Source organism: Mesorhizobium sp. BR1-1-6, from assembly GCF_020165355.1.
GTDB lineage: Bacteria > Pseudomonadota > Alphaproteobacteria > Rhizobiales > Rhizobiaceae > Mesorhizobium.
On the sequence record NZ_JAIUHZ010000001.1, the window covers coordinates 55,744 to 279,588 of the forward strand.

Genomic DNA, 223,845 nt, shown 5'->3' on the forward strand with positions numbered 1-223,845 from the left:
CACGTTCGCGCGCGCACATCGCTCGGGTTTTTCGGCGGCCGAGGCATCGGAAAGCTGCGCCCAGAAAAAGACTCTCTTCACCAACAATAAATTGGAGCAGCAAAGGTCGTTTTTTCATGCTAAGTGACGGCTGGAGCTTATTAAAGTGAGGACACGAAGTGAGGAGTGACCCTATGCGGAAAATTCTTATTGCCATGGCTGCCGTGGTCGCCGTCAGCGGCTGTACCTCGACCGAGCAGGATGTCGTCGGCGGCGGCTTGATCGGCGCCGGCGTGGGCGGCTTGGTCGGCGGCGGCAAGGGCGCGCTGATCGGCGCGGCCGTCGGTGCCGGCTCCGGCCTGCTGGTCCGCAACCTGCGCAATGGATACTGCCAGTATCGCGATCATCGGGGTCGCATCTACACGGCTCGCTGCAACTAAGGCAATTCGGGCGGGAAAAGCGCGGAGCGGTTTTCCCGCCGGAATTGCGAGCAAGGAGCGGATCGGCGATCTATCAGACGCTGAACCGCTCCGAGCAACTTGAATCGCGCGCTGTCGGGCTCATTCGCGAACCCGGCAGCGGTGCGGCAATTTATTGGCCGCCGCGTGAAGCCTGGAGCGATTCCGCCAAGGCCCGATGGCATTCACGCCGGCAGCGGAATCCTGATTTCCACATTCAATCCGTCATCGCGATAATCGCGGTGGATCGTGCCACGCAGCTCACGCGTGACATTGAGGTCGATCAATTTGGTGCCGAAGCCGGTCGTGGCCGGCGCGTCGACCTTCTTCTGCCCGGTTTCCTGCCAGCTCAGAGCCAAGACCCGGTCACGCCCGCGCCCTTCGACCGACCATTCGATCCTGAGGGCGCCGACCGTATTGCCGGCCTCGCCATATTTCAGCGCATTCGTTGCCAGTTCGTGGAAGGTGAGGCCCAGTGCCTGCGTCGTGGTTTCGTCAAGCAGCACCTCCGGCCCGGACAAAAGCTCTTCCGGCAGCTCCTTTCCGAACACTTGGCCAAGCTCGATGCGCAGGAGATCGCCGAGATCCGCCTTCTGCCAGCGCGAGCGCGTCAGCATGTCCTGGGACGCGGCCATTGCCTGTAGCCGGGCCGAGAAAGATGCCGAGAACTCATTGACGTCGCTGGCACGTGACGCGGTCTGGCGCGCGATCGCCAGCACTCGCGTGATCGAATTCTTGATGCGATGCTTCATCTCCTGCAGCATCAAATCCTTTTCGAGCAGGCTCTTTTCCGTCGTCTCATGCAGCAGCGATGCTGCCTCGTAGGCTCGCTCCTGATAGCGCGCGACGAGCGCGATGGCGCCGGCCAGCAGCAGCCCGAACAGGCCGAGCATGACCGGGATGGCCCGTGACGATGGCTGCGAGAAGGCGCTTGTCGGCCTGAACTGCACGGTCCACGGCCGGCCCGCCACGCTGATCTTGCGGGTGACCAGCAGCCTGTCGCCAAAGCCCGAGACGGGCGGTGTCTCCGACCGGAACAGCAGATGATCCGGATCGACGCCGCCATCGTAGATTTCGGTGTTGACGGGCAGCAGCGGCGCACGGCTGAGCGCGATCTGGAACAGCTCCCTGGCCCGGAAGGCCGCGTAGAGAAAGCCTACCGTCGAGGACCGCGATGCGTTTATGGCATCAGGTGCGGTCTCGACGTTGAGCCGCACGAAGACGAGAAAGCCGGTGAAGGTCTGCGCCGCGCCCGTGCCCTGGCCGAGTTGCACCAGCCCGCTCGCGTGCTGCTGGTCATCTGCCATTGCCTTCTCGATTGCCGCGCGCCGCACGGGCTCGGTGAACATGTCATAGCCGATGCTGGCCTTATTGGACGGGTCGAGCGGCTCGAACAGCACAACGGGCGTCCGCCATGGCTGGGTGGTGTCCGGATAGATCGCACGCCTGGTGCCCTGGTCATGCAGCATGTCGCGCTCGACCGTCGCCTCGTCGCCTGCTTTCACCAGCCGGAGAAAGCCGATGCCGCGCAGGCCGGCGAAATTGGTATCGACATTGAGGGCATTGAAGAACGCTTTGAACTCGCTCTGCGAGATGTCGCCATTGCGGGCGTCGAACAAGGCTTGCGACGAGCGCAGCAGCGACAGCTGCAGGTCGATCCGGCTCTCGATACGGTTGAGCGCATCGTCCGCGGTCGCGTCGAACTTGATGCGAGCCGCCTCTTGCGTCGCGAAATAGGCGAACCCCGCCATTGTCATGCTGATCAGCGCAACGGCAACGAAAGCGACGATTGGAAAAAGCTTCTTCAACGGATAATGCGGCCTATCAGCATGTGAGCCCTTTATGGGCAAGTCGCCCGGTCAACACAATGGCAAGGCCAAGCCATCCCGCCGGCTGGCATATCACCTGATCGGCAGATCGGTAACGGGCTCAGGCCAGCAGGCTTCAGGCAGCGATCTTCAACGCGCCTGGTCCGGGAATGGCGCCAGGCGGACATTTGCCCAGGATGATCATGCCCAGCACCTCGTCCTGGGTCACATCGGTGGTGCGGGCAGTGCCGACGACCTGGCCGTTTTTCATGACGCACACCCGGTCGGCCAGTTCGAATACGTCGTGAATGTCATGGCTGATCAGGAAGATGCCGATGCCGTCGGACTTGAGCTGCCTGACCAGTTCCCCGACCTGGGCCGTTTCCTGCGGTCCAAGTGCTGCCGTCGGCTCGTCCATGATCAGGATGCGGGCGTTGAACAGGATCGCGCGTGCGATCGCCACCGACTGCCGCTGTCCGCCCGACAGCTTGATCACCGGCTCCTTGAAGCGCTGGAAGCGGGGATTGAGCCTGCCCATCACCTTGCGCGCCTCGGCCTCCATGGCGACATCATCGAGCGTGCCCCAGGCGGTCCTCAGCTCGCGGCCGAGGAACAGGTTGGCGGCGGCGTCGACATTGTCGGCGAGCGCCAGGGTCTGGTAGATCGTCTCGATGCCGTATTTCTTGGCATCGCGCGGGTTGGAGATCGAAGCCTCTTCGCCGTTGACGAAGATTTGGCCCGCGTCACGCTTGTAGGCGCCCGACAGGATCTTGATCAGTGTCGACTTGCCGGCGCCGTTATGGCCGAGCAGGGCCACGACCTCGCCGGGGAAAAGATCGATCGAGGCATCGTCGACGGCGCGAATGCCGCCGAACGCGATTGAGATGTTGCGCATGTCGACCAGCGGGTTGCCGGCGGGAGCGATCCTCTCAGCCATGATTGTCCTCCTCCCTCAAACGCGTTTGCGATAGACGGTGTCGAGCCACACCGCGATGACCAGCACGGCGCCGACGACGATGCTCTGCAGCGGCGAGTCGACGCCAAGCAGCACCATGCCGGATTGCAGCGACTGCATCAAAAGCGCGCCCAGCATGGCGCCGATGATTGTTCCCGAACCGCCGGCGAGCGATGTGCCGCCGATGACGGCCGCCGCGATCACCAGCAATTCATCGAGCGTTCCGAGCACGTTGGTGGCCGAGTTCTGCCGGGCTGACGAGATCGCGGCGGCGATCGTGGCCAGCACGCCCATGATCATGAACACTTTCATCGTGATCCAGCGTGTATTGATGCCGGCGAGGTTGGCTGCTTCCGGATTGCCGCCAATGGCAAAGACATAGCGACCAAAACGGGTGCGTTTGGTGATGAAGGTCATGACCAGCCCGACGGCGATGGCCATCAGCACCGGTATGGCGATGCCGTGGGCGATGAACAGGCCGCCCTCGGGCACGGTTATGTTGTTGGCGGCTGCATATCTGTTCACGATGCCGACTGGCCACGGATAGGAATTGGCCAGCCAAACCGCGCCCATGATGACGGCGCAGGTCAGCACGCCGATCAGCGTCTCGGCCCAGATCGGACGCAGCGGGAAACGGAAGCGCTTGCGCTGTACCCGCCCGTTGAACAGCGCAAGCACCACCGCAAGGCAGGCGGCGATACCGACCACCCAGCTCCAGGTCGCGCCGATCGATCCGGCCGGGCCGCCGCCCATCAGCTGGAACGTCGCGTTGAGCGGCGCCACCGTCTGGCCGCTGGTAACCCACCATGCCGCACCGCGCCAGACCAGAAGCCCGCCCAGCGTCACGATAAAGGCCGGCACTTCGAGATAGGCGATGACAAAGCCCTGGAAGGCGCCGATCAACAGACCGAGCACCAGGCCGATGACCAGCGCCAGCACCCAGATCCATGGGTTGCCAAGCTCAAGCCCGACGAAGCGCACTAGGAAATGCACCTGGGCGAAGCCCATGACCATGCCGATCAACCCTTCGGCGGAACCGACGGACAGATCGATATTGCGCATGACGATGACCAGCACCATGCCGCAGGCCATGATGGCGACGGCCGAGGTCTGCACCGACAGGTTCCACAGATTGCGCGGCGTGAGAAAGGTACGGCTGTCGAAATCGAGCGGATTGACGCCGAGACGCAGGCTGGACAAGACATGCAACCCGATCCAGATCAGCAGCAGCGCGCCGATCATGCCGAGCATGCGCGTGTCGATCTCGGTCGCCTTAAGGAACCGGGCGACGGCGCCGAGTTCCGACGCACGCGCGGTGTCGGCCTGCGGGTTGGACGTCGTATCGGTCATGATTTTCTCCCACCGGCCTGCCCGTCCGATGCGGGATGACGGAAGCCAGCCTAGAAGTTACCCGCCCGGGGCGGAAAAACAAATTTTCTTGAAAAAACGCCGCGGCTTGGCAGCCGCGGCGTTCATCGCATGAAATGGAGGATCAGTTGCAGGCCGCTACGCTGCCCGCCGCGACGCCGGCACAGACCTCGTCTTTCTTGATCCAGCCGGCGTCGATGACGACGTTGAGATTGTCCTTGGTGATCGCAACCGGGGTCAGGAACAGCGATTTGACGGTGTTCCCACCGGGCGTTGTGAAGTCCTTGACGCCGGCGATATCGGTCATCTTCTTGCCGTCGGCCAGCTGCGAGGCGATCTCGGCGGCATTCTTGCCGAGTTCACGCGCGTCCTTCCACACCGACACGGTCTGCGTGCCGAGCGCGATGCGGTTCAGCGCCGCGTGGTCGCCGTCCTGGCCCGAGACCGGAACGGTACCGGCCAGGCCTTGAGCCGTCAGCGCCGCGACGACGCCGCCGGCAGTGCCGTCATTGGCCGCGACCACCGCGTCGACCTTGTTGTCGTTGGCGGTCAGGAACTGCTCCATGTTCTTCTGCGCGTTGGCCGGCAGCCAGCCATCCGTATAGGCTTCGCCGACATTCTTGATCTTGCCGCTGTCGATGGCGTCCTTGAGCACTTCCATGGAGCCCGAGAACAGGAAATCGGCATTCGGATCGGCACCCGAGCCCTTGATGAAGACGTAGTTGCCTTCCGGCTTCACCTTGAACACTTCGCGGGCCTGCATGCGGCCGACTTCCTTGTTGTCGAAGGTGAGATAGAAGACGTCCTTGTTCTCGATCAGGCGGTCATAGCCGACGACCGGAATGCCTTCGTCGAGCGCCTTCTGCACCGCCGGGCCGATGGCGGAGGCGTCCTGCGCCAGGATGATCAGCGAATTGGCGCCCTGGGAGATCAGGCTCTCGACGTCGGTGAGCTGCTTGCCGGGATTGGACTGGGCGTCGGCGGAAATATACTTGTCGCCGGCGGCTTCGATCGCCTTCTTCATGGCGGCCTCGTCGGTCTTCCAGCGCTCTTCCTGGAAGTTCGACCAGGAAACGCCGATGACCTTGTCCTTCGCCTGCGCGACCGACGCGAGCGTCAGCGACATGGCGACACCCGCCAGGATGGCGGCTGTGAATCTCTTCATCTTAATCCTCCCTGCGCCGCGTATGGCGCGACCAAACAGGCCCGTAGGCCGGCACAAAGGCTCTATTTTTTCGAGCCTCGAAAAAACACTGGTCCATCGTCGGAACACTGTCAACGTCGATTCTGATGTATTTTGATGTCCTCGTGAATTTTTTTCGAGCTCCGGAATAAATAATGACAGCCAAGGCCGGTTCTGCCAGTATTTGACGGTCGTCGGGATCCTGGGGAGAGAACGCGGCGACGGGGAGGATGCGAGAAACATGTCGGTCGGAATCCGCCACGATGATTTGCGCCGACGCAACCGGGCGATGGTGATCGCGGCCGTGCGCCGTGCCGGGCAGCCCTCGCGCACCGAGATTGCCGCGACCACCGGGCTCAGCCATTCCACCATATCGGCGATCTCCTCCGACCTGATTGGCGAAGGCATCCTGGCGCAGAGCAAGCCGAGCGAGGCCGGTGCGCTGAAACGCGGCCGGCCGCAGGTCGGCCTCAGCCTCAACCCTGAAGCCGCGGCGGTGATGACCGTTGTGCTGTCGCTGAATTTCCTCTCCGTCGCAGTCATCGACTATGCCGGCCAGGTGATATCTGAGGAGCAGCGCCGGCTGGACACGCTGACCCTGTCGCGCGAGGCGCTGATCGGCGAATGCGTGGCCATCGTCAGGCGGCGGTTCGAGGATCCCGACCTCGACGTCGGCAGCATCGCCCGTATCGCGCTGGCGATCCAGGGCATCACCGACACGGATGCGCGCGCCATGCTGTGGTCGCCGATCACGCCGCAGACCGACATCGCCTTCGCCGACATACTGGAGGCCGAGTTCGGCATTCCCGCCACCATGGAGAACGATTGCAACATGATGGCGGTGGCGCTGCGCTGGCGCGATCCCCAGCGCTACCGCGACGACTTCATCGCCATACTTTTGTCGCACGGCATCGGCATGGGCTTGGTGCTGAAGGGTGAACTGTTCACCGGCACCCATTCATCCGGAGGCGAGTTCGGCCACATGATCCATCGCCCCGGCGGGGCGCTCTGCCGCTGCGGGCGGCGCGGCTGCGTCGAGGCCTATGCCGGCAACTATGCCATTTGGCGCAACGCGAGGCAGCTTGGCGAGGACACCCAGCCCGTCGACGTCAGCGACGCCGACATGCGCACCCTGGCGGCCTCGGCGCGCGAAAAGGACGGGCCGGAGCGCGAAGCCTACCGCAAGGCCGGCGAGGCGCTGGGTTACGGCCTTGGCAGCCTGTTCGCCCTGATCGATCCGGCGCCGGTCGCCATGGTCGGCGTCAGCGCCGCCGCCTTCGACCTGATCGAGCCGGCTCTGCGCGAGGCCATTGCCCAGACCGCCGGCGGCCAGCACTCGAAATCGATTTCCTTCGACACCGAGCCGAACGAACTGCCGCTGATCCGCGAGGGCTGCGCCATGCGCGCGCTAACCTTCGTCGACCAGGAAATTTTCGCGCCGGGGGCACAGGCGAAATCAGGCATAGGCGAGAACGTTGCGTGACATATCCCTAGTCTTCGCGGATCGCGTACCCCGCGCCCCGAATGGTGCGGATCACGTCAGGCATGCGGCCGTTGTTGACCGCCTTGCGCAGCCGGCCGACATGCACGTCCACGGTGCGCTCGTCGATATAGATCGTTTCGCCCCAGACATTGTCGAGCAGTTGGCTGCGCGAGAACACGCGGCCGGGATGTCGCATCATGAATTCGAGCAGGCGGAACTCGGTCGGCCCGAGCCGGATCTCGCTTTTCTTGCGGTAGACCCGGTGCGATTCACGGTCGAGCACGATGTCGCCGACCTTGAGCACGCTGGACAGAACTTCGGGCTTGGCGCGGCGCAGCAGCGCCTTGACGCGTGCCATGAATTCCGGCGTTGAGAACGGCTTGACCAGATAGTCGTCGGCGCCGGTGGAGAGACCGCGCACCCGGTCGCTTTCCTCGCCGCGCGCCGTCAGCATGATGATCGGCAGCCGCTCAGTCTCGGGCCGCATGCGGAGACGGCGGCAGAGCTCGATGCCGGACACCGCCGGCACCATCCAGTCGAGCACAAGAAGGTCAGGGACATTCTCCTGCAAGCGGATCTCGGCTTCGTCGCCGCGCGTCACCACCTCTACCTGATAACCCTCCGATTCCAGATTGTAACGGAGCAGCACACCCAGCGGCTCCTCGTCCTCCACCACCATGATGCGTGGCGCGATCATCGACTGGTCACCCCTGCCGTCAAGCCGCTGGCGCCGACATCGCCGTCTCGTCCTGCTTCGGGCGATTGGCGGGCAATTGCGTGCCGGTCAGCACATAATAGGCATTTTCGGCAATGTTGGTCACGTGATCGCCGATGCGCTCGAGATTCTTGGCGCAGAACAAAAGATGCGTGCAGGCGGTGATGTTGCGCGGATCCTCCATCATGTAGGTCAGCAGCTCGCGGAAGACCGACGTGTATTTGACGTCGATGCGTTCATCGTCGGCGCGCAGCTTCGCAAGTGCCGCGGCATCGCGCGCCGCATACTCCTCGATCACGCCTTGCACCTGGATCAGCACAAGCTGCGCCATGGCGTCGATGGAGTGCGACAGGTCGCGCGGCGTGGCGGCAAGGCCGACGGTGCCGACGCGCTTGGCGATGTTCTTGGCGAGATCGCCGATGCGTTCGAGATCGCCCGCCATGCGGATCGAGCCGACGACATGGCGCAGATCGTCCGCCATGGGCTGCCGCTTGGCGATCAGGGTGATGGCGCGGTCGTCGAGTTCGCGCTGGCGCGCGTCCATGATGGCGTCGTCGGAGACGACGCGCTGGGCGAGCGCGTTGTCGGAATTCAGGAGCGCCTTGGTGGCGCCGCCGACCATCGATGAGGCGAGATCGCCCATGTCGCGGATCAGCCTGCTGATCTGTCCGAGATCTTCGTCAAAGGCTGCGACTGTGTGTTCGGCCATGATCTTGGTCCTCGTATGCCTGGGATCAGCCGAAGCGGCCGGTGATATAGTCCTGCGTGCGCTTCTCGCGGGGCGATGTGAAGATCTTCTCGGTGCGGTCGAACTCGACCAACTCGCCCAGATACATGAACGCGGTCTGCTTCGACACGCGCGCCGCCTGCTGCATGTTGTGGGTGACGATGACGATCGTATAGTCGGCCTGCAGCTCATCGATCAGCTCCTCGATCTTGGCGGTCGACAGCGGATCGAGCGCCGAGGCAGGCTCGTCGAGCAGGATGACCTCCGGCTTCACCGCCACCGTGCGGGCGATGCAGAGGCGCTGCTGCTGGCCGCCCGAAAGGCTGAGGCCGCTGGCGTTGAGCTTGTCCTTGACCTCGCTCCACAGTGCCGCGCGCTTCAGCGCCTGCTCGACACGGCCGTCCATCTCCGCCTTGCTGAGCTTCTCATAGAGCCTGACGCCGAAGGCGATGTTCTCGTAGATCGACATCGGGAACGGCGTCGGCTTCTGGAACACCATGCCGATCTTGGTCCTGAGCAGGTTGAGGTCCTGCGAGCGGTCGAGGATATTCTGGCCGTCGAGCAGCACCTGGCCCTCGGCGCTCTGCCTCGGGTAGAGCTCGTAGATGCGGTTGAAGACGCGCAGCAGCGTCGACTTCCCGCAGCCCGAAGGCCCGATGAAGGCGGTGACGCTGCGCTCGGGCAGCGACAGGCTGATATCCTTCAGCGCCTTCGACTGGCCATAGTAGAAATTGAGATTCTTGACCTCGATCTTGGCTTTCTCGACCGCGACTTCGGGCGTGTTCAATTCGGTGGACAACATCGGTTTCATCTGTCCTCTCTGCGTCCGGTAAGGCTGCGGGCGAAGATGCTCAGCCCGAGAACCGTAAGGGTGATTATGAGTGCGCCGGTCCACGCCAGCTGCTGCCATTCCTCGTAGGGGCTGAGAGCGAACTGGAAGATGGTGACGGGCAGGCTGGCCATCGGCGCATTGAGATTACTCGACCAGAACTGGTTGTTGAGTGCCGTGAAGAGCAGCGGCGCCGTCTCGCCGGAAATGCGGGCGATGGCCAGCAATATGCCGGTGACGATGCCCGACAGCGCCGCACGGTAGGCGACCGAGCGGATGACCACCCAGCGCGGCGCGCCGATCGCGGCGCCGGCCTCGCGCAGGGCGTTCGGCACCAGGTTGAGCATGTCCTCCGTGGTGCGAACGACGACCGGGATGACCAGGATGGCCAGTGCGACGGCACCGGCAATCGCCGAGAAATGTCCCATCGGCCGCACCAGCAGCTCGTAGACGAACAGGCCGACGATGATCGAGGGTGCCGACAGCAGGATGTCGTTGATGAAGCGCACGACGGTGGTGAGGCGCGAGAAGCGGCCATATTCGGCCATGTAGGTCCCAGCGAGGACACCGATCGGCGTGCCGACGATGACGGCGATGACTGTCATCATGATACTGCCGTAGATGGCATTGAGCAGGCCGCCGGCATCGCCGGGCGGCGGTGTCATTTCGGTGAACACAGAGAGCGAAACACCCGACAGGCCCTTATAGAGCAGTGCGCCGAGGATCAGCGCCAGCCAGGCCAGGCCGATGCCCGCCGCCGCGACGCATAGCGTCATCATCACGGCATTCCTGCGCTTGCGTCGATTGTGAAGCGATGTGGCCGTCGACATCGGTCAGGCTCCCGTGCGGCTGTCCATGCGCAGCAGCATGTAGCGCGCAAGGGCAAGGATCAGGAAAGTGATGACGAACAGGATCAGGCCGAGCGCCACCAGCGAAGACGTATAGAGATCGCCGTCGGCTTCGGTGAACTCGTTGGCGATGGTCGCCGAGATCGTCGTGCCGGGCGCGAACAGCGAGGCGCTGATGCGGTGGGCGTTGCCGATGACGAAGGTTACCGCCATGGTTTCGCCGAGCGCGCGGCCGAGGCCGAGCATGACGCCGCCCATGATGCCGACGCGGGTATAGGGGATGACGACGCGGCGCGTGACCTCCCAGGTCGTGCAGCCGATGCCGTAGGCCGATTCCTTCAGCACCGCCGGCACCGTGTCGAAGACATCCTTGGTGATCGAGGTGATGAAGGGCAGGACCATGATGGCAAGGATCAGCGCCGAGGTCAGAAGGCCGATGCCGTAGGGCGGGCCGGCAAACAGGCTGGAGAGTCCCGGCACGTCGTGGAAAAGCTTGATGATGAAGGGCTGCACCGTCGTCTGCAGGAACGGCGCGAACACGAACAGGCCCCAGATGCCGTAGATGATGGAGGGTATGCCGGCAAGCAGCTCGACGGCGATGCCGATGGGGCGCCGGAGTGGCCGCGGGCAGAGTTCGGTAAGGAAGATGGCGATGCCGATGCCGATGGGAACGGCGATCAGGATGGCGATGGCGGCGGTGACGATGGTTCCGTAGATCGGGGCCAGCGCTCCGAAATTCTCGGTGACCGGGTTCCACGATTCGGTCGTCAGGAAGGAGAACCCGAATTTCGACAGCGCTTCCCACGAGCCGGCAAACAGCGAAATCGCCACGCCGCCGAGGATGAGCAGGACGAGGATGGCGGAAAAGCGTGTCGCCGTCCGGAAAATCGTATCGGTGAGCGCGAAGCGTCGGACCGTCGCTTCCCTGGCCCGCATGGCGGCCGACGATGGCATGGCTTCGGAGACGGCGGTCATCTGGCCCTCGCGTTTCAAGGAAGACAGGGAGGGCGCCGTGAAGCGCCCTCCTCGTTCAGCAGGGATTACATGGCGGAATAGAGCGGCTTGCCGTCTTCGCCGACGATGTCCTTGGCCCACATGTCCTCGACGCTCTTGACGACCGCGTCGGGGATCGGAACGTAGTCCAGCGCCCCGGCCATGTCGTCGCCCTTGGCGTAGGACCAGGCGAAGAACTTGAGCGCTTCACCGGTCGCCGCCACGTCGCCGGGCTTCTTGTAGACCAGGATCCAGGTCGCCGACGTCATCGGCCAGGATTCGGCGCCCGGCTGGTTGGCCAGGATGACGCCGTAACCAGGCTGCGAGCTCCAGTCGGCATTGGCCGCCGCCGCCGAGAACGCCGCCGCCGTCGGCTCGACCTTCTTGCCGTCCTTGTTGATCATGTCGGCATAGGTCAACTTGTTCTGCTTGGCGTAGGCGTATTCGACATAGCCGATCGAGCCACCGGTCTGCGAGACGTTGTTGGCGACGCCTTCATTGCCCTTGGCGCCGATGCCAACCGGCCATTCGAGCGCGGTGTTGACGCCGACCTTCGACTTCCAGTCGGCGCTGACGTCGGCCAGGTAGTAGCTGAAGTTGAACGTGGTGCCCGAACCGTCGGAGCGATGCACGACGGCGATCGCCTGGTCGGGAAGCTTGACGTCGGGATTGAGCTTGGCGATCGCCGCGTCATTCCAGTTGGTGATCTTGCCGACGAAGATATCGGCCAGCGTCGGGCCGTCGAGCACCAGTTCGCCCGGCTTGATGCCTTCGAGATTGACGACCGGAACGATGCCGCCCATCACCATCGGGAACTGTGCAAGTCCGGTGGATTCGAGATCCTCGCCCTTCAGCGGCGCATCGGAAGCGCCGAAGGTGACGGTCTTGGCTTTGATCTGCTTGATGCCGCCGCCCGAGCCGATCGACTGGTAGTTGAGACCGATGCCGGTCTCCTTCTTGTAGGCATCGGCCCACTTCGCATAGATCGGGTAAGGGAAGGTGGCGCCGGCACCGGAGATGTCAGCTGCCATTGCCGCGGAAAGGGTGAGGGTGGACGCCGCAGCCATTGCGATCGCAACGGCCGCCGAGCGGATGAAATGTCTCATATGGCCTGCTCCTGTTCGGAAGATGGTCTCTCGGCGCCATTCCTTGCCAGCGCCCGCTGAGGCCAATAGCGTTCGATTATAACAGTCGCATGACAGTTTCGTGTCAGCCCGGTAACGCGTCGCCGGCGCTTGGAAAGGCGATGGCGATTAGCGGCTGCGGCATGGCGCCGGTTTGCCTTCGGGAATCAGGGACTTGCGCGATCCGGCCACCCAAACAGCCATCGGATTCGGCATGGATCGCTGATCGAAGAAAAGCCGGACGGGAGCGCGTTGCTCGAGGCCAGAGGATGTCTTGGCCGGGCCATCGCCAAAAACAGGTCCGTTGGGGTAGATTGACGCTGCTTCATACTGGCGGTCGCTGCTCCCGCCCGTAACTAGAAGAGAGCGGAAATTCGATGCCGTCATTGTCCCGGCTGGACGCAGGCTTTGATATGGTGCGATCGCACCATAGTCTTGCTCGAAGGGCTGCAGCCGGCCCCGGGTGATTCTCGCCGCAATCCGGCCGAAGGCGCAAAGTCTATCCCGCGTTGCGCCGGGCCTGGCGACCGGCGCCGACCCAGCGCTCGACCTTTTCGAGCAGGGCCCTGGGGCTGATCGGCTTGGGCAGATAGTCATCCATGCCGGCGTCCAGGCAGCGTTCGCGATCGCCCTTGAGCGCATGCGCGGTGACCCCGACGATCGGCACATGCGTGCCGGTTTCCTCTTCCAGCCGGCGGATGGCGGCGGTTGCCTCGAGCCCGTTCATCTCCGGCATCGAGACGTCCATCAGGATCATGCACGGATTGAGCCTGCCGAAAGCGTCCAGCGCCTTGCGGCCATTGCCGACGATCTCGAAACCGTAGCCGGTCTCGCCGAGGATCTGGGTGAAGACCATCTGGTTGACCTCATTGTCCTCGGCCACGAGGATGTCCAGCCGCTGCTCGCCGCCAGTCGCGGCAAGCCGAGGCCTGACCGGCGGCGGCTGCAGCAACGCGCGTTGCCCTGCCGCCGGTGGCGGTGACTGCGGATTGTTCCCGCCGCCTCCCTCGACAGCAAGCGGCCGGGCGACATCCGTGGCGTGGCGATGCCGCTGGATGGTGGCGACCAGCGTTTCCAGAAGCACCGAGGAGCGTGCGGGCTTGATGAGTTGGGCATCAATGCCGAGATCGCGGTAACTGGTGTTGGCCAGCGACTGGTCGACGGAGGTCAGCATGATGATCGGCGTGTCGGCAAGCCCGGCGGTGTTGCGCACGACACCTGCCATCTCGGCGCCGCTCATCTCGGGCATCTGATAATCGAGCACGACGCAATCGACCGGCACGCCGTAGGCGGCGGCCGCGATCAGCACTTTCAGTCCCTCGGCGCCGCTCTCGGCCGCGCAGGAATCGAAGGTCCATGACGTCATCTGCTCGGTCAGGATGGCGCGGTTGACGGCATTGTCGTCGACGATCAGCACCCGCGCGCCGGTCACGTCCACCGGCATGATGCGCTGCGCGTTCTGTTGTCCGGCCCTGGGCAGCGTGACCGTGAACCAGAAGGTCGACCCCTTGCCTTCGGCGCTTTCCACGCCGATGTCGCCGCCCATCAATTCGACCAACCGCGAGGTGATCGCGAGCCCGAGCCCAGTGCCCTCATGCCGCCTCGTCGAGGAGGTGTCGACCTGGCTGAATTTCTCGAACACCTGTTTCAGCTTTTCCTCAGGGATGCCGATCCCGGTGTCGGTGACCGAGATCGTCAGCCTGGTTCCGTCCGGCACACTTTCGCCGGTGACGTCGACGAGCACATGGCCTTCTTCGGTGAACTTCACCGCATTGCCGAGCAGGTTGGTGACGATCTGCCGGATGCGGCCGACATCGCCGATGAACAGGCTTTCGAGCCCAGGCTCGATGCGCACGATGAGCTCGAGGTCCTTTTCCTTGGCCCGCGTCGACACCAGCGTCGCCACGTCCTCGATCGCCTCGGCGAGATTGAAGGGGGCGGGATCGAGCACCAACTGGCCGGCATCGATCTTGGAGAAATCCAGGATATCGTTGATGATGGTGAGCAGCGCGTTGCCCGATTTGACGATGATGTCGGTGAAGGTCTTCTGCTTCGGATCGAGATCGGATTTGGCCAGGAGTTCGGCCATGCCCAGCACGCCGTTCATCGGAGTGCGGATCTCATGGCTCATATTGGCGAGGAATTCCGACTTGGCGCGATCGGCAAGTATGGCGCGTTGGCGCGCCTCGCGCAGTTCCGCCTCGCGCAGCTTCAATTCGGTGATGTCGGTGGTCGACCCGATCAGGTAGAGCGACCCGTCGGACGCGATCATCGCGCCCTTGCGGGCGAACTGGTAGCGCACGCTGCCGTCCGGGAGCATCACCGTCTCCTCGACCTCCTGGGTTTCGCCGCTGCGCAGCACCGCGAGGTCGCCATTGACGAAGGCTTCGCCGTCCGGCCCGAAAATTTCGATGTCGGTCTTGCCGATCGCGTCCTGCTTGCTGAAGCCGGTGAGATCGCACCAGCCCTTGTTGACGTAGAATTGCCTGAGATCGGAGCGCTTGGCGTAGATCGACACCGGCACGTTGTCGATCAGGCTGCGGAACACCTCGTTCTCGCGCATGCTTTCTTCCAGCGCCCGCTCGCGCGCCTTGACCTCGGTGATGTCGGTGCTGGAGCCGACCAGATGCACCGATCCGTCCAGCGCCACCAGCCGGCTCTTGCGCGTCATCAACTGCCGCACCGTGCCGTCGCGATGGGTGACGGGCTCCTCGACCTCCCTGACGCTGCCCGTGAGGGCAACCTCGGTATCGTCCAGGCTGTAGCTTTCTCCATCCCCGTCGCCGAACAGCTGCCGATCGGTGCGGCCGATAACGTCTTCCTTGGCGAGCCCGGTGATCGCGCACCAGGCCTTGTTGACGAACTCGATGCTGAGGTCCTGCGCCTTGATGAAGGCGGCCACGGGCAGTTCGTCCAGCACGTGCCGGAACAGGTCGATCTGCCGCATCGAATCGTGCAGCGCCTTTTCGCGGCTCTTGATCTCGGAGATGTCGACGCGCACGCCGATGAACGTGCCGTCATCGGTGCGCATGTCATAAACCTGATACCAGCGGCCGTCGGGATTGAGACGTTCGAAGGATGAGTATGGCAGGTGGTAACGGGCGAGGATGCTGTCCAGCCAGGGATCGAGATCGCCATCATAGAGCGCATCGACCCGCGGATCGCCGCTCGAGCGGAAATAGCCAGCCGAATGACCGAGTGCCAGCGCGTCGCGGAAGGTGCGGCCGGGCTGCCACGCCGGCTTCAACGCCGGCAGCGTGTCCTGCATCTTGCGGTTGGCGAAAACGAAATTGTCCTCGCGGTCGTAGATGATCACGGCGGCCGGCAGCGATTCCAGCACGCTGGCCAGGTGTTTGCGGGCGTCCTGCGCCTCGGTCTCACGGCCCTTCATGTCCGAGACGTCGAAGAGGAAGCCGGCCACGTAGTTGCGGCCGCTTACCATTCTAACGCGGTTCTTCCTGACGACGCGCGAGCGGTTGACGCCGTCGACCTCGAAGCTTTCCTCCACCTCGTAAGGCCGCCCGGTCGCCAGCACCTCGCGCTCGCTTTTCTCGAACAGCGCAACCTCGGCCGGCGCGAGAAAATTGCCGCCGGGCTTGCCAAGCATGGTTTGCGGCGTCTGGCCGAACAGGCCCGCAAACGCCTCGTTGACGAAGACGAAGCGCAGATCGTCATCCTTGACGAAGATCGGATCCTTGACGCCGTTGATCACCGCTTCCGCCAGTCGCGCCTTTTCCAGCGCGTCGGCCAGCTCGGCCTCGCGATCCTTCATGTCGGTGACATCGACATAGGAGATGAGCCGCTTGCCGCCGGCCAGCGGGGCCAGCGACGCAACCAGGGTACGCCCGTCATTGCGCGGCAATTGTCTCGAGCCGGCGACGCCGGCCCTGATCTCGGACTCGCGCTCGGCGGTATGGCGCCGCCAGGCAACATCGTCTGCGCCGTAGGAATCGACGGCGCGGCTGGCCTCCATCAACTCGCGGAAGCCCGAGCCGATCCCGGCGCGCTGGGGATCGATTTTCCACAAATTGTAGAAGGCCTGGTTGATCACTTCGGCGCGCAGGTCGGCGTCGAGGACCATGATCCCGATCGGCATCGAATCGACCATCGTGCGAAGGTCGGGAAGGCCTCCCGAAGACGCCTCTCCTTGCTGCTTCTGCTCCAGTTCTTCGAAGGCGACGGCCAATCCCGTGACATTGCGTCCAATGCCACGATAGCCGGCGAATTTCCCCTCGTCATCGAAGCGTGGAAAGCCTGAGGTCAGCACCCAGCGGCAATCGGCGCGACCTCCCTTCAGTTCGTAGACAAAGTCACGGAACGGCCGATGTGCCTGCAGATCCTCCAGATGCATTGCCGCGCTGCGGTTGCCGTTCAGGACCTGCTTCAGGAAATCGAACCGGAAGCGGCCAAGCACAGCGGCCGGGTCGATGCCCGTGACCGCCTGATAGTTGTGCGAAAGCCAGGAAAAGCGCAGCTCGGCGTCGGTCTCCCAGATCCAGTCCGAGCCCGTTTCGACCAGCTGGCGTAGCATGGCCAAATCCATGCCTGCGGTGAACGAAGCCGCGTCGTTCACCGCCATTTCGCCCGACCCGCGCTCGCCGCGCACGCCGGCTGTCTCGTTCGCTTCAGCCATGCCGTCCCCACCCCGAATCCAAGGCCGAACCCTCCCTCCGCGGTTCGTCGGCGGAATGTGCCCGAGAAGCATTAACGATCCGCTAACCTTAACAAGCCGTTGCGCACCGGACGGGCCCTGGCCTGCGCCATTGCGCCCGGTTGTCGGCCGGATCGAAGCCGCGCTATAAGCCAATATTGGGGTGTTGCTGATGTTTGGACGGATTGTGCCTTGCTTGCTGAGCGCGGCGCTGCTTTTCGGCAGCGGCTGTTCGCGCAGCTATGACGGCACCGTCGTCATTCCGCGCCCGCTCGATGCCCGGCGTTTCTGGGACCGGCCGCCGCCCAATGTGGAATACGGGCCGTCCGGAATGGAAAACGGCGCTTTTCCGGCGCCGCCACAACCGCCAACCCGGTTTTCCGAGCGCAGGCCCGCGCCGCGCGCCGCACCGAGACGTCATCTTTCAAGAGTTTCGAGGCCACCTCCGCCGTCCTCCGATGAGGAAAAGCCCCTGGCATGCAGGAATGTCAGCGAACCCGGAAAGAGGGTTCGCATGGTCTGCGACTGATGGGTGCCACCCAAAACTGACCTTGGCTGAGAAACCGGCGCCTACAACCGGGGGCGGATGATCATTCGGCTGGGAAGAAGGCCGGGCCGACTATTCTCACCGGCCGCTTGCCGGCCTCTATCGACTGATGCTGGGCCGCCCCGGAGGCTTCGGCGTCCGCCGCGGGAATTGCCGCGACGCTGCCGAGGTCCGGCTTGGCCGACGGCAAGGGGATGATGGCATTGGTCATGTTTGTGGGCGTTACCGTTCGGGCCCTCAATTCGGCGACCCTGCTGTAGTAGCGTTTTAGGTCACATGCCTTGAAATTGACGTCGTCGCGGTAGCGGAATGCGGTCGGCAGATCGGTGTAGGGCTTGCGCGTGTCGAGAGAGACCATCTTTTCGGTTTCGAGGCTGACGTCGCTGAGCGTATAGAGGTCGACGCCCGGCTCGTCGCAGATGTAGCGGCATTGATCGGCCATATCCTTCACATCGTCGCTGCCGGCGAACTGCGACTTGGGTGCTGGGAAGAAATATCCATCCGAAAGGCGCACGCAGAACAGCATCGCGTTGCCGGCGCCCGTTGCCCTCGCCCCTGGCGCCGCCGCAGACACCGATTGGGTCTTCGCCGCCGCGCGCTTTGCCGCTGGCGCGCAGCCAAGCGCGACAAAACGTGCCCGCAGCCCCGACATGTCCCGGCCTGAATTGGAGGCCGCAGCGATCTGGCGCTGCACCTCGCTCCTGTTCCTGGCAAGATCGGCGCATGCGTTGAAGAAACCACCGAGGGAATTTTTCGCCGTACACTTGCGCTGCCTCTCGATGCCTTGGATCGCGGCAAGCTGGCGGTGCAACTGGGCAAGCTCGGGGCTCGTGCCGCCGCCACGGCCGGCCGAAGACAACTGATTTCTTATTGCACTGCAACTGTCGGCATAAGAACTGGACATGCCGAGCGCGAGCACGGTCAGGGTGACGAGCGCGATCATCATGGGGGACCAGAAACGGATCATCGGAAGGACGCGGCCCTTGTTGCTGAGAACCTGGAATGACAACTCTTTCGACTTCGGTAAGCTTTCACTAAATGAGTTTTATCTAAACTTTCTAGTCTCCATGCATTGAGAGACTCGTCTCTAGTTTAATAGAAGAACCCCTGTGAATTCAACATTGCATTTTTATTTCGAGATTGAGACGAACTGCAAAACAATGCAGCTGGACCGACGGCTGGCAGGCCTGCCGGATCACTCCGGCGTTATCGGCATCCGGTCCTGAAACCTTTGTCCGACCTTTCGCGTTGAAGCGCGAAGGAGAACGCAGATGTCGATCCAGGTCACGGTATCGGAACTGACAAGAAATCTTTTTCATTCCCTGGGACTTGACCCGAGGCCCCTGAGCGCCGAGCAAAACCTGCTGCTGGAATGCTATCTGGCCGGGCAAATCCCGGAATCGGCCTGGAACGACTACGTCTTCGAGACACCCGACCTGGCGCGGCACGCCGAGGCGCGGCGTACCAGCCACTGACCGATGAGGGCGGTGCTGGGCGAGATGGTTTGGTAGTAGCTACCTGAGCGGCTCGCTGACCCTGGCAGATGTTTTCCGGCAGGAATTGCGTAAAAAATGGAAGCGGGATCGGCGATCCGCCGAACGCCGAACGGCGCTAGCACATTAAGCCGCGGCGCGCCCTGCACGGCGGAAACAGCTATTGGCCGATCTTGGGAGAGACGAATTGCAAGGTGAACACGTTGCCGGCAATCCCTTGCGCCAGTTGCGGCGAAAGGCTGAGCGGCGTGCAATCCTTCACCGCGGTCATTGCGGCGTCGATGAACGACTTTCGCGCCTTGTCGTCGCCGGCCACCTTGGCGGCGGTCGGCCGTGGCGGACCAAGCAGCGTGCCGTCGCGCTTGAAGCTGAAGCTCAGCGTGACGATGGAATTTCCGGCATCCACCGGCGGCGTCCAGCATGCCTGGATCGCCGTGCCAACTTCCTCCATCGTGTTGAGCTGGGCGGCAGCCGATGGGCAGGTGGCGCCAATCGCCAATGCGCCGCTAATCAGGAGCATTCCAGCGGTTCTTTTCATTGCAATTCCTCCACCGTCGACCCTTCCGGCCGCCCGCGTGCGATCGTCAGAATTGATGGTAGGGCTGGAGATGGCAAGGGCAATATGCTTTGGCGAAAGCTCTTGCCGAAAGCATTGGAGGCAGCCCCGCCCGCAGCGGCCGGCCAAAAAACAAAAGGCCGGCAGTGGGCCGACCTTTGTTTTCACCGCAGCGCCAGTACATCCGTGGTCGCGGGTGAATTGTCTCCAATAGACAGATTATAGGTAAACGAAACGTTAATCGAAGCCGCCATGCCATAGCTCCGAGCCCGGCTTTTGCCAGCGCTCCATGCGGTCATATGCGCGCATATGACGAAGCTTCCGCGGAGGCCTTGAACATTGTTTGATGCTGGAGGGATCATCAACGGCTGAGCCGTCGCCTTCTTGGTACGCCCAAGGGGAATCGAACCCCTGTTCCCGCCGTGAGAGGGCGGTGTCCTGACCGCTAGACGATGGGCGCGTTCAAGAACCGGCGATATAGGCTGGCGGCGGAGAAAAAGCAACTGGGGTCCGCCGGCTTTCCCGGGATCAAGAAAAAGCTGGCTGCTGCTAGCGTTTTGGCTCGATCAGGTCCCATAGATTGCCGTGGAGATCGGCGAAAACCGCCACCGTGCCGTAGGGCTCCAAGCGCGGTGGCTCGCGAAATTCGACGCCCTTCGCCACCATCGCCGCATGATCGCGGGCAAAGTTGTCGGTTTCCAGGAAGAGAAAAACCCGCCCGCCGGTCTGGTTGCCGATGCTCTTCCTTTGTGCCTCGTCGGAGGCCTCGGCCAGAAGCAGCCGCGCGCCGCGCCCGCTGGCCGGCGCGACCGTCACCCAGCGCTTGCCGCCGCCAAGGTCCACATTCTCCAGGAGCACAAAGCCCATTCGCTCGACATACCAGTCGATTGCTTCGTCATAGCTGTCGACGACCAGCGCAACGGTGGCGATATGACGGTTTTCGGCAAAGCCGGTCATTGCGCGCCGGGCTTCATTTGTTGCGGATTGCGAAGCGGCCGATTATGCGCCGCTCGCCCATATCGTAGACGAAGATCGTGCGGCTGCCATCGACAAGTTCGGCCTCGATCGAGACGCGATTGCCGGATAGCGACTGGCTGACCACCCTGGCGCCGACCGGCAGCACGATGTCTCCGCTGAGCGGTTCGCCGGCGGGCACCTGGATGTCGCCGGCCAGCGGCGGGCTCACCGGCGCTGCCTTGCGTGATTTGTAGACAATCGCCGCGATCACCACCATAAGGGCCAGCAAGAGCAGGCCGAGATTGATGGCCATGAAGCGGATGAGCCTGCCGCGCACCTTTTCGATCTCGGGGTTGAGCGGCTTTTCCCCGCCTTCAACAACGGCGTCTTCGTCGGCGGCGGGGCGGGCCATGGCAAACATTCCGGAACGATTCTCGATGAGCGCTCATAACGAAGAGGCCCCCGGATTGATAGAGGACCAATTCATGCAGGCAGAACCGATCGTGCTCGTGGCCGGCGCCGACGATGCCGGCCAGCGCATCGATCAGTGGCTGGCAGGCAGGCTCGGCCCGGAAATGTCGCGCAGCCGCGTGCAGATGCTGATCAGGCAGGGCGCGGTCTTGGTCGACGGCAAGGCCGTTGTCGAGACCAAGTGCAAGATGTCGCCGGGCGAAACTGTCTCGGTCGCCATGCCGGAGCCGGAACCGGCGGAGCCACAGGGGGAAAACATCGCCCTCGATATCCTCTATGAAGATGACGAACTGATCGTCATCAACAAACCCGCCGGGCTTGTCGTCCATCCCGGCGCCGGCAATTGGACCGGCACGCTGGTCAATGCGCTGATCCATCATTGCGGCGACAGCCTGTCCGGCATCGGCGGCGTGCGCCGGCCGGGCATCGTTCATCGCCTCGACAAGCAAACCAGCGGCGTCATGGTCGTGGCCAAGACCGACCGCGCCCACAAGGCGCTTTCGGAGGCCTTTGCCGATCACGGCCTGACAGGCGATCTCGAGCGCGCCTACCTGGCGCTGGTCTGGGGCATACCGCAGCGGCCGGCCGGAACGGTGGATGCCCCACTCGGCCGCGCCGCCGACCGTGTACGTCGCGCCGTAGTACCCGAAGGACGCGACGATGCCCGCCACGCCGTCACCCATTTTGCGGTGCAGGAGCGCTTCGGCGAAAACCAAAAGGAATTCGCAACCGCAAGTCTGGTTGAATGCCGGCTGGAGACCGGCCGCACCCATCAGATCCGCGTCCACATGGCCCATATCGGTCATCCGGTGCTCGGTGATCCCGATTACGGCCAAGCCTTTCGCACCAAGGCCAACCGGTTGCCCGAACCGCTGAGAAGCCAGGTCAAGGCCTTCTCCCGGCAAGCTTTGCACGCCTGGCTCCTTGAATTTCGCCATCCGACTACCCATCTATCGATGAGGTTCGAGGCACCGATACCGAGGGACATGGAGGAACTCGTCGGCGGCTTTCGCAGTCTCTGAATCCGCCGCCGGCAAGCTTCAAATCAACCACCAAAAACCTGACTGGCGTTGTTCACTTCAGCGTGACACACTGTTTTGTGTTGAACAAATGCCTGTCTTTTCTGGTTTTGTTCCTGTATATATCTGATGTCGCGAGCGAGCCTTTGGTGCTCGCGTCACATGCCCGCCGCGTTTCGGGGGCATCACTCCAATAGAGAGGGGCGCTATCATGGCCCAGTCACTACCCAGTATCGTTTCCGGCGAAGGCGGCCTCAGCCGCTACCTGGAAGAGATCCGCCGCTTTCCGATGCTTCAGCCGCAGGAAGAGTACATGCTCGCCAAGCGTTATGCCGAGCATGAGGACACTTCCGCAGCGCACAAGCTCGTCACCAGCCATTTGCGGCTCGTCGCCAAGATCGCCATGGGCTATCGCGGCTACGGCCTGCCGATTGGCGAAGTGATCTCGGAAGGCAATGTCGGCCTGATGCAGGCCGTCAAGAAATTCGAGCCAGAGCGTGGCTTCCGCCTCGCGACCTACGCCATGTGGTGGATCAAGGCCTCGATCCAGGAATACATCCTGCGCTCGTGGAGCCTGGTCAAGATGGGCACGACCGCCAACCAGAAGCGTCTGTTCTTCAACCTGCGCAAGGTGAAGGGCAAGATCCAGGCGCTTGACGACGGCGACCTCAAGCCCGACCAGATCGCCGAAATCGCCACGAGGCTGAACGTCTCGGAAGCGGAAGTCGTGTCGATGAACCGCCGCCTGTCGGGCGACGCCTCACTCAACGCGCCGATCCGGGCGACGGAAGGCGAGTCCGGCGAATGGCAGGACTGGCTGGTCGACGACCACGAAAGCCAGGAAGAGATGCTGATCGAGCAGGACGAGCTGGAAAACCGGCGCGGCATGCTGTCGGGTGCTCTTGCGGTGCTCAACGAACGCGAACGGCGCATCTTCGAGGCGCGCCGCCTCGCCGATGAGCCGCTGACCCTGGAAGAACTGTCGGCTGAGTTCGACATCAGCCGCGAGCGCGTGCGCCAGATCGAAGTGCGCGCTTTCGAGAAGGTGCAGGATGCCGTCAAGGCCGCCGCCAAGCGCCAGACCCAGGCGCTGCGCACCATCGAGGCGCAGCCGGCGGCTTAAAGCCGGCATCGGCAACAAGATAAAAAGGCGGCGTCAGGAGACTGGCGCCGCCTTTTTGTATACCGCAGCGGGTGCTGTGATTGCTTCAAAGCCCATCCAGCGGAAATTTCAGATACCGTCGGCCATTGGCTTCCGGTTCCGGCAGGCGTCCGCCATTCATGTTGACCTGCAGCGCATGCAGGATCAGCCTCGGCATCGGCAATGTCCGGTCGCGCGCCTCGCGCAGGGCAACGAATTCGGCCTCGCCGCGCGCGGCGGCAAGATGTATGTTGTCGGCTTTCTGCGCGGCAACCGTGCTCTCCCATAACGCCTGGCGCCCGCCGGGCTGATAATCATGGCCGACAAAGACGCGCGTGTCCTCCGGCAGGGCCAGAATGCCCTGGATCGAGTGCCACAGGCGCGCGGCGCTGCCGCCGGGAAAATCCGTCCTTGCCGTGCCGCTGTCGGGCATGAACAGCGTGTCGTGAACAAAGGCTGCATCCCCGATCACATAGGTGATCGACGCCAGCGTGTGCCCGGGCGAGAAAAGCACCCTTGCTGGAAGCGTTCCCACCCGAAAAACCTCGCCGTCGCCGAACAGCCGGTCCCACTGCGAGCCGTCGGCGGGGAAATCCGGCCAGTTGTAGATCGCCTTCCACAATTTCTGGACCTCGACGATCCTCTCGCCGATCGCCGTCGGCGCCGCGGTCCTTTGCTTCAGGTACTGCGCGGCCGAGAAATGATCGGCATGCGGATGGGTGTCGAGAATCCATTCGACGCTCAGTCCCTCCGCCCTGACGAAATCCAGCAGCGCATCGGCATTGGCTGTCGAAACTGCGCCGGACTTCTCGTCGAAGTCGAGGACCGGATCGATTATGGCACACCGCTTCGTCACCCGGTCGGCGACGACATACTGGATGGCGCCGGTCGGGTTGTCGTGGAAACCGGTGACCTCAGGCTTTGCCGAACCTATGTCCAATCCGACGTCCCCTCCGTTAGCCAGACAGGAATGATTTTCTCTGCCAGAGCAACATAAGAGCATGCTTGTCTAGCGGGGCCCTGCCGTCAAGCACGCCTTGCCAGAAAAGCGACGGAAGTCGAAAAATGCCGGCCAGGCAACTGGAGCAACTCCAAGCGGTTTCCCGGGAAAGGCGCGTGGCGCTTTGCCCAGGGAATTGCGCAAAAACAAAGAGATGGTTCGCCGTTTCCGTGAACCGGAGAGCCGCTTTACGCGGAAGGCTGCTTGGTCTTCCTGAGATAGGGCAGGATGGTCTCGTAGGCGCCGAAGCGCTTGATGGCGTCCTCGTTGGAAACGGCCGCGGTGATGATGACGTCCTCGCCCTGTTTCCAGTTCGCCGGCGTCGCCACCTGGTGCTTGGCGGTCAACTGCATGGAATCGACCGCGCGCAGGATCTCGTCAAAGTTGCGGCCCGTGGTCATCGGATAGGTCAGCACCAGCTTGATCTTCTTGTCGGGCCCAATGACATAGACCGAACGCACGGTGGCATTGTCGGCGGGCGTGCGGCCTTCCGAGGTCTCGCCGGCACCAGCAGGCAGCATGTCGTAAAGCTTGGCGACCTTGAGATCCTTGTCGCCGATCAGCGGATAGTTCACCGAATGGCCGGTCGCCGTCTTGATATCGTCCTGCCATTTGCCGTGGCTTTCGACCGGATCGACCGAAATGCCGATGATCTTGACATTGCGCTTCTTGAACTCGCCCTCGAGTCCCGCCATCGTGCCCAACTCGGTCGTGCAGACGGGAGTGAAATTCTTCGGGTGGCTGAACAGCACCGCCCAGCCGTCACCGATCCACTGGTGAAAGCTGATCGGTCCTTGCGTGGTCTCGGCGGTGAAATCCGGGGCGATATCGTTGATGCGAAGGCTCATGTTGTTTCCCTACCCTTGAAATGTTGCCGGCAACGGCTGGCGAGCGCTCAAATCTTTTTAACACCTCGGCGGCAACCCACAAATGCCTAAAGCCACAGGCGCCCGTCGCGCCCGCGAAAAAATTTCTCTTCTTGCCGCCAAGTTCGGCAGGAATTTCCGAGGAGACCGCTTATGCCTTGTTGACGGCCAGCGTCGCCGCAAGATCTTCCATGCGCTGCGCCAGCGCGCCAAGCGCGTTGGTCAGCACGCTGTCGCTCTTGTCGGCCTTGGTCAGCGCCTCGTCGCGGGTCTTGCGCAAGGTCAGCACTTCGCTTTCCATGCCCTTGACGCGCTTCTGCAGCTCCGAGAGTTCATCCATGACCATGATGCCGGCCATGACCGTCAGCCGCTGGTCGCCGATCTCGCCGAATGAATCCTTCAGATGCGAGACGTAGCGGTCGAAACGCTCGGCGAGATCGATCAGATGCTCTTCCTGGCCTTCGTCGCAGGCCATCCGATACTGCTTGCCGTCGATGGAAACCGTGACCTGTGCCATCAGCCTACCTATCCAACACAGCGCGGATGGTTTCCATGGCGGTCACCAGTCGTCGCGACACTTCCTTGTTGGCATCCTCCAGCCGCTCGGCGCGCGCCTCGGAACTGTCGAGCTCCTGCGCCAGCCGCGAGCGGTCGGCATTCATCCGCTGCACCTCGGCCTCGGCTTCCGAATAATCGCGCTCATGCTCGAGCTTGGCCGCGACGGCGTTTTCCAGGCCTTCCATGGCCTTGCCCAGCCTTGCGATGACTTCCTTGAGTGTCGTTTCCCCGGTCATGGCCTCGTCCTGTGCCCTGCCCATCACCGAATCGCTCGCGTTCAGAACGCGTTATCTCTGAAACATTAGGCACCGGGTGAAGGCGACGTCAACAAAGCTCTCGCGACTGTCCCCTGCTAACGCTAATATAGGCCTGCCCGCGGCATCACAAGGCCGGCAAATGCGCACCGGTTTGTTGACTAAAAGTGCGCGCCTGCTATGTGTCGCGCACGCTTTTCAAGGGCTCTCCCAAGGCCCCAAACCCCACCCCGGAGGAACCATGACGTCGCGTGAACAACATGACCGGATGGCCAATGCGATCCGCTTTCTCTCCATGGACGCGGTCGAGAAGGCGAACTCCGGCCATCCCGGCCTGCCCATGGGCTGCGCCGACATTGCCACGGTGCTGTTCACCCGTTTCCTGAAATTCGACGCCAAGGCGCCGCATTGGGCCGACCGCGACCGCTTCATCCTGTCGGCCGGCCATGGCTCGATGCTGCTCTACTCGCTGCTCTACCTGACCGGCTACGAAGACATGACGATCGACCAGATCAAGCACTTCCGCCAGTTGGGCTCGAAAACCGCCGGCCATCCCGAATATGGCCACGCCGCCGGCATCGAAACGACCACCGGCCCGCTCGGCCAGGGCCTTGCCAATTCTGTCGGGTTCGCGCTCGGCGAGCGCATCATGAACGCCGCCTTCGGCAACGACCTCGTCAGCCACTACACCTATGTGCTGGCCGGCGACGGCTGCCTGATGGAAGGTGTCTCCCAGGAGGCGATCGCGCTTGCCGGGCACCTCAAGCTCAACAAGCTGATCGTGTTCTGGGACAACAACAACATCTCGATCGACGGCCCGGTGTCGCTGGCTGACAATACCGACCAGGTCGCGCGCTTCCAGGCTTCCGGTTGGAACGCCAGCCACATCGACGGCACGGATCCGGAAGCCATCGCCTATGCGATCGAAGCCGCCCGCCATTCCGACAAGCCGACGATGATCGCCTGCAAGACGACCATCGGCTTCGGCGCCCCGACCAAGGCCGGCACCAACAAGGCGCACGGCTCGCCCCTCGGCGCCGACGAGATCGCCGGCGCGCGCAAGTTCTTCAACTGGGAGTCACCCCCCTTCGAGGTTCCAGCCGACATCCTCGATGCCTGGCGCACGGCCGGCACGGCCGGCGCCGAGGCGCGCGCCGACTGGGAAGGTCGCCTCGCCAAGGCCGACGCCAAGCTCAGGGCAGAGTTCGAGCGCCGCGTTGCCGGCAAGCTGCCGTCCAACTTCGACGCCGTCATTGCCGACTACAAAAAGAAGCTCTCCGCCGACAAGCCGAAGGTCGCCACCCGCAAATCTTCCGAAATGGCGCTGGAAGTCATCAACGGCGCCGTGCCCGAAACCATCGGCGGCTCGGCCGATCTCACCGGCTCCAACAACACCAAGACCAGCCAGACCAAGAACATCACCCCGGACGACTACGGCCAGCGCTATGTCCACTACGGCATCCGCGAACACGGCATGGCTGCCGCCATCAACGGGCTGACGCTGCATGGCGGCCTGATCGCCTATGGCGGCACTTTCCTGTGCTTCTCCGACTACGCCCGCCCCTCGATGCGGCTGGCCTCGCTGATGGGCATCCGCTCGATCTTCGTCATGACCCATGATTCCATCGGTCTCGGCGAAGACGGCCCGACCCATCAGCCGGTCGAGCATGTGGCGGCACTGCGCGCCATCCCGAACCACAACGTGTTCCGTCCGGCGGACGCGGTCGAGACCGCCGAATGCTGGCAGTTGGCCCTTGAATCGGAAAAGACGCCGTCAACGCTGGCGCTGACCCGACAGAACCTGCCGACCGTGCGCACCGAATTCACAGAGAAGAACCTGAGCAGCCAGGGCGCCTATGAGCTCGCCGCCGCCAGCGGCGAAGCCGCGGTGACGATCTTCGCCACGGGTTCGGAAGTCGAGATCGCGCTCGGCGCCCGCGACCTCCTGGAGAAGCACGGCCATCCGACCCGCGTCGTCTCGGTTCCTTGCTTCGAACTGTTCGATAAGCAGAGCGAGGACTACCGCCGCAAGACGATCGGCAATGCGAAGGTGAAGATGGCGATCGAAGCCGGCATCCGCCAGGGCTGGGATCACCTCATCGGCTCCGATGGCATCTTCATCGGCATGACCGGCTTCGGCGCCTCGGGAACGATCGAGCAGCTCTATCCGCATTTCGGCATCACCGCCGAGGCGGCCGCCAAGGCGGCGGAAGCCCGCCTGCATGGCAAGTAAGGCCGTGCTTGTTGCCCAAAAGTGTATCTCGATTTTGGGACAGCGACATGTATGAAACAAGAACGCTCGGCGAAACCGCGTACAGCGGTTCCGCCGGACTGGCCTGACCTAATCGATTTAAATTCACGTCGCCGCGGCTGGATTCTTTCCGCTTCCGCCGCTATGAAGCTGCGGACCAATCGTCTGCCCTCCAGCTCCCAAGGAGAGAAAAATGACCGTCAGAGTTGCCATCAACGGATTCGGCCGCATCGGCCGCAACATCCTGCGCGCCATCCATGAATCCGGCCGCAAGGACATCGACGTCGTCGCCGTCAACGACCTCGGCCCGGTTGAAACCAACGCCCACCTCCTGCGCTACGACAGCGTACACGGCCGCTTCCCGCACGAAGTATCGGTTTCCGGCGACCAGATCACCGTCGGCAAGGAGACGTTCAAGGTCACCGCGATCAAGGATCCGACCCAGCTGCCGTGGAAGGAGCTCGGCGTCGACATCGCGCTCGAATGCACCGGCATCTTCACCGCCCGCGACAAGGCAGCCGCACACCTGACCGCCGGCGCCAAGCGCGTCCTCGTTTCGGCGCCCGGTGAAGGCGCCGACCTCACCGTCGTCTACGGCATCAATCACGACAAGCTGACCAAGGACCACATCGTCATCTCGAACGCGTCCTGCACCACCAATTGCCTGGCGCCGCTGGCCGCAGTCCTGCACGAGACGGTCGGCATCGAAAAGGGCATGATGACGACGATCCATTCCTACACCGGCGACCAGCCGACGCTGGACACCATGCACAAGGATCTCTACCGCGCCCGCGCCGCGGCACTCTCGCAGATCCCGACCTCGACCGGTGCCGCCAAGGCCATCGGCCTGGTGCTGCCCGAGCTCAAGGGCAAGCTCGACGGCATCTCGATCCGCGTGCCGACGCCGAACGTCTCGCTCGTCGACTTCAAGTTCATCGCCAAGCGCTCGACGTCGGCGCAGGAGATCAACGAGGCGGTGATCGCCGCCTCCAATGGCAAGCTCAAGGGCATCCTGTCGGTTACCCATCATCCGAACGTGTCGATCGACTTCAACCACGACCCGCACTCCTCGATCGTGGCGCTCGACCAGACCAAGGTGATGGACGGCAACTTCGTTTCGGTGCTGTCCTGGTACGACAATGAATGGGGCTTCTCCAATCGCATGGGCGATACCGCGGTCGCCTTCGGCAAGACCATCGCCTGATCGCGGGCCCATCTTCCAGAGACTTGAAACGCCCGGTTTCGTCCGGGCGTTTTCGTCGGAGTGCTCGGCAACGCGTCGCTTCGCTCCTGCTAAGCCCAAGGACGATGAAGTTGTGGGGCTTCGGCCCAAAAAACCGCTCTCCCGCCTTGCGCCGGCCATGCCTTCGCCCCACTCTTCCTTGAATCGAGAGAAGAGGCAGGGGACAAGTCACGGATGGAGCATGCGATCTATCTCGTCACGCTGGTGGGCACCGCGCTTGTCGTCGTCGCCGCGTTTTCGAGCCTGATCGCCTTCCGCTTCGGCGCACCGCTGCTGCTTCTGTTTCTCTGCATCGGGCTCGCCACCGGGACCGATGGCCTCGGCATCGAGTTCGACAATGCCCGCATCGCCTATTTTGCCGGCTCACTGGCGCTGGCGGTGATCCTGTTCGATTCCGGCTTCGGCACGCCTCTCAATGCCTTGCGGCAGGCAGCCGGGCCGGCGCTGTCTCTGGCCACATTCGGCGTGATCCTCACCACTGGCCTGTTCGGCGCCGCCGCCTACTATATGCTCGATCTCACCTGGCTGGAATCCTTCCTGCTCGGTGCCGCCGTCGCCTCCACCGACGCGGCCGCCGTGTTCTTCCTTTTGCGCGCCGGCGAGATCAATCTGCGCGAGCGCGTGCGCTCCACGCTGGAGGTGGAGTCCGGCACCAACGATCCGATCGCCATCTTCCTGACCATCACCCTGGTCGAGATCATAGCCGCCCATGCCGACCCCGAGGCCAATGTCCTGGTCACCAACCTCGTCCTCGGCTTCCTCATTAACATGGGCCTGGGCGCCATTGTCGGCGTGCTGGGGGGCCTCGCCATCGTGCGCCTCGTCGACCGGCTCAATCTCGACCATGGCCTGCTGCCGATCTTCGTGCTGACCCTATCGCTGATGGTCTTCGCCGCCGCCGGCGCCATCGGCGGCTCCGGTTTCCTGGCGGTCTATCTTGCCGGTCTCATCGCGGGTAATTCCGACATCCGCGCCGTCACCATCCTCAAGCGCTTCCAGGACGGCATGTCCTGGCTGGCGCAGATCATCATGTTCCTGATCCTCGGCCTGTTCGCGACGCCCTCGCAATTCCCGGCGATCATGGTGCCGGCGGTGCTGCTTGGCCTGTTCCTGATGTTCGTCGCCCGGCCGATCGCGGTCTGGCTTTGCCTGGTCCCGTTTCGTCTGCCGCGCCCCGAAGTCGCCTTCGTTTCCTGGGTCGGCCTGCGCGGCGCCGTCTCGATCCTGCTTGCCATCACTCCCTTGCTCGGCGGGCTGGAGAATGGCCGCACCATCTTCAACGCCGCCTTCATCATCGTCCTGGTGTCGCTCGTCATCCAGGGCTGGACCGTTGGTCCGCTGGCGCGCCGTCTCGGCCTGATCGTGCCGGCGCGGCTCGGACCTCTGGACAAGGTCGAGCTCGAACTGCCGGGCTCGGCCCATCACGAGCTCCTCGCCTACCGCGTCGCGCCGGGCAGCCCGGTGGCGCGCGGCGAGCGCATCCCTCGCTGGGCGCGGCCCTCGCTGGTGTTGCGCGACGGACGCTCGATGCGTTTCCAGGACATGGGCAGGCTTGCCGCCGGCGACCAGGTCTACATCTTCGTGCCGGACCGCTATCCACGCCTGCTCGACAAGCTGTTCGCCAGCCGCGCCGTCGTCGACCCCGAGGACGCCGATTTCTTCGGCGCCTTCGCCGTCGATCCGGCGCGTTCCGCTGCCGAACTGGAAGCCGCATACGCGCCGGGCCTGAGCGAGGCGGAACAGAAGCTCACCGTCGGCGCCCTGGTCACGGCGCGGCTCGGCGGCCATGCCGAATATGCTGACCGCGTGCTGATCGGCCCGATCGAGCTGATCGTGCGCGATGTCGATGACAAAGGCAGGATCACAGGCCTGGGCCTCTCCTTCGAACCGACCGCGCCCGTTGCGCGGGTACCGGTCTTCCTCAGCGCCGGCGAGATCGCCGACCGGATCAAGGCCTTCGTCCAGACCTGGCGCAAGCCGGTGGAACCACCGATCGCAGAGGCACACGCGGACGAGAAACCGGAGCCGGCGGCGGAAAAGGCGACGACCGAGAGCTGACAACGGCGACCCTTTGCGCCCCCCTCATCCGCCTGCCCTGACGCTTCGCGACGTCAACGCCCTCGCCTTCGCCTTCGCCTTGAAAATTTCGCGCCCTCCCCAGCCAAGTCTTGCATCGTCGTCGGTGCGGGGTATGGTCCCGGCGATTTCTCAGCGAAAGGAACCAGCATGGCCAGCTTCAAGACACTGGACGATATCGGCAACATCAATGGCAAGCGCGTGCTGGTGCGCGTCGACCTCAACGTTCCCGTCGCTGACGGCAAGGTCACCGACACGACCCGCATCGAACGCATCGCGCCGACCATCGCTGAATTGTCAGGCAAGGGCGCCAAGGTCATCCTGCTCGCCCATTTCGGCCGGCCCAAGGACGGTCCCTCGCCGGAATTCTCGCTGGAGCCGATCGCCAGGGCGACGGCCGAGGTGCTTGGCCGTCCCGTGGGCTTTGCCGGCGACTGCGTCGGCGACACGGCGGGAAGTGCGGTCGCCGCCATGAACAAGGGCGACGTGCTGCTGCTCGAGAACACCCGCTTCTACAAGGCCGAGGAGAAGAACGACCCGGCCTTCACCGAACGGCTCGCCGCCAATGGCGATATCTTCGTCAACGACGCCTTCTCCGCTGCCCACCGGGCGCATTCCTCGACCGAGGGACTGGCGCATCTGTTGCCAGCCTTTGCCGGCCGCACCATGCAAGCCGAACTGGAAGCGCTGGAGAAGGGCCTTGGAAATCCTGTTCGCCCGGTGGTCGCCATCGTCGGCGGCGCCAAGGTCTCGACCAAGATCGACCTGCTGATGAACCTGGTCAAGAAAGTCGACGCGCTGGTCATCGGCGGCGGCATGGCCAACACCTTTCTCGCCGCACGCGGCACCGATGTCGGCAAGTCGCTGTGCGAGCACGACCTCGCCGCTACCGCCAAGCAGATCATGATCGAGGCGGCCGAGGCCGGCTGCGCCATCATCCTGCCCGTCGACGGCGTCGTGGCGAAGGAATTCAAGGCGGGTGCGGCCAGCGAAACCGTGGCCATCGCCGACGTGCCTGCGGATGGCATGATCCTCGATGTCGGCGAAAAGACCGTGAGGGCCGTTGCCGACTGGATCGACCGCGCCGCGACCTTGGTCTGGAACGGGCCGCTCGGCGCGTTCGAGATCGAACCCTTCGATCGCGCGACGATGGCGGCAGCCAGGCATGCGGCGGCGCGCACCAAGACCGGCAAGCTGGTTTCGGTGGCCGGTGGCGGCGATACCGTGGCGGCGCTCAACCAGGCCGGGGTTGCCGACGATTTCACCTATGTCTCGACTGCCGGCGGCGCCTTCCTCGAATGGATGGAAGGCAAGCCGCTGCCGGGCGTCGACGTGCTCAAGCGTTGAGACGATCAACTCGAGGCGAGCGCGCGGCGTTGCCGGGAGTTTCGATCGATTGGAGCTTTCCGGCGTCATTCCTTTGGCGGTAGTGTTCTGTCAGGCGCAGAACAACACCGTCAAGGAGAAGCACGATGAGCGAACGTCTTGAAGACATTGCCGCCGCGATGGTGGCCAACGGCAAGGGCCTGCTGGCCGCCGACGAAAGCTCGGGCACGATCAAGAAGCGCTTCGACGTCATCGGCGTCGAATCGACCGCCGACAGCCGGCGCGACTACCGCGAGATGATGTTCCGCACTAGCGATGCCATGACCAGGTATATTTCCGGCGTCATCCTTTACGACGAGACCATTCGGCAGAAAGCGGCCGATGGCACGCCGCTGGTCGATATCATCAAGGCTTCAGGCGCCATCCCCGGAATCAAGGTCGATGCCGGCGCCAAGCCCCTGGCCGGCTTTCCCGGCGACACGGTCACCGAGGGCCTCGACGGCCTGCGCGAGCGGCTCGCCGACTATTACAAGCTCGGCGCCCGCTTCGCCAAATGGCGTGCCGTGATCGACATCGACAAGGCAAAGGGCGTGCCGTCGGTCACCTCGATCAGCGCGAACACCCATGCGCTCGCCCGCTATGCGGCCCTTTGCCAGGAAGCCGGCATCGTGCCGATCGTCGAGCCGGAAGTGCTGATGGACGGCGCCCACGACATCGATACGTGCTATGAAATCTCGAGGGCGACGCTGACGAAGCTCTACGACGAGCTCTACGCGGCCCGGGTGGTGCTCGAGGGCACGATCCTGAAGCCCAACATGGTGCTGGCGGGCAGGAAGTCGGGCGCGGTGAGCAGCCCTGAAGAGGTCGCGCAAAAGACCATAAAACTGTTCCGTGAGGCCGTGCCGGCGGCGGTGCCGGGCATCGCCTTCCTCTCCGGCGGCCAGGAGGACGAGGAAGCGACCGCCAACCTCAACGCCATCAACGCCATCGGCCTGCATCCGTGGAAGCTGACCTTCTCCTATGGCCGCGCCCTGCAGGCTGCCCCGCAGAAGGCCTGGAGCGGCAAGGCATCCAATGTTGCCGCGGGTCAGGCCGCCTTCACCCACCGTGCCCACATGAACCACCTGGCGGCGCTTGGACAATGGAAGCCGAGCCTGGAGCAGGCTGCCTGACCACGGTTTTCCGTCTCTATCGGACCCGGGCCATGCGCCCGGGTTTTGCTGCGCTCCGCCGGACTTGGGATGAAGCGCCTCCATCCCTATTTCTCTCCAGCGCAGCCGGCGCGATGTCGGCTCATGCCCGTCCCGAACGTCCTTGGGATGAAGCCAGGGAGAGGTTCATGCATCGCAACAAGGTCGTTTCACGCGAGGATTGGTTCCGGGCACACAAAGCGCATCTGGCGCGCGAGAAGGAATTGACGCGATTTCGCGAGCGCATCGCGGCGGAACGGCGCGAACTGCCCTGGCTGAAGGTGAGAAAGGACTACGTCTTCGAAACCGAGCAGGGTCCAAGATGCCTGGCCGAACTGTTCGCCGGCCGCAGCCAGCTGATCGTCTATCATTTCGTGTTCGGGCCCGGCTCGACCCATCATTGCGAAAGCTGTGCGTTCGTCGCCGACCACATGGACGGTGCCAATCAGCATCTGAGACACCATGACGTGTCGCTTGTCGCGGTGTCACGCGCGCCGCTCGCCGAGCTGCTGCCCTACCGAGAGCGCATGGGTTGGAAATTCGACTGGGTCTCATCCTATGCCTCGGACTTCAACTTCGACATGCAGGTGTCGTTCACCGACAAGCAGATCGCATCCGGTGAAGCGATCTACAACTTCGAGACGCCCGTTCTGAAATCGAAAGACCTGCCGGGCACCACCGTGTTCTACCGGGACGAGACCGGCGACATCTTCCTGACCTTCATGTCGCGCGCCCGCGGCAGCGAACAGCTGATCGGCGCCTATCAATATCTCGACCTTGCGCCGAAAGGCCGCGACGAGACCGGGCCTTATAGAACCTTGATGGACTGGGTGCGGCTGCATGACCAGTATGGAAACAGGTCGCAAGCGGACAGGGCTTAGGCATTCAGCGATCCCATCGAACATTGGACGCTTGAAGGCGTCCGCCACCGGTGCAAGGATCGTTCACCTCCGGCGCAACATGCGTTAATTGCTGCTCGATGCGACGCTTTCCGGCTCTCCTCACCTGGCTCGCCTTCCCTGTCTATGTCTGGCAGGGGCTTGGCGTACGCCGACGCACCTCGCGCATGCTGCCCGCGCAAGGCCCGGTCATGCATGAGATCGCCGGCGGCCAGCCGGCGGTCTGGCTGCTGGTGCTGGGCGATTCCTCCGCCGCCTCGGTCGGCATCGAAAAATCCGAGAATGGCCTGGCCGCGCAGCTGGCCGTCCTGATCTCGCAGCGAACCGGCCGCGCCGTGCGCTGGCGCGCCGCCGGGTTCAATTCGGCGACGTCGGGGCAGATCCGCGACCACGTCCTGCCCAATCTCTCGGCCGATCCGTGGACGCATATCGTGCTCGCCATTGGCACCAACGACACCAAGAATTTCCACTCCGTGCCCCGCTTCAAGAGGGCGTTCGGCGGTCTGCTCTACGCCCTGCGCGCCAAATGGCCTGAGGCCCGCGTGGTGTGGTCTCCTGTGCTGGAGTTCACGCAAGCGCCAGCCATGCCGCCGCTGCTCGGCAAGATCCTGGAAATTCGCGCCGGTGAGATGAACCGGATGGGCAAACGTCTTTGCCTCGAACGCGGTGCGGTGCCGGCGCCGCGCTTGCCGATCACCAATCCCGAAGCCGGCTTCGCCTCGGACGGATTTCATGCATCGGAAGCCGGTTACCGGGCCTGGGCCGAGCACCTCGTCGGCTGCGTGATCGAAGAGTGATTGCCGCCGGCTCGTGCCGGCCCGATATTCCATCCTGCGCATTCCAGGCTTCCTGGAACTGCGCTACGTCCAATGTCCAAGCACGGCCGTTATCGAAATGGCCGCCATGGCCAGGAGCGCCAGCTTCCAGAAGTCGCTGCGCCGTTTCAGCCCCGGCCAGCCGAGCGGCTTGATCAACTGGATGACCATGATGCCAAGGATGACGAGGGCGAGGAGTTTCGACATGCCGCCTTTGACCAGCATCGCGGTCGGCTGTCAAAGCGCGTCGTTCGTCGCTCGAATAAAATAGGCGCCGCGATCCGGACTGGAACGCGGCGCCAGCCTTTGATCGGGGAACGATCTACTTCAGCGGCTTGAGGCCGGCCTCGATCGAAGCGCGCTTCGATTCCAGGAATGGCGGCAGGGCCAACTTTTCGCCCAGCGTCTCCAGCGGTTCGTCGGCGGTGAACCCCGGCCCGTCAGTGGCGATCTCGAACAGGATGCCATTCGGCTCGCGGAAATAGAGCGAGCGGAAATAATAGCGCTCGACCTCGCCGCTCGACGGCAGACGGAATTCGGCCAGCCGCGCCGTCCATTGATGCAGCGTCTCCTGGTCCGGCGTCCTGAAGGCGACGTGATGAACCGCACCGGCACCTTGCCTTGCCGGCGCCAGTCCCGGCTGCACCAGGACGTGCAATTCCGCCGCCGGCCCACCCTCGCCCATTTCAAAGACCTGAACCTGGCCCTCCGGCGAGGCATAGTCTCGGACCTTGCGCATGTTCATCACTTGCGTCACCACTGCTTCGGTATTGGTGAGGTCGGGAACGCTGATGACGATCGGCCCGAGCCCGCAGATCTGGTGTTCGACCGGCACGCGGCTTTGCGCCCAGGGGCGGCTGTCGCCCTTGCCGTCATCGCTGACGAGGCGCAGACGCTGGCCCTCGGGGTCCTCGAAATCCAGGCTGGCGTAGCCACCGATGTCGGCAATCTCACTCGTGACGATATTTTCGTCAGTCAAGTGTTGCTTCCACCAGGCAAGGCTGTCCTGGCCACCAACCCTGAGGCTGGTCCGCACAATGCTGTGGGTGCCGCGTCGCTCGCGGCCGACCGGCCAGTCGAAGAAAGTAAGGTCGGTGCCCGGCGTCGCTTCGCCATCGGCATAGAAGAGGTGGTAGGCTGAGGTATCGTCCTGGTTCACCGTCTTCTTGACCAGCCGCAAGCCCAGCACCCTTGTATAGAAATGAAGATTTCCACGCGCATTGGCGGTGATGGCGGTCAGATGGTGAATTCCTGTCAGTTGAAGGCTCATGGTCGTCTCCCTGTTTTTGGGGAAGAATTTTCTCCTTCCATATCAGAACTTCGGATCCCTGGCTGGAGACCACGTATCCTGACAGTCCGTCGCCAAAGGCTGAACAATGGATCATGACCAGGCATGCATTAGTGAACGATCTCGGCCTTCTAAACCTGCTTCGGGCCGCGGTCTGATGCAGTGAAAACGATACCTTCACAGGGATAACGCACCGATCGCAACTATTATCCAGGCCCTGCCATCCTCCTGACAGACTGCTGTCAGGAGGGGTGTGCGATACTGTCTTCATTCACAGAGAGGAGACTAGCCATGACCGGTTCCACCATTCTGCGCGGCATGCAGCACTATGTCGGCAAGATTCGTACGATGCGCAACGAGATCCGCACCCAGCGGTTCATCAACTCGCTGCCGGCGGACATTCGCAAGGATATCGGCTGGCCGGACATGTATGCCGAACGTCGCCTTCGCGACAATTGAGACGAATTTTTCGGCAAAGCGGTTGGATGTAGGCGCCCCAACGCCCAGAGGATAAGTCCGGCACGCGAGGGACGGAGCGAGCGTATGCCCAAGCAGAAGACAATTGGCCTTCTTTTCATGGACGGCTTCGCCGACTGGGAATATGGCCTGCTGGCCGCCTCGGCGGTCGAATGGTTCGGCGCCCGCGCGGTTTCGCTGACACCCGATGGCAGGCCGGTGAGCGGGATCAGCGGTTTCCGGCTGACGCCCGACCGCTCGGCCGGCGCTGATGAAAATGCCGATCTCGATGCCATCGCCGTCATTGGCTCCGACCGATGGGCGGGCGAGGCGCCGCCCGAGGTGGCGGAATTGCTTAGGGACGTTGCGATGCGGGATGGTGTCGTCGGCGGTATCTGCGCCGGAACGCTGGCGCTGGCCCGGGCCGGCATGTTCGAGAAGGCGAGGCACACCAGCAATGGCCGTGACTGGATCAATCGCCACATTGCTGGCTATGCCGGCGATCACAATTATCAGGACGTGCCGCATGCCGTGTCCGACGGCAAGATCGTTTCCGCGCCAGGTTCGGCGCCCGGCACCTTCGCGCTGGCCTTCCTGAAGACGCTCTATCCTGAACGAAACGGCGAACTTGCCGAGATGCGGACGCTATTCGCCAGGGAGTATGCTGAACCCTCCTGACAGACTGGTGTCAGGAGCGCCATGCCATAGATGCGAGCGGTGAACAGGACGAGCGATGAAGAGCTGGACCGACAGATTGAACACGCCGGGGGTGAACGGCATCAAACCGGCCCCGCGCACGGTGGCAGATGGAGTCGAAGAGCAGACGATGCTGGTGCCGACGGCGCAACAGGTCGACGAATTCATCCGCTCGATTCCCGAAGGCGTCGAGATGGACGTTCGCGTGCTGCGCACGGCGCTTGCCTTTGACCGTGGCGCCGAAGTGACATGCCCGGTCGCGATCGGCTATCATCGGCGTGCCGTTGCCGAAGCAGCCATTGAGGATCTCGGGCGCGGCATGACGCTGAGCGATGTCGCGCCATTCTGGCGCGAGCTCGATGCCAATGACGCCGACAAGGAGGAAATTGTCCTTAGGCGCGGAATCTGTGGCCGCGCAGCGCGAGTGCGAAGGCCTGAAACCATGATGCATGCCGCCGAGTGTTCTGCGGTTTCGGAATAAAGGCATGCGCAAGAACACGATGCATGCAGCCCAACCGGTTTTGGGCGACATGCATAGGAACAACATCGAGGGACCATACGATGCGACGCGCCGACAGGCTCTTCCAGATCGTGCAGCATTTGCGCGGTGGCCGTCTGGTCACCGCGCAGAAGCTTGGCACATGGCTCGAGGTTTCCGAGCGAACCATCTATCGCGACATAGCCGACCTTCAGTCGACCGGAGTGCCGATCGATGGGGAAGCGGGCGTCGGCTACATGATGAGGGAGGGTTTCGACCTTCCACCGCTGATGTTCACGCGTGACGAGATCGTGGCGCTGGTCGCCGGCGCCCGCATGGTGCGTGCCTTTGGCGGTGCGGCCATGGCCCGGGCCGCTGATGAGGCTTTGGTCAAGATCGGCGCGGTGCTGCCCGATGCCGAAAAGGACCGTATCGCTCGCACCGAGATCCACACGCCGATGTGGGTGGTGAGCGATGCCGCGCGCGAGGCGATCGACCTGATCGAGCGCGCCATCGAGAAGCGCCAGGTGCTGACCATCGACTATTCGGACGAAGCCGGCCGCGGCACCGCCCGCGACATCAGGCCCTTGGGCCTTTGGTTCTGGGGCAAGGTGTGGACGCTGGTCGCCTGGTGCGAGATGCGCGACGATTTCCGCGCCTTCCGCATCGATCGCATCGCCTCGGTGGTCATCGCAGGCCGCGTCTTCAAGCCGGAGCGCGGCAAGCAGCTCGCCGATTTTTACCGGGCGGTGGAACGCAGCGAGGATTACGGCATGGCGCCGGACCGTGCGGCGCGAAGCTGAGGTCTCCCAACCCGTAAAAAAGCCCGCTCGAAGCGGGCTTTTCGGTCGAGTTCGCGAGAATTCTACTCCTCGTCGTTATCCCTGTCCTTCGACTTCAGAGCCGAGAGCTTGGCGAACACGGCGTTGGCGTCGAGTTCGGCATCCTCGTCCTTCGGCTTTTCGGGAGCCGGAACCAGGCGCTCGGTCAGCGCCGCCGGCAGCAATGTGTCGCCGACCGGCTGTGCCTGCTCGCGGCCGCGCGATGCGCGGTTGACTTCCATGTCAAGATCGATCTGCGAGGCGAGACCGAGCGTCACCGGGTCCATCGGCTGCAGGTTGGCAGAGTTCCAGTGCTTGCGCTCGCGGATCTGCTCGATCGTGGACTTGGTGGTGCCGACGAGGCGCGAGATCTGCGCGTCCTTCAATTCGGGATGGTTGCGCACTAACCAGAGAATGGCGTTCGGTCGGTCCTGACGCTTCGACAGCGGGGTGTAGCGCGGCCCCTTGCGCTTGGATTCCGGCACCCGCACCTTGGGGTCCGAAAGCTTCAACCGCTGGTTCGGATCCTTCTCGGCACGCGCGATCTCGTCGCGGGTCAACTGGCCGGTCATGATCGGATCCATGCCCTTGATGCCTTGCGCCGATTCGCCGTCGGCGATCGCCTTGACCTCGAGCGGATGCAGCCCGCAGAACTGTGCTATCTGCTCGAAGGAAAGCGCGGTGTTGTCGACCAGCCAGACAGCGGTCGCCTTTGGCATCAGCAGCGTATTGGCCATTTTAAAAATCCTTCTCGTTCGCCCGCGTTCCCGCGCGGGCGGTGGTTTAGAGCCACCAAAATGGGAAATTCGCAGGTTATATAACCGCTCTCCGGCGGTTCCGCAATGTTTTTGGGAAGGCGTTTTTGGGAACGCCCGTCGATCTGGCAACCACACCGGGGCAGATCAATCACGGGCGGCATGAAAATGGTGCCGCGAATATGTTTGGGGTCCAGAAAGACAAAACCCGCCGGACAGGTCCGGCGGGTTCGGAACCGGCGACGAGCAAGCGTCTGCGGCGGCTCTGCTTTGCGACCCCGCCTTGCGGCGGGGCGGTTCTTGAAGTCAGATCGCCTGGCGGGCGATCTTTTCGATGTCGGCGCGGTTGATGCCGAGATCGCTGAGCTGGCGCGCGTTGAGGCGGTTCAGTTCGCGCACGGTCTCGTTGTACATACGCCAGTTACGGAAAGCGCGGATCGGGTTCATGTCAGTCCTCCAAATGGGGTGTTCGTTTCGATGATGCTCAAATAGTCATCATCGAGCGGCACTTGAATGGCTGATTTTGCATAGCAATGATGCAAATGCTGCATTGCACCATTAAGCTTTTGTTCAGCTTGCAGGCAGGGGCCGGGTCGCGGGTATGAGCCCGCCTCGGCCAGCCGGGCATCGGCAATGTTGCCGTCAGCCGACGTCGAGCACGATCTTGCCGATATGATCGCCTTCCTCCATACGCTCATGCGCCCGCCAGGCATCGGCAAGCGGGAAGATCATGTCCATGACGGGCGCGATCCGGCGCGTGCCGAGCAACGGCCACACCTGCGCTTCGAGCGCGGCTGCCAGCGCCGCCTTGAACTCGACGGTGCGCGGCCTCAGTGTCGAACCAGTATGAACAAGCCGCTTGACCATGATTTTCGAGAAATCGGCGCTCGCCACCGCGCCGCCTTGCAGGGCGATCTGGACGATCCGGCCCTCGACCGCCGCGGCCTCGTAGTTGCGCGCCACATAGTCGCCGCCGACCATGTCGAGGATGACGTCGGCACCCTTGCCGCCCGTCGCTTCCTTGACCGCCGCGACGAAATCCTCCTCGCGGTAGCTGATCGCCCGGTCGGCTCCGAGCTTCAGGCAGGCATCGCATTTCTCCTTGTTGCCGGCCGTAGTGATGACATGGGCGCCGAAGGCCGATGCAAGCTGGATCGCCGTCGTGCCGATACCCGAAGAGCCGCCATGAACCAGCAGCGTTTCGCCTTTCTTCAAGCCGCCGCGCTCGAACACATTGTGCCAGACGGTGAAATAGTTTTCCGGCACGGCCGCCGCTTCCGTGTGGGTGAAACCGGCCGGCAGCGGCAGCACGCTGCCGGCATGAACCTTGACATATTCGGCATAGCCGCCGCCGGGGGTGAGCGCGCAGACGCGCTCGCCAAGGCGCCAGCGAGAGATTTCGTCGCCGAGCGCGGCCACTTCGCCCGACGCCTCCAGGCCCGGCAGGTCCGACGCACCGGGCGGCGGCGGATAGGCGCCCTTCCGCTGCTGCACGTCGGGCCTGTTGACGCCGGCGGCGCGCACCTTGATCAATATCTCGCCGGGACCGGGCACAGGCACATCGCGCGTCTCCGGTTTCAGCACCCTGGGCCCACCCGGCTCGGAGATCGCGATGGCCGTCATCCTTGCCGGAATTTTAGATCCGCTCGCCATGAAATCTCCCGTCTTTCCTCGCCGCATTCTTGCCGGCTGTTTGCATCGACGCCCCTGCCCTATGTATGCTCATTGGCAAATCAGGCAAATGGCCAATCGGTATGGCGGAGGAGGAGCACAAATGGCGATCTTCGACGACGAACCCAAGAAGAAGGCGCGTCCGCACGAGATCGGGCAGGACCTGTCGCTGCTCTCCGTCGGCGAGTTGTCGGAACGGATCGGCATCCTGCGTGACGAGATCGCCCGGTTGGAGGCTGAACTCAAGTCGAAGGACAGCACCAAATCCGCGGCCGAGGCGCTGTTCCGCCGCGAATAAGGCCGAAAAGACCCGCCTCCGAAAAGCCCGAATGCGACTGTCTTCAGACTCTGCGTCTCTCCTCGATTTCAGCCGGATCAAAAAATGCTCGCAGCCTACAGACCGATCCTTTCGCTGCTTCGGGGCACCGCCTTCCTTTTGGCAGCGTCGGGATTGCACGGCTTGCTGTTGCCGCTGCGCGGCCAGGTGGAAGGCTTCTCTACCGCATCGCTTGGCCTGATGGGCACAGCCTGGGCCGGCGGCTTCGTCACCGGCTGCTTCTTTGCACCACGTATCGTGCGCCGTGCCGGCCACGTGCGCGCCTTCGGCGCCTTCGCCGCGTCCGGCGCCATCGTTGCGCTGCTCACCGGACTGGTCATCGACGAATATGTCTGGATCCTGTTGCGCGCCTTCACCGGCTTCACCATGGCCGGCGCCTTCATGGTCATCGAAAGCTGGCTGAACGAAAAGGCCACCAACGAGAATCGCGGCACCGTCTTCGGCCTCTATATGATGGTTACCTATGCCTCGATCATGGGCGGGCAGATGATCGTCGCCGGCGGCGACGTGAAATCGGCCTCACTCTTCATGATCACCGGCATCCTGTTCTGCCTGTCACTCATCCCGACCGCGGTATCGACCGCCTCGCACCCCAAGCCGCTCCAGGACGTCAAGCTCGACGTCAAGGGGCTCTACGCCAACTCGCCGGTTTCGGCCATCGCTTGCGTCCTCATCGGCATCGCCAACGGCGCATGGGGCACGCTTGGCGCCGTCTATGGCGCCCGCATCGGCATCTCCACCGCCGAGATCGCCTTGATGATGAGCCTGGTGGTGGTGGCGGGTGCCGCCATGCAGCTTCCGGCCGGGCGTTTCTCCGACAAGACCGACCGGCGCTTCGTGCTGGCGGGTGCCGCTTTCGGCGCTGCGCTGTTCGCGCTCTTGATCTTCCTGTTCGAGCCGCGCTCCGGCGTCTTCGTCATCGTCTTCACCGCCGCCTACGGTGCTTTCGCCTATACGCTCTATTCGATCGCCGTGGCGCATGCCAACGACCACGCCAGTGCCGAGGACTTCGTCAAGGTTTCGGGCGGCCTGCTGCTGCTCTATGGCTTCGGCACCATGATCGGACCCTTGCTGGCGGCCGCCCTGATGGGCTGGATGCGTCCGGAGGGCCTGTTTCTGGCGACCGCCTTCGCGCATCTTTCCCTGGCAGGCTACACGCTGCTGCGCATCAGCCGCCGCGCGCCGGTGCCGATCGAGGACCGCGACGCCTTCAAGACGCAGCCCGCCGACCGTTCGGTGACGCCGGAAGCATTGCGGCTTGACCCAAGAAGAAAAGCAGAAGCAAACGGTTGAGATTCGAAGAACTTTGCCCCACAAATGAGGCATGATGCTTTCCGACGCCTTCATGGCGATCGCCGATCCCAACCGGCGCCATCTCCTGGAAGAACTTCGACGCGGTCCCAAAACCGTTAATCAACTGGCAGCCGGGCTGCCGGTCTCACGTCCGGCCGTATCGCAGCATCTGAAGGTGTTGCTCGATGCCGGCCTTGTCCACGCCAAGGCCGAAGGCACGCGGCGCGTCTATACGGTGAGCAATGCCGGCTTCCTGAAACTCAACATCTGGCTCGACCAATTTTGGGAGACTTGATCGTTCCTGTTCAAACGACCGGTCACGCACCACGATCAGCCATCATTATAGGGGAAGAGCTTGAAATAGGGCTGCGCCTCCTCAATCACCTGGGCGAAGGCCGGCCGCTGCAACAGCCGGTCATGGTAGCGACTCACGGCAGGATATCTGTCGCCGAATGGCTCGACCTTGTTGGCGTAGAACAGGGCCGGCGAGGCCGCGCAATCGGCCATGGTGAAGGCGTCGCCCACAGCCCAGTTCCTCGACGCCATCTCCTGCTCGATGATCGCGTAGGAATTGCGCAACTGGTCGCGCGCCTGTTCGACGCCGAACGGATCGGTCCTACGTTCCGGGCGCAGCCGGTCCCCGACGATCTTCTGCATCGGTTCCTGCACATAGAGATCGTAAAAGCGATCGGCCTGGCGAACCGCGATTGCGAGGTCGATATCGGCGGGGACGAGGTCGACCGGTCCGGGATAGTGCGCGGCCAGATACTCGATGACGAGGGTCGACTCCAGCACAGTGCGGTCGCGCGCATCGTCACGCAAAGCGGGCATCTTGCCCCAGGGCGCTATCTTCAGGAAGGCCGCTCGCGACTGCTCGTCGCCGAGATCGACTATGACGGACGCGAACGGCGTGCCGTTCTCGTAGAGCGCGATCAGCGGCTTCCAGCAAAACGAGGCCAGCGGATGATAGTGAAGCGTCAGGGACATTTTTGCTCACCTGTCTCGGGGTTCACGTCGTCTAGTACCGAAATGTTTACTTAACTATTGCCCAAACTTGTGGCGTCAGGACCGCGCTTTGAGTGCCAATCGGCCCGGATATGAGCAACGATGCCGGCGACGATCACATCCCAATCGTCCGGATGCAGTTCGTGGCCGCCGCCTTCAACCCGGAGGAGTTTCGCGCCGGCGACCGCCCCGGCCAGCGCTTCGCCATGCTCGACCGGAAAGATGGGATCGGCCGTACCATGGATGACCAGCAGCGGCGCGTTCATCTCGTGCAGTCGGCCCCTCCATCGGTCACTATCGCCCTTGAGCAGGAAATGATTGGTCGCGCTGAGCAGGCCGGCGGAGCGATCATAGTCCCGCTCGATGAAGGCTTTCATGCGGCCCTCGTCGAAGGGATGTGCTGTGCTGGCGATCGCCTTGGCATCTTTGATCATGAAGTCGATGACCTGGCGGCGATCCGACCAGTCAATGTGCGCGCCTTCAGCCGAATGTTTGATATAGGCATCGCTGGTCTGCGGCAGGTACGAGGTGTCCACCCCCATCGGCGAGCTGCTGATCACGGTCAGCGACGCGACACGGGACGGATGCTTGAGCGCCACGAGCTGCGCGATCATGCCGCCCATCGACATGCCGGCGATATGCGCCTTGTCGAGGCCGTGGCTGTCGAGAACGCCGATCGCATCGTCGGCCAGGTCGTCGAACGTGTAGGGCGGCTCTCCCGGCGGGTATTTGGTCGAGCGGCCGGTATCTCGATTATCATAGCGGATTACGAACAGTCCCGCGGCGGCGAGTTTCCGGCAAAACGCCTCCGGCCACCACAGCATTGAGGCCATCGCTCCCATGATCAGCAGCAGAGCGGGGTCGGCGGGGTCGCCAAAGGCTTCGGATATGATAGTGGGGCGTCCGGTCTTCGTCATCGCGTGGCCTCCTCATCTGCTTGCATTTTGCAATCGGTTGCACCATAATAAAACCGATACAATAATGCAACCGGTTTTGGAGAAATCGAATGAACATCGATCGCCGCTCGGGTTGCCCGATCAATCTTTCGCTGGAAGTGTTCGGCGACCGCTGGAGCCTGATCATCCTTCGCGATATGATTTTTGGCGGCAGGCGCCATTTTCGCGAGTTGCTCAACGGGTCGATGGAAGGCATTGCTTCCAACATACTGGCCGACCGGCTGAAGCGGCTGATGGATCTGGGCATGCTGACCAAGGCCGACGATCCTTCGCACAAGCAGAAGGCGATCTACAGCCTGACCGAAATGGCGATCACCCTGGTGCCGATCCTGGCCCATCTCGGCGCCTGGGGCCGCGTCTGGCTGCCGGTCAGCGAGGAATTGTCGATCCGGGCCGAGCTTCTGGAAAAGGGCGGGCCGCCGCTATGGGAGAAATTCATGGATGAGTTGCGCCACGAGCATCTCGGCACGCCCCTCGATGCAGCGTCCGGCCCCTCTGTACGCGCGACCCTGCAGGCCGCCTATGAGGCCGTGCTCGCCAGCAAGGCTCTCGGCGCCAATCCGGCCGCGTGACCAACTATTTTCCCCGTTGAATGGCCGGCTCTGCTACAAGAGGCCGAAAATCACGTCACGAGATTGGAACAGACTCTTGGTTGAGAACTCTAGGGATACTGCCCGCGCGCGCGCCGATCTGCGCTTCAAGAAGCAGGAGGAAGCGGCCACGGTCCGACAGAAGGCGATGGCCGAGTATGTCGCCGAGAGCGATGCCCGCAAGGTCAAGACCGACAAGCTGCGGGCGCTGCGGCTGGCCAAGGAAGCCGAAGACCTTGCCAACGCGCCGGCAGTGCCCGCCAAGAAGCCCGCCCGCGCCAAGAAGAAGTAGCACGCCGCTCCCGGTTGCTTCGTTGCCGGCCCTGAGCCGGTGGCCGTTGACCGCATTTGGTGGATCGCGGCATAGGCGCGATCCGGATCGGCGCGTTCACCCCGCTTTCCACGAAGCAATTTCAACCGGAACCTGGATTGCCTCGTCCGGCTGGCTGCCGATGATATCCGTTTCAAACAGGAGATCGCCATGACCGCACTGCCGCTCGACAAAGCCCTCGAGATCATCGACGCCGCCTTCGCCAAGGGCGCGGAGCTCAAGCTCAGGCCGCTCGGCGTCTCGGTGCTCGACGCCGGCGGCCATCTCGTCGCCTTCCAGCGCCAGGACGGCGCCTCGTTCCTGCGCCCGCAAATGTCCGCCGGCAAGGCCTATGGCGCGCTCGCCATCGGCATGGGCTCGCGCCGCGTCGAGGCCTTCGCCAAGGAGCGCCCGCATCTCATGACCGGCATCTCCGACGTCTCGGGCGGACGCGTGTTGCCGGTCGTGGGCGGCGTGCTGATCCGCGACAAGGCAGGCAGCATCATAGGCGCCGTCGGCATTTCCGGCGACAGCTCGGACAATGACGAAGCCGCCGCCATCGCCGGCATCGAGGCCGCCGGCTTCACCGCCGATCCGGGCTGAGGCTAATTCAGGTTGATATCCCTGCTCGCCGACCGCATCGACACCGAGAAGCCGGCGAGCACGTCGAACAGCGCGATGATCATCAGCGTGAAGAAGACCGAATGGGCGGCGCCCTTGACCAGCAGGAACTCGACCAGGAAGGCCACGAAGACCAGCGTCGACAACAGATGGTCCATGATCGAGGCGTTCGTAGTGCGCGCCGATTTCACGATCTCGACGAAGAGGAAGATGAGCCCGATCAGCACCATAAGGTCGCCGAGCGTCATCGAGAACACCCCGCCGGACATCATGCCGACGGAAAAGACCTCGCTTGCCCAGGGATCGTCACCGCTGCCGAATATTCCGAGCAGCCCGAGATTGTAGAGGACAAAGGGCACGATCAGCAGCGGGACGGCACCGAACATCTGGCGTCTCCATTTGGGGGCACCCCTTTGTAGAGTGCGCCACCGGCACGCCGTCAAGAATTTTCGCAGCACGCCCCAAACACGCTAGAAGACCGAATGCAACAACGATGTCAGCCGGTTGTCCGGCCGACATCTTTGAAATCGAGCCGCGGGATGCGTGAACGCGCACGCCGCTCGCGATCAGCGCTTGAAGTAGCCGGCGCGCACGGCCGCGCCGATGACGTTGAGGATGATATGGCCGGCCGTCATCGAGGTGATCTCGTTGACGTCGCGCGCCGGCGCGATCTCGACGATATCCATGCCGACCAGCCTTCCTTTGCCGACCAGCCCCTTGATGAGCTCAATCGTCTGCCGGTAGCTGACGCCGCCCGGCTGTGGCCCCTCGACCGCCGGCATCACCGCCGGATCGAGGCCGTCGGCATCGATGGTGAGATAGTAGCGACCGCCGTCGGGAATTCGCTTCAGGAGCGCGGCGGTGCCGATGTCCTGCCATTCATTGGTGGTAATGATGTTGGCGCCATAGGCGCGGGCGGCCTCGACCTCCTCGGTGCGCGCGCTGCCTTGGCCGCGAACGCCGACCTGAAAAATATCCTTGATATGCGCCATTTCCGAGGCCCGCCGGATGGTGCTGGAATAGCCCTCCTTGACCCCGTTGACGTTGTCACGCCAGTCGAGATGTGCGTCGAGCTGAACCAGCGTGATCGGACCCTCGCCATCGAGCGCCCGGAAGATCGGGATCGGAATGCCGTGGTCGCCGCCGATTGTGATCGGCAGTGCGCCCGCGGCGCGGATCTTGCGGATCGCCGCTTCGGCTCTGCCATAGTGCCCGACATGATCGGCCGCCGCGCCGGGAACGTCGCCGACGTCTACCACCTTGATGTCCTTGCCGTCGAAGACTGGCCCACCGATGTCGAAATCATAGCGGTCGAGCGCCTGGCTGATCCGCTGCGAGGCGCGCCGCACCGCGGTCGGCGCATTGGTCTGGTCGTTGATCAGCTCGTCGATCGTGTAGGGATCGCCATAGGGCATGCCGATGATGGCGACATCGGCCTTCAGTGTGTCGAGGTCATCGACCAGCGGAAAGTTCATGAATGTCTGGAAGACGTCGCGCGGCGCGGTGGTGAGTTTGGACATGGGGTCTCCTCTGCGTTGAAGCTTTTTTGGATCAGGCGCCACGGCGGGCTGCGAGATGGGGCTGCAGCCTATGCTCCAGGCTGCGCGAGATCGCTGCCACGAAGGCCGTCAGCCCCCAGTACAGCAATGCGATGGCGGTGAAGATCTCCACCGGCGAGAAGGTGCGGCCAATGATGTTCTGGGCCATGTAGGTGAGTTCCGGTACGGTGATCGCCGACAGGATCGCCGATTCCTTGATCAGCGTGATGGTGAGATTGGTGGCCGCGGGCAGGATGTAGCCGAGCACCTGCGGCACCAGGATCTTGCGGAAGATGGTCAGGTAGCGCAGTCCCAGCGCGTAGCCGGCCTCGACCTGGCCGTACGAAATCGACTGGATCGCGCCCCTGATGATCTCGGCCGAATAGGCGCTGGCGTAGGCCGACAGCGCGCCGATCGACACGACCACGGGCGAGAGCCTGACACCGAACATCGGCAAGGCGTAGAACAAAAGGAAGATCTGGATCAGGAACGGGATATTGCGGAATATTTCGACATAGGCCGAGACGATCGCCGTCGGCACCCGTCCGCCGCGCAGCCGGATCAGCGCCAGCACGGTACCGAGCGCGAAGCCGAACGGCAGTGCGACAGCGCACATCAGCGCCGTGTTGCCGAAGCCCTTGGCGAGGATCTGCCAGTTGTCCGCTATGACGGAAAAATCGAAGCTCATGCGCGTGCGCCTCGCGCCTTGAGTTCCAGATGCCTAGTCAGCAGGCTGCATGATAGCAGCACGACGAAATACAGCACCGCCGCGATGCAGAAGGCCTCGACCGGCCGGTAGGTGACGTTCATGATGTTCTGCGCGGTGCGGGTCAGTTCCACCACCGCGATCACCGACAGGATCGAGGATGCCTTCACCAGCATGGTGAACTCGTTGACCATCGGTGGGATAATGGCGCGGAAGAGCTGCGGCAGGATGACCTTGAACCAGGTCACGGCAGGCTTCAGCCCGAGCGCCTTGGCCGCCTCGTACTGGCCGGCGGGAATGCGCGTCAGCCCGGCGCGCAGGATTTCGGCGACGAAGGCCGCGCTGTTGAAGCTGAGCGCCAGCACGCCGGCCAGGAGCGGCGGCAGGTCGATACCGACGAGGCCCGGCAGCACGTAGTAGACCATGAAGATCTGCACGATCAGCGGCGTGCCTCGGATGAAGCTGGTGTAGACCGCGCCGATCCAGCGGATCACGCGCCAGCGCGACCTGCCACATGCGAGCAGGCCGAAGCCGATCAATGTGCCCACCAGAAACCCCAGCGCCGAGACGCTCAGCGTGATGCCGGCGCCGGCCAGGAATTCCGGCAGGAAGGTCAGCGTCTTTGAAAAATGGAACATTTTTCAGCTCGAATGATCCCTGGACGTCCGGGCCATCCGAGACCGGCGCGTCCAATGACTGGAACCACCGGTCCGGCAGCGCCGGGCGCCTGGTTGGGGGCTTAGAGCGCGCCAGGCGGCAGATAACCCTCGTCGGGCGTCTTCATCTCGAACCCGAACCATTTGAGCTGAAGCTCCTTCAGCTTGCCGCTGTCCTTCAAGTCGCCGATTTTGGCGTTGATGAAGGCGCGCAGATCCTTGTCCTCCGGCCGCACCACCCAGGAGAGATAGGAGAATTCGCCGATCGAGCCGACGACCTTGTAGGTATCGGGAACGTTCTTCATCAGAACGGCCGCCGAAGGCGAGGCGATGACGATGGCGTCGACCTGGCCGGAGGCCAGAGCGACATGGGTCTCGGGGAAGGAGGTGAACAGCTTCATCTCGCCGACACCCTTGCCGCCTTTATCCTTGAGCTCCTTGTCATAGGCCTCGATGATGGGCTGCACGGAGGAGGCGAGTTGCGTGGCCACCACCATGCCGTTGATGTCCTCCGGCTTCTTGATGCGCTCCTCGTCGACGCGCACGACGACGACGTTCTCGAACGAACCGGTCGGCCGCGTATAGGCGTATTTCGCCGCCCGCTCGGCGTTGATGCCGGTCGAGGTCGCCATCAGGTCGAACTTCTTGGCCAGCAGCCCTGGCAGCAAGCCTTGGAAAGGCAGGTTGAGCTGGTCGAGCTTCACGCCGAGCTGGCTGACCACATAGTCGAGAATGTCCTTGTTATAGCCGACGATCTGGCCGTCGCGGACGAATTCGAACGGCTCGAACGCGGCCTCGGTTCCGACGAGGATGGTGCCGCGCTGCTTGATTTGGTCGACCAGCCCATCGGCATGGGCGGTGGCAGCGAACGGCAGGAGGAGCGGCGCGGCGGCAAGAAGGGTCAGGACGCGGCGGCGCGAAGCGGAAAGAAACTCACCCATTGTTACCCTCTTTTTTCTTCGGTTTTGCTGTGCTGGTAAGCCCGGCCGCTATGCTTGAAGACGCGACCGATCATGTAGCTCTCGGAATCCTTGATCCCGGGAACGTTGGCCAGTTCACTGACGAGGAAATCGTGCAGGCTGGTCGTGGATGGCAAAGTGAGCTGGATGATGATGTCGAACGGCCCGGTCATGGCGTAGACGCTGTCGACGAACGAGTATTCCGACAGTTTTCGAGCAACGCTGATGATGTGCTCGCGGTCGACGTCGAGCCCGACAATGGCCGCAATGCCGACATCGCTGCGCAAAGGGCGCACGACCGCCTGGATGCAGATATCCGGGTCCTCGAGCACACGGGCCATTTTCCGCCGCACCGTCGCTTCGGTGACGCCGATGCGCTTGGCGATATCCACACTCGACATCCGCCCATCGACTTTGAGTTGGGAAAGGACGGCCTGCTCGGTATCGTCGAGATCACTTGTGCTGACGAAATCCCACATCGAATTCCCAATCTGTGTCGATTTCCGACTATAAATTCAAAAATCGCATAAGAAACCGTCTATGGCAATCCCACAGATTGCGAAAAACACCAGCGACGCTGCCTCCGGCGATTGCCGCGCATCGGGCTCACGGTTCGATCATTGGGAAAAGTCGTGTCGACCGAGTCGAAGGCGATGTGCGGTATGCAATCGGCCATGCCTCGAGGATGCGCGATGAGGCGGCGTCCGGGCCGATCGGAGATCAAGGCCTGGAGACGCAGCTACGCTGTCGGTCGTCGGTCCCGCCAGACGCAAAAAGACCGGCCAGCGGCCGGTCTTTTTAGCTCAAACATCAGGAAAGCTGGTCTCAGCTTTCCTTGGGCGTCAGCACCTGGCGGCCGCGATACATGCCGGTCTTCAGGTCGATATGGTGCGGGCGGCGCATTTCGCCGGAGTTCTTGTCCTCGACATAGGTCGGGGCCTTGAGGGCGTCTGCCGAGCGGCGCATGCCGCGCTTGGACGGAGAGGTTTTTCGTTTCGGAACGGCCATGGATATGCTCCACTACATGGTCAAAAGCCCCGCCCGCCCTCGTGAAAGGGCCGTGTCAGGGGCCGGAATCTGAGAAAGTCGGGTGCCTATACACGCCCGGTGCCGTTTTGGCCAGCGCTGCCCGCGAATTTTTTTATGTCGGCTACTGGAGGCAGCCGACATAAGCGCCGGATCGGCCGGCGCGCCGCTCGATCAGGTTGGCCAGCCTCCTCAGCCCCGGCCCGGGCTTGGCCGGGTTGCGGGCGATCGGATTTGGCAAGCTGACGGCAAGCAGCGCGGCCTGACGGCGCGACAGCTGTTTTGCCGAAATACCGAAATGGTGCCGCGCCGCCGCCTCGATGCCGTATATGCCCGGCCCCCACTCGGCGATGTTGAGGTAGATTTCCATGATGCGCCGCTTCGACATCACCGCGTCGAGATACACGGCCAGCGGCAACTCGACCACTTTACGAACCGTGCCCAGCGGACGAGACCACAAAAACAGGTTCTTCACCGTCTGCATGGTGATGGTCGAGGCGCCGCGCGTCCCCTCGCCGGCCAGCGCGTCGTCGACGACACCCCGCAATTCGCCGAGGTCGACGCCGCGATGGAAACAGAACTGTCCGTCCTCCGACATGATCACCGAATTGGCCAGCACCGGTGCCACGTCGTCGATCGACACCCAGCGGCGGTCATAGCCGGAGAAGGTGGCAAGATCCTTCAGCATCAGCGTCGACACCGGATGCACGAAAGACGGCAGATAGAGAAAGGTCAGCACCGTAGGGATAAGCGCCAGCACGGCAGCCACGACGATACCGCGCCGGACCCAGCGTTTGAGAGCACGACGGTTCACGCCACGGGATCTCGTCGCCATGTCCAGCTTTTCGGTTTCATGATCGACGATCGGTTCCGCCAAGTCGCCCAACCCGTGTCTCTCCCTCCCCCGGCATAATGGCGCTTGTCTTCTTGCGCAACGTCTGAGTGTCGGCTACCGGTCCGGGCCATGACGAATGACGATGAAATGGCGTTCGAAACGGCGCTCGTCGCACGGGCCGCCGCCGTCGAGACGTTGCTGCGGCGATTGCTCGACGACCGCGCGCTCACGGGCGAGATCGCGCGGCCCGAGCGCCTTATGGCGGCGATGCGGCACGGCGTGCTCAACGGCGGTAAGCGCCTGCGCCCCTTTCTGGTGATGGAAAGCGCGGCCCTGTTTTCCGCCGACGGCGAAGCGGCACTGCGCGTGGCGGCCGCACTGGAATGCGTGCACTGCTATTCGCTGATCCATGACGACCTGCCGGCGATGGACGACGACGATCTGCGCCGCGGCCAGCCTACCGTGCACAGGGCCTTCGACGAGGCGACCGCCATCCTGGCCGGCGACGCCCTGCTGACGCTTGCCTTCGACATCCTCGCCGACGAGACCACGGCGCTGCCGGCGGAGCGGCGGGCCGCCCTTGTGCTGGCGCTCGCCCGCGCCGCCGGGACCGGCGGCATGGTCGGCGGCCAGACGCTGGACCTCGAGGCCGAGCGCATCGCCCCGGACGAGGCCGGGATCATCCGGCTGCAGGCGATGAAGACCGGTGCGCTGATCCGCTTTGCCTGCGAGGCGGGCGCGGTCGTCGCCGGCGTGCCTGCCGGGGATCGCGAAAGACTGGCCGAGTTCGGCTCGGCGATCGGGCTTGCCTTCCAGCTTGCCGACGATCTTCTCGATTTGACCGCGGATGCCGCACAGATGGGCAAGGCGACGGGCAAGGACGCCGCCGCTGGCAAGGCAACGCTGGTGGCGCTGCACGGGGAGGCATGGGCACGCGCCCAGTTGCATGGCCTTGTCCATCAGGCGCATGCGCTGCTCGAACCCTATGGCGAGCAGGCCGGCCTGCTGAAGGCAGCCGCGACCTTCGTGGCGACGCGCAACAATTGAGATCGGGGCAGACCCCGAGGCTTGGCGTGAAGGTTTCTGTTTAACGGGCCAATCGGGAGGATCAGGTTCGATGTCGACCAAATTGTTCGATCTCAGCGGGCGCACCGCCCTCGTAACCGGCTCCTCGCAAGGCATAGGCTTCGCCTTGGCCAAGGGTTTGGCCGAAGCCGGCGCCAGGGTGATCCTCAACGGCCGTGACGAGGCAAGGCTCGCCACCGCGATCAGGCAGATTCCCGGAGCGGAAAAGCTGGCCTTCGATGCTACCGATCATGAAGCGGTTCGCTCGGCGGTCGACGGTTTCGAACTGGACGGCGGAGCGATCGACATTTTGGTGAACAATGCCGGCATGCAATTCCGCGCGCCGCTCGAGGAGTTTCCCGCCGATGCGTTCGAGCGCCTGCTGCAGACCAACGTCGCCAGCGTCTTCCATGTCGGCCAGGCCGTGGCGCGCCATATGATCAGGCGCGGCCGCGGCAAGATCATCAACATCGCCAGCGTGCAGACCGCGCTCGCCCGTCCGGGCATCGCGCCCTACACGGCGACGAAAGGCGCGGTCGGCAACCTGACCAAGGGCATGGCTACGGATTGGGCCAAACATGGCCTGCAATGCAATGCCGTTGCACCCGGCTATTTCGATACGCCGCTCAACGCTGCCCTTGTCGCCGACCCTGCGTTCAGCACCTGGCTGGAAAAGCGCACGCCAGCCGGCCGCTGGGGAAAGGTCGAGGAACTGGTCGGCGCCTGCGTCTTCCTGGCCAGCGAGGCCTCCTCTTTCGTAAACGGCCATATTCTCTATGTGGACGGCGGCATCACAGCGTCGATCTGATCCGCCGCGCCGAACAGGCAGGCGCGCCAAATGCTGCCCGATCGATAACCGGTTGACGCGGAGCTGACATCACTCGTGGCAGCATTCCGCTGTTCGAAGATACGCGGCTGCGGTGGTCTCACTCCCGGCCAGAGCGTTTGGGGACCTTGCGTTTCGGGAACAATTGCACCCGTCGCGACGTTCGGGACCAGAAGCAGGAGGCAACCCATGAACGACAACAAGCATCGCAAACAGCCGAGGCCAAGCGATCGCGACTTGCGCAACGATCCCGGCATCGGCGCATCCAAAGGCACCATCAAGGGTGGCGACATTCTTGACGACGACGAGGAACTCGATGGCGAAAATACTTTTCGGGGCGATGTCGAGAACGACACCACCCCGCAAGGCGGTGTGAACCCCGACCAGACCGGCCGGACGAACAAATAGAGGGAGATATCCCATGACCGGCAAGAAGACCCACGAACAGCAGGTGCAAATCATCGAGGAGCGGGTGAACACCAAGAATGCGAACAAGAATTTCAACGCCGAGGACGAACTGAAGCGGTCGAAGCAGGAAAGAACGGCTCGCCAGCAGGGCCAGTCGCTCAGGGGCGGCGACGTCGATCTGGTCGATGCCGATGACCGTGAAATGCTTCGCGGCTCGAACCAGGAATCCCGGCATCACAAACGGCCCGCGGATTGAAATAATATCCGAAGCTTGACCGTCCCTTGAAGTGGCGCGGCCCTTCATCTCGGCGCAGCCGGCAGGCTACATGGGAGGCTGCGGGAATCCGAAATTCTCGGTCGCCAGAACGAAATCTTAATGTAAATCAAGCGTAATCCCGACCGTTAAAATAATGCGTATGTGTTGGGGTTGCGCATGCCGGAATATTCTTCCTTCATACGGTCCATCCGGAGCCGTTATCTCTCAGGATTGCTGATCTTCGCGTTGGCTTCGCTGGCGATCATGCTCGCACTTGATCGCGTCAATTCCTTCCGCCACCAGATCGATGCCCTGAGCAGCAACCTTGTCATCTTTACCCGCGATCTGCGCAATGCGACCAGCTTCGCCGAGACGACGGGAACCGCCTGGCGAGCGGAGACGCGCGATGCGCTGACCGCGTCGGCGCGCGGCCATTCGGAACGCCTGACCAGCGAGATTGGGACGCTTGCGACCCAGATCGCCGCATTGCGTCCACGCCTGTCGACAAAGACGATCAACGAGCTCGAATCCGCTTCGGTCAATGGCGACCTTTTCTGGTCTCCGCGCGACATGATTCGAAACTTCAACCTGATGTCGGTGGCGCAGAAGGTCGATGAGTGGAGCTATCGCGAAATCCGCAACCAGAACGACCTGTTTGCCCAGCCGATGCTGGTCCGCGTCCGCACCGCCATGGACGACGAGCGCCATTTGGCCGATGCCTCCAGTGACCGGCTGCTGCTGTGGGCGAGCGGATTGCTGTTCGCGGTGCTCTCCATCGCCGCTTTCTGGATCTTCCGGCCGATGGAGCAAGCCATCCGCCGCGCCTTCGCCGAATCCGCCGAGTCGCTGTTCAAGGCCGAGGCGGCCGACCGCGCCAAATCGGAATTCCTCGCCAATATGAGCCACGAAATCCGCACGCCGATGAACGGCGTGCTCGGCATGGCCGAGCTGCTGGCCAAGACTGAGCTGACCGCGCGCCAGAAGACCTTCACCGACGTCATCGTCAAATCCGGCAATGCGCTGCTCACCATCATCAACGACATCCTCGATTTCTCCAAGATCAATGCCGGCCAGCTCACGCTCGACCCGGCGCCGTTCCGCCTTGCCGAGGCGGTCGAGGATGTGGCCACGCTCGTCTCCGCCCATGTCGCCGAAAAGAACCTCGAACTGATCGTGCGCGTCGACCCGCGCCTGCCGGCCTACGTCGTCGGCGACGCCGGGCGGTTCCGCCAGATTGTCACCAACCTGCTCGGCAACGCGGTGAAGTTCACCGAGAAGGGCCATGTGCTGATCGACGTCGGCGGCGAAACCGTCAATGACGTCGTCCAGCTCAAGTTGCGCGTCGAGGACACCGGCATCGGCATCCCGGCCGAAAAGTTGCAGAACGTGTTCGAAAAATTCGCCCAGGTCGACGGCTCCTCGACCCGCCGTCACGAGGGCACCGGCCTTGGTCTCGCCATCGCCGCCCGCCTCGTCGACCTGATGGCCGGCAAGATTGGCGTCGAGAGCGAGATCGGCCGCGGCTCCGTATTCTGGTTCGCGGTGCCCCTGCCCGTGCATCGTGCCGAGGCTCGCGACGAGATCGTGCCGGTCGACGTCACCGGCGCCCGCGTTCTGGTCATCGACGACAATCCGGTCAACCGCGAGATCCTGCTCGAACAGCTCAGGAGCTGGAGCTTCGACTGCGCCGCCGCCGAAAGCGGTGCGGTCGGCTTGGCTTTCCTCGACCGCGCCTGCCAGCTGGGGGCCGCCGTCGATTGCATCATCCTCGATTACCAGATGCCCGGTATGAACGGCGCCGATGTCGCGAAAGCCATCGCCGCCGACAGCCGGCTGTCGGCCATACCGGTCGTGCTCCTGACCTCGGTCGACCAGGTCGATTTCGGCAAGATGATCATTGATTTCGGCATTGCCGCGCACCTGACCAAGCCGGCGCGCTCCGCGGTCCTGCTCGGCACCGTCATCTCGGTCGTCCAGAAAGCCCGCTCGCAGGTCGGCAGGGCGCAGTTCGTTCGCGAACCTGTACCGGCGCTGCCGCAGGCGGCGCCGCCCGCCTTTACCGTCATCCGCGGCCCGGCAATGCCGGCCGTCCCCGTGCCGGAACCGACGGTCGCGCCGAACGGTCCGATCGACATCCTCATCGCCGAGGACAACGAGGTGAACCAGTTGGTGTTCGGCCAGATTCTCAACGGGTTGGGCTTGAGCTATCGCATAGCCGGCAACGGCCGCACGGCGGTCGAGATGTACCGCTCGTTGCGCCCGAGGCTGATCCTGATGGACGTCTCCATGCCGGAGATGAACGGTTACGAGGCGACCCGCGCCATCCGGGCGACGGAGGCCTCGGATGGCAGCCACATTCCGATCATCGGCGTCACCGCGCATGCGCTGAAGGGCGACCGCGACAAGTGCATCGAAGCCGGCATGGACGACTATCTGCCGAAGCCGGTTTCACCCGACCGCCTCGGCGCCAAGATAGGCATCTGGCTCAGCGAAACGGTGGTGGCGAAGACGGCATAGCTATACCGTCGACGCCTCGGACGCCGCATCCAGATGATAACGGCGCATCCAGTCGAGGCTTGTCTCGTCGGCAAGCCTTGCGACGCCGGGTCTTATATCCCCAGCATCCGGTGCCTGAACCCCCAAGGCGTCGCAAACGGACGCCAACGTTGCAACCGGATCGCTCGACAGGCGCTCATAGCCGATCCGCAGCGGGATTACCTCTTGCTCCGCGAACCACATGTTCCAGGCAGTGTCATAACCATCGAGCCCGGCAACCTCATCCTTGATCCGCCCGAAATCATATCGAGGTTCTCCGGGAGGTCCCACCCTTTCCAGTTCGGTGCCATCGGGAGCGACATGCCAAAGGCCGGTTTGCTGCGCCTTGACCAGCGATACGGCCTGCGCAAGCTTGTCCTCGCGTGACAGATGTATGTAGAGAACACGGCCAAAAGCCCTCTCGAAACGAGCTTTATCCGAGACAAGCCCCGGGAAAATCCGGTCGAGTATCGCTGAAAGCTCATCCAGATTCTCTCGCATCAGGCGCAGGCCGAAAATGCCGGTTCCACCCTTGCCGGCGGCGATGGCCGCATTGAGATAGGCGGCATTGAATTCGAGTTCGCCCATCGTGTCGCGGCCGGGCAGCCCCCACTCTTCGGCCCATTCGGGCACGTCCTGCCGCCGATAGAACGAATGAGGATCGCCCGCCGCCTTCGTGGAGGCCAGGAGCTTGCACAGCAAAGTGCTTCCGGTCCTGGGCGTGCCGCAGATAACATATGCGTCGACCATCCTGCGGCCCTCATTGCTCGTTGAAGGCAGGGCAATGCCGGCCAATCCAGGGTCGCCTATAGCCGCGGCCGTCATTTTTATCGCCCCTTCACCCGCAACGACACACCCGCTATCGGTTGCGCACCACCACGCATGCCCCGCCGACACTTTGCAGTTTCTGGCAGATAGCGCCGGCGGCGGCACGGTCGTCGACCCCGATCCTGACCGCGTAGATGCCGCGCCGGCCGATCGGCGTGCGCACCCGGCTGACCACCGGATCATGCCCGCCTAGCAGGGCCGGGAAGCGGCCTCTCACCCTGAGCCACTGGTTGATCGCGGCGCTGCGGCGGAAATTGCCGGCCACCTGGATTCCCCAGGGCTTTATGTTGATGGAAGCCATCGCCACCGTCCGCGACATGATCACCGGGAGCTTACGGCAGGCCGCGACGAAATCGGATTTCGCGTCGAGCGGTCGCACGCTTCCGGCATAGGCGCGGTCGGCGAACTTATCGACCGGCTCGCCCATAATGTCGAAGACATAGCTTTCGGTTTCCATCGGCAGGAAGCCGCCCGAGCCCAGCCAGCGCGAGACCCGGTTTTCGCCGGCATTGTAGGCGGCGGCCGCCAGGCCGAGATTGCCATAGCTGGTCTTCATCTCGGCGAGGTATTTCGCCGAGGCCGGGATCGCCTGGTTGATGTCGAAGGAATTGGCGAGCCCGCGCATCTTGGCGGTCCCCGGCATGAACTGGGCGATTCCTTCGGCGCCGACCGGACTGACGGCGTTGGGATCGAACCGACTTTCCTTCCAGATCAGCCGGGCGAAGAAATCCCTGGGCAGACCGTTCTGGTCGGCATGGGCCTGGATCAGGTTGCAGACCTTGTCGATCAGCCGCTGCTTGGCCGATTGCGGCGGATCGGCCTGGGCCAAGGTGGGCCACCCGCACAGCAGGATCAGCGCCACCGGGAGGAAGCGCAGCATTCGACCTACTCTGCCGCGGCCTTGCCGCGACCAAATCGTTGTTCGATATAGTCGGCGACCATCTTTTCGAAATCCTGCGCGATCGACGGTCCGCGCAGCGTCGCCGCCTTCTTGCCGTCGACGAAAACGGGCGCCGTCGGCGTCTCGCCGGTGCCTGGCAGCGAAATGCCGATATCGGCATGTTTGGACTCGCCCGGGCCGTTGACGATGCAGCCCATCACGGCGACCTTGAGGTTCTCGACCCCTGGGTATTTCTCACGCCACGCCGGCATGTTCTTCCTGAGATCGGCCTGGATGTTCTGGGCCAGTTCCTGGAACACGGTCGAGGTTGTGCGGCCGCAGCCGGGGCAAGCGGCGACGATCGGCACGAATTGCCTGAAGCCCATGGTCTGCAGCAATTCCTGCGACACCTGCACCTCGCGCGTGCGATCGCCGTTCGGCTCCGGCGTCAGCGATATGCGGATGGTGTCGCCGATGCCTTGCTGCAACAGGATGCCCATGGCGGCGGATGAGGCGACGATGCCTTTCGAGCCCATGCCGGCTTCGGTGAGGCCGAGATGCAGCGCATGGTCGGAACGGCTGGCGAGCTCGGTGTAAACGGCTATCAGGTCCTGCACGCCGCTGACCTTGGCCGAGAGGATGATCTTGTCGCGGCCAAGGCCGATCTCCTCGGCCATCTCGGCCGAGAGGATCGCCGACTGCACGATCGCCTCGCGCGTCACTTGCTGTGCGGTCAACGGAAAGCCGCGGGCCTGGTTGTCGTCCATCAGCCGGGTCAGGAGTTCCTGGTCGAGCGAGCCCCAGTTGACGCCGATGCGCACCGGCTTGTCATGTTTGATCGCCATCTCGACGATTGCCGCGAACTGCCGGTCCTTCTTGTCCTTGAAGCCGACATTGCCGGGATTGATGCGGTATTTGGCCAGCGCCTCGGCGCAGGCCGGATGATCGGCCAGGAGCTTGTGACCAATATAGTGGAAGTCGCCGACGATGGGCACGTTGATACCGAGCCGCGCCAACCGCTCCCGGATGCGCGGCACGGCGGCGGCGCTTTCATCGCGGTCTACGGTGATGCGCACGATCTCGGAGCCGGCGCGATGCAGCGCCGCGACCTGGGCGACCGTCTGGTCGACATCGGCGGTATCCGTATTGGTCATCGACTGCACGACGACGGGAGCACCCCCGCCAACCACCACGCCGCCCACATCGACGCCAACCGAGGTGCGGCGCGGGAAGGGAAAGGAATAATATCCGGTCATGCCGGCAGCCTTTAATCTCTGGAGCGCCGCGCGTCCACTTGGACGCACAAAAGCGCGCTCCGGGCCGATGCGCTGAAGTCCGGGCATGAGGTGGAGGAGCAAAGATGGCTTGTCAATGGCGACAGGTCGCCACTGGCCGCAATCGATGCCGCCGCCGGTTGCTCGGCGCCCGACTTTTATCGCTCGCTTGCGTCGGCCAATCGGCTACCTGGCGATTGGCAGGCCCCATCGCTTTGTCTTTCCCGGAACGAGTCCGTCATTTCGGGGAGGAGCAAGGAGAAGAGCGACGCAGCGCAGTCCCAGAATCCAAGCCCTGACCTCAGAGCGCCGCGGCAAGGCGGAATTCTGCTCCGCTGCACTCTTCGGTCAGTTATGGTAAAGGGGAGCCGCGACGAGCTTCGCCCCTACTCGTCCTGGGACTAGGAAGTCGGAGGGCCTCTGCCTGGTACGAATATCTGTGATGGTCGACCTGAAATCGAAGATCAAAACCACCAGTCCGGCGGCAATTGCCGCCGGCAGGAAAGACCCGAATGGTGAGCGGTTATGTCAGTGGGGCATCAATGCGTCGTGGGTTTGGCCCTCAGTTTTTCAATCTCGTCCTTGATTGCCAGCTTGCGTCGCTTGAGATTCACGATTTCCAGGTCGTCCACCGACGGGTGATTCATCGCGTCATCGAGCTCGCGTTCGATGTCGCCGTGTTTCCGCTGCAACTCATCAAGATGGGATGCAAGAGACATGATTGGTTCTCCCTTTCATGATTTCCTCGATTGCAGCCGCCAAAGGCGCGTCCACCGCAGGCTCGCTCTGTGACGGCACAATGACAGTGTGCCACCTTCGCGCAGCGATGTCGAATGATCCGTGGTAGCATTCCACGACAACGTGAAATGTGATATGGGCTGCGCGCCGGTGGCAGAGAGTGCCACCCCCCGCCCAATCAGGCCCAGCTTTGGGCGCCGCAGACGTGCAGACGGTAGAGAATGTCCGATCAGGAACAGGCCGATATTCGCCTCGAATTTTCCCGGCTGAAGCAGGAACACGCCGATTTCGACGCCGCGATCAATGCGATGATCGCCATGAACTGCGACCCGCTGCAGATCCAGCGCATGAAGAAGAAGAAGCTTGCGCTGAAGGATCGGCTGATGAAGCTGGAAGACAGGATCATCCCGGACATCATCGCCTGACTTCAGGTCCAGGCCGCGATCGAAAGCCGCGCCGCGCGTTCGCGCAACAGGGCCAGGAGTTCGCCTGTCTTCTCCTGCGACGTGTCGATGGGCACCACCAGGCACATCGTCGCCTCGACGGTGCCGGGTGCTGAAAACACCGGCGCGGCGAGGCATTTCGTATAGGCGTCGACGAGCCCCGAAGTGATGCAATAGCCGGTGGCTCGCGCCGTCGCTATGTCGGCGATGAAATCGTCCAGCCGCAATCTGCGGCCATCGGGCAGCATAAGGTCGTCTTCCGATATCATGGCTTCGATCCGGGCCTGTTCGAGGCCGGCGAGCAGCAGCCTGCCTGACGCGGTCCAGGGCAGCGGAATCTGCAATCCGGTGGCGGAGCTGATGCGGAACGGCCGGGTGCCCGGGCTCGAGTGGACGATCGTGTAGCGGCCGCTCTGCAGCATGCACAGTTCGGAGGTCTCACCGGTCTCGCGCGACAGGTTGTCGACCTCCTGGCGTCCTCGCCTCAAGAGGTCGTTGCCGCGCACATAATCCATTCCATAGAGATAGAGCTTCTTACCGAAATAGACGCGGTTGCCGTCGCCGGCCATCTCCAGGAGGCCCGCATCGACCAGCGATCGCACCAGTGTGTAGGTGGTCGAACGCGGCGCGTTGACCCCCTTGGCGAGGTCGCCGATACCGATGGCGCGCTGCGTCGAATGAAGGAACTCCAGAATCTGGAGCACCCGGTTGAGGCCCTTCTCCCGAGAGACCGAAATCTTTGCGTCCGCTGAGACCGCCAAGGCGCTGCCATCTTGCATTGTCGATTCCTGATGTTAGTATCTGTCTTGTACAGGATACACTCGTCCCTTGTAAGAGACAATTTCTGTAACGATCCGGGTGCGCGTATTGCCTGTGCGTAGGGGAACACAACACGAAAGGAGGTCGCTGTGGACGACACATCCAAAAGGCGTGATTTTCTGAAACTGGGCATGGCCGGACTGGCAACGGCCGGCGTCATGAGCGCGGCGGCAACGGTCGACGTCCAGAAGGCGGCGGCGCAGGCTGCGCCCGATAGCTTGCTACGCACCGTGCTGGAGCGCGGCAAATTGATTGTCGGCACCGGAAGCACCAATGCGCCATGGCATTTCGAGAACGATGCCGGCGAACTCGTCGGCATGGACATCACCATGGGGCGCATCCTGGCAAAGGGCTTGTTCGATGACCCGGCCAAGGTCGAGTTTGTCATGCAGGACCCGGCGCAGCGCATTCCGAACGTGACGACGAACAAGGTCGACATCACCATCCAGTTCATGACCATGACCGCGCAGCGCTCGCAGCTGATCAACTTCTCCAGGCCTTACTACGTCGAGGGCGTCGCCTTGCTGACTTTGCCCGGCGCCGAGAACAAGACCTTCGACAAGCTGCTTGCCGCAGGCTCCGCGACGCGCGTTTCCATCCTGCAGAATGTCGACGCCGAATCTTCGGTGCATTTTGCCTTGCCGGAGGCGCAGGTGATGCAGATCGATACACAGGCCAACGTGCTGCAGGCATTGGAATCCAAGCGTGCCGATGCCGCTGCCGTCGACCTCTCCACCGTGCGCTGGCTCGCCTCGCGCAATCCGGACAAATACTTCGATGCCGGCAAGAGCTGGTACTCGATGCTTTATGGCGCGGCGCTCCGGCAAGGCGATCTCGATTGGCTGACCTTCGTCAACCAGACCTTCACCATCGCCATGTTCGGCCATGAAACGGCGCTCTATGACGCCGCGTTCAAGGACTATTTCGGGCAGGAGCCGCCGGCGCGCCACCCCGGCTTCCCGGTTATCTGACGTCATCGGCGGAAGGGCGCCGACCCTTCCGCCTTTTTTCCTGGCGACGCGGCCAGCTTTGCGTCACATCGGGAGCACTGAGGCCGACGCATGGGTTATGCGCTCAATTTCAACCTGATCTGGCGGCATTTCGACAAGCTGTGGGGCGGTCTGCTGCTCAGCCTGGAGCTCGCCGTCATCTCGATCGCCATCGGCATCGTCATCGGTCTGGTCCTGGCGGTCTGGTACGTGTCGGCCGGACGCATGGTGCGCGGCATCATTGCCGCCTATGTCGAATTCATCCGAAACGTGCCGCTGATCCTGCTCGTCTATCTCGTCTTCTACGGTCTGCCGACCGTGGTCGACATCGCCTACAGCGCGCAAACCTCGTTCGTCGCCACGCTGGCGCTCTACAGCGGCGCCTATCTGGTCGAGGTGTTCCGCTCCGGTCTCGAAGCGGTGCCGCGCGGCCAGCTAGACGCCGGCAAGGCGATCGGCCTGACGCCCTGGCAAAGGCTGCTCCATGTGCGCCTGCCGACCATGCTGCGCATCACGCTGCCGGCGCTTTCCAACACTTTCATATCGCTGTTCAAGGACACCTCCGTCGCTTCGGTCATCTCGGTGCCCGAACTGACCTTCGGCGCGCAATGGATCAACTTCAACACCTTCCGCATCGTCGAGGTCTATCTCGTCGTGACGGCGATGTATCTGCTGACCGGCTACGCCCTGCTTTACGCGCTCCGGCTCGTCGAACGATGGTTCAAGGTGGTGCACTAGCATGCTTGGCCAGATCGCCTACGCCTTGCCTTTCCTGGCTCAGGGTTTTGCGCTGACGCTTTGGGTGTCGCTGCTGGTCGTGACGTTCTCGCTCGTCGCCGGTGTCGTCCTTGGCGTCGGCCTGGTCTATGGCCCGGCGCCGGCGCGCTGGGCGGTGCGCATCTTCAGCGACACTATTCGCGGCATACCGATCCTGGTGCTCATCTTCTTCGTCTACTACGGGATGCCGGCCGTCGGGCTTCACCTGCCGTCCTTCTGGGCTGCCGTGCTGGCGCTGACCTTGTTCAAGACAGCCCAGGTCGTCGAATATCTCCGGGGCGCCGTCGGCTCCATCCCGAAGGGACAATCGGAGGCGGCAATGGCGATCGGCCTGACCTTCCGCCAGCGGCTGGCCCATGTCATCTTTCCGCAAGCGTTCAGGCGTTTCCTGCCGCCCTGGATCAATGGCGTCACCGACGCGGTCAAGGGCAGCGCGCTGGTCTCGCTGCTCGGCATCACCGATCTCATGCAGGCCATCAACCAGGTCATCGGCCGCACCTATGAGGCCATGCCGCTCTACATCCTTGGCGCCCTCATCTACTTCGCCGTCAACTATGCGCTTTCGCTTGCCAGCAGGCGGCTGGAGCGGCGTTTCTCCTTCATCCGGGAATAGCAATGTCCACAAGCTCGAACGATGCCCCGGCCCTTCTCGACATCCGCGATGTGTCCAAATCCTTTGGCGCCGTCCAGGTCCTGCGCTCGGTCAGCCTGCGCGTGGCGCGCGGCGAGGTGGTGACGGTCATCGGGCCCTCGGGCAGCGGCAAGACCACGCTGCTGCGCTGCGTCAACTTCCTGGAGAGCTATGACAGCGGGTCCATCCGCATCGACGGCAAGGAGGTCGGCTTCCGAGAAACCGGAGCCCGCCAGCGCCGCAGCGAACGCGACCTTGCCGCGATGCGCGCCGAGACCGGCATGGTGTTCCAGAGCTTCAACCTGTTTCCGCATCTCACCGCCGCCGGCAACATCATGCTCGGCCTCACCAAGGTGCGCGGCAAAAGCACCGTGGAGGCGCGCACGATTGCCGAACACTGGCTCGGCCGCGTCGGTCTTGCCCATAAGGCCGACAGCCTGCCGGCGGAGCTCTCCGGCGGCCAGCAGCAGCGCGTCGGAATTGCGCGCGCCGTGGCCATGGGGCCGAAAATCCTGCTGCTCGACGAGATAACCTCCGCCCTCGATCCGGAACTCGTCGGCGAGGTGCTTGAAGTGGTGCGCAGCCTCGCCGAGGACGGCATGACGATGGTGATGGTCACGCATGAGATGGCCTTTGCCCGCGACGCCTCGAGCCGCATCGTCTTCATGGCCGATGGCGGCGTCGGCGCGGTCGGCCCGCCGAAGGAGATTCTCGCAGCAGACGCCGAGAATGAGCGTCTGCGCAATTTCCTGGCGCGCTTCCGCGCCTCGCATTTCTGACATTGGATGGTTGACACCATCCCAAGGAGCCTTCTTCCATGACGCCTTACACCAGGCTCACCGAACTCGGCCTCACATTGCCCGAGCCGCCGACGCCCATCGCCAACTTCGTTACCCATGCCGAGAGCGGCCGGCTGATCTTCCTGTCCGGCCAGGGACCGCTGCGGGCCGACGGCTCGCTCTGCACCGGGAAGGTGGGCGAGGATGTGACGGTGGAGGAGGCTTATCAGCATGCCCGCCTCACCGGCCTCAACCTGCTTGCCGTCATGCATGCTGCCGCCGGCGATCTCGGCCGCATCGTGCGCGTCGTCAAGCTGCTCGGCTTCGTCAACGCCACGCCGACCTTCAGCGACCACCCCAAAGTGGTGAATGGCTGCTCCGATCTTTTCGCCGACGTTTTCGCCACGATCGGCGGGCATGCCCGCTCGGCGATCGGCGTCGGCTCCTTGCCGGGAAACATCACCGTCGAAATCGAAGCGGTCGTCGAGATCGCTGCCTGATCTGTCATCCACGGGATTGCTCACATGAAAACATATTCAGACACCGGCTCCAACACCACGATCCGCGAACGGCTCGGCCTTCGCCCGATCATCAACGTCTCCGGCACGATGACGGCGCTCGGCGCGTCGATCATCGTGCCTGAAGCGATCAGCGCCATGTCTGAAATGGCATCGCAATGGGTGGAAATGGACGATCTGCAGCGCGCCGCAAGCGCCGTCGTCGCGCGCCTCACCGGTGGCGAGGCCGGCTTCATCACCGCCTGCTGTGCCAGCGGCATCACCATGGCGATCGCCGGCGCGATGACGGAAACCAACCTGCTCGCCATCGAACGCCTGCCGGACGACACCGGCGACCTCAAGTCGGAGGTGATCATCCAGCTTGGCCACATCGTCAACTACGGTGCCCCGATCGACCAGTCGGTCCGCGTTGCCGGCGCCAAGGTGGTGCCCGCCGGCACGGTCAGCGTCACGCAGGACTATCATGTGCGCGACGCGATCAACGACCGCACGGCGGCAGGGCTCTATGTCGTCGCGCATCACACCGTACAATACGGCATGCTGTCGCTGGAGGAGTTCTGTGAAATCTGCCACGCCAGGGGCGTGCCGGTGATCGTCGACGCGGCTTCCGAATATGACCTGCGCGGCTTCCTGGCGCGCGGTGCCGACATCGTCATCTACAGCGGCCACAAATTCCTGAGCGGCCCGACCAGCGGCATCGTCACCGGACGCAAGGATCTGGTGCGCGCCGCCTATCTGCAGAACCGCGGCGTCGCCCGCGCCATGAAGGTCGGGAAGGAAAGTATCGCCGGCACCATGGCAGCGCTCGAAGCCTGGGAGAAGCGCGACCACGCCGGCATCCGCCGGCGCGAAGAGGCCGCCCTCAACCTTTGGAAGGATGCTCTGCAGGGTATCCCGGGCATTGGCGCGGAGATCATTCCCGACCCGACCTCCAACCCGCTCGACCGCCTGCAGGTCTTCGTGCTGCCGGAAAGCCGCTTCACCGCTGCCGGCCTAGCCTCGGCGCTTGCCGGTGGATCGCCGCCCATCATCGTGCGCAATCACGAGGTCGAACGCGGCCATTTCTTCCTCGACCCCTGCAATCTTCATCCCGGAGAGGCGGAGAGCGTCGCCGAACGGCTGCGCGCCCTGTTAACCGCGAAGGACCGGCCCGCCGACGCCATGAAGATTGCTCGCAAGGACTCTTCCGGCGCCTTGCGCTGGCCGGATTGAGCGCCAAGCGGACCAACGAACCCAAAGCACCGGCTGATCACGTAACCGTGAACAGCCGGATGCGTACGCGGCGGGAATAAATCTCGGCCGCAACGGGTCTCCTCGACATAGGCCGCTACAGGCGTTGAGGAGATCCGCATGTCCGTCATCATGAACACGACAGCGAACATGGCCGCGGCGTCGGCGGCCGCCATGTGCTGGAGCGCATGACCTCAACCGGCCTCTCTCCCATGATGCACGGCTTTCCCATTGCGCTTGACACTGGTGACGCAGATGAATTCACTTTCGCCACGGCAGGCGGCTTTGCCTGTTGCCGAGGGTTTCGCCCGCACGGGCGGGGCGAGACCGCCGGTATTGCTTGAAAGCGCACGGCCTGTTCCTCGTGGAGTATCGGATGGTGCTGCTTTGAGCGAGAAGGCCGGAGCCGAGCGCTTCAGCGAGGTGGTGCTGCCTCATCTCGGTGACGCGCTGGCGCTTGCCCGCTGGTTGACCGGCAATGGCGCCGATGCCGAGGACGTCGTGCAGGACGCCTGCATAAAGGCGCATGCGGGCATATCAGGCTATGCCGGCGGCAATGCCCGCGCCTGGCTGCTGACCATCGTGCGCAACACCGCCTATACCTGGATGTCGCGCAACCGGCCGCGCGGCATGTTGGCCGTCGGTGATCTCGGCGATCTCGACGAGATGGCGGCGGCACACGGCATCAGCGTGCCGGACGAATATGGTCCGGAGGCAAGCCTGATCGCCAAGGCCGACACGGTGGCGCTTGAAACGGCGATAGCAGCCCTGCCGCAGCCGTTTCGCGAGACGCTTGTGCTGCGCGACATCAGCGGCCTCAGCTATCGCGAGATAGCGGCCATGCTCGGCGTGCCGATGGGCACGGTGATGTCCAGGCTGGCTCGCGCGCGGAGCCTGCTTATGTCTGACCTGGGGAGAGCGCCATGACCATGCATGACGATGGACTGCCCAATGATCCGGAAGGCATCAGGCTGATGATCCACGCCCTCGTCGATGGCGAACTTGATGCAGCGGCCGCGCTTGCGGTGGAGCGGCGCATTGCGGCCGATCCGCGGCTTGCCTCGGAGCATGCCCGCATCGTGGCCTTGCGGGGCGCGGTCAGCCGCCTGCCGCACCCAGATGTCGGCGACGCCTTTCGCGCGCGCATCGCGGCCATTGGCGCCGCGCCCACCGCACAGCCGGCAGGCGGAACGGCCAAGCCGCAGCAGGGCTCGCAGGTGCTCCCAGGGGTGCTTGCCCCGGGCGGGGGAGGCCAGAGGCGAAACGCCGATACGCGGCTGTCACCAAGTCGAGCGCGCCGCTTCGGCTCGTTCGACTGGCGCGCTCTTGCCGCCTCGATCATGATCAGCGCGGTGCTGGCCAGCGGGGCAACGCAATGGGTGATGGTCAACGGCGCGTCCGACAGCTTCGCCGCGGCGGTCGCCAGCGGCCATCGCCGCAGCCTGCTTGCCGCCAGCCCGATCGACATCGTCTCGTCGGATCGCCATACGGTAAAACCCTGGCTCGACGCCCGGATCGGCGTGTCGCCGCCGGCACCGGATCTTGCCAAGGACGGTTTTGCGCTGATCGGCGGCCGGGTCGAGGTGATTTCCGGCCGCCCGGTGCCGGCACTTGTCTACCGCCACCGCGAGCATCTGATCACGCTGGTCGCCGAACCTCAGCAGGGCGGCAAGGCCAGCGAGCCTGACGATCTTTCCTCGGGCGGCTTTTCGCTGGTGCAGTGGAGCGACGGCGCCTTCTCCTACTGGGCGATCTCCGACATGGAGCGGCCCGAACTCGACGATTTCGTTGCCCGCTTCCGCAAGGCTGCGGCATAGGCCGATTTCCCGGCCGGACCCCGGCAATGCCCCGCATCCTTGCCGCCGCCGCCGAATTCCGCTAAGGCGCGCCTTTGTCGCCGGGAGCAGAAGCTTGGACGGTCAACGCGTCGACGTCGCCATCATCATGGGCAGCCAGTCCGACTGGGCGACCATGCGCCATGCCGCCGAGACACTGGAGGCGCTTGGCATCCCGCACAAACGGCTGATCGTCTCGGCGCACCGCACCCCCGACCGGCTCTATGCCTTCGCCAAGGGCGCCAAGGCCGCCGGCTACAAGGTCATCATCGCCGGTGCGGGCGGTGCGGCGCACCTGCCCGGCATGACGGCGGCGATGACACCGCTGCCGGTGTTCGGCGTGCCGGTGGAATCCAAAGCCCTGTCGGGACAGGATTCGCTGCTGTCCATCGTCCAGATGCCGGCCGGCATTCCGGTGGGGACGCTGGCCATCGGCAAGGCCGGTGCTGCCAATGCAGCCCTATTGGCTGCCGCCGTTCTGGCGCTCAACGACGACAAGCTTGCCGGGCGGCTCGATGCCTGGCGCGCCTCGCAGACCGCCAAGGTCGCGGCCGAACCCACGGACACGCCGTGAGCCTGCCCGCCGGATCGACCATTGGCATCATCGGCGGCGGCCAGCTCGGCCGCATGCTGGCAATGGCGGCCGCTCGCCTCGGCTACCGCACCGTGGTGCTGGAGCCGCAGCCGGATTGCCCCGCGGCACAGGTCGCCAACCGTCAGGTCACGGCCGCCTACGATGATCCCGCCGCGCTTGCCGAATTGGCCGAGGCAAGTGCCGTCGTCACCTATGAATTCGAGAACGTTCCGGTTGCCGCCGCCGAGGCGCTCGCCGCAAAGGTGCCGGTCTATCCGCCTGCGCGCGCGCTTGATGTGGCGCAGGACCGGGTGACCGAAAAGACATTTCTCAACGGCATCGGCATTGCCACGGCGGATTTCCGCGCGGTCGACAATGACGGCGAGCTGACCGCAGCGCTGAAATCCTTTGGCGGCAGCGGCATATTGAAGACGCGGCGCATGGGCTATGACGGCAAGGGCCAGCGCGTCTTCCGTGACATGCAAGCCGGCGGCTTCGCCGGCACCTGCGAGGCCATGGGCAGCGTGCCGCTGGTCCTCGAGGCCTTCGTTTCCTTTGAGCGCGAAGTCTCCGTCATCGCCGCGCGCGGCATCGATGGCGTCGTCGCCGCCTACGATCCGGCCGAGAACGTCCACCGCAACGGCATTCTCCACACATCGACCGTGCCGGCCGCGATCGCGCCCCGGACAGCCGAGGCGGCCCGGACAGCGGCGGTGAAGATCCTGTCGGCGCTCGACTATGTCGGCGTCATCGGCGTCGAGTTCTTCGTGCTGGCCGATGGCTCGCTGCTGGCCAACGAGATCGCGCCGCGCGTCCACAATTCAGGCCACTGGACGGAAGCCGCCTGCACCGTTTCGCAGTTCGATCAGCATATCCGCGCCGTGGCCGGCCTGCCGCTCGGCGACCCGCGACACCATTCCGACTGCGTGATGGAGAACCTGATCGGCGACAATATCTCGCGCGTTCCGGAATTGCTGGCGGAGCCCGACCTGATGCTGCATCTCTACGGCAAGGCCGCAGCGCGGCCCGGCCGCAAGATGGGCCATTTCACCCGGATCAGCCGCCGCGCCTGACAGCAATCTCGACGCCGCGAGCTACCGGGCAGGAAAACTCGGCGCATGGCGTTCTCAAGTCACGTGGCGACCACCACATCATACCAGCCGGTGCCGAGCCATTGGCCGATTGCGGATATTTGACGACACCGGGCATTCATCTCCGCTACCGGGCATGCTTGCGGTTGACACGGACAAGGCTCCTCGTTTATGAGCCACCCACAGTTCAAAGGCGCGTCTTCTGGCGCGCCTTAAAATTTCGACCCGGACCGGGTCCACACCGACAGGCAAGACCATGAAGATCAAGAATTCGCTCAAGGCGCTGAAGGCGCGTCATCGCGACAACCGTCTGGTTCGCCGCAAGGGCCGCGTCTACATCATCAACAAGACCGCCCCCCGCTATAAGGCGCGCCAGGGCTGAGCTTCGTCGCGAGGCTTTTGCCTCCGCAGTTGGTGTTTATCGTCGGTCCGCCGGCCGTTCACGCTAAAATCAGTTTGACGTTCCGCCGCCCGGGACTAGATTCGGGCGATGCGGATTCTTTTTGCATTTTTGACGGTCCTTCTCTTTTGCAGCGCCATCTCGTTGCCGGCGCGGGCCGATGATCGGGCGGTGGTGCAAGCGGCCCCGGAGCCGGCGCCTCCGGATGCCCAGCCAGTGCCGCAAGCCGCGCCTCCCGCAATGAACAGGGAAGCCCGCCTCGACAAGCTGTTTGCCGATCTCAAGCGCGAGCGCAACGAAAAGGCGGCAGAGCGTATCGCCGGCATCATCTGGAGCGAATGGTCCCAGTCGGGCAGCGCCTCGATCGACCTGATGATGCAATGGTCGCAGAAGGCGCTCGAGAACCAGAAATTCGACGTAGCGCTCGATTTCCTCGACCAGGTGGTCACCTTGCAGCCGGCCTATGCCGAGGGCTGGAACCGGCGCGCCACGGTGCATTTCATGATGAAGAACTACGGCAAGTCGATGTCCGACATCGACCATACGTTGCAACTCGAACCACGCCATTTCGGCGCGCTGTCGGGCCTGGCACAGATCATGACCGTGACCGGACGCAAGCAATCGGCGCTCGAGGCTTGGCAGAAGGTCCTTGCCATCTATCCGATGCTGCGCAGCGCCCAGGATCAAGTCGGTACGCTTTCGGAAGAACTCGCCGGCGAAGGCATTTGATATTTAAGGCAGTAGGGGAATAAGGCAGTAAGGCAGTAGGAAAGAGATCGCCCGGAAATACTCCCCTATTCCCCTATTCCCCTATTCCCCTATTCCTTCTCGTATATCCCACATGAACCTGCTCTATGCCGTCTTCGCCTTCCTTCTGGCGCTCGTCTTTGGCCTTGTCGGCATCACCCGCGTCGGCTCCTGGCTGATCGAGCGCCGCAACCCGGCCGTCGGCGAATTCATCGACATCGATGGCGCGCGCATCCATTATGTCCACGTTCCTGGCCACGCCAAGGCCGACCTGCCGCCTGTTGTCTTCATCCACGGCGCCAGCGCCAATCTCAGGGATCAGATGCTGCCGCTCAGGCCGTTGCTCGAAGGGCGCGCCGAATTGCTGTTCTTCGACCGGCCGGGATTCGGTTGGTCGGGACGCGGGCCCGGCAACAACAAGGATCCGTGGTCGCAGGCCGACACCGTCGCCGCGCTGATGGACCATCTCGGCATGAAGCAGGCTATCATCGTCGGCCATTCCTTCGGTGGCGCGGTGACGACCGCCTTCGGCCGCGAGCATGCCGACAAGACGCTCGGACTGGTATTCCTGGCACCGGCAACCCATCCGTGGCCCGGCGGCGCAACCGCCTGGTACTACGACCTGACCACCATTCCGGTGATCGGCCGGCTGTTCTCCGAAACGCTGAGCTATCCGGCAGGAATGCTGCGGATCGCCGACGCTACGACCTGCGTCTTCTCGCCCAACAAAGTGCCGGACAATTATGTCGCCGAGGCCTCGATCCCGCTGGTGCTGAGACCGTCGGCCTTCCGCGCAAATGCCAGCGATGTCGCCGGCCTCTACCGCTATGCGCTTGGGGCCGCGCCGCGCTACGCCGAGATCAAGGCGCCGACCGTGGTCATCTCGGGCGATCGAGACAAGGTCGTCTACGCCCATATCCATTCGGTCGGCCTCGAGCGCAACATTGCCAGCGCCGAACTGGTCTGGGTGCGCAATCTCGGCCACAAGCCGGACTGGATCGCGTCTGATCTGGTCGTTGGCGCCATCGAGAAGGCCGCCGGCAGGAGTGTGGATCTGGAGGCGATGGCAAGGGCGGTGGAAGCGCGGATCGCCGGCGATGCCTATGGCGTCGGCAAATGCGCCGACCTCAAGGAACCCGAAGCGGAGTTGGCGCCGACCTGATGTGCGTCTTCCGAAAACGGTCGTCGAAAAAGGGTATCGGGGCCAGAGCGGCATGTACGTCCTGAAACACGGCATAAAGAAAATTCCGAAAAATTCTGGACGCTGCCGGACCGCATCTTCTTCGGTTACGGCGCCTGCCCCATCCTTGCGGGCGTCTTTCTCAGCTATCCTCCCCTGGACGGATTTTACGGCGAGCGGATCATTCCAAGCGGGAACGATTCCGGAAACCATATCTATGTGACCAACGGCGTGATCGCCTTCGACTACCATGGCTATTCCAGCCGCGAACGGCTTCTGGAACACCACAAACGAGGATGGGCTTCGCACAGCGCCGACTGGCACTGCACGCTGGAAAAGGTCGATTTCGATCTGCTCGACACTGCCGAACTTAATCGGCGAAAGATGCGGGGACCGGATCAATATCTGCAAGATCCCATACCCCGCGCGCGTCGCTTCCTTCAGCGCATTGACCACGCCGCAGCGGCAACAAGAGCTCTCAAGATCGCAACGCGGTGAAGCCCTGGGGCGGGCTTATCGGGTGCCCAAGTCCGAACCGACATAGGCGATGCGCAGCATATTGGTCGAACCGGGCGTCCTTAGCGGCACGCCGGCGGTGATGATGACGCGGTCGCCGGGCTTGCCGAATTCCTCTTCAAGCGCGATGCGGCAGGCGCGATCGACCATGTCGTCGAGATCGGTGGCATCGGGGGAGACGACGCAGTGCGTGCCCCACAGCAGCGACAGCCGCCGCGCCGTGTTGACGATCGGCGACAGGGCCACGATCGGCACCTGCGGGCGCTCGCGCGCGGCGCGCAGGCCCGTGGTGCCGGAAGCCGTGTAAGTGATGATCGCCGACAGTTTCAGCGTCTCGGCGATTTCGCGGGCCGCCAGCGAGATCGCATCGGCGCCGGTTGCTTCAGGCTCGGAACGCTGGGCGTTGATGATGCCTGCATAGGTCGGATCGGTTTCCACCTTGGTGGCGATGCGGTTCATCATCGCCACCGCTTCCACCGGATAGGCGCCCGCGGCCGATTCGGCCGAAAGCATGATGGCGTCGGCGCCTTCGAAGACGGCGATCGAAACGTCGGAGACTTCCGCGCGGGTCGGCACGGGCGCGGTGATCATCGATTCCAGCATCTGCGTGGCGACCACCACCGGCTTGCCGGCGCGGCGCGCTGCGCGCGTGATCTGCTTCTGGATCCCGGGCACGGCTTCCAGCGGCATCTCGACGCCGAGATCGCCGCGCGCGACCATCAGCGCGTCCGAGAGTTCAATGATTTCGGCCAGACGGGCAACCGCCTGCGGCTTCTCGATCTTGGCCATGATCAGCGCCCGGCCGCGTGCGATCTTGCGCGCTTCGGCCAGGTCCTCCGGCCGCTGCACGAAGGACAGCGCTATCCAGTCGACGCCGGTGGCGAGCACCGCGTCGAGATCCCTGCGGTCCTTCTCGGTCAGCGCGCCGACCGGCAGGTCGGTATCGGGCAGGCTGACGCCCTTTCTGTCGGAAATCGTCGTGCCGGCAACGACGGTGCAGACGATCGCCTTGCCATTGGCCTTCACCGCTTTCAGCTCCAGCTTTCCGTCGTCGATCAGCAGCCGGTGGCCGGCCTCGACCGAACTCAGGATTTCGGGATGCGGCAGATAGACCCTGGCCGCGGTGCCGGGCTCGGGATTGTCGTCGAGCGTGAAGGTCTGGCCGACGGTCAGCACCTCCTTGCCGTTGGCGAACTTGCCGACGCGCAGCTTGGGTCCTTGCAGGTCGGCAAGGATGCCGATCGGCCTTCCGACCGTCTCCTCGACGGCGCGGATGCGTCCGACGAGCGTGCGCATCAACTCGTGATCGGTATGGCTCATGTTGATGCGGAACACATCGGCGCCCGCTTCGAACAGCTTCTTCAGCATTTCCTCGGAAGAGGAGGCCGGACCGATGGTGGCTAGGATCTTGACCTTGCGGCTGCGTCTCATTGACTGTTTGTTCCCGGGGCGGCTGGCGCGCCTCCCGTTGCGGGGTCGTCGGTTAGCTGGACCATCCAGCTTGCCTGCTCGCCCGTGTCGTATTCCTGGAATCCGGCGCGCTGGAAGCCCCGGGCGACGCAATCGGTGACGCCGGCGATCTTGAACTCTTTTTCAGCCACGCACATGTTGATCGGGCCGTCCCAGCGTCCGCCGCGTTCGGCGTCTTCTGCATAAAGATAGTAAAACCTTGATGACAGCGGCCCTTCGATCAGCGTCTTGCAACTCGATCCTTCGATGTGCCACCAGCCCTCGGTGATCCAGCCGGCCTTGGCACGATAGCCGATGCCGACGCCGACCAGGTTTTGCGTCGCGTTGCAGACGCGGAAATCAGCGCGGGCGGGCGAGGCCGCAACCATCGCGGACAAACCCACGGCGAGCGTCAGGAGCGGCATGGCGAAGGCGAAGCGCACGCGCCGCCCGCCGGCGGAACTCATCCTGAAACCCCTCAAGAACCACATCAGCATCTCTCTGCGCCCCTTTTCGGAAAAGTCCGGGCGCATGTCAACGCGCCGTTTTGTCCAATTCCAATCGATTTAAGAAGGCTCCCGGCGCGCGATCCGTCGCCCCTTGCCAGATTTCAGCGGAAACCTTGGCCAAACAACGGCATTGCGCCCGCGTCGTCTTCGTGGAAAGACGATAGCATCCTCCCCGGAAGCCAGCGAACAGACCATTTCCCGCCAATGACCCGATCCACAGTTTTCGCGCCTTTCGATGTCGTCGAGGGCGACCGCAAGCGGGGCATGGTGCTGTTGGCCGACCATGCCCGCCGCGACCTGCCTGAAGACTATGGCAGCCTTGGCCTGCCGGCGGCGGCGTTCGACCGCCACATCGCCTATGACATCGGCGTCGAGGCGGTGACGCGCGAACTCGCTGCCTTGCTCGATGTGCCAGCGGTGCTCGCCAATTTTTCGCGGCTGCTGATTGATCCCAATCGCGGCGAGGATGATCCGACGCTGATCCGTCAGCTCTATGACGGCACGGTCGTGACGGGAAACTATCCCCTCGCCCCGGAGGAGCGCGAAAGGCGGCTTGACCGCTTCTACCGGCCCTATCACGACGCCGTCGGCGCCATGATCGCCTCGGTCGCGCAGGCTTCCGGCAAGGCACCCTTCATCTTCTCCGTGCATTCCTTCACGCCGGTCATGCAGGGCAGGCAGCGGCCGTGGCATGTCGGCGTGCTGTGGGACCGCGACGACCGCGTGGCGCGGCCGCTGATCGACATGTTGGCCGCTGACAAAAACCTCGTTGTCGGCGACAACGAGCCCTATGACGGCGCGCTGCGGGGCGACACCATGTTCAGGCACGCCATCGTCAACGGCTATGCCCACGCGCTGATCGAAATCCGCCAGGACCTGATCGCGACCGGCGGGGATGCGCTTTCGTGGGCTGAGCGTCTGGCGCCGATCGTTGACGCGATCGATCGCCGTCCCGATATACACCAAGTGAAGATGTTCGGCTCGCGCACCGGGCCGTTATGAGGAGGTTTCGATGACCGAACTCAGCGACGAACAGAAACGCGACTTCGAGGCCGCCGCCTTTCGCCGGCTGGTGGCGCATCTGCGTGAGCGTGGCGACGTGCAGAACATCGATTTGATGAACCTCGCCGGCTTCTGCCGCAACTGCCTGTCGAACTGGTATCGCGAGGCCGCGGAAGCCGAAGGCGTCGATCTCAGCAAGGACCAGTCGCGCGAGATCGTCTACGGCATGCCTTACGCGCAATGGCAGGCGCTGCACCAGACCGAAACCTCCGACGCCAAGAAAGCCGAATTCGAGGCCAGGCGACCCAGAGACCACTAGGTGGTCTCTCACGTCCTCGATTACCCTAGGCGTTCGTTTGGCCCAAATGCTTCCCGAGCGCAGCGCTTGACTGAAAATTGAATCGATCTAATTTGCCGCGCAAAGCCACTTTCTGACCGGATTCGCCTATGAACGCGTCGAATGCAATGCAGACCGCCATTCGCGGCCGCTGGGCCGTGGCGGCCATCTTCCTCGCCAACGGCTTCCTGACCGGCAGCTGGGCGCCGCAGATCCCGGTGTTCCTGACCCGCCTGGACATTTCCAAGTTCACTCTGGGGCTTTTGATCCTGCTGTTCGGCGCCGGCGCCGTCACCGCCATGACCTGGTGCGGTCACCTGATTTCGAAACACGGCTCGCGCACCGTGCTGCGCTGGTTTGGCCTCTGCGGCAGCCTCGGCCTGCTGGTCGTGGCGCTGGCGCCCAACGTGCCGCTGGCTGCCGTCGCCATGTTCATCTTTGGCGGCTCCATCGGCGGCATGGATGTCGCCATGAACGCCAATGCGGTGGTGGTCGAGCGGCGGCTGTCGCGCGCGATCATGTCCTCCTCGCATGGCTTCTGGAGCCTCGGCGGTTTCGCCGGCGGTGCCCTTGGCGGCTTTGCCATCCAGAACTACGGCCACCTCGCCCACGCCGCGGTCGTGACGGCGCTTGCCTTAGCGGCGATCGCGGCGGCGGTGCCCTATATCGTCGCCGAGGGCAGGCCGCAGGCTGCCGAGCATCATAAATTCAGCTTGCCGGGAAACCCGCTGGTCTACCTCGTGGGCCTGATGGCGCTGCTGACGATGGTCTCTGAAGGCGCCGTACTCGACTGGGCAGCGCTTTATCTCAGGCAGGAACTTGGCGCCGATCTCGCCATTGCCGGCCTCGCCTATGCCGCCTTTTCCGGCGTCATGGCGATCATGCGTTTCTTCGGCGATGGCGTGCGCAATCGTTTCGGGGCCGTGACGACGTTGCGCGGTTCGGCGATCATCGCTGCCGCCGGCATGCTGATCGCAGGCCTGTCGCCCTCACCGTGGCTTGCCATCTCCGCCTTCGCTCTGTGCGGCTTCGGCATCGCCAATATGGTGCCGATCATCTTTTCGGCCGGCGGCAACCAGGAAGGCATGTCGTCGGGCACCGGCATGAGCGTGGTCACCACTATGGGCTATTCCGGCATCCTCGTGGCGCCCTCCGCGATCGGCTTTGTCGCCGAGCATTCCAGCTTCGGCCCGATCTTCATCGCCATGTCGGGCCTGCTGATCGTCGTCCTGCTGATGGCCGGATTGGCTCACCGCGCCGAATTCGCTCCCGACGCGGCGCCGGCCGAATAGCGTTTCAGTTCCTCGTGGAGGAAATCCGCCACGCGTCGGATGCGCACGCTGGTGCGCACGTCGCGATGCATGGCCAGCCACACCGGCAAGCTGGGCAGCGGCAGGCCCGGCAGCACCTTCTCCACCAGGGGGTCCCGCTCGGCCAGCGGCTCCTGGCCGAGGCCGATGCCGTTTCCCGCCCGCACCGCCTCCCAAAGCACGATCTGGTTGTCGGCCCGGAAGCGAAAACTGTTCCGGGTGACCGGTATGCCGAAATGCGTAAAGCCTCGGATCATCTCGTCGCTCCGGTCGAAGCCGATCAGCGCGTGGTCGAGCAGGTCGGCCGGCTCGCGCGGGTGGCCGCACCGGTCGAGATAGGCTAGGGAAGCACAGGCGCAGAGCGCGATATCGCAGACCTTGCGCGCCACCAACTCGTTCTGTGTCGGCTTGACCATGCGGATGGCGATGTCGGCATCCCGGCGCAGCAGGTTCTCGACCTGGTTGGAAGCGACGATCTCGACCTCGATGCCGGGCTCCTCGATGCCGAGCCGCGCCATCATGTCGGGCAGCACATAGGCCGCCACCACCTCGCTGGCGGCGATGCGCACCGTCCCTTCGATCGCTTCGACCGAACCCAGCGCCAGCCGTGAAAAAGCGCTCGCCTGCTCGCTCACCGCCTTGCCGCGCTCGAAGAGAGTGGCCCCGGCCTCGGTCAGCGCGTAGCCGCTTCGCCCGCGCCGGAACAGGATGACGCCGAGCGCTTGTTCTAGTTCCGAGATGTGGCGGCCAAGCGTCGGCTGGCTTGCCGATAGCTTTCTCGCCGCGGCCGACAGGCTGCCGGTCTCAGCGACCGTGACGAAGCTCTTGATCAGGTTCCAGTCGATATCAGCCATTCACAACTGAATATCAGAACTGCACACATGGTCAATTTCAATTCATTGGTGAGGCAATCATATTCGGCCTGCAAACATCGATACGCCCTGCAACAAGCCAACCAGGAGTAACCCAAATGACCAAGATTGCACTCACCGCCGCTGCCCTCCTCATCGCCGCCAACGCCGCTTTCGCAAGCAGCGACAAGTTCGGCTCGAACAATGCCAGCCAGACGCCTGTCGCCAGCAAAGACAAGACGATCACCACATCGATCGAGAAGTCGAATGCAATCATCCGGAAGCCGGTCGTCCAGGGCAGCAACCGCGACCTCTTCGGCAACCGCTGAACAGACGCCGAGATATCCCCAAGGCGGTGGGCTTGTCCCGTCGCTTCACAGCAACAGGAGACGAAGAATGACCAAGATTGCAATCCTCGGCGCCAATGGCCGGCTCGGCCGCGTGGTCGCCAAGGCCTTCATCGATGCGGGCTATGATGTCCGCGCCATCACCCGCACCGGCAAGGTGCCGGCTGAGCTTGCAGGCGCGACGGCCGTCGCCGGCGATGCGCTGGACGGCGAGTCTCTGATCCGCGCCACGCAGGGCGTCGACATCATTTTCAACGGCCTGAACCCGATCTACACCGACTGGGGCAAGTGCCTGCCGATGGCCGAGAATGTCATGGCCGCCTGCCGCGCCAACGGCACGCTGCATCTCTTCCCCGGCACCATCTACAATTATGGCTCGCCGATGCCGGCGGTGATCACGGAAGACACGCCGTTCCACCCGACAACCGAGAAAGGGCGGATCCGCTGCGCCATGGAGGCGCTGTTCCGCCGTGAAGCTGAGGCGGGTCGGGTGCGCACGATCATTCTGCGCGCCGGCGATTTCTTCGGCGGCACCGGCAACGGCTCCTGGTTCGACCTCGTCGTGGCCGCCAAGATGAGCAAGGGCATCTACACTGCGCCCGGCCCGGCCGATCTGGTGCATGAATGGGCCTATCTGCCGGATTTCGCTGTCGGTTTCGTCGCGCTGACGCGCAACCTCGACAAGCTCGGCTCTTACGAGGCGCTGAATTTTCCGGGCCATGCCGTCACCGACATCGAGATCAAGACGGCCGCCGAAAAGGCGCTCGGACGCAAGCTGAAACTCAGCTTCATGCCCTGGTGGGTGCTGCGCGCCGGCAGCCCGTTCGTGGCGATGTGGCGCGAGATCGTCTCGATGTCCTATCTGCGCTTCGAAGCGCACCGGCTGGCCTCGGCGCGGCTGAACGAGATCATCGGTGAAATCCCGCACACCCCTCTGAACCAGGCGGTGCACGAAGCCTTGCAGGATATCGGCGTCGCCGTCGCGCCGGCCTGGCACCAAGCAGCGTGATTGCCGAGCGTGCCGAAAAGACGGGAACGGCGGGCTCGGCCGCAAATCGTTGCCAGTCAGATCCGGCCCATCAGAAGCAGGATAAGCACCACGACGAGGACGACGCCGACGATGCCCGACGGCCCGTAGCCCCAGGAGCGCGAATGCGGCCATGCCGGCACCGCGCCGATCAGGATCAGGATCAGGATGATGATGAGAATCGTGCTGATCGTCATTTTAGAGCCCTCGCCGTCTGGTTGAATCCGAGGGAACAATGCAAAAGGCCGCCCGGTAGTTCCCGGGCGGCCTTTTGACCTGCCTTGCGAAACCGCTCTATTCGGCGGCCTTCGGGAAGGCGACTGCCGGCTCGGCGTCGCCATCGGCCGCTGGCTCCTGCGGCGAGATCTCTCGCTTGCCGCGTCGCAACAGCCGGCTGAACCACCCTCGCCGCGCGCCGGGCTTGACCTTGGCGCGGGTGAACACCATCAGCATCGACGGCGTCACCACCAGCGTCAGCACGGTGGCGAAGGACAGGCCGAACACGATCGCCGACGACAGCGAAATCCACCACTGCGTCGAAGGCGCGTTGATCGTCGTCTCATGATGGAAGATCTCGAGACCGAGGCCGAAGGCGATCGGCAGCACGCCGAGGATAGCCGAAACCGCCGTCAGCACCACAGGGCGAGCACGCTCGCGGCAGGTCTGCAGCACAGCTTCCATCTTGTCCCAACCCTCCTCGCGCAGCCGGTCATAGGTGTCGATCAGCACGATGTTGTTGTTGACCACCACGCCGGCCAGCGCGATGACGCCGATGCCCGACATGACGATGCCGAACGCCTCGCCTGTCAGAAGCAGGCCCAGGAACACGCCGATCGTTGCCATGACCACGCAGGACAGCACCAGCCAGACGCTGGTGAACTTGTTGAACTGCGCCAGCAGCACCAGGAAGATCAGGAAGATCGCCGCGCCGAAGGCCTTGCTGAGGAAGGCGCTCGCTTCCGCGCTGTCCTCGTTGGAGCCGGCGAGCTTCCAGCGTATGCCGCTGCCGAGATCCATGTCCGAGACCGCCTTGGTCACCTGCTCCTGTACGGCGGCGACCTGCGCGCCGGCGGCGACATTGGCCTGCACCACCACGGTGCGCGCGCCGTCGATGCGGTTGAGGATGCCGACCGTCGGCTCGGGCTTGCGCACGACGAAATTCGAGATCGGCACCGATCCTTGCGACGTCTGCACCCTGAGTTCGTCGAGCGTCGACAGCGTGCGCCGGTCTTCCGGAAGGCGCAGGCGGATGTCGACGGCATCGTCGGCGCCCGCCGGCCGGTATTCCGACAGCTTCAAGCCGTTGGTCACCAGCTGCACCACGGTGCCGACCGAGGTCGGGCTGATGCCGTATTGGGCGGCCTTGGCGCGGTCGACCTCGAGCGCCCAGTCGACGCCGGGCGGCGGCAGGCCGTCCGAAATGTCGATGACGTTGGGCACCTTGGCGATCCGCGCCGCCACCGCGCGCGCCTTGTCGTCGAGCCCCTTGGGATCGGCGGCCGAAAGCCTGATCTGGATCGGCTTGCCGGTCGGCGGACCTGCCTCCGGCACGCGCACCTCGACATCGACGCCGGGAATGCCGGCCATGACGCCGCGCAGGTCGCTGAGGATCTGGTTGGCGGACTTGCGCTCGCGCCAGTCGACGAATTCGTACTGGATCACGCCGACGACGTCCTCGGGAATGTCCTGGCCGCCGCCCTGAGTCTTGCCGGCGCGTGTATAGACCGATTTCACGCCCGGCCAGCCGAGCAGCCTGTTCTCCGCCGTCCTGGTGGCGGCATCCATCTCGGCCAGCGAAAGATTTCCGCGCGCATGCACGTAGAGCAGGCCGTAGTCCGGCTCGACGCTGGGGAAGAACTCGACGCCGGCGCCGTATTTCGAATAGGCGTAGCCGACGCCGAACAGCAGCGCCACGGTGAGCACCAGGACGGTGATCGGGAAGCGCACCGCCTGCTTGACGATGGCCATGTACCAGCCGTCGCGGTTGTCGTCCTCGTGATGCTTCGGCGCCTTGGCGAAGATCGCGCCCAGCGTCGGCGCGAACACCAGCGCATAGAGCATCGAGGCCGACAGCGTGACGATCAGCGTGATCGGCATGTATTTCATGAAGTCGCCGATGATGCCGGGCCAGAACAGCAGCGGCGAGAACGCGGCGATGCGCGTCATCGTCGCCGCGATAACCGGGCCGGCCATGCGCTTGGCGGCGAGCGCGAAGGCATCCGCCTTCGGCATGCCTTCGCTCATGCGCCGCTCGGCGAACTCGGTGACGATGATGGCGTCGTCGACCAGCATGCCGACAGCCAGGATGAGGCTGAACAGCACGATCATGTTGATCGTGTAGCCCATCATGGCAAGCAGCAATATGCCGATCAGGAAGGACGATGGTATGGCCAGCCCGATGAGCAGCGAGGCGCGGCCCGACAGCGCGTAGAGAATGACGATGAACACCAGGATCACGGCGATCATGACGTGGTTCTGGAGGTCACCCAAGAGCTGGTTGACGAAGACCGACTTGTCCTGCGTGTAGGTGACATGCATGCCTTCGGGCATCGTCTTGATGAAGGTGTCGGACACCTCCCTGACATGGTTCAGCGTGTCGATCAGGTTGGCGCCGATGCGCTTCTTCACCTCGATGGCGATGGCCGGCTTGCCGTCGAGGCGAGTGACCGTCTCGGCGTCCTTGAAGGTCGAGCGTATGGTGGCGATGTCCTTGGCCTGCACCACGGCGTTGGGTGTGGCGACGACCGGCAGGTTGGCCACGTCCTCGGGCGTCTCGATCAGCGACGGCACCTTGACCGCGTATTTGCCTTCCGAGCCTTCGAGATTGCCGGCGGCGACCAGGCTGTTGGAGGCGCCGACGCCTTGCATCAGCTGGTCGAGCTGCAGCCCGTAGGAGGACAGCTTCACCGGATCGATGACCACTTCGACCAGATCGTCGCGCGCGCCCTGCAGCGAGCCTTCCAGCACGCCCGGTACCTCTTCGATACGGTCGCGCAGTTCGCGCGCAGCCGCCGTCAGCAAGCGCTCCGGCACGTCGCCCGACAGAGTGACGACGAGGACCGGAAACTCGGAAACGTTGACCTCGTTGACCGTCGGCTCCTCGGCCGCCTGCGGCAGGTCGGCCTTGGCGTCCTGCACCTTGCTGCGCGTGTCCTGGAGCGCCGTGGCCAGATTGGTTTGCGGCTGGAACTCGACAAGCACGTAGCCGCCGCCCTGGAAGGCGGCCGAGCGCATCTCCTTGAGGCCCTTCAGGCTCTTCAGCTTGCTTTCCATCGGCCGCAGGAGAAGGCGTTCCGAATCCTCCGGCGAAATGCCCTGGTAGATCAGGCTGATATACATCATCGGGATCGGAACGTCGGGTTCCGCTTCCTTGGGCGTCGACTGATAGGCGACCCAGCCCGCCGCCAGCAGGAACAGCAGGGCGGATATTGTGAGGCGGGCGTTGTGGATTGCGAGTCTGACGATATCCATGACTTGATGCCTGCTGTTTCTTCGGAAGCGGCGAACTGGCGGGAGGCGCCGGAGATCCCGACGCCGGGCTTTGCGCTACTGCGTACCGGCGGTGGCTTCGCCGATCAGCTTGTTGATGGTCGCCTGGTCGGCCTCGACGGGCTTGACGATATCGCCTTCCTTCACCAGTTCCTGGCCGGCGACAATGATGCGCGCATCTTTCGGAATTCCGCCGAGCACGAGACCGTTCGGCGAGTCGTCCACCAGGTCGATCGGGTAGAAGGCCACCTTGTCGTCGCTGCCGACGGCGCGGATGCCGAGATCACCCTTGTCACCCAGCGTCACCACCGAACGCGGCAGCAGAACCGCATCGGTCGGCTCGGCGCTGAGCGTGATCTCGGCCGTCATACCGGCGGGGATGCTGCCATCCGCATTGGGGATCGCCACTTCGACACGGAAGGTGCGGGTCTGGGAGGAGGCGTCGCGGCTGATATACCGCACGGTGCCGGTGACCTTCTGGTCGTTGACCAGGCGCACATTGGCCTCTTCGCCGATCTTGATGTAGCGCAGGTCGCGTTCGCTGATTTCGCCGCGGGCGATCACCGGATCGAGCTTGAGGATGGTCGCCACCTCGCCGCCTTGCATGACCGAGCTGCCGAGTTCCACCGGCACCCTGTCGATGACGCCGTCGAACGGCGCCTTGACCTCGTTGCGGTCGAGCTCGGCCTGCGCGGTCTCCAGCATTGATTGCGCCGAGGTCAAATTCGAGCGCGCCGTGTCGAGCTGCAGCTTCGGCAGATTGCCGGTCTTGGCCAGCCGTTCGGCGGCGTCGAGCTCGGCCCTGCGTTGCGCCAGCAACTGCTTGGCGTTGTCGACATTCGAGATTTTCTCTTCGGCCGCCAGCATCAGAACCAGATCGCCCGTCTTGACGTGCTGGCCTTGGCTGACCGGCAGTTTGTCGATGACACCGGCGACGCGCGTTGCCAGCACCGCGCGCTTGTCGGCCTCGGTCAGCCCCGAAATGCGGATAGCGCGCGCATAGGTCGTGCGCGGCGGCGTCACCACCGCGACGGTGCGCGGCGCGGCTTTCGGCTCGGCTTGCGCCGTGTTCGGCTTGCCGGCCTCCGGCGTCTTGGCCTTTTCGGCCTCTGCCGCCCTCTGGGCGTCGGCGGCGGCACTGCCAACGGATGAAAACTCGCCCGTCGCCATCCAGGCGGCGAAACCGATGAGCACAACAATGGCAGCAAGCTTGTGAAACCTGATTTTCGGCATCGTCGTTTTTTCCACTGCGGGGTTTGGCCGGGACTGCGTCCTCCTCGAGGAGCGCGTCGCCGATATGGGTGCGCGCCAGGCCGTGTTCAAATTGCCGTGATCGGCGAAGCGCGCTTCTACATCAAGTTTGCAACGCAATATAGTCGGAAAGTTGCAGCAGCATTGCGAAGCTGGACAGAGTATAGCCCTCGCGAAGCATTTTTTTGCCCAACTAGGGTGCGGCTTTAGCGGGGCTCGTTGGCGACCGATGATCGGCCGTTGAAGGCCCGGTGCCGCCGGGCCTGCGTCTGCTCTCGGAGGCACGACGCCGGCGCGAGGCGATTTTCAACCCCACGCGGGTTTCGAGCACGATGATAACCTCGGCCTGACGGACCATCCCGGCGTGCGACATTTCACGCAACACACTGGAATTGCTTGAAGAACGGACCGTTCAACTCTGATCCAGATCGTCGTTCCCTGGTCAAGCCGGATGCTCCAGGAGCGAGGACGGGTCGCCTCGATGCGTCTGCTCCATCGCGTTCCGCCGTCTAGGCTTGAGACATGATATAGCCTCGAACAAAACGCCTGCTGGTGCTGTTCGTGGCAGTATTCCTCGCCCGCCAGTCACCGTTCCGGATACGGTCGAGGGATGGCGCCCAACAGCGGCGCCCGCACGACACTGGCAGCAGGCGTCAGCATGATGATGCGCGCCTCACACGCGATGGTTGTTGCTGGCGCCGGAAGGAACTTGCTGGCACCGCGCGGCAGATCACGCCCGTGTGACGGATGCGGGTTCAGGCCCGGCGACGCTCCGCTTCGGGGTTCTTGCGCGCGGCCAGGAATTCCTTCACCCGTCGGCCAGGTGCCGGACCCCGCACCGGCTTGAAGCCGTCGTCGAGCTCGCCGGAGAGGTCGAGCGTCGGCCGCTTGCCGACGGCATCGTAGTTCTCCTCCAGCCAGTCGCTGGCGGCGGTGCGGCCAAGATCGCGCAGATAGGCCAGGAATGCCCATTCGGCATTGACCTTCGATGATGCCGACAGGTCCTTGAAGGCCTCATCGGCGTCGATGCGGTGCATGCGGATGTCCCGGTACTCGCCCCGCGGCAGGCGGCCGGCGGCGATCAGTTCCTTGACGAAGGCGATCGAACGGAATTCGCGCAGCAGCCCGGCGTTGAAGGTGATCTCGTCGATGCGGTTCTGGATCTCATTGGCGCTTTTGGGCGTTCCCTCGCGCACGACCGGATTGATCTGCACCAAAAGCACGTCCTCGGTGGCAGCCGTCTTGAAGAACGGATAGAGCGCCGGATTGCCGCCATAACCGCCATCCCAATAGGGCACGCCCTTGATCTCGACGGCGCGGAACAGTTGCGGCAGGCAGGCCGAGGCCATCACTGTGTCGAGGTCGATCTCGCCATCGGAAAACACCCGCAACTGCCCTGTCTCGACATTGGTGGCCGAGATGAACAGTTCCATCGACTTGCAGGCGCGTACATTGTCGAAATCGATCCCCTGCGCGACCACGTCGCGCAGCGGATTGAGGCCGAGCGGGTTGGCGACATAGGGCGAGAACACGCGCGACATGGTGTCGAAGAAGACATAACCCGGCGTGTTCTCGATCGACCAATTGCCCCAGGCGACGTCCCACGGCATGCGCTGCACCGGGCTGAACCGGCCCTTCGCCGCCACCGCATGCCAGAAGTCGTCGAGCTTCTTGCGCGCGCCTTCGACGCCGCCGCGAACGAAGCCGTCGGCCAGCGCCACCGCGTTCATCGCGCCCGCGCTTGTGCCGGACACCGCTGCGATCTCCAGCCGGCCATCCTCCAGAAGCCGGTCGAGCACGCCCCAGGAAAAAGCCCCGTGGGAACCGCCGCCCTGAAGCGCGATGTTGATCTTCTTTACTTCCTCCGCCTTGCCGTTCTTCGTCATGCGTTCCTGTCGATCCCGGTGCCTGGCTTATTGCGTGCCCGGGAATCGGGACGTCAGCGTCACGGCAGACCTATGTTGCAGTGCAGCATATAAGGACGCACCAAGGCAAGAACACGAGCACGGTCGCGTGATGGCATGAAATTTCGATCATGCGGAAACGCCCTCCGCCTTGTGGCGGAGGGCGCGGTGTATCTTCCAAACAGGTTTGATGCTCAGGCGACGAGGTCCGGCATCGGTCCGACATAGCGCGACAGCGGCCGGATCAGCCGTCCCGTCGTCTGCTGCTCGCGCGCATGCGCGACCCAACCGGCGACGCGCCCGGCCGCGAAGACATTGCTGAAGGCTTGGCTGGGAAAACCCGCCGCTTCCAGCACCAACGCGGTGTAGAACTCGACATTGGTCTGCAGCGAGCGCTGCGGCTTGGCAATCCGAAGCACATCGAGCGCAGCCTGTTCGACTGTCTCGGCGAAGGCCAGCCGGCGACCGGTCTCGCCCTCCCCGCCGAGTTGCCGCACCACCGCCTTCAGCACATCGGCGCGCGGATCGCGCACGCGGTAGATGCGGTGGCCGAAGCCCATGATGCGTTCACCACGCGCGATCTCGCCGCGCAGCCAGCCGGCGGTGTCGCCATGCGCCTGGATGGCGTCGAGCATCTCGATGACAGGGCCGGGCGCGCCGCCATGCAGTGGGCCCTTGAGCGCCCCGAGGCCAGCCAGCACCGACGATGTCAGCCCGGCCTGCGTCGAAGCGACGATGCGCGTGGCGAAGGTCGAGGCATTGAGGCCGTGGTCGCAGACGGTCACGAGGTAAGTGTCGAGTGCCTTTGCCAGAACCGGCGTCGGCACGGAACCGTCGAGCATCCTCAGCATATCGGCGGCATGATCGGCCTTCCCATCCGGCGCGACCGGCTGCTCGCCGTGCAGCAGGCGCAAGAGCGCCGGCGTCAGCACGGCGGGCGCCGCGATCAGCCCAAGCGCGTCCGTCAGCGTCTCGCCGTCCGGCAGCAGCGCCATGCCGGCGCGCATGGCGCTATAGACGTCGAGCGGCGCCAGCAGGGGCAGGCAAGGCAAGAGCCGGTCGAACACCTCGACGCGCGCCTGGCCCAGCCTCGCGGCCAGTTCCGCGTCTCCGGGAACGTCGTCGAAGAAGCCGTCGAGAAGCAGGCGAACGACCTGCGGATAGTTCCATCGCCCGGCCAGTTCCGGCAGGGAGTACCCCCGGATCGTCAAGCGGCCGCCCAGCCCATCCACGTCGGACAGCACCGTTTCCGCCGCCACCACATCATCGAGCCCGTTCGCCATGGCTTAGTCTCCTTGAGCTTTTTCGACATCAAGGATAAGGATGGGCAACACGCGCATCAATCTTGATCAATAGAATCAACATGGGACCGACATGTCCGAATGGCTGTCGCGGGACGAGGCACTGGAACGGCTCAAGGTGCGGCCGCAGACGCTCTACGCCTATGTCAGTCGCGGGCGCATCGGCATGCGCCCGGACAGTGCCGATCCACGCCGCAGCCAATATCGCGCCGACGATATCGCGGCCCTGATGATGCGAAGAGAGCGCGGACGCAGCCCATCGGCCATCGCCGAAAGCGCCATCGCCTGGGGCGAACCCTCGCTCGTCACCTCGATCTCGACCGTTTCGCACGGCCACCTTGTCTATCGGGGCCGCGACGCCGTTGCGCTGTCCGAACATGCCACGCTCGAAGAGACCGCCGCCGTGCTGTGGGCCCTGCCTGAGCCGGTGAGTTTCGAGGCTCCGGCCTCGGATCAATCCCAACAACTCGGCCGAGCCCCGGCCTTCATGCAACTTGCCATGCTCGCCGGCCAGGCGCGGCCTTCACTAGGGCGCGGCGCCGCCTCGCTGTGCGCCGACGCCGCGCGCGCGATCGGCGTGCTGGCCGGCGCTCTTGGCGCCTCGGCGGGATCAGATCCGGTGCACATGCGGTTGGCGCGAGGCTGGTCGGTGGATGAAGGCGGGGCGCAGGCTATCCGGCGCGCCCTTGTGCTGCTTGCCGATCACGAACTCAACGCATCGACCTTCGCGGCGCGCGTCGCGGCCTCGACCGGAGCCTCGCCCGCCGCCTGCCTGCTCGCCGGTCTGGCGACACTTTCCGGTCCGCGGCACGGTGGCGCCGGCGAGGCGGTGATGCAACTCGCGGACGATGCGGCGCGGCACGGCGCCGATGCGGCGATCCGGCGCTGGCTCGGCCATGACAGGCCTTTGCCAGCGTTCGGCCATCCGCTCTATCCCGAAGGCGATCCCCGCGCCACGGCGCTTTTGGCGGCCATCGACAACACCGACAGAACATTGCGATCGCTGGAAATCGCCGCCATTGCCGCGACCGGCGCCCGCCCGAACGTCGACTTTGCCCTGGCCGTTCTGACGCGCAGCCTCGACCTGCCGCGCGATGCGCCGTTCCAGCTGTTCGCGCTTGGACGCAGCGTTGGCTGGGCCGCCCACATGGTCGAACAGGCAATGAGCGGCGGCAGCATCAGGCCGCGCGGTCGCTACGAGGGATTATTGCCGTAGGATCGGAAGAAAAGCGCTGCGCGCTCACGACATGGTGTCGAGCTTGCGCTGCATGGCCGCGATCTGGTCCTTCAACTGCTGCAGATCGTCGGGTTTTTCCGGCGTTTCCTTCCTGGCCGGTTCGGCGGGGGCCGCCGCAGGTGCCGAGCCTGCCGGCGGGAAAGGCGTGAACAGCCGCATGGCATTCTGGAACATTTCCATGTTGCGGCGCGTCTGCTCCTCCAGCGCCTTGATCGGCGTGGCCATCTTCATCATGTCGAGTGGTGACTTGCCGATGGCGCCCTTCATCTGCTCGCGGAAGCGCTCCTGTTCCTTGGAGAAGGCGATCATCGACTGTTCGAGGAAGCTCGGCACGATCATCTGCATCTGGTCGCCGTAGAAGGCGATCAACTGGCGCAGGAACGGGATCGGCAGCATGTTCTGCCCGTCCTTGTTCTCCAATTCGAAGATGATCTGGGTCAGAACCGGATGCGTGATGTCGTCGCCGGTCTTGGCGTCCTGCACCGTGAACTCTTCGCCCTTCTTGACCATTTCGGCCAGGTCCTCGAGCGTCACATAGGTGCTGGTGCCGGTGTTGTAGAGCCGGCGATTGGCATATTTCTTGATGACGATCGGATCGTCTTTCGCAGCCATCTGCATCCTCCCCGGACACCGGCGCGCCTGAGTAAGCCGCCGGTAACGATTGCGCCCGTTCAAAGGATATGCGCAAAAGCGTCACAATTCCAAGCAGTTTGTGCAGTGCGGGATTAATTATCGCTGCATGGCCGGTGAAATATGCTGCGCAGCAGCGGACAGCTTGATGTCGCGGCCATGCGCAGCTTGCTTGCGACGCATGGGTGCCCTGCCGATTTCCGGTTTGACTCGGGGTTGGGAAAGGGCAAGAAAAGTCTTCAATGACAGAACATCAGCTTGAAGTTTGGAGAACAGAATGCCCGCTTCCAATGCCATCGTCGTCGCCAGCGCGGCGCGCACACCGGTCGGTTCCTTCAACGGCGCTTTCGCCGCCACCCCGGCTCACGAGCTTGGCGCCGTCGTCGTAAGGGAATTGTTGTCGCGCGCCGGCGTCGAGGCGGCCGAAGTCGACGAGGTCATTCTTGGCCAGGTGCTGACCGCGGCCCAAGGGCAGAACCCCGCCCGCCAGGCTTCGATCCTCGCCGGGCTGCCCAGGGAGACCACCGCCTGGGGCCTCAACCAGGTGTGCGGCTCGGGCCTGCGCGCCATCGCGCTCGGCATGCAGCAGATCGCCACCGGCGATGCCAAGGTGGTTGTCGCCGGCGGCCAGGAATCGATGTCGATGTCGCCGCACGCCCAGCATCTGCGCGCTGGCGTCAAGATGGGCGACTACAAGATGATCGACACCATGATCAAGGATGGACTGTGGGATGCCTTTAATGGCTATCACATGGGCAACACGGCCGAGAACGTCGCCCGCCAGTTCCAGATCACCCGCGAGGACCAGGACCAGTTCGCGCTGGCCTCGCAGAACAAGGCCGAGGCCGCGCAGAAGGCCGGCCGGTTCAAGGACGAGATCGTCGCCTTCACCATCAAGGGCAAGAAGGGCGATACAATTGTCGACCAGGACGAATACATCCGCCATGGCGCGACGCTGGATGCCATGACCAAACTGAAGCCGGCCTTCGACAAGGACGGCACTGTGACCGCCGCCAATGCCTCCGGCATCAACGACGGCGCCGCCGGCGCGCTTTTGATGAGCGAAGCGGAAGCTGCCAGGCGGGGCATCACCCCGCTGGCGCGCATCGTCTCCTGGGCGACCGCGGGCGTTGACCCGGCGATCATGGGCACCGGTCCGATTCCCGCCTCGCGAAAAGCGCTGGAAAAGGCCGGCTGGTCGGTCGGCGATCTCGACCTGATCGAGGCCAACGAGGCTTTCGCCGCGCAGGCCTGCGCGGTCAACAAGGACATGGGCTGGGATCCCTCGATCGTCAACGTCAATGGTGGCGCCATCGCCATCGGTCATCCGATCGGCGCCTCTGGCGCGCGCATTTTCAACACGCTGGTCCACGAGATGCGCCGAAGAGGTGCCAAGAAGGGTCTCTCCACCCTGTGCATCGGCGGCGGCATGGGCGTCGCCATGTGCGTCGAAGCGCTCTAAAAGAGAAGTGAATGGGGAGTAGCGAATAGGGAAGAACGGCGTCGGCGCAATGGGATATCTGATCCCTACTCGTCATTCGCTACTCCCTGTTCACTCTCCCAACCAAAGGGAGGGAGCGCATGACCAAGGTTGCAATCGTCACGGGCGGATCGCGCGGCATCGGCGCGGCAATATCGATGGCGCTGAAGGAAGCCGGCTATTCGGTTGCCGCCAACTACGCCGGCAATGATGAGGCGGCGAGCAAGTTCACGGCCACAACCGGCATCAAGACCTACAAATGGTCGGTCGCCGACTACGACGCCTGCGCCGCCGGCATCAAGCAGGTCGAGGCCGATCTGGGCCCGGTCGCGGTGCTGGTCAACAATGCCGGCATCACGCGCGACGCCATGTTCCACAAGCTGACGCGTGAGCAGTGGAAGGAGGTCATCGACACCAATCTCTCCGGCGTTTTCAACATGACGCATCCGCTGTGGAGCGGCATGCGCGACCGCAAGTTCGGCCGCGTCATCACCATCTCCTCCATCAATGGCCAGAAGGGCCAGGCCGGCCAGGTCAACTACTCCGCGGCCAAGGCCGGCGACATCGGTTTCTCGAAGGCTCTGGCCCAGGAAGGAGCCCGCGCGGGCATCACCGTCAACATCATCTGCCCAGGCTATATCGCCACCGAAATGGTCCGGGCGATCGATGAGAAGGTGCTCAACGAACGCATCATCCCGCTAATCCCGGTCGGGCGCCTCGGCGAGCCGGAGGAGATCGCGCGCTGCGTCGTCTTCCTCGCCTCCGAGGACGCCGGCTTCATCACGGGATCGACCATCACCGCCAATGGCGGCCAGTACTTCGCCTGAGGTCTCGCCGGGCTGCCGGCTTCCCGGTGCCGATTGAAGGAGGGCTCGTTCGCCATCCGCTTCGGATGTCCGTGACGCCGTCCGATGACGGCTGTCGGCCTACTGTTCCAATCCGGCACGCAAAGGTTAATCGCGGCAGCGGGTATTGTGCAAAACTGCCTGGATAAGCTGTGCATTGTCGGTGGAAAACCTATGCGTAACACTACATCTTGTCGTGAACAAACAGGGAAAATCCCGACATCGCCGATTCGTCGCCCTTTCGTTCCATGTTTGGCCGCAATGTTAACGAGAGCAGTTGCAATCGCCTGTCAAACTGTTAATTTCTATTAAGAAAGTTCAACAATTTCATAAGCTTGGATGAAGCAAGGCGGGCTGCCACACGGCTTTGCCAGCGAAAGTTAACGGCGGCTCTCGCCTAGCATGAAACGGGCCAATTCCGTGATTCAGCATGTGGTAAGGATCATCAGCCAAAACTCCACATCTAGCCGTGAACAAAACCTGAATCCGGGCGAGTCAGCGATTCGTCGCCGATTCGTTCCAGACTCGTTCCAACCCTTAATCAGCAGCCGAACCGAAGCTCGACGGAGGTGACTTCGAACCGCCAGCGGAACATTCCGCTTTCGCTTCGCGCCTGAAATCCCTATGTGTCGCCTGTCATACGCGCCACCCGAGGCGTGCTCCCGACAATGAGAGGCCAGAAAGCCTTATTTCCGAGCCGATGAACATCCATCCGAAACCCACCGAGCCGCTGATCCTATCGGGTCGCGACGTGACTGCCGTGCTTGGGCCGACCAACACAGGCAAGACCCATCTCGCCATCGAGCGCATGGTGGCGCATGAAAGCGGCATCATCGGCCTGCCGCTCAGGCTCTTGGCGCGAGAGGTCTACACCCGCGTCTGCGAAAAGGTCGGTGCCCACAAGGTGGCGCTCATCACCGGCGAGGAGAAGATCCAGCCGCCAGGCGCCAGATATTCGGTCTGTACCGTCGAAGCCATGCCGCGCGAGACCGATGCCGCCTTCGTCGCCATCGACGAGGTGCAGCTTGCGGGGGACCTCGAGCGCGGCCACATCTTCACCGACCGCATCCTGCATCTGCGCGGCCGCCAGGAGACGCTGCTGCTCGGCGCCGCCACCATGCACGGCATCTTGCAGCGCCTGTTGAAAGGCGTCTCGGTGGTGACACGACCGCGGCTGTCACATCTGGCCTATGCCGGTTCGAAGAAGCTGACCCGCTTGCCCCGGCGCACAGCGATCGTCGCCTTCTCCGCCGACGAGGTCTATGCCATCGCCGAACTGATCCGCCGCCAGCAGGGCGGTGCGGCCGTCGTGCTTGGCGCGCTCTCGCCCCGCACCCGCAACGCCCAGGTGGCGCTGTTTCAGTCGGGCGACGTCGACTATCTCGTCGCCACCGATGCCATCGGCATGGGCCTTAACCTCGATCTCGACCATGTCGCCTTCGCCCAGAACCGCAAGTTCGACGGCTATCAGTATCGCAACCTGACGGCGGCCGAACTTGGCCAGATCGCCGGGCGCGCCGGCCGGCACCTGCGCGACGGCACCTTTGGCGTCACCGGCCAGGTCGACCCGCTGGACGAGGAATTGGTCAAGAAGATCGAAAGCCACGACTTCGACCCCGTGAAGGTTCTGCAGTGGCGCACAGCGCGTTTCAATTTCGCCAGCCTCGACGCGCTGAAGCGCTCGATCGAGACCAATGCCCCGGTGGAAGGCCTGACCCGTGCGCTGCCGGCAGTCGATGCGCAGGCGCTTGAGCACCTGTCGCGTGACGAGGACATCAGGGCGCTCGCCACCGACGCAAGGCGCGTCGCGCTGCTGTGGGAGGCCTGCGCGCTCCCCGACTACCGCAAGATAGCGCCGGCCCAGCACGCCGACCTCATTGCGTCGATCTACATGGACCTCGCCAGGCATGGCCATGTCGACGAGAATTACATGGCCGAGCAGGTGCGCCGCGCCGACACCACCGAGGGCGACATCGATACGCTGTCGCATCGCATCGCCCAGATCCGCACCTGGACATTCGTGTCGAACCGGCCCGGCTGGCTGGCCGATCAGGCACACTGGCAGGAAAAGACGCGCGAAATCGAAGACAGATTGTCGGATGCGCTGCATGAGCGGTTGACGAAACGCTTCGTAGACCGCAGGACTTCCGTCCTCATGCGGCGCCTTAGAGAAAATACCATGCCTGAAGCCGAAATAAGCCCAACCGGAACCGTCCTCGTCGAAGGCCACCATGTCGGCGAGTTGCAGGGGTTCCGTTTCACCGCCGATCAGAGCGCTGGCGGCGAAGACGCCAAGGCCGTGCGCGCGGCCGCCCAGAAGGCGCTGGCGGCGGAGTTCGAGGCACGCGCCGAACGCTTCGGCGCATGCGCCAATGGCGACATCGCGCTCGGTTCCGACGGCACGCTGCGCTGGATCGGCGCGCCGATCGGCACTCTGGTTGCCGGTGAAGACGCGCTGAAGCCGCGCCTGGTGCTTTTGGCCGACGAACAGCTGACCGGCCCGGCGCGTGACAAGGTCGCCGCGCGCGCCGAGCGCTTCGTCAATTTCCAGATCGAATCCCTGCTGAAGCCGCTGGTCGATTTAAAGAATGCCGAGCAGATATCGGGTATCGGCCGCGGCATTGCCTTCCAGCTGGTCGAGAATTTCGGCCTTATCAATCGTCGCGACATCGCCGAGGAGATGAAGTCGCTCGACCAGGAAGGCCGCGCGGCATTGCGCCGGCTGGGCGTGCGCTTCGGCGCCTATCATGTCTTCGTGCCGGCGCTGATCAAGCCGGCGCCCGCGGGATTGGTGACGTTGCTGTGGGCGCTGAAAAACGATGGCAAGGACAAGCTCGGCTTCGGCGACGTCGTCCATGCGCTGGCATCGGGCCGCACCTCGGTGGTCATCGATCCGGCTTTCGACAAGGCCTTCTACAAGCTTGCGGGCTACCGAAATCTCGGCCGCCGCGCCGTGCGCATCGACATTCTGGAACGGCTGGCCGACCTGATCCGCCCGGCGACCAACTGGAAGCCCGGCCTCGGCCAGCGTCCGGATGGCGCCTATGATGGCCAGTCTTTCATGGTGACGCCGCCGATGATGTCGATTCTCGGCGCCACGGCCGACGACATGGAAGAAATCCTGAAAGGTCTTGGCTATCGTGCCGAGCCGAAGCCGGCGGCCGAAATCAAGGCACGGCTGGAAGCGCAGGACAATGCCGCCCGGGAAGCCGTGGCGGCCAAGCTGGCAGCGGAAGAGGCCGCGCGCACCGAGCAGGCCAAGGCGGCGGAGGCGGCTGCGACGGACACGCCTGAGGAGACATCAGCGGAAGATCCGGAAACTGCGACTGCCCAGACCGCCGTCGAAATTCCTGCTGAACCCATTGCGGAACCGGCCGAAACTGTTGCGGAAGAACAACCCGAAGCTCCAGCCGAAGCTACGGAAGAGGTTGCGTCTGTAGCAGAAGCCGTGCCTGAGACTCCTGCCGCCGAAAGCGCCGACGCTCTCACTTCCCCCTCGACGGGGGAGATCGCGGAGCGAGGCGAGGAGGGGGACAGCGCCGACGCTCCCCAACAGGGACCCGCTGCGGAAGCCGAAGAGCCTAAGCCGATCCTGTTGTGGCGGCAGGGCCGCTTCGACCAGCGGCCTCGTCACCGTCACCACGAGAACCGCGCCCGGCCGCGCAACGGCCAGGCGGCGCGCTCCGATGCCCCGGCGGATGCCGCTGTCGGCCAGCCCGGCACCCGGCCCGCCCATGAAGGGCGCCGCGATGGCGCCGGCAAGCCGCGTTTCGATCGCTCGAAGTTCAAGCCCAGGCCGCAAGGCGAAGGCGGGGAACGGCGGGAGGGAAAGCCGCAGGGCGAGCGTTCTGACCGCCGTGAGGGCCGGCCGGGCGGCAGTCCGGAAGGCAAGGGCGGCCCGCAAGGCGGCAAACCCTCGTTTCAGGCAAAACCGCGCGAGGAGCGCCCGGTGCGCTTCGATCCCGACTCTCCCTTCGCCAAGCTCGCCGCTTTGCGCGACCAGCTGAAGAAATAGCCGCACAGGATCCGATGGTCGCCCCGATGGCCACCGACCGCCAGCGTATCGACAAATGGCTGTTCTTCTCGCGCGCGGTGAAATCGCGCTCGCTGGCCGCCAAACTGGTCGTGGCCGGCCGGGTGCGCATCAATCGCGACAAAGCAGCGCAGGCCTCCGACCTGGTCAAGCCTGGCGACGTCCTGACCATCACGCTGGAGCGGCGCATCTTCATCTGGAAGGTGCTCGATGCGGGAAGCCGGCGCGGCCCCGCCGTGGAGGCACGCACGCTCTACGAAGACATGTCGCCGCCTGCCGCACCGACGGGCGAGGCGCCTCCCGACGCGATCCCAGGGCTGCGCGAGGCCGGAAGCGGCCGCCCCACGAAGAAGGAGCGCCGCGAGACCGACCGCTTGCTTGGCGACGACTGACCGCCGGTGCACGGAGGCATGTATGTTCTTCCACGCCGCCGACACAACGGTCCGAGCACATGACCGATGCCCGCCATTGCCGAGCCGTTGGAATTCCATTCCGGCAATGCCGGCATGGCCGGAATGGCCGCCCTTGCAAGCGGGCGCCAAAGGCGTTACCTCACGGAAAAAGCCAACAAAAACGGGACGTCCCGGAGCAGATCGATGACCTATGTCGTGACCGACAATTGCATCAAATGCAAATATATGGACTGCATCGAGGTCTGTCCGGTCGACTGTTTCTACGAGGGCGAGAACATGCTCGTCATCCATCCCGACGAGTGCATTGACTGCGGTGTCTGCGAACCGGAATGCCCCGCCGACGCGATCAAGCCCGATACTGAGTCGGGCCTCGACAAATGGCTGCAGATAAACACCGAATACGCTGAGAAATGGCCTAATATCACCGCCAAGAAGGAGCCGCCGGCCGACGCCAAGGCCTTCGATGGCGAGGCCGGCAAGTTCGAGAAATATTTCTCGGCTGAACCCGGAGAAGGCGACTGACAGCGCTGCCGTTTCAACCGGCATGACGCGGCGTAAGAGGTACGGCCTATTAACCGCCTTGACAGGCGGCGTGAACCTGTGGCCTTCGCTTATGCAGCAAAACCTTGATTCTTCCGACTTTTTGTGTTACATGAGCGAAACATGCCGGTGACACAACGTCGATTTATGGCGCTAACGCCCCAAATCACTGAAAGGTGAAAATCCCATATCGGACCAGAGCGATCTGGGCCAGGCGATCGCAATCGTGCGGTTTGCCGGTCCCGGCTTTTCCGGTGGGTTCATCTGTTGTGCGGCTAATGATCGGTAACCCGATCGCGCGAGTTCAGCCGGCACCGCCGCCGGCCCACAACAAGGAGTTCAGGGCGTAATGGCAACGATCACCCCGCAGAAGAAGTCCACCGCTGCACGTCACGGTTTCAAGACCGGCGAGTACATCGTCTATCCGGCGCATGGTGTCGGCCAGATCGTCTCGATCGACGAGCAGGAAGTGGCCGGGCACAAGCTGGAACTGTTCGTCATCGATTTCCAGAAGGACAAGATGCGCCTCAAGGTGCCGGTCGCCAAGGCAACCTCGATCGGCATGCGCAAGCTGTCGGAAGAGGATTATGTCGAACGCGCACTGAAGGTCGTGCAAGGCCGCGCCCGCGTCAAGCGCACCATGTGGTCGCGTCGCGCGCAGGAATATGATGCCAAGATCAATTCCGGCGACCTAATCTCGATCTCGGAAGTTGTTCGCGACCTCTACCGCGCCGACAACCAGCCGGAGCAGTCCTATTCCGAACGCCAGCTCTACGAAGCCGCGCTCGACCGCATGGCCCGCGAGATCGCCGCTGTCAACCGCATGTCGGAAACCGAAGCCGTGCGTTTGATCGAGGTCAATCTCAACAAGGGCCCTAAGCGCGGCGCCAAGGCCGACAATGAGGAAGCCGAGCAGGAAGAAGCTGCCTGAGGCCTTGCGCCTTTTGAGTTTTTGAAAAACCCGGTCTTGCGCCGGGTTTTTTGTTGCAGGCAATATTTGGAAAGTTGGTGCACGCCCTCGGCGTGCAATCGTCACAGGAACGTTACGCGGGTCGCTTCCTTCTTGCCTTGGGCGAAACCGGCACGGGCCGCGGGGATGCGGGTCGCCAGATCCATCTGGTTGGTGCCCATTGCGGCGCGGGAATCGACGTCAGGCGTGATCACCACCACCCGGCTGCCCTGCTGGCGCAGGGCTTCGACCTCGCTTGCAAGGTCCGCGCCCGGCGGTCTGCGCAGGCCCTCGAACTGGCCTTCCGGTAGCGGCCCGCTCCGTCCGCTGAACGGCGAGAGCACGATCACGTTCGCATAGCCCGAGGCAAGGTCGGCATTATCGGCGGAGCGCACGCCACCGGAGATGTAGCGGACGCCATTGATGCTGTGCGTGGGCCCCGCACCGGGCAGCGCGGTGCTCGCGGTGGCCGCGTCAACCAGATCGACGCCGGAATCGCGGTCGAACGCAGCCAGTTCACCGGTAAGCGCGTCGACGGCCACCAAGATCATCGGCCTTTCCGGCCATTCATGGCGAGGCAATCTGGCGGCGACCAGCGCGCGCCGCTGTTTGGCCACTTCCGGTCCGAATTTGACATCGCTCTCCAAACCGAATGCCCCCATCGCCCGTTGCAGATCGGCTGCCGAGATAGCGGCGGCGGAGATGGCACGCATCCGCTCGAACACACTATCCATCGAAGCGAACGGCGGTTGCTGGCGGCTCTGTCCGGCCGGTTGAACCGGCAGCGGGGACAGCACCGCGGCCAGCAGCTCGCCCGGCGGTATGCCGCTGCGCACCTGCACTGCCGCATTGGCGCCTGCCGAGGTTCCGATCACCAGATCGGCGGCCTCGGTCAGATCGACACCAGTGTCGGCGAGGCCCGCGATGATGCCGATCAGCCAGGCATTTCCGGCGGCCCCGCCACCACCGAGAACAAGAGCAACGTTGCGAACCATCGGCCCCACTATTGCAGCGCATGGACACGCCCGTCCATCGAAATAGAAACACCGTGCCTGACGGCGGCTCACGAGGATAAATGCCCGGCAGGGAGCAAGCGCAGCGCAGGCCTAGGACGAGAAATTGCCGCCTTCTCCCCCACCCTCCTTCTCCGCCATTTCCTGCTTTAGCGTCGCGATGAACCGTCTTGTCCGTTCGCGCTCCGGATTGCCGAACAGCACCGCCGCGGGGCCCTTTTCGACGACAATGCCGGCCTCGAGGAACACCACCTCGCGAGCGATCTTTGAAGCAAGCCGCAGATCGTGCGTGGCCATCACCATCGTCGTCCCCTCGCTGGCGAGCCGGCCGAGCACGTCGACGACTTCCTGCGCCAGTTCCGGGTCGAGCGCGGAGGTCGGCTCGTCGCACAAAAGCACCTTTGGCGACGGCGCCAGCGCCCGGGCGATCGCTACCCGCTGCTGCTGGCCGCCCGACAGCGTTGCCGGCCAGGCATCGACCTTGTGCGCCATGCCGACCTTTTCCAGCAGCGCGAGCGCCCGTTCGCGCGCCCGTGCCTGGGGCCACTTCAGCACCGTCACCAGCCCTTCCATGACGTTCTCGATCGCGGTGCGATGCGGGAACAGTTGGAAGTTCTGGAACACCATGCCGGTCTGCAGCCGCAGCCGCTGAATGTCCCGGGCCGCCACCTTCGCTCCCGGATGGAACTCCAGCGCCTGATCGCCGATACGCACTGTGCCCGAAGTTGGGATCTCAAGCAGGTTGATGCAGCGCAGCAGCGTACTTTTGCCACCACCCGAAGGACCGACCAGCGCGGTGACGCTGCCTTCGGCAATGGCAACCGTCACGCCCTTCAGCACGAGATTGTCGCCGAAGCGCTTTTCGATGTTGGCAAGGTCGATCACGAGCGCGCCTCCAGGAACCCGCCATAGCGATTGAGCCGCGCCTCCAGCCGCGTCTGCAAGGCCGACAGCACCGAACTCATCGCCAGATAGAGGATCGCCGCCTCGACATAGAGGATCAGCGGCTCATAGGTGGTGGCGACGATGCGCTGCGCGGCCTGGAACATTTCCGGCACGGTGATGGCGGCGGCCAGCGACGTGTCCTTGACCAGCGAGATGAAGGTGTTGGAGAGCGGCGGCACCGCCACGCGCCCAGCCTGCGGCAAGATGGTGCGGCGCATCGCCTGGCTCCAGGTCATGCCGATCGAATAGGCCGCCTCCCATTGCCCCTTTGGCACCGCGCCTATCGCCGCGCGAATGATTTCCGACGAATAGGCGCCGATATTGAGCGTGAAGCCGATCAACGCCGCGGGGAACGCGTCAAGCAGGATGCCGACCGAGGGCAGGCCGTAGAAGATCAGGAACAGCTGCACCAAGAGCGGCGTGCCGCGGAATATCCACACGTAGAAGCGCGCCACCGCGACCAGGGGCATTGGCCCGAAGAGCCGGATCAGCGCGGTTCCGAGACCGACGCTCAAGCCAAGCACAAAGGACAGGAGCGTCAGCGGTACGGTGAAGATCAACGCGGCCCATAGCAGCGAAGGCAGCGATTCCAGCATGAGTTGCAGCCAGTGCGGCACGAAAGGCTCCTTCTTGCGACTGCCGTATATCACGCGAAAGGCGGCGGGCCGTCAAAACGGTCCGCCGCCGGGCGATGTCGCGCGGGCCGCCAACGGCCCGGCCGTAAATTACTTCGAAACGTCCTGGCCGAAATACTTGTCTGCGATCTTCTGATAGGTGCCGTCTGCCTTGATGTCGGCCAGCGCCTTGTTGATCGCGGCAACCAGTTCCGGGTCGCCCTTGCGAACGATGACGCCGGAATAGTCGGCGTTCTCTTCCTGGGCCGCGATCTTCACATTGGCATCCGGCTTGTGCTTCTTGAAGTCGAGGAAGGACAGGCTGTCATTGATGGTTGCGTCGGCGCGGCCGGTCAGAAGCAGCTGGATCGACTGGTCGAACCCGTCGGTGCCGACCAGTTCGGCGCCGTTGGCCTCGGCCAGTTTGCCGAAATTCGAAGTCAGCGACTGCGCCGACTTCTTGCCCTTGAGATCGGCGAAACTCTTGATGTCGGTATTGTCGCCGCGCACGATCAGCACTGCCTTGGAGGCGATGTAGGGGTCGGAGAAATCGTATTTCGCCTTGCGGGCGTCGGTGATGCCGACTTCGTTGATGACCGCGTCATAGCGATTGGCATCGAGGCCCGCGATCAGCCCGTCCCATTTGCCCTCGAGGAACTCTACCTTCACGCCGAGCTTGTCGCCGATCGCCTTGGCGATTTCGACATCGAAGCCGACCAGCGCTCCGCCGGCATCATGATAGGTAAAGGGTGCGTAGGTGCCCTCCGTGCCGACCTTGATGACGCCGGCCTGCTTGATCTGGTCGAGATTGGCGCCGGCATAGCCTGCGGTAACAGCCAGAACCTGCAAAGTTCCGGCGACGATGAGCGACTTGAGCCATTTCATTTTTCTGTGATCCCGTCCTGGCCTGATATCCGGCATGGTGTGTGAGCGCTGGAAATTGACAGATGTGAGTTGAAAAAATAAGGAATGAGATTTCAAAAACATCCATTATTCGGAATCGGATTCTACCACTGACGTTTCTGGCGGTGCCTCGAACCCGCCCGGAGTTTTTTCGCGCAGCCTCCACGCCGCGCCGCCGGCGGCGGAACCTTTCCCGCGCATGGCACGTTTTGCGTTCGTTGTAGGGCAGGACGCCGTCATTTCAAGTCGAGCGGCTGCCGGGTTTCGAAATGACATCCGTATCGCCAGAGCCAGGGAGTGCCTCATGATGGAAGACACGGCAGGACGGATCATGGTCCGCGCGGCAATGAGGGCTCCCTATCTCGAACGCGACGAGGAGTTGCGGCTGGCGCTGCGCTGGAAAAAGGACAACGACCAGAACGCGCTGCACAGCATCACCGTGGCGCATATGCGCCTGGTCATTTCCATGGCCTCCAAATTCCGTCATTACGGCCTGCCGCTTGGCGATCTGGTCCAGGAGGGCCATGTCGGCCTGCTCGAGGCCGCGGCCCGTTTCGAGCCGGAGCGCGAAGTGCGGTTTTCGACCTATGCGACCTGGTGGATCCGGGCCTCGATGCAGGACTACATCCTGCGCAACTGGTCGATCGTGCGCGGCGGCACCAGCTTGGCGCAAAAGGCTCTGTTCTTCAACCTGCGGCGCCTGCGCGCCCGGCTGGCGAACGGCGCCGCGGAGCCGCTGTCGAACAGGACGTTGTACCGCGAGGTTTCAGCGGCCCTCGGCGTCTCCGAAGCCGATGTCGCGCTGATGGATTCGCGGCTCTCGGCGCCCGACTCCTCCCTCAATGTCCCGCTTGCCGACGATGGGGGCGCGACCGAGCGGATGGACTTCCTCGTGTCGGACGATCCCTTGCCCGACGAGGTCGTCAGCGACACCATCGATATCGAACGCCGCTCGATGTGGCTGAAGGCGGCGCTTGCCGCACTCAACGCGCGTGAGCTGCGCATCATCGAGGAGCGTCGGCTGAGCGACGAGGGCGCGACGCTCGAAGCGCTCGGCGAGACGCTTGGCATTTCCAAGGAACGCGTGCGCCAGATCGAGGCCCGCGCCATGGAAAAGCTGAAAGTGGCGCTGGTGAAGCAGAACCCGGAATTCCTCGCCACCGCCGCCTAAATCCATTCCAGGAAAACTACCTAGAAGTTTCTCGTCCCAAAAACGAGAGAGCGGGTCAGCGCCGACTATCGGCTATTTGTCGGTGACGATCTTGACCTTGTCGCCGGCCGAAACCGCAGCCCCCGGCGACAGCGCGTTGAGCACCCGGAACAGGTCGAGTTTGCGGTCGACGCCGACCATCTGCGCCGAAAGCGAACCCATCGTCTGCCCCGGCTGGACGGTGACCACGCGGATATGCAGCGGCTTCAGCGCCGCCTTTTCGGCGGCACTCAGAATGCGGAACGAGCCGCTGACGGAACGCGCCACGGTGTCGAGCGACGTGCTGGCGGATGGTGCCGCCGTCAGCAGCCGGTAGACCTGGCCGCCGGCGCGGATTACCGCGATATCGAACTGCCAGCCTTCGGCGCCTGCATGCGCCGTCGCCGCCTCGTTGCCGTTGATCGTTTCCTGCCTGACGCTCGCGTCGTCGAGACCGGCCACCCAGCCGCTCCTGATATAATCGGTCAGCGCACGGTTCTTGTCGATCGACACGCCGTCGAAGCGGATCGCAATGTCGCCCGGCCCGGTCGCCGTCACGGCGGCGGCCGAATTGTCGATGATGAAGCCCTCCGGCACCGAGAAGGACACGCCCAGGCCCGGATGCAGAAAGGTCTCGCCGCGCACATACCCTTCTTCCGGCGTGTCGCCGTAGAGCAGGCCGTCTATCCCGGCGAGGAAGGCGTCGCGATCGCGGGTGCCGACGCCCGGCGGGCCGAACTGGCGGGCATGGCGTTGCGCAAGGTCGATACGCTGCGGCGTATTGGGATGCGTTGCCAGGAAATCGAGGCTGGCGTCGGTGGCGCCGCTGATCGAGCGGAAATCGGTGTAGGCCGACATGGACTGCAAGAAGCGGCCGGCGGCGTAAGGATCGTAGCCGGCTTCGCCGATCGACTTGATGCCGATCGCGTCGGCCTCCAGTTCCTGGTTGCGCGAAAACTGCGCCAGTCTCAGCTTGCCGCGGATCAGCGCCGCCTTGGCGGTCGGGCTGTCGCCGAGCACGTCGGAAACAACCTTGGTGGCGAGCCCCTCCTCGGCCTCGAGCTGCTGGCGCTGCAGGCCGTGGTTAGCGGTGACGTGGCCCATCTCATGCGCGATGACGGCGGCGAGCTCGGCCGAATCATTGGCCAGCGCCAGCAGGCCGCGCGTGACGTAGAGGTAGCCGCCCGGCAGTGCGAAGGCATTGACGTTGGGCGAATTGAGGATGGTGATACGATAGGTCTGGGTCGGGTTGGCCGACACCACCGTCAGGCTGCCTACGACCTTGGCGACCATGCGCTCGAGCTTGGGATCGGAGTATTCGCCGCCATAGGTCGCCAGGATGCGTGGATGCTGCGCCTTGGCCAGTTCGGCCAATTTGTTATTGGCCGCGACATTGTCGACCGTGATCGGTTTGTCGGAAGGCTGGAAGCCGGATTCCTGGACTTCCGGAGGTGTGAACATCTGGCAGCTTGCCAGGGCCACAACAAAGCCGGCCAGCGCCAGAAAGCGCGCCAGCATTTTCCCTCTTGGTCTTTCCGTGCCGGTCGGCAGAACGGCTTCCTTTCGGGTCTGGCGCATGCCCGCGAAAATCGGGGCGATCCTCGCAAGGGCTCATGCGCAAATCAAAGCATTACAGCATCCACGCCATACCAACGCGCGGCGGATGCTGCAGGCAAATCACGGCCTGCACCGGACCGGTACAGGGCGGACCTAGCCACACTACCTCTGTCATGGCAAGCAATCGCCCCGTCGCCAGGAGCCGGTTTGAGCGTAAATTATGTCCGCTTCCGGGCAATATCTCGTGATCCAGCCTCCCAGGCGCTTGTGCCAACATAGCGCCGGAAAACTTCAGGACCAGCCCCGGCAAAGAAATCATCCGCCTTGCCCTTGGCGGCAACCATGCCGTTGTCGAGGAACACCACCTCCTCACAAATACGGCGTGCGTCCTGTGGCTGATGCGTGACGAACAGCAGCGTCATGCCCCGCTCGGCATGCACGTCGGCGACAAGATCGAGCATGTCGTCGCGCAAGGCCGGTCCGAGTGAAGCGAAAGGCTCGTCCAGAAGAAGCACCGGGCGGTTGCGAACCAGCACGCGCGCCAATGCGACACGCTGGCGTTCGCCTCCCGAAAGTTCGCGCGGCAGGCGTCTTTCCTTGCCCGCGAGGCCGGTGCGCGCGATCGCGTCCGCGATGTCAGCGCGGTCGGCCTCGGTCAGCCGCAGCGAGGGCGAGCGGCCGAGCCCGACATTCTCTTCGACCGAAAGATGGGCAAAAAGATTGTTTTCCTGGAACACCATCGACACGGGCCGCGCCGAAGGCGGCGCCGCGCCGACATCGGCGCCGCCGATCAGCACGCGGCCAGCTCGCGGCGTCTCGAAGCCCGCCACCAGATTGAGCAGCGTCGACTTGCCCGAGCCGCTCGGCCCCATGATGGCGGTAATTTTCGACGCGGCGAAATCGACATCGAAAACGAGCGGCGCGTCGCCGTAGCTGAACGAGACCGTGTCCAGCCGCACCTCGGCTCCCCTTGTCGCACCATTGGTGGCGCCCGCAGCCATCAGTCTCGTCCCCCCCTTCCCAGCCAGCTCGCCGCCACCACAAGCGCAAGGCAGACCAGACCGAGCAGCAGCGCCAGGCCGGCGGCGTCCTCGGTACGGTAGCTGCCCATGCGCGCCAGGAGAAGGTAGGGCAAAGTCTGCACGGAATCACTGCCGAACAGTGCGATGACACCGAGATCGCCAAGCGACAGCGCCATGGCAAACGCGAAGGCGGTGGCCAGCGGCCGTCGCAGCGACGGCCAGTCGACCAGCCGCAACCGGGCCCAGCCCGCTATTGCCAGAAGCGCGCAGAGCCGCTCATGGCGCTCGCTCGCCGCATCATAGGCGGGGCGGATGGCACGGATGGCGAAAGGCATCGCCATGACTGCATTGACGGTGACGACCATGACCGGGGCTATGGCAAAGACATCGCCGACATGGCGCAGCAGAAGGAACCAGCCGGCGCCGATGACGATGGGCGGCACGACCAGGACGAAGCCGGCGCCGGTGTCGGTGGCGTGTTCGAGCACGGTCCGCGGACCGGAGCGGCGCTTCAGGGCCAGCACGCGGCGCGCGATGGTGAGCGAAAGCGACAGCGCAACCGACAGCAGCGCCGACAGGAAGGCCAGCACGGCGCTGGTCAGCGTCGCCTGCCGCACCGCCGCCTCGCCGGCGAGACGGCCAAGGTCGGCGCCGAGGCCTGACATCAGCGTCGCCGTCATCGGCCCGCCGACAAACAAAAGGGCCAGCACGACGAGCGCGGCATTCAGCGCGGTCTCGGTCCTGCCGGCCGAGACGTAGCGGCGCGGCGCCACCGGCAGATTGGCGTCACCGGTGGTGTTGGCGCCGAGCCGCGTCAACGCCAGCACCACGACAAAGGTCAGCGCGATCTGCAGCAGCGTCAGCGCCACCGCCCGCGCGGGATCGAAATCGAAACGCAGCGCCTGGTAGATGCCGACCTCCAGCGTCGTCGCGCTGGGGCCGCCGCCCAGCGTCAACACGATCGTGAAGGATGTGATGCAGAGCATGAACACCAGGCCGGCGACGCCCGGCAGAGCGGCGCGCAGTGTCGGCCACTCGATCAGCCGGAAAGCCGGTGCGGCACCCATGCCGAGCTGGCTCGCCAGCCGCCATTGGTCGGCTTGGATGGTTTGCAGCACTTCGAGGAACAGCCGCGTGGCCAGCGGCAGGTTGAAGAAAACATGAGCAACGAGGATGCCGGAGAGGCCATAAATGCCCGGCCAATGGTAACCGCCGACGGCACCAAGAAAGCCGGCGAAATAGCCGGCGCGGCCGTAGAGCGCCAGGATGCCGAGCGCCGCCACAATCGCCGGCAGCGCCAACGGCAGGGCGAAGAGCTGGAGGATGAAGCCGCGGCCGGGAAAGTGCGGATGCCGCGACAGCGCGCGAGCCACGAACAGGGCCGGCGCCACCGACAGCAGCGTCGAAAGCGCCGCCTGCCAGAACGTAAAGCGCACGACGCGCAGGAGATAAGGATCGAAGGCTGCCCAGGCTCCGGAGAAATCGTTCGCGCCTTCGAAAAGAAGACCCGCAAACGCGCCGCCGATCAGCAGCGCGATCGCCGCAAGCGCGAGGATGCCGGCGGAGATGCGGGGGTCAGACGCGCGCTGCACGCTGGGCCGCCCAAAGGATCTTTAGCGAGCGTCGCGTTCCTTCGCGCCCCCCTCTGTCCTGCCGGACATCTCCCCCACTTGGGGGGAGATTGGCTGCTTCAGCGCTCCACCCTCTCCTGTGACGTCGCCAATTGGCGAAAGCCGTCGTGACGGCCAATCTCCCCCCTCGTGGGGGAGATGTCCGGCAGGACAGTGGGGGGCGCTGTAGAGCACTCATCATCCGATCATACGACCAAACTACTTGCTCATCACCGCCAGCCATTCATCCACCCATGCCTTGCGGTTGGCCGCGACCTCCTCGGGACTGAACAGCAAGGTTTTGGTCGGTTTGACCAGTCTGTCGAAGGCCGGATTGAGCGGCTTGTCGGTCTTGCCGGCCGGGAACATCCAGTTGGTCTCGGGGATGGCATCCTGGAATTTCGGCCCGGTCATGAAGGCGATGAACTTTTCCGCCAGCGGATTTTTGGCTCCCGTCGTGGTGATGCCGGCGACCTCGATCTGCAGATACTCGCCCTCCTCGAAGGAAGCGGCCTGGTAGCGCTCGGTGTTCTCGGCAACCATGTGGTAGGCGGGCGAGGTCGTGTAGGACAGCACCATCGGCGCCTCGCCCTTGGTGAACAGGCCGTAGGCCTCGCTCCAGCCCGGCGTCACGGTCAAGACCTTCGCCTTGAGCTTGGCCCAGGCCTCCGGCGCCTTGTCGCCATAGACCGACTTCACCCACAACAGCAGGCCGAGGCCCGGCGTCGAGGTGCGCGGATCCTGGATAACGATCTTGTCGTCGGCACTGCCCTCGACCAATTCCTTCAGGCTCTTGGGCGGCGTCTTCAGCTTCTGCGTGTCATAGACGACGGCGAAATAGCCATAGTCGTACGGGACAAAGATGTCGTCGTTCCAGCCGCCCGGCACATTGAGCCCGGTCACGGCGCCATGCGGCGCAAACAGGCCAGTGGCCTTGGCATCGGCGGTGAGATTGGTGTCGAGGCCAAGCACGATGTCGGCCTTGGTCGCGGCCCCTTCCAGCTTGACGCGGTTGAGCAGCGCGACGCCGTCGGCAACCGAGACGAAGTCGACATCGCAGCCGCATTCGGCCTCGAATTCCTTCTTCACCACCGGGCCGGGGCCCCAGTCGGCGGTAAAGCTCTCATAAGTGTAGACGGTGAGCTTGTCCTTGGCTAAGGCCGGCCCGGACAGAACCACGACCATTGCAGAGACAAGGGCGTATAAAAGCGTGCGCATCGGCGCCTCCTTCGTTCGGGTTAAAGGAATTGAGGCGTCGGACTGTCCGAAACGTCTAATCCCTCCGCCGGTACAAACCGGATCAGGTTCAGCGGGTTGGCGAGACTGCCTCTCAGCCGGTCCGCGAAATATCGCGTCCGGCACCCCGTTAGAGCGCCTCGACACATAGGCCCGGCCGGTGAACCGCGCAAGTGGCTGTTTGCCGGCCTTCCGTTTCCGCTGTCGGGCTGGTAAGGGCCACACGATATGAGCACATTCACCATCCTGCTTGGCGGCGATCTCGTCCGCACGCCACGGCTCGACCGTCAGGTCGAGGGAACCCGCGTCATCGCCGCCGATGCCGGCATCGGCCATGCGAGGACGCTCGGCCTTGTGCCGGAACTGTGGGTCGGCGATTTCGACTCCGTGCCCGCCGGCCTGCCGGATGAGTTGGCCGCCGTGCCGCGCCGGACCTTTCCGGCAGAGAAAGACGCCACCGATGGAGAACTCGCGATATCGGCCGCCCTGGAGCGCGGCGCTACCAGCCTCGTGCTCGCCGGCGCCTTCGGCGGCAAGCGCGCCGACCATGCCTTCCTGCACATGGCGCTCGCCCTGCGGCTGGCCGGGGCCGGGACAAAGGTGCTGTTGACCAGCGGCGCGCAGGAAGCCGTGCCCCTGGCGCACGGCACGGCCCGCTTCGACTATGCCGACGGCACCCTGTTCTCGATCCTGGGTTTTTCCGAGCTTGCAGGGCTGACCGTCGCCGGTGCGAAATGGCCGCTTGACCGCGTCAAGGTCGCGTTCGGCTCGTCGCTGACCATCTCCAACGAGGTCAAGGGCAGGCTCGAGATCGCGCTGGGAGCGGGCCGCGCGCTGCTGCTCGCCCATCCCTATCCCTTGCCAGAAAGCTGACATGGCGCCGCCTCTTCTCAATCTCGACGGAATAAAACTGACCTTCGGCGGCACGCCCCTGCTCGACGGCGCCGACTTGGCTGCGTCGGCCGGCGACAAGATCGCGCTGGTCGGCCGCAACGGGTCCGGCAAGTCGACGCTGCTCAAGATCGCCGCCGGCCTGATCGAGCCGCAGGACGGCGAGGTGTTCCGCCAGCCATCGGCGACCGTCCGCTATCTGCCGCAAATGCCCGACATGGACGGCTTCGCAACCGTGCGCGCCTATGTCGAGGCCGGCCTCGGTCCCGCCGACGATCCTTATCGCGCCAGCTACCTGATGGAGCACCTCGGCCTCTCGGGCGAGGAGCAGCCGGGCGACCTCTCCGGCGGCGAGGCCAGGCGCGCCGCCCTTGCCCGCGTCATGGCGCCCGAGCCTGATATCCTGCTGCTCGATGAGCCGACCAACCACCTCGATCTCTCGGTGATCGAATGGCTGGAAGAGGAACTCGTCCGCACCTCCTCGGCCCTCATCGTCATCTCGCACGACCGCCGTTTCCTTGAGCGCGTATCGCGCGCCACCGTGTGGCTCGACCGGGGCCAGACGCGCCGGCTGGATAAGGGCTTCGGCCATTTCGAGGAATGGCGCGACCAGGTGCTTGAGGAAGAAGAGCGCGAACAGCACAAGCTCGGCCGCCAGATCGTGCGCGAGGAACACTGGCTGCGCTATGGCGTGACGGCGCGGCGCAAGCGCAACATGCGCCGCCTGGGCGAATTGCAGACCATGCGCCAGCGTTTTCGCGGCCATCGCGGCGCCGAAGGCACCGCGACCATGGTGGCCAGCGACGCCGCCGAATCCGGCAAGCTGGTGATCGAGGCCAGGAACATCGAGAAGAGCTTTGGCGACCTCACCGTGGTCAAGGGGTTCTCGACCCGCATCCAGCGCGGCGACCGCATCGGCCTCGTCGGGCCGAACGGCGCCGGCAAGACGACGCTTCTGAAGATGCTGACCGGAGAATTGCAGCCGGATGCCGGTTCGGTGCGGCTCGGCACCAATCTGGAGATCGCCACGCTCGACCAGAAGCGCGAGGCGGTCGATCCGCAGGAAACGCTGGCGCAATATCTCACCGACGGGCGCGGCGAGAACCTTGTCATCAATGGCGAGCAGCGCCACGTCGTCTCCTACATGAAGGACTTCCTGTTCAAGCCGGAGCAGGCACGCACGCCGGTGCGCGAGCTGTCGGGCGGCGAGCGGGCACGGCTGATCCTTGCGCGCGTGCTGGCCCGGCCGGCGAACTTGCTGGTGCTCGATGAGCCGACCAACGATCTCGACATGGAAACGCTGGAGTTGCTGCAGGAACTGGTCGCCGGCTTTGCCGGTACGGTCATCCTGGTCAGCCACGACCGCGATTTCCTCGACCGCACCGTGACCAGCGTGATCGCGCCGGACGGCGGCGGTCGCTGGGTAGAATATGCCGGCGGCTATTCCGACATGCTGGCGCAGCGCGGCGGTACCAGGCTCGACGACCGCAAGGCGCGCGCGAAGGCGGATGCAAGCGACGTACCGACGGCGAAGGCGGACAGCCCCACCGCCAAAGCCCCGGCAAAAAAACTCTCGTTTAAGCAGAAATTCGCGCTGGAATCGCTGCCCAAGAAGATCGAGGCGGTGACAGCCTCGATCTCGCGGCTGGAGAACAACATCGCCGATCCGGCCTATTACGAGCGCGATCCGGCCTCGTTCCAGAAGACCATCGCCGCCCTCGACAAGGAGCGCGCGACACTGGCGGCACTGGAGGAAGAGTGGCTCGAACTGGAGATGTTGCGCGAGGAGATGGAGGGGTGAGGATGGTATACGCTACGTTATGCGCTTAAAAGAGGGCTGTCTCCGTGCTTCAATCGACGACAAAACCTCAGCGAAAGTCTGTCAATACATCCATTGACGCTCAGCTGATCAAAGACGCCAAAGCGTCGGGTATCAATCTCTCGCGCGCCGCCGAGGCAGGTATTGCGAAGGCCATCGCGGCGGAAAAACGCGTCGGTGGCAAGAGGAGAACTTTGAGGCGATTGTGAGCTCCAACGCCTATGTCGAGCGGAACGGGTTGCCATTGGCCACACGCCCGCTGTTTTGATGGCCCGTTACGATCTCTATCGGAATGCCGGAGGCAGTGGTTACCTTGTCGATGTTCAGTCCGACCTTCTTGAGAGGCTGAACACGAGAGTCGTCATTCCGTTGATGCCGCCCGACACAGCCCCCGTTCCTGGCCCCCGGCTCTGCCTTGATGGCCACTGAATCTCTCCAAGCACCACGACGACATCGTCGCCGCGCTCGACATGCTGTTCCAAGGCTTCTGACCGGAGCCGACCGTTGCCGTCGGCTCAGCCCGCCGTCTTCGCCTGCCAAGCCTTGATCGCCTCGTCGAACACCTTCTCGCCGGGAATGCCTTTTTCCATCGTCAGCAACGCTCGTCGTCCGGTCTTGTAGACGACCGGCACGTCGATCCAGTCCTGTCCCCGAAGCAAGGTCAGGTTGGCGTCCTCGTCGGCCTTGGTGTCGTTGAGCGCGACGAGGAAGAAGCCGTCGGCGATCTTGGCCGGAATGCCGATCAGCGGGCTGCCGGCATCCTGCTCGGAACTCTTCATGGCCACGCGCAGGATGTTGTCGACGCCGCCGCCTTCGAAACCGTCGGGCGTCAGGAAGATCATCTCGATGATGTGGCTGGCCGGCAGCGTCTGGTCAGTGTTGCGGCGGATGGTCATGCGCAACTGGATGTCCTTGCCGGGAATGGTCGCCTCGGCGCGGATCGCCGGCTCAGGCGGCAGGTCGCCGCCGGGCGATTCCTGCACCAGCGACCAGACGATGTTGCCCGGCTCGGCCGAACCCTGCGCGGTGCTGGTGCGCTCCTCATAGAAGATCGCCTTCTGGCCGACCGGCAGAGAAGTTTGCGTCGGCGCACCGGCAGGCGAGGGCGGCGTGGCGGCGTTGTCAGCCGGCGCCGCGGGTGCGGTCCCATTGGCGGGTGGCGCCGCCGGCGCAGCGCCCGGTGCAGGGGGCGTGGTCCCGGCGGGCGCGCCTGCGGCCGGCGTGCCTCCTGCCGGAGCCGACAAGGCCGGGGTGGTCGTGGCTGAAGGCGGCGTCGTCAGCGCCGCGACGGACTCGCCCTCGCCCACGCCGCTCTGTCCGCCGGCCGGGCCAGGATCGACCTCGCTTCCTTGCGGTGTCAGTCTTTGAGTGAACTTCGGTGTCCCTTCGGGCTCGGCACCGCTAGCCGCAGGTGCCGGGGGCGTTGCCGCCGCATCGCTCGCCGGCTTGGCGGGTGTCGATTTGACCGGCTCGGTCGTCGCGACCTTGCTGCCGCCGCCCAGACCCAGCATCTTGCCGAAGGCATCCTTGTTCAGCCAGATGCCATAGCCGCCGCCGGCAATGACCAGCAACGCAACGGCAGCGGCAATCAGCCCGCCATAGCTGCGCTTGCGTTCAGCCGGACGCAAGCGCTGGAAAGTGTCGGCGGCCGCAGCCTCTTCGTCGCTCGCAAAGACATCGGCATGCTCGTCGTCCTGACCCACATCCATGCCAGGCTGAGCCCTGTCGTCGAACTCCGTGGCCGGCTGCACCGGTACGGGCTTTTGCCAGTTCGGCTCGACCTCGGCGGCGGGCGATGCAGGCCTGGAGATGTCGGGCTCCGGAGCGGGGGGCGGCGGCTTGTAGGGTTCAGCCTTCGAGGCAGGCGCTGCCGGCCAGGCCGGCTCCGCCTTTACCGGCTGTTTGGTATGGTTCGACTGGTTCTTGTTGCGATCGATGGAGGAAAATATGTGCTCCAGTTCGGCAAGCGGATCGGTCTCCGGCACGCTTTTGGCATATTCGCGCTCGAGCCTCGATATGGCGTCTTCCAGGCCGCGCTTCTGCCTTTCGGCTTCCGACGGCGAAAGCGGCGGCTCGCGCTCGGCAATCTTCTTTGCAATCGTCGAGCGCGCTTTGTCGTAGACTTTGGCCCGCAGCTCCGGCGTAGGATCGCCAAAATTGTTTATCGTATCCCTCAGAGCAGAAACGAAATCTTTCGCCATGCGTCAGTCGACCTGTATTGTGCTCCGGGCCGGCCTCCGCAAATCAGCCGCAACGCCCGGAAAGGCTTGAGAAACTAGTCTTGAAACGGATCGGTCACAAGTATCGTGTCGTCCCGTTCCGGGCTGGTGGAGAGGAGCGCGACCGGCGCGCCGATCAACTCCTCGATATGGCGGACATATTTGACGGCCTGGGCCGGAAGGTCGTTCCAGCTGCGCGCGCCGGCGGTGGTGCCTTTCCACCCCTCCAGCGTCTCGTAGATTGGCTCGACGCGGGCCTGCGCGCCCTGGCTGGCGGGTAAATAGTCGATCGTCTCGCCGTCGAGGCGGTAGCCGGTACAGACCTTGATCTCGTCCAGCCCGTCAAGCACATCGAGCTTGGTCAGGGCGATGCCCTTGATGCCGTTGACGGCGACGGCCTGGCGCACCAGCACCGCGTCGAACCAGCCGCAGCGGCGCTTGCGGCCGGTGACGACGCCGAATTCATGGCCGCGCGTGCCGAGGAATTCACCGATCTCGTTCTGCTGCTCGGTCGGGAACGGACCTTCGCCTACGCGCGTCGTATAGGCCTTGGTGATGCCAAGCACATAGCCGATGGCGCCCGGGCCCACGCCGGCACCGGCTGCCGCCTGGCCGGCGACGGTGTTGGACGAGGTGACAAACGGATAGGTGCCATGATCGATGTCGAGCAGCGTGCCTTGCGCGCCCTCGAACAGGATGCGCTCGCCGGCCCGGCGCTTGTCGTCGAGCACCTTCCAGACCCGGTCCATGTAGGGCAGGATTTCGCCGGCGACCGAGGTCAGCTCTTGCATGACCGCGTCATGCGTGGCTTCGGCATGGCCAAGGCCGCGACGCAGTGCATTGTGATGCGTCAACAGCCTGTCGACCTTCAAGGGTAGTGTTTCCAAATCCGCCAGATCCATCACCCGCACCGCGCGCCGGCCCACCTTGTCCTCATAGGCGGGGCCGATACCGCGGCGGGTCGTGCCAATCTTGGTCCCGGAATTTGAGGCGGCGTCCTCGCGGAAGCCGTCCAGTTCCCGGTGCAGGGACAGGATAAGCGCTGTGTTTTCGGCTATTTTCAGGCGCTCCGGCGTTACCTCGACGCCTTGCCCCTTGAGCTTCGCCACTTCGGCAACGAATGCGTGCGGATCGAAGACGACGCCATTGCCAATGATGGACAGCTTGCCCTGCCGCACGACGCCCGACGGCAACAGCGACAGCTTGTAGACCTTGCCGTCGACGACCAGCGTGTGGCCGGCATTGTGGCCGCCCTGGAAACGCACCACGACATCGGCGCGCTCCGACAGCCAGTCGACGATCTTGCCCTTGCCTTCGTCACCCCATTGCGAGCCGACGACCACCACATTGGCCATGTTTCTTTTCCTTCGAGGCGCCGCCGCGCGGCTTGGATACGGTTCGAAACGACAGGCCTCTATAACGTCAAGAGCAGGCCGATGCGACCTTTCTTTGCCGCCGAAAATGGACTGAGGCACAACAATTTTCAGCTTTGACATCATTTACTTGTCCAGGCGCGGGCAATAGGCCGGCGGGCACGCCCCATTCACCTCTTCCCGCTGCGACCCGCCATGCACCGAAGCGCCTACATGTTCCTGCTGCTCACCACCTTGCTGTGGGGCGGCAACTCGGTGGCCGGCAAGCTGGCGGTCGATCACGTCTCACCGATGACGCTGGTCTTCCTGCGCTGGGTGTTGGCGGTGGCGATCCTGCTGCCGATCGGCTGGAATGCGCTGAAAAGAGATTGGCCCGTGGTGCGCAGGCACTGGTTCGTGCTCGCCGCGCTTGGCGCCAGCGGCTTCACCTTGTTCAACACGATCTTCTATACGGCGCTCAATTACACGACCGCGATCAACGTTTCGATCGAGCAGGCGGCGATGCCTATCCTGATCATCGTAGCCAATTTCATCTTCTTCCGCCTGCGCGTGAACTGGGCGCAGATCGGCGGCGTGGTACTGACGATCTTCGGCGTCATCCTGACCGCCTGCCACGGCGATCCGCGCCGGCTGTTGACATTGGAGCTCAATTTCGGCGACGGCATCATGCTGGTCGCGGTCATCCTCTACAGCGGCTATTCGGTCGGGTTGCGGCTCAAGCCTGCCATGCAATGGCAGAGCCTGATGCTGGCTATGTCGCTCGCCGCGCTCGTCACCTCGCTGCCGTTCTTCCTATGGGAAATCGCGGCCGGCAAGGTCATCGTTCCCGACGCGCGCGGCTGGGCGGTGATCGTCTATACCGCGATCGGCGCCTCGGTCGTCTCGCAGATATTCTACATCAGGGGCAATGAGCTGATCGGCGCCAACCGGGCCGGCCTGTTCATCAACCTGGTGCCGATCTTCGGCACCCTGCTTTCGGTGCTGATCGTCGGCGAGACATTCCAGCTCTACCAGGCGTTGGCGCTCGTCCTCGTGCTGGGCGGCATCGCGCTTGCCGAATATAGCGGCCGCAAGGCAGCCATGCCGAGGCGCCAGTAAACTCGCTTCGCGCCCCGATCGTCAGCCTTGAGGAGAGCGTCGGCTCGCCCGGCAATTCGCAGGACTACTGCAATTCCTTGCGCACCGCCGCCACGTCGTCGGACGAGACTGCCGGGGCGGCATTGCCCCAGCAGACAAGCCCTACACGCTGCCGACGTCGAACTGTAGCCGCTTGGCCGAATCGATCGATTTGTGCGCCCGCACCTGCTCCAGCACTTTTTCCGGGAACGGTGCGTCGAGATAGAGCAGCGCGATGGCATCGCCCCCTGGCCGGTTGCGGCCGAGCTGGAAGTTGGCGATGTTGACGCCGTTCTCGCCGCACACCGTGCCGAGCAGGCCGATAATGCCCGGCGCGTCGGCATTGGTCGTATAGAGCATGTGCTGGCCGACCTCGGCATCGAGATTGATGCCCTTGATCTGTATGAAGCGCGGCTTGCCGTCGGAAAAACAGGTGCCGGCGATCGAGCGCGTCATATGCTCGGTCTTGACCGTCAGCTTGATATAGCCGTCGAACACGCCCGATTTGTCGCGCTTGACCTCGGCGACGATGATGCCGCGCTCCTTCACCATGATTGGCGCCGACACCATGTTGACGTCGGCTACCTGCGGCCTGATCAGCCCGGCAAGGGCCGCGCTGATCAGCGCGCGCGTATTCATCGTCGCGGTCGAGCCGTCGAACAGGATTTCCACCTCCTTGATCGGGTCCTCTGTGACCTGGCCGACAAAGGCGCCAAGCACTTCGGCGAGCTTGACGAAGGGCTTGAGCCGCGGCGCTTCCTCCGCGGTGATCGACGGCATGTTGATGGCGTTGGAGACGGCGCCCTTGATCAGATAGTCGGCCATCTGTTCGGCGACCTGCAGCGCGACGTTCTCCTGTGCTTCCGCCGTCGAGGCACCGAGATGGGGGGTGGCCACCACATTCTCCATGCCGAACAATGCGTTCTGTTCGGCCGGCTCGGCCTCGAACACGTCGATGCCGGCGCCGGCCACCTTGCCGCTCTTCAGCGCCGCCACCAGGTCGGCTTCGACGACCAGCCCGCCACGGGCGCAGTTGATGATGCGCACGCCGTCCTTCATTTTGGCGATCGCGGCGGCATCGATGATGTTGCGCGTCTTGTCGGTCAACGGCGTGTGCAGCGTGATGAAGTCCGCGCGGGCGAAGAGCTCGTCCAGTTCAACCTTGTCGACGCCGAGTTCCTCGGCGCGTTTGTCCGACAGGAACGGATCGAAGGCGACGACATGCATCTTCAGGCCGACGCCGCGCGTGGCGACGATCGAGCCGATATTGCCGCAGCCGATGACGCCGAGCGTCTTGCCGGTGATCTCGACGCCCATGAAGCGGTTCTTTTCCCATTTGCCTGCATGCGTCGAGGCGTTGGCTTCCGGGATCTGGCGGGCGAGCGCGAAGATCATCGCTACCGCATGCTCGGCTGTCGTGATCGAATTGCCGAACGGCGTGTTCATCACGATAATGCCCTTGCGGCTGGCCGCCGGTATGTCGACATTGTCGACGCCGATACCGGCCCGGCCGACGACCTTGAGCCTGGTGGCGGCATTGATCAGCTTCTCGGTAACCTTGGTCGCCGAGCGGATGGCGAGGCCGTCATACTGGTCAATCACTTCAAGCAGCTTCTCCTTGTCCTTGCCGAGATCTGGAAGATAGTCGACCTCGACGCCGCGATCCCTAAAGATCTGAACAGCGGTGGTGGAAAGTTTATCCGAGACGAGAACGCGAGGCATGGGATTGGTCCTTGTTGCTACCCCACCCGCCTTCGCTTCGCTCAGGCACCTTCTCCACGGGGGAGAAGGTCGGGCGCCGATCTTTCTCCCCTTGTGGGAGAAGGTGGCCGCGAAGCGGCCGGATGAGGGCTGTTCCAGAAAATAACTGTTGAGTTTCAGGCCGCCGCTTTCAGCGACGCCTTCTGGCCGGCGAAGGCCCAGTCGAGCCAGGGCAGCAGAGCTTCGAGATCGGAGGTCTCGACCGTTGCGCCGCACCAGATGCGCAGGCCAGGCGGCGCGTCGCGATAGGAACCGATGTCATAGGCGACACCTTCCTTGTCGAGCGCTGAAACCAGACCCTTGGCGAAGGCCGCCTGTGCGTCGGCGTCGAGTGCAGCGACTTGTCCGTCGGTGAAGGACAGGCAGACGGACGTGTTCGACCGCGTCGCCGGCTCTACGGCGAGATGGCCAAGCCAGGAGGATTTCGCGACGAAACGGTCGAGCACGGCCGCGTTGGCGTCGGCCCTGGCGACCAGCGCATCGAGGCCGCCGATCGATTTCGCCCAGCTGAGCGCGTCGAGATAGTCCTCGACGCACAGCATCGACGGCGTGTTGATGGTTTCGCCCTTGAAGATGCCTTCGATCAATTTGCCGCCCGAGGTCAGGCGGAAGATCTTCGGCAGCGGCCATGCAGGCTTATAGCTCTCCAGCCGCTCGACGGCGCGGGGCGACAGGATCAGCATGCCATGCGCGCCTTCGCCGCCCAGCACCTTCTGCCAGGAGAAGGTCACGACATCGAGTTTCTCGAAGTCGAGCTTCTGCGCGAAGGCGGCCGATGTCGCGTCGCAGATGGTCAGACCCTTGCGATCGGCCGGGATGAAATCGCCGTTCGGCACGCGCACGCCCGAGGTCGTGCCGTTCCAGGTGAAGACCACGTCGCGGTCGAAATCGATCTTGCCGAGATCCGGCAGTTCGCCGTAACCGGCCTCGAGCTTGCGCACATCGGCAAGCTTCAACTGCTTGACCACGTCGGTGATCCAGCCGGAGCCGAAACTCTCCCAGGCGACCATGTCGACGCCGCGCTCGCCCAGCAGCGACCAAAGCGCCATCTCGACGGCGCCTGTGTCGGACGCCGGCACGATGCCGATGCGGTAGTCGGCAGGAACCTGGAGAATTTCGCGCGTCAGCGCGATCGCCTGTTCGAGCTTGGTCTTGCCGATCTTGGCGCGATGGGAACGGCCGAGCGCGGCAGCTTTCAGCGCCTCGACCGACCAGCCGGGACGTTTCGCGCAGGGACCTGAGGAAAAATTGGGGTTTGCCGGACGGAATCCGGGCTTCGTATGCGTCGTCATCGTGGTCTATCCTTCCAGATAGTGGCCCCTCGTTGGGGAGGGGTGGCCCACGGACGGCGATATGCGCTCGGGCTTCGGGCGTCAAGGGGAAAGTTTTTGTCGCGGGCAGGATACTGGCGACCCGCGATCAGGATCTCGTGAGCTTCAAACGCAAACGGCGGACCGAAGAGATCCGCCGCCAGGGTTCATGTATGCCAGCCTACTACCAGAGATCGTAGCGTAGCCCGAGCTTAACCTGATGATTGCTGATTCCCTTGTGGACCGGAAACGAGGTCAGGCTCTCGGCCGTCACATATTCGGCGTCGGGCGCCGAGAAATACTGATAGCCGAGATCGACGGAAACATTCTTCGACACCTGATAGGCAAGGCCGGCATTCAGCGTGTAAGCGAAGGAATACTTGGTCTTGTCGTCACTCAGTCCGAAGTCGTCGGTTGGATCGCCATTGTCGGTGAAATAGCTCGCCGAGAGCTTGTGCGTGCTCCTGACGATGCCGATGCCGGCGCCGAGATAGGGTGTTATGCCGACATAGGTTCCAAGGTCGACATAGCCGTTGAGCATGCCTGAAAAGGCATAGTTCTTCAGGGACGCCGACGCCAGGGTCGCCTCTGCCGCGGTCGCTGAATCGTCATAGCCAATGCCGATCTTGTTGCCGGGCAGGTAACCCAGATTGAGATCGGCACGCAGATAATCGTTGAAGTGGTAGCCGAAGCCGATGCTGGCGAAGACCGGGTCTTCCTCGTTGTCGAAGCTCGCCGGCGTGAAGGCGAAATCCTCATTCTTGAAGCTCTTCTCTACCAGGTAGGAGACATCGCCGCGCAGATACCAGCCCGAGCCGACCTCGACCGGCACGTAGTCGGGCGCCTGGTCGACATAGACCGGGGGATCATAGTCGGCGGCCAGCGCAGGCGTCAGCGGCATGATGGCGAATGTGGCAAGCACCGGCGCCATACGCGATGTGATTTTCATGATCCCCTGCTCCCGATTTCGGCACCACCAGACGGCAGCCATCGTTTCAGGAAGCATTGTTAACCATAGTGGTTAAGTCGGGGTTAAGGCTAACAGAGCGTTAGCGAATGATTTTCGGGCAGCCAGACAAGCGAAAACCGCCCGGCTGATGCCGGGCGGTTTCGGACCGTTGGATGGTCGGATGTTACTTGGTGTAGATCGGCTCGGGTTCGGGCTGATAGGCCACCGTCGGCGCGGCGCAACCGTTGTTGCCGCCGAACTGGTACCGCAGGCCGCCGCGCACCTCATGCGTGTCGATGCCGCGGTCGAAGCCCGGCCCGGCGCTGCTGATATCCCACTCGAACATGCGGCCGCCCTGGATGTGGCTGTAGCGATAGCCCGCGTCCAGGATCAGCTTGTCGGTCAGGCAGTAGGAAGCGCCGGCCATGAGCGCGTAGGCAAAGCGCCAGCTTTTCGCACCGGGGTTGAACTCGGTGGTGTTCGGGTCCCTGACATCGTCCCATCTGACATGCGCGCCGCCGATGCCGGCGCCGACATAGGGCGTGATGCCGTGATAGGTGCCGAGATCGACATAGGCGTTGGCCAGCAGCAGCAAGGCGCTCATTTTCGACACTTCGGTCGACGTCGAGAAAGCGTCCGAGGTTCCGCCGTCGAAGTTCGACTTGAACCAGTAATCGGCGGTCAAATCCGTACGAAAATGATCGTTGATCTTGTAGCCGACGCCGGCGCCGAGCGAGAAGCCGCCCTTGAGCTTGCCGAAATCGAAGCTCCTGTCGCCGGGAATGACGTTACAATTACAGGGATCGATGGTGTAGGTCGTGTAATCGATGCCGCGCACTTTCGACTTGTGGTAGTCGAGATCGCCGCGAATGTACCAGCCGCCGACATCGACTGGCTGCTCGTATACCGGCGGCGGCGCCTCTTCGACCACCGGCTCCGGAAGGTCGGCCGCGAACACCGGCCATGCCAGGCCCGCGAACAGCGCGGCGAACAGGGCCTTTCTTGCTGTATTGAACATGCTTGTCACCCCTAGAAACCCTCGGAACAGCGGTCGCGTCCGAATGAGATTGGCTTTCAGGCGTGGATAATGAATTGCAAAGGTTAAAAGGCATTTAACCCTGTCTATTAACCACGAATCTCGAGCATTTGAGGAATTCGGATGGTTCCACGTGTCTCGAGCCAGTTTCGCAGGCAAACAAAAGCCCGCCGGACGGGCGGGCTTCTAAGCAATCAGAGCGGCGTCGGCCCTCCGAATGCACCTGAGATCAGGCGGCGCTGCGTGTTTCCGAGATGACCTCGACGATGTCGTTGACGACGGCCTCGACCAGCTGCGGGTCGTCGCCCTCGGCCATGACACGGATCAGCGGCTCGGTGCCGGACGGCCGGATGACGAGCCGCCCCGCCTTGCCGAGGCGTTGACGGGCGTCCTCGATCGCAGCCTTGACCGGAGCTTCCTCGAGCGGCTTGCCGCCGGCGATGCGGACGTTCTTGAGGAGTTGCGGCACCGGCTCGAACTTCTTCGACAATTCGCTGACCGGCCGGCCCTGCCGCTTGATGCAGGCCAGCACCTGCAGCGCCGAAACCAGGCCGTCGCCCGTGGTCGAGAAGTCCGACAGCACGATGTGGCCCGACTGCTCGCCGCCGACATTGAGCCCGTGCGCGCGCATATGCTCGACGACATAGCGGTCGCCGACCTTGGTGCGGTGCAATTGCAGCTTCATGTCGCCGAGGAAGCGTTCGAGGCCGAGATTGGACATGACCGTCGAAACGACGCCACCGCCGGCAAGCCGCCCGCTCTGGTGCCAGGACTCGGCGATCATTGCCATGATCTGGTCGCCGTCGACGATCGCGCCGTTCTCGTCAACGATGACGACACGGTCGGCATCGCCGTCGAGCGCGATGCCGATGTCGGCGCGCACCTCGTGCACTTTCTTCTGCAGGCCTGCCGGATGGGTCGAGCCGCATTCCTTGTTGATGTTGAAGCCGTTGGGCTCGACATTGATGGCCACCACTTCGGCGCCCAGCTCCCAAAGCGCCTCGGGGGCAACCTTGTAGGCGGCGCCATTGGCGCAATCGACGACGATCCTCAAACCTGAAAGCGACATCGAACGCGGCAAGGTGCGCTTTGCAAACTCGATGTAGCGGTCATGCACGCCATCGACGCGCTTGGCGCGACCAAGTCCGTCGGAATCGGCGAGTGCCAGTTCGATATCCTTGTCCAGCATGCTCTCGATGCGCTCTTCGATCTCGTCGGAGAGCTTGTAGCCGTCGGGACCGAATAGCTTGATGCCATTGTCGTAATAAGGATTGTGCGAGGCCGAGATCATGACGCCGATATCGGCGCGCAGCGAACGCACCAACATGGCGACCGCCGGCGTCGGGATGGGGCCGAGCAGGAACACGTCCATGCCGGCGGCGCAGAGGCCCGCCACCATGGCGTTCTCGATCATGTAGCCGGAAAGTCTGGTGTCCTTGCCGAGCACCACACGGTGACGATGGCTGCCGCGCTGGAAGGACAGGCCGGCCGCCATGCCGACCCTCATCGCGATTTCCGCCGTCATTGGAAACTTGTTGGCGCGCCCGCGAATACCGTCCGTGCCGAAATAATTTCCTGCCATGCTAGTCAGTGTCCCCGGTGGTTCTTGCCCGGTACGTCATGCCATACTTGGCCGGCGCACTACGATCACATTTCGTGATTATCTGTTACCAATCCTTTAGAAAACCCTTGTTGTGCATTGCACACAGACTGGCGCAACCTAGCGTGATGGCGCTGCCTCGCCACAATATACCATGCCTGTGGACCATTCGACATGGATTTACCCACAAATTCTTGTCTTCCAGCCGGCAACAGGCAACGATTTCATCACCTTGCCGGCAGAAGCCGGGTTTCGGCGATGTATACGCCACTTAGCATCTGGCGCAACCGACCGTTGAGCGTTATTGATTTGCTGGGACGTATAATGGGCTGCTGCAACGGAGAAACGCTATGCTCATCCACCGACTTGCCACTTTGACCGGCCTTGCGGTCGCGACGTTATTCCTGGCCGCGCCAGCCAACGCGCTGACGATGGCCGAGTGCAGCACGAAGTATAACGCGGCCAAGGACGCGGGGACACTTGCCGGCCAGACCTGGAACCAGTTCCGCAAGGCGCAGTGCGGCACTGATGCCGCCGCGACAGCCAAGCCCGACGCCAAGGCAGCGGACACCAAGGCGGCCGATACGAAGCCGGCCAAGGCGACCAAGGCTGCGGCCGCCGCCGACGACGGAGCCAAAGGCCTGACCGCAAAGGAATGCAGCACCAAGTACCAGGCGGCCAAGGCCGCCGGCACGCTCAACGGCATGAAGTGGAACGACTTCCGCAAGAGCGAATGCGCCACCGGCGCGTCCGCTGCCGCCGGCGCATCCGCTGCCGCCGCCACCAAACCGGCGACCACCAAGGCGGCGACCACGGCTGCGGCGACCGACAGCTCGGGCAAGGGCCTGAGCATGGCCGACTGCAGCAGCAAGTACCAGGCTGCCAAGACCGCCAATACGCTCAACGGCATGAAGTGGAACGACTTCCGGAAGGCCGAATGCGGCGCCAGCGCCTCGGACGATGACACCGTCCCGGCTCCAACAGAGGCGACCTACACCAAGGAGCCGGCAAAGCCGACTGTCGCTGCGCCGAAGGGCGTGAGTTTCCCGACCGCAATCTCGCCGAAATTCGCCACCGAAACCCCGGCCAAGGCCCGCATGCATACCTGCCTCCAGCAGTACTATGCCAACAAGGACGCCAACACGCTTGGCGGCTTGAAGTGGATCCAGAAGGGCGGCGGCTTCTACAGCCTGTGCAATGCCAAGCTGAAGAGCTGAGCGACAGCACTATTTGAGGAAAGTAAGGCCCGCGAGCCGCAGGGTTCGCGGGCTTTTTTGCCCGCAGCTTCAGCAGGAATCCCCGCTGACGAGAAGCGCGTTGCCGGCGACGCTGCAAACTCCCCTCGTGGGGGAGATGGCCGGCAGGCCAGAAGGGGGGGCACGAAGGATCGTTGCCTGCTCCCGGCCAGGTTGCCTCGCATTCACGAAAAGCTGGGCGAGGGTGGCTCGAGGAATCGTCGAACGGCAAGAGAGATCCTTCCCCGCAGCCCGGAAGGCCTAACTCGATTTGTCGGCGGACGCTGCCCCCGCTGAGCTGCCCGGCATCTTCCACAAAGTGGGAAGATTGGCTGCTGCCACGCCGGCTTCCGCCAATCGCCTAACAAACCTTGCAGGCGCAGGCCACGGAGAAACTCAGCAGCCTGCCCCAAAACAAAAACGCCGCGGTCGAACCGCGGCGTTTCTCAATTTGTTCTTGGCCGAGTTCAGCTCGACGGCTGCGGTTCCATGCCGCCCTCGGGCTCGGGACCCTTTTTGCGGCGGCCCGACTTCGGCACGGCCGAACCACGGCTCGGCGGCGTGTCGTCGCCGAGATCGCGCGCGGGCTTCTCGCCGGCGATCAGCTGCTTGATCTCGTCGCCCGACAGCGTCTCGTATTCGAGCAGGCCCTGCGCCAGCGCGATCCATTCCTTCTTCTTCTTGGTCAGCACCGACCTCGCGGTCGAATAGGCCTCGTCGATCAGGCGGCGCACCTCGGCGTCGATGATCTGCGCGGTTTCTTCCGAGATGTTCTGCGTGCGCGCCACCGAATGGCCGAGGAACACTTCCTCCTGGTTGTCGCCATAAGCTACATGGCCGAGCTTGTCGGAAAAGCCCCAGCGCGTGACCATGGCGCGCGCCAGCTTGGTCGCCTGCTCGATATCGGAGGAAGCGCCCGACGTGATGTTCTCCTTGCCGAACTTGAACTCCTCGGCGACGCGGCCGCCCATCATGATGGCAAGCCGTGAGATCATGTACTTGTAGCTCATCGAATAGCGGTCGCCTTCCGGCAACTGCATGACCATGCCGAGCGCGCGGCCGCGCGGAATGATTGTCGCCTTGTGCAGCGGATCGGCCGACGGCACATTGAGCGCCAGTATGGCGTGACCGGCCTCGTGATAGGCGGTCAACTCCTTCTCGGCCTGGGTCATGGCCGAGGAGCGGCGCTCGGCGCCCATCATGATCTTGTCCTTGGCGTCCTCGAACTCGGCCATGGTCACGAGGCGCTTGTTACGCCGCGCCGCCATCAGGGCGGCCTCGTTGACGAGGTTCATCAGATCGGCGCCGGAGAAGCCCGGCGTGCCGCGGGAGACGACCTTGAGGTCGACATTGGGCGCCAGCGGCACGTTGCGCACATGCACTTTCAGGATCTTCTCGCGTCCGACGATGTCGGGGTTCGGCACCACCACCTGGCGGTCGAAACGGCCGGGCCTCAGCAGCGCCGGGTCGAGCACGTCGGGCCGGTTGGTGGCGGCGATCAGGATGATGCTTTCGTTGGACTCGAAGCCGTCCATCTCGACCAGCAGTTGATTCAGCGTCTGCTCGCGCTCATCATTACCGCCGCCGAGACCCGCGCCGCGGTGACGGCCGACCGCGTCGATTTCGTCGATGAAGATGATGCAGGGCGCGTTCTTCTTGGCCTGGTCGAACATGTCGCGCACGCGGCTGGCGCCGACGCCGACGAACATCTCGACGAAGTCCGAACCCGAAATGGTGAAGAACGGCACGTTTGCCTCGCCGGCGACCGAGCGGGCGAGCAGCGTCTTGCCGGTTCCCGGAGGGCCGACCAAGAGCACGCCGCGCGGGATCTTGCCGCCGAGCCGCTGGAATTTCTGCGGATCGCGCAGGAACTCGACGATCTCCTCCAGGTCTTCCTTGGCCTCGTCGACGCCGGCGACGTCCTGGAAGGTGACGCGGCCATGCGCCTCGGTCAGAAGCTTGGCCTTCGACTTGCCGAAGCCCATGGCACGACCGGAGCCGGACTGCATCTGGCGCATGAAGAATATCCATACGCCGAGGATCAGGATCATCGGCAGCCACGAGATCAGGTACCCGAACAGCGAGTTTGAACCGTCGGTCTCCGGCCGCGCATTGATGGTGACGTTCTTGTCCTGAAGCCGCGAGACCAGCGACGGATCGCCGGGCGAATAGGTCTGGAAGCCGCTCGAATTGTCGGTGTAGGTGCCGGAGATGCGGGCGCCGGCGATGGTCACCGTCTTGACCCGGCCCGCCGCGACATCCTGCAGGAACTGCGAATAAGGTACATCGCTCGAAGCCCCACGCGTCTGCGGCGTCTGGAACAGATTGAAGAGGGCGATGAGCAGGACCGCTATGATCGCCCAGAGCGCGAGGTTGCGATAGTTCGGATTCATCAATTGTCCCGTTGGTGTCCGCGGGCGGACACGCGTCGTGAGAGGAAACTTGAGCCTAACATAGGGAGAGCGCCCCCCCTTGCCAAGCAGAACAGCACGTGTGGGTTAAGCTTTCGCCCATGACCGACCGGCGCTATGGCCGCTTGAAAGGCAGGGCGGGAGGCAACGGTGCGCCGATCAATTCGGCGACGACCCGCGCCGGCGCCAGGTCGAAGGACGGCAGGAAACGGACAAAGGGGGCGACGACGGCCTGTGCCGTGAACCCCGGCGACGCCTGCCCACCCTGAGGCAGGCCAGGGTTTTCAACGGCTTGCCGCGATGCCGGCTCGCAGGCCAGCGCGGCGCGCACGAGGCTGCGCGGCGTCTCGCCTTCCGCGATTGCCAGACGCTTCGCCGCCGCTGCCCCGAACGGCGCGATCAACAATGCACTGCCGCCGTCGTCCAACGTGATGTTCCGGCGGCCGTCCCAGAGCAGCCCGCCGGTGGCCGCGACCACAGGCGGCAAGCCTCGCGTCTCGCGGCGCAGAAAGATGCCGGCGCGCCTGGAATCGACCACCGTCCGCGACAATGTGGCGCAAAGAAATCCAGCCTTCAGCCTACCGAACAGCGCCTCGCATCGCGCCTGGTCCGGCAGAAACGCAACGCCCCCGCTTGTGGCGAGGAGGATGCGCAGCGCATAGACGGCCGCCGGATCGTCGCCGGCCGAAAGCAGGGTCGGATCGAGGCGGACAAGACCCGGCGCCGGCTGGCTGGCGAAGCGCGCGATTAAATCCGCGGCGCGGATGCCAAGCCGGCTGCGCGCCTCGCTCTCGCGCGCCGCCAGCGTCAATGCGTCATCGATGCGCTGCGCACCGTCAGCGCCGGCCAGTGCCGCGCGCATGCGCGGTCGCTCGAAGGCCGCGTCGGCATTGGTCGGATCCTCGGCCCAGCCGACATGCTCGCGCCGCAGGAAGTTGCGCAAAGCCGCGCGCCGAATGCCAAGGAGCGGCCGCACGATCCATTCGTGCCAGTCGTGCAAGGTGACCGGCGCCATGCCGGCAAGGCCGCGCCCTTCCTCGCGGGCGCCCTTGCCTCGGACTAGCCGCATCAGCACCGTCTCGGCCTGGTCGTCCGCTGTATGACCGGTCACGATCAGGCCGAGGCCTTCCGCCCGCGCCGTCTCGGCCAGCAGCCGGTAACGCGCCTCCCGCGCGGCGGCCGGCAGCCCGGTCGATGGCTTGCGTCCGGACCAGGCGACGATGCGGTGCGCGATGGCGTGCGCGGCGCAAAGCCTGGCCACCGCTTCCGCTTCGGCCGCCGCGCCCTGCCGCAAACCGTGGTCGATCGTCACCGCCAGCAGCTTCGCGGACGGCGCGGTTCGGTCGAGATGTCGTTTGAGAAGGAGAAGTAGGGCGGTCGAGTCGCTGCCGCCGGATACGGCCGCAACGGCGCCGCTGGTAAAGTCGATGTGCGAAAAAAGGTCTTTCGAAAGATCAGGCTCGGTGTCGAGCATCAATGCATGTCGCCCGAACACGGCTCCGAGGGCAAGGCAACGGCAGGCAGGAGAAGGGCTAGCACGCCGCCAGGGCCTTTTCCTGCTTCACGCGCTCCTTGAGCGTGTTGGAAATGTCGGGGTAGCGCTTGCCGACCTCGCTGAAGGTGGCGCAGGCCACGTCGTGCTGCTTCAGGCCGACCAGCGACACGCCGAGCTTCAGCAGCATGTCGGGGGCCTTCTTGGCCTTGGGATAGTCCTTGCTGGCGGCGAGGAAGACCTCCGCGGCATCGCGGTATTTCTGCTGGCCAAGCAGCGATTCGCCCAGCCAATAGTGCGCATCCGCCGTTTTCGCGTCACGGGGAAAACGCGCGATGTGGTCACGAAAACCCTGTTCGGCGGTGCCGTAGTCGCCCGAAAGGATGAACTGGTAGGAGTTGCGGTAGAGCTCCTCGGGATCGTTCGTGGAAGGCAGCGCCGCAACCACCGTGCCGTCGGACTTGCCGCTCTTGGCCGGAGCGCCGGTGGCTGGAGCGACATCCTGCGCCGGTGCGGTCGCCTGCGTGCTGCCGCCGGCATCGACCACATTGCCGTTCTTGTCGACGGTGATGCTGCCGAAGGTCTTTTCGGGCGCTCCCCTTCCGGGGATCACCTTGCCCGGATCACCGTCAGAGGATTCGACGATGACGTCCTCGACGCTCTGGCCGCCGCCAGCCGACTGGCCGGCCGCTGCCCGATTGTCGGCCTCCGCGGGCGGTTGCGTGGCCGGCGCCTCGGCCACGCTGTCATCGCTGTCGGCGGGCGCGGCCTGTGACTTCTTCTGCCCGGCCGGCTGCTGCGCACCCTGCGTACCGCCTTCGAGCTGCTGGAAGCGGAACTCGTTGTCTTCCTGCTGTTTGCGGATCTGCTCCTGCATTTGCAGGATCTGGAAGTTCAGTTCCTCGATCTTGCCGTTCATCTGGCGCAGTTGGTCCTCGAGCCCGGTGGCGCCTGTGCCAGTCGACTGCTGCGCGAACTGAACCTGGTCCGACTTCTTCTTTTCGCCGAAAACGCCAGGCAACTCGATGCTGGGCAGATGGAACGAGAAGCCGCTGTCGGCTGGCTGTCCCGTGCCATCAGTCCCTAAGCCACCCGCCATCGCGGTGACGCCTGAAAGGAGCAGCAGCGCAAGCGTGCCGCTCAGAACTGATCTCAAATGCATATGCCTCTCGCCGTGTCGTTAGCTTGTTCGCGCCTTCCAATCGGTATGGGACCAGCCAAGCGCCCTCGGCTCATAGCAGGACGCGAGACTTCGGCCAAATTTTGTTTGAAGGGACCAAACATGAAAAAGGCGGCCTTTCAGCCGCCTTTCGCAAGCCTGTGTTGCATTTTTGCCGTCGTGTTTTTCGCGCGTCGCTCGACGCGCGAAAAATGTCAGGAGCCGGCGCCGCTGAGCGTGGTGACCGCGCGGCGGTTCTGCGACCAGCAGGAGATGTCGTCGCAAACCGCGACCGGCCGTTCCTTGCCGTAGGAAATGGTCTTCAGGCGGTTGGCGGAGACGCCCTTGGAGACCAGGAAGTCGCGCGTGGCGGCGGCGCGGCGGGCACCGAGCGCCAAATTGTATTCGCGCGTGCCGCGTTCGTCGGCATGGCCTTCAACGACAATCGCATACTGCTTGTACTGGTTCAGCCACTGCGCCTGGCGCGACAGGGTCGTCTGGGCGTCGGCGCGGATCGAGGAGGAGTCCGTGTCGAAGAAGATGCGGTCGCCGATATTGACGGTGAAGTCCTGCGCCGATCCGGGCGTTGCGGCACCGGCGCCGTTGAGGCCGAGATCGGCGGCGCTGTTGGGCGTCTTCTTCGAAGCGCAACCGGCAATGGCGAGCATCGCCACCAGCGCGATCATGACGGGATTTCTGGTAAGTGCTGCGATACGGCTCATGCCGCCTCTCCTTCGCATTCGAGTGATTTCGTTGATCACCCAGTAACCACGTTTGGGTTAACCGGCATTCAAGAAACACGGTTAAAATTTGGTTTAGGCCGCCCGTCCGCAGCCCTTTGATCCGGGCCACAGTTGGCGCGGACCCTAGGCGGAAATGCGGCCAAAACGCGACAAAGAGGTGGAAATGGAGAATTGAGGAATTGAAGAAATGAGGAAAAGGGTCATTTCAACTTCTTCCTGAGATTCACCAGCATTCCATAGATATGGACATAGGATTGCAGCCATTCATCGCGCTGCGCGTGGGTGATGTAGCCAAGGTCGAACGCATACGAAATCCACGTCTCTACTTCGCTGCATGATCCCATGGCCATCGAAATGAAACGCGCAAATCGGGCCTGGAATGGGTCTGTTTGGCAAATCCTTCAGCCAGATTGGCACAGATCGCCTTGCTGGATCGCCGCATTTGGTCAGCCAACGCGTATTGTTTTTCGGAAAAACAAGCGTGGCCTTGTGGACGTCGAGGGAAACCCCATAAGCGTGCCTATAGACATCCAAATCCTTCGCGCGCTTGATGTAGCCCGCTTCTCTCTCCATCCCTCAATTCTTCATTTCTTCATTTCTCCAATTCCTCTCACTCCAGCAGCGGCGACCAGGCCGGATCGGAGGCAAAGTTCGCGGTCGGGATCGACTGCTCGTTGCGGCCGGTGAGATCGACAGAAACCAGTTTCGGGCCGCCGGCGGAATCGCGGAAGAACATCAGCACGCGGCCGTTCGGCGCCCAGGTCGGTCCTTCCTGCTGGAAGCCGGATGACAGGATGCGCTCGCCCGAACCGTCGGTCTTCATAACGCCGATCTGGAATTCGCCGCCGGTCTGCTTGGTGAAGGCGATGAGATCGCCGCGCGGCGACCACACCGGCGTCGAATAGACCCCGTCGCCGAAGGAGATGCGGGTCTGGCCCGAACCGTCGGCGCCCATCACATAGATCTGCGCGCGGCCGCCGCGGTCGGAGGTGAACACCACCTTGCTGCCGTCGGGCGAATAGGAAGGCGAAGTGTCGATGGCGGTCGAGTTGGTGAGCCGGGTCGTCGAGCGGCTCCTGAGGTCCATGGCGAAGATGTTGGAATTGCCGTCGTCGCGCAGCAGGCTCATGATCACCTTCTGGCCATCCGGCGAAAAGCGCGGCGCAAACGTCATGCCCGGAAAATTGCCGACCAGTTCGCGCTGGCCGGTCTCGATCTGCAGGAGATACACCCGCGGCTGGCCGCTCTCATAGGACATGTAGGTGATTTCCTGCCGGTTCGGCGAGAAGCGCGGCGTCAAGACGATCGCCCTGCCGTCCGAGAGATAGCGCACATTGGCGCCGTCCTGGTCCATGATGGCGAGGCGCTTCTTGCGCGCATTCTTGGCGCCGGACTCGTCGATGAAAACGACGCGCGTGTCGAAATAGCCCTTCTCGCCGGTCAGCCGCTCGTAGATGGCGTCGGCGATGATGTGAGCGACGCGTCGTTGATTGGCGTCGTTGGCGAAGAATTGTTCGCCCGACATCTGCTGTCCAGCGAACGTGTCCCACAGCCGATACTGCGCGCGGATGCGCCCGTCGGCCTCCTTGCTGACGCTGCCGGTGACCAGAGCCTGGGCATTGATCACCTTCCAGTCGTCGAAGCGAGGCGCTGCGTCAGGATTGGCGATCTTCTCGATGAAGGCGCTTTTGTCGATCGGTGCGAACAGGCCCGAGCGCTTCAGGTCGGCGGTGACGATGCCGGAAATCTGCGCGCCAAGCCCATCGCCCGACTGGAAATCGGTGATGGCGATCGGCAGCGGCTCGACATTGCCCTTGTTGACGTTGATCTCGACGAGCGCCCACGCAGGCATGACGGCGCCGGCCATCGAGCCCAGCGCCATTGTCGCGACCATCAGGAGCGGCTTGAGGATGAATTTCATGTCTTCTCGCTTCTCTTCACTGATTCTGCGGAGGGCAGGCCTCAAAGGCCAAGCATTTCCCTCGGATCGAAAGTGACACGGACCTGGGCCCAGATGTCCTGTTTGCCCGCCGGAACCTGAAGGCCGGCCATGTTGCATTTCTGAACCGCACGCACGGCGCTTTCATCGAATTGGCGATTCCCGCTCGATTTCTCGACGGTGGGCCGGCCATCCAGCTTGCCCGAGGGGTCGAGGTTGAACATGACCACGGCGACGAAATTCTCCGAGCCCTCCAGCCCCGCCGGCAATGTCCAGCAACCGCCAAGCTGATCCGACAGGGCGCCCAGTTCTGATCTCGACAGCTTCTGGCCCTGGTCCTTCTCGCCGCCGAGCGAAGCCTGCTGTGTCGAACGCTTGGCGCCGCCGCCGGAGGGCTTCTGCTTGTCCAGCAGGGCCGAGATCTCGTCGGAATTGAACTGCTTGTCCTCCGATTTCGGCTTGGATGAAGCCTCCTTGACCGGTTTGTCGGCGTCCTTGCGCTCCGGCGCCTTGGCGCTTTCGGCCTGTGCCGGCTGCGGCTTCGGCCGCGCCTGAGGCGCGGGCGCGGAGTCCGGCAGTTGGGCATCGTCAGGCTGGTCCTTGGCGATCGCCTGGGCGACCGCGTCCGGCTTCACCTCGGGCGTCGGCTCGATGGCCGCGGTCTTGTCCTGTGGCGGTGCGGGCGTCGGCTCCTTGGCCGGCGCCGGCTTCGGCTCGGTCTGCTTGACCGGCTCGGGCTTGACCTCTTCCTTGGGCTGCGGCGCGGGAGCCACTTCCGTGGCCGGCGTCGGCTTGGGCTTTTCCTGCGGCTTCGGCACGTCCTCGGTCTTCGGCTTTTCGATCGGCGTTGGCGCCGGCGGCGGAGCCGACGTCATGTCGACCGGCTTCGGCTTGGCCTCGGGCGTTATCGGCTTGTCGGTATCGACGCTGTTCTCGCCGACCTTCTGCGCGTCCGGCACCACATCGGGACGCTGCGTGGGCAAGGGCGCCGGCTTTTCATGCACCACCGATTTCTTGTCGCCCTGCAGCACCTGGGCAGTGGCTTCGATCGGCACGATGTCGACAGCGACCGACTCGACGTCGGCCGACGGAAGCGCGGCCGGTGCCGACAGCGTGAACAGGCCGAAGCCAATCAGCGCCGCATGCATGATCACCGATGTGGTGAGGCCGGTCCTCATAGTGGGTCTATTGATCCTGTTCCTGCAGTGAAACCAGGCCGATATTCTTGTAGCCGGCGGCCGAAATGCGGGCCATCACCTTCATCGCCGTGCCATAGTCGGTGGACTTGTCGCCGCGGATGAAGATGCGCTCGTCATAGCCGGTCTTCGAGATCGCCTGCAGCTTCGCCACCAGTTCCTCGATCGGGATTTCGGTCTCCTGGAGATAGATCTGGCCGGCGGCATTGATCGAAACGGTGATCGGCTGCGTGTCGGCATTCATCGCCTTGGCCTGCGTATCCGGCAGATCGATCGGCACGCCGACCGTCAAAAGCGGCGCCGCGACCATGAAGATGATCAACAGCACCAGCATCACGTCGACCATCGGCGTGACGTTGATTTCGGCGATGAGGCCATGATGGCGGCCGCGCCGCCTATGGCCGCGTCCGCCGCGTCCAGCCATGCCTACGGACATTCCCATCGGCTTACTCCTCAGGCCTTCGGCGCTACTTTTTCATCGATTTGGCGCGAGAGTATGGCGGAGAACTCGTCGGAGAACCCTTCCATGCGCACCGCGATCTTGCTCGCATCCGATGACAGCTTGTTGTAGGCGATGACGGCCGGAATGGCGGCGAGCAGGCCGATGGCGGTCGCCAGCAGCGCCTCGGCGATGCCGGGCGCGACCACCGACAGGCTGGTGTTCTTGGAGCCGGCGATCGCCTGGAACGACGTCATGATGCCAATGACGGTGCCGAACAGGCCGATGAACGGGGCCGCCGAGCCCGTGGTTGCGAGGAAGCCGAGGCGGCCTTCGAGCTTCTCCATCTCGCGGGTCAGCGCCAGGTCCATCGCCTTATCGATGCGGGTTTGCAAGCCGAGCGGCGTCTTGGCGCCTTTTTCGAAACTCTTCTTCCACTCGCGCATGGCAGCAACGAAGATGGCGCCCATGCCCGATGTCTTGCGGTCGGCCAACGTGCGGTAAAGCTCCTCCAGCGACTGCCCCGACCAGAACACCTGCTCGAACCGGTTCAGCGCCAGCCGCATGCGGGCATAGGATACGAGCTTGTCGACGATAATCGCCCAGGTCCAGACCGAGGCGCAGAGCAGCCCGATCATGACCAGCTTGACCACCCAGCTGGCCTGCATGAACAGCGCCCAAATCGACAATTGCGCGCCCGGTTCGGCGAGTGCGATATTTTCCATCGTAACGTCCTTAAGATTTCCGAGCGAAGCTGGCGGCTGGCCCCTGGCATCCCTTGTGGTCGGTTCGCGCGAAGCTACCGGAACAACCCCAAAACGTGCCTTTCGCGGCCTTTTCGGGGCAAATGTTGGTGAAAGGAAGGCGCTGGATAGCGCCAATCTTCACCAATCTCTTCATGAACCGTTATGGTTAAGGATGGGTTAGTCCACCAGACGCGGCGCATTGCCGCGCTTCAAGCCGGCGCCGGCGATACCAACGACGTCGGCCTTTTAGCCCGCCTTGGGTATGAACGCTGCTATCCACTCCCTGGGGAAGCGGCGTGGCCGGCCATTCTCGCCTATGATCGCCGCCTCCACCCTGGCCTCGACCAGCACCTCGTCGCCGCGCTTGAGCTGCTGGGCCATGAAGATGCGCGCGCCGGAGATTTCCTCGGTCCGGGTGTCGATCGTCAGGATGTCGTCCATGCGGGCCGGGATGCGGAAGTCGATCTCCATGCGACGCACCACCCAGACTATTCTTTCGCCATGCTTGCCATCGGCAAGTTCGGTGTGGTGGACGCCGCTCAGCCTCAGATAGTCGGAGCGGCCGCGCTCGAGGAATTCGAGATAGCGGGCGTGGTAGACGACGCCGGAGAAATCGGTGTCGGCATAGTAGACCCGCGCCATCAGCCGATGGCCGAACGCCGTCAGCGCACCGGAAATCCCCGCCAGCAAGGTCGCGGATTCACCATGATCGTCCATTGCGCTTCCTTTTTCAGTCGCGGCAAGGCACCTGTGCCGCGCGTGACATGGCATCGGATGGCACTGTTGACGGCGATGATCAAGACCTTGGTGACGGCGCTGTTCGTGGTGATGGCTCTGTTCGTCGTGATGGCTCTGGCCGGGCCGAGCCAGGCCGCGACCTTCTCCATGAAGCGCGGGCTCAATCTCGACCAGTGGGTGACCTGGCCGGGCGAAGACCAATGGGGCAACGCCAAGGCCATCCTGCCCTACCCGGAATGGCGCAAATTTCTCAAGGACGACGATCTCGAGGCTTTGAAGCATGCAGGCTTCGATTTCCTGCGCATGCCGGTCGATCCTTCGCCCTTCCTTTCCGAAAATACGATGGCCTTGCGCGAGGATCTCTATGCCAGCGTGCTGGACTCTGTCCGCATGATCAACCGCGCCGGCCTGAAGGTTGTCGTCGACATGCATCTGATCCCCGCCGGCAGTGGGCGCAAGATCGGCATGGCCGAGGTGATGAACAACCCGGTGACATTCGATGCCTATGTCGAGGTGGTGCGCAAGATGGCGCACACGCTCGCCGGGGAAGATCCGGGGCAAGTGGCCTTCGAACCGATGAACGAACCGATCGTCGACTGCGACGCCGACGGCACCAGCCTGTGGCCGCAACGCCAGCAGAGGTTGTTCGCCGCGGCGCGTTCTTCGGCGACGAGATTGACGCTTGTGCTGACCGGGGCCTGCTATTCCGCGGCGTCGTCGCTGGAAAAAATCGATCCGATGGCGATCCCGGACGACAACGTCATCTGGACCTTCCATTCCTACGATCCGTTCCTGCTTACCCATCAGGGCGCGATCTGGGCCGGCGATTTCATTCCCTATGTGACCGGCCTGCCCTACCCGCTGACCGCGGTGCCGCCGGCTGAGCTCGACGTCACGCTCGACGCCATCCGCGCCAGGATCAAGACCGAGGCACCTTGGGCGCGGCAGGGCGGGCTGCTTGTCTATCTCGACGAGCAGGTAGCCAGCATGGACACCGACGCCAAGCTGCTTGGTCTCATGGACGCCCCATTCAAGGCCGTCGATGCCTGGGCGAAGGCCAACCGCATCAGGCCGGAAAACGTCACGCTGGGCGAGTTCGGCATGATCCGCCAGGAATACGGCAATCCCTATGTGATGCCGGCCGGCTATCGTGCCGCCTATGTCCGGGACATGATCGCGCGCGCCGAGGCGCATGGCTTCTCCTGGTCGGTGTGGAGTTACGGCGGCGCTTTCGGCATCGTCGATGCTTTCAACGGCGAAAAGGCCGAACCCGATGTGCTGGACGTGATCCGGTCGCTTCACTGAGCGCCGTTGCTCCACGGCGCCGGCACCGATCAGCAAGATCTCCGGTCGCACGCCGCAAAGCGGTTGCGGACGCTTGATCGCCGGCCCGAACGCCGCCGCCGGGGCCGCTATTCTTCCTGGAACAAATTGATCTGCTGTTGCGCCAGGTCCTTCGGCGCGTCGAGACCGAGATGGCGCCAGGCATTGGCCGTCAGCACACGGCCGCGCGGCGTGCGCTGGATGAAACCCTGCTGGATGAGATAGGGCTCGATGATGTCCTCGATGGCATCGCGCGGCTCGGACAGGCCGGCGGCGATCGTCTCGATGCCGACCGGCCCGCCGCCGAAATTGCGCGCGATCATCGAAAGATACCGGCGGTCGAGCGCATCGAGGCCGAGCGCGTCGACCTCCAGCCGGGTCAAGGCCTCGTCGGCGATCAAGCGGTTCACATGACCATCGCCGGCGACCGAAGCGAAATCGCGCACGCGCCGCAACAGCCGGCCGGCGATGCGCGGCGTGCCTCGCGCGCGCCGCGCGATCTCCAGCGCGCCGTCATCGCCGAGCGGCATTTGCAGGATGCGTGCGCCGCGCCGCACGATCTGCTCCAGTTCCTCGACCGTGTAGAAGTTGAGCCGCACCGGGATGCCGAAGCGGTCGCGCAGCGGATTGGTGAGCAGGCCGAGCCGCGTGGTGGCGGCGACCAGGGTGAAACGGGCAAGATCGATCTTGACCGAGCGCGCCGCCGGCCCCTCGCCGATGATCAGGTCGAGCTGGAAATCCTCCATCGCCGGATAGAGGATCTCTTCCACCGCAGGATTCAGCCTGTGGATCTCGTCGATGAACAGGACGTCGCCTTCTTCGAGATTGGTCAAGAGTGCGGCGAGATCGCCGGCTTTGGCGATGACCGGTCCGGAGGTTGAGCGGAAGTTGACGCCGAGCTCGCGCGCCATGATCTGCGCCAGCGTCGTCTTGCCTAGACCTGGCGGCCCGACGAACAGCACATGATCGAGCGCCTCCTTGCGCCCCTTGGCGGCCTCGATGAACACTTTGAGGTTGGCCCGCACCGCCGCCTGGCCGACGAAATCGTCAAGCGTCTGCGGCCGCAAACTCTGGTCGGCATCCTCGCCGCGTTTTTCCGGAGCGATCAGACGGGGGGAAAGGCTCATGCCGCCTTCCTTGCATATGGCCGGGAACCGAACAAGCGTGCGCTCATCGCGCCAGTTCCTTGAGCCCGAAGCGAATCAGCTTCGACGCGTCCGCCTCCTCGCCCGCCGTCTTCAGTGCCGCCGCCACCGCATTGGCGGCGGTGTCGCGGGAATAGCCGAGATTGACTAGGGCCGAGACCGCGTCTGTGATCGGCGCGGCTGCGACGCCTTCGCCGAGCTCCTGCTTGAGACCGATCGTGCCCGCCGCTGAACCCGCATAGGCCGGCGCCTTGTTCTTCAATTCGGTAACGATGCGCTCGGCCACTTTCTTGCCGACGCCGGGCGCGCGGGAGACCATAGCGATGTCGCGCAGCGCGATCGCGTTGGCAAGGTCGGCCGGCGCCAGCGTCGACAGGATTGCCAGCGCCACCTTGGCGCCGACGCCCTGCACATTGCTCATCAACAGCCGGAACCATTCACGCTCCAGCACCGACTGGAAGCCGTAGAGCCGGATCATATCCTCGCGCACATAGGTCTCGACGAACAGCACCACCGCTTCGCCGGGCGAAGGCAGCGCGGCAAGCGTCCGCGCCGAGCAGTAGGCGACATAGCCGACGCCATGCACGTCGACGAGGCAGTGGTCCTCCTCGATCTCGTCGAGCATACCCTTGAGCTTGCCGATCATGCCAAATCTTTCATGGAAGATAGGCCCTCATGGGTGCGTTTCAGGAGAAATGATGTCAAGGTCCGGGAAATAACTGCGATAACGCGCGGCGTCGCGCGTCAAAAGACGATGTCCGGCAACGGTCGCATGAGCGCCAATAAAGAAGTCCGGCAAGGTTCGTTCGCGGATTCCACCAGCACGGCGATAACGGGAATGCGTCACACCTGCAAGGAAGGCCGCATCCCAGGGCAGAAACTCGCGATCGATCTCGAGCATGTCGACCGCTTTTCGAAGCGCTGCCTCCGAGGCGATCAGCGGCGCCAGTTCAGACCAGATGATCGTATTGACCACCAAGTCGCCGTCGCGGCGGCATGAGGCGATTGCAGACGCCGACCATTTTGTCAGCGGTCCGGCCGGCCCCCAAACGTCGATCAGGACATTTGTGTCAATCAACGTCGAGATCTTCACGCGGCCCCCTCAGCCACTCCATATACTCGTCGGTCGTCATGCCACCCAGATCCAACGTCCCCTCCATCCGGTCAAGGACATTACTGAACCTGCGCAATTTCTCCTCCTCGGGGAGATTCTCGTTGACGGCCACAAGCCGAGCACCCTCATCGGTGGCCACGAATTCCACCTCGGAGCCCGGGCGGATACCCAGGTGATCCCTTATCTGTTTGGGGATCGTGACTTGGCCTTTGGTGGTGACGCGCATGGTAATACCTCAAAGTATTACCTACGACAGACAAGGGAACAAGTCAAGAACATCGTCAACCGGCAAGTGCCATCCGATAGGCGACGCTTTGCCGGTGATGCGCGTGGCAAATGGCTATGGCGAGCGCGTCGGCGGCATGTTCGGTGTCGAAGGTCGCTTTCGGCAGCAGCACCTTCACCATCATGTGGATCTGCTTCTTGTCGCCATGGCCGACGCCGATCACCGCCTTCTTGACGGCATTGGGTGCATATTCGGCAACGACCAGGCCGGCGCGTGCCGGCACCAGCATGGCGATGCCGCGCGCCTGGCCAAGCTTCAGCGTCGCCACCGCATCCTTGTTGACGAAGGTCTGTTCGACGGCCGCCTCATGCGGCATGGCCGTATGCAGGATTTCAGCCAACCCGTCATGCAGCTGGCACAGCCGCGTCGCCAGCGCCGCCTTGTCTTCGGAACGCACCGTGCCGGACGCGACGAAGCGCAGCGAATTGCCGAGGCTTTCGACAATGCCCCAGCCGGTGCGCCTGAGCCCCGGATCGATACCGATGATGCGAATCGTGTCCCCCATCCGGTTACTCTACCTCCCGGAGACAGCGATGCCAGCGAAATGTGAACAAACCGGAAACAGCAGCCTGCCGGGGCCAGAAATGCTCCGAACCCCTTAGTTGCGGGCGAAAGCCGTGTTGAGCAGGCTGATCTGGTCCGAGACCGGATTGGGCCGGCGGCTCAAGGGCTGCATGTCGACCACCGCGCCGGCGCCGTAGATCTCCTCGTCCATGCGGCGCACCAGTGCCTGCAGGCGCAGCGACCGGTTGACGAGGTCGAGGAAATCCTTGGGCAGTTCGGCCCAGCCGGCCGCCTCGTCATGGGCGGAGGCAGTGTCGAGGCGCACCTTGGACTTTTCCGACGCGACCTGGTCGCGGGTCATCTCGCCGGAATTCGCGGCGCGCTGCAGAAGCAGCCACGAGGCGACCTGCATCAGCCTTGTGGTTAGCCGCATCGATTCGGCCGCATAGAGCGTGGCCGCCAGCCGCGACAGCTTCTTGGCCTCGGCCCGGCCCTTGCCGTCGAGATACTCCGCCGCCTGTTCGACCAGCCCCATGCCTTCCTGATAGAGCGGTTTGAAGGAGTGCGAAAAGACCCGACGTTCCGCCAGCTTGACGGTTTTCGCGCTGCCCTTCGAAGGCTCGTTCATCGATACGCCCCTGCACTTGCAACCGGCCGATTCGGCTTACTGCCGATACACCCGGAACCCTACATAACTGAAGCTTGAAAATGCGCCTCGTCCGGGGTGAAGGCAAGCACATGTTTAACAGAAGGTTAACGTGATCCGGTGCGGACCGTGTCGCTGGAAAGCGGACAAAAAAAGAGCCGCGGATAAGGCGGCTCTCAGGAGTTTAACAGGGAGGCGTCAAACAAAGTGGCTCCAACCACTCGGTAAGAATCCAGATCACTGGATGCGCATAGTAAACGCCTGTAAAGCTTAATGAACCCTTAACGGCGCCGATGTTTTTTGAGCGAACCCCGCGCCACTGTGCCGTAACAGCACAGTTCCTGAAGGATGTGCCGAGACTCGGCTCAGGCCGTTTTCCAAACCGCCGGCAAGGCAATGAAGGCAAACAGCAGCAAGGCCGCGTAGAAACCCATCGAAGACGCCGCCACCAGCGGTTCGATCGCGGCATCGCCGCCAAGCAGGAAGTAGAGCCCGATCAAAAGGCCGATGCCGCTGATTGCGGTCAGCCAGAAGTGAACGACGGCAACCGTCTTCTGTCCGACCGCCGGAAACAGGTGATAGAAGAAGGCGAAGACCGCCGACATCAGCCAGCCAGCGACCATCGTATGGGCGTGGGTCGGCATCTGGCCATGGTCCTGGCTGATCGCCATGTACAGGCCGAGCGCCATGCCGCACAGCGCATAGATAACGGCCAGCGTGAAGAAATTCCGTGCTACCCCTTGCATATCTTTCCCCCGAGTTGCCTTTCCCGTGTTCGGGAAAGGGTTGATCGTCAGGCGATTGCTCTCGCCACCGGGCTCCCGGCGCGGGCGCACTAGCATCGGCACTGTTTCTGGACGATGTCGCGCCCCCGGACGCCCCTCATAATAGCAGAAAACCGAATGGCGCGCTCGCAATATCAGTGGCTCCTTACGTTAGCCGGCACTTGAAACAGAACTGGTTTTTTCACGACATCGTTCCGAAACAGGCGCGGCGATAAACGCTTGGCCATCGAAGCGGCAGGCGAGGATTCGCTCCTTCCGCTACATCAGGCGCCGGGGAGAAGCATGGACTGGTATTCGATCGTTAAATTGCTGCACATTCTTTCGGCGACCCTATGGGTCGGCGGCGGTTTCGCGCTGATGGTGCTGGCGACGCTCGCCGATCGGTCGGGAAACATCCAGGGAACGCTGCAGGCAATGCGGGCTACGGGCGAATTGGGAAACCGCTTCTTCGCGCCGATGTCGATGCTGACATTGGCCTTCGGGCTAATCATGTGCTGGTTCTGGGTCGGCTTCTCGCAACTGTGGATCCTGATCGGCCTTGCCGGCTACGCCACCACCTTTTCAATCGGCATGTTCGTCTTCAAGCCGAGCGCCGACCACATGGGCGCGATGATCGCCAGGGATGGCGTGACGCCGGCCGCCCTTGCCTCTGGCCAGCGCATCTTGCGGGCGGCGCGCTTCGACTATGCGGTAATGCTGATCATCATCGCCGACATGGTGCTGAAGCCGACCATCGACGACTTCACGGTCCTTGCCGCCATGGGGCTTGTGTTGGCGGCTGGCGCCACCCTGGCGCTCGGCCGACCAAGGCGCATGGTGCCGAGCGTCGCCTGAGGCAGGCGAAAACGGTCCCGGCTACATCAGGCCGGCGATCCCGTCCCACAGAAGCTTCACCGCGACGACGGCCACCGTCGCATAGGTGAAGGGATAGAAGATCTCCGGACGCATGCGGCGCACCAGCCAGGCGCCGGCGATGGTCGATAGCGGCGCCAGCGGCATCAGCACCGCCGACGCGGTCAGATTGGTGCTGTCGAACTGGCCGAGCGCGAAATAGGGAACGAGCTTCAGCGCGTTGGTGGCGGCAAAGAAGATCGCCGCCGTGCCGGACAACACCTTCGGGTCGAGCCGGATCGGCAGCGCGTAGACCTGAAAGGGCGGGCCGCCGACATGGGCGACGAAGCTGGTGAAGCCGGCGACCGTGCCCCAGAGGGCCGCGGCGACGCGGTTGGGCTGCGCCGCATGGTCGGCGCCGTGGCGGTACTTCAGATAGAGCCAGCGCAGCACGAAAATGATGGCGACGGCGCCGACGATCAGCCGCACGGCCTCCTCGGTGACCAGTGCGGCCGTCAGCCAACCGAGACCGATGCCGATCACCGCGCCGGGCATCATGTCGACCAGCATCTTCCTGTTATAGACGCCCCACCATGTCCATACCGAAACGATGTCCATCAGGCACAGGATGGGCAGCAGGATGGCCGCCGCCTGCACCGGCGGCATGGTCAGCGCCATCAGCGGCACGCCGACGAAACCGACCGCGCCGCCAAACCCGCCCTTGGACAGGCCGACCAGAATGACCGCCGGGACGGCGGCCGCATAGAACCACGGATCGGAAAGCAGGCCTGACATGGAGGAGGGACTGGTCTGGAGGGAAAGCGAGTCAACGCCTGAATAGCCCAGATTCCCGAGCGGAGCGACAGCAAATGTGGGCGTCGCCACAGCAAGGCCGGCCCATTCTGCTCTGCCTATCGCCGGGCCGAGACCAGCAGGAACATCGGCCGCTCGAGCTCTTCCGCCAGTTCGGGCTTGGCCGCGATCTGCGCGTCGGTCGGACGGAATTCCTCGACATGCTCGATGGTGAAGCCGCACCGGATCAGCGTGTTGAGCGTGGTGCCGATGGTGCGGTGATGTTTCACAACTCCCTTGGCCAGCCAGTCCGTCTTGCGCGGTCCCTCCACCAGATACCGGTCGACGGGCCATGTCTTGCGGCCTTCGGCATCGACAGACCAGCCGGGATGGGTCGGAGCCATATAGATCGGATGCTCCGTCGAGAAGACGAAATGCCCGCCGGGGACTAGGCACCGGTGCACGGTCTGGAACAGCCGCGCGGCATCGCTGACATAGTGCAGGGCAAGCGAGCTGTAGGCGAGATCGAAAGCCGTCGGCGGCAGGCTGAGTTCATCGAGATCGGCGCGTTCGTAGACGATGCCGGCGTCCGGGCCGGCGGCACGCGCCCGGGCGAGCATCTTTTCCGACAGGTCGAGACCCAGAACCTCCTTGGCCCCGTGTTCAAGAGCCCAGCGGCAGAACCAGCCGAAACCGCAACCAAGATCGACGATTCGCAAGCCGCCGAGGTCGGGAAGCATCGCGCGCAACGCCGGCCACTCGGCGGCGCCGTCCAGCCCTTGGATGGACCGGCCGAGCTGGCTGTAGCCTGCGAAGAAATCCGGCTGATCGTAGACATTCTGCGCCATGTTCTTTCCTCGTTGTTCATATGCCTGACTGGCGGAGCCGCCACGCATTTCCACCACCGCCAAGCAGAGTCAAGAAAGGCCGACCGGTCATGCGCCGAGCGGTGGCGGCCGCCGCCGGATCGGCTGCGCCTTGATGATGGCGGTGCTGGTCTCGGCCTTGTCGGCGATGCGATCGAGGATACCGTCGAGGTCGCCGATCGAGCGCACGAACAGCCTGGCCACGAAGCAGTCGTCCCCCGTGACCTTGTCGCATTCGCCGAACTCAGGGATCTCCTCGATCAGCTTCTGGACGATGTGCAGCTTGCCCGGCAGCGGCTTGATGCGCACGATCGCCTGCAATGTATAGCCGAGCGCCAGCGGGTCGATCTCGACGGTGAAAGCCCTGATAACCCCGCGCTCCTCGAGCCGCCTCAGCCGCTCCGAAACGCTCGGCGATGACAGCCCGACCTGGCCGGCCAGCTCCTTCAATGAAGTCCGCGCATCCCTCACCAGGATTTCGAGGAGACGTCGGTCGAGATCGTCAAGCATTTCACATTCTCAGGATTTCCGGATCTTTGCCCATGTTTAAATAGGCGAAACTAGCATGTCACCTTTCTCATTGGATGGAAAGCCCAGGATCAGCATGAGATTATGCACGCTCAATGATCTGGAGATTTGTCGTGAGCGATACAGCACGTGGGACGATCGAAATGTCCGCCGCAATGGCGATCCTGGGAACGATCGGATGGTTCGTCGTCCTGTCCGGCCAGCCTATCATGGATGTGGTGTTCTGGCGCTGCGCTTTCGGCGCGGTGACGCTGCTCTTCATCTGCGCCGGCCTCGGCCTGTTGCGCAACAGGCTGTCGCTTCGCGTTTTCGCCATCGCGGCCCTCGGTGGCGCCGCTATCGTCGTCAACTGGCTGCTGCTGTTTAGTGCATTCTCGCGCGCGTCGATCTCGATCGCCACCGCTGTCTACAATACCCAGCCTTTCATGCTGGTCGGCTTCGGCGCGCTCTTCTTCGGCGAGCGGCTGACCCTGACGAAATCGACTTGGCTGGCAATCGCCTTCGCCGGCATGGTGCTGATCGTCCAGGCCGCCCCTGACGCCGGCGATATCGGCACCAACTATTTCGCCGGCATCGTCATGGCGCTGGCCGCTGCCTTCTTCTGGGCCGTCGCCGCCATCGTCACCAAGAAGCTCAAGGGCACACCGCCGCATCTCATCGCGCTCGTCCAGGTCTGCGTCGGCGTGTTGATGCTGGCGCCCTTCGCCAATCTCTCGCATCTTCCGACCGACGCAAGGAGCTGGGCCATGCTGGCGACGCTCGGCATCGTCCACACCGGTCTGATGTACATCCTGATGTACGGCGCCATCCAGAAGCTGCCGACGCACCTGCAGGGGTCGCTGTCCTTCATCTACCCGATCGTTGCGATCCTGGTCGACGTCACGGCATTCGGCCATCGCCTGCATCTCAGCCAACTCGTCGGCGCCGCCGCCATCCTGATCGCGGCCGCCGGCATGAATCTCGGCTGGACATTGTGGAAGCCAAGGCCTGCCGCGGCAGGTGCGCAACCGATCGAGTAACGCCAATCGCCGGCGCTTCGGCGCTCAAAAATAGTGATCCCGCCTGCCCGCCTGTTCAAAGCGGGCACTTTGCTCTATGCCGCAATCCAACCATCTTCGCCCGGCATAGGCGAAACCCGGGATCGAAGACCATGAACGACGCAACGCCCCCCAATCGCTGCCGCATCGTGCTGATCGCGCCATCTGGCGTGCCGGCCGCCCGTATCGTCTCGGCCTTCGAGGGCGGCGACGTCGCCTCGCTCATCCTGCCGCAGAACGACATGGACGAAGCTTCCTTCCAGGCCTTCGCCGCCGAAATCGTACCGGCGGCACAGGCGGCCGGCATCGCGGTCGTCATTGCCGGCGATACGCGCATCGCCGGGCGTGTCCAGGCCGACGGCATTCATGTCGAGGTCTCCAAGGCCGAGCTCGCCGAGACGGTCGAGCATTTCCAGGCAAAAATGATGGTCGGCGCCGGCGGCGCCAAGACACGTGATGACGCGCTCGAACTCGGCGAAGTCAGGCCCGACTATATTTTCTTCGGCCGCTTCGGCTACGACAACAAGCCCGATCCGCATCCGCGCAACCTGACGCTGGGACAATGGTGGGCGCAGATGATTCAGATCCCCTGCATTGTCATGGCCGGATCGGAGCTCGCTTCGATCGAAACCGTCGCAGATACGGGCGCCGAGTTCGTCGCCCTGTCGAGTGCGGTGTTCGCCGACGGCGTCGATCCCAAGGCGGCGATCGCGCGGGCCAATGCGCTGCTCGACGAAACCGCACCGCGTTTCGAGGACTGACGTGTCTTCGGCAAGGCTTCCCCTTCAGGCCCTGCTTGCTGCGGTCATGATCCAGGCCGCTGCCGCCGAAACGATTCCTTCGCCGCACCCTAAGCCGGATGCCGGCGTGCATACCGACAAGCCGATCGAAAAGCAGTTGCCGCAGCCCGCCACCACCGCCGAGCCAGCGCCATTGCCTTCGGCCGACGCGATCAATCCCGACCGCTTCGGCGCCAAGCCGGCGGATGCGGCCTACGGGGCTTTCCAGCGCGGACTCTACAAGACCGCCTACAACCTCGCGCTGGTGCGGGCGCAAAACGGCGACCCGGCGGCGCAGACGCTGGTGGCCGAGATCCTGTCGCGCGGACTGGGCGTGCCCCTCAATGCGGCCGAAGCGGCGAAATGGTACGCAGCCGCCGCCGAGCAAGGGGTGCCGGAATCGCAGTTCCAATATGCGCTGATGCTGCTCGACGGCCGCTACGTCAAAAAGGACGAAAAGGAAGCCTATGCGCTGATGCAGGCCGCCGCCGAAGCGGGCAACCGGCTGGCACAATTCAATTTCGCGCAGATGCTGGTCCAGCAGGACCCCGGCGACGCCGGCATCGCCAAGGCCGTGACCTATTACGAGCGCGCCGCGGCGACCGGCCTCGCCGACGCCCAGTATGCGATGTCACAGATCTATGCCAACGGCGTCGGCGGCAAATCGCGCGACGACGCCCAGGCCCGGCGCCTGCTGGCTCAGGCCGCGCGGCAAAACTATGACACCGCGCAACTCGACCTCGCCACCTGGATGATCGAGGGCCGCGGCGGCGGGCGTGATTTGAAATCCGCCTTCGGCTGGATGAAGCAGGCCGCCGAAGGCGGCAATGTCGCCGCCCAGAACCGCCTGGCGAAACTCTATATGCAAGGCATCGGCACCGAGCCGGACCTCGTGCTTGCCGGCGCCTGGTACATCGTCGCCCGCCGCGCCGGCCTCATCGACCCCGAGATGGACGATTTCCTGCAAGGATTGAGCGACGACCAGACCAAGCAGGCACTGCAGAAGGCAAACCGCCTGCCCTGACGCGATCAGCGGAAATCCAGCGGAAGTCATCGCGCGATGCTCGTCGAGGCAAGTGACCTCGATCTTTCCATGCAGATGGCTATCATGCGGTCGTCGCAGATCCGTCGGCTGGCAAAAGTCTTCGATATCATTACCGAAGCGGTCGCCGCGGTTTCGATGAGAGCGGTTGAGGGTTTATATCGCGGCATCGCTTCTCCAAGGAGGCAATGAAATGGCTTCGCCCGACAAACGATGCACGCATGGCAGCTTCATCCTCGAGGTAACGCCAAGCGCCGAAGGTTGCGAGGAGTGCCTGAAGACCGGTTCCTGGTGGGTGCATCTGCGGCTGTGCCGCACCTGTGGCCATGTCGGCTGCTGTGACAGTTCTCCGAACCGTCACGCCACCGGCCACTACCGGGCGACCGGCCATCCGGTCATCGAGGCCTACGACCCGCCCGAGACGTGGGGCTGGTGCTATGTCGACGAGGTCATGCTCGATTTCTCGCAGGACAAGACGCCGCAACGCGGCACCATCGTGCGCTTCGATTGAGCCGCCGCCACGGGACACCCGATCAGCGCCAGCTTGCCTCTTCGGGCGATTTGTGGTCTTGGAGGCCCGAAATCGCTGTCTTGCGAACATCTCATTCCCGGATCACATCATCATGGCCAAGATCAACGGCAACGAAATCCGTCCCGGCTACGTCATCGAGCACGATGGCGGCCTGTGGGTGGCCGTCAAGACCAACACGGTCAAGCCGGGCAAGGGCGGCGCCTATAACCAGGTCGAATTGAAGAACCTCATCAACGGCACAAAGCTGAACGAGCGCTTCCGTTCGGCAGAAACGGTCGAGCAGATCCGGCTCGATCTCAAGGATTTTTCCTTCCTCTACGAGCAGGGCGACGCCCTGGTGTTCATGGACACCGAGAGCTACGAGCAGCTCGAGCTGGCGAAGGACTTCGTCGGAGACCGCGCCGCTTTCCTGCAGGACGGCATGATGGTGACGGTCCAGCTCTACGAGGAAAGGCCTATCGGCATTTCGCTCCCCGACCAGGTAACGCTGACCATCACCGAAGCGGACCCGGTGGTAAGGGGCCAGACGGCGGCCTCTTCCTACAAGCCCGCGGTGCTGGAAAACGGCATTCGCGTGCTGGTGCCGCCATTCATCGGCGCGGGGGAACGCATCGTCGTCGACACCAATGAAATCACTTATATGCGCCGCGCCGACTGATGCATGTCGCCCAGAGGTGGCCCAGGTTTCGGGTCACCGACATGCATCAGGACAAAGGTTAAAGCGCGGGCAGCAGGAAGAGTTACGATGGCACGCTCAGCCCTTCTCAACGTCATGGTCCAGGCCGCAATGAAGGCCGGCCGCTCGCTGTCGCGCGATTTCGGCGAGGTCCAGAACCTGCAGGTCTCGATGAAGGGACCGGGCGACTATGTCAGCCAGGCCGACCGCAAGGCCGAGGATATTGTCTTTGCCGAACTGTCGAAGGCGCGGCCCGGTTACGGCTTCCTGATGGAAGAGCGCGGCACGATCGCCGGCGATGACAGCCAGCACCGCTGGATCGTCGATCCGCTCGACGGCACCACCAATTTCCTGCACGGCATTCCGCTTTTCGCTGTCTCGATCGCGCTCGAGCGCCAGGGCCAGATCGTGGCCGGCGTGATCTACAATCCGGCCATGGACGAGCTCTATACGACCGAGCGCGGCGGCGGCGCCTTCATGAACGACCGCCGCCTGCGTGTCGCCGGCCGCACCAAGCTCATCGACACCGTCATCGGCTGCGGCGTGCCGCATCTGGGGCGTGGCCAGCATGGCAATTTCCTGATCGAATTACGCAATGTCATGGCCGAGGTTTCCGGCGTCCGGCGCCTGGGTTCGGCCTCGCTCGATCTCGCTTACGTCGCCGCCGGCCGCATGGACGGATTCTGGGAGGTCGGCCTGTCGCCCTGGGACATCGCAGCCGGCCTGTTGCTGATCCGTGAAGCAGGAGGGTTCGCCTCCGACATGGACGGCGGCCAGGACATGCTCGACAACGGTTCGGTCGTCGCCGGCAACGAGATCATCCAGCGCGCCCTCCTGAAGGCCGTGAAAAAGCCGCTCGCTGCCCGCTGAAGCAATTCCGGGAGAAGTGCGGAGCGGCTTTCCGGGAGCGCGCGCAGCTTTTCCCGGAGAATTGGGCAAGGACAAATCCCCGCCGCGCTGAAGCGCCGCAGTCGCAAAACCGCAAACAAAGCTTGAAATACTGTCCGGCGCTTGCCCAGATAGGGTTGACGCAGGACGATGATGATCAAGACGCCGCCGCAGATCGAGATCCCCTTTGTCGGACGATGGCACTATTCGCGTGCCGAGATGATCGCCGACGGCATCGTCCATGCCGTCGGCATCGTGCTGGCGATCGCGGCCGGTTCGGCGTTGCTGGCGCTGGCCGCCTTCCGGGTCGGACCGGGTGAATACATCGCCGCCGCTTTCTATGTCGTGTCGCTGCTCACCGTGCTCTCGGTGTCGCTGACCTACAATCTATGGCCGGTGACTTCGCCGGTGAAATGGATTTTGCGGCGTTTCGACCACGCTGCGATCTATCTGCTCATCGCCGCCACCTACACGCCCTTTCTCGCGCAGCTCGACGGCTCGGCGCTGGCCGGCTGGATGATCGTCCTGGTCTGGACCGCGGCCATTATCGGCATCGCCATAAAGGTGTTTTTCCCCGGCCGCTTCGACCGGCTGGCGATCGTCTTCTATCTCGCCATCGGCTGGAGCGGCATCGTCCTGGTCGAGCCGCTCGTCGCTACCTTGCCGACGACGGCGATCGTGCTCATCGTCGCCGGCGGCGTCGTCTATTCCTGCGGCGTGATCTTCTTCGCCTGGAAGGGGCTGCGCTTCCACAACGCGCTGTGGCATGGTTTCGTGGTCACCGGCGCAGGCCTGCATCTGGCGGCGATGGTCGATTGCCTGGTCATCAACCGTCTCTGAAACTGCTGGCGGCAATATTGCCAAGCACCATTCAATTTGGTCACAATTCCGTTTAGAGTCGCCGACGACGTGATCGGCGGCAGCGGCATCGGAAACGGGGCACGGATGGCTTTTCTCAGATCCTTCGGCATGGGCAGGCGCTCCGACGTGCTGATCTACGACCCACACAAATTGTCGAGCCCGCAGGTCTTTCTCCTGACCATGGTCATCTTCCTGGCCATCGTCGCCTTCATCGCAGCGATCCTGACACGGCAGATCTCGACCGCCTTCGTCACCAATCCGGGGCTCAACGGCCTGATCATCGGCGTGCTTGCCGTCGGCATCCTTTTGGCCTTCGTCCAGGTCGGGCGGCTGTTTCGCGAAGTGCGCTGGGTCAACTCCTTCCGCGCCGGTTCCGAGATCACCGAACCGGTGCTGCTGGCGCCGATGAAGGCGATGATCGGCCGCTCGTCGAGCATGGCGTTTTCGACCAGCTCGATGCGCACCATGCTCGACTCCATCGCCACGCGGCTCGATGAAAGCCGCGACACCTCGCGCTACCTCGTCGGCCTCCTGGTGTTCCTTGGCCTGCTCGGCACCTTCTGGGGCCTGCTGAACACGATCGGCTCCATCCGCGAGACCATCGAGTCGCTCGATCCCGGCACGGGCGATGCCGCCGCTGTGCTGGATTCGCTGAAGCAAGGGCTGTCGGCGCCGCTCGCCGGCATGGGCACGGCCTTCTCGTCCTCGCTGTTCGGCCTGTCCGGCTCGCTCGTTCTCGGTTTCCTCGACCTGCAGGCCGGCCGCGCGCAGACGCGCTTCTACACCGAACTGGAGAACTGGCTGTCCTCGGTCACCGACCTGTCGTCCGACATCGTCGTCTCCGACGCGGTCCGGACCGAGCCTTCCGATGAAATCCGCCTGCTGTCGGAGCGGCTGCGCAGCATGCAGGAGAATGGCGGCGGCTCCAATCCGCGCGTCGCCACCGCCATGGCCAATCTCGCCGACGGCATTTCCGGCCTGGTCAAGAACATGCGCTCCGAGCAGCAGATCATGCGCGACTGGGTCGAAGCACAGTCGGATGAACAAAAGGCGATGCGCAACACGCTGGAAAAGATCGCCGACGCCCTGAAGAAGACCGGGGTGCACTAGCATGGCGCTCGCCAGGAGCCGGCGCGCCGACCGCCGCATCGACTATTGGCCGGGCTTCGTCGACGCGTTGTCGACGCTGCTTCTGGCCATCATGTTCCTGCTCACCGTCTTCGTGCTGGCGCAGTTCCTGCTCGGCCGCGAAATCTCCGGCAAGGACGCCGTGCTGTCGCGTCTCAATTCGCAGATCAACGAACTGACGCAGCTTCTGGCGCTGGAGCGTTCCACGACACAGGACAAGGAGGATTCGCTCGCCAATCTGCAGGCATCGCTGTCGGCGGCCGAAGCGGAGAAGAGCCGGCTCCAGCAGCTGCTGGCGCAAGGTGCGGGCGCCGGTGATGCGGCCAACCAGCGCGCGGCGGCGCTGACGGGCGAGCTCGACAGCCAGCGCCAGATCAGCCAGCAGGCGCTGAGCCAGGTCGAGATCCTCAATCAGCAGATCGCGGCCTTGCGCAAGCAGATCGGCGCGCTCGAGGACGCGCTCAACGTCTCCGAGGCCCGCGACCGGGATTCCAACACCAAGATCGCCGACCTTGGCCGCCGCCTCAACGTGGCGCTGGCGCAGCGCGTGCAGGAACTCAACCGCTACCGCTCCGACTTCTTCGGCCGCCTGCGCGAAATCCTCGCCGACCGCGAGAACATCCGCATAGTCGGCGACCGCTTCGTCTTCCAGTCGGAAGTGTTGTTTCCGACCGGCTCGGAGGTGATCAACGATGCCGGCAAGGTCGAGATGAAGAAACTTGCCGACGCCATCATCGAGTTGCAGAAGGAGATTCCCCCGGAGATCAACTGGGTGCTGCGCGTCGACGGCCATACCGACAACAAGCCGCTGTCCGGCACCGGTCGGTATCGCGACAATTGGGAGCTGTCGACGGCGCGCTCCACTTCCGTGGTGAAGTTCCTGATCGAGAACGGCGTGCCGGCCAACCGGCTGGTCGCCGCCGGCTTCGGCGAGTTCCAGCCGCTCGATCCCGCCGACACCGAAGAGGCGCGCAACAAGAACCGCCGGATCGAACTGAAGCTCACCGAACGGTGATCCATCATCACGCGATCTCACGCGAATTTGTTCGCCGGCTCAACTCTAGGGCGCAGTTGTGCACCGGCAAGGCCTGAAAAGATTATCTTTTTTTAATTACACTTCGCCGCAAAGCGCTCCTAGCGTGCTGCGCAGGGCCGAGAACCGCCGGCGATGCCTCCCATCGCGACGCGACGGAACTGGACGGCCCGCATCGTCCGGAAGCGGAACGGCAGAGCCGTTCTTTTCCGCAGCAAAAGGAGGCGCCGTCATGCGCTCTTCAGCATCTCTCAAGACTGCAACCCTTGCCGCGATTCTTGTCGCCGCCCCGCTTGCCGGCGCCTACGCCGCGGGTCACCACAAGGGCGCGCTCGACGCGACCGACCCAACCGACATGACCGGCCCGCGTGTCGAGGCTCTCATTGAACAGGTTCAAGGCGTGCATCAGGGCATAATCACCGCCAGACAGGCCAACAACATCACCCCGGCCGCGGCGGAGCGCCTGGAGATGCGCACCGCTCGCATAGGTCAGGCGGCGGAGAAGATAGCCTCGTCGGATCACGGCAGGATACCGGCCGCACAATATCATGACCTGCTGCGCCGTCTCGACAATGTCGACCAGCGGCTGAGGGTCGACATCGGTAGCGGTTTCCTGATGGGCGACGGCGCCGACGGCGGGAACTATCCGAACGGCTGAGGCCATTCTGATCGCGGCCCAAAAGGAAGGGACCACCTGGCGTCTACGGGACCCAATCCCGCAGGCGCCTCTTTTCCTCACCAGCCGAGCCAGACCGCTACCAAGGCAGCCGCTGCCGGCGCGGCCTGCACGAACAGGATCTTGCGACCGACCGTTGCCGCCCCGTAGAGCCCGGCAACGGCCACGCAGAGCAGGAAGAAAACCTTGACCTGGAAACCGGCCGTGCCGAGGTAGAGGGCCCAGATCAGGCCGGCGGCGAGAAAGCCGTTATAGAGACCCTGATTGGCGGCAAGCACCTTCGAGGCGCTGGCGAATTCCGGCGTCAGCCGGAATGCCTTGTGCCCGCGCGGCGTATCCCAGAGCACCATCTCCAGATAGACGATATAGACATGGATCAAAGCCACCAGCCCGACCAGGATGTTGCCGATCATCGTATTCCCTCGTGATGTATCGTCGGGCAGCATTTCACGCGTCGGCTCGCCAGCGCAAGGCGCATCTGCCGGACGGCGCGTGAGGGTTGCAAACGCGCCGGCGTTGGTATCTTTTTCGCCCTTCCCAATCACGGAAGCCGCCATGTCCTTTCAAAAACTCGATGACCTCGGCCACAAGCTCGAAGCCCTGGAGCACGCGCTGGCCATCCTCGGCGCCGATGAAGCGACCCACATGGCCGTCGGTGGCGGCGAGAAGCGCGCCGAGGCCATGGCGGCACTTGCCGGCATGTACCACACCAGGGCGACCGCGCCGGAAATAGCGGACTGGATCGCCGCCGCCGAAGGCGAGGCGCTTGACGATGAACAGCGGGCGGCGCTGGCCGAACTGCGGCGGCAATACACCAACCTGACCTGCCTGCCGGTCGAATTCGTCGAACGCCAGACGACCGCCCGCATGCGCTGCGAGCAGCTGTGGCGCGACCTGCGGGCCAAGAACGACTGGGCGGGCTTCCTGCCGGCGCTTGAAGGCGTGGTGGCGCTGGTGCGCGAAGAGGCGGCCCTGCGCGCCGACATCCTCGGCCTCGCCCCCTACGACGCGCTGATGGAGCAATACGACCCCGGCAACCGCACCGCCGACATCACCCCGGTGTTCGCCGACTTGAAGGCTTTCCTCAAGGGGTTCGTGCCGGAAGCGCTGGCGGCGCAGGAAGCGCGGCTGCGCAAGCATCCGCTGAAGCCGCTTGCGGGCAGCTACGCGATCGACAGGCAGCGTGAACTCGGCCTTGCCATGATGGCGGCGGTCGGCTTCGACCTGACGCACGGCTCGCTGTCGGTGTCGCACCATCCGTTCTGTGGCGGTGTGCCGAGCGACGTGCGCATCACCACCCGCTACAAGACTTCCGATTTCTTGTCGGCGCTGATGGGCGTGCTGCACGAGAACGGCCACGCACTCTACGAGCAGAACCTGCCGAAGGCCTGGTCGCACTGGCCGCTCGGCAAGGCGCGCGGCATGGCCGTGCATGAAAGCCAGAGTCTGTTCGTTGAAAAGCAGATCGGGCGCAATCCCGCCTTCTGGCGTTGGGCATTGCCGGTCGTGGAAAAGCATCTCGGCGAAATCTGGTCGCTCGACGACATCCTGCCGCATGTCCACCATGTCGAGCGCGGCCTGATCCGTGTCGATGCCGACGAGGTGACGTATCCGCTGCATGTCATCCTGCGCTATGAACTGGAGCAGGAGCTCGTCTCCGGCAGGCTCGAGGTGGCCGAACTGCCCGAGGCCTGGGACGCCAGGATGCGCGACTATCTCGGCCTCTCAACCATCGACAACCCCGCGGACGGGCCGATGCAGGACGTGCATTGGCCTGCTGCCGCCTTTGGCTACTTTCCCTCCTACACGCTGGGCGCGATAATGGCGGCGCAGCAATGGGCGGCGCTGACGCGGGAGCATCCGTCGGCCGATGACGATCTTGCCATGGGGAATTTCGGTGCCATCAACGATTGGCGCCGCAAGAACATATGGTCGCACGGATCGCGCTGGTCGACGCCCGACCTGCTCGAACGCGCCACCGGTGAAAAGCTCAATGCCGTCTATTTCACCGACCACCTGCGCAAACGGTATGGAGCCGCGTGAGCACGCCCAGCGTCGCCGCTACTCAGCCGCGCCCCTGAAGGCGCTGGCGCCGGTCTCGAACTGCAGCTTGGCCAGCCGGGCATAGATGCCGCCCTTGGTCACCAGGCTCTGATGCGTGCCTTCCTCGACGATGCGGCCGCCATCCATCACCAGGATGCGGTCGGCCTTCAGCACCGTCGCCAGGCGGTGCGCGATGACGATCGTGGTGCGGCCCCGCATCAGCCGCTCCAGCGCCATTTGCACCAGCGTCTCGCTTTCGGCGTCGAGTGCCGAGGTCGCCTCGTCGAGCAACAGAATCGGCGCGTCGCGCAGGATGGCGCGGGCGATCGCCACCCGCTGGCGTTGCCCGCCCGACAGCGTCACGCCGCGCTCGCCGACCTGGCTGTCATAGCCCTTCTCGAGCTTGAGGATGAATTCGTCGGCCAGCGCGTCCTTTGCCGCCGCTTCGATCTCTGACTCGCTGGCGCCCGGCCGGCCGAAGCCGATATTGTCGCGCGCGCTGGCCGCGAAGATGGTGACGTCCTGCGGCACGATGGCGATGCGCTGCCGTATCGAAAGGGGGTCGGCTTCGCGGATGTCGACGCCGTCGATCAGGATCCTGCCGGTCTCCGGATCGTAGAAGCGCAGGATCAGCGAGAACACCGTGCTCTTGCCCGCTCCCGAGGGACCGACGATCGCCACCGTCTCGCCAGGCTTGACCGAGAAGCTCAGGCCGTGGACGGCGGCGCGGTCGGGCCGGGCCGGGTAGGAAAAGGACACGGCCTCGAAGCTGATCGCTCCCTTGCTCGCCACCGGCAGCGGCCTGGGATTGGCAGGCGCCACGATCGCCGGCTCCTCGGCCAGGATTTCGGTCAGCCGTTCGGCGGCACCTGCTGCCTGGGCCAATTCGCCCCAGACCTCCGATAGCGCGCCGAGCGCACCGGCGGCGAATACCGAATAGAGCAGGAACTGGCCGAGCGTGCCCGGCGACAGATTGCCGTCGAGCACGTCGCGCGAGCCGAACCACAGCACCGCCACGACCGAGGAGAAAATCGTGAAGATGGCGAAGAAGGTGAGGAACGAGCGCGCGAAGATCGAGGCGCGCGCGGCCTCGAAGGCGGCCTCGACGGCACCCGAAAAACGCCCGGTGACCAGCGTCTCATTGGTGAAGGCCTGCAATGTGCGCACCGCGCCGATCTGCTCGCTGGCATAGGCGGTGGCATCGGCCAGCGTGTCCTGCGCCTGCCTTGACTTGCGCCGCACCGAGCGGCCGAAGGCGACCAGCGGCAGCACGATGATTGGAATGGCTGCGATGACCAGCCCGGACAGTTTCGGGCTGGTGAAAACCATCATCGCGACCGCGCCGAGGCCAAGGATGACATTGCGCAGCGCCACCGAAGCGGTCGCCCCGACCGCCGATTTGACCTGCGTGGTGTCGGCGGCGAGCCGCGACACGATCTCGCCCGACTGGGCAGTGTCGAAGAAGGCCGGCGACAGTTTCGTCACATGGGCAAAGACATCGCGCCTGATATCGGCGACGACGCGCTCGCCGAGCGTGATGACGAAATAGTAGCGGCCCGCCGATGCCGCCGCCAGCAGCGCGGCCATCGCCACCAGCGCGGCGAAATATTCGGCGATGAAGGAGGAACCGGACGGCGTGAAACCATGATCGATCATGCGCCGTACCGCCAGCGGCAGCGCCAGCGTCGTCACCGCCGCGACGATCAGCGAGATGACGGCGCCCGCCACCAATGTGCGGTAGCGGCCGATGTAGGGAAACAGGCGCCTGAGCGGCTTGAGCGAGCGCCGGCGCTCGTCTGCGCTGCTGGTTTGCGCCATCCTGGTCTTTTCCTCTTGGCCGCCTTCAGCTATGCGCCTCAATATGCGCTTGCCGCGGCCTTGTGATTCAATTCCGGCTGATGTATAGGCTCGCCGACCGTTTTAGAAGCCGTGGCTCCTCAATAGCTGCGGCTTCGAGTTTTAAAAAGGGGCGCATCGACGCAGGCTTTCAGCCCGTCAGCCGCGCCCGGCAAACCAGGAACCGAGCCATGAAGACCGATATCCATCCCGACTACCACACCATCAAGGTCGTCATGACCGACGGCACCGAGTACATGACCCGTTCGACCTGGGGCAAGGAAGGCGATACGATGAACCTCGACATCGACCCGACCACGCACCCGGCCTGGACCGGCGGCCAGCAGACCCTGCTCGACCGCGGCGGCCGCCTGTCGAAGTTCAAGAAGCGCTTCGAAGGTTTCGGCCTCTAGGCCTCATCAGCTTTTCGCAGACCAGAGAACCCGCCCCCGTGGCGGGTTTTTTGTTGGCCAATGCACGTCCCTTCACGCTGGCGCTTGCCCCCACCTCCGCCTTGTCGGTCCCGTGTGGGAGGTCGGACCGAAGGTCGGGGTGGGGGTCGGCGCTGCCCCACCCCGCTGCTTCGCAGCGACCCTCCCCACGAGGGGGCGGGTGAGAGCATCCTATTCCGCAAGCAATTCCCTGAGCGCCATGCGCTTGTAGGCGGCGACCAGCCTGTCGCCCTCCTTCCGCTCGACCGAGATCGCCAGCCGCATGGCGGCCTCGCCCATCTGCCAGACGAGAAACGCCGTCGTCTCCAGCGCGACGGCATCGGCATCGGGCCGCAGGCGTTTGAGCGTCGCAGTGAGAAATTCGGCGTTCGCACGGCTGTCGGCGAGCTCCAGTTCGCGCAGCGCTTTGTCGGCCTGCGTGCCCGACCAGATATCGCGCATCACCGGCTCCGCCAGGAACAGGTGGTAATAAATGCCCACCAGTTCCGAGAACGCCCGCCGAAGGCCCTCGGCGTCGCCGACGTCCTTGAGCGCGGCTGAAATGCAGGCCTGGCTTTCGGCGGTGTAGCGCTCGGCCAGCGCCCAGACGATCGCCCGCTTGTCGGGGAAGAACTGGTAGAGCGAGCCGATCGACACCCCAGCCCGCTCCGCCACCTCGCCCATGCGCATGGCATCGCTGCCTTGCTCCGCAATCAGCGCCGAGGCGGCGGCGAGCATGCGCTCGACCCGTTCACGGCTGCGCTGCTGGCTCGGCGCGCGGCGTGGCGTGGCGACCTGTTCCGGTGGGGACGTGGCGGTTTTTTCCATGGCTCTTCAACAGACGCCGGGCGGCAATGCCACCCAGAAATGACTTGACTCGCAAAATACGAGGGTTTATCACGTTTTGCAAATATGAGGATTTCTCATGTTTTAAAAGAAGCAGACGGGATAATTGATTTGAAGGCGTCGAACAGGTGCCCGGCCACCCCCCAAAACTTTTCTGCCCATTGCGACTGAAACCGCCGCAACCGGCATCTGGAGCAACTGACATGATCCCGAAATTACTTCCCACCCTCATCTTCATCGCCGCTATCGGCTCGGGCGTTGTTGGCGGCGTGTTCTTCGCCTTTTCCAACTTCGTCATGCCGGCAATGGCTCGCCTGCCTGCCGCGGGCGGTATCGCCGCCATGAACTCGATCAACATCACCGTCATCACGCCGATGTTCATGACCGCCTTGTTCGGCACCGGCCTGATCTGCCTTGTCTTGATCGCCGGCGCCATCATCGGCTGGCAGCAGCCAGGCTCCTTCTGGCTGCTGGCCGGCGCAGTCATCTATCTCGTCGGCAACCCCATCGTGACGATGGTTTTCAACGTGCCGCTCAACGACGCGCTGGCCGCCGTCGATCCGGCCAGCAGCAACGGCGCTGCTGTATGGACCACCTATCTCAGGGACTGGGTGATGTGGAACCACGTGCGCGCCATCACCGCCATCGCCGCGCTGGCATCCTTCTGGTTCGCCGCGCGTTGACGTGTCTCGGTCCGCCGCGTTCGGCATCGCGGCGACCGAGGCGTGTTTATCGGGAGAAGCGCCGTGAACGACCCGTATTCCACCATGGCCTTGGGCATTGCCGCGGGGATCGGCCTCGGCGCTGTCTGTGGCGCAGCGATGGATGACCCTGCCGTCGGCATCGGCATGGGCATAGCAATCGGCGCCGGGATCGGCGCGATTTTCGGGCAGAGGCGAGGAAAATGACGTCCGGCTTCTGCGGGAAGTCTCAGCTCTTCGCCTTGCGGTCGGAATGACCGAGATCGCGGTCCGGGTCGATGACGTCGCGCACCAGTTGCTTGAGTTTTGCCGCATCCGGAAAGCCGCCGTCGCGCTTGCGGTCCCAGACCAGCACCTCGTTGCACGATATGGTGAAGACGCCGCCGGTGCCGGGCACCAGCGTCACCTCGCCCAGATCGGTGCCGAATGTCGATAGCAGTTCCTGCGCCATCCAGCCGGCACGCAGCAGCCACTGGCACTGCGTGCAATAGGTGATGCGGATGGTGGGCAGCGGTTTTTCGATCATGTCAGGCTTTGCTCACGCAGCGCTGAGCTTGGCCATGGTCTCCTCGTCGACCTCGAAATTGGCGTAGACGCTTTGAACGTCATCGTCGTCCTCGAGCGTGGCGACCAGCTTCATCAGCGACTGGGCGCGTTCTTCATCGACCGGAATATTGTTCTGCGGTTTCCAGATCGGCTTCACCGATTCCGCCTCGCCGAGAGAGGCTTCGAGTGCCTTCGACACCTCGCCGAGGTTTTCGAAGGCGCAATAGATGGTGTGGCCTTCCTCGTCCGACTCCACGTCATCGGCGCCGGCTTCGATTGCCGCGTCCATGACCTTGTCGGCGCTGCCGGCCGATGCCGGATAATAGATTTCGCCGACCCGATCCCACATGAACGACACCGAGCCGGTTTCGCCCATCGCCCCACCGGCCTTGGTGAAGGCGGCGCGCACATTCGAAGCCGAGCGGTTGCGATTGTCGGTCAGCGCCTCGACGATCACGGCGACGCCGCCGGGACCGTAGCCCTCGTAACGCACGGCTTCGTAATTTTCGGCGTCGCCCATCGACGCCTTGTTGATGGCGCGCTGGATATTGTCCTTCGGCATCGACACCGCCTTGGCGTTCTGCACGGCAAGGCGCAGGCGCGGATTCATCGACGGATCGGGGGTCCCGCTCTTGGCCGCGACGGTGATTTCGCGCGCCAGCTTGGAAAACATTTTCGACCGCACCGCGTCCTGACGGCCCTTGCGGTGCATGATGTTCTTGAACTGTGAATGGCCAGCCATGGCACCCCTGTCGTGTTCGGCTAGAGCATCGCGCGGCGAGATGCATGACCGCCTTCCGCAATGCTCGAATTCAAAATGTCAGAACGTCCCTGCTGCGTCCGAATGGACGTATGGCGCTCTTTGTCGGAATGGCCGGCTTATAGATAAATCGGCTCAATTCGTCCAGCCGCGCCGCGCTTTACCACGCACGGCAAAGCCGTGACGGCCGTTCACCCCTCCAGATCCGACTTCAGCCGGTCGATGATACTAAGCGCATGGCCTGCGTACTGGCTGATCCAGCGGTCGTGTATCTGCTTGATCGGCAGCGCATTGAGATGGTTCCAGCGCTCGCGCCCCTCGCGCCGCGCCACGACGAGATCGGCCTCTTCCAGCACTTTGAGATGCAGCATGACGGTGCAGCGGTCGATGTCGGAAAACGCCTCGCACAGCATGCCGGTCGTCTTTGGCGCGTCCTTCAGCAGATCCAGCATCTCGCGCCGACGCGGATGCGCCAGCGCCTTGAAAACATTGTCGTCTTGCGATCGGCTTGACATGTTATTTTTTTATAACATAAGCTCCTATCAATCAAGGAAGGAACTGTGGATATGTCTCTTGGTTTCAGGGTTTCAGGACGCATCGGCAAACCGGTCGCCGACGTCTTCGACGCGGTCGTCAATCCGAAGAAGCTCAGCTCCTATTTCACCACCATCGGCGGTGCCAGCGCGCCCTTGGTGCCGGGCGCCAATGTCGTGTGGTGGGGCAAGGTGCCGGTCGAAGTAGACGAAATCGTCAGGGACAGCCGCATCGTGCTGCGCTGGGATGCCACCGATGAAGAGGGAAAGCCGGCCTACAAGACCCGCATCGAGATGAATTTCGAGCCGCTCGACGACGGCGGCACCTTCGTCACCATCGCCGAGGCCGGCTGGCACGAGGACGCGGTCGGCCTGAAGAAGTCCTATCTCAATTGCGAGGGCTGGTCGCAGATGCTGGCCTGCATGAAGGCCTATGTCGAACACGGCATCAATTTGCGCGAAGGCTACTACCGCAGCGAGATGAAGGGCGAGCCTGCCAACGAGACCAACATTTGAGCGAAGGGAGGCCTGCCGTGAAAGTAACCCCGTTCCTGATGTTCGAAGGCAAGGCCGAGCAAGCCATGGCCTTCTATTGCGAGACCATCCCGGAGAGCCGCGTCCTCGACCTCACGCGCTACGGTGCAGGCGAGGACGGACCCGAAGGGGCAGTCAAGCTGGCTCGCGCATCCATCGGCGGCACGGAGGTCATGATCTTCAACAGCCCGGTACAGCACGCCTTCACCTTCACGCCGTCGGTCTCGCTCTTCGTCGACTGTTCCACCGAAGAAGAGCTGGAGCGCATCGTCGAGGCCTTGTCCAAAGACGGCACGTTTCTGATGCCGATCGGCAATTACGGTTTCAGCCGCCGTTTCGCCTGGCTGAACGACAGGTTCGGCGTTTCCTGGCAGATCAATCTGCCATAGCAGGACCGGGCCAGGCCGAGATCTGGCTGGGACTGTTCACCGGGGATTTCCCGGGCGCCGCCGATCATCTCGCCAAGGTCGGCGTCGAGCGATGCGACGCCATCGAGCCGCGGGGAGAAGGCTTCCGCGGTTTCTGGATCACCAGCCCCGCCAACATCGTTCACATGGTGCGGGAGCCCGACGCCTGGTGAAGGCGTGTTCGGCAGGGGAGAACGCTATGGAAATCCGCGAGACACCGACGGCCGAAGCCGCCATGCTGATCCGGCGGCCGGTCTCCGACGTTTTCGAGGCCATCGTCGACCCGGAGATCACCACGAAATTCTGGTTCACCCATTCCAGCGGCAGGCTGGACGGCGGCAAGCCGGTTCAATGGGAGTGGCGCATGTATGGCGTCTCGACGACGGTGGTCGCCAGCGAGATCGTCGTCAACGAAAAGATCGTCATGCAATGGAGCGATCCGCCGACCACGGTGATCTGGACCTTCACCGAAATGCCAGGTGACGCGACCTTCCTGGAGGTCCACAATTTCGGCTTTGCCGGCAATGGCGACGAACAGGCGAAACAGGCGGTCGATTCAACCGGCGGCTTCACGCTCGTTCTGGCCGGCGCCAAGGCCTGGCTCGAACAAGGCCTGACACTAGGCCTGATCGGCGATCGTCACCCGAAGGGCGCACCGGGGAGTTGAACCGGCTCAGGTTTTACGCTTTTCCTGCTCGATCACGTGATGGCGGAGCACACGATTGATTTCGGTCTGGTAACCACCACCCCCGACATGCTCCTTGAACCACGATAGCACGTCAGCATCGAGTCTGATTGTCACTGGCTGCTTGAGTGGTCTGTAAAGATGTCCACGACGAGCACGAATCCAATTCTCCGCCGGAACTTCTGGGATGTCGGAAGTATTAATTTCGCTGTCAGGCAAACCAGCCAGCTTGGCGAGCTGGTTGCGCTGATCCTGACTAAGGTCCTTCTTGCTCATAGCGCCTCCTTTCATGCGCTGTCGCTTTCCGGGCACCAACAATCCTAACTCGTCCTTCATCTTCGCGATCAGGATATGTGTGGACAACCAGCATGACCACTACGGCATCGATCGTCCCGATAGCGTGCCAACCCTGCTCACCATCTTCAAACCGGTCGGGCACGATGAGATAAAGCGGATCATCGAACACCTTCTGCGCGAGATCGAATCCGATGCCGAGCTTGGCAAGTTTGCGCCTGGCTCTTTCAGCATCCCATTCGAATCGCAAAGCAGCACCATCGATTACGATATTGTACGTACAATTTCGTAAGAGTCAGCCTGAACTCGGCATTGGCCATGTCGTCAGGCTCAATGCCCGCCGCCGGACTTCGCCTTCTTGCGGTTCCGCGCCAGCATGTTGAGGCCTTCGACGAGCGCCGAAAAACCCATCGCCGCGTAGATATAACCCTTGGGCACATGGTAGCCCATGCCGTCGGCGATCAGCGTCATGCCGATCATCAACAGGAAGCCCAGCGCCAGCATGACGATGCTCGGGTTCCTGGCTATGAAGTTCGCCAACGGCGTAGCCGCCAGCATCATCACCGTGACCGCCACGATCACAGCGATGTACATGATGGCGATCTCGTCGGTCATGCCGACGGCGGTAATGATGGAATCGATGGAGAAGACAAGGTCGAGAAGCAGTATCTGGAAGATGGCGCCGGCAAGGCTCATCTGCACGGTCTCGCCCAGCATCGTGTCCTGGTGGTCGTCGGGGTCGACCGTGTGATGGATCTCCTTGGTCGCCTTCCACACCAGGAACAGGCCACCGGCGATCAGGATCAGGTCGCGCCAGGAAAAGCCGTGGCCAAGGGCGGTGAAGACCGGCGCCGTCAGTTGGACGATGATCGAGATGGTGGCGAGCAGCACCAGCCGCATGACGAGCGCCGCCGAGATGCCGAGCCGGCGGGCGCGGGCTCGCTGTGCTTCCGGCAGCTTGTTGGTCAGGATCGAGATAAAGATCAGGTTGTCGATGCCGAGCACGATCTCGAGCACCACCAGGGTCAACAGCGCGACCCAGGCGGTGGGATCGGACACGAAGGCGAAGTGCGGCGCCAGGAACTCGATAAGCTGCATGGAGGTCGTCCCCTCTACGATCTAGAGCAGTGTCGCCGGCAGTTAGGTATTGAGAGCCCCTATATCAATGTCACGTCCAGAAGGACGGCGCCGTTTCCTCGAGCCGCGGCCCGCGGCGAAACGGCGCGATCTTCTCGGTCAGCCCCGTGCGGTCGGAAATATCAACGCCGACGCCGCACAAGGTCGCGGGTCCGGTCGCCGCCTCGAAACGCCCCTTCGGCACTTTCGACAGGAACCGGTTGAGCGGCTCCTCCTTGTCCATGCCGAGCGACGAATCATAATCGCCGCACATGCCCGCGTCGGAAATGTACCCGGTGCCGCCATTGAGGATATGGTGATCGGCGGTCGGCTGGTGGGTGTGAGTGCCGACCACGAGGCTGGCGCGACCGTCGACGAAATGCGCGAAGCACATTTTTTCGGAGGTCGCCTCGGCGTGGAAGTCGATGACCACGGCATCCGCCTGCTCGCCGAGCGGACAGGCGGCAAGCTCGCGCTCGCCAGCCTGGAAGGGATCGTCGAGCTCGGGATGCATGAACACCCGGCCCATGATGTTGGCGACCAGCACGCGCGCGCCGCTCCTGGCGATGTAGACGCCCGAGCCGCGCCCTGGCGTACCCTTGGGAAAATTGGAGGGGCGCAGGAAGCGCTCTTCGCGCGGCGCGAAGGCGAGCGCATCGCGCTGGTCCCAGACATGGTTGCCGGTGGTGACGACATCGGCGCCGGCCGCGATGGTCTCGCGAAAAATCTCCTCGGTGATGCCGAAGCCGCCGGCCGCGTTTTCGCCGTTGACGATGACGAAATCGAGCTTGAAGTCCGAGATCAGGCCCGGCAATTGCTCCCACACCGCCGTGCGGCCTGTCTTGCCGACCATGTCGCCGAGGAAGAGAAGTCTCATCACGCTTGACCCCGAAAAGTGGCATGACTTTCGGCAAAGATCATGCGTTCCAAAGAACTATCTACAATTCTGGCTCGAACCGGCGCAACCCGCTCTCGGTGAGTATTTCCGGGATGATGACGTCATGGTCCTCATTGGGAACCATCGTCACTTCCTGGCAGTCGAAAGCAATGCCGATCAGCCGGGGCGCATGCCCCTTGTCGACAAGCTTGGCGATCGCACGGTCATAATAGCCCGCGCCGTAACCGATGCGGTGGCCGCGCGCGTCGAAGCCGGCGAGCGGCACCAGCATGACGGAGGGGTCAAGAACTTCGGCCTCCTCATGCGGCCCGACGGTGCCAAATCCCATATCGATCATCGGTGCGCCGCGTACCAATTCGCGAAAGACCATGGTCGTCTTGTCGAGGATCGCCGGAAGGCAGAGCCGTGCGCCCTTTTCGCGCAAGGCGAACATCAGCGGCCGGACATCGACTTCCGAGCGCATTGGCCAGAAGCCGGACACGATTTGGCCTGGCTCGATGGCAAGCTGGTCGCGCGCGGTTTCGGCCATGTCGAGCGCGACTTCCACCCGCCAGAATTCATCGAGCGCGTCGCGGCGGCCAAGTGCTTCCTTGCGCAGCTGTTTTTTCAGGTCTTTTGAGGATGTCATGCGCAGACGCTAGAAAAAGCCAGACCTGAATGGACGTTTTGGGAGCGACGCTTTCCATCGCATGATCCACGAAATACGTGGATGTGGCGAATAAGTGACGATCCACACAACCGGTGGAGAAGTCGATCCCGGGTGCCTACAAAGTAGGTGGGCGCCGTGTGAGAAAACCCACGGGTCTTCCCAGGGACAGCTCCCTAAGGATCGTTAAGGCCCCGGGGAAAAGTGTCTCCTGCCGGGAAGCGCAGACCGTCAGCCCCAATATAGGCCGATGCCCTCCCAAGCGCCAGAGACTTGGCGCCAGAGAGTTGGCGCTCTTTCCCTGCCGGCTTCACATTTCGCCGCCGCCAACCCACCCTTGCATGGGCCAAGCCGTCTCCTTACGGTCGTCCGTACTGAACCAAGGAGCAAAAATGCGTTTCGAAGGCACTGCGGCCTACGTCGCCGACAAGGATCTGATGGTGGCGGTCAACGCGGCGATCGCGCTGGAACGGCCCTTGCTGGTCAAAGGTGAGCCCGGCACCGGCAAGACGGAGCTTGCCAGGCAAGTGGCGGCGGCACTCGGGCTGGAACTCATCGAATGGCACGTCAAATCGACGACGCGGGCGCAGCAAGGCCTCTACGAGTACGATGCAGTGTCGCGGCTGCGCGACAGCCAACTTGGCGATACCAGGTTCAACGATATCAAGAACTACATCAAGCGCGGCAAATTGTGGGAAGCCTTCGCCGCCGGCAAGAAAGTCGTCCTCCTAATCGACGAGATCGACAAGGCCGATATCGAATTTCCCAACGACCTCTTGCAGGAACTCGACCGGATGGAGTTCTTCGTCTACGAGACCGGCGAGACGATCCGCGCCGCGGTGAGGCCGATCGTCATCATCACCTCCAACAACGAGAAGGAGCTGCCGGACGCCTTCCTACGCCGCTGCTTCTTCCACTACATCCGCTTTCCCGACGTCGAGACGCTGCACAGGATAGTCGATGTGCACTATCCCGGCATCAAGCAGAATCTGGTGCGGGCGGCGCTCACTCAGTTCTACGAAATCCGCGACGTGCCGGGGCTGAAGAAGAAGCCGTCGACCTCCGAGGCGCTCGACTGGATAAGGCTGCTGGTCGCCGACGACATCGCGCCCGAGGATCTGCGCGCCGACCCGAAGAACGCGCTGCCCAAGCTGCATGGCGCACTGCTGAAGAACGAGCAGGACGTGCATCTGTTCGAACGGCTGGCCTTCATGGCGAGACGGCAAGGGTGACGAGCGGCTCGGCGTCCTGAGGCCGAGCCGCAAGGCATTGCTAGGAGCGCACCTCGCCAGCACCCTGCGCAGGACGCCCGCTTCGCTGCTGCGGCGCGACATGTTTTGGACCGAAGATAGCAAAGCTGATGACGGCAAGAGCCAGAACGCCGATCCCGCTATAGAGCATGACCCAGCCAAAACCGTTGACCAGGGCGGCATGAACGATGGCGCCCGTCGGGTCGAGGGTCGCAAGCTTGGGCGAGTATTGCGCCAGGCCGTCGAGATTGCCGGCTGCGATCTTCTCCGCCAGGGCGCGCAGTTCGTTCGGGTCGACAGCCGTGCCGAATGCGTTGCGCAGATAAGAAACGATCCCCTGCGTCAGCAGCAGTCCCAGCACCGCGATGTTGATGGCAAGCGTGATCAGCCGCGCACTGATATCGATGCCGGACGCCATGCCGGCACGATCGGGTGGCACCGAGCCGGTCGTGGTGTTGGTGGTCGGCGAATTGGTCAGGCCGATGCCGATGCCGGCGATCAGCGTGCCGGGCAGCATGGTCAGCCAGTTGCCCTCGAGCCCGGACCCTATCCACATGGCGATGAAACCGACCCCCAATGTCAACAAGCCGAGCGGGATCGCCACCCGCGCCTGATAGCGTGCCCGAAGGCGCTCGGCGATCGACGGCATCAGCATGAAGGGTAGCGTGTAGACGAGCAGCAACAGCCCGGTCGTGGTGCTGTCGTAACCGAGGACCCCCGAAAAATAGATCGGCAGATAGATGATGAACGGCCAGTAGCTGAAATTCATGCCGATGCCGCCCATGATCGCTCCCGAGAATTGGCGGATGCGGAAAACGGAGAAATCGAACATCGGATAGGGATTGATCTTCTCGGCTACGAGGAACGCGACGAAGGCCAGCACGGCCGCGCTTGCCACGCCGGTGCGCGCGCCAGCGCCCAGATCGGCCCCTTGCGTGATCAGATAGGAGAAGCCGAACACCGCGAACGACAGTGTCAGTATGCCGGCCCGGTCAAGCTTCTGCGCGTTGCGATCGCGCGATTCGGTGACACCGGCGCCGATGAAGGCCAGGGCAAGAACGGCAAGCGGCACATGGATGAGGAACACCCATTGCCAACTCGACAGCGTCACAATCAATCCGCCAATGGCGGGGCCGAAGCCAAGCCCGATGCCCGAGACGACGCTCCAGGCGACGAAGGCTTTGCCGCGTTCACTGCCGTCTTGAAACTGGTGAGACAACACCGCCACGCTGCAGGTAAACATCGCTCCGCCCGCCAGGCCTTGCAGAAAACGCGCGATGATAAGGAGCGAAGCGCTCGTTGCGAGACCGCATAGCAGGGAGGCGAGGCCAAAGGCGACGGTGGTGCCCACCATCACGCGTTTGCGGCCGAGACGGTCGGCCAATGTCCCCGTCGCCATCAACACCGTGGTGCAGGCAATGGTGTAGGCATTCATGATCCATTGCAGATCCTTGAAATCAGCGCCAAGCACGGTTTCCAGTTTCGGCAGGATCACCGGGACGCTGGAGATTTCGAGGCCGAACAGCAGCGAGGCGAGGCAGACCCCCGCAAGAGCAACGGTGTTTCGGTCGATTGGAAACGTCATGTCGGTCACTTTCAGTCGGAGCATTCGGAAGTGGCTGCGAGCGTCGCTCTTCACACAGCGGTCGACATGACTTAAATGACCCCCCATCATGAAAAAAGACTATGCGTTTCTATTTCAGAAATGACAAAACGGAATGATTAGAGATGCCCAGTCTTGACGTCGATGCCGTGCGGACCTTCGTCATGGTGGCCGACCTGCAGAGCTTCACGCGTGCGGCTGCCGCGCTGGGCAGCACCCAGGCGACGATCAGCGTTAAGCTGCGTCGGCTGGAAGAGAAGCTCGGCGCGCGTCTGATCGAACGAACGCCGCGCCGCGTGGCCCTCTCGGCAAGGGGAGCGGCTTTTCTCCCGGCGGCGCGTGAATTCCTTGCCGCCCACGAACGAGCCGTCACGGAATTTTCCGACGCGCCGTGTCGGCTTGCTCTCGGCTTTGTCGATCACGTCGCCGGGCCCGAGCTGTCCATATTGATAGCCCAGTTGCATGCCCATGATCCGTCGCTCGCGCTCAACATCAGGATCGATACGAGCTCCATGCTGGAGGAGGCTTTCGATCGCGGTGAGCTCGATGCGGTGATTGTCCATCAGGAAGACGACAGCCGCCGCGGCGAAGCCTTGTCGCGCACCCATTATGGCTGGTTCGCCGCCCCGGCCTTCGAATGGCGGCCGGGAACGCCATTGCGCTTGGCGCTGCTAAGCACCGTATGCAATTGCCCTGACCGCGTGAGAGCTGTCGAGACGCTGGATAAGGCAGGCATTGCCTGGAACGAGGCTTTCGTGGGCGGCGGCGGCGCAGCCGTCAATATCGCGGTGTCGGCCGGCTTCGCCGTCGCTGCGCTCGCCTACCGTGTCGCGCCGCCCGGCCTGGTCGAGGTGGGCCGCAAACTCGGCCTGCCGCCAATTCCCCCTTCCGAGATCGTTTTGCATTCGCACGGCTTGGCGCCAAGGGCACGAGAGGCGCTGCACATGCTCGCGACCGCTTTTCGCGAGTATAATTCGCCGGCGGGATAGGCAAGGGTGTTCCTGATCCCGATTCTGTTGGTATGGATTGGGTTCCAGACTTCAGAGGGAACGAAATGGCCGAGATCACTATCCGCCCGCTCACAGAATCCGACCACGCCGACTGGCGCCGGCTTTGGACCGCTTACCTTGCTTTCTACGAGACGAAGCTGCCGCAAGAGGTCTACGAGGTCACCTGGAAGCGCCTGTTCACGCAAGGCGAGTTCGAATCGAAGGGCTTCATCGCCCTCCTCGACGGCAAGGCTGTCGGCCTCACCCACTACCTGTACCATCGCTCTTGCTGGTCCGAGAAGAACAACTGCTACTTGCAGGATCTGTTCGCCGACCCCGAAGTGCGCGGCAAGGGGATTGGCGCTGCGCTGATCGAAGCCGTGAAGCAGGAAGCCGGCAAGATCGGCGTTAGGAACGTCTACTGGATGACGCACGAAACCAACACCACGGCGCGCAAGCTCTATGACTATGTCGCGCGCCGCACCGGCTTCATCGAATATGATCTTCTATAGATAGAAAATGTTCATCCCCTTGTTCCTCGAACTGAAGGCAGCGCGCGTTCCCGTTTCGCTCAGGGAATACCTGTTGCTGCTGGAGGGGTTGGAAGCCGGGCTGGTCGACTACGACGTCGAAGGTTTTTACTACCTCGCTCGCGCCGCGCTGGTGAAGGACGAACGCCATATCGACCGCTTCGACCAGGTGTTCGCGCATATCTTCAAGGGTGTGGAGGCGCTCAGCGGTCCGAATGCCGTCAACGTCGCTGATATCCCCGAGGAATGGCTGCGCCGGCTGGCCGAAAAGCACCTGACCGAGGAAGAGAAAAAGCTGGTCGCGGCGCTCGGCGGTTTCGAGAAGCTGATGGAGACGCTGAAGCAGCGGCTCGAGGAGCAGAAAGGCCGCCACCAAGGCGGCTCGAAATGGATCGGCACTGGCGGCACCTCGCCTTTCGGCGCCTATGGCTACAATCCCGAAGGCGTGCGCATCGGCCAGCATGAGAGCCGCAACCGCCGGGCCGTGAAGGTCTGGGACAGGCGCGAGTTCAGGAATTTCGACGACGCCGTCGAGCTCGGCACCCGCAACATCAAGATCGCGCTGAAGCGGCTGCGCCGCTGGGTGCGTGAAGGCGCCGAGGAGGAGTTCGACCTGCCCGGCACCATCCACGCCACCGCCGAGCACGGTTATCTCGACGTCAAGACGCGGCCAGAGCGGCGCAACGCGGTGAAGCTTTTGATGTTCTTCGATGTCGGCGGCTCGATGGACGACCACATCAGAAGCGTCGAGGAATTGTTCTCGGCCGCCCGCGCCGAATTCCGCCAGCTCGAATATTTTTATTTCCACAACTGCCTCTACGAGGGCGTGTGGAAGGACAATCGCCGCCGCCATGCCGAGACGATCCCGACCTTCGATCTCCTCCACAAATATGGGCCTGACTACAAGGTGATCGTGGTCGGCGATGCCTCGATGAGCCCTTACGAGATCGCGCATCCCGGTGGCTCGGTCGAGCACTGGAACCCGGAGGCGGGCGCCGTCTGGCTCGGCCGTCTGCTGCGGCAGTGGCCGAACGCGGTATGGCTGAACCCCGAGAGCCAGAAGAACTGGGGGTTCACCCATTCGATCGCTATGATCCGCGACATGTTCGGCGGCCGCATGTTTCCGCTGACGCTCGCCGGACTGGAAAGCGCCACCAAGCAATTGTCGCGCAAGCACTAAGCCGGGAAAAAGACGGGAGGTTCCATGACCTGTTTCCTCTGCCTGCAATGCGGTGTCCAGTTCGCGCAGAGCGAAGCGCCCCCACAGCACTGTCCGATCTGCGAGGACGAGCGGCAATATGTGCGCTGGGAAGGCCAGGCCTGGACCACACCGGAAGAGCTCGCGGCCGGGCATCGGCTTGTGATGAAGGGCGATGCCGGCGTTCTCGCCTTCGGCATCGAGCCGCGCTTCGCCATCGGTCAGCGGGCGCTGCTGACGCAGACGCCGCACGGCAACGTTCTGTGGGACTGCATCTCGATGGTGACCGACGAGGCGGTGGCCGAGATCAATCGCCGCGGCGGCCTTGCCGGGATCGCCATCTCGCACTGCCACTACTATTCGGTGATGGTCGAATGGAGCGAGGCGTTTGGCGGCGTGCCGATCTATCTCCATGACGACGACCGGCAGTGGATCATGCGGCCACACCCGTCGATCGTCAGCTGGCAAGGCGAGACACTGGACCTGAACCCGGCGTTGACGCTCATCCGCTGCGGCGGCCACTTTGCCGGCGGCCAGGTGCTGCACTGGAAGCGCGAAGGCGGCAATGCTCTCCTGGCCGGCGATATCTTGCAGGTGACGCCGACCCGCCGCCACGTCAGCTTCATGTACAGCTATCCCAACTACATCCCGCTCAATGCGGCCGCCGTGCGCCGCATCGCGGCCGCGCTGGAGCCTTTCACATTCGATGACATCTACGGCGCGTGGTGGAACCAGAACATTATCGGTGGCGCGAAACAGGCGCTGGCGGCCTCCGTTGCGCGCTATCTCACGGCGATCGCATGAGGATTGCAGAAGGCACGCTCGAAAATGCGGGCAAATCTCGTAACAAACGCCTATCTTGTTGCGAATAGACATTGCGATCAACAACGAGCCGTCAAGGCCGAGGAGTTTTCTGCATGGACACCCACGCCTATCCCGTCACCCGCACCGACGCCGAATGGCGCGCCCGGCTGACGCCTGAGCAATATGCCGTCATGCGCAACCATGGCACCGAACGCCCGGGCAGCTGTGCGCTGCTTCACGAAAAGCGCGCCGGCACCTTCTTTTGCGTCGGCTGCGACCAGCCGCTGTTCGAATCCAAGCTGAAGTTCGAGAGCGGCACCGGCTGGCCGAGCTTCAACGACCCCGTTCCCGGTTCCATCGAGACCACGACCGACCGCAGCTACGGCATGGTCCGCACGGAATGCCATTGCGCTCGCTGCGGCAGCCATCTCGGCCACGTCTTCGAGGACGGCCCGCCGCCGACCGGGCTGCGCTACTGCATCAACGGCGTGGCGCTGAGATTCGAGCCGGCCTGAGCGAGGCCTCGCCAATGTTTTCTGCGAAGGGCGGCCTCGGCCGCCCTTTTTCGTGCAGCATTGTCAGACGACGACTGTTGCGATCAGCCAGAGCGCCGAACCCAGCATAGCAAGGGAGGCCTTGGCGCCACCGGTTCGCTCCGCCGTCCGCCAGACGGCCGAAGTCAGGAAGATGTTGTAGGGCACCGGCGCGAAATGCACCGCCAGCACAAGACCGAGCGGCATCTTCAACCCCAGCAGAATGAGCGCCGCCACGGACGATGCAACGTTGATCGCCGTGCCGACGAGCACCATATCGCGCCAGAACAGCCGGTCGAGCCGCACCTGGCCATCCCAACGCGAGCGAAAGAAGGATCTGGCGACCCCCGGCAACACCGGATACCTATCCCTGCCCCAGAACATCGATGACGGCGCGCTCGAAACGCGAGCATTCGGTCACCAGCCAGTCGGTCATGGCCGGCCAATTGTCCTCGGCAAAGCAGTTGACCCGCCACTGTGAATTGATGCCGAGGTTTTGTGCGCTCTGCTCCGGCCTGAGCTTCAGCCGTTCCTCGATCGCGGGCTGAAACGGCTTGAGGCGCACCCAGACGTCGGTTGCGCCAAGCTTCTCGTTACGGCCGAAGAAGACGCCGACCACATTCTCGCTGGGCGCCACATACATGGAGAGCACCAGCGCGAATTCCGGCAGCCCGCGCTGCCAGAACCAGGGCCCTCGCCTCGCCAGCCGGGTTCTTTCTTCCGGGTGACGCCCGGCAAACAGCGTCCAGAAGCCGCGTTGGCGGAACTCCGAGGCCCTTCGGCCACCGAAGTCGAACTCACTCATCGCCGACCCCGGACGTCACGAGATGCCTCGCCTTACACCATGCCGAAGTGCACAGTTTCGGGTGCTGTTGCGGACCAGACTTCTTGTGGGGCAAGGGTTTGCACCTAAAAACGACAGCTCTGGGGTGTTGCGTGGTGACATTTCTGAACGTTGCGCAGCCGCCACGAAGCTCTCGCTTTCAACCGTAAGTCTGGCAAGCGTTCAAAGCGATCAGCTCCTGCCGTATCTCCTCATGTTTGGCGAAGAATTTCCGCCAGGCGGCTACACCACCAATTTCGCCGACAGCCATCAACATCGCCCTATGCGACGCAGTCAGGATCGCAACCTGGCGCTCGAGTTTAGCGACCGTCTTTTTCTCCCGCTCCAATCTTGCAAGCAACTCCTCACGCGAGGATTTGTCGCGCGCGACAATGGCTCGAAGCCGGGCCTGCTCGCGAATACCGTCTTCGACCGCCTTCATGCGGTCGTCATCTCGCGTGATCGTCGACGGCGCTACATCCACGCGTCGAGCGACCGCCCGAGCTGTCACATCGAGATCATGGTCAATCAGCCAGGTGACGGCGGAGGCTACATCGTCGTCCGTCTTGTCAGGTTTCTTCATCATCCAATGTCCAACGGGGTTCGTTTGGTTGTCGAATTTCCTGAGAGGTCTGCCCCTTCGGGGAAGGCCTTTTGACCTGGCATTGCGTCACGCAATCGCGTCACGTTAGCGAGCTTGTTTTTTGTCTGCTCCAATTGCTTCGCCCGGCCTGGAGTGTTGGGAGAGGCGTTCTCGATGTGCTTCACCGCGGCACCGAGTTGCACCTCCATCGTCTGCAGGGCCTCGTCGGCTTCCGGATCATCGGTTTTGACGAGGCAGCTGCAACCGTTGAAGCATTCAAGATACATCGGGCACCCGGACGTGAGAAATGATTGCGTGCAGATGCCGTATGGAGTGGTGTGATAGCCGCCCACTTCCCCCGCAAGGAACTCCAGGCCGGCCGACTCACCCTCGGCTTCAACCACCCGATAGTATTCATCTATCACAGGACCGGCCGCCTTCCCCGTTCCTATCGCCTTTAGCAACTTCTGGGCAGGCTCAGGGAGCAGTCTCTTGGCCGATTCCGGCAATTCGATTGCATCGAGGTCCTCCGCCAGGCTGCGATGGTCGTAAACGTAGCTTTGAGCCACGCTCCGGCGGTTGAATATCTTTGTTATCGCAGTATCCGGAACATTCTGTCGAAAAAGCTCGGTATTTATAAGGTGCCGATCAGCGTGGGTTTTCGTCAATACCAACGCCCGGTCCTCCGGAGTGCGACCGTATCGGGAGAAAATGTTGTTGTCCCTGCCACCCATCATGCGACGGTATTCCGACGGAGTAAGCAGCCGAACCGAGCAGTACCTGTTTACATCCAGGATGTTGCCATTTCTGGCTTCAGTGATCGCCCGCCCAGGCATGAGAATCAGGCATTCGTGCGGATATAGGCGCGCGCCGTGCTCGAGCCGAAACGGCACAACTTCCGGCACCTTGGTTGGCATCGCGACCCTTGCCGCATCTTCCAACTCTCCGACCCTTACGTAGGCGTCCTTCCACTGTATGGGACCGGTCCACTCGGAGCCATCCGACGTGCGTGCGGGAAATAGCCGGCCTCCGGCAGCTCGTTTTCCGAATTGTAGGAAGTACATGACGACATACTTCCTCAGCGGTCCTTGAGGCGGGGTCTGCATTAGCCACATTCGGTCAAGAATTTCCGGATTGAAATTGGCTCGGTATTCTCCTTCGAGGTCGGGCGGGAGTTCTTCGACCGTTAGACGGACGTCGCCGGATAGGCGTGGATAGAATTCCCAAGCGGGAACCAATTGGTCTCTCTCGAACTCGGGGAACAGTCGGCCCGACTCGACCTGAGCCTTATACGTCCGGCGCAACGGAACCGTGAGCCTTTCGATATTTTCGAGGGCCTCCACGATCATCGGCGCCAGGCGGGGAGGAAGATCGAGCACATCTTCATAGAGCAGCGAGCTGTCTTCGTTCCTGCCCCGTTGCTTGCCCGGAAAATGGCGTAGGCCTATCGAGGTCGAGAACCCGTGGGCTTCCTCGGCGCTGCGCCCGTCCTTTAGTTTGTGCTCCTTCTGGCGGCGCCAATCCAAGGGAATGATGCAATTGTCCGCAATGCGAAAGCCTAACGCGCCATGTACTTTGATCGTCTCGAAGAGTATTGCGTCCGAGAGAGTCTTTGGGTGTTCTGTGAGCGCGATCCGCCACATTTCGTCCCACTCCCGTGCTCCAGGCAGCTTCTCCGGCGACTTACGGTCAGAAAGATTGTGCCGGATCGGAACCGCGGTCGATGGCTTCGCCCACGAAGCCCTATCTGCGCCCGCCAAGGCTATGGCAAGCAACGGCCCATGAGCCGAGATTTGATTGTCGTCCATGACGCGGCCCAAACACGTCTCCACCGATTCCCGAACAGCAGGCGCAATCGATGCGGCGATTTCGAGGGTGCGGCGCGCCAATCCCGGAGACATGTCCCATGGCTCGACCTTGCCAGCACATGTAGCCAAAACGCGAAGCGGTCTTACCCGGCGATCTTGGACCGTACCCGGAAGTCGCCTCTCAACAAACACCCAATCGACGATGGCTGCTTTGATCAAGTCGATCCAGTTCCGAGAAAGCTCTAGCTGGGGGTCGTTCGGAAGGTGAACCAGCGCCTTTCGCTCCACCCCGAGATCGGTGATGCGCGACTTGGGTGATCGAGGCAGCTGAAGAACCGAGCATAGGTCCCAGATATCCTGCTGGTGCACCGTTCCATCCCAGCAGATCCTTACGTCCCATTTCAATCCGTGCCGGCTCGCTATTTCGGCGCGCGCCGCGACGAAAGCGCGGAAGCTATCCTTGGTCATTGTTTGTTCTTCATTTCATCAATGATTGCTTCGACGGCCTCTAGCGTTGCGCGCAGCTGCCCAAAAGGAGACGACCCGTTGCCGTCAGGCGACTTGTCAAAGAACTGCCGGACAACAGGCCGTAGCACGTCCGCAACCTTCTGGTGCCGGTCCGCCCTTCTGATTGGCACAAACTTGTAGCATCCGTAGCAAGCGACGACTGGATACTTTGGGCACTTCCCAACACCAGCCTCGCATTCCCCGATCAGCGGGATAGGGGTGCCATGGACGGTTCCGCTAATCTGCTTGTCGGCGGGGCCGGCTTCCAGTTCCGACTGTGCGATCGACCGACCGCTGTATAGATCGTCAATTCGTCTGAACACTGGAGACAATCCCAGTGCTTCATTGACTCTCTTGGCGATATCCCTGGAGCCTTTGAAATAGACGTTGCCAGTTCTTGCGCTTGACTGCCCTAAAAAAGCAGCTAGTTCCTCGTGCGACGCGCCTGCATCGACCATCCTTTGAGCAGCGGTGTGCCGATAATCATTACAGCTTCGTGAGTGGCCAAGAATCTTCTTACTTACAACCTTGACGCACTGCGAAATCTCTGCCGGAGTGAGGCGAAAATACGATCCGGCAGTAAATTCCGGCGTAAGTGACTCCTCGTGCGTTACCGTGTGTATGTAGTGTTGTCGGTAGATCGGCGAAGGATCGCATTCCGATCGGCGACCATGATATTCCTGAAAGATCGGAGTCCAATCGGAGCTTATTTTCCTCAACATAGGAAATTTTTTGGCCTCGGATCGCTGCTTCGCCATATGGAACCGGACATGGACGGTGAGGCCGCCCCTCAGATTCGGGGATGTCCGAATCCGGATGTCGTCCGGCAAGACTTTTGAAATCTGGATCGGCCTCATCGCATGTTTTTTGGCGCATATGAGGACCGCTGCCTCCCGCAGATCATTCGCCGATACCGTCTTTCCGGCCCTGAGCGCCGAGGCCATGCCATCGAGGTACCGGATGATTGCACCTTGCTCCGACAGCGAGAGGAACACTTCCCCGATCTCGATCGATTTATAGAGGTTTCCCGGCGGGCCTCTAAAAGATCGGACGAAGTCGACATCGTTCTTTGTCAAAGACCCCAGGCCTTGGTCGCAGAGAAAGCGCAGGAAAGTCTTGCCTCCCCTGTAGGAGTGCGGATAGCCCTTCAGGAAGGGAAGGACCTCTCTGTGCCAATAGTCCCTCAAGCCTTGGCGATCCAACGCAAAGGGGTACAAGAAGGCGTCGGCGCCAAGCACCTCCAGAAGCCTGCAAAGGCCGGAGTGAAGGTTTGCCAGATAGGTCGGAGCGTGGCGCGTCATTGCCCAGACAATCAGGCGACGATGGAGCGCTCGTAGTGGCCTAGGTATCTCGAGCAGATTCAGGATCAACCGGGTTCCAGAGACGGCTACCGGGATTTTCATCACCGTGTCGGCCTGCTCGAGCGTCACGATCTGTTCGGAGTACGGATCATAGTACGACACGCTAGGCGGCACCGGATCAAGCCGCGAAAGATGATCTTCAAGCACGGCAAAGGCATCTTCCCGGTTACCCAGCACGGCGGCTATTCTCCCGTTTCGAGTTCTCTCAAATGCTCCACATGGGTGTCCCAACGGCGGTCCCAAACCTCCTGAAGGCGGTTCTCGAAATATGCGCGCGCGTAATGGAGCGGCATGTCGGACTTCCTCGACCATCCAAAGAAAACCTTGAGCTGAGAGACGGCGTCCTCCATTCCAACGCCGGCATCCAACATGTCCTTCAAGCGAACAACGGCTGCGGTATGCCGACATTGGTGCGGAGTGACACTGTCTACCGCCAGTCTTTTGTCCAACAACTTGATCGATGCCTCCGACAGGTGTTTGGTGATCGTGGAAAACACCGCGTTGACGGTGTTCTTGGCAATCGGGTTATTCCAAGCGGAGTTGAACAGGAATGTATGAGGCGGATTGCCGCGATAATTGTCGACATATGTTGCTACAAGAACTGCAATTTCTCTGGGAATTGGTATTTGACGCGTCGAGTAAGCCGTCTTTAGAAAGGGTCGGTCTTCGCGAGTGTCTGTATTATCTTCTTCCAGCGGCTCCACCACGTTCATCCAGTAGCGCTCAGCGCCTGTCCGAGGGTCAATCGCCCTAAAGATTGCATCGACTGCTAACAAGCATATCTCGCCGCGGCGCAGGCCCAAATGCAAAAGCAAGATCAGCATCAGGAAATTTCGGTATTTTTGGGGAACCGTTCGGAACGGATTACGCCTGGAATCGACCCGAATGATTTCGTAAAACTCTTCTATAACTTCGGAAGGGAGGGCTCTAAGCTGAGTTGTTGCTTCGTCAGGCCGAGTCTTTAGTCTTCTACACTCTTCATCCATCCTACCTATTGCCGATAACAGCTCTTTTGATTTAGGTATGCCGTCGATCAAGCAGATATGGCGGAGTATTTGGACTAGGAAATCAGACGCATAGCGCCACGTCTGCTGATTATCAATATTACTGTCGAGACCACCATTTCGAAGTTGAATAAACAAACCTTGCAAAATTGAAACCAGTGCATCGATATCGAGGTCGTTAATCAGTCGGTCCAGACAGTCATAGCCTAGTCTGACGCGAACAGCTTCGTGTAGGCGTTCCACTGCTGACACTACCTTGCCCCGCGTAGACTCCTTCCACCCGCTCCCATTCAGAACAAGCCAAGCGTGAAGCCAGTATCGAGGAATGCCTACCTCATCGACCATGATCGTACCTGCCAGCGAGCGAGGAACCATCCGGCTGGAAAGCCTAAATTTCAAACCTGCCCCCTTTCGGCACGGCGCCCGTTGGTTGCCCCCGATGCTAGACTGAGTGTAGCGACCCTCTTACTCAGCGGCGGTAGCGAACTTCGGCGCAATTGTGCCGTGAGGGGAGGGTTCGGCGATTTGCCGGCAAACGCGATCATGTTCACGCGATCTCAACCGAGCCTACTTGCGTTCCGGGTGATCTAGGTGAAAACCCCCGCAACATGCCGATCCTCATACTGGGCCCAACGCAGAGGCACGGATTGCTTGCACAAGCAGCGGAGCAGACGTCTCCGTTCCGAGTGTCGAGACATTTTCCAGGCGACACTACGAACGACGCGACGTCGAAATTCTTGAGGTCGGCAAGAGCCTGCTTCAGGTCTCCAGGTTTCAGAGCGAATGAATTTTCTGGCCCCGCAGCCTCACTTCCAGCTTCGTTGTCGTTTCGACGGGTGCGCCCCGAACTGCTAGCATTGTCTGCCATCATTGTTCTCCATGGAGCGACAATCGCCCTGGCACGCGGGTGAGCATTCTCTCGCCTCGCGGGAGAGCCCAAGCCTCGAATCACTCTTGCCTGATGACGAAAAAGCTAATCCGAAGCTCGCGGAAGGTCAACGATTTTCACGAGCATAATCAAATGGTTAGCTATGAGTCTCGCATCCTCATAGTCTCATAGCGCTAGGACGTTGATCTTTCTCATGATCCGAAGTTTCGATCATCCGAGGTTGGTCAGCGATGGTCGCGTAGCCGCCGATCCGGCCGACCGGCCCGCTCTCACGGTTTGCATTGCTGAAATGGTCGAACGGACCAAGTCTGTGGCGGCCATTGCCGATGCCGCCCGACGTCAGAAGAAACTTCTTCATGCAGGTCTCTCCCAGGAGGGTGAAGCGGAGCGCAGGATCGCGTCTGCAGGAGTTCCAGAATTTCTATTTGCAAAATTGCAAGCGGCCTTATCGGCAAGAAGCTTGCGGCACCGATGTGTTCAAGGCCGCTTTCGACTATGAGGCGAAGCACGGACGCCGCTCACTACGGCGGAGCTGCGGTTTGCTCAGTCCTCTTTTGCCGCTAGCGGATGATTCATCCCTGGCGTCGCATAGATGCTCTCAGGCGCTCACAAGGTGCCATCAGGAAGGCCGGGAAAAAGCGCTGGTCTGAAACAGCGTCTCTCAGGGCACGCGTCCTAGAACTGGAGGGCTTGCTAGCGGCACGCAACAAGGATTGCGTCGACTTAATAGTTCTTCTCAAGAGCATCAGGAAGGATCTACGGAACTTGCAAGCAAACCGGAGGGCTGGAGTCGAATGAGCATCCCCGATCCGAAAGGCGGACCCAGCACACCACCTTCGCCGCTCCGGGCAATTGGGCGATCATTTCAGGACTATGAAGAAAGGGTTGCCAATCTTGAGACATTGGTGGCCACACAGGCCCAAGAAATAGAACGCCCAAAGGGCTTATTGGCCAATGGATCGGCAGCGAAAGCCGAGGCAACGTATACGTAGGTTCCGGAGATCAGCGGCTTCCATCTTCGTCGTCAAGTTCATCGAACGACTTACCTGCCGGGGAGAGTGATCTCCGACGCAACGCGCCGAGCGACCTCGTCAACCTTTCGTTGGGATCCCAGCTCGCATTCCCAGGCGACCATAACCTTCCAGCCGCGCTCCTCGAGGGCCGCTGTGTTTTGCTGGTCGCGATGGACATTGCGGTCGAACTTCTCCTGCCAAAACGGCGTCCGGCTTTTCGGGGTCGACGCGACCTTGCACCCGGCATGGCGATGCCAGAAGCAGCCATGCACCAATACGACGGTCTTGAATTTCGGCAGGACGATGTCCGGCGTCCCTGGCAGGCGCCGGTAGTGCACGCGGAACCGCAGGCCAAGCGCATGGAGAGCCCGCCTCAATGCCAGTTCCGGCGACGTATCCTTCGACCGGATGCGCGACATCCGTTCCGAGCGTTGCTCTGTGGAAAGGAAGTCAACCATCGCTGCCGCTACTCCTCTCGAGGCGGGGCCTGAAGAAGCTCGAAGAAAGGGAAACCGCGGATGATCTCACCGGGGACGTCGAACGACTTGTACAGGCACTGGTGGTTCGCCAGCGTCTTCACGCGTTCTGCGAGCTCGCCCGCGCTTGCCGCTAGCCCGAGCGCGGATAGCTCTGCCGCTGTGACGTTCGGCACCTTGTGCACGAACCAAGTTAGCAACGGCTCGCGGTAGTCGGTGGCGCCCGCCTTGAAGTGCCGCAGGTATTGCGAGGCCAGGATGATACCCGTGCCGAACTCGCGTCCCTGGAGAAGCAGCTTGCGAAGCACATCGAACTCGTAACGCATGATGTTGTCCGCTTCGTCGACCAGCAGGTACGAGTCGATTGCCCGGAGCTGTGGGCTGCTTCCGATGAATGGCCGCTTCGGCGTCCTCAGCATGTTCTCGTAGAACATGTTCAGCATTACCGCCACGAGCATGTTCTTGCTGTGGTCGTCTTGCCCGAGGGCATCCAGCGCGACCACAACGACGCCTTCGAGAAACTGGTCGAACGGCACGGTGCGCGACTGGTCTGGCTCGAAGATCTCCATGTCCATCAAATCGTCTATGATCGCCATTGGCGAGTCGGCCTTTCCGTCCAGAATCGCAGCATAGGCCGCGTGGACATCGCGGAGCGTCGGAGGCGCGTCTTGGGGGGCTGCGTCATATGCCTCCCGCACTGCGCGCTTGAGCTTATCCCTCTGGACCGGGCCGATGCCGGGATAGATCTTGCCGAGCACGTCGGCGAAAAAGCGAAACCGGTCGAGCCAAGGCGTGGGGACGTCGCCGATCGTCCTAGTGTCAAACAGGTTCAATGGCAGGCGGTGAGGGCGCACCACGCGCGCGCCTGTAGCCGCGACGAAATCCTCACTGCTATAGTCCCGCTTGTAGTCGAAAATGAGGAAGCGCGGTCGTATCCCTCGGTTCGCTGGGCCTGCAGCAGAAATCTGCGTGATGAGCGACTTCAGCAACTGCGTCTTGCCTGTCCCGAGGTCCCCGACGACGCCCATGTTCAACTGGTTAAGCCTCGTGTCCGAGATATTGAGCGAAAGCTCCCTCGGCTTGAAGCCATCGACGGTCTTTCCAACCTGAAGGACGACCCCGATGCCTTGGTCCTCTGCATTGCCGTCCATCGCCGCCGAACGCGCAGTGGTGACGATGGAGATGGCTGGGGGAAACGTCGGTGAATCCGGTTCGCTTTCCGATTCATTGCTTCCGTCTGGTGGCGTTTCGACCGGGGGCGGCGCCACTGTCGTTGGCTCCCCCCGCTCGTCCATGCCAGCCCTCACTACCTGGCCAGCGGGCACGGGCATGAGCGCCCAGTCGCCCACTCGGGCCTTGACCATGGCGTAGAAGCTCGAAGGGTCGCCGGCCACGATCTGGCCCGCGTCCTCGCGTCCTATGACGATCGTCTCGTCGAACCCATCGCCGTCATGGTCGCGCGGCGCGCTCGATGGCGATTCATCGACAATGACAAGGCGGCCGCGGTGGTCGATCTCGACACAGTCGTCGCCGTCGAGGATCGCTTTCGCGACTCGTTCATGCAGTTCCGACCATTCGGCAGAGTGCCCTTTGACATCGTCCTGCTGGCTGTAGACCCGCATGCCGAATCCGATGATCGAAAGCATCAGGTGCTGGAAAGCCAGTCCCCAAAGCCGGGGCTGATTGGGATGGGGTGCCATCGCCTCAAGCAGCGATGATAGTGCCTTGGCCTGCTCAAGCGCCTCGACGGCATCGCCTGCTGCGTAAGAAGCCGTAGGCCTGCACTTCACCTCTACCGGCGTCAGCTTGATGCGCAGCCTGCCGCCCGCGAAGTCGATGCCTACTACCATCAAGTCGGGTCTTAGAAGCGCAAGGTCTTTCCGGTCCTTCCCAAGAGTACGGCAAAGGTCGCCGATGTACCCTCGGAATGGATCGACCGGGACCACGATCGCGATCGCCGGCTCGTCCTCGCTTCCCTTGAGCACGGGGAGCACTCCACCGGAATAACCCGCCTCCGCTCGGAACTTGTCCTGAAGGAGCCGGACGGCCACGAGGACGCCAAGGTCACCCGTCGCGCCCGAGTCGTCGCCTGCGAGGCCCTTGATCGTCGGAATGCCCCGCCGTGCCACCTCGAGCAGCACATCCTTGACCTTGGCCGGTTCTATGCCTTTGCAGCCCGGCAGGCGGTCGAGGGCTTTGGCGAGCGCTTCCCGGTCTGCATCGGTCACCTGCGAAAGGAGATAGTAGCCATTTGTGTCGCCCGAGCGGTGGGAATAGGACGGCAACTCATAGTCCCAGAGGTAGGCTCCCTCGAGCCAGCCCCCCAGGAAGCATGCGGGATCGATCGCCGATGATGATACTGCCACGAAGTCGGCCCGCCGTCCCTGCAGCATGTGCCTCACCTCGTGCACATTAGGGGCAAATTGCAGGCCGACGCGGGTTGCCGACAGGTTCTCCATCGCTGCGACCAATCCCCCGACTTTGTCGGCGAGAACATCGCCGGACTGTGCCGGTGGCGTGGACTGGCGGGACTCATTGAGGAATATGCGCGGCAGCTGCCGGCGGACGCGGTGCCGTGACAAGGCGCCGAAGCCAAGCGGGGTGCGCTGGTCTACTGCCGCGATCCCAGGTTCGGACATGTCGAGCTGCGCAATGATCCCGAGGTCAGGGATGCTGCGGGGTGGCTGGCCGCTATACCACCGGACGGCATTCCGCGTATCTTCGGACAGGTTCGCGATCTTGGCGTCATCCGGGCGGGCATCATCGGTCCTGTCGTCGAATATCTCGACCAACCTTTGTCCTGTCGCGCGCGAGCGCGGCCGCTTCGCTTCCGGCTGGAAGCGTGTCGTGCACCATTCGATGAGCCCGTCGTTGCACGCATCCGTGGCGCCACCCGCGCTCGACACAGCAATCGAGACTACTGGCTTGGCGGCAAGCAGCTCGGAGACGTCATCTAGCGCCCTGACGACCTGCGCGGCGCTGAAGCCGACCGATATGCCGCCAACGCTGATCCCGAACTCGTCGCCAAAAGGGGCGTCCATTGACCGGCGAGCAAGGTTGGCGAGGCTCGACCCGTTCCAGAGCACTGACCAATAGTCGGTGCCGTTCTCGACCGCGAGGTACTCAATCTGGTCCACTCCCGATGGCGACCGCACGAACATGGTCATGATGTCGGGGACGCAATCAGGGTCGAGCACGCTGGCGGCAGGGCATGGCTTGCCCTGCTCGTCGGCGTCGGACAGGACACCCTGCGCCACGACATGCCAGCCCACCCGTAGTGGATGGAAGGGCGAGAGCAGGACGGCATCCGGCACCCGGGCCAGGCTGCGCCCGCTTCCATCAAGCGAGGCTATGGCGACGACATCGCACCAGCAAGCGACCTCTGGTGCTGCAGCCAGCCAGGCATGGTACGCATCAACATACCGCTCGACGACCGCCCTGAATTCCTCATCGCGTGCGGCCCACTCGCCAAGTCGAGCGATCTCGAAGACCCCGGACTGGTCGCCGTCCCCGCGCACGCGGTTGGCAATCTCCTCGCGCAAGGCGAGGAATTCCTCCGGCGGGTCGAATTCGTCAGGCGCGGGGCGCGGGTCGCAAATGAACCTCCCTTCGGACATGATGGGCCCACTCTCGGCTCCCCACCTTGGCGGCGCCCAGTGCGCGCCATAGTCCTCCGCCAGCACGATGGGCTGGTAGGACTGCCGAACTGATTCCGGCGCCAGCAGCCAGTCCTGGAGCATCGTCGATCGGACGGCGCGGTTGACCTGGATGACCGCCTTGGCGTCGAAAGGCTCAAGCGGGCGCCTGTTGGCCCGTATGAGGCGCTCGAACTCGCTCCGGCACCCAACTTCAGGCGCGTCTTCGCAGGTCAGGTAGACGCGGCAAGTCTCATGGGAGAACGAGCCATCCCGGATCGGGCGGGCAAACCTGAAGTCGACCTGCAGATTCCCTTCCGCCTCGACCTCGAGCTGGAAGATCGAATCTCGGAGGTCGCGCACCACCAGGTGCGTGGCCGCCTCGGCCCGCCCGTCCGCTTGCTCCGCGGTGCTCGTCGCCGATGGCTCAAGCTCAATTCCGGGCGAAACGAAGACGAGGAGCTCGTAGCGACCTTGACCTGGCAATGTCAGGCTCGATTCCCAGTCGGCTCCACTTCGCGCGGCTCCCCTCGCGGGCTTGCGAGGGCCGGTGAACTTCCTTGCCAGGCGACAGCCTACGAGGATGCCGGGTTGCCACGTCGCCAGCGACACGACCTTCATCGAGCCCGGCTTGAATCCTTCAGCCGTCGCCTTGTAGCTAATCGGGTTCTTGTGCTGCGGCGGAGCCGCGTCCGACAGGATCTTGTCGGAGTCGGCCTCGATCTCGCCTACCTCCTTTGATCCGCCGGCCGGCGTGCGCTGCACCTCAACTCGGGCACCGCTCTGATCGCCACCCTTCGTCGCGAACTTCAGGTCGACCCGATCCACTACGACGGCGGGCATTGCCTTCCCAAGCGCAGCAATTGCGTTGACGCATTCCATGACGATGTCGCCAGAGACCACCGACTCCTCGGCGAGTAACTCCGACCACTTCTCGACGTCTAGGAAGTTCCACCAGTCGGGCGGAGGGCCAAGCTCCAGGCCCTGCATCGGCGCATAGAAGGCCGCGGGCGCACGATCGAAGGCGCTCTGGACCTGCCAGCCAGCCCTTACGTGGGTGTGAAACTGCTCGAGCGCGTCCCGCTCATCGTCCGTGGCACCATCTGCCAGGCGGTCGATGCCATTGCGGAAGCCGTCAGCCATCGCGTCGGCAATCTTGTCCAGTGTCCCAAGCTGGTCGTGAGCTGACAGCGACCCATCGCGCCGTGGAGGCACCCCGCACGCCAGGCTCACGCCAAATCCAGCCGGGAGGCCGAGTCCGCGGTCGATCGCTAATAGCCGGGCGAGCACGTTCCATGCCCCCTTGCGGGTAGGGCGGTCGGGGTCCACTTCGTCGGCCGCGCGGGCGGCGGCTTCGACTAGCAGGCGACCTTCTTCCGCCATTGCCTCGGTCAGGCCAGCACGCGCGAGGCCATCGGAGACTACGCGCTGCACGAAGGCGTCATCCCACCAGCTCTCGAAGGTTGCGTTTCCCCCGTTGCTGACCTCCGCGACCCCGAACCTGTCGGTCGTCGACGACACGGACAGGATGCTGTGCTCGCCCGGCGGGACGAGGGCCACGAAGCTCGGCAGCTCGGGCAGGTTCCTGAGGTCCAGCAGATGCGTTTCGTCGCATCTGCCCGACTCCCCGATCCCAGGGTTTCCCCCTGGTAGCTGTGCACGGGGAACCTGCAGAAGATAGGGCGGCCGCGATCCCGCCACGGCCTCGGACTCGCGGACGAGATGGTCGAACACCTCCGAGAGGATCTCGAGTGGCGGCCCATGGAAGACAAGCCTAACCTCAGCCTGCCCGGCAGTCCCGAGATCCGGTGACGCGATGCCTACCTGCGCAGAAACATAGTCGGCAAGCGCTTGCGCGATTGCATTCATGGCTGCTCCCTTCCGCTAACCGGTGACAACCGGAACGGCGGCACGAGCAGCATACCGCTCTCAGCATCAGGGCTGTCGAGGACGAGGCCGAGCATCCTTAGCTGCTGGCCGAGGTCATTCTGCGGTATGTCCCTGTGGGCCATGCTGACGCCATATTGAGCCAGATGCTGGGCGAGCCGGTGAACCGATCGAGGGCCGCCAACGCCAGCAAGGGAACAATGCACCAGCGCCAGTACGGCCACCGGGCCGAGGGACACGATCCACGGGCTATTCGCACTAGCGCCAGCCTTCCTCAGGACATAGCCTTGGTCATAGCCCCTGAGGGTGGGATTGGCTGTTTGGCGCTGGCCAAGCACGTGGCGGACGAACTCGTTGATATTCGATCCGATGCCCTTCCGGCAGAGGAGCGTGCGCGTTTCCCTGTCCTCGAGACTGGCCACGACGTCCCGCACCCCCGTCGCCTGGAGGTGAGCCCGGTTTGCGCGGACTTGGTCGCAAAGCTCGGCCAGGCCATGCGAGGAGGACAGGCCATCCGCTGGCGCGATCCCTAACGAATCCAAAGCCCATAAGGTCGCGTTTATGCCGAGGCGAGCCGCAAGGAAGCGGGAGACACTGTCCCGGATCGAGGGCAAGGCCTTGTTCCCATAGGGTAGGCAAGCGAGGCGCTCGGGGAACAATGCCACGCGCGAGGCGTCCACCCCCTCGGGACCTTTTCCGTCTAGGGCTGAGGACAGTGCAAGCCATGCGCGAGAGTGGACCTCGCACAGCCACACGACATGGGCGACCGCACCTAGGCGAATGACAGCCTCCAGCAGGCTGGTCCACTGGCGGCGCGTCATTGTCGACTTTGCCGCGATCACAGCCTTGAGGTCGTGGACAAACTGGCGCGCGGGAAACACATCGATGCTGGCGTCGTCCCTCGCTATCACGGGGTCGGCGCGCGGGGTTGCCAGCTGCCAACTGGGCTCCGGCACCCACGCCTCGACCTCGGCTTGCAGGAACCGGGCAAATACGTCGTCCTCGACGCCGACCGACAGCGCCTCGAAGAAGGCTTGCCAGGTGGCCTCTGCTACAGCCGGATCGCTGGACCCAAGCCAAATCATTCGCTTGACAAGCTGGCCGGCGGTCCAGGGATTGCCGGCCAGTCGCGCCGATCCAGAGAAGATGCTCAGCTGCGGCACCAGCGGCGTCACCTGCAGGAAGCGCTTGGTCGATTGGTTCGGGAGCTTTGGGCTTTCCAGGATAGAGCCGAGCAACGAGCTGAAGGAGTCTGGGTCAAGCGTGGAGCCCTCCGGTCCCTTTCCGCGCTTCCTGGCACGCTTGATCGCTTGGTCGAGATCGCGGCCGCGCTGTGGCACCGTACGCTCGGTCGCACCCTCGAGGCCGATGACCCGGTAGACGGAAGAGAGGATCACCTCCGAGCTGGCGTATTCCGGCGCGGGCGTCATCGCTAGCCGTGCCCTTGAGTAGGCTTCGTGCGAGTTCGCCCAAGGTGCATCGCGGAACTGCGCAAGCGTCATCGCCGCCCGGTCTCCCTGAGCAAGCCAAATCCCTCCCGCCGCTGCTGGACGGCGACTCCGCCAGTGCCGAGCCTGATCTCGGCGCGAGGCAGCACCACCGCGTCCCGGACGATCGGACCGCCGAGGCGAGCGCCCGTTGTGTCCAGAAGCGCAAGGACGGACCGCGGAAGCGACGCGACCGACATGCCGCGATCGACCTCCTTCACTGCCTTGAACAGGTCATAGGTCAGGGCGATTTTCTGGGCGGATGCGCCATCGCCGACTTCCAGGAAGCGGAGCGGCGAGCACGGACGCCCCTCCTGTAGGGTATCTGTTGGCTGAACGTGGCGCCGTTGGACGACAAGCGTCGCGCGCCTCGTCGGCGGGGGCAATGGCTGCCCGAACGTTGTCGTAAGCGACACCTCAAAGTCCTGATTCTTGTTAAGGAGCCGCTCGACGTCCCGCGCAACCTCGAAGACCCCATCGCCGCCATCGTCCACGATCTTCTGGAATTCACGAAGCACCTCGGCATCCAAGACGGTAGCGGTCCTTGCGCCAATGCTCCGCCGGACCATCCGGCAGGCAAAATCACGGACTAGACGCTGCACGCGAGTGGCGACAGCCGGCTTTTTCCGGCGCACCTGCTGCCTCGAGAGGAAGGAATCCAGCTCGGCAAGCCTGCTGAGGAGGTCGGTCTCAATGCCGGAGAGTACGCGCGACTTCCTGACGTGGTCCAGCCCCTCAGCGACCGAGCGGCTGAAGCGCGTGTCGAAGTCGCGGAGCACGTAGGTCGTGCCGTGCGTTGCCGCCGCCTCGCTTTCTGGGCTTGCCAGCGCAGGATCGAGCAGCTGGTCGAAACCGTCGAGGAGGCCGGAGATCATTGTTGGCAAATAGGAGGCTCGACGCGACGCAAGGAACCATTGCAGGCCCATGGCAGTGTTGTTGTCCTTGAGGCCGAGCTCGGTAAGATCGCGCAGCAGGGCCAGACCTGCCTCCTTGTCCCAGCCGTGGAAGAGGGCGTGCTGGTATTGCGCGCCGACGAGCTGGAAGATGGCGATGGAACTGTCCTTGCGCGGGCGAGCACTTGCCAGGGCCTCCTGATCAAGCCGGAGGCGTGATGCCGCCCATTCGCACGGGGAACTTTCGTCGAGGGAGGCATCGTCTCGGTGTCCCGCAAGCAGATACGAGACGAGCGAGAACAAGTCACGGAAACTCCAACGCTTCCCGCTCCCGATCTCGAACCACCTCAACATCTGCTGCAGCGCTGCCGCTGGTCGCTCCCGCGCGAGCTGCGAACGGCTTCCACAAAATGGACACTGCGCTCCCGCGGCACACGTGCCCGGCTGCGGCCAAAGGCTGGCGTCAAGTGCCTTGCGGAATATCTCCACTGCCGGGGCCGGGTCGCCGTTCTCGGTGCCAACGAGCAACGACTCCATGTCCATCGGCCACACGGCAACCTCCGGATAATCGTCGAGAGGCCAGCAGGCAGGGGCGTCGGGCGACAGGCTGACCGCCTGGCTGGTGCATTCCAGAAGCCTGCGCGCTTCGTCCGCCCCAGCCTCGATGGCCGATATGAGCGCATCGTCGAGCACGCCGCGGTTTACGCAGCAAAGGTAAAGCTCGCGCGAGCCCGGGACCGTCGCCGATGTCAGCTCGCGAAGGAGCAGGCTGGCGGCTGACTGACCTGACGAGCCTGCAATGACCGAGGCGTCCTGGACAATGGAGAGCGGTAGGTCTCTGGTCGGCGAAGCGAGGGCACCTGCATCGAGCGTGATCGTGCGGGGGACCTTCTCGCCGTCGGGCTTGAAGGCGACCTCTAGCGCGCTCAGCAGCTTGCCGTCGCAGCCAAGGGCGTCGTCGAGCCAGACCATCGTCGTCTCGATTGCCTCGGTCTTGCCGTTGCCCGGCCCGCCAACGAGGAGAATGACCCGCGGCGTCCCGTCCTTGCCGGCGCCAATATCCGCGCACCACTGCTGTAGGCGCGACAGCAGGTTCGTCCTGAAGACCGCAGCACCCGGCCGCCCACTTTTCTCGTCGAACAAGCGACGGACACCACCGGAGCGGTTTCCCGCCCACCTGAGCAACTGCGCGGGATAAGGCATTGCGGTTTCGTTGGTCTCCATGCGCTAGCCCAACGCCGCCATGGCCGGGCGCTTTGAGGCCGGCCCGACGACCTTCCTGCCAACCTCTATCTCGTCGAGTGCCTTGCAGACTGCACTTCCGATTGCCCGTGCGAGGTGGGGCGGTACCGCGTTACCGACCTGGGTATATCGCGGGCATTCCTTGGTCCGGCGATCACCACCGGTGGTGAACTTGCCCTTGAACTGGAACCAATCCGGGAAGGATTGCAAGCGCGCGCTCTCACGGACCGTTAGGATGCGAGGCTCGGAATAGTGCAGCACATCGTCAGGAAGTGTCGTAATTGTTGGTGCCGGTTCAGTCGGAGACATTGGGTAGATGCGGTGCTTCTTCAGTCCGTAGCCGCGCCGCGCTTCGTCGTCCATGCGGACGCCACGCCGGCATTCTGCAAGGATTCGCCCGAAGCGCTCGCGCACGTCGTCCCGGTGTCGGGCGAGGCGCATACTGTCGGGCTGTCCGTCGTGATCGCTGCGCATCAGCCGCTGGTAGCGTGTCGCAGGTTCGCCCCGGCGCGCCTCCTGAAAGCCGCGAGGGGATTCGGGATCTTCGCAGGGGCGTAGCTCCACGCCAGCGATCTCAAGGTCCGAGATTGCTTCCCTGGCGGATATAGCGTCAGGCAGGCCGAGCTCCTCGAGCTGGGACCCCCGAACCTCCTCGAGTAGCTCGAAGACACGGCAAACGCCTCCATCCAGCCAGTCAGCCAGATCACGCCGGACTCCAATGGCAATCAGCCGCGACCGCTTCTGCGGCACGCCGAAACGAGAGGCGTCGACCAATTTGGCCTCAACCTTGTAGCCGATGCCATCCAGACTCTCGACGAGCTTGTCATAGAAGGAACGCTTCTTGGGTGTCGGGCCGATTGGTAACTCGACAACATTCGAGGGTCGATGAACGATGCGCATCCCGGGCACATTCTCGAGGATGAGGGCAATCGGACGTATCGCGTCGACCGCTTCAACGTATTTTTGGAAAAGCTGATTTCGCGGATCATCCTCGACCCGCCGCCCAGCGAAGCTGAACCCTTGGCAGGGCGGCCCGCCCGCGAGTACGTCGACCTTGCCGCGCAGCTTCAACAGGTCGGACTTGTGCTCCTCCAGAAGCTCGTCAATGCCCCAGGCACGTTGGTCAAGCCAAGTCGGCCATTCGAAAGCATGGCCCGTATTGGAGGACTCGGAAACGAAGTTCGCATGAAAAGTCTGGAATGCCATGGGATCGCGCTCAACGGCGAACAGGCCTTGCATGCCGGCCATCGAAAGCCCTAGTGACAATCCACCGCATCCAGAGAACAAATCTACGAACCTACGAGCCTTCATCGGCAACGCTCATCCAATTGCTGCTCGACACTTTGCGAGCAAGCTAAAACGAGGAACCGGGCTTCGTTCTTCTTGGGCTCGATAGACGCGAATCTTTCCCCTTGCGACGCAAAGCCATAGCAAGGAATGCCAGTCACTTCCACTACGATTGTACCGCTACCGGGTTCTCGTCTCCCCGCCCCACCCGCAGTCCGCCTGACGAAGGAAGCAAGGTACCAAGCGGAGACTGCGAAGCCTACAATCATCGATCATCGGGTCCCAACCACGGTGGCTTGCCCGAGCGAAGGATTCGTACACTGCATACCGATCAGGTCAGGAATGTTCCGGATATCTATCCGCCGAAAGTCTTCCAGGCTTCGGAGCCGAGCGCTGCGGCTCCCTCAAGGCTGGCAGCCGCCGATTTCCAGAGAACGATTACCATGAGGAGCAGCGAGAACGTCAAGAAGGTTCGGATGAGGAAGAGGTGCGCCATCCGGATGCGAGTGATCTTGGCGTTGACCTCATCGCGATTCGTCCGGACGGCGCAGAGCATCTCCTTCACCAGATGCTGCTCCGGATCAGGGGACGCTGCCGCCTGGAGCAGCTCACTGACATCGACGCGGCTGTAGACCGAAACCTTCAGGGTCCGAAATGACCACACGCCGCACGCCAGCAGGTAGGCCATGCCGAGAACGAAGATGGCCAGAGTGATAGTGCCGAACGCGTCCCTGGGAGAGCTCGGAACCTGTTGAAAGAAGTCGGTCACGAGCGAGCCGAGGATCGGTACCATCGCTGCTATGACGGCAAGATAAAGAGATGCCTTGGTTTCGGCGCCTTGCTTTCGTTCGTTCTCGGCGGCCGTCAGCTGCCTTGCATGCTCCATGGCTTCGGGTAGTTTCCAGATCGTCGACCGGATCGCCACGAGCTCGCCGCCACGATCTTCCTTCGCCTGCTCGTCCGCGGAGCGGGTGATTGGATCGAGAACCGGCCAGAAAAACTCCCTGACGCGTTTCATCTGCGGCCGATCCTTTCTAATTCGTCGACTATCGCCGAGGATATCGGCGCGCCAGTGCGGTTCTCAATCCAAGCCCATTGACCGTTCGGGTTGCATTCTAGGAACCAGTGTCGCCCTTCAGCATCGAGAATGAGATCGATGGCACCGAACCTGAGGTCGAGCTGCTGCACGATGCGCACACACAATCCCTCGATATCCGGTGGAAGCTCGACGAGCATGTGAGCCAGGCCGGGGACGGAACCCCTGCGCCAGTCCGTGACTGTTTCACTCGTCGACTGGGAATCGATCGCAACCGCGAACACCCGCTCGCCTACGACAGTCACCCGAAGATCCCGTCGCTTGGCAATCTCCGTCTGATAGATGGCCGGCACAGCGCCGATGCCCTGTCTGTCAGGCTCGGCGATTTCGGGCAGGCGCGTAGTGTAGATCACCTGCTCCGCACCGAACGGGCTCACCAACGCCTGCCTCAGCGGCTTGCCTACGACCGTCTTTCCCATAGTGAATCGGCGGACTTCGGCGAACGAGTTCGAGACAAGCGTCTGAGGGACGGCGAACCCAAGCGACTTGGCCAGCCGCAGCTGACGGGGCTTGTCCTCCGCCATTAGGATCGCGCTCGGATGGCTAAACCACCGGTCGCTGAGGTAGAGATAGACTGACTTCAGCGCCGACAGCCATTCGTTGGTGCGATACTCGCGATAGCCGTCCTCCAGCGATGAGGTGGACGAGGGGATTTCGGGACGACGGAAATAGGCCGATCTGACATCGGAAAGCCTGACCTCGCTGCCTCCGAGACGTAGGTCGAAGCTGTCGTCCTGCAAACAGAATACCAGTTCGGAGGTGGCTAGGGCCTCGGTGTTGAGCCTAAAGAAAGACCGACCGCGCCGCTTCAGCTCTTGGACGATGTAGTCGCTTGTAATGTCTCGCTGGTTGGTGACGATGAGGCAATCCATCGAGGCACCCGGTTACCAGAGCCCGTGACCTCGAGGATCCGTGTCATCGCTTTCGAGCTGCGCGTGCGTCTTCGTCGTCAGTTCGAGGATCGAGCCGGCCAACATGGCCCGATCATCGCCTTCATCCCGCTTCTCGTTTGTTTTCGTGGTGAGTTCGACAAGGAGGATATTGGTATCGTCAGTCTCCTGATCGACCCTTGTCTTCGTCAGGAGTTCGGCCAGATCGGCGTGATGTGCGATCAATGGCACCCGACCTTCCGGGCCGGCGACGGTCCAAAGACTCGCCGCGTTGTCATAGCCACCAGGCAGAGTCTCTCCTGCCGACCTCGTGACAGCGAAGCGAGCGAGGAACGGTGCCTCGCTTGTTGATCCGTTCATGGTCTCAATTCTCGACATCGGAGGGTCTACTCTGGTCCGCCTAGCAGAAGGATTGAATAGACGAGCTACCGAGTCCTTACAACGGCTTCAACAACATTACATGTGGACGCCATGAGCCACCGCCCAGCTTCGATAAACATCGGATCATGCGATCGAGTACGTACTCGCCAGGAATTCAACCTCTCCAAAAGCAGGCGCCCACATCGATCGGACCGACAGACTCGGGAAGGTCTCCGCTATCCCGCGTTCAAGCTCAGTCGCGAGATCATGCAAAACAGCCGGCTGCATTCACTTGGGCGGTCGTGGCGCGAGGCCCTTTGCGACCCTATCGGCGGCAAGCCAGTCCTCGTAGTTCTCTCGCACCAACTCGCCCGGCGTCGTCCTACGCATCGGCAGATTCAGTATGTTGAGTCCCGCCGCGGCGCGCAAGATTAGCTCGTCGGCCCTGATGAGCACTTCCCCCGAGCACCTCTTGACCGCGATCCATTGCGACCGTGTGATGATGAAGGCAGCGAAGTCGGCCAGCTGTATCCCTGGGACATCGGTAGATCTGCGGAAGTACGCCGTCGGCCCGTCGATCACGTCCGACCAGTTCGGCAACTTGCGCTTGCCGCCTGCGGACATGAGCCCCTCGTCTACGTAGAGCGGGAGAGGAAGTTCGAAGTCCTGGGGGCCATTGTCCTTCATGGTCCGGATGTGCTTCGAAACCTTCGAGCAAAGCAGTAGGAGCCCAAAGTGGGAAATGTCCTCCAGGTTCCAGCCGTCGACCCGCTTGCCCCCAAGGGACCGCCAAAAATCCGGATGATCCCGCAGTGTAAAGTCGCTGACGGTCTGGTGCACGACGGGAAGGCTGAGCCGATCCATCAGATCTGCCATGATGCTGATCATCTCCGCGCGCCTGTGGGGGGTGACCAACTTCCAAGGCCCCTCGCCGCTGTAGATATTGGTGAAGTGCAACTCCTCGACGCCGAACTCGTCACGCACGCCCGCCAGGACGATGTTCATGGCGGTCTGCACGATGCCGGCGATCGCCGAGGGCACGATGACGGCGGTCCAGGATTTGCGCGAGGAGGGCAGGAATTCCGACCCGGAATCGACACCAGGGTTTCCGGAATCGTCGACATAGATGGCTCCCGTCAAAACGCGCCCCCTGCAAACCGAGAGCATTAGCCGATATCTCGACGGACGGCTCAGTCCCGTGCTGCCATCCATACACATTCACGGGGGTGGTTACGAGCGAGATGAACCGACGGCCTGAGAGTTCAGTACAATCCTGCCATCTGAGATCCCCCAACTGAGCCCGCCTCCGATTCGCCTCGTGCACCTCTGTGATTAGGTCAACAGATCTCGTCTGCGACTGCGCACGCACGCCAGGCGTTGCGGTTCACGATGCTTCCTCTGTCGACGAGCCTTGCCGCGCTTTGAGTGCTGACTGGCTCGGCGTTACAAGGCCGCGCCGATTGGTGACACGCGCAACCCAAAAAGCAGCTCTCCGAGGGGGCCGTTAGGGAAACTCCATGGATTCGCCTGTAGGCTATTCCTTCACGACCACAAGGATTTGCGCGATCGAATCCCTGAACCCCCTCGATAGCATCGCGTTCGCAGACGGGAAACTACCCAGCCGAAGTGGTCTCGAAAAAGGGGCCGGGGAACGAACCCGCTGCGCGGGATGGGCGCGTGGGGTGAGGTAGAGATCAAGCACCGATCGTCGCGCTCGCATTGAGGGTGGTTCGGCAGCGGCAGAGCATCACGGGCTTCTTCAACAAGGAGCCTGACCATGCCCTATCCTGTTCTCGATGCCCCTATCAGTCCACTTCGTCAGCGGCTGATCGACGACATGAACATGCGGCGTTTCTCCCGGGAGACGCAGCGCAACTATCTCCGCGACATCGGACGCCTGGCGACGTTCCTCGGGCGTTCACCAGACACGGCGACCACCGACGACCTGCGCCGGTTCCAGATCGAGCAGCAGGACGACGGTGTTCCCGTGCTGACGATGAACAGCATCGTGTCGGCGCTGCGCTTCTTCTTCACGCATACGGTCGATCGGCCCGATCTGGCGCGCAAGCTCGTTCGTCTGGCGCACCCGCGCAAGCTGCCGGTGGTCCTCAGCCGCGACGAGGTTGCCCGGCTGCTCAACGCCACCACCTGCCTCAAGCACCAGGCCGCATTGTCTGTCGCCTATGGCGCCGGCCTGCGCGTCGCCGAGGTGTCGATGCTGAAGGTCGCCGACGTCGACAGCGAGCGCATGCTGCTGCGCGTCGAGCGTGGCAAGGGCGGGCGCTATCGCAACGCCATGCTGTCGCAAGACCTGCTCTTGTTGCTGCGCCAGTGGTGGAAGGTCGGACGCCAGCAGGGCCTGATGCATCGCGACGGCTGGCTGCTTCCTGGGCAGCATGCGATGAAGCCCATCAGCACCCGCCAGCTCTATCGCGTGGTCGTCGAGGCAGCGCAGGCGGCCGACATCGCCAAGCGGGTCGGGCCGCACACGCTGCGTCACAGCTTCGCCACCCACCTGCTGGAGGACGGCACCGACATCCGGATCATCCAGGTCCTGCTCGGGCACGCCAAGCTAAACAGCACCGCCTTCTACACCAAGGTTGCAACCCGCACGGTGCGCACCGTCACGAGCCCGCTCGACAAGCTTGGCCTGTTCAAGCCGGAAGAGATCTCACCCGACGGCTGAGCGTGCGCGCCTCGGTCGAGGTTGCCGACATCTTCCGCACTGCCGGGCCCGCCTTCCGGGCCGCCCATGCAGGGCATTTGACACTGCAGCAGCTCAAGGTCATGTCGGCGATCGAGCACTGCCGCACCGCGGCCCTTGGCGGTCACGTCGAGGCCTGCGAGGACTGCGGCCAATGGCGGATCGCCTACAACTCCTGCCGCAACCGGCACTGTCCCAGGTGCCAGGGTGCGGCCGCGCGGACATGGCTCGCCGAGCGCGAAGCCGACCTGCTGCCGGTCGGCTACTTCCATGTCGTGTTCACGCTGGCCGCCGAGGTCGCCGCCATCGCCTTCCACAACAAGGCGCTGGTCTATGACCTGCTGTTCAAGGCGGCATCGGAGACGATGCTGACGATCGCGGCGGATCCGAAGCATCTCGGCGCGCGCATCGGCATCACCGCAGTGCTCCATACCTGGGGCTCGGCGATGACACACCATCCGCACGTGCACATGATCGTGCCGGGCGGCGGCATCGCGCCGGACGGCAGCCGGTGGATATCGTCGCGTCTGGCCTTCCTGCTTCCGGTCCGGGTACTGGGCAAGCTGTTCCGCCGCCTATTCCTCTCCCGGTTGATCGCGCTGCACGACGCTGGCCGGCTCGCCTTCTTCGGCGCAATTGCCCATCTCGCGGAACGGCGGGCATTCCTGCGCCACCTGTCGCCGGTCCGGAAGAAGCGCTGGGTGGTCTACGCCAAGGCGCCCTTCGCCGGCCCGGAAGCGGTGCTCGCCTACCTGTCGCGCTACACCCATCGGTCGCGATCTCGAACAGCCGCCTCATCCGCCTCGACGAGAGCGGCGTCACCTTCCGCTACAAGGACTATCGTCGCCCTGGCGCCGACCGGCAGCAGCTCATGACGCTCACGACCGACGAGTTCATCCGCCGCTTCCTGCTCCACGTATTGCCAAAGGGATTCCACCGCATCCGGCACTATGGCCTGCTTGCCGGCTCCGCTCGCAAGGCCGGCCTCGCGCTTGCTCGCGAACTGCTGAACGTCGCTGCGCCGCCCGAGACCGACACCTCGGAAGAGCCGGCTGATGTCCATCCGTCCTGCCCCTGCTGCGGCGGACGCATGATCGTCATCGAGACCTTCGAACGGTGGAGACAGCCGCGCGGACCGCCACACGGTTCCCCGTCGACCGGGAGCAGCACGCCATGACCCGGCATGGAATGGTTCAGCCTTCGGCTGCAGGCACTCTGCCTCCGGCAACGGATCGACGCACGTCCATGGTGATTATCGTCTCCGACAGAGCCGCGCCCAGCCGCCCACCGTCCCGACAACACCGTACGCAGGCGCAACGAAGCGGTCTGTCCGCATTCACCCCAGAGCTTCCCGACACCGGTCGCGCCATCGCCGACATCTGCAAAAATCCGAAATCCCCATAGCCATCGCCTGTAGCCCGCGGGTTCCTTCCTCGGGGACTTTCGTACGCCTGCCGGCGCCCGAAACTCTTCACGGAAGCGGAAGGTCGGCTTTCGGATAATTGCACCAGAAAGCCGACTTCGCATCCGGGTTTAGTGTCGATCGGTTGCCCAACGAGCGGCGCTTGCGAGAAGTAAGTCTTCGGCCCTTATTATCCGACCAGTTCGTAAGAGGACCTGTGGAAGCACAGAGCCCCCAGGGAAAACGAGCGCAAGCTCGATCTATCGACTGTCAATAGTCGGGATGGAGCATCTGGCGAATTGGTACAGGCAACCTGACAAGGCTCCAGCCATAAACGACGCCTACAAATCCCGTTGCCAACTACATGGAAAATTTCGACGCTCAGGCCGAATTTCAACCGGTCTTTCGAGAAGCAGCAGCCAAGTAGCGCATGCGCGACATCGCCTTGGTCAAACGATTGCCAATGGTATTCTCGTGGCAGCCGAGCAGCGCCGCAAGCTGGGGGTATTGCAACTGCGTGATCGGCAGGTTCGTGGCAGGATGCAAGCCCGCATCCGGGTGGCGAATCTGACGAACGATCTGCGCGACCCGTGCACGGTTGACAAAGCCGGCGCGCCTCAGCCGCTCACGAAGGCCATCCGCGCGTGTGAATGTAAGATCTTCGTGCAAGCCGTTTACACTCTCAACGAGAAACCGGTCCTCCGGAGTGAGGGCACTCAGAAACGGCATTAATTCCTTCCACAAATCGTCGTGCTTAAGTGCGTGAGATCCCTGATACTCGTCGGGGGTCACTGACGCTGCCTGACCAACACAGCGGTCAACTTCGCCCTCACCATTTTCAAGTGGCACAAGGCGATTGGCGTTGCGAGGAAGGAAGCGATTTTTGATTTCAGCGCGAAGCCAATAGACAAGGCTCACCGGCTCGGGCCGTTTCAGAGGATTGGCTCTCCGCAAGACGCCTTCGTAGGCTATCGGCATGCCGTGGCTGCCGCGAAAAAGAATCTTGTCGGCTGGCAAAGGTTGGCCAAAAACGCCGAGGATTCCATAGTAGGCGTCGATAATAACCTTGTCCGCAATCTCTGCGTCCCGGTCACCCACGAGTGGTCGAATGGATTTCTGCAAGTCCAATCTATCGCGCATTGCAAGGCGCACATGACCTTCCGTCGCCTCAATCAAGTCGGCTGCACGCCGCCCCTTGATGAGTTCCGCCAGATGAATGTCGTCGGCACTGGGTTCACGTCGGAGCATCTGATGCCCTTTCGCCTAAACTCTAGTTTATTTGCCAAGGTCCCAAACAGTCGGGCCATGAGATGTTGCGCTCGCTACTGATGCTTGGCCCAAGACGGTTATTACTACAAAGGCAAATGCGGCTACAAAACTCTTCATTTTGCTATTTCCTCTTCATACTTGCTGAGTCCATCTCCAAACAAGTTCTCGAATTCGTCGGACCCTCTAATCCTAGCATAGTCGGCGTCTTCAAGAAGGTAAGACCACAACTCATCATTGCGCCACCAGTCGGAGCAACTGCCCTTCAATGCTTGAACGGCCGATCGCACCTTGAAGCGATCCTGCTCGGTCGACTTCCATTCAGCGACTGAAATAAGCATAAGGTAGGGCACAAACCAGTCTGGTTTGAGGCTTTTCGCTTTTTCAATCGCCAATTCGGCTTCGCCATAGCGTCGGAGAGCCATCAAGGCGTGCCCTTGGTTGATCAGCGCCTTGGCCTGATCGAAGCATGCGGCTGCCTCGGCACGCCTAAACACCGCTAGCGCTTCCTCAGGTCGACCAAGGCCAAGCCGCAAGTGTCCCAAGCCATTAAGCGCTACAGGATCATGCGCCAGAGCTTCGGCCGGCTGGCGTTCCAGCAATTCAGTCGCGTCGCCAAATCGACCCGAATCGCGGAGGGTCGCGACTTCATCGAGCACGCTTTCACCAATCCGGCCGGCACGAGGAAGGGTTCGCCGATTAGCCTGCCAAGCCAGTGCACGGATTCTGTGCTCCAAAGACTGCATCAGAGCTACTCCTCTCGATTCCCTTCGTCTGCCTATAAGGCATCGAGTCACGCGCCAGCCACAATCTCGTCATGGCCACAGGCGGGCATCAATAAAAATTCCCTATACGAATCAAGCTATTATGAAGTTAAAAAATTCTTCGTTGTTGGATCGCGGCGAGTTCGATCGGCGTTGGATGCCTTATCGACTGTAGGAGTCGGGCAGGCCGAAGCCAACGGGAGAGAAATATGACCGCCAAATCGATTGCAGTTGCCGCGTGTGTGATCTCCACTGCTCTGTTCGCTGCTAGCCTTGAGCCAGCGCACGCAGACTGGTGGAGCAAGCACATCGCCCCCGTCGGCAGGGGGATCAACAAAACATTCAACTCCATTGTGAAGAACCCGGTGGAGGCTCTTCCCGTCTGTTGGGGGCACCCCCAGGATTGCCGACCCGAAAACATGCCGGGAGACGCCAAGACCACGTCCGTCAAGACCTCGGACAGCGCGACCTCGATCTGCATGCAGCCCGACGGGCAGGGCGGCGCCATTGCTTGGTTCTATCCTCTCCGTCCCGCGCAGTATCAGCAGAACGGCCCCGTCATAGTGACCAATCTGCAGCAGTGCCAGGAGCACACGATCTCCGGTCCCGTCATGCCCGCCAGTGTGCTCACCATTGCCCCGACAGGCTGGACAGAGACCGTTTTCCCCAATGGGACGAAATTTTGGATGCTGAGCGGGCGCATTCTCTGACCAGCCACGAACCCTGGCCTGCGCACGGCGCGGCCAGGGTAGACAGCCCTCTTCTAACCTCGAAATCATCAGGAGAACACGATGCGCTATTTCATGCTCGCCGTCGGCCTCATGGTCGGGCTCCCTATCATTCCGGCCTCGGCTCAGAACTATACCGACAGTCCCCCGGCTCATGGGCAGTACATTTCGCCCTGTCCAAACGGCAACAGCTGCAACACCGTGAATGTTGACTCGCTTGGCGGCAAACCGGGGCTGAACCCGGTGCCCGGCGGCTACCCCGGCGTCCCGTCCAGCGCCGCTCCCCTCCCGCCTCCTTCGCAGACTGACCGTCCCTGAAACCCCAGGCCCTGCCGTGTGATCGCGGCAGGGCCCTGTCCGATCCAATCTTGGAGTCTTGTTATGTCCCGCGCACTTGTGTTGAAACACGATACCCCGCCGTGGCTCAAGGTGCTGCTTGAAGCCTCAAGCCTTTCCGGCGAGGGGGCATGGGAGGGAAGCTTCAAAGGGCATACCCACGGGGGCGAGCCGTTCGATTTTCGGCTCCGCATGTGTCTGCGCATTGGGGCAGACGTCATCGAGGGTGACGGCAAGGGCATTGACTTTCCCCGTCAAGATAAGGAGTCCCGGACCTTCGCTCTGACGGGATCAGTCTTTGCGAGAGCTGTCGAAGCCCAACTCCATTTCGACGCGGCCTACCTTCGGCGCACCGCGCTGTTGTGCGACGGCGAGTTTTCGCTCAACCGTCGGAAGATTGCCGGCACCTGGCAGCTACCCTGCTTCACTGGTTGCGGATGCAAGATTGCTGCGTCCGGCGTCTACGAGCTGCGGACCACTTTCCGTACGAATAATATCGAACCGTCGGAATCCTAGCGGGCTATGGCGTGGCTGGTTGACCAAGAGGGTGCTCGTGAGAGCTTGCGATCGGCGGATGTCGTCGTGGGGTCCAATGCCGTCTAGTATCGAATACAGTGAAGAATTTCAGCGTTACTACGCATACCGTCACTATGCTGTGGCGCTTGTGCATCGACGCGCCAGGGTCCGGATGAATAGTCTGGGACTTATTGCACGGCCTAGACGTTGATGCGGCCCAGCCTGCGGCGTCTTTGGCGTAAACAGGTAGCTTCTTGGTAGCTATCCAGCTCGTGTCGCGTTAGATACCTAGTGGGCCGCGCACGGCCTTCTGTCCACGACCGTTTGCGAGCAAAGTTTCGTAGATTGCGGGCGTCGTCAGTTTCGTGGTTTCGGTCTCCCTCGTTGTTCTGAAGCACGCGAGAGACTTGGCGAGCCGCCAGAGCGGAAGGTCATCGAGGCAACACGGGTTCGCCTCTGGCGGACGTGGCGCGGGCAGGACCGTCACCGCATGAACTGACGACATCCGTCAGAATGCATGATCCGGCAGCCTTCGGCACGCGAACGGACCGGCAGCCTTTGGGATGAGGTTTTGAGAAGCTGCCGCTCCGCCAACGATTCTATACAAATTGCCTCCGCCTCCGAGGTCGTAGCGTACCACTGGGAGCTGTTGATTCGTCCCGCAGCATCATATTTTTATCGATAGTGGGCTCACATACTATAGAAGCTGAGGAAACTTCCTTTCGTGAGGGGGGCAAGCGAAGGGTATCATGGACACTGAGAATTTGCTCATCGTGGGTGCCGGCTTCTCCTTTAATGCTGGCCTTCCACTCGCTAGTGCGTTCACCTCTTCGCTATTGAACCTATCAAGGTTGACGATCGACGGCCCCAGCAACGCATTAGTGCGGTTCGTCGACGGTTTCGTTGCTAAGACCTTCGCCGAAGGAAGAAGCGCCGCGCCGCGGGATTGGCCGGAGCTCGAGGACCTCTTCACATTGGTCGACCTTTCAGCGAATACCGGTCATCACCTCGGCGAATATTCGGCATCAGATCTCCGGCTGGTACGCCGGGCTATGATCGTCCGCATGATCCGGATGCTCTCGCAGGCCTACTACAGTAGGCAACGAAACCCTGACGGGAACTGGCAATTGCTTGAGGAACTGTTGAGCGGGTTTGATACGGAACGCACGGCGGTTCTCAGCATGAACTGGGATACGGTCATCGAATCCGGTTTGGCCAGAGCGCAGGACATCCACAACGTCGAGTACGGCTGCGAGGCAATCCGCGCCGACTTCGATGGGGCGGGCGGGCTTCGTCGACGCCGAAGCCAGGGAATTGGGCCGTCCGTCTGACGAAACCTCATGGTTCCGTAAACTGGCTACTGCGATTCCTGCAGGAAGGTGTACTGGGTGCCCCCCTCCAGCGCTACCAAAGTGGCCGATACGCTTTTTCGGAGGCAGGACTGGGATGCGGTGAAGCGTATCACCCGTCTCACCCAGTCGCACAGCATCAGGAATCCGGCCTGTCCGCATTGCCGTGTCAAATCCCTCGGCACGAGGTTTGCGACGTTCAGCTACCGGAAGGCACTGGATTTTCCGATGCACTCGGCCAGCTGGCGCGCTGCCGAGAACCACTTGCGGGACTCGATCAACTGGGTCTTTTTTGGATATTCCATGCCCAATGCCGATTTCGAGTTCAAGTACCTGCTAAAGCGTGTGCAACTCGCCGAGCCGATCCGCCCGCGCATCACTGTCATCACTGGTGGGGATGGCGCCGATGATACAGAGCTGCGATTCACACGGTTTTTTGGGGACGTGGCGGGGGAGCGGCGCTTCTTCAAGCAAGGTCTCACAAACGAAGTGCTTGACCACCTGCGATCGATCGGCGTCATGCGCGATCTGTGATCGCTCGATTTGGCTTTATGACATCCCTACCTCTTTCCTTCGAAGCTGACCGTTCAGCGTTGCCGGCGCACAGCTTTTACTATTCTGGGGCCGATTCCGGTCAGGCAGCTTTCAACAACCGCCCGTGAGACAGGAGACGTTTAGGTCGGCTGGTGTGTTGTCTAGGTCTGACCCAAACCCGACGATCGCGGAAACCCAGCAAGGCACTTTCAAACAATCCTGCTCAAGCGTATTCCTAGAGCCTTTACTAGCGATCGACCAAGTCTGCGAGGCAAATTACGTCGGCTGAATACAATAGCGGCGGGATCGCTTTGCAAATCTTAAGGATCGGGATCCTATAAGTTACCATCAGCTGTCACGGCGAATTTGCATGGGGGGAGAACGGCTGTGGCGATCTCATACAAGGATTGCAACTCTGCGCTTAACAAGGTGTTTTTTGATGGCCGGCACGCCGGACAACCGGTGTACCTCACGCTCGACAACGACATGCGCGACGAGGTGGGACGGCAACTTGGCTTGGAACCTGACCTCGTAGAGGCGGCCATTTGCCGCCGCGTCGGCGAATGGCTCGAAACGCGTGGGAATCCATACGATACGATAGTTGGCGCAATGGAACTCTGGAGGCGAGCCGGGATGAAATCCCAGCCGTACTTCACCGCGGTGTTGTTTTGCCTGTCCCACGCGGCCACGATCATGGCGGCGGAGGGGGAGTTCGCGGCCAACAACTACTATTTTCGCCTTTCGCAAGTGACGGGCATCGAGAGGCAGCGGCTGTCGCAACATGGCAATGCGACCGACATGCTGTGGGGCGCGCTTAGGGACTGGCTCGTGCTCAACAACTTTGGCCTCGGAAAGCCTACCGCGGTCGCCACCACGACGTGGAAATATGTCGGGAAGGCGATCTCGCAAGCCGTCGTCAGGGCCAGCGATCGCGAATTGTTCCATGACCTCTTCGAGCGATACGGCTTTTCCGGTAGCGAAAATATCTCGCTGAAAGAGATGGAGTTCTACCTGTCGCATTGGATCGTTGGTAGTAGGGCCAACTTGCGGCTCAGGAATGCATGGGCAAGGATAGAGCTGAGGGAACGCGTCGTCGAGGCCGCCCTAGCGGAACTTTGCAAGTGGAGCAGCGGTGACGCGAGGACGACCACCGGCTCGCTGGCCTCGGCCGGAAGCACGCGCCTCTCGCTGCTCGCGAATTTCGTGCAAAGGTTCCCGAGGCAGGTGCTGGAGCTCCACCTCGGGCGAATGGCAAGCGACGATTCCGCCGGGCCGTTCGAGATGGAGGGAGAAGGCCACAAGTTCTTCATGGCGAGTGATCGCTTCGGAAGCTATTCGACGCTCTCGCCCTCTCCGCTCGGGCGAGGGATCGGATCTCGCTGCCATCTTGCCGGTGCCTTGCCGGGCTTGCGATCCCTGGATTGGCAGCCACGATTGGTAATCCCGTTGGTCAGCTCCTCGCAGGAGAACCTGTGGGCCGAGGTCGCGAAGGTTTCGTTCGGCGTGCCCCACGTCGTGCTCGTTCGCGATGCACATGGACTGCCGGGCAGGGTCGAGTCCTACTTGGCGACCGCAGCGATGAAGATGCCCGAGAAGGCGTCGCCCTCGGAACTCCCCGGCCTTCCCCCGGGCTGGATACTTTACAAGGATGTCAAGGTCCGGCAGCCCGACAAGGTTCCCGGCGACGATCTGGAGTGCCTCGTGCCATGGTCGAACGATGGCGTGCTCTCGATTGGCGGGGGCATGCAGCTCCTGCCTGGTTTCTACCACACCTCGAAGCCCATTTCCGTGGATTTCCTGTCGAGCGCGGGACCGACGCGGGTGGAGGCATGGACAAACGGCGCGACCCCAAGCGTGCTGGCGCAGGTCGAGGCCTTCGGGAATGACTGCGCCCTCCCGCTGGACGGCTCGCAACTTCGATACCCGGATGGAATCATCCTCAAGGCGTCCCAGGATGGACGTGAGAAGGCTTCCGCCGAGGTGTACTTCAGGGATGCCGACTCGCCGCGGCCGCTCAATCGTGAAGACAGGGGGCGCCTAGCGTACCAGTCCGTCATTTCCGCCACGCCGGCCCGGGGTGGCCTGGGCAGGGCGACGGTCAGCGGGATGGAGCCTAGCGAGACGATTGAGCCGCAAGCGACGTTATCGATAGACGGGTCCAGCACCTTGCCGGAGGGCAGGTTCGAAGAGGAGCAGCAACCGGTCCCTGGCGCTGCCCCGGTGCGACAAGCCTCTTCGGAGACCTGCATCGAACGAGGCTACCACTACTGGATCTGCCAGACGCTCCCGCCCGGGCGACCCCGGAATACCCCCCTCGAGCAGCGTTGCAAGGGATGCGGGACGATGATCGTCATGCTCCATCGGGGAATGCCCGAGGCGTCCGGCTCCCTCCCGGCGTTGCCGATCCCGATCAGTAGGATCGGCCAGCCCGAGCCCTCGCGGACCGATCCCATGGATGCCGACGGGTTCCTCGATGCGCTTTGCTTCCTCGGGAGCGGCAGCTGGGGCAGGTTCCAAGCACTCGCCGGGCTTGGTAGCGATCCATCGTCGACGTCGTCCCGGCAGGTTGCGCATGACTTGTCCTTGCTGGGCTTCCTCGACGTCGAGCTTGTCCCTGGTTCCAACGCCATAAAGTCATGGTGCGTACCGAAGGCGTCGGTCAACTTTATCGACGACGGCAAGGCGTTCCTGTCGGGCTTTCGATCGCCGAGTCTCGTCGATGCCCTCATGGAAGCGACGGAGCGACATGGCGGGCGAGCCTACCAGGAAGAGCTGACAGGTCGTCCTCGAGCTATTTGGATGGTCGACATCGACGCCTCCTCGGCAAGATCGGCGTTCTCCGGAGTTGCCGACCCGCTGGGACGCGACGTCGCCATCCTCGAACGCCCCGGCGAGGCGCTGGCAGCGGCTCTCGAACGGCTGGAAAGCGTGTTTTCGAGCCTTCGACCTGTCTCGATAGGCAGGTCCCGAAGCCTGCAAGTCTTCGATGCCCGGAGGGCTCGCTGGACGGATACGGGCCTTGCATCCCGAGGCGGCGCCTACCGCTGGAATGACGGCCACCAAGCATATGCCTACGTGGCGCCGGGCGGTTCCGCATGGGCCGGGCCTTACCAGGCCGTCAAGGTGCTGGCCGCGCGCGACGAGGGTATCTTCCTTTGGCAGTACGACAATGCGCAGGAAATCTTCCGCGCTACCCTTGGATGCGATCCGCCAGGTCTCCTGGGTAGGGCATTGGTGGCATCCTCGGGGCACCTGCCGACGATCGGGCGGGGCACGGTTTCTTACTCGAACATCAGTCCTATTGTTGCATCCAGCGTGCTGGCCGCGCTGTCCACGGAGAAATTTGATGAAGGCAATCATCGACGAGGCCAATCCGGTTAGCGTCATCGACTACATTCGCGATGCCTACCTGCGCTACTATGACAGTGCCTTCTGGATGCGCGACCAAGCGGTCATGGAAGAGCGACGCGGAATCCTGCTTGCCGACGGGGTTATGGCGAGGGAACCGCTTCTCGAAGCCGTGCCACAATATCCGTCGACCGACCCGATCGTCGAGGCGTGCGCCAAGGCCGGGCTCGATCCATTCGTTGGCAGGCACCTTGCCAAGGTCATCTTCGGTGCAAGCGATGTAAGGCTCAGGAAGCACCAGGCCCAGTCTCTAGTCACAGCGATCGCTGGCGACGTCGATGGACACCGCAACGTCGTCGTCACTTCCGGGACCGGTTCAGGAAAAACCGAGAGCTTCCTGTTGCCGTTGATCGCATCGATCATGCAGGAACGCGCCGGCGGGGTTGGGAGCGGCGAGATCCATCGTTGGTGGAAGTCCGACTTCACCAAGGACACAAAGCAATGGAGCCATTCCCGGTCTGGGCTCGACGGGACGGTCAAGCCCGCCGTCAGGGCGCTCGTCCTTTACCCCACCAACGCACTCGTCGAGGACCAGATCTCCCGTCTTCGCCGGGCCGCCAGCCGCGCGCTCCACCTGTTCGAGAAGCCCTTGTTCTATTTCGGGCGCTACACTGGCGCGACGCTAGGCGGCACCTTCATCCCGCCATCCCCGCTTGGCTCGACCCATCGCACGAGGATCAACGAGATCGGAAGGGAGGTCGTCAAGATCGAATCTGAAGTTGCCGCGATCCGCGCCCAGATGGCGGCGCGCGGCAGCAAGGAGCGAGACATCATCGACACCTGCAGCCAGTTCCAGGACCCGTCCATCGGCGAGATGTTGACACGTTGGGACATGGTCGCCGCCCCGCCCGACATCCTGATCACGAACACTAGCATGATGAACATCATGCTCATGCGCGCCGAGGAGGCGCCAATCTTCGACCAGACGCGGGACTGGTTGCGATCGGACGCACGAAACACCTTCACCCTGGTCGTCGACGAGCTCCACTCATACCGTGGGACGCAGGGGACCGAGGTCGCGCTCGTCGTGCGCAACATGCTCGATCGCCTGGGGCTTGGCCCGGCCTCCAGCCAGCTCCGGTGCATCGCCACCAGCGCCTCGCTCGACGGGGATTCAGGGAGGGAATACCTGGAACAGTTCTTCGGTGTCGACCGCCGGACATTCTCGATCTTCGCGGGCGAGCCCAGGACGTTCTCCGTCGGGTTGCCAGTCGACAGACAACTTCTCTCGGCCCTGGGGCCTTCCTTGCTGGCGGGCGGCGAACGAGCAGTGGCGGCACAGCAGGAAATATCAAGGTCGTTCTCGCCGCGCGAGGCAATTGCGACCGCATGCGCCACTGCAGGCCGGTCCCTGGCCACGGATCCAATGACCGGCCAGCAACGGGATGTCGTTCGACCGTCGCCGTTGCCCGAATTGTCCGCGGCGCTCTTCGGGGACGAGGGAGCCCGCGACGAGTTGACCGCCTTGTTGGTCGCGGCGAAGCTCGAGAAAAGCGAGTCCAACGAAATGCCCAGGCCGACATTTCGTTCGCACATGTTCCTCCGGCAGGTCCAAGGCATGTGGGCCTGCACCAACCCGGAATGCACTGAAATCGAGGAGCGCTTCAAGTCCCCGCGGCGGAGGTTCGGAAGGTTGTTCAGGTCGCCGGCAATGAAGTGCGGCTGTGGCGGCCAAGTCCTCGAGCTGCTCTATTGCTATGATTGCGGGGAGGCATTCCTCGGCGGATATGTCGTTCCGACCACCGATCCGCTGCTGGCAAGCTTCACCTTCCTCGAAGCGACCCCAGCTGGAGAAGGAAATGGCAAGGCCAGCCAGGTTAACGAGCGCACGATCGAGGAATATCGCTGGTACTGGCCGGGGGGCGAGCTGCCGAGGAAACCATCGTGGGAACACACGTCCCCATCCGGGAAGGCCGTCCGGATGCAGTTCCAAAGAGGCACCTTCAATCATTTCTCGGGACTCCTCAACAATGACACCAGTCCCGGTACTGGGCTGATCTTCTTCCCGCCCGCGTCCGGCCTCGGTCCTGGCGAAACCATCGCGGCTTTGCCAGAAGCATGCCCATGTTGCCTTTCCAACAGGAAGGCCATTAACGCGATGCAGGAAAATCGGCGTGCCTTCTTCACTGGCGTGGTCAAGAGCCCGGTGCGGGGCTTGAGGACGGGCTTGAACGTTACTACCCAGCTGGTGGCCGACCGGTCGATGTTCGCCACCGGAGATGGCAGCCTGTCGGAGAAGATGATCGCTTTCACCGACAGCAGGGACGACGCGGCGGACCTTGCCGCCGGAATCGAGCTCAATCACTACCGAGACCTCGTCCGGCAGCTCGTGCATTCGAGCCTCGCGCCGAAGGCGATCCCCACGAGCACGGAACTGGTCGCCCATGTTGGGACTGATCCGTCGGATGACCCATCATTGCAAGCAATCATCGACGTTGCCGAGCAACACTCCCCGGGCATCTTCACCGCCGTCAAGCTCTACAAGTTCGGCGTCGCCGACAAGGAGCAGAAGGCCTTGATCGCTAGCCACGACGCACGGATATCGAACCCGCGCGTCGGTTGGCCAACCTTGCTCGAGGTCATGGCAAGTAGGCTTGTGGCGCTCGGCCAGAACCCCGCAGGGCCGCGGGCCAGTCGGGCGACCGATAGTGGCGAAGATAACGGGACCCCTTGGTGGAAGTTCTTCAAGCCGCCGGTCCCTGGTGAGTGGGAGCCGGCAGCGCCGGACGTGGCCCAAGCCCGCCGTCGTGACTACATGGAATATTTCGCCGGCGAGGTTGCAGTTTCCTTGTTCGACAGGGCCGGGCGAGATTTGGAATCCATGGCGACTGCCTCGATCGAGGTGGAGGGAAGCCATGGGGGCCGGCTCGGCATGGACGAGGGCATCGCGAACGGTGTGCTTGCGAACATCGTGCGCATCCTCGGGCACGCGCGATACCTGGCAGGCGAGAAGTCCAGGGGAACGACGTCGATCCCGAACAACGCCAAGAGCTATATCGAGAAAGTTGCGCGGCTTTCCAACAGGGATCCAAGCGAGCTGGGCACGGCGATTTCCGACTATCTCCAGCAGAAGGGCGTCATCAATGCCAATTGGCTGTTGCAGGTAACCAATCACTCGACGCTCCCGATCGCGCTGGTCCCGCGCGGGGAGCGCCAGCTCTTTCGCTGCGATACGTGCTCGCGGTGCACCATGTTGCTTCCGGTGAAGGCATGCACGACGCCCCACTGCAGCTCGACCAGCTTCTCCGTGGTCGAGAATCCAGGCCAGGACTACTACAGCTGGGTGTCGCGCGAACCAGTGCACCGGCTTGCCGCCGCCGAGCTCACCGGACAGACCAAGCCAATGTCGAAGCAGCGCAGTAGGCAGCGACTTTTCAAGGGAACCGCATTCCTCGATGGCGAGTCGCCCCTCGTCCAGGGGATCGACGCGCTTTCCGTCACGACCACGATGGAGGTCGGCGTCGACATCGGCTCGCTAAAGTTGGTGATGATGGCCAACATGCCTCCCCAACGCTTCAACTACCAGCAGCGTGTTGGCCGTGCTGGTCGATCGGGGCAGGCATTCTCCTATGCCGTAACGATATCGCGCGGGGCGGCCCATGATGATTTCTACTTCAACAACCCCGAGCGCATGACCGGTGACCTGCCGCCGCAGCCAAAGCTGGATCTCTCCCGCCCCGAGATCGTTCGACGAGTAGTCGCCTCCGAATGCCTGCGCCGTGCATTCAAGAGTCTCGACCCGGGACCGGCCCGGAACGTCGACAGCATCCATGGCACGTTTGGACGAAAGGCAGAGTGGAGCCCCGTTTATCGCGGCCCGGTCGGCGCTTGGCTGTCGACGTCCCCGGAGGTCGACGAGGTCGTCCACCGATTGCTTTCCCATGCGCCGATCGAGGATCGAGCGCCGGAGCTTGCTCGATATGTACGAGCGGAGTTGGTGCCGGCGATCGACGGGGCCGTCGGCAATACACGCTTCATCCAAGACGAGCTCAGCCATCTCCTGGCTGTCGCCGGGATCCTGCCGATGTTTGGCTTCCCCACCCAAGTTCGCAGCCTGTTCTATGACAAGTACAAGCCATCGAACCTGGAGGAGGTCGTGATCAGCGACCGCCCGCTCGACCATGCGGTTTGGGCCTTTTGCCCCGGCTCGGAGATTCCCAAGGACAAGCAGCTCAACACCGCGATCGGCTTTGTGCTCAGGAAGGATGGGCCAAACGGCGTCCAGAACGAGCCACAGCCGCTCGGTCGCCCGACGGCCTATACGCGCTGCGAGGATGTCACCTGCAGCACCATCGCGGCGGGTGGACATGATCAATGCGCGACTTGCGGCGGGACGTCGGTGCCCTTTCCCCTGTACCAGCCGAAGGGCTTCCTGGCCGCCTACCGCAGGCGTGACTACGACGGCGAGCGGCAGCGTGGCCCTACATTGCCGCCGCCGGTGCGCGCGTTCGAGCAGGAGTTTGGCAACGAAGGCTGCGGGCCGATGAAGATCGCATTCCGGCCGGGGCCAGTGGCCGTCGTGAACGACAACAGGGGGCGGCTGTTCGAGTTCTTCCAGGAACCCTACGAGCGCGTCTCGGTGAAGGATCCAACCCTCTACCGGGACGATTCAATCTGGGGAGCAACCAATACCTCCCCATACCTGGACAGGGGGGCGATTGGCGCGGTCTTCACGACCGAGGTACTGAGCTTCTTCATCGAGGGAGTGACCGAAATAGGCCGCCTGGGGGTGCTGGACACGCGCAACCAGCCAGCCGCGCGGGCGGCGCTTGCGTCCTTCGCGGAGCTGGTCAAGCTTTCGCTTGCTACAGCGCTCGACGTCGACCCCTCTGAATTCAGGGTGGGCCGCCAGGCTTTGCGGAAGGGTGACTGCGAAACGGAGCAGGTATTCCTGGCCGACGCGCTCGAGAACGGCGCGGGCTACGCACGCTGGGCGTCGGATCCCGTGAACCTGGAGCGGGCCATCAGGGACTACCATGGCGTCGTGTCGCGGAAATGGCAGGCCGGGGTCCACGCCAATGATTGCGATCGGTCCTGCCCGGACTGCCTGCGAAACTACGGCAACCGTTTTAGCCACGGGATCTTGGATTGGCGCCTTGCCCTCGACATCGCGGATCTCGTCCTTGGCGAGCGACTTACACTAGGACGTTGGATTGAGGATGCCGAACTGAAATCCGTCAGGGCCTTCGCCAGGTTCTGCGCCGACGCTGGCATGGACGTGCAACAAGGCTATGCGGGCGGCCTTTCCTATGTACGTCGAGGAGGCAAGGCGCTCGTGCTGGGCCATCCCCTTTGGCACGTCGATCCAGGATACCTGCAGCCCACGCAAATACAGGCTCGTGACGAGCTGAGGCTTGCCGGGATCGAGGCCGAGTTCGTCGATGCGCGGGACTTCTCGACGCGAATGGCAAACTACTACCTGAGGCTCCAGTCGTGATCGAGGTCATTGGGGAACCAGGAAGTTCAGAGTACCAGGCCGCGATCCTTGTCCGCGATGCCCTGGCAAGGGCGTGGCGGGGGATCGATACCTCCCCGCCCGAGGAGGAACACGTCAAGATCGCTTCCAGCGTCAAGCTCTCCGGGCAAAAGGTCAGCGATGTCGACGTGGTAGTGGCAGGACTCTTTCGGACAAGGCGGTACATCGTCCCGAGGTCGAACGCCAAGGATATGGATGGCAACTCGATTGTCGGCACCAAGGTGCGTGTAAAATCGTTCATCGTCGCGGTCGAGGTAAAGGACCACTCTTCGGGGGCGATGCGCATCGAGGCCGGAGCCGTGAAGGTCAAGTATCCGGACGGATGGAAAAGCGCAACCGACCAGAATGATGCCCAGCGGCATTCCCTCGTGGGGCACTTTCGAGACACGACAGGCTCCAACCCCTGGGTCTATCGGTGCCTTACTCTCTTGGGCATTCCCGAGCTGCCTCGCACTCGGGGCATCCCGCAACCACCCGCCGGTGCGGTGCCGTCTAACTTTGATGCGCTGCAATTCCTGATGGCGGCGGCATCCGTGCTGGGCATCCGGAAAAGTGGTGGCGAGCACACGATCAGTTCCGGCAGCGAAGAGCTAATGGAGAAAGTGCTTACTGACGGCCTGTTCCAAGAATTGAGGCCGTCGAACCTCGATCGGAAGCGAATGGATCGCATCGGGTCGCGCCCACAATTGGCTCGTGAATTGGCAAGTTTGCTCGGAAGCAATCGTGTCCACCTGCGCGGCCATGGAGGGACCGGCAAGACCATCCTCCTGTTGCAGGCCGCCTACGAGGCTTTCGTCGAGCGGGGTACCCGATCATTGGTACTAACCTACAACACCGCACTTGCGGCAGACATCCAGAGGACGATTGCCCTAATGGGCATCCCAAGCGACGGCGATGCAGGCGGCATCACCGTCCGGACCGTGATGTCCTTCATGTATTCCTGGCTGGCCCATCTCGGCTTCGGGAAGGACGGCGAAATCGACCTACGCAACTACGAGCACGATTGCGGAGAGGCAAACGAGTATTTCGCGAACGGCGCGGTCGGACAGCAGGAGGTAGACGCGATAAAGAAAGCCCATCCATCCGAGTTCGGCTTCGACGCAATCCTCGTGGACGAAGCGCAGGACTGGCCCCAGCCCGAGGCCGACCTTCTCGCAAGGCTCTACGGTGGCAATGCTATTGCTCTGGCCGACGGGTTCTCGCAGTTGGTGCGGGGGAAAGCGACGGACTGGCGGTCTTCCGTCATCGGGGAGCCCAAGGACGGCGAACGGAGCTTGAGGGACGGGCTTAGAATGAAGGCGAGCCTTGCCAAGTTCGCGAACGCGCTCGCCGACGAGGTGGGCCTGCAGTGGAAGGTCACGCCAAGTGTCGAGGCGCCAGGAGGTAGGATCATCGTCCGGATCGGCAGATACTCCGAGATGGAAGCGCTGCAGCGCGACGTCCTCGCCTCGGCTATCAAAGCTGGGAACATGCCAATCGATCTACTGCACTGCGTACCCCCATCCGAGGTGAGGGCGAGTGGCGACCAGCGAAGCAGCGCGCTGGCCGGGGCCTTCCGGCAAAACGGCTGGACGGCATGGGATGCCGTTGACGAGGCTACCCGGCGGACCTTTCCCCGGTCGGGCGACGCGTTTCGGATTGTGCAATATGAGTCCTGCAGGGGGTTGGAGGGATGGATTACAGTCCTGGACGGCCTGGATGAATCCTGGGAGTTGGCTCGCAAAGGCATGGCGGGCGGCCTGTCGAACGGACAGCCTCAAATCGAGGCAGCGGAAGCCGCGGCATGGCTTTGGATCATGATCCCGCTCACCCGGCCGATCGATACAGTCATCATAACCTTACGAAACCCCGGTAGCCGCTTAGGACAAGTGATCGAAGGCATTGCGCGGCGATTGCCGGATATCGTTGATTTCGAGCGATAGAGCTTGAATTGCCTTATATGCCACTCGCGACCGAGCGTAGTTTTGGCGACCATGCCCGGATGAAAGGTGGACTGGTCTAGCAGTGGTAGGCAAAGGGAATCGAGCAGCGCGGGTGGTGATCTTCGTCGAATCGTTACGTCCCATCTTTGCGGTCCGGCAGCCTTGGCCCGATAGCGGACCTCGACGCGTCAGCGAGGCTGGCGGGATCTGGCGCTGGTGATCTCGTCCTTCATCGCCTGAAAGCGCATTTTGAAGTAAAGCGACATTGCAGTATCGGGTTCGTGGCAGGGGGTCGGCCAAGGCTTTGCCGATCGGCTGGCCCGCAATCCACTGCGGCACGGGCTTCAGGAGCGTCACGTTGAATCATCCCGAAATCTCACTGCTAACCCATATCCAACTAGCGAGATTTCGAATGCTGATTGGCGATGTCCGCAGCATTAGCTTCGACCGGGCGTGGGGGAACATGGAAAACGAACACTGGAAGGATCGTCGACGTGACGACATCCCGCGCCAGCAATCAGCGTCGAAAGAGCGCTTGACCGAGGTGGTCGAGGAGATTGATGCAGCGCTGCCCGAGGACGACGTTGATCTGGGGATCGTGCGTGAGTTCGAGAGCGAGAACTGGTCGATTGGGAGCGAGTTAGCCGTGTTGGCTCCCCGTAAGATCTTGCGCGGCTTCCTGGTGCCGGTCCTGGAAGTACCCACCCGCGTTCCGGTCACCCTGAAGCTATTCGCTCTGATCAGGATCAGTGGGGGCCGGGATTTGCTGGTGCGCGAGAACCACGGTTTCGGCTATCACTACCACTACGTGCTCGCCGACAAGAGGCGCACGACCACCATGCTTTGCTGGGACACGCGGTGGCGATCGCCGGTTAAAGACGAGCCCAAGGGGCTGAACTACCGCCCCCTATTTCACCAGCTCCACAACGATAGCTCCAAGAACATCACGGCTTCGCCAGGCAGCTGGGGCGATAAGAAGCGCAAGTCTGTTCGCAAGGCCTGCGTCCCCGACCTTCGCCGCCAGAACGTCGCCGATTTCCTATGCGCAGCACGCGACGCCGAGGCTGTCTGGCCAAGAGGTGCCGCCGTCACGCCTGATTTGGCGCGTATTGACGATCGGCGCTGGCAGGAACTAATCGTGGAACACTTGCCGAACCCGAGTCATCGATACCGGAGGGACTAGCCTACAGTCTGAACCAGATGATTGAGATCCTCGGCCAGGGCCATGGCCTCCCGACCATAGGTGCCTGTTCCTGGCTCGCCCGCGGTCGGAACTGATGCAGCAATCATAGACTTCATCTCTGTGAACATTCGCATGTTCGCGGGGGTATGAACCATTACGGTGGTGTGAGCCACCAGCGCCACTACGGGCGCTGCCCTGTGCTTCACGGCGAAGATCGGCTCTAGAGCTACCGCCTCGTTTTCGTAGAATGGTTTCAAGATTTCTCCGATCTGGGCGTTGACGGCCCACTGCGCAACCTTTGAGCTGGGGAAAGCGCCCGTGGATCGGAGGAGAGGATGATCGAGAACATTCTTCATGTTCACGACCACCATCGCTTTATCGCAACTGGCTCGCTCGACCTGCTGGCAGGCCTTCTCAATATTTGCTCGAAGGTTCTTTGCAGCGGTTGCCGGTGTAGCAACGTTAGCGAGGGTCTTGATCGCAAATGCCCATCGAGTCCCGTCTGTCGCGGTGGCGATAACATCAGGGTTCTGCCCGCCAGATGATTTGAAGGGGTCGTCGAGTTCCACTTTCATGCCGGCCAGTATGCAAAGGCAGCCCCAGTAGAGCTCAATGACCTTGTCGGCTGAACCATGCTCGCGAGCAACATCGTCTTTCCGATCCCACCGCGCGTTGGCCGCATTCTGTCCGGTGTAGTAGACCGATGCGAGGAGCTCGAGGTGCGCTTGAACGGAAGGCCGCGCCTGCGGGATGTTGTCCCACACCATCACAACCTTGGCAGCCAAGTCGTGGATGCCTGCTCCAGCGACATACAGGTCAGCGATGCGCGAATCGTTCGGATCGCCGGGAGATGCCAGGTTCTCAAGAACCTCCCATAGGGAGATAACCCCGGCCTCAACGCCCTCTAGCGGCGCCGCGCTGAACCCCAGTTCGTGAAAGATCTCCAACAAGCGTTCGGCTTTGTACGCGGCATCTCTAACCGTTAAGTAAGTCATCTCATTCCTCTCATCTCTGGCCAGGGTTGTGCGCCTGATGGTCCGCTTTTGCCTCAAAGAGGACGACTGTTCATCCCGCTTCACTTCCCTCAAATAAGCATCCAATAACCGCAGAATCCGTGATCCTCATTTGGTTACTTTGGTCAAAGCCGAGATGTTTGGCGTTACTACGAAGAAGGGACGTCGGGGCTCACGACGCTTCACGAAGCCTTTGACGGTCAACCCGCCGACTGGCACGTTTAAGCCACGGGCCGATTTGCGGTTCGAGCGGGTGGTTACTCACATATCCCATAAAATTTGAAAGAGTGGCCTCTTTTCTCCTTACGCGTTCCGCGTACTGACGAACAATTTCTTCCCAGACGGGATCACGTTGGAAGGAGCCTGCCGAACCATCATCAAAATACTGTGGTTTGTTCCGAATCTTTACAGCTCGCAGGCGCACATCTTTCGGGAGAACGGGGGCTGAAACTATCACGAGTTCAGACTTCACACCGTCCGTTGGGGCAGCGAACTCATCCTTGTCGGTAACCAGAAATGAATCGTCGTCCCCAACCCTTTCGGCGCGGGTGAACCCCGCCAACGGACCTGTTGGTCGCTCAATAGCCATCATTGCTTCAAGATCATCCTGAGAAAATGTGGGCGGGAGGTAGACGTTCTTGTGTGCGTTGAGCCATTGCAGTTCGTTCAGTGCCGACGCCTCTTCTCGCCGTCGGATCGTGATGATGTTGTTCTTTGCGTCGCTAACGTAGACATTGCTATCATGCAGCAGTAACGCGAACTTCGGCGATAGCGGCAAGCAAATTTGCAATCCCGCCCGGGTCATGCCCGCCATCCTGTTGGGATCCTTCTTTCGACCGAACCAATTAGTCGAGACAACCGGATTGTCAGCGATGACGAACGGCGTAGCAGTCTCGTTGACGACGAGAAAGCGCTTCAGGTCGAGGAGAAGCGGGCTCATCGCCAAAGCAAATGCAACGTTCTGATTGGCGGCATCCTTGAGCCCAATCTTGAGGGAGCGCAGAGCTTTCTCATCGATCCGATTGTACATGAGCAGTTTCATCATACGATCGGCCATGCTGTTGTACTCTTCCTCGGCGCGCAGCGTTCGTGCCTTCTGGAGGGCGACCATGTGAATAAGATGCCAGCCGTCACGTTCATCAATTGAGCCTGTAGTCGACATTTTGCGGATGAGATTGGCAAAGTAGCCTTCCATATCACCCAATGCCTTTTCTGTGGCCAAGTTCTTTCCATAGAAATAGTCACGGTAGCACTGCTCCTTGAGGGAGGCACTTGGAATGACCTTCTGGCTGGCGATGTTCACCAGGCGGATCTGTCTAGGTTTCGGATTGGAGGTAAGGTCCAACGCGAAATAGCGCAGTGTTGACTTTGGCACGTAATGTTGGCGTTTGTTATCGGCCATGGTTCCCCAACATTGATACAAAGAGCGCCCCTCGCGCACGGCAGTTTCGATATCAGATAATTGTCCAATGCAGCCGTTAAAAGGGGAGGATAGGCCAATATCGAGGTCAAGCAGCCTGCACTTCTTCGGCTGGCAGCGGTGTTGAACAATCGCACGCTGTGCTTACGCTGCTGCCTGAAAGATCGCCCGCTTGCCGTGACGTCATAAACCGTCGGAGGAAGTGGCATTTCACTTTGGCGCGACAACGACTGCCAGCATCGTTCCCGACTATGTCCGCTTTGAGGGTGCGTCGAATCTGTTCTCGATGTCCGAGATTGCGAAGCTGCCGTTCCTTACGCGGCTCTACTTCTCCTTCGCCTCTTGGACCGCCCGAGGCTGCGTCGATTCAGCTGCCCATCCGAACAACGAATGCCGGATCAAACACGCTGTTCTCATCCTCATAACCCCTCGGGTTGCACACAATGCGAGTATTGCCGACCCGGTAGTCGCAACTGTCATGCGTGTGGCCGTGTATCCACAGTGCGGGCTGCCCCGCGTCCATGACCTGCGACAGGTCCGACGCGTAGGCCGCGTTGAGCAGGTCACCCTTGAACCTGGTGGGAATCGAGTTGGCATGTGGCAAATGATGAGTGACGACCACGGTCGGGACCGGATCGGATTTCAGGGCGGTTTCGATGAAGCGCCTTGATTCCTGGTGCCTGCGATAGGCAGTCTGCGGAAGGAAGCGCTGCCAGGGATTTCGTTGCGCCGCGATCTGCTTGTAGTCATTCATGCGCTCACGCGCGTGGAACATCGCAACCTCGGGGCTCCCTTCGATGCGATAGTCGGTCCACAGAGTGGCGCCGAGGAAGCGGACGCCATTGATGACGACCGACTGGTTTTCGAGGAAGTGAACGGCGGGGAACCGTGCCGCGGCGGCGCGGCCGTCTTCCAGTCCTTCACGGATCGAGCCTTTGTAGAACTCGTGGTTCCCGGCGATGTAGACGCACGGCATCGCATGAGCGACGTTTTCGGCTAGCCAGTAGACGCCGTTGGCCGGGGCGCGACAGAGATCGCCCGCGATCACGCAAACATCGGCGTCGGGAACAGCGAGCGGCTGCCGAAGGTCGGCGACTTCGAGGTGCAGGTCGGAGAACAGCCAGATTTTCATGTCGAATCCTTGGGTGGCGGTTGCCAGCGCCTGGGCCCTGCAGTGGCAATTGCCGACGGAGGGCGTAGTTTCAGGCTCTCGATCTGCCCTGCCTAGGCCGAGCGGTCTTCGGCTCCATGCTTGGCATTGCCGGAACGGGCTTCACGCTCCCCGTTCTCTCCATTCGCACTTTCGCTGGTGCTTCCATCGGCCAAACTGGCTTCGATCTGTTCCCGCACGGTCCGGAGCGAGGCGCCCAGCATGTCCTCGGGTTCCCTGGCGAGATCGCCGCTGGCGCCTGGTCGGTTCGCGTTGCCGACGAGTTCAGCGACTTCGGCGGCGGACAGGTAACCTGACCGTGCGAGCCTGTCGGCGACTTCGTCGAGCGTTGCCCGATTCCTCCCCAACAGCTCTTTCGCATCGGACATGGCACGGTCCAGTCGCGTGCGAACGCTGCCAAGGAGGCCCGGCATGGTAACCAGTGTGTCGTGAGCCCCTTCCGGCAGGAAGACAGGGCCAAGGTCGCCGAATCCCAGACGGAGTTCCATGTCCTTCGCAAGATCGGTCGCCCGCGACAGGTCGGAGCCCTGACTTCCGCCCGCGCCCGCCGACGGGTTGCCGAGCACCAGTTCCTCCGCGGCGCGGCCTGCCAACAGCACGGTCATCAGTTCATGGCAGCGTTCCGGGGATATGCAGCGATCGACGCCGACAAACTCGGTTACCCCGTCGCGGTCGCCGATGGTGACCCCGGCAACTTCCAATCCACCCAGCAAAGTCGCGGCCACGGCATGGCCCGCTTCGTGAACGGCTATGCGGCGGCGGTCTTCCTCGGGCGGCGGTTCGCGTTTGGAACGAACCTCGGCGAGAAGATCATCCAGTCGCAGCGGGCGGCGGGCGCGCCGGGCGGCGCCGCGTGATCTCCTAACGTAGGCTTCGACATCGGCGCCTGTGGCACCGCGGCTGGCGAGCGCCACGGGCATCAGGTCGGCATCGGGTAGTTGATGGCCAAGGTGATGTCGAAAGATCCTGGCGAGGGTCTCCGCGTCCGGCTTCTGGATGGCGATCTCGCGATCAAGTCGTCCAGCCCTTTTGACTGCTGGGTCGATTGCATGGGGATGGTTCGTTGCGCCGATGACGACCACGCCCGGCCGCTCGTCGATCCCTTGTAACAGTTCCAAGAAAAGGTTGACGATCTGGCTCCAATACTCGACGTAGTCGCCGCGCAACCGCGCCCGGTCGGAGATGCCGTCGAGCTCGTCTATGAACAGGATCGAGGGCGACAGTCTCCGCGCGCGTGTAAATACATCCTTGATCGCCTGCAGCGTGCCTGACAGATAGCTTGCGGAGTTCCAGTCGGCGACGCTGGTGGCGACCAAAGGCACGCGCGCCGATTTCGCGAGCGCGCGGGCATAGCTGGTCTTGCCGACGCCCGGCGGGCCGGACAACAGGAGGCCTCGGTTGTCCACCTCGTCCCAGCTGATGCGGCCCGCTTTGTAGTCGGCGAAGTCGACCACGAGTTCCAGGCCCCACTCCTTCGCCTCGCCATAGCCATCAAGCTCCTCCAGCGCTGGTCCGTCTGAATGGAACTCGCTCTTGTGCTCGATCAGCTCTTCGAGCCGGGAGAGGCATTCTTCAGGGCTGCGGTCCGGCCTCAGCGCCAGAACTAGGTCAGCAATGTCGAGCAAGCGGATCGCCGCCGCATCGAGCGAACGCGCCGCGCGTTTGCCCGTGACCGCCTCAATGACTAGCGTCAAGGCGCTCTGGTCCATTTCCGGGAGCGTGAGGTGGAACTCGGCCGAGCGCATGAGATCTCGAGGCAACTGTCGACGGGGGTCAGGTGCAATGCCGATGATCGTCGAGCGCGCATGCAAGGCATCGGCGACCACGTCGTTGCCGCTATCGGGCTTGTCGCCCTTTGAGGTGCCGTCGCGGACCATGATCAGCGCCTCGCCATGGACAGGCCTGAACTTGCGATCTCGGACGACGCTTTGTTCCGACGGCAGCGCACATGCCGCGATGACCTTGCTGACATACGCGACCCGGTCGGCGGCGTGGGTGGCAATCGAGACCACCGGCGCGCCGCGCCTCAAGATTCTCGTCAGTCCCGGCTCACGTTCGATCGAACGCGCCGTCAGAACCGCGATCGCGGCCAGGTCCGGACGGATGGAAACACGCTCCTCAACAGGTGTGTCCATGAGGTCGTCCAAAAGGACTTCGACCGGATCGGAAGGATCGCCCGAGCCGGCACGCAGCATCGGCTTGGAGTGCACGCCCTCCTCGCGAGCGAGGATATCGAGATAAGCCCTCGCCAGGAGATCGGTCTTGACGGCGTTCGCCCGCGCCAGCGGATGCGCCTTCACGGCAGGTCCTCCGTGTCGATCACGAGGTCCCATCGGAAACCGTTGGCGCGCTCCGAAGGCACCCTAAGGTAGCCCATTGGATTGCATATGATCCGCGTCCGGCCGACCTTGACATCACTGGGATGGTGCGTGTGGCCGCAGATCCAGAGAGCTGGCGCTGCATCGGAATTCAGGATGTCCTCGAACGCTCCGTTGCCGCAGGCGAAGAGATAATTTGTATCCCAGTCCCTATAGGCGGCGGGCGTGCAGTCCGGGTGCGGCAGATGATGGGTGACGACGACCGTCTTGCCGTCGAACGGTATCGCCAGGTGGCGCTCGATGAAGGCGTGGGTCACACGATGGCAGCCAATCATATCGCCAGGTGTCATCCGCCTGCCCGTGCCAAGCCTGATCCTGGAGAAGTCGGCGAGTTGCGAGGGCGCGGACTCCATCCGCCAGACAAAATGCTCGTCGTCCTTCAGGTCCATCATGAAGTCGGTCCATAGCGTGCCGCCGACAAAACGCACGCCGCCGAGCTCGAGCAGGTCGTCGTCCAGGATATGGAAGCCCTGCCGCCGTGACCTGGACGCCTCGGCCACTTTTTTTATGAGCAGGTGGTCGCCTGACTTTGTCCGCGGCGACGAGACTCCGCTGCTGTAGAACTCGTGATTGCCTGGCACGAATACGATGGGCAGCCCGTACCGCTCGACGAGGCTTTGGGCACGGCCTCCGAGTTGGTCGGCAAGGCAGAGGTCGCCTGCGCAGACGATCGCCCCCACTCCAGGGGGCGCAACGGGTGGCAAATCGATCGCCTGCATTTCGAGATGCAGATCGGACCAAATCCAGAGCTTCATGATGGTCCTCTTTTTTCTGCAGGTCGACGCCGGGTCTGCAGACGGTCGCTCGTCGCACTCTTGGAGCGTGTCCAGGCACAGGCCGACGATATGGTTCCAGTACTCGGCATGGTCCCCAGTCACGCGTACCCGGTCTGAAATGCCACCGCGCTGCCATGCCCGTGCTCTAGGATTCGGTCCGACAGAGTCCTTGATTGCCGCATCGAGGGATCGGCCGACGGCAGGGATTCCTGCTCGCGCCTGGTCTTTCGCCCTGTGGCGAAGCGACGGGGGTGGTCGTAGAGCGAAGTGAAGGAGGACGGCGAGCCTCCTCTGTGAGTGCCGGCCATATCATGAGTCCTTCGGCGCAGGGCAGGCTGGCTGCCCAAGTCGGAACCATCTGGATAGCGATCGAGCCAAACCAAGTTCCGTCGAGAAGAGCCAAAGATCCGAGGTCACGATCGGCCGTCGAGAGCCACGGAGTAACGGGTGTCCTGTCGCAAGGCCCTCGAGACAGGGCATCGGGCGGAAAACAAGTCTCCAGTCCTCCAGGAGGGGAGCGCTATCCATTGCGCGGCTGTTGTAAACCCGACGGTGGTCGAAAGGGGATGAGATAACCCATAGATCAGCGACCAATGCCTCTAGTCGGTCGATGTCTCGATTAACGGCGTCATAGTCGATGTCGCCTTTCGCACTTCCAAAGCGGTGCATGACGGCTCCTTATCTTGGAAAGTCCCACATCCACGTATCGAGACCTGACTTAGCCCCTGGACCACGACACCACCGGTTTTGACGACCAGCGTGATTCGAATCCTGGGAAGTCTCGATCCGATGCAACGACTGAGCTCATAGCATGCGCGCGACTGATTCGCGAGTCCTTACTGTTCATACGCGTTATCATGCGACTACATCGCAAATTGTTGACAACCTAGCGTTCGTGACACGTGTCTCATAGAAATGGAGGATGAGTTTTCCGATCCAGCAGCCGATACCCATTCCCGCCTTGCGGGCGGCGCGTGCTGCTCTCGGCCTTAAACAAAACGAGTTGGCCAAGCTCGCTGGTGTCAGTCCCCGCACCATCTTCAAAATCGAGAAGGAGGGCGACGCCAGAATGGAGTCGGTTTTCCGGGTACAACAGGCATTCGAGAAGCTCGGCGTAAATTTTTTGTGGAACAAGCGCACGCGAAGAATGTCGATTGAGTTGCCTGCTGCGCTAGTGGACCCGTCGTCTTCTGGAGAAGACACGTAAGCTTTGGGTTGATAATGCGCTTGGGGTCCCAATGGGTTCGAAAGGCGGTTTGTGCATAAACACAAAGACAGGGAAGTGGAGGTTCACTGGCGCGAGCGCCGGGACCTTCTATGGAAGAACTGTTTCTGAGGCTGCTCTCTAAGCCGGCTTGAGGTGTGTCAGGGAGAGCTGCAGGAACGGTCGCCGCATCACTACCGGCGACCTACCACCCTGTGAGCGGGCCGAGGGCCACGGACCAGGACTTGGAAATCCTCCAGCGCAGAATGACCTGTGTGGCTTCTGTCGCCAAGGCGCGAGTAACAATCGGGCAACTGATAAGGACCTAAGCTGCCTCCCAAACTTGGTTGAGAATCCGCGCCGCCAGCGCTGCCTTGTCCTGGGGCAGGAACCGACCATAGTGCTTGGCGACCATGTCCGGCGTGTCCTGGATCGCGTAGCTCGCCTGCTCGAAGGAGCCGGTCTTCTTCAGGATATGGGTGGCAAGCACGTCTCGGATGTTGTGGGGTCCGTGCGGCAGAAGGCCCTTGATAACCCCACGCCCGGTGTAGGGATTGTAGATGCCATAGCGCTGGATGATCAGCCGCCATGCCTCGAAGAACGTGTTCTGGTCGTAGGCAGCCGATTTGCTGGTGACCTTTACGGTCTTGACGAAGAAGGTTCCCGGATCGGGGGCACTCCTGAGGAGTCGGCCACGGTGTCGTTCGACATACGCGTCGATATATCGGTAGAGATTTCCGATGTTCGGCAGAATGAGCCGGAAAGGCTTGTCGCCGAAGTAGGAAGAGTTCGCGTTCTTGAAGGCGACGGAGGGTATGAACACCTCCCAGCCATGATCTCGTTCGCTCCAGCGCAGTTCCCCAACCTTCATGTCTGCCAGTTGTCGTTCGGATGTTGGCAATTTCCCCTTCGGGCAAACGAGCATCTGCCTGAGGTTCTTCTGCCTCAATCCGGTGTGGAGGCCGAACCGGATGAGGAGGAACGAGCGTACGGCCTCGGCGGCGGCCGAGGGATAACGTCGTTCGTCGGGCATCGCGCGAATGATCTCGTCAGCGATCTTCCGGTACTCGCCGACCGGGCTTTCCGACTCGAGGATGGGCATGATCGGTTCGAAT

The 223,845-nt window shown here is 62.9% G+C and carries 217 protein-coding genes, 1 tRNA gene, 1 other RNA gene, 4 pseudogenes and 1 riboswitch (1 of these 224 only partly in view); of the genes and pseudogenes, 99 read left to right on the top strand and 124 right to left on the bottom strand.

Features of this window, described 5'->3' with window-relative positions; all coding sequences use genetic code 11:
- The first annotated feature begins 173 nt into the window (after window positions 1–173).
- On the top strand, window positions 174–419 hold the full coding sequence (locus tag LB545_RS00295) for a YMGG-like glycine zipper-containing protein (RefSeq protein ID WP_140500585.1): 246 nt from the start codon (window positions 174–176) through the stop codon (window positions 417–419).
- 203 nt (window positions 420–622) lie between these two features.
- Here LB545_RS00295 and LB545_RS00300 read toward each other — a convergent pair whose 3' ends face one another.
- From LB545_RS00300 to xylF, 4 genes are all read right to left on the bottom strand, one after another.
- Window positions 623–2,245: a CHASE domain-containing protein gene (locus LB545_RS00300; protein WP_140676410.1), complete on the bottom strand. Its 1,623-nt coding sequence runs from the start codon at window positions 2,243–2,245 to the stop codon at window positions 623–625.
- Window positions 2,246–2,381: 136 nt separating this feature from the next.
- Entirely contained in the window at window positions 2,382–3,182 is an 801-nt protein-coding gene (locus tag LB545_RS00305) for an ATP-binding cassette domain-containing protein (RefSeq protein ID WP_140686493.1), read from the bottom strand.
- A 15-nt stretch (window positions 3,183–3,197) separates the two neighbouring features.
- On the bottom strand, window positions 3,198–4,550 hold the full coding sequence (locus LB545_RS00310) for a sugar ABC transporter permease (protein WP_140500580.1): 1,353 nt from the start codon (window positions 4,548–4,550) through the stop codon (window positions 3,198–3,200).
- A gap of 142 nt (window positions 4,551–4,692) precedes the next feature.
- Window positions 4,693–5,733 carry a D-xylose ABC transporter substrate-binding protein gene (gene xylF, locus LB545_RS00315; RefSeq protein ID WP_140500579.1) on the bottom strand — a complete coding sequence of 347 codons (1,041 nt, stop codon included), beginning with the start codon at window positions 5,731–5,733 and terminating at the stop codon, window positions 4,693–4,695.
- Window positions 5,734–5,992: 259 nt separating this feature from the next.
- Here xylF and LB545_RS00320 point away from each other — a divergent pair, with 259 nt between their 5' ends.
- Entirely contained in the window at window positions 5,993–7,234 is a 1,242-nt protein-coding gene (locus LB545_RS00320; RefSeq protein ID WP_140561570.1) for an ROK family protein, read from the top strand.
- A 7-nt stretch (window positions 7,235–7,241) separates the two neighbouring features.
- Here the strand turns inward: LB545_RS00320 and phoB are convergent, their stop codons facing one another.
- The 8 genes from phoB to LB545_RS00360 form a co-directional block, all read right to left on the bottom strand.
- Complete coding sequence (gene phoB, locus LB545_RS00325) at window positions 7,242–7,931, bottom strand: phosphate regulon transcriptional regulator PhoB (protein ID WP_010911896.1); 690 nt, start codon at window positions 7,929–7,931, stop codon at window positions 7,242–7,244.
- A 19-nt stretch (window positions 7,932–7,950) separates the two neighbouring features.
- Window positions 7,951–8,658, bottom strand: a complete 708-nt coding sequence (phoU, locus tag LB545_RS00330) for a phosphate signaling complex protein PhoU (protein ID WP_140500575.1) — start codon at window positions 8,656–8,658, stop codon at window positions 7,951–7,953.
- Between the two features lie 25 nt (window positions 8,659–8,683).
- Complete coding sequence (gene pstB, locus LB545_RS00335) at window positions 8,684–9,487, bottom strand: phosphate ABC transporter ATP-binding protein PstB (protein ID WP_140561568.1); 804 nt, start codon at window positions 9,485–9,487, stop codon at window positions 8,684–8,686.
- Window positions 9,484–10,335, bottom strand: a complete 852-nt coding sequence (gene pstA / locus LB545_RS00340; protein WP_140517887.1) for a phosphate ABC transporter permease PstA — start codon at window positions 10,333–10,335, stop codon at window positions 9,484–9,486. The genes pstB and pstA overlap by 4 nt, the downstream gene beginning before the upstream one ends.
- Before the next feature lie 3 nt (window positions 10,336–10,338).
- Complete coding sequence (gene pstC, locus LB545_RS00345; protein WP_140517886.1) at window positions 10,339–11,328, bottom strand: phosphate ABC transporter permease subunit PstC; 990 nt, start codon at window positions 11,326–11,328, stop codon at window positions 10,339–10,341.
- A 65-nt stretch (window positions 11,329–11,393) separates the two neighbouring features.
- Window positions 11,394–12,452 (bottom strand): phosphate ABC transporter substrate-binding protein PstS, encoded by a 1,059-nt coding sequence (gene pstS / locus LB545_RS00350; RefSeq protein WP_140517885.1) that lies wholly within the window; start codon window positions 12,450–12,452, stop codon window positions 11,394–11,396.
- Window positions 12,453–12,969: 517 nt separating this feature from the next.
- The gene (locus tag LB545_RS00355) at window positions 12,970–17,103 is read right to left on the bottom strand and encodes a PAS domain-containing protein (RefSeq protein ID WP_224704192.1); all 4,134 of its coding nucleotides are present in this window, start codon (window positions 17,101–17,103) and stop codon (window positions 12,970–12,972) included.
- A gap of 608 nt (window positions 17,104–17,711) precedes the next feature.
- Entirely contained in the window at window positions 17,712–18,677 is a 966-nt protein-coding gene (locus LB545_RS00360; RefSeq protein WP_224704194.1) for a DUF2865 domain-containing protein, read from the bottom strand.
- Between the two features lie 262 nt (window positions 18,678–18,939).
- Here LB545_RS00360 and LB545_RS00365 point away from each other — a divergent pair, with 262 nt between their 5' ends.
- On the top strand, window positions 18,940–19,143 hold the full coding sequence (locus tag LB545_RS00365; RefSeq protein WP_140500562.1) for a hypothetical protein: 204 nt from the start codon (window positions 18,940–18,942) through the stop codon (window positions 19,141–19,143).
- Window positions 19,144–19,321: 178 nt separating this feature from the next.
- On the opposite strand, the gene LB545_RS00370 is transcribed toward LB545_RS00365, so the two are convergent.
- From LB545_RS00370 to LB545_RS00385, 4 genes are all read right to left on the bottom strand, one after another.
- Window positions 19,322–19,699: a hypothetical protein gene (locus tag LB545_RS00370; protein ID WP_140558424.1), complete on the bottom strand. Its 378-nt coding sequence runs from the start codon at window positions 19,697–19,699 to the stop codon at window positions 19,322–19,324.
- A gap of 403 nt (window positions 19,700–20,102) precedes the next feature.
- Window positions 20,103–20,177, bottom strand: a tRNA-Glu gene (locus LB545_RS00375).
- Window positions 20,178–20,266: 89 nt separating this feature from the next.
- Window positions 20,267–20,674, bottom strand: coding sequence for a VOC family protein (locus tag LB545_RS00380; protein WP_140525467.1), 408 nt, complete (start codon window positions 20,672–20,674; stop codon window positions 20,267–20,269).
- A 13-nt stretch (window positions 20,675–20,687) separates the two neighbouring features.
- Window positions 20,688–21,086, bottom strand: coding sequence for a fimbrial protein (locus LB545_RS00385; protein ID WP_140517879.1), 399 nt, complete (start codon window positions 21,084–21,086; stop codon window positions 20,688–20,690).
- 25 nt (window positions 21,087–21,111) lie between these two features.
- Here LB545_RS00385 and LB545_RS00390 point away from each other — a divergent pair, with 25 nt between their 5' ends.
- Both LB545_RS00390 and rpoH read left to right on the top strand, forming a co-directional pair.
- On the top strand, window positions 21,112–22,167 hold the full coding sequence (locus LB545_RS00390) for an RluA family pseudouridine synthase (RefSeq protein WP_140517878.1): 1,056 nt from the start codon (window positions 21,112–21,114) through the stop codon (window positions 22,165–22,167).
- A gap of 208 nt (window positions 22,168–22,375) precedes the next feature.
- The gene (gene rpoH / locus LB545_RS00395) at window positions 22,376–23,287 is read left to right on the top strand and encodes an RNA polymerase sigma factor RpoH (protein WP_027023478.1); all 912 of its coding nucleotides are present in this window, start codon (window positions 22,376–22,378) and stop codon (window positions 23,285–23,287) included.
- Between the two features lie 85 nt (window positions 23,288–23,372).
- On the opposite strand, the gene LB545_RS00400 is transcribed toward rpoH, so the two are convergent.
- The 4 genes from LB545_RS00400 to LB545_RS00415 all read right to left on the bottom strand — a co-directional run bounded on the left by LB545_RS00400 (window position 23,373) and on the right by LB545_RS00415 (window position 25,965).
- Window positions 23,373–24,245, bottom strand: coding sequence for an MBL fold metallo-hydrolase (locus LB545_RS00400; protein WP_263493551.1), 873 nt, complete (start codon window positions 24,243–24,245; stop codon window positions 23,373–23,375).
- 248 nt (window positions 24,246–24,493) lie between these two features.
- Window positions 24,494–25,153 (bottom strand): peroxiredoxin, encoded by a 660-nt coding sequence (locus LB545_RS00405; RefSeq protein WP_140500553.1) that lies wholly within the window; start codon window positions 25,151–25,153, stop codon window positions 24,494–24,496.
- Window positions 25,154–25,322: 169 nt separating this feature from the next.
- Entirely contained in the window at window positions 25,323–25,688 is a 366-nt protein-coding gene (locus LB545_RS00410) for a cell division protein ZapA (RefSeq protein WP_140500552.1), read from the bottom strand.
- Window positions 25,689–25,692: 4 nt separating this feature from the next.
- Window positions 25,693–25,965 carry a DUF4164 domain-containing protein gene (locus LB545_RS00415; RefSeq protein ID WP_140500550.1) on the bottom strand — a complete coding sequence of 91 codons (273 nt, stop codon included), beginning with the start codon at window positions 25,963–25,965 and terminating at the stop codon, window positions 25,693–25,695.
- 259 nt (window positions 25,966–26,224) lie between these two features.
- Between LB545_RS00415 and tkt the strand changes: the two genes are divergently transcribed.
- From tkt to LB545_RS00450, 7 genes are all read left to right on the top strand, one after another.
- The gene (gene tkt, locus LB545_RS00420) at window positions 26,225–28,216 is read left to right on the top strand and encodes a transketolase (protein WP_140525465.1); all 1,992 of its coding nucleotides are present in this window, start codon (window positions 26,225–26,227) and stop codon (window positions 28,214–28,216) included.
- A 211-nt stretch (window positions 28,217–28,427) separates the two neighbouring features.
- Complete coding sequence (gap, locus tag LB545_RS00425; RefSeq protein WP_140561556.1) at window positions 28,428–29,438, top strand: type I glyceraldehyde-3-phosphate dehydrogenase; 1,011 nt, start codon at window positions 28,428–28,430, stop codon at window positions 29,436–29,438.
- A gap of 213 nt (window positions 29,439–29,651) precedes the next feature.
- A complete protein-coding gene (locus tag LB545_RS00430) occupies window positions 29,652–31,535 on the top strand; it encodes a potassium/proton antiporter (RefSeq protein WP_140500544.1) in 1,884 nt (627 codons plus the stop codon).
- Between the two features lie 168 nt (window positions 31,536–31,703).
- Entirely contained in the window at window positions 31,704–32,900 is a 1,197-nt protein-coding gene (locus LB545_RS00435) for a phosphoglycerate kinase (protein WP_140561553.1), read from the top strand.
- Between the two features lie 125 nt (window positions 32,901–33,025).
- Complete coding sequence (locus tag LB545_RS00440) at window positions 33,026–34,051, top strand: class I fructose-bisphosphate aldolase (protein WP_224704196.1); 1,026 nt, start codon at window positions 33,026–33,028, stop codon at window positions 34,049–34,051.
- A 167-nt stretch (window positions 34,052–34,218) separates the two neighbouring features.
- A complete protein-coding gene (locus LB545_RS00445; RefSeq protein ID WP_140517874.1) occupies window positions 34,219–34,950 on the top strand; it encodes a DUF899 domain-containing protein in 732 nt (243 codons plus the stop codon).
- A 98-nt stretch (window positions 34,951–35,048) separates the two neighbouring features.
- Entirely contained in the window at window positions 35,049–35,765 is a 717-nt protein-coding gene (locus tag LB545_RS00450; RefSeq protein WP_140500537.1) for an SGNH/GDSL hydrolase family protein, read from the top strand.
- A gap of 63 nt (window positions 35,766–35,828) precedes the next feature.
- Here the strand turns inward: LB545_RS00450 and LB545_RS00455 are convergent, their stop codons facing one another.
- Both LB545_RS00455 and LB545_RS00460 read right to left on the bottom strand, forming a co-directional pair.
- Window positions 35,829–36,008, bottom strand: coding sequence for a hypothetical protein (locus tag LB545_RS00455; RefSeq protein ID WP_181165425.1), 180 nt, complete (start codon window positions 36,006–36,008; stop codon window positions 35,829–35,831).
- Between the two features lie 97 nt (window positions 36,009–36,105).
- On the bottom strand, window positions 36,106–37,053 hold the full coding sequence (locus LB545_RS00460) for a ring-cleaving dioxygenase (RefSeq protein ID WP_224704198.1): 948 nt from the start codon (window positions 37,051–37,053) through the stop codon (window positions 36,106–36,108).
- A 309-nt stretch (window positions 37,054–37,362) separates the two neighbouring features.
- On the opposite strand from LB545_RS00460, the gene LB545_RS00465 reads away from it, so the two are divergent.
- From LB545_RS00465 to LB545_RS00480, 4 genes are all read left to right on the top strand, one after another.
- On the top strand, window positions 37,363–37,530 hold the full coding sequence (locus LB545_RS00465) for a hypothetical protein (protein ID WP_140500534.1): 168 nt from the start codon (window positions 37,363–37,365) through the stop codon (window positions 37,528–37,530).
- Window positions 37,531–37,614: 84 nt separating this feature from the next.
- Window positions 37,615–38,205, top strand: a complete 591-nt coding sequence (locus LB545_RS00470; protein ID WP_140561546.1) for a type 1 glutamine amidotransferase family protein — start codon at window positions 37,615–37,617, stop codon at window positions 38,203–38,205.
- 55 nt (window positions 38,206–38,260) lie between these two features.
- A complete protein-coding gene (locus LB545_RS00475) occupies window positions 38,261–38,704 on the top strand; it encodes a hypothetical protein (RefSeq protein ID WP_224681147.1) in 444 nt (147 codons plus the stop codon).
- An 80-nt stretch (window positions 38,705–38,784) separates the two neighbouring features.
- Complete coding sequence (locus tag LB545_RS00480; protein ID WP_140500532.1) at window positions 38,785–39,504, top strand: helix-turn-helix transcriptional regulator; 720 nt, start codon at window positions 38,785–38,787, stop codon at window positions 39,502–39,504.
- Between the two features lie 62 nt (window positions 39,505–39,566).
- Here LB545_RS00480 and LB545_RS00485 read toward each other — a convergent pair whose 3' ends face one another.
- The 3 genes from LB545_RS00485 to LB545_RS00495 form a co-directional block, all read right to left on the bottom strand.
- Complete coding sequence (locus tag LB545_RS00485; RefSeq protein WP_140517606.1) at window positions 39,567–40,259, bottom strand: DUF1013 domain-containing protein; 693 nt, start codon at window positions 40,257–40,259, stop codon at window positions 39,567–39,569.
- A gap of 324 nt (window positions 40,260–40,583) precedes the next feature.
- Window positions 40,584–40,724, bottom strand: coding sequence for a DUF1127 domain-containing protein (locus LB545_RS00490; protein ID WP_140500528.1), 141 nt, complete (start codon window positions 40,722–40,724; stop codon window positions 40,584–40,586).
- A 195-nt stretch (window positions 40,725–40,919) separates the two neighbouring features.
- Window positions 40,920–41,930 (bottom strand): NAD(P)H-quinone oxidoreductase, encoded by a 1,011-nt coding sequence (locus LB545_RS00495; RefSeq protein ID WP_224704201.1) that lies wholly within the window; start codon window positions 41,928–41,930, stop codon window positions 40,920–40,922.
- 121 nt (window positions 41,931–42,051) lie between these two features.
- Here LB545_RS00495 and LB545_RS00500 point away from each other — a divergent pair, with 121 nt between their 5' ends.
- From LB545_RS00500 to LB545_RS00510, 3 genes are all read left to right on the top strand, one after another.
- Window positions 42,052–42,246 (top strand): DUF1192 domain-containing protein, encoded by a 195-nt coding sequence (locus LB545_RS00500; RefSeq protein ID WP_224704203.1) that lies wholly within the window; start codon window positions 42,052–42,054, stop codon window positions 42,244–42,246.
- Between the two features lie 84 nt (window positions 42,247–42,330).
- A complete protein-coding gene (locus tag LB545_RS00505) occupies window positions 42,331–43,578 on the top strand; it encodes an MFS transporter (RefSeq protein ID WP_140500523.1) in 1,248 nt (415 codons plus the stop codon).
- A 31-nt stretch (window positions 43,579–43,609) separates the two neighbouring features.
- Window positions 43,610–43,873 carry an ArsR/SmtB family transcription factor gene (locus LB545_RS00510; RefSeq protein ID WP_140500522.1) on the top strand — a complete coding sequence of 88 codons (264 nt, stop codon included), beginning with the start codon at window positions 43,610–43,612 and terminating at the stop codon, window positions 43,871–43,873.
- Between the two features lie 35 nt (window positions 43,874–43,908).
- Here LB545_RS00510 and LB545_RS00515 read toward each other — a convergent pair whose 3' ends face one another.
- Both LB545_RS00515 and LB545_RS00520 read right to left on the bottom strand, forming a co-directional pair.
- Complete coding sequence (locus LB545_RS00515) at window positions 43,909–44,565, bottom strand: glutathione S-transferase family protein (protein WP_140517605.1); 657 nt, start codon at window positions 44,563–44,565, stop codon at window positions 43,909–43,911.
- Window positions 44,566–44,615: 50 nt separating this feature from the next.
- Window positions 44,616–45,500, bottom strand: coding sequence for an alpha/beta fold hydrolase (locus LB545_RS00520; RefSeq protein ID WP_224704206.1), 885 nt, complete (start codon window positions 45,498–45,500; stop codon window positions 44,616–44,618).
- Window positions 45,501–45,589: 89 nt separating this feature from the next.
- Here LB545_RS00520 and LB545_RS00525 point away from each other — a divergent pair, with 89 nt between their 5' ends.
- From LB545_RS00525 to LB545_RS00535, 3 genes are all read left to right on the top strand, one after another.
- Window positions 45,590–46,111 carry a winged helix-turn-helix transcriptional regulator gene (locus tag LB545_RS00525; protein WP_140500517.1) on the top strand — a complete coding sequence of 174 codons (522 nt, stop codon included), beginning with the start codon at window positions 45,590–45,592 and terminating at the stop codon, window positions 46,109–46,111.
- Window positions 46,112–46,187: 76 nt separating this feature from the next.
- A complete protein-coding gene (locus tag LB545_RS00530; protein ID WP_140500515.1) occupies window positions 46,188–46,421 on the top strand; it encodes a hypothetical protein in 234 nt (77 codons plus the stop codon).
- A gap of 189 nt (window positions 46,422–46,610) precedes the next feature.
- Window positions 46,611–47,042, top strand: a complete 432-nt coding sequence (locus tag LB545_RS00535) for a GlcG/HbpS family heme-binding protein (RefSeq protein ID WP_140500513.1) — start codon at window positions 46,611–46,613, stop codon at window positions 47,040–47,042.
- Window positions 47,043–47,044: 2 nt separating this feature from the next.
- Here LB545_RS00535 and LB545_RS00540 read toward each other — a convergent pair whose 3' ends face one another.
- The 8 genes from LB545_RS00540 to LB545_RS00575 form a co-directional block, all read right to left on the bottom strand.
- On the bottom strand, window positions 47,045–47,446 hold the full coding sequence (locus tag LB545_RS00540; protein WP_140500511.1) for a hypothetical protein: 402 nt from the start codon (window positions 47,444–47,446) through the stop codon (window positions 47,045–47,047).
- Between the two features lie 180 nt (window positions 47,447–47,626).
- Complete coding sequence (locus tag LB545_RS00545; protein WP_140517601.1) at window positions 47,627–48,580, bottom strand: agmatinase; 954 nt, start codon at window positions 48,578–48,580, stop codon at window positions 47,627–47,629.
- Window positions 48,581–48,611: 31 nt separating this feature from the next.
- Complete coding sequence (locus LB545_RS00550) at window positions 48,612–49,286, bottom strand: amino acid ABC transporter permease (RefSeq protein ID WP_140500508.1); 675 nt, start codon at window positions 49,284–49,286, stop codon at window positions 48,612–48,614.
- Window positions 49,283–49,942: an amino acid ABC transporter permease gene (locus LB545_RS00555; protein WP_140500507.1), complete on the bottom strand. Its 660-nt coding sequence runs from the start codon at window positions 49,940–49,942 to the stop codon at window positions 49,283–49,285. The genes LB545_RS00550 and LB545_RS00555 overlap by 4 nt, the downstream gene beginning before the upstream one ends.
- Window positions 49,943–50,043: 101 nt before the next feature.
- The gene (locus tag LB545_RS00560) at window positions 50,044–50,901 is read right to left on the bottom strand and encodes a transporter substrate-binding domain-containing protein (protein ID WP_140517600.1); all 858 of its coding nucleotides are present in this window, start codon (window positions 50,899–50,901) and stop codon (window positions 50,044–50,046) included.
- A 2-nt stretch (window positions 50,902–50,903) separates the two neighbouring features.
- Window positions 50,904–51,398 (bottom strand): Lrp/AsnC family transcriptional regulator, encoded by a 495-nt coding sequence (locus LB545_RS00565; protein WP_140500504.1) that lies wholly within the window; start codon window positions 51,396–51,398, stop codon window positions 50,904–50,906.
- A gap of 346 nt (window positions 51,399–51,744) precedes the next feature.
- Window positions 51,745–51,927: a 50S ribosomal protein L32 gene (rpmF, locus tag LB545_RS00570; RefSeq protein WP_008834724.1), complete on the bottom strand. Its 183-nt coding sequence runs from the start codon at window positions 51,925–51,927 to the stop codon at window positions 51,745–51,747.
- 142 nt (window positions 51,928–52,069) lie between these two features.
- Complete coding sequence (locus LB545_RS00575; RefSeq protein WP_140500502.1) at window positions 52,070–52,831, bottom strand: transglycosylase domain-containing protein; 762 nt, start codon at window positions 52,829–52,831, stop codon at window positions 52,070–52,072.
- 78 nt (window positions 52,832–52,909) lie between these two features.
- On the opposite strand from LB545_RS00575, the gene LB545_RS00580 reads away from it, so the two are divergent.
- From LB545_RS00580 to LB545_RS00600, 5 genes are all read left to right on the top strand, one after another.
- Complete coding sequence (locus LB545_RS00580; RefSeq protein ID WP_140517599.1) at window positions 52,910–53,827, top strand: polyprenyl synthetase family protein; 918 nt, start codon at window positions 52,910–52,912, stop codon at window positions 53,825–53,827.
- A 70-nt stretch (window positions 53,828–53,897) separates the two neighbouring features.
- Complete coding sequence (locus LB545_RS00585; RefSeq protein WP_140500499.1) at window positions 53,898–54,653, top strand: SDR family oxidoreductase; 756 nt, start codon at window positions 53,898–53,900, stop codon at window positions 54,651–54,653.
- A 207-nt stretch (window positions 54,654–54,860) separates the two neighbouring features.
- The gene (locus LB545_RS00590; protein WP_140517598.1) at window positions 54,861–55,079 is read left to right on the top strand and encodes a hypothetical protein; all 219 of its coding nucleotides are present in this window, start codon (window positions 54,861–54,863) and stop codon (window positions 55,077–55,079) included.
- 13 nt (window positions 55,080–55,092) lie between these two features.
- Window positions 55,093–55,335 carry a hypothetical protein gene (locus LB545_RS00595; protein ID WP_140662920.1) on the top strand — a complete coding sequence of 81 codons (243 nt, stop codon included), beginning with the start codon at window positions 55,093–55,095 and terminating at the stop codon, window positions 55,333–55,335.
- A 177-nt stretch (window positions 55,336–55,512) separates the two neighbouring features.
- Window positions 55,513–57,852, top strand: a complete 2,340-nt coding sequence (locus LB545_RS00600; RefSeq protein ID WP_224704207.1) for a response regulator — start codon at window positions 55,513–55,515, stop codon at window positions 57,850–57,852.
- Here LB545_RS00600 and LB545_RS00605 read toward each other — a convergent pair whose 3' ends face one another.
- From LB545_RS00605 to LB545_RS00620, 4 genes are all read right to left on the bottom strand, one after another.
- Entirely contained in the window at window positions 57,853–58,665 is an 813-nt protein-coding gene (locus LB545_RS00605) for a Stf0 family sulfotransferase (RefSeq protein WP_224619784.1), read from the bottom strand. It lies immediately after the preceding gene.
- Between the two features lie 64 nt (window positions 58,666–58,729).
- Complete coding sequence (locus LB545_RS00610) at window positions 58,730–59,578, bottom strand: lytic transglycosylase domain-containing protein (RefSeq protein ID WP_140525751.1); 849 nt, start codon at window positions 59,576–59,578, stop codon at window positions 58,730–58,732.
- A 5-nt stretch (window positions 59,579–59,583) separates the two neighbouring features.
- Complete coding sequence (gene ispG / locus LB545_RS00615; RefSeq protein WP_140517596.1) at window positions 59,584–60,834, bottom strand: flavodoxin-dependent (E)-4-hydroxy-3-methylbut-2-enyl-diphosphate synthase; 1,251 nt, start codon at window positions 60,832–60,834, stop codon at window positions 59,584–59,586.
- Between the two features lie 557 nt (window positions 60,835–61,391).
- Window positions 61,392–61,571, bottom strand: coding sequence for a YdcH family protein (locus tag LB545_RS00620; protein ID WP_097571999.1), 180 nt, complete (start codon window positions 61,569–61,571; stop codon window positions 61,392–61,394).
- Between the two features lie 240 nt (window positions 61,572–61,811).
- Between LB545_RS00620 and LB545_RS00625 the strand changes: the two genes are divergently transcribed.
- Entirely contained in the window at window positions 61,812–62,015 is a 204-nt protein-coding gene (locus LB545_RS00625) for a YdcH family protein (RefSeq protein ID WP_140500489.1), read from the top strand.
- A 2-nt stretch (window positions 62,016–62,017) separates the two neighbouring features.
- Here the strand turns inward: LB545_RS00625 and LB545_RS00630 are convergent, their stop codons facing one another.
- Window positions 62,018–62,812, bottom strand: coding sequence for an IclR family transcriptional regulator (locus LB545_RS00630; protein ID WP_140558863.1), 795 nt, complete (start codon window positions 62,810–62,812; stop codon window positions 62,018–62,020).
- A gap of 129 nt (window positions 62,813–62,941) precedes the next feature.
- On the opposite strand from LB545_RS00630, the gene LB545_RS00635 reads away from it, so the two are divergent.
- From LB545_RS00635 to LB545_RS00700, 14 genes and pseudogenes are all read left to right on the top strand, one after another.
- On the top strand, window positions 62,942–63,823 hold the full coding sequence (locus LB545_RS00635; RefSeq protein WP_140500486.1) for a transporter substrate-binding domain-containing protein: 882 nt from the start codon (window positions 62,942–62,944) through the stop codon (window positions 63,821–63,823).
- Window positions 63,824–63,913: 90 nt separating this feature from the next.
- Entirely contained in the window at window positions 63,914–64,579 is a 666-nt protein-coding gene (locus LB545_RS00640) for an amino acid ABC transporter permease (RefSeq protein ID WP_140500485.1), read from the top strand.
- A gap of 1 nt (window position 64,580) precedes the next feature.
- Entirely contained in the window at window positions 64,581–65,231 is a 651-nt protein-coding gene (locus LB545_RS00645) for an amino acid ABC transporter permease (RefSeq protein WP_140500483.1), read from the top strand.
- Window positions 65,232–65,233: 2 nt separating this feature from the next.
- Entirely contained in the window at window positions 65,234–66,028 is a 795-nt protein-coding gene (locus LB545_RS00650; protein WP_140517594.1) for an amino acid ABC transporter ATP-binding protein, read from the top strand.
- Between the two features lie 38 nt (window positions 66,029–66,066).
- Window positions 66,067–66,528: a RidA family protein gene (locus LB545_RS00655; protein ID WP_140517593.1), complete on the top strand. Its 462-nt coding sequence runs from the start codon at window positions 66,067–66,069 to the stop codon at window positions 66,526–66,528.
- Between the two features lie 24 nt (window positions 66,529–66,552).
- The gene (locus tag LB545_RS00660) at window positions 66,553–67,758 is read left to right on the top strand and encodes an aminotransferase class V-fold PLP-dependent enzyme (protein WP_140517592.1); all 1,206 of its coding nucleotides are present in this window, start codon (window positions 66,553–66,555) and stop codon (window positions 67,756–67,758) included.
- 405 nt (window positions 67,759–68,163) lie between these two features.
- A complete protein-coding gene (locus LB545_RS00665; RefSeq protein WP_140500476.1) occupies window positions 68,164–68,703 on the top strand; it encodes a sigma-70 family RNA polymerase sigma factor in 540 nt (179 codons plus the stop codon).
- Window positions 68,700–69,593, top strand: a complete 894-nt coding sequence (locus LB545_RS00670; RefSeq protein ID WP_224704208.1) for an anti-sigma factor family protein — start codon at window positions 68,700–68,702, stop codon at window positions 69,591–69,593. Before LB545_RS00665 ends, LB545_RS00670 begins: the two co-directional genes overlap by 4 nt.
- 94 nt (window positions 69,594–69,687) lie before the next feature.
- A complete protein-coding gene (gene purE / locus LB545_RS00675) occupies window positions 69,688–70,185 on the top strand; it encodes a 5-(carboxyamino)imidazole ribonucleotide mutase (RefSeq protein WP_140562403.1) in 498 nt (165 codons plus the stop codon).
- Complete coding sequence (locus tag LB545_RS00680; RefSeq protein ID WP_224704209.1) at window positions 70,182–71,258, top strand: 5-(carboxyamino)imidazole ribonucleotide synthase; 1,077 nt, start codon at window positions 70,182–70,184, stop codon at window positions 71,256–71,258. The genes purE and LB545_RS00680 overlap by 4 nt, the downstream gene beginning before the upstream one ends.
- Before the next feature lie 274 nt (window positions 71,259–71,532).
- Window positions 71,533–71,658 (top strand): type B 50S ribosomal protein L36, encoded by a 126-nt coding sequence (gene ykgO / locus LB545_RS00685; protein WP_125004464.1) that lies wholly within the window; start codon window positions 71,533–71,535, stop codon window positions 71,656–71,658.
- 108 nt (window positions 71,659–71,766) lie between these two features.
- A complete protein-coding gene (locus tag LB545_RS00690; RefSeq protein WP_140500468.1) occupies window positions 71,767–72,405 on the top strand; it encodes a tetratricopeptide repeat protein in 639 nt (212 codons plus the stop codon).
- A gap of 112 nt (window positions 72,406–72,517) precedes the next feature.
- Window positions 72,518–73,585 carry an alpha/beta fold hydrolase gene (locus LB545_RS00695; RefSeq protein ID WP_140493394.1) on the top strand — a complete coding sequence of 356 codons (1,068 nt, stop codon included), beginning with the start codon at window positions 72,518–72,520 and terminating at the stop codon, window positions 73,583–73,585.
- 52 nt (window positions 73,586–73,637) lie between these two features.
- A pseudogene (locus LB545_RS00700) lies at window positions 73,638–74,101 on the top strand (hypothetical protein).
- A gap of 15 nt (window positions 74,102–74,116) precedes the next feature.
- On the opposite strand, the gene pyk reads toward LB545_RS00700, so the two are convergent.
- On the bottom strand, window positions 74,117–75,550 hold the full coding sequence (pyk, locus tag LB545_RS00705) for a pyruvate kinase (RefSeq protein ID WP_140493391.1): 1,434 nt from the start codon (window positions 75,548–75,550) through the stop codon (window positions 74,117–74,119).
- On the bottom strand, window positions 75,547–76,011 hold the full coding sequence (locus LB545_RS00710) for a DUF1036 domain-containing protein (protein WP_404928014.1): 465 nt from the start codon (window positions 76,009–76,011) through the stop codon (window positions 75,547–75,549). Before LB545_RS00710 ends, pyk begins: the two co-directional genes overlap by 4 nt.
- Window positions 76,012–76,281: 270 nt before the next feature.
- On the opposite strand from LB545_RS00710, the gene LB545_RS00715 reads away from it, so the two are divergent.
- The 3 genes from LB545_RS00715 (at window position 76,282) to LB545_RS00725 (ending at window position 78,708) form a co-directional block, all read left to right on the top strand.
- Entirely contained in the window at window positions 76,282–77,079 is a 798-nt protein-coding gene (locus LB545_RS00715; RefSeq protein ID WP_140493385.1) for an N-formylglutamate amidohydrolase, read from the top strand.
- Window positions 77,080–77,089: 10 nt separating this feature from the next.
- Complete coding sequence (locus tag LB545_RS00720; RefSeq protein WP_140493382.1) at window positions 77,090–77,398, top strand: DUF1244 domain-containing protein; 309 nt, start codon at window positions 77,090–77,092, stop codon at window positions 77,396–77,398.
- Between the two features lie 128 nt (window positions 77,399–77,526).
- Complete coding sequence (locus LB545_RS00725; protein ID WP_140493379.1) at window positions 77,527–78,708, top strand: MFS transporter; 1,182 nt, start codon at window positions 77,527–77,529, stop codon at window positions 78,706–78,708.
- Here the strand turns inward: LB545_RS00725 and LB545_RS00730 are convergent.
- A complete protein-coding gene (locus LB545_RS00730) occupies window positions 78,666–79,580 on the bottom strand; it encodes a LysR family transcriptional regulator (RefSeq protein ID WP_140560812.1) in 915 nt (304 codons plus the stop codon). The genes LB545_RS00725 and LB545_RS00730 overlap by 43 nt on opposite strands.
- Window positions 79,581–79,696: 116 nt before the next feature.
- On the opposite strand from LB545_RS00730, the gene LB545_RS00735 reads away from it, so the two are divergent.
- Window positions 79,697–79,906: a DUF680 domain-containing protein gene (locus tag LB545_RS00735; RefSeq protein WP_140493372.1), complete on the top strand. Its 210-nt coding sequence runs from the start codon at window positions 79,697–79,699 to the stop codon at window positions 79,904–79,906.
- Between the two features lie 67 nt (window positions 79,907–79,973).
- Window positions 79,974–80,933, top strand: a complete 960-nt coding sequence (locus LB545_RS00740) for an SDR family oxidoreductase (protein WP_140493369.1) — start codon at window positions 79,974–79,976, stop codon at window positions 80,931–80,933.
- Between the two features lie 56 nt (window positions 80,934–80,989).
- On the opposite strand, the gene LB545_RS00745 is transcribed toward LB545_RS00740, so the two are convergent.
- From LB545_RS00745 to LB545_RS00765, 5 genes are all read right to left on the bottom strand, one after another.
- Window positions 80,990–81,148, bottom strand: a complete 159-nt coding sequence (locus LB545_RS00745) for a DUF3309 family protein (RefSeq protein WP_140493366.1) — start codon at window positions 81,146–81,148, stop codon at window positions 80,990–80,992.
- A gap of 97 nt (window positions 81,149–81,245) precedes the next feature.
- Window positions 81,246–84,422, bottom strand: a complete 3,177-nt coding sequence (locus tag LB545_RS00750) for an efflux RND transporter permease subunit (protein ID WP_140560810.1) — start codon at window positions 84,420–84,422, stop codon at window positions 81,246–81,248.
- Window positions 84,423–84,497: 75 nt separating this feature from the next.
- On the bottom strand, window positions 84,498–85,673 hold the full coding sequence (locus LB545_RS00755) for an efflux RND transporter periplasmic adaptor subunit (protein WP_224704210.1): 1,176 nt from the start codon (window positions 85,671–85,673) through the stop codon (window positions 84,498–84,500).
- Between the two features lie 773 nt (window positions 85,674–86,446).
- Window positions 86,447–87,577, bottom strand: a complete 1,131-nt coding sequence (locus LB545_RS00760; protein ID WP_140517577.1) for a patatin-like phospholipase family protein — start codon at window positions 87,575–87,577, stop codon at window positions 86,447–86,449.
- Between the two features lie 212 nt (window positions 87,578–87,789).
- Window positions 87,790–88,878, bottom strand: a complete 1,089-nt coding sequence (locus LB545_RS00765) for a citrate synthase/methylcitrate synthase (RefSeq protein WP_140525067.1) — start codon at window positions 88,876–88,878, stop codon at window positions 87,790–87,792.
- A gap of 91 nt (window positions 88,879–88,969) precedes the next feature.
- Here LB545_RS00765 and LB545_RS00770 point away from each other — a divergent pair, with 91 nt between their 5' ends.
- Window positions 88,970–90,112, top strand: coding sequence for a citrate synthase (locus LB545_RS00770; protein ID WP_140525066.1), 1,143 nt, complete (start codon window positions 88,970–88,972; stop codon window positions 90,110–90,112).
- 24 nt (window positions 90,113–90,136) lie between these two features.
- On the opposite strand, the gene phaR is transcribed toward LB545_RS00770, so the two are convergent.
- Both phaR and LB545_RS00780 read right to left on the bottom strand, forming a co-directional pair.
- The gene (phaR, locus tag LB545_RS00775; protein WP_140493348.1) at window positions 90,137–90,745 is read right to left on the bottom strand and encodes a polyhydroxyalkanoate synthesis repressor PhaR; all 609 of its coding nucleotides are present in this window, start codon (window positions 90,743–90,745) and stop codon (window positions 90,137–90,139) included.
- A 117-nt stretch (window positions 90,746–90,862) separates the two neighbouring features.
- Window positions 90,863–91,060 (bottom strand): hypothetical protein, encoded by a 198-nt coding sequence (locus LB545_RS00780; RefSeq protein WP_140493345.1) that lies wholly within the window; start codon window positions 91,058–91,060, stop codon window positions 90,863–90,865.
- Here LB545_RS00780 and LB545_RS00785 point away from each other — a divergent pair.
- The 6 genes from LB545_RS00785 to LB545_RS00810 all read left to right on the top strand — a co-directional run bounded on the left by LB545_RS00785 (window position 91,041) and on the right by LB545_RS00810 (window position 99,005).
- Window positions 91,041–92,225 carry an acetyl-CoA C-acetyltransferase gene (locus LB545_RS00785; protein WP_140493342.1) on the top strand — a complete coding sequence of 395 codons (1,185 nt, stop codon included), beginning with the start codon at window positions 91,041–91,043 and terminating at the stop codon, window positions 92,223–92,225. The two genes, LB545_RS00780 and LB545_RS00785, sit on opposite strands and share 20 nt — an antisense overlap.
- 119 nt (window positions 92,226–92,344) lie before the next feature.
- Window positions 92,345–93,070 (top strand): acetoacetyl-CoA reductase, encoded by a 726-nt coding sequence (gene phbB / locus LB545_RS00790; RefSeq protein ID WP_140493339.1) that lies wholly within the window; start codon window positions 92,345–92,347, stop codon window positions 93,068–93,070.
- A 718-nt stretch (window positions 93,071–93,788) separates the two neighbouring features.
- Window positions 93,789–97,103, top strand: coding sequence for a helicase-related protein (locus LB545_RS00795; RefSeq protein ID WP_140525065.1), 3,315 nt, complete (start codon window positions 93,789–93,791; stop codon window positions 97,101–97,103).
- 14 nt (window positions 97,104–97,117) lie between these two features.
- Entirely contained in the window at window positions 97,118–97,513 is a 396-nt protein-coding gene (locus LB545_RS00800; protein ID WP_224518929.1) for an RNA-binding S4 domain-containing protein, read from the top strand.
- Window positions 97,514–97,717: 204 nt separating this feature from the next.
- Window positions 97,718–98,056: a ferredoxin FdxA gene (gene fdxA / locus LB545_RS00805; protein ID WP_140493333.1), complete on the top strand. Its 339-nt coding sequence runs from the start codon at window positions 97,718–97,720 to the stop codon at window positions 98,054–98,056.
- 367 nt (window positions 98,057–98,423) lie between these two features.
- Window positions 98,424–99,005, top strand: coding sequence for a CarD family transcriptional regulator (locus LB545_RS00810; RefSeq protein WP_006327799.1), 582 nt, complete (start codon window positions 98,424–98,426; stop codon window positions 99,003–99,005).
- Window positions 99,006–99,106: 101 nt separating this feature from the next.
- On the opposite strand, the gene LB545_RS00815 is transcribed toward LB545_RS00810, so the two are convergent.
- The 4 genes from LB545_RS00815 to LB545_RS00830 form a co-directional block, all read right to left on the bottom strand.
- On the bottom strand, window positions 99,107–100,018 hold the full coding sequence (locus LB545_RS00815) for a patatin-like phospholipase family protein (protein ID WP_140525064.1): 912 nt from the start codon (window positions 100,016–100,018) through the stop codon (window positions 99,107–99,109).
- 111 nt (window positions 100,019–100,129) lie between these two features.
- Window positions 100,130–100,921 carry an amino acid ABC transporter ATP-binding protein gene (locus LB545_RS00820; RefSeq protein ID WP_140517572.1) on the bottom strand — a complete coding sequence of 264 codons (792 nt, stop codon included), beginning with the start codon at window positions 100,919–100,921 and terminating at the stop codon, window positions 100,130–100,132.
- Entirely contained in the window at window positions 100,918–101,598 is a 681-nt protein-coding gene (locus LB545_RS00825; RefSeq protein WP_140517571.1) for an ABC transporter permease subunit, read from the bottom strand. The genes LB545_RS00820 and LB545_RS00825 overlap by 4 nt, the downstream gene beginning before the upstream one ends.
- A gap of 108 nt (window positions 101,599–101,706) precedes the next feature.
- Window positions 101,707–102,480 carry an amino acid ABC transporter substrate-binding protein gene (locus tag LB545_RS00830; RefSeq protein WP_140493318.1) on the bottom strand — a complete coding sequence of 258 codons (774 nt, stop codon included), beginning with the start codon at window positions 102,478–102,480 and terminating at the stop codon, window positions 101,707–101,709.
- 322 nt (window positions 102,481–102,802) lie between these two features.
- On the opposite strand from LB545_RS00830, the gene LB545_RS00835 reads away from it, so the two are divergent.
- Window positions 102,803–103,669, top strand: a complete 867-nt coding sequence (locus LB545_RS00835) for an RNA polymerase factor sigma-32 (protein ID WP_224704211.1) — start codon at window positions 102,803–102,805, stop codon at window positions 103,667–103,669.
- A gap of 72 nt (window positions 103,670–103,741) precedes the next feature.
- On the opposite strand, the gene LB545_RS00840 is transcribed toward LB545_RS00835, so the two are convergent.
- From LB545_RS00840 to thiB, 4 genes are all read right to left on the bottom strand, one after another.
- On the bottom strand, window positions 103,742–105,205 hold the full coding sequence (locus LB545_RS00840; RefSeq protein ID WP_140493312.1) for a M48 family metalloprotease: 1,464 nt from the start codon (window positions 105,203–105,205) through the stop codon (window positions 103,742–103,744).
- 257 nt (window positions 105,206–105,462) lie between these two features.
- Window positions 105,463–106,245 carry a thiamine ABC transporter ATP-binding protein gene (gene thiQ / locus LB545_RS00845; protein WP_224704213.1) on the bottom strand — a complete coding sequence of 261 codons (783 nt, stop codon included), beginning with the start codon at window positions 106,243–106,245 and terminating at the stop codon, window positions 105,463–105,465.
- Complete coding sequence (thiP, locus tag LB545_RS00850) at window positions 106,245–107,858, bottom strand: thiamine/thiamine pyrophosphate ABC transporter permease (RefSeq protein WP_224704215.1); 1,614 nt, start codon at window positions 107,856–107,858, stop codon at window positions 106,245–106,247. The genes thiQ and thiP overlap by 1 nt, the downstream gene beginning before the upstream one ends.
- A gap of 237 nt (window positions 107,859–108,095) precedes the next feature.
- Window positions 108,096–109,094, bottom strand: a complete 999-nt coding sequence (gene thiB, locus LB545_RS00855) for a thiamine ABC transporter substrate binding subunit (protein ID WP_140554930.1) — start codon at window positions 109,092–109,094, stop codon at window positions 108,096–108,098.
- Between the two features lie 42 nt (window positions 109,095–109,136).
- A riboswitch (TPP riboswitch) is annotated at window positions 109,137–109,252 on the bottom strand.
- A gap of 88 nt (window positions 109,253–109,340) precedes the next feature.
- Here thiB and LB545_RS00860 point away from each other — a divergent pair.
- The 4 genes and pseudogenes from LB545_RS00860 (at window position 109,341) to LB545_RS00875 (ending at window position 112,251) form a co-directional block, all read left to right on the top strand.
- Window positions 109,341–109,985: a thiamine diphosphokinase gene (locus tag LB545_RS00860; RefSeq protein ID WP_140493297.1), complete on the top strand. Its 645-nt coding sequence runs from the start codon at window positions 109,341–109,343 to the stop codon at window positions 109,983–109,985.
- A 1-nt stretch (window position 109,986) separates the two neighbouring features.
- Window positions 109,987–111,804, top strand: a complete 1,818-nt coding sequence (locus LB545_RS00865; RefSeq protein WP_140554928.1) for an ABC-F family ATP-binding cassette domain-containing protein — start codon at window positions 109,987–109,989, stop codon at window positions 111,802–111,804.
- A gap of 44 nt (window positions 111,805–111,848) precedes the next feature.
- A pseudogene (locus LB545_RS00870) lies at window positions 111,849–112,090 on the top strand (type II toxin-antitoxin system CcdA family antitoxin).
- Complete coding sequence (locus LB545_RS00875) at window positions 112,090–112,251, top strand: CcdB family protein (RefSeq protein ID WP_318012521.1); 162 nt, start codon at window positions 112,090–112,092, stop codon at window positions 112,249–112,251. The pseudogene LB545_RS00870 and the gene LB545_RS00875 overlap by 1 nt, the downstream one beginning before the upstream one ends.
- A gap of 86 nt (window positions 112,252–112,337) precedes the next feature.
- Here LB545_RS00875 and LB545_RS00880 read toward each other — a convergent pair whose 3' ends face one another.
- On the bottom strand, window positions 112,338–114,023 hold the full coding sequence (locus LB545_RS00880) for a hypothetical protein (protein WP_140676702.1): 1,686 nt from the start codon (window positions 114,021–114,023) through the stop codon (window positions 112,338–112,340).
- Between the two features lie 74 nt (window positions 114,024–114,097).
- Window positions 114,098–115,396, bottom strand: coding sequence for an adenylosuccinate synthase (locus LB545_RS00885; protein WP_140493285.1), 1,299 nt, complete (start codon window positions 115,394–115,396; stop codon window positions 114,098–114,100).
- 213 nt (window positions 115,397–115,609) lie between these two features.
- Here LB545_RS00885 and LB545_RS00890 point away from each other — a divergent pair, with 213 nt between their 5' ends.
- The gene (locus LB545_RS00890) at window positions 115,610–116,512 is read left to right on the top strand and encodes a DMT family transporter (RefSeq protein ID WP_140662879.1); all 903 of its coding nucleotides are present in this window, start codon (window positions 115,610–115,612) and stop codon (window positions 116,510–116,512) included.
- 141 nt (window positions 116,513–116,653) lie between these two features.
- On the opposite strand, the gene serA is transcribed toward LB545_RS00890, so the two are convergent.
- The 5 genes from serA to glmM all read right to left on the bottom strand — a co-directional run bounded on the left by serA (window position 116,654) and on the right by glmM (window position 123,168).
- A complete protein-coding gene (serA, locus tag LB545_RS00895) occupies window positions 116,654–118,252 on the bottom strand; it encodes a phosphoglycerate dehydrogenase (protein WP_140554925.1) in 1,599 nt (532 codons plus the stop codon).
- Between the two features lie 155 nt (window positions 118,253–118,407).
- On the bottom strand, window positions 118,408–119,583 hold the full coding sequence (locus LB545_RS00900; protein WP_140525054.1) for a phosphoserine transaminase: 1,176 nt from the start codon (window positions 119,581–119,583) through the stop codon (window positions 118,408–118,410).
- 202 nt (window positions 119,584–119,785) lie between these two features.
- Window positions 119,786–120,550 carry an outer membrane protein gene (locus tag LB545_RS00905; RefSeq protein ID WP_140560796.1) on the bottom strand — a complete coding sequence of 255 codons (765 nt, stop codon included), beginning with the start codon at window positions 120,548–120,550 and terminating at the stop codon, window positions 119,786–119,788.
- 184 nt (window positions 120,551–120,734) lie between these two features.
- Complete coding sequence (locus LB545_RS00910) at window positions 120,735–121,568, bottom strand: outer membrane protein (protein WP_140493269.1); 834 nt, start codon at window positions 121,566–121,568, stop codon at window positions 120,735–120,737.
- Window positions 121,569–121,815: 247 nt separating this feature from the next.
- Window positions 121,816–123,168, bottom strand: coding sequence for a phosphoglucosamine mutase (gene glmM / locus LB545_RS00915; RefSeq protein ID WP_140493266.1), 1,353 nt, complete (start codon window positions 123,166–123,168; stop codon window positions 121,816–121,818).
- A 368-nt stretch (window positions 123,169–123,536) separates the two neighbouring features.
- On the opposite strand from glmM, the gene LB545_RS00920 reads away from it, so the two are divergent.
- Window positions 123,537–124,403, top strand: a complete 867-nt coding sequence (locus LB545_RS00920; protein ID WP_140493263.1) for a hypothetical protein — start codon at window positions 123,537–123,539, stop codon at window positions 124,401–124,403.
- A 485-nt stretch (window positions 124,404–124,888) separates the two neighbouring features.
- Here LB545_RS00920 and ftsH read toward each other — a convergent pair whose 3' ends face one another.
- From ftsH to ybgC, 11 genes are all read right to left on the bottom strand, one after another.
- Entirely contained in the window at window positions 124,889–126,814 is a 1,926-nt protein-coding gene (ftsH, locus tag LB545_RS00925) for an ATP-dependent zinc metalloprotease FtsH (RefSeq protein WP_140493260.1), read from the bottom strand.
- Window positions 126,815–126,947: 133 nt separating this feature from the next.
- Window positions 126,948–128,306, bottom strand: coding sequence for a tRNA lysidine(34) synthetase TilS (gene tilS / locus LB545_RS00930; RefSeq protein WP_140560821.1), 1,359 nt, complete (start codon window positions 128,304–128,306; stop codon window positions 126,948–126,950).
- Window positions 128,307–128,364: 58 nt separating this feature from the next.
- Window positions 128,365–129,486, bottom strand: a complete 1,122-nt coding sequence (gene ybgF / locus LB545_RS00935; protein ID WP_140525051.1) for a tol-pal system protein YbgF — start codon at window positions 129,484–129,486, stop codon at window positions 128,365–128,367.
- Between the two features lie 212 nt (window positions 129,487–129,698).
- Entirely contained in the window at window positions 129,699–130,205 is a 507-nt protein-coding gene (gene pal, locus LB545_RS00940) for a peptidoglycan-associated lipoprotein Pal (protein ID WP_140493251.1), read from the bottom strand.
- A gap of 221 nt (window positions 130,206–130,426) precedes the next feature.
- Entirely contained in the window at window positions 130,427–130,576 is a 150-nt protein-coding gene (locus LB545_RS30740; protein WP_318012522.1) for a four helix bundle protein, read from the bottom strand.
- Window positions 130,549–130,668, bottom strand: coding sequence for a hypothetical protein (locus LB545_RS30745; protein WP_246672549.1), 120 nt, complete (start codon window positions 130,666–130,668; stop codon window positions 130,549–130,551). Before LB545_RS30745 ends, LB545_RS30740 begins: the two co-directional genes overlap by 28 nt.
- A 168-nt stretch (window positions 130,669–130,836) precedes the next feature.
- A complete protein-coding gene (tolB, locus tag LB545_RS00950) occupies window positions 130,837–132,147 on the bottom strand; it encodes a Tol-Pal system beta propeller repeat protein TolB (protein WP_140493245.1) in 1,311 nt (436 codons plus the stop codon).
- A 41-nt stretch (window positions 132,148–132,188) separates the two neighbouring features.
- On the bottom strand, window positions 132,189–133,343 hold the full coding sequence (locus tag LB545_RS00955) for an energy transducer TonB (protein WP_140493242.1): 1,155 nt from the start codon (window positions 133,341–133,343) through the stop codon (window positions 132,189–132,191).
- Between the two features lie 7 nt (window positions 133,344–133,350).
- Complete coding sequence (gene tolR, locus LB545_RS00960) at window positions 133,351–133,803, bottom strand: protein TolR (RefSeq protein WP_140493239.1); 453 nt, start codon at window positions 133,801–133,803, stop codon at window positions 133,351–133,353.
- 11 nt (window positions 133,804–133,814) lie between these two features.
- Entirely contained in the window at window positions 133,815–134,525 is a 711-nt protein-coding gene (gene tolQ / locus LB545_RS00965; RefSeq protein ID WP_140493236.1) for a protein TolQ, read from the bottom strand.
- Window positions 134,526–134,792: 267 nt separating this feature from the next.
- The gene (ybgC, locus tag LB545_RS00970; protein WP_140493226.1) at window positions 134,793–135,263 is read right to left on the bottom strand and encodes a tol-pal system-associated acyl-CoA thioesterase; all 471 of its coding nucleotides are present in this window, start codon (window positions 135,261–135,263) and stop codon (window positions 134,793–134,795) included.
- A gap of 57 nt (window positions 135,264–135,320) precedes the next feature.
- Here ybgC and LB545_RS00975 point away from each other — a divergent pair, with 57 nt between their 5' ends.
- On the top strand, window positions 135,321–136,589 hold the full coding sequence (locus tag LB545_RS00975; RefSeq protein WP_224704217.1) for a glycoside hydrolase family 5 protein: 1,269 nt from the start codon (window positions 135,321–135,323) through the stop codon (window positions 136,587–136,589).
- Between the two features lie 107 nt (window positions 136,590–136,696).
- On the opposite strand, the gene ruvB is transcribed toward LB545_RS00975, so the two are convergent.
- The 7 genes from ruvB to LB545_RS01010 all read right to left on the bottom strand — a co-directional run bounded on the left by ruvB (window position 136,697) and on the right by LB545_RS01010 (window position 141,048).
- Complete coding sequence (gene ruvB / locus LB545_RS00980; protein ID WP_140493220.1) at window positions 136,697–137,734, bottom strand: Holliday junction branch migration DNA helicase RuvB; 1,038 nt, start codon at window positions 137,732–137,734, stop codon at window positions 136,697–136,699.
- A gap of 43 nt (window positions 137,735–137,777) precedes the next feature.
- A complete protein-coding gene (ruvA, locus tag LB545_RS00985) occupies window positions 137,778–138,398 on the bottom strand; it encodes a Holliday junction branch migration protein RuvA (protein ID WP_140525049.1) in 621 nt (206 codons plus the stop codon).
- 27 nt (window positions 138,399–138,425) lie between these two features.
- Window positions 138,426–138,845 (bottom strand): type II toxin-antitoxin system VapC family toxin, encoded by a 420-nt coding sequence (locus tag LB545_RS00990; RefSeq protein ID WP_140493214.1) that lies wholly within the window; start codon window positions 138,843–138,845, stop codon window positions 138,426–138,428.
- A complete protein-coding gene (locus LB545_RS00995) occupies window positions 138,823–139,092 on the bottom strand; it encodes an AbrB/MazE/SpoVT family DNA-binding domain-containing protein (protein WP_140493211.1) in 270 nt (89 codons plus the stop codon). The genes LB545_RS00990 and LB545_RS00995 overlap by 23 nt, the downstream gene beginning before the upstream one ends.
- A 55-nt stretch (window positions 139,093–139,147) precedes the next feature.
- A complete protein-coding gene (gene ruvC, locus LB545_RS01000) occupies window positions 139,148–139,657 on the bottom strand; it encodes a crossover junction endodeoxyribonuclease RuvC (RefSeq protein WP_140525048.1) in 510 nt (169 codons plus the stop codon).
- A gap of 93 nt (window positions 139,658–139,750) precedes the next feature.
- Window positions 139,751–140,284: a DUF1465 family protein gene (locus LB545_RS01005; RefSeq protein ID WP_140525047.1), complete on the bottom strand. Its 534-nt coding sequence runs from the start codon at window positions 140,282–140,284 to the stop codon at window positions 139,751–139,753.
- Between the two features lie 383 nt (window positions 140,285–140,667).
- Complete coding sequence (locus tag LB545_RS01010) at window positions 140,668–141,048, bottom strand: cbb3-type cytochrome c oxidase subunit I (RefSeq protein WP_140493202.1); 381 nt, start codon at window positions 141,046–141,048, stop codon at window positions 140,668–140,670.
- Window positions 141,049–141,369: 321 nt separating this feature from the next.
- Between LB545_RS01010 and LB545_RS01015 the strand changes: the two genes are divergently transcribed.
- A complete protein-coding gene (locus tag LB545_RS01015; RefSeq protein ID WP_140525046.1) occupies window positions 141,370–141,921 on the top strand; it encodes a DUF2269 family protein in 552 nt (183 codons plus the stop codon).
- A 21-nt stretch (window positions 141,922–141,942) separates the two neighbouring features.
- Here the strand turns inward: LB545_RS01015 and LB545_RS01020 are convergent, their stop codons facing one another.
- The 3 genes from LB545_RS01020 to LB545_RS01030 all read right to left on the bottom strand — a co-directional run bounded on the left by LB545_RS01020 (window position 141,943) and on the right by LB545_RS01030 (window position 144,086).
- Window positions 141,943–142,713, bottom strand: coding sequence for a sulfite exporter TauE/SafE family protein (locus tag LB545_RS01020; protein WP_140493196.1), 771 nt, complete (start codon window positions 142,711–142,713; stop codon window positions 141,943–141,945).
- A gap of 116 nt (window positions 142,714–142,829) precedes the next feature.
- Window positions 142,830–143,558, bottom strand: coding sequence for a class I SAM-dependent methyltransferase (locus tag LB545_RS01025; RefSeq protein WP_140525045.1), 729 nt, complete (start codon window positions 143,556–143,558; stop codon window positions 142,830–142,832).
- An 87-nt stretch (window positions 143,559–143,645) separates the two neighbouring features.
- Entirely contained in the window at window positions 143,646–144,086 is a 441-nt protein-coding gene (locus LB545_RS01030) for an Lrp/AsnC family transcriptional regulator (RefSeq protein ID WP_140525044.1), read from the bottom strand.
- Window positions 144,087–144,217: 131 nt separating this feature from the next.
- On the opposite strand from LB545_RS01030, the gene LB545_RS01035 reads away from it, so the two are divergent.
- From LB545_RS01035 to LB545_RS01085, 11 genes are all read left to right on the top strand, one after another.
- The gene (locus LB545_RS01035; protein ID WP_140676675.1) at window positions 144,218–145,123 is read left to right on the top strand and encodes a DMT family transporter; all 906 of its coding nucleotides are present in this window, start codon (window positions 144,218–144,220) and stop codon (window positions 145,121–145,123) included.
- A 131-nt stretch (window positions 145,124–145,254) separates the two neighbouring features.
- Window positions 145,255–145,902: a thiamine phosphate synthase gene (locus LB545_RS01040; RefSeq protein ID WP_224704219.1), complete on the top strand. Its 648-nt coding sequence runs from the start codon at window positions 145,255–145,257 to the stop codon at window positions 145,900–145,902.
- 1 nt (window position 145,903) lies between these two features.
- On the top strand, window positions 145,904–146,944 hold the full coding sequence (locus LB545_RS01045) for a tetratricopeptide repeat protein (RefSeq protein WP_140517548.1): 1,041 nt from the start codon (window positions 145,904–145,906) through the stop codon (window positions 146,942–146,944).
- Between the two features lie 36 nt (window positions 146,945–146,980).
- Window positions 146,981–147,154, top strand: coding sequence for a hypothetical protein (locus LB545_RS01050; protein WP_181165380.1), 174 nt, complete (start codon window positions 146,981–146,983; stop codon window positions 147,152–147,154).
- Window position 147,155: 1 nt separating this feature from the next.
- The gene (locus LB545_RS01055; protein WP_140525042.1) at window positions 147,156–147,473 is read left to right on the top strand and encodes a UBP-type zinc finger domain-containing protein; all 318 of its coding nucleotides are present in this window, start codon (window positions 147,156–147,158) and stop codon (window positions 147,471–147,473) included.
- A 112-nt stretch (window positions 147,474–147,585) separates the two neighbouring features.
- Window positions 147,586–148,152: an elongation factor P gene (gene efp, locus LB545_RS01060; RefSeq protein WP_140493174.1), complete on the top strand. Its 567-nt coding sequence runs from the start codon at window positions 147,586–147,588 to the stop codon at window positions 148,150–148,152.
- Window positions 148,153–148,239: 87 nt separating this feature from the next.
- Complete coding sequence (locus LB545_RS01065; RefSeq protein WP_140493170.1) at window positions 148,240–149,040, top strand: inositol monophosphatase family protein; 801 nt, start codon at window positions 148,240–148,242, stop codon at window positions 149,038–149,040.
- A gap of 171 nt (window positions 149,041–149,211) precedes the next feature.
- On the top strand, window positions 149,212–149,898 hold the full coding sequence (gene trhA / locus LB545_RS01070; protein ID WP_140493526.1) for a PAQR family membrane homeostasis protein TrhA: 687 nt from the start codon (window positions 149,212–149,214) through the stop codon (window positions 149,896–149,898).
- A 105-nt stretch (window positions 149,899–150,003) separates the two neighbouring features.
- Window positions 150,004–151,029, top strand: coding sequence for a MotA/TolQ/ExbB proton channel family protein (locus LB545_RS01075; protein WP_140493167.1), 1,026 nt, complete (start codon window positions 150,004–150,006; stop codon window positions 151,027–151,029).
- A 1-nt stretch (window position 151,030) separates the two neighbouring features.
- Window positions 151,031–152,062, top strand: coding sequence for a peptidoglycan -binding protein (locus LB545_RS01080; RefSeq protein WP_140493164.1), 1,032 nt, complete (start codon window positions 151,031–151,033; stop codon window positions 152,060–152,062).
- Between the two features lie 250 nt (window positions 152,063–152,312).
- Window positions 152,313–152,738 carry a hypothetical protein gene (locus tag LB545_RS01085; protein ID WP_140493161.1) on the top strand — a complete coding sequence of 142 codons (426 nt, stop codon included), beginning with the start codon at window positions 152,313–152,315 and terminating at the stop codon, window positions 152,736–152,738.
- A gap of 77 nt (window positions 152,739–152,815) precedes the next feature.
- On the opposite strand, the gene LB545_RS01090 is transcribed toward LB545_RS01085, so the two are convergent.
- Window positions 152,816–153,169, bottom strand: a complete 354-nt coding sequence (locus tag LB545_RS01090) for a DUF1304 domain-containing protein (RefSeq protein WP_140493158.1) — start codon at window positions 153,167–153,169, stop codon at window positions 152,816–152,818.
- Between the two features lie 142 nt (window positions 153,170–153,311).
- On the opposite strand from LB545_RS01090, the gene LB545_RS01095 reads away from it, so the two are divergent.
- Window positions 153,312–154,799 carry a carboxypeptidase M32 gene (locus LB545_RS01095; RefSeq protein ID WP_224704221.1) on the top strand — a complete coding sequence of 496 codons (1,488 nt, stop codon included), beginning with the start codon at window positions 153,312–153,314 and terminating at the stop codon, window positions 154,797–154,799.
- A gap of 18 nt (window positions 154,800–154,817) precedes the next feature.
- On the opposite strand, the gene LB545_RS01100 is transcribed toward LB545_RS01095, so the two are convergent.
- On the bottom strand, window positions 154,818–156,617 hold the full coding sequence (locus LB545_RS01100) for an ABC transporter transmembrane domain-containing protein (RefSeq protein ID WP_140493152.1): 1,800 nt from the start codon (window positions 156,615–156,617) through the stop codon (window positions 154,818–154,820).
- A gap of 209 nt (window positions 156,618–156,826) precedes the next feature.
- Between LB545_RS01100 and rpmE the strand changes: the two genes are divergently transcribed.
- The gene (rpmE, locus tag LB545_RS01105) at window positions 156,827–157,048 is read left to right on the top strand and encodes a 50S ribosomal protein L31 (RefSeq protein WP_006327661.1); all 222 of its coding nucleotides are present in this window, start codon (window positions 156,827–156,829) and stop codon (window positions 157,046–157,048) included.
- A 210-nt stretch (window positions 157,049–157,258) separates the two neighbouring features.
- On the opposite strand, the gene LB545_RS01110 is transcribed toward rpmE, so the two are convergent.
- A complete protein-coding gene (locus LB545_RS01110; protein ID WP_140729302.1) occupies window positions 157,259–157,894 on the bottom strand; it encodes a TetR/AcrR family transcriptional regulator in 636 nt (211 codons plus the stop codon).
- A 221-nt stretch (window positions 157,895–158,115) separates the two neighbouring features.
- On the opposite strand from LB545_RS01110, the gene LB545_RS01115 reads away from it, so the two are divergent.
- Complete coding sequence (locus LB545_RS01115) at window positions 158,116–158,595, top strand: DUF1772 domain-containing protein (RefSeq protein ID WP_140676277.1); 480 nt, start codon at window positions 158,116–158,118, stop codon at window positions 158,593–158,595.
- Window positions 158,596–158,658: 63 nt separating this feature from the next.
- Window positions 158,659–158,820 (top strand): hypothetical protein, encoded by a 162-nt coding sequence (locus tag LB545_RS01120; RefSeq protein ID WP_181165385.1) that lies wholly within the window; start codon window positions 158,659–158,661, stop codon window positions 158,818–158,820.
- 22 nt (window positions 158,821–158,842) lie between these two features.
- On the opposite strand, the gene LB545_RS01125 is transcribed toward LB545_RS01120, so the two are convergent.
- The 3 genes from LB545_RS01125 to LB545_RS01135 form a co-directional block, all read right to left on the bottom strand.
- Window positions 158,843–159,139 (bottom strand): SelT/SelW/SelH family protein, encoded by a 297-nt coding sequence (locus LB545_RS01125; protein ID WP_140493146.1) that lies wholly within the window; start codon window positions 159,137–159,139, stop codon window positions 158,843–158,845.
- Between the two features lie 12 nt (window positions 159,140–159,151).
- The gene (locus LB545_RS01130; RefSeq protein ID WP_140525039.1) at window positions 159,152–159,901 is read right to left on the bottom strand and encodes a YebC/PmpR family DNA-binding transcriptional regulator; all 750 of its coding nucleotides are present in this window, start codon (window positions 159,899–159,901) and stop codon (window positions 159,152–159,154) included.
- 209 nt (window positions 159,902–160,110) lie between these two features.
- Window positions 160,111–160,434, bottom strand: a complete 324-nt coding sequence (locus tag LB545_RS01135) for an ArsR/SmtB family transcription factor (protein WP_140670710.1) — start codon at window positions 160,432–160,434, stop codon at window positions 160,111–160,113.
- A gap of 51 nt (window positions 160,435–160,485) precedes the next feature.
- Here LB545_RS01135 and LB545_RS01140 point away from each other — a divergent pair, with 51 nt between their 5' ends.
- The 4 genes and pseudogenes from LB545_RS01140 to LB545_RS01155 all read left to right on the top strand — a co-directional run bounded on the left by LB545_RS01140 (window position 160,486) and on the right by LB545_RS01155 (window position 162,060).
- Window positions 160,486–160,968 carry an SRPBCC domain-containing protein gene (locus LB545_RS01140; RefSeq protein ID WP_140493137.1) on the top strand — a complete coding sequence of 161 codons (483 nt, stop codon included), beginning with the start codon at window positions 160,486–160,488 and terminating at the stop codon, window positions 160,966–160,968.
- A gap of 17 nt (window positions 160,969–160,985) precedes the next feature.
- Complete coding sequence (locus LB545_RS01145) at window positions 160,986–161,375, top strand: VOC family protein (RefSeq protein ID WP_224704223.1); 390 nt, start codon at window positions 160,986–160,988, stop codon at window positions 161,373–161,375.
- Window positions 161,376–161,386: 11 nt separating this feature from the next.
- Window positions 161,387–161,566: pseudogene (locus tag LB545_RS01150) on the top strand (hypothetical protein); the annotation flags it as partial.
- 26 nt (window positions 161,567–161,592) lie between these two features.
- A complete protein-coding gene (locus LB545_RS01155) occupies window positions 161,593–162,060 on the top strand; it encodes an SRPBCC family protein (protein WP_140554908.1) in 468 nt (155 codons plus the stop codon).
- A 6-nt stretch (window positions 162,061–162,066) separates the two neighbouring features.
- On the opposite strand, the gene LB545_RS01160 is transcribed toward LB545_RS01155, so the two are convergent.
- From LB545_RS01160 to ssrS, 6 genes are all read right to left on the bottom strand, one after another.
- Window positions 162,067–162,354, bottom strand: a complete 288-nt coding sequence (locus LB545_RS01160) for a BrnA antitoxin family protein (RefSeq protein WP_140676274.1) — start codon at window positions 162,352–162,354, stop codon at window positions 162,067–162,069.
- Window positions 162,335–162,622: a BrnT family toxin gene (locus LB545_RS01165; RefSeq protein ID WP_140676271.1), complete on the bottom strand. Its 288-nt coding sequence runs from the start codon at window positions 162,620–162,622 to the stop codon at window positions 162,335–162,337. Before LB545_RS01165 ends, LB545_RS01160 begins: the two co-directional genes overlap by 20 nt.
- Window positions 162,623–162,702: 80 nt before the next feature.
- Window positions 162,703–163,470, bottom strand: coding sequence for a TerC family protein (locus tag LB545_RS01170; RefSeq protein WP_140517541.1), 768 nt, complete (start codon window positions 163,468–163,470; stop codon window positions 162,703–162,705).
- Between the two features lie 70 nt (window positions 163,471–163,540).
- Window positions 163,541–164,365, bottom strand: coding sequence for a YmdB family metallophosphoesterase (locus LB545_RS01175; RefSeq protein ID WP_140493122.1), 825 nt, complete (start codon window positions 164,363–164,365; stop codon window positions 163,541–163,543).
- A 61-nt stretch (window positions 164,366–164,426) separates the two neighbouring features.
- Window positions 164,427–165,014, bottom strand: coding sequence for a 5-formyltetrahydrofolate cyclo-ligase (locus tag LB545_RS01180; protein ID WP_140493119.1), 588 nt, complete (start codon window positions 165,012–165,014; stop codon window positions 164,427–164,429).
- 95 nt (window positions 165,015–165,109) lie between these two features.
- A non-coding RNA gene (gene ssrS / locus LB545_RS01185) (6S RNA) lies at window positions 165,110–165,265 on the bottom strand.
- A gap of 159 nt (window positions 165,266–165,424) precedes the next feature.
- Here ssrS and LB545_RS01190 point away from each other — a divergent pair.
- Window positions 165,425–166,264 (top strand): AAA family ATPase, encoded by an 840-nt coding sequence (locus LB545_RS01190; protein ID WP_140493116.1) that lies wholly within the window; start codon window positions 165,425–165,427, stop codon window positions 166,262–166,264.
- A 40-nt stretch (window positions 166,265–166,304) separates the two neighbouring features.
- On the opposite strand, the gene LB545_RS01195 is transcribed toward LB545_RS01190, so the two are convergent.
- Window positions 166,305–167,867: an MFS transporter gene (locus tag LB545_RS01195; RefSeq protein WP_224704225.1), complete on the bottom strand. Its 1,563-nt coding sequence runs from the start codon at window positions 167,865–167,867 to the stop codon at window positions 166,305–166,307.
- Between the two features lie 143 nt (window positions 167,868–168,010).
- Between LB545_RS01195 and LB545_RS01200 the strand changes: the two genes are divergently transcribed.
- From LB545_RS01200 to msrB, 5 genes are all read left to right on the top strand, one after another.
- Complete coding sequence (locus LB545_RS01200; protein WP_224704227.1) at window positions 168,011–168,874, top strand: LysR family transcriptional regulator; 864 nt, start codon at window positions 168,011–168,013, stop codon at window positions 168,872–168,874.
- Window positions 168,875–168,939: 65 nt separating this feature from the next.
- Window positions 168,940–169,386 carry a GNAT family N-acetyltransferase gene (locus tag LB545_RS01205; RefSeq protein ID WP_224704229.1) on the top strand — a complete coding sequence of 149 codons (447 nt, stop codon included), beginning with the start codon at window positions 168,940–168,942 and terminating at the stop codon, window positions 169,384–169,386.
- A gap of 7 nt (window positions 169,387–169,393) precedes the next feature.
- A complete protein-coding gene (locus LB545_RS01210; protein ID WP_224704231.1) occupies window positions 169,394–170,584 on the top strand; it encodes a vWA domain-containing protein in 1,191 nt (396 codons plus the stop codon).
- 24 nt (window positions 170,585–170,608) lie between these two features.
- Complete coding sequence (locus LB545_RS01215) at window positions 170,609–171,406, top strand: MBL fold metallo-hydrolase (protein ID WP_140493101.1); 798 nt, start codon at window positions 170,609–170,611, stop codon at window positions 171,404–171,406.
- A 113-nt stretch (window positions 171,407–171,519) separates the two neighbouring features.
- Window positions 171,520–171,921: a peptide-methionine (R)-S-oxide reductase MsrB gene (msrB, locus tag LB545_RS01220; RefSeq protein WP_140649967.1), complete on the top strand. Its 402-nt coding sequence runs from the start codon at window positions 171,520–171,522 to the stop codon at window positions 171,919–171,921.
- A gap of 63 nt (window positions 171,922–171,984) precedes the next feature.
- On the opposite strand, the gene LB545_RS01225 is transcribed toward msrB, so the two are convergent.
- The 16 genes from LB545_RS01225 to LB545_RS01300 form a co-directional block, all read right to left on the bottom strand.
- Complete coding sequence (locus tag LB545_RS01225) at window positions 171,985–172,296, bottom strand: hypothetical protein (RefSeq protein WP_224704233.1); 312 nt, start codon at window positions 172,294–172,296, stop codon at window positions 171,985–171,987.
- A 7-nt stretch (window positions 172,297–172,303) separates the two neighbouring features.
- The gene (locus tag LB545_RS01230; RefSeq protein ID WP_224704235.1) at window positions 172,304–172,744 is read right to left on the bottom strand and encodes a hypothetical protein; all 441 of its coding nucleotides are present in this window, start codon (window positions 172,742–172,744) and stop codon (window positions 172,304–172,306) included.
- Window positions 172,745–172,922: 178 nt separating this feature from the next.
- Window positions 172,923–173,348 (bottom strand): hypothetical protein, encoded by a 426-nt coding sequence (locus tag LB545_RS01235; protein ID WP_224704238.1) that lies wholly within the window; start codon window positions 173,346–173,348, stop codon window positions 172,923–172,925.
- On the bottom strand, window positions 173,345–175,621 hold the full coding sequence (locus LB545_RS01240; RefSeq protein ID WP_224704240.1) for a hypothetical protein: 2,277 nt from the start codon (window positions 175,619–175,621) through the stop codon (window positions 173,345–173,347). The genes LB545_RS01235 and LB545_RS01240 overlap by 4 nt, the downstream gene beginning before the upstream one ends.
- Window positions 175,618–177,198, bottom strand: a complete 1,581-nt coding sequence (locus tag LB545_RS01245) for a hypothetical protein (RefSeq protein WP_224704243.1) — start codon at window positions 177,196–177,198, stop codon at window positions 175,618–175,620. The genes LB545_RS01240 and LB545_RS01245 overlap by 4 nt, the downstream gene beginning before the upstream one ends.
- 5 nt (window positions 177,199–177,203) lie before the next feature.
- Window positions 177,204–178,424, bottom strand: a complete 1,221-nt coding sequence (locus LB545_RS01250; protein WP_224704245.1) for a tyrosine-type recombinase/integrase — start codon at window positions 178,422–178,424, stop codon at window positions 177,204–177,206.
- Window positions 178,425–179,071: 647 nt separating this feature from the next.
- A complete protein-coding gene (locus LB545_RS01255) occupies window positions 179,072–179,272 on the bottom strand; it encodes a hypothetical protein (protein ID WP_224704247.1) in 201 nt (66 codons plus the stop codon).
- Between the two features lie 684 nt (window positions 179,273–179,956).
- On the bottom strand, window positions 179,957–180,385 hold the full coding sequence (locus tag LB545_RS01260; RefSeq protein WP_224704250.1) for a very short patch repair endonuclease: 429 nt from the start codon (window positions 180,383–180,385) through the stop codon (window positions 179,957–179,959).
- Between the two features lie 8 nt (window positions 180,386–180,393).
- Window positions 180,394–185,907, bottom strand: coding sequence for an ATP-binding protein (locus tag LB545_RS01265; protein WP_224704252.1), 5,514 nt, complete (start codon window positions 185,905–185,907; stop codon window positions 180,394–180,396).
- Window positions 185,904–187,427 carry a hypothetical protein gene (locus tag LB545_RS01270; protein ID WP_224704254.1) on the bottom strand — a complete coding sequence of 508 codons (1,524 nt, stop codon included), beginning with the start codon at window positions 187,425–187,427 and terminating at the stop codon, window positions 185,904–185,906. The genes LB545_RS01265 and LB545_RS01270 overlap by 4 nt, the downstream gene beginning before the upstream one ends.
- Window positions 187,424–189,529, bottom strand: coding sequence for a hypothetical protein (locus tag LB545_RS01275; protein ID WP_224704256.1), 2,106 nt, complete (start codon window positions 189,527–189,529; stop codon window positions 187,424–187,426). Before LB545_RS01275 ends, LB545_RS01270 begins: the two co-directional genes overlap by 4 nt.
- A 3-nt stretch (window positions 189,530–189,532) precedes the next feature.
- Window positions 189,533–190,858 carry a DNA cytosine methyltransferase gene (locus LB545_RS01280; RefSeq protein ID WP_224704258.1) on the bottom strand — a complete coding sequence of 442 codons (1,326 nt, stop codon included), beginning with the start codon at window positions 190,856–190,858 and terminating at the stop codon, window positions 189,533–189,535.
- 331 nt (window positions 190,859–191,189) lie between these two features.
- Entirely contained in the window at window positions 191,190–191,852 is a 663-nt protein-coding gene (locus LB545_RS01285) for a hypothetical protein (protein ID WP_224704261.1), read from the bottom strand.
- Window positions 191,849–192,802 carry an MvdC/MvdD family ATP grasp protein gene (locus LB545_RS01290; protein WP_224704263.1) on the bottom strand — a complete coding sequence of 318 codons (954 nt, stop codon included), beginning with the start codon at window positions 192,800–192,802 and terminating at the stop codon, window positions 191,849–191,851. Before LB545_RS01290 ends, LB545_RS01285 begins: the two co-directional genes overlap by 4 nt.
- Before the next feature lie 12 nt (window positions 192,803–192,814).
- Entirely contained in the window at window positions 192,815–193,180 is a 366-nt protein-coding gene (locus LB545_RS01295; protein ID WP_224704265.1) for a hypothetical protein, read from the bottom strand.
- A gap of 288 nt (window positions 193,181–193,468) precedes the next feature.
- On the bottom strand, window positions 193,469–194,347 hold the full coding sequence (locus LB545_RS01300) for a DUF3800 domain-containing protein (RefSeq protein ID WP_263493561.1): 879 nt from the start codon (window positions 194,345–194,347) through the stop codon (window positions 193,469–193,471).
- Window positions 194,348–194,957: 610 nt separating this feature from the next.
- On the opposite strand from LB545_RS01300, the gene LB545_RS01305 reads away from it, so the two are divergent.
- A complete protein-coding gene (locus tag LB545_RS01305; protein WP_224704267.1) occupies window positions 194,958–195,866 on the top strand; it encodes a tyrosine-type recombinase/integrase in 909 nt (302 codons plus the stop codon).
- A 2-nt stretch (window positions 195,867–195,868) separates the two neighbouring features.
- Window positions 195,869–197,061 (top strand): annotated as a pseudogene (locus tag LB545_RS01310) (IS91 family transposase).
- A 618-nt stretch (window positions 197,062–197,679) separates the two neighbouring features.
- On the opposite strand, the gene LB545_RS01315 reads toward LB545_RS01310, so the two are convergent.
- Together LB545_RS01315 and LB545_RS01320 are read right to left on the bottom strand one after the other, a co-directional pair.
- A complete protein-coding gene (locus LB545_RS01315) occupies window positions 197,680–198,534 on the bottom strand; it encodes a hypothetical protein (protein WP_224704269.1) in 855 nt (284 codons plus the stop codon).
- A gap of 134 nt (window positions 198,535–198,668) precedes the next feature.
- A complete protein-coding gene (locus tag LB545_RS01320) occupies window positions 198,669–199,298 on the bottom strand; it encodes a hypothetical protein (RefSeq protein WP_224704271.1) in 630 nt (209 codons plus the stop codon).
- A 227-nt stretch (window positions 199,299–199,525) separates the two neighbouring features.
- Between LB545_RS01320 and LB545_RS01325 the strand changes: the two genes are divergently transcribed.
- The 8 genes from LB545_RS01325 (at window position 199,526) to LB545_RS01360 (ending at window position 214,768) form a co-directional block, all read left to right on the top strand.
- A complete protein-coding gene (locus tag LB545_RS01325; protein ID WP_224704273.1) occupies window positions 199,526–200,026 on the top strand; it encodes a hypothetical protein in 501 nt (166 codons plus the stop codon).
- A 399-nt stretch (window positions 200,027–200,425) separates the two neighbouring features.
- Complete coding sequence (locus tag LB545_RS01330; RefSeq protein ID WP_224704275.1) at window positions 200,426–200,896, top strand: hypothetical protein; 471 nt, start codon at window positions 200,426–200,428, stop codon at window positions 200,894–200,896.
- A 749-nt stretch (window positions 200,897–201,645) separates the two neighbouring features.
- Window positions 201,646–202,227 (top strand): hypothetical protein, encoded by a 582-nt coding sequence (locus tag LB545_RS01335; RefSeq protein ID WP_224704277.1) that lies wholly within the window; start codon window positions 201,646–201,648, stop codon window positions 202,225–202,227.
- Between the two features lie 120 nt (window positions 202,228–202,347).
- Entirely contained in the window at window positions 202,348–202,779 is a 432-nt protein-coding gene (locus LB545_RS01340) for a hypothetical protein (protein WP_224704279.1), read from the top strand.
- Window positions 202,780–203,166: 387 nt separating this feature from the next.
- Complete coding sequence (locus tag LB545_RS01345; protein ID WP_224704282.1) at window positions 203,167–206,160, top strand: hypothetical protein; 2,994 nt, start codon at window positions 203,167–203,169, stop codon at window positions 206,158–206,160.
- Window positions 206,126–211,624, top strand: a complete 5,499-nt coding sequence (locus LB545_RS01350; RefSeq protein WP_224704283.1) for a DEAD/DEAH box helicase — start codon at window positions 206,126–206,128, stop codon at window positions 211,622–211,624. Before LB545_RS01345 ends, LB545_RS01350 begins: the two co-directional genes overlap by 35 nt.
- A complete protein-coding gene (locus LB545_RS01355) occupies window positions 211,621–213,585 on the top strand; it encodes a DNA/RNA helicase (RefSeq protein ID WP_224704284.1) in 1,965 nt (654 codons plus the stop codon). The genes LB545_RS01350 and LB545_RS01355 overlap by 4 nt, the downstream gene beginning before the upstream one ends.
- A gap of 412 nt (window positions 213,586–213,997) precedes the next feature.
- Complete coding sequence (locus LB545_RS01360; RefSeq protein WP_224704285.1) at window positions 213,998–214,768, top strand: hypothetical protein; 771 nt, start codon at window positions 213,998–214,000, stop codon at window positions 214,766–214,768.
- On the opposite strand, the gene LB545_RS01365 is transcribed toward LB545_RS01360, so the two are convergent.
- The 6 genes from LB545_RS01365 to LB545_RS31095 form a co-directional block, all read right to left on the bottom strand.
- Window positions 214,765–215,763 (bottom strand): hypothetical protein, encoded by a 999-nt coding sequence (locus LB545_RS01365; protein WP_224704286.1) that lies wholly within the window; start codon window positions 215,761–215,763, stop codon window positions 214,765–214,767. The two genes, LB545_RS01360 and LB545_RS01365, sit on opposite strands and share 4 nt — an antisense overlap.
- 190 nt (window positions 215,764–215,953) lie before the next feature.
- Window positions 215,954–217,183 carry a DUF4238 domain-containing protein gene (locus tag LB545_RS01370; RefSeq protein WP_224704287.1) on the bottom strand — a complete coding sequence of 410 codons (1,230 nt, stop codon included), beginning with the start codon at window positions 217,181–217,183 and terminating at the stop codon, window positions 215,954–215,956.
- Window positions 217,184–217,568: 385 nt separating this feature from the next.
- On the bottom strand, window positions 217,569–218,333 hold the full coding sequence (locus LB545_RS01375) for a metallophosphoesterase (RefSeq protein WP_224704288.1): 765 nt from the start codon (window positions 218,331–218,333) through the stop codon (window positions 217,569–217,571).
- Window positions 218,334–218,425: 92 nt separating this feature from the next.
- Window positions 218,426–220,672, bottom strand: a complete 2,247-nt coding sequence (locus LB545_RS01380; protein ID WP_224704289.1) for an AAA family ATPase — start codon at window positions 220,670–220,672, stop codon at window positions 218,426–218,428.
- Entirely contained in the window at window positions 220,669–221,628 is a 960-nt protein-coding gene (locus LB545_RS01385) for a metallophosphoesterase (RefSeq protein ID WP_224704290.1), read from the bottom strand. Before LB545_RS01385 ends, LB545_RS01380 begins: the two co-directional genes overlap by 4 nt.
- A 207-nt stretch (window positions 221,629–221,835) precedes the next feature.
- Window positions 221,836–222,195, bottom strand: coding sequence for a DUF6634 family protein (locus tag LB545_RS31095; RefSeq protein WP_411971059.1), 360 nt, complete (start codon window positions 222,193–222,195; stop codon window positions 221,836–221,838).
- A 253-nt stretch (window positions 222,196–222,448) separates the two neighbouring features.
- Between LB545_RS31095 and LB545_RS01390 the strand changes: the two genes are divergently transcribed.
- On the top strand, window positions 222,449–222,733 hold the full coding sequence (locus tag LB545_RS01390; protein WP_224704292.1) for a helix-turn-helix domain-containing protein: 285 nt from the start codon (window positions 222,449–222,451) through the stop codon (window positions 222,731–222,733).
- A 322-nt stretch (window positions 222,734–223,055) separates the two neighbouring features.
- Here the strand turns inward: LB545_RS01390 and LB545_RS01395 are convergent, their stop codons facing one another.
- Window positions 223,056–223,845, bottom strand: the end of a protein-coding gene (locus LB545_RS01395; RefSeq protein ID WP_411971060.1) for a hypothetical protein. 1,598 nt of this gene lie beyond the right edge of the window; 790 of the gene's 2,388 nt are visible here — the last part of the coding sequence; its start codon lies off the right edge, out of view; it ends in the stop codon at window positions 223,056–223,058.

What these genes read in the sequence shown, in the direction of transcription:
- LB545_RS00625 (WP_140500489.1), top strand. Translation starts at nt 61,812, where the DNA reads ATGTCCGATCAGGAACAGGCCGATATTCGCCTCGAATTTTCCCGGCTG.
- ispG (WP_140517596.1), bottom strand. Translation starts at nt 60,834, where the DNA reads ATGACCGGATATTATTCCTTTCCCTTCCCGCGCCGCACCTCGGTTGGC.
- LB545_RS00975 (WP_224704217.1), top strand. Translation starts at nt 135,321, where the DNA reads ATGGCACTGTTGACGGCGATGATCAAGACCTTGGTGACGGCGCTGTTC.
- LB545_RS01080 (WP_140493164.1), top strand. Translation starts at nt 151,031, where the DNA reads ATGGCGCTCGCCAGGAGCCGGCGCGCCGACCGCCGCATCGACTATTGG.
- LB545_RS01320 (WP_224704271.1), bottom strand. Translation starts at nt 199,298, where the DNA reads ATGCAGTCTTTGGAGCACAGAATCCGTGCACTGGCTTGGCAGGCTAAT.
- LB545_RS00595 (WP_140662920.1), top strand. Translation starts at nt 55,093, where the DNA reads ATGACCGGCAAGAAGACCCACGAACAGCAGGTGCAAATCATCGAGGAG.
- LB545_RS00520 (WP_224704206.1), bottom strand. Translation starts at nt 45,500, where the DNA reads ATGACGAAGACCGGACGCCCCACTATCATATCCGAAGCCTTTGGCGAC.
- LB545_RS00310 (WP_140500580.1), bottom strand. Translation starts at nt 4,550, where the DNA reads ATGACCGATACGACGTCCAACCCGCAGGCCGACACCGCGCGTGCGTCG.
- LB545_RS00725 (WP_140493379.1), top strand. Translation starts at nt 77,527, where the DNA reads ATGAACGCGTCGAATGCAATGCAGACCGCCATTCGCGGCCGCTGGGCC.
- LB545_RS00500 (WP_224704203.1), top strand. Translation starts at nt 42,052, where the DNA reads ATGGCGATCTTCGACGACGAACCCAAGAAGAAGGCGCGTCCGCACGAG.
- tolB (WP_140493245.1), bottom strand. Translation starts at nt 132,147, where the DNA reads ATGAAATTCATCCTCAAGCCGCTCCTGATGGTCGCGACAATGGCGCTG.
- pstS (WP_140517885.1), bottom strand. Translation starts at nt 12,452, where the DNA reads ATGAGACATTTCATCCGCTCGGCGGCCGTTGCGATCGCAATGGCTGCG.
- LB545_RS00750 (WP_140560810.1), bottom strand. Translation starts at nt 84,422, where the DNA reads ATGGATATCGTCAGACTCGCAATCCACAACGCCCGCCTCACAATATCC.
- LB545_RS01085 (WP_140493161.1), top strand. Translation starts at nt 152,313, where the DNA reads ATGCGCTCTTCAGCATCTCTCAAGACTGCAACCCTTGCCGCGATTCTT.
- LB545_RS00885 (WP_140493285.1), bottom strand. Translation starts at nt 115,396, where the DNA reads ATGGCCAATGTGGTGGTCGTCGGCTCGCAATGGGGTGACGAAGGCAAG.
- efp (WP_140493174.1), top strand. Translation starts at nt 147,586, where the DNA reads ATGGCCAAGATCAACGGCAACGAAATCCGTCCCGGCTACGTCATCGAG.
- LB545_RS01295 (WP_224704265.1), bottom strand. Translation starts at nt 193,180, where the DNA reads ATGAACGGATCAACAAGCGAGGCACCGTTCCTCGCTCGCTTCGCTGTC.
- LB545_RS00305 (WP_140686493.1), bottom strand. Translation starts at nt 3,182, where the DNA reads ATGGCTGAGAGGATCGCTCCCGCCGGCAACCCGCTGGTCGACATGCGC.
- fdxA (WP_140493333.1), top strand. Translation starts at nt 97,718, where the DNA reads ATGACCTATGTCGTGACCGACAATTGCATCAAATGCAAATATATGGAC.
- LB545_RS00525 (WP_140500517.1), top strand. Translation starts at nt 45,590, where the DNA reads ATGAACATCGATCGCCGCTCGGGTTGCCCGATCAATCTTTCGCTGGAA.
- LB545_RS00880 (WP_140676702.1), bottom strand. Translation starts at nt 114,023, where the DNA reads ATGGCGAAAGATTTCGTTTCTGCTCTGAGGGATACGATAAACAATTTT.
- LB545_RS01285 (WP_224704261.1), bottom strand. Translation starts at nt 191,852, where the DNA reads ATGAAACGCGTCAGGGAGTTTTTCTGGCCGGTTCTCGATCCAATCACC.
- LB545_RS01370 (WP_224704287.1), bottom strand. Translation starts at nt 217,183, where the DNA reads ATGGCCGATAACAAACGCCAACATTACGTGCCAAAGTCAACACTGCGC.
- LB545_RS00355 (WP_224704192.1), bottom strand. Translation starts at nt 17,103, where the DNA reads ATGGCTGAAGCGAACGAGACAGCCGGCGTGCGCGGCGAGCGCGGGTCG.
- LB545_RS00995 (WP_140493211.1), bottom strand. Translation starts at nt 139,092, where the DNA reads ATGCGCGTCACCACCAAAGGCCAAGTCACGATCCCCAAACAGATAAGG.
- LB545_RS01365 (WP_224704286.1), bottom strand. Translation starts at nt 215,763, where the DNA reads ATGACTTACTTAACGGTTAGAGATGCCGCGTACAAAGCCGAACGCTTG.
- LB545_RS00755 (WP_224704210.1), bottom strand. Translation starts at nt 85,673, where the DNA reads ATGCCGAAAATCAGGTTTCACAAGCTTGCTGCCATTGTTGTGCTCATC.
- LB545_RS01215 (WP_140493101.1), top strand. Translation starts at nt 170,609, where the DNA reads ATGACCTGTTTCCTCTGCCTGCAATGCGGTGTCCAGTTCGCGCAGAGC.
- LB545_RS01270 (WP_224704254.1), bottom strand. Translation starts at nt 187,427, where the DNA reads ATGACGCTTGCGCAGTTCCGCGATGCACCTTGGGCGAACTCGCACGAA.
- LB545_RS01200 (WP_224704227.1), top strand. Translation starts at nt 168,011, where the DNA reads ATGCCCAGTCTTGACGTCGATGCCGTGCGGACCTTCGTCATGGTGGCC.
- LB545_RS00900 (WP_140525054.1), bottom strand. Translation starts at nt 119,583, where the DNA reads ATGACGACGCATACGAAGCCCGGATTCCGTCCGGCAAACCCCAATTTT.
- LB545_RS00445 (WP_140517874.1), top strand. Translation starts at nt 34,219, where the DNA reads ATGCATCGCAACAAGGTCGTTTCACGCGAGGATTGGTTCCGGGCACAC.
- LB545_RS01190 (WP_140493116.1), top strand. Translation starts at nt 165,425, where the DNA reads ATGCGTTTCGAAGGCACTGCGGCCTACGTCGCCGACAAGGATCTGATG.
- LB545_RS00585 (WP_140500499.1), top strand. Translation starts at nt 53,898, where the DNA reads ATGTCGACCAAATTGTTCGATCTCAGCGGGCGCACCGCCCTCGTAACC.
- LB545_RS01040 (WP_224704219.1), top strand. Translation starts at nt 145,255, where the DNA reads ATGAACGACGCAACGCCCCCCAATCGCTGCCGCATCGTGCTGATCGCG.
- LB545_RS01125 (WP_140493146.1), bottom strand. Translation starts at nt 159,139, where the DNA reads ATGATCGAAAAACCGCTGCCCACCATCCGCATCACCTATTGCACGCAG.
- LB545_RS00480 (WP_140500532.1), top strand. Translation starts at nt 38,785, where the DNA reads ATGCGACGCGCCGACAGGCTCTTCCAGATCGTGCAGCATTTGCGCGGT.
- trhA (WP_140493526.1), top strand. Translation starts at nt 149,212, where the DNA reads ATGATCAAGACGCCGCCGCAGATCGAGATCCCCTTTGTCGGACGATGG.
- LB545_RS00430 (WP_140500544.1), top strand. Translation starts at nt 29,652, where the DNA reads ATGGAGCATGCGATCTATCTCGTCACGCTGGTGGGCACCGCGCTTGTC.
- LB545_RS00905 (WP_140560796.1), bottom strand. Translation starts at nt 120,550, where the DNA reads ATGAAAATCACATCGCGTATGGCGCCGGTGCTTGCCACATTCGCCATC.
- LB545_RS00620 (WP_097571999.1), bottom strand. Translation starts at nt 61,571, where the DNA reads ATGTCTCTTGCATCCCATCTTGATGAGTTGCAGCGGAAACACGGCGAC.
- LB545_RS00660 (WP_140517592.1), top strand. Translation starts at nt 66,553, where the DNA reads ATGAAAACATATTCAGACACCGGCTCCAACACCACGATCCGCGAACGG.
- LB545_RS01160 (WP_140676274.1), bottom strand. Translation starts at nt 162,354, where the DNA reads ATGAGCAAGAAGGACCTTAGTCAGGATCAGCGCAACCAGCTCGCCAAG.
- rpmE (WP_006327661.1), top strand. Translation starts at nt 156,827, where the DNA reads ATGAAGACCGATATCCATCCCGACTACCACACCATCAAGGTCGTCATG.
- LB545_RS01100 (WP_140493152.1), bottom strand. Translation starts at nt 156,617, where the DNA reads ATGGCGCAAACCAGCAGCGCAGACGAGCGCCGGCGCTCGCTCAAGCCG.
- LB545_RS00835 (WP_224704211.1), top strand. Translation starts at nt 102,803, where the DNA reads ATGATGGAAGACACGGCAGGACGGATCATGGTCCGCGCGGCAATGAGG.
- LB545_RS00555 (WP_140500507.1), bottom strand. Translation starts at nt 49,942, where the DNA reads ATGTTCCATTTTTCAAAGACGCTGACCTTCCTGCCGGAATTCCTGGCC.
- LB545_RS00470 (WP_140561546.1), top strand. Translation starts at nt 37,615, where the DNA reads ATGCCCAAGCAGAAGACAATTGGCCTTCTTTTCATGGACGGCTTCGCC.
- gap (WP_140561556.1), top strand. Translation starts at nt 28,428, where the DNA reads ATGACCGTCAGAGTTGCCATCAACGGATTCGGCCGCATCGGCCGCAAC.
- LB545_RS01350 (WP_224704283.1), top strand. Translation starts at nt 206,126, where the DNA reads ATGAAGGCAATCATCGACGAGGCCAATCCGGTTAGCGTCATCGACTAC.
- tkt (WP_140525465.1), top strand. Translation starts at nt 26,225, where the DNA reads ATGACGTCGCGTGAACAACATGACCGGATGGCCAATGCGATCCGCTTT.
- LB545_RS00600 (WP_224704207.1), top strand. Translation starts at nt 55,513, where the DNA reads ATGCCGGAATATTCTTCCTTCATACGGTCCATCCGGAGCCGTTATCTC.
- LB545_RS01130 (WP_140525039.1), bottom strand. Translation starts at nt 159,901, where the DNA reads ATGGCTGGCCATTCACAGTTCAAGAACATCATGCACCGCAAGGGCCGT.
- LB545_RS00405 (WP_140500553.1), bottom strand. Translation starts at nt 25,153, where the DNA reads ATGAGCCTTCGCATCAACGATATCGCCCCGGATTTCACCGCCGAGACC.
- LB545_RS00875 (WP_318012521.1), top strand. Translation starts at nt 112,090, where the DNA reads ATGGCCCGTTACGATCTCTATCGGAATGCCGGAGGCAGTGGTTACCTT.
- LB545_RS01170 (WP_140517541.1), bottom strand. Translation starts at nt 163,470, where the DNA reads ATGCAGCTTATCGAGTTCCTGGCGCCGCACTTCGCCTTCGTGTCCGAT.
- LB545_RS01375 (WP_224704288.1), bottom strand. Translation starts at nt 218,333, where the DNA reads ATGAAAATCTGGCTGTTCTCCGACCTGCACCTCGAAGTCGCCGACCTT.
- LB545_RS00760 (WP_140517577.1), bottom strand. Translation starts at nt 87,577, where the DNA reads ATGACGAAGAACGGCAAGGCGGAGGAAGTAAAGAAGATCAACATCGCG.
- msrB (WP_140649967.1), top strand. Translation starts at nt 171,520, where the DNA reads ATGGACACCCACGCCTATCCCGTCACCCGCACCGACGCCGAATGGCGC.
- LB545_RS00715 (WP_140493385.1), top strand. Translation starts at nt 76,282, where the DNA reads ATGACCCGATCCACAGTTTTCGCGCCTTTCGATGTCGTCGAGGGCGAC.
- LB545_RS00495 (WP_224704201.1), bottom strand. Translation starts at nt 41,930, where the DNA reads ATGGCGAGCGGATCTAAAATTCCGGCAAGGATGACGGCCATCGCGATC.
- thiQ (WP_224704213.1), bottom strand. Translation starts at nt 106,245, where the DNA reads ATGGCTGCGGGCGCCACCAATGGTGCGACAAGGGGAGCCGAGGTGCGG.
- LB545_RS01205 (WP_224704229.1), top strand. Translation starts at nt 168,940, where the DNA reads ATGGCCGAGATCACTATCCGCCCGCTCACAGAATCCGACCACGCCGAC.
- LB545_RS00565 (WP_140500504.1), bottom strand. Translation starts at nt 51,398, where the DNA reads ATGTGGGATTTCGTCAGCACAAGTGATCTCGACGATACCGAGCAGGCC.
- LB545_RS00535 (WP_140500513.1), top strand. Translation starts at nt 46,611, where the DNA reads ATGACCGCACTGCCGCTCGACAAAGCCCTCGAGATCATCGACGCCGCC.
- LB545_RS00770 (WP_140525066.1), top strand. Translation starts at nt 88,970, where the DNA reads ATGTCCGAATGGCTGTCGCGGGACGAGGCACTGGAACGGCTCAAGGTG.
- LB545_RS00690 (WP_140500468.1), top strand. Translation starts at nt 71,767, where the DNA reads ATGCGGATTCTTTTTGCATTTTTGACGGTCCTTCTCTTTTGCAGCGCC.
- LB545_RS01390 (WP_224704292.1), top strand. Translation starts at nt 222,449, where the DNA reads ATGAGTTTTCCGATCCAGCAGCCGATACCCATTCCCGCCTTGCGGGCG.
- LB545_RS31095 (WP_411971059.1), bottom strand. Translation starts at nt 222,195, where the DNA reads ATGCACCGCTTTGGAAGTGCGAAAGGCGACATCGACTATGACGCCGTT.
- ybgC (WP_140493226.1), bottom strand. Translation starts at nt 135,263, where the DNA reads ATGGACGATCATGGTGAATCCGCGACCTTGCTGGCGGGGATTTCCGGT.
- LB545_RS00465 (WP_140500534.1), top strand. Translation starts at nt 37,363, where the DNA reads ATGACCGGTTCCACCATTCTGCGCGGCATGCAGCACTATGTCGGCAAG.
- LB545_RS01275 (WP_224704256.1), bottom strand. Translation starts at nt 189,529, where the DNA reads ATGGAGACCAACGAAACCGCAATGCCTTATCCCGCGCAGTTGCTCAGG.
- LB545_RS01300 (WP_263493561.1), bottom strand. Translation starts at nt 194,347, where the DNA reads ATGCTCTCGGTTTGCAGGGGGCGCGTTTTGACGGGAGCCATCTATGTC.
- LB545_RS00640 (WP_140500485.1), top strand. Translation starts at nt 63,914, where the DNA reads ATGGGTTATGCGCTCAATTTCAACCTGATCTGGCGGCATTTCGACAAG.
- LB545_RS01020 (WP_140493196.1), bottom strand. Translation starts at nt 142,713, where the DNA reads ATGTCAGGCCTGCTTTCCGATCCGTGGTTCTATGCGGCCGCCGTCCCG.
- tolR (WP_140493239.1), bottom strand. Translation starts at nt 133,803, where the DNA reads ATGGGAATGTCCGTAGGCATGGCTGGACGCGGCGGACGCGGCCATAGG.
- LB545_RS00745 (WP_140493366.1), bottom strand. Translation starts at nt 81,148, where the DNA reads ATGACGATCAGCACGATTCTCATCATCATCCTGATCCTGATCCTGATC.
- LB545_RS00740 (WP_140493369.1), top strand. Translation starts at nt 79,974, where the DNA reads ATGACCAAGATTGCAATCCTCGGCGCCAATGGCCGGCTCGGCCGCGTG.
- LB545_RS00890 (WP_140662879.1), top strand. Translation starts at nt 115,610, where the DNA reads ATGCACCGAAGCGCCTACATGTTCCTGCTGCTCACCACCTTGCTGTGG.
- LB545_RS00415 (WP_140500550.1), bottom strand. Translation starts at nt 25,965, where the DNA reads ATGACCGGGGAAACGACACTCAAGGAAGTCATCGCAAGGCTGGGCAAG.
- LB545_RS01230 (WP_224704235.1), bottom strand. Translation starts at nt 172,744, where the DNA reads ATGAGTGAGTTCGACTTCGGTGGCCGAAGGGCCTCGGAGTTCCGCCAA.
- LB545_RS00410 (WP_140500552.1), bottom strand. Translation starts at nt 25,688, where the DNA reads ATGGCACAGGTCACGGTTTCCATCGACGGCAAGCAGTATCGGATGGCC.
- LB545_RS00630 (WP_140558863.1), bottom strand. Translation starts at nt 62,812, where the DNA reads ATGCAAGATGGCAGCGCCTTGGCGGTCTCAGCGGACGCAAAGATTTCG.
- tolQ (WP_140493236.1), bottom strand. Translation starts at nt 134,525, where the DNA reads ATGGAAAATATCGCACTCGCCGAACCGGGCGCGCAATTGTCGATTTGG.
- LB545_RS01095 (WP_224704221.1), top strand. Translation starts at nt 153,312, where the DNA reads ATGTCCTTTCAAAAACTCGATGACCTCGGCCACAAGCTCGAAGCCCTG.
- LB545_RS01235 (WP_224704238.1), bottom strand. Translation starts at nt 173,348, where the DNA reads ATGATGAAGAAACCTGACAAGACGGACGACGATGTAGCCTCCGCCGTC.
- LB545_RS00380 (WP_140525467.1), bottom strand. Translation starts at nt 20,674, where the DNA reads ATGACCGGCTTTGCCGAAAACCGTCATATCGCCACCGTTGCGCTGGTC.
- LB545_RS00720 (WP_140493382.1), top strand. Translation starts at nt 77,090, where the DNA reads ATGACCGAACTCAGCGACGAACAGAAACGCGACTTCGAGGCCGCCGCC.
- ruvA (WP_140525049.1), bottom strand. Translation starts at nt 138,398, where the DNA reads ATGATCGGCAAGCTCAAGGGTATGCTCGACGAGATCGAGGAGGACCAC.
- LB545_RS00800 (WP_224518929.1), top strand. Translation starts at nt 97,118, where the DNA reads ATGGTCGCCCCGATGGCCACCGACCGCCAGCGTATCGACAAATGGCTG.
- LB545_RS01240 (WP_224704240.1), bottom strand. Translation starts at nt 175,621, where the DNA reads ATGACCAAGGATAGCTTCCGCGCTTTCGTCGCGGCGCGCGCCGAAATA.
- LB545_RS00490 (WP_140500528.1), bottom strand. Translation starts at nt 40,724, where the DNA reads ATGAACCCGATCCGCGCTTTCCGTAACTGGCGTATGTACAACGAGACC.
- ftsH (WP_140493260.1), bottom strand. Translation starts at nt 126,814, where the DNA reads ATGAATCCGAACTATCGCAACCTCGCGCTCTGGGCGATCATAGCGGTC.
- LB545_RS00370 (WP_140558424.1), bottom strand. Translation starts at nt 19,699, where the DNA reads ATGAAAAGAACCGCTGGAATGCTCCTGATTAGCGGCGCATTGGCGATT.
- LB545_RS01325 (WP_224704273.1), top strand. Translation starts at nt 199,526, where the DNA reads ATGACCGCCAAATCGATTGCAGTTGCCGCGTGTGTGATCTCCACTGCT.
- pstB (WP_140561568.1), bottom strand. Translation starts at nt 9,487, where the DNA reads ATGAAACCGATGTTGTCCACCGAATTGAACACGCCCGAAGTCGCGGTC.
- LB545_RS01335 (WP_224704277.1), top strand. Translation starts at nt 201,646, where the DNA reads ATGGACACTGAGAATTTGCTCATCGTGGGTGCCGGCTTCTCCTTTAAT.
- LB545_RS00320 (WP_140561570.1), top strand. Translation starts at nt 5,993, where the DNA reads ATGTCGGTCGGAATCCGCCACGATGATTTGCGCCGACGCAACCGGGCG.
- LB545_RS00295 (WP_140500585.1), top strand. Translation starts at nt 174, where the DNA reads ATGCGGAAAATTCTTATTGCCATGGCTGCCGTGGTCGCCGTCAGCGGC.
- LB545_RS00485 (WP_140517606.1), bottom strand. Translation starts at nt 40,259, where the DNA reads ATGGCCAATACGCTGCTGATGCCAAAGGCGACCGCTGTCTGGCTGGTC.
- LB545_RS01135 (WP_140670710.1), bottom strand. Translation starts at nt 160,434, where the DNA reads ATGTCAAGCCGATCGCAAGACGACAATGTTTTCAAGGCGCTGGCGCAT.
- LB545_RS00655 (WP_140517593.1), top strand. Translation starts at nt 66,067, where the DNA reads ATGACGCCTTACACCAGGCTCACCGAACTCGGCCTCACATTGCCCGAG.
- serA (WP_140554925.1), bottom strand. Translation starts at nt 118,252, where the DNA reads ATGCCTCGCGTTCTCGTCTCGGATAAACTTTCCACCACCGCTGTTCAG.
- LB545_RS01195 (WP_224704225.1), bottom strand. Translation starts at nt 167,867, where the DNA reads ATGACGTTTCCAATCGACCGAAACACCGTTGCTCTTGCGGGGGTCTGC.
- LB545_RS00865 (WP_140554928.1), top strand. Translation starts at nt 109,987, where the DNA reads ATGGCGCCGCCTCTTCTCAATCTCGACGGAATAAAACTGACCTTCGGC.
- LB545_RS01180 (WP_140493119.1), bottom strand. Translation starts at nt 165,014, where the DNA reads ATGACATCCTCAAAAGACCTGAAAAAACAGCTGCGCAAGGAAGCACTT.
- tilS (WP_140560821.1), bottom strand. Translation starts at nt 128,306, where the DNA reads ATGCTCGACACCGAGCCTGATCTTTCGAAAGACCTTTTTTCGCACATC.
- LB545_RS01110 (WP_140729302.1), bottom strand. Translation starts at nt 157,894, where the DNA reads ATGGAAAAAACCGCCACGTCCCCACCGGAACAGGTCGCCACGCCACGC.
- LB545_RS01155 (WP_140554908.1), top strand. Translation starts at nt 161,593, where the DNA reads ATGGAAATCCGCGAGACACCGACGGCCGAAGCCGCCATGCTGATCCGG.
- glmM (WP_140493266.1), bottom strand. Translation starts at nt 123,168, where the DNA reads ATGGCAGGAAATTATTTCGGCACGGACGGTATTCGCGGGCGCGCCAAC.
- LB545_RS00545 (WP_140517601.1), bottom strand. Translation starts at nt 48,580, where the DNA reads ATGTCCAAACTCACCACCGCGCCGCGCGACGTCTTCCAGACATTCATG.
- LB545_RS00505 (WP_140500523.1), top strand. Translation starts at nt 42,331, where the DNA reads ATGCTCGCAGCCTACAGACCGATCCTTTCGCTGCTTCGGGGCACCGCC.
- LB545_RS00780 (WP_140493345.1), bottom strand. Translation starts at nt 91,060, where the DNA reads ATGGCATTGGAAGCGGGCATTCTGTTCTCCAAACTTCAAGCTGATGTT.
- LB545_RS01255 (WP_224704247.1), bottom strand. Translation starts at nt 179,272, where the DNA reads ATGAAGAAGTTTCTTCTGACGTCGGGCGGCATCGGCAATGGCCGCCAC.
- LB545_RS00450 (WP_140500537.1), top strand. Translation starts at nt 35,049, where the DNA reads ATGCGACGCTTTCCGGCTCTCCTCACCTGGCTCGCCTTCCCTGTCTAT.
- LB545_RS00955 (WP_140493242.1), bottom strand. Translation starts at nt 133,343, where the DNA reads ATGAGGACCGGCCTCACCACATCGGTGATCATGCATGCGGCGCTGATT.
- LB545_RS01280 (WP_224704258.1), bottom strand. Translation starts at nt 190,858, where the DNA reads ATGAAGGCTCGTAGGTTCGTAGATTTGTTCTCTGGATGCGGTGGATTG.
- LB545_RS00670 (WP_224704208.1), top strand. Translation starts at nt 68,700, where the DNA reads ATGACCATGCATGACGATGGACTGCCCAATGATCCGGAAGGCATCAGG.
- LB545_RS00390 (WP_140517878.1), top strand. Translation starts at nt 21,112, where the DNA reads ATGAGCGCTCATAACGAAGAGGCCCCCGGATTGATAGAGGACCAATTC.
- LB545_RS01330 (WP_224704275.1), top strand. Translation starts at nt 200,426, where the DNA reads ATGTCCCGCGCACTTGTGTTGAAACACGATACCCCGCCGTGGCTCAAG.
- LB545_RS01050 (WP_181165380.1), top strand. Translation starts at nt 146,981, where the DNA reads ATGCTCGTCGAGGCAAGTGACCTCGATCTTTCCATGCAGATGGCTATC.
- LB545_RS01115 (WP_140676277.1), top strand. Translation starts at nt 158,116, where the DNA reads ATGATCCCGAAATTACTTCCCACCCTCATCTTCATCGCCGCTATCGGC.
- ybgF (WP_140525051.1), bottom strand. Translation starts at nt 129,486, where the DNA reads ATGCATTTGAGATCAGTTCTGAGCGGCACGCTTGCGCTGCTGCTCCTT.
- phbB (WP_140493339.1), top strand. Translation starts at nt 92,345, where the DNA reads ATGACCAAGGTTGCAATCGTCACGGGCGGATCGCGCGGCATCGGCGCG.
- LB545_RS01030 (WP_140525044.1), bottom strand. Translation starts at nt 144,086, where the DNA reads ATGCTTGACGATCTCGACCGACGTCTCCTCGAAATCCTGGTGAGGGAT.
- LB545_RS00365 (WP_140500562.1), top strand. Translation starts at nt 18,940, where the DNA reads ATGTCGATCCAGGTCACGGTATCGGAACTGACAAGAAATCTTTTTCAT.
- LB545_RS00695 (WP_140493394.1), top strand. Translation starts at nt 72,518, where the DNA reads ATGAACCTGCTCTATGCCGTCTTCGCCTTCCTTCTGGCGCTCGTCTTT.
- LB545_RS00550 (WP_140500508.1), bottom strand. Translation starts at nt 49,286, where the DNA reads ATGAGCTTCGATTTTTCCGTCATAGCGGACAACTGGCAGATCCTCGCC.
- pstA (WP_140517887.1), bottom strand. Translation starts at nt 10,335, where the DNA reads ATGTCGACGGCCACATCGCTTCACAATCGACGCAAGCGCAGGAATGCC.
- LB545_RS00765 (WP_140525067.1), bottom strand. Translation starts at nt 88,878, where the DNA reads ATGGCGAACGGGCTCGATGATGTGGTGGCGGCGGAAACGGTGCTGTCC.
- LB545_RS00785 (WP_140493342.1), top strand. Translation starts at nt 91,041, where the DNA reads ATGCCCGCTTCCAATGCCATCGTCGTCGCCAGCGCGGCGCGCACACCG.
- phoB (WP_010911896.1), bottom strand. Translation starts at nt 7,931, where the DNA reads ATGATCGCGCCACGCATCATGGTGGTGGAGGACGAGGAGCCGCTGGGT.
- LB545_RS01025 (WP_140525045.1), bottom strand. Translation starts at nt 143,558, where the DNA reads ATGGCGCAGAATGTCTACGATCAGCCGGATTTCTTCGCAGGCTACAGC.
- LB545_RS01075 (WP_140493167.1), top strand. Translation starts at nt 150,004, where the DNA reads ATGGCTTTTCTCAGATCCTTCGGCATGGGCAGGCGCTCCGACGTGCTG.
- LB545_RS01210 (WP_224704231.1), top strand. Translation starts at nt 169,394, where the DNA reads ATGTTCATCCCCTTGTTCCTCGAACTGAAGGCAGCGCGCGTTCCCGTT.
- LB545_RS01090 (WP_140493158.1), bottom strand. Translation starts at nt 153,169, where the DNA reads ATGATCGGCAACATCCTGGTCGGGCTGGTGGCTTTGATCCATGTCTAT.
- LB545_RS01065 (WP_140493170.1), top strand. Translation starts at nt 148,240, where the DNA reads ATGGCACGCTCAGCCCTTCTCAACGTCATGGTCCAGGCCGCAATGAAG.
- LB545_RS00810 (WP_006327799.1), top strand. Translation starts at nt 98,424, where the DNA reads ATGGCAACGATCACCCCGCAGAAGAAGTCCACCGCTGCACGTCACGGT.
- LB545_RS00510 (WP_140500522.1), top strand. Translation starts at nt 43,610, where the DNA reads ATGATGCTTTCCGACGCCTTCATGGCGATCGCCGATCCCAACCGGCGC.
- LB545_RS00860 (WP_140493297.1), top strand. Translation starts at nt 109,341, where the DNA reads ATGAGCACATTCACCATCCTGCTTGGCGGCGATCTCGTCCGCACGCCA.
- LB545_RS00435 (WP_140561553.1), top strand. Translation starts at nt 31,704, where the DNA reads ATGGCCAGCTTCAAGACACTGGACGATATCGGCAACATCAATGGCAAG.
- LB545_RS00650 (WP_140517594.1), top strand. Translation starts at nt 65,234, where the DNA reads ATGTCCACAAGCTCGAACGATGCCCCGGCCCTTCTCGACATCCGCGAT.
- LB545_RS00440 (WP_224704196.1), top strand. Translation starts at nt 33,026, where the DNA reads ATGAGCGAACGTCTTGAAGACATTGCCGCCGCGATGGTGGCCAACGGC.
- pyk (WP_140493391.1), bottom strand. Translation starts at nt 75,550, where the DNA reads ATGAGACGCAGCCGCAAGGTCAAGATCCTAGCCACCATCGGTCCGGCC.
- LB545_RS00460 (WP_224704198.1), bottom strand. Translation starts at nt 37,053, where the DNA reads ATGAGCCTTCAACTGACAGGAATTCACCATCTGACCGCCATCACCGCC.
- LB545_RS00840 (WP_140493312.1), bottom strand. Translation starts at nt 105,205, where the DNA reads ATGCTGGCGCGCTTTCTGGCGCTGGCCGGCTTTGTTGTGGCCCTGGCA.
- ruvC (WP_140525048.1), bottom strand. Translation starts at nt 139,657, where the DNA reads ATGGGGGACACGATTCGCATCATCGGTATCGATCCGGGGCTCAGGCGC.
- LB545_RS00795 (WP_140525065.1), top strand. Translation starts at nt 93,789, where the DNA reads ATGAACATCCATCCGAAACCCACCGAGCCGCTGATCCTATCGGGTCGC.
- LB545_RS00540 (WP_140500511.1), bottom strand. Translation starts at nt 47,446, where the DNA reads ATGTTCGGTGCCGTCCCGCTGCTGATCGTGCCCTTTGTCCTCTACAAT.
- LB545_RS00735 (WP_140493372.1), top strand. Translation starts at nt 79,697, where the DNA reads ATGACCAAGATTGCACTCACCGCCGCTGCCCTCCTCATCGCCGCCAAC.
- LB545_RS01010 (WP_140493202.1), bottom strand. Translation starts at nt 141,048, where the DNA reads ATGCAAGGGGTAGCACGGAATTTCTTCACGCTGGCCGTTATCTATGCG.
- LB545_RS00910 (WP_140493269.1), bottom strand. Translation starts at nt 121,568, where the DNA reads ATGTTCAATACAGCAAGAAAGGCCCTGTTCGCCGCGCTGTTCGCGGGC.
- LB545_RS01265 (WP_224704252.1), bottom strand. Translation starts at nt 185,907, where the DNA reads ATGAATGCAATCGCGCAAGCGCTTGCCGACTATGTTTCTGCGCAGGTA.
- xylF (WP_140500579.1), bottom strand. Translation starts at nt 5,733, where the DNA reads ATGAAGAGATTCACAGCCGCCATCCTGGCGGGTGTCGCCATGTCGCTG.
- LB545_RS01055 (WP_140525042.1), top strand. Translation starts at nt 147,156, where the DNA reads ATGGCTTCGCCCGACAAACGATGCACGCATGGCAGCTTCATCCTCGAG.
- LB545_RS00590 (WP_140517598.1), top strand. Translation starts at nt 54,861, where the DNA reads ATGAACGACAACAAGCATCGCAAACAGCCGAGGCCAAGCGATCGCGAC.
- ruvB (WP_140493220.1), bottom strand. Translation starts at nt 137,734, where the DNA reads ATGAGCCTTTCCCCCCGTCTGATCGCTCCGGAAAAACGCGGCGAGGAT.
- LB545_RS00645 (WP_140500483.1), top strand. Translation starts at nt 64,581, where the DNA reads ATGCTTGGCCAGATCGCCTACGCCTTGCCTTTCCTGGCTCAGGGTTTT.
- LB545_RS00455 (WP_181165425.1), bottom strand. Translation starts at nt 36,008, where the DNA reads ATGCTGGTCAAAGGCGGCATGTCGAAACTCCTCGCCCTCGTCATCCTT.
- LB545_RS00560 (WP_140517600.1), bottom strand. Translation starts at nt 50,901, where the DNA reads ATGGGTGAGTTTCTTTCCGCTTCGCGCCGCCGCGTCCTGACCCTTCTT.
- LB545_RS00730 (WP_140560812.1), bottom strand. Translation starts at nt 79,580, where the DNA reads ATGGCTGATATCGACTGGAACCTGATCAAGAGCTTCGTCACGGTCGCT.
- pstC (WP_140517886.1), bottom strand. Translation starts at nt 11,328, where the DNA reads ATGACCGCCGTCTCCGAAGCCATGCCATCGTCGGCCGCCATGCGGGCC.
- LB545_RS00920 (WP_140493263.1), top strand. Translation starts at nt 123,537, where the DNA reads ATGCTCATCCACCGACTTGCCACTTTGACCGGCCTTGCGGTCGCGACG.
- LB545_RS00475 (WP_224681147.1), top strand. Translation starts at nt 38,261, where the DNA reads ATGAAGAGCTGGACCGACAGATTGAACACGCCGGGGGTGAACGGCATC.
- LB545_RS01175 (WP_140493122.1), bottom strand. Translation starts at nt 164,365, where the DNA reads ATGAGACTTCTCTTCCTCGGCGACATGGTCGGCAAGACAGGCCGCACG.
- thiB (WP_140554930.1), bottom strand. Translation starts at nt 109,094, where the DNA reads ATGCGCACGCTTTTATACGCCCTTGTCTCTGCAATGGTCGTGGTTCTG.
- LB545_RS00610 (WP_140525751.1), bottom strand. Translation starts at nt 59,578, where the DNA reads ATGCTGCGCTTCCTCCCGGTGGCGCTGATCCTGCTGTGCGGGTGGCCC.
- LB545_RS01005 (WP_140525047.1), bottom strand. Translation starts at nt 140,284, where the DNA reads ATGAACGAGCCTTCGAAGGGCAGCGCGAAAACCGTCAAGCTGGCGGAA.
- LB545_RS00515 (WP_140517605.1), bottom strand. Translation starts at nt 44,565, where the DNA reads ATGTCCCTGACGCTTCACTATCATCCGCTGGCCTCGTTTTGCTGGAAG.
- LB545_RS00830 (WP_140493318.1), bottom strand. Translation starts at nt 102,480, where the DNA reads ATGAAATGGCTCAAGTCGCTCATCGTCGCCGGAACTTTGCAGGTTCTG.
- LB545_RS00385 (WP_140517879.1), bottom strand. Translation starts at nt 21,086, where the DNA reads ATGGCCCGCCCCGCCGCCGACGAAGACGCCGTTGTTGAAGGCGGGGAA.
- rpoH (WP_027023478.1), top strand. Translation starts at nt 22,376, where the DNA reads ATGGCCCAGTCACTACCCAGTATCGTTTCCGGCGAAGGCGGCCTCAGC.
- phaR (WP_140493348.1), bottom strand. Translation starts at nt 90,745, where the DNA reads ATGGCTGCGAAAGACGATCCGATCGTCATCAAGAAATATGCCAATCGC.
- LB545_RS01140 (WP_140493137.1), top strand. Translation starts at nt 160,486, where the DNA reads ATGTCTCTTGGTTTCAGGGTTTCAGGACGCATCGGCAAACCGGTCGCC.
- LB545_RS00580 (WP_140517599.1), top strand. Translation starts at nt 52,910, where the DNA reads ATGACGAATGACGATGAAATGGCGTTCGAAACGGCGCTCGTCGCACGG.
- LB545_RS01260 (WP_224704250.1), bottom strand. Translation starts at nt 180,385, where the DNA reads ATGGTTGACTTCCTTTCCACAGAGCAACGCTCGGAACGGATGTCGCGC.
- ykgO (WP_125004464.1), top strand. Translation starts at nt 71,533, where the DNA reads ATGAAGATCAAGAATTCGCTCAAGGCGCTGAAGGCGCGTCATCGCGAC.
- rpmF (WP_008834724.1), bottom strand. Translation starts at nt 51,927, where the DNA reads ATGGCCGTTCCGAAACGAAAAACCTCTCCGTCCAAGCGCGGCATGCGC.
- LB545_RS30740 (WP_318012522.1), bottom strand. Translation starts at nt 130,576, where the DNA reads ATGGCCATGGGATCATGCAGCGAAGTAGAGACGTGGATTTCGTATGCG.
- LB545_RS01015 (WP_140525046.1), top strand. Translation starts at nt 141,370, where the DNA reads ATGGACTGGTATTCGATCGTTAAATTGCTGCACATTCTTTCGGCGACC.
- phoU (WP_140500575.1), bottom strand. Translation starts at nt 8,658, where the DNA reads ATGGCCGAACACACAGTCGCAGCCTTTGACGAAGATCTCGGACAGATC.
- LB545_RS01315 (WP_224704269.1), bottom strand. Translation starts at nt 198,534, where the DNA reads ATGCTCCGACGTGAACCCAGTGCCGACGACATTCATCTGGCGGAACTC.
- LB545_RS01290 (WP_224704263.1), bottom strand. Translation starts at nt 192,802, where the DNA reads ATGGATTGCCTCATCGTCACCAACCAGCGAGACATTACAAGCGACTAC.
- LB545_RS30745 (WP_246672549.1), bottom strand. Translation starts at nt 130,668, where the DNA reads ATGCGGCGATCCAGCAAGGCGATCTGTGCCAATCTGGCTGAAGGATTT.
- pal (WP_140493251.1), bottom strand. Translation starts at nt 130,205, where the DNA reads ATGAGCCGTATCGCAGCACTTACCAGAAATCCCGTCATGATCGCGCTG.
- LB545_RS01360 (WP_224704285.1), top strand. Translation starts at nt 213,998, where the DNA reads ATGCTGATTGGCGATGTCCGCAGCATTAGCTTCGACCGGGCGTGGGGG.
- LB545_RS01305 (WP_224704267.1), top strand. Translation starts at nt 194,958, where the DNA reads ATGCCCTATCCTGTTCTCGATGCCCCTATCAGTCCACTTCGTCAGCGG.
- LB545_RS00815 (WP_140525064.1), bottom strand. Translation starts at nt 100,018, where the DNA reads ATGGTTCGCAACGTTGCTCTTGTTCTCGGTGGTGGCGGGGCCGCCGGA.